Source organism: Leifsonia sp. 115AMFTsu3.1, from assembly GCF_004362795.1.
Lineage (GTDB): Bacteria > Actinomycetota > Actinomycetes > Actinomycetales > Microbacteriaceae > Leifsonia.
Window position 1 is genome coordinate 123,338 of the sequence record NZ_SNYB01000002.1, and the last position, 224,758, is coordinate 348,095.

The following is a 224,758-nucleotide window of genomic DNA, read 5'->3' on the forward strand; positions in this document are numbered from 1 at the left end:
CGCGCGATCCTCGCGCCGGTCGGCCATGTGCTCTGGACGGCGGTGCTCGGTGCCGTGCTGTTCGGCGCGGCGCGGGGACGCGACCGCTTCCGGTTCTCGATCTGGATCGTCGTGACCTACGTCGGCGTCGCCATCCTGCACGGGCTCTGGGATTCGGCGAGCGATCTGGCGGCCGTCATCGCCCTGCTCGCGAACGGTCGCGCGGTCGAGGAGCTCACCACGGCCGGCGGTCTCAGCGCGCAGACCGCGTCGGCCGTGACCGCGCTGGCCGGCATCCTCTACATCGTCGTGCTGATCGTCGTCGCGGCCGGTGGCATCCTGACCCTCTGGCTCGTGCTGCGGCACTACCGCCGCGCCGAGCGGTTGCTGGCGGTCGAGCAGCCCGTCAGCGGCCCGCAGGACGGCCCGCGGCAGCCGACCGTCTGAGCGCCACCGCGCGGTCGGCGTCCTCCAGCGCGAGTTCCGCGTTGATCTGGGCGCCGGCCAGCGCGCCGGCGGCTGCGGCGGCGCCGACCTGCGCCTTGGCGTCGGCGACGTTGCCCGCTGCCCAGACTCCGGGCACACCGGTTCGGCCGAACTCGTCCGACTCGATGCTGGTGCCCATCCCGCCGGGCAGCTCGATGCTGCGCAGACCCAGGGACTGGAGGCCGTGCGTGCGGGCCTCCATGCGCGAGCCGACGGCGAGCACCTCCCGCGCGACCAGCGTGCCGTCGTCCAGCCGGACGCCGGTGATGCGATCGTCGGTCGTCTCGACGGCGGCGATGCGCCCCTCGACGATCGGGACACCCAGCGCGTCGAATCGCGCCCGCGCGGTTTCGTCGGGGTCGTGACCGTTCGCGAGGTACACGACGTCGTCCGAGAGCTGCCGGAACAGCAGCGCCTGATGGACCGATCCCTCGCCGGTCGCGACGATTCCGATCGCCCGGTCGCGGACCTCCCAGCCGTGGCAGTACGGGCAGTGGACGAGGTCGCGGCCCCAGTGCTCGGCGAGGCCCGGGATGTCGGGGAGCGCATCCCGCAGCCCGGTCGCGACCAGCAGGCGGCGTGCCCCGACGGTGCGTCCGTCGCCGAGGGTCACGACGAATCCGTCGCCCGAGCGCACCGCATCCGTCACCTCGCCGTCGAGGATGCGTCCGCCATAGCGTCGGACCTCCTCGCGCCCGATCCGCAGCAGCTCCGCCGGCGGCATCCCCTCACGGCCGAGAAGACCGTGCACGCCGTCCGCCGGAGCGTTGCGCGGCGAGCCGGAGTCGATCACGAGCACCTCGCGCCGCGAGCGCGCCAGCATGAGCGCGCCGTTGAGGCCCGCTGCACCGCCGCCGATCACCACGGCGTCCACCGTCTCGTCCTGCTGTTCCCACTGGTCCGTCATGCAGCCAGTGTCGGTGCGGGGATGCAGGATGGCAAATCATCTTGCCGAAGTGGCAAACTGGGCGGATGGACACCGAAGACGCCATCGCCGCCGCCGGAGCCCGCCTGCGCCGTCTGCGCAACGACCGCGGCCTCACCCTTGCCGAAGTCGAGGAGACGACCGGCATCTCCGCCAGCACACTCAGCCGCCTGGAGTCCGGCCGCCGCCGGGCGACCCTGGAGCTGCTGCTCCCGCTGGCGCGCGTCTACGGCACGACCCTCGACGAGCTCGTCCACGCGCCCTCCGCCGACCCGCGCGTGCGAGCCCAGCCGATCCGTCGCGACGGCATGACGATGCTCCCCCTCTCGCGGCACGCCGCCGGGCTGCAGGCCTTCAAGATCGTCATTCCGCCCGGCGCCCGTTCGGTGCCGCGGCAGCGGACCCACGAGGGGTACGAATGGCTCTACGTGCTCAGCGGCCGCCTGCGTCTGAAGCTCGGCGACGACGAGGTCGTGCTGGAGACCGGCGAAGCGGCCGAGTTCGACACCCGGGTGCCGCACTGGTTCGGGACGGAGACGGGCGGCGCGGTCGAACTGCTCTCACTGTTCGGCGCGCAGGGGGAGCGGGCGCATGTCCGTGCCCGCACGACGGCGGTGGCGGGATAGGGGCCGCGCGATAGCGGCGGCGCTCCCGCTCACTCCGTCGCGGCGACGGGTGCGGTCTCGCTCTCGGTCAGCGCCTCCTGGGCCTCCTTCGGCAGCTTGCGCACCTTGGCGCGGCGCTTGCGGCGGTCAGGGATCATCGACCGCATCTCCTCCAGCCGTCCGAAGCAGAGCAGCCGGTCGCCCGCCTCCAGGACGACGCCGCTGCGCGGGTTCGGGATGACGGACGCGCCCCGGTGCAGGGTGAGCACCGAGATGTCGCGGTCGCCGAGACCGGAGTCGCGGAGGGTCTTGCCGACGAGGTCCGCGTTGGTGTGCACGAGCAGCTCGGCGACGCCGTAGCCGGTCGAGACGGTGAGGCGCTGACGGACATCGATCTCGGGGAACGCCACCTGGTTGTCGATGAAGTCGATGATCGCGCCGGCCACATCCAGTCCGGTCGCCCGCTCGATGCCCTCGAGCCCGGGCGAGGAGTTGACCTCCATGACCAGCGGGCCGTCCTTGCCCTCCAGCATGTCGACGCCGGCGACGCGGAGTCCCATGATCTGCGCCGACCGCACCGCCGCCTCCTCGAACTCGGGAGTCAGCGCGACCTTCTCGACGGTGCCGCCGCGGTGCACGTTGGAGCGGAACTCGTCCCCGCTCGCCACGCGCCGCATGGCGGCCACAACCCGGTCGCCGACCACGAGCGCGCGGATGTCGCGCCCGCGGCTCTCGGCGATGAAGCTCTGGATGAGCACGTTCTGCTTCGTGGAGTGCAGCGTCTCGATGATCGACTCCGCGATCTTCGCCTCCGGGGCCAGGATGACGCCGATGCCCTGCGTGCCCTCGAGCAGCTTGATCACGACGGGCGCACCGCCGACGCGCTCGATCGCCATGCGCACGTCCGCGCGGCTGTTGACGAACGCCGTGCGCGGCATCCCGATGTTGTGGCGCGAGAGGATCTGCGTCGCCCGCAGCTTGTCGCGCGAGTTCGTGATGCCGTTCGCGGTGTTCGGCGTGTACACATCCATCTGCTCGAACTGCCGCACGACGGCGGTGCCGTAGTAGGTGATCGAGTTGCCGATGCGCGGCAGGATCGCGTCGTAGTCGGACAGCAGCCGGCCCCGGTACTGCAGGTCCGGCTCGTCGCCGGAGAGGTCGATCGCGAACCGGAGCGTGTTGAGCACCTTGACCGTATGACCGCGGTTCTCGGCCGCCGAGCGCAGCCGCTGCGTCGAATACGCGTGCGGGGCGCGCGAGAGGATGGCGAGTTTCACGGGAGGGCTCCTGCAAAGATGGGGGAATGGCCGACCTCCATCCAACCACCGACACGGTCGGCTGGCGTGAGTGGGTGAGCCTTCCCGGCATCGGCGTGCCGTGGATCAAGGTGAAGGTCGACACCGGAGCCCGCAGTTCGTCCCTGCACGCCTTCGACATCGAGGAGCTGCCGGGCGATCGGGTGCGGTTCCGGGTGCAGCCGTGGCAGGACTCCGATCGGGATGCGGTCACCGCCGAGTGCGCGGTGCACGACCGCCGCGTGGTGCGCAGCTCGTCCGGTCACACGGAGGAGCGGATCGTCGTGCTGCTCGACCTGGTGCTCGGCGGCCGCCCGGTGACCGCGGAGACGACGCTGACCAACCGCGACCAGATGGGTTTCCGGATGCTGGTCGGGCGCGAGGCGCTCCGCCAGGGCTTCATGGTGGACCCCGCTCGCTCCTTCCTCGGCGGCCGGGCGCCGCGAGAGATCCGCCGCCGCAACCGCGGCCGCGAGCTCGCCTGACGCGCGCACCTCCGCGTCTCCCACCGGCTGTCGCGAGATTTGGCGCAAATCTCGGTTTTGACGGCCCCATAACGACGATTTGGCGCAAATCTCGCGCAAGGCGAGGCGAGGCGCAGCGAGGCGAGGCGCTCAGTCCAGACCGAGTTCGCGTCGCCAGTGGGCCAGGAACTCGGCGCCGGCGTCGTCGTGGATGGCGTCGCCGATCGTGATCACCTGGTACGGCCGGTCGAGCACACCGTCGGAGGGCCGCACATCCACGTGGGCCACCTCGTAGCCTGCGTCGTGCACGAAGTCCGCCATCTTGTAGTCGCTGCGCGAGTCGCCCACCGACCGCCAGCGGCGAGGGAGCGGTCCGCGCGCCGCGAAGTAGTCGAACGCGCGCTGCGCGCCGCGGTCCTTGTCGAGCAGCACCGACTCGATGTCGGTGGAGATGATGGTCGGGTCGATCCGATACGGCACAGCGCCGTCGGCGTCGCGGGCTTCCCGGTCGCCGTAGCGCAGGCCGACCCCAAGGCTGGTCAGCGCGTCGAAGGCGGCGTCCTGGAAGCGCGACTGGGCCTCGGCGTAGCTGTCCGCATCCACGTCGGTGCGCTGCTCGACCGAGATCATCGCGCGCTTCGTCTCGTCGAAGAACATGGTGTCGGCGAAGCGGTCGCGCACGAGCCGGCGGACCGCGTCGACCGCCTCGGGCGTGAAGGCGACCGTCTCATCCACGGTGACCTCGCCCATCCCCTCCCCGGTGATCGGCGCCCACGCGCCGCCCTTCTCGAACACGCCGAACATCCGCGCGCCGTGCTGGTCGAGGGCATCTCCGAGGCCCGCGTCGCACAGCGGCGTCACCACCTGGTTGCGGATGAAATCGCCCGACCGCCCGGTGATGAACGCGATCGGGACGCCCGCGGCGGCCATCGCCACCAGGTCGGTGACGATGCTGCGGATGGCGATGGTGCGGGTGACGGGACTCGCGATGGGCCCGTCGACGTCGAAGAGGAGGCCGAGGTTGTGCACAGTCCATTCTCTCCGCTGCGAGAATGGTCGCATGTCGCAGCCCGCTCCCGCAGCCCAACCGCTGTGGCATCCGGATGCGCCCAGCACGGTCGTGCAGGGCGACAACCTGGAGGTGCTGGCGGCCCTGCCGGACGCGTCCTTCCGCCTGATCTACCTCGATCCTCCCTTCAACACCGGGCGGCCGCAGGCGCGGCAGACGCTCACGTCGGTGCGCTCCGAGGGCGGCGCCGGCAGCGTGATCGGGTTCAAGGGGCGCAGCTACGAGCGCATCAAGGGCGACCTGCTCAGCTACGACGACCGCTTCGAGGACTACTGGGGCTTCCTGGAGCCGCGCCTGATCGAGGCCTGGCGGGTGCTGGCCGACGACGGGACGCTGTACCTCCACCTCGACTACCGCGAATCGCACTACGCGAAGGTGCTGCTGGATGCGTTGTTCGGCCGGGAGTCGTTCCTCAACGAGATCATCTGGGCCTACGACTACGGTGCGAAGCCGAAGAACCGGTGGCCGGCCAAGCACGACACGATCCTCGTCTACGTGAAGAACCCGTCGGCGTACCACTTCGACAATGCCGCGGTCGAGCGTGAGCCGTACATGGCGCCGGGGCTCGTGACGCCGGAGAAGGCGCAGCTCGGCAAGCTGCCGACGGACGTCTGGTGGCACACCATCGTGTCGCCGACCGGCCGCGAGAAGACGGGATACCCGACGCAGAAGCCGGAGGGTGTGCTTCGCCGCATCGTCCAGGCGTCCAGCCGGGAGGGGGACTGGGTGCTCGACTTCTTCGCGGGGAGCGGCACGACCGGCGCGGTCGCCTCGGCGCTCGGGCGGCGCTTCGTACTGGTGGACAGCAATCCGGCCGCCGTCGCGGTCATGCGCGACCGGCTGGCGGTCTGCGAACCCGGGGTTCGCTTCGTCGACTGAGCGGATCCCCGCGATCCTCGGCGTTCGTCCGGAAATCTCAGAGTCGTGTGTGGAAGGGTGGATGCACTATGCGATCGAGCCTCCGCGCCCTCCCCTTCTTCTGGGGTGCGCTCGTCTCCGCCGGCTCATTCGTCGCCGTCTACCTGGTGTTCGTGCAGAGTTACATCGGCCAGGTGATCGATGAGCGGGCGTTCGCGGGGGCGGATGCGTGGAAGGGCGACGTGATCGAGTTCGCGCACACCTTCCTCAACGCGCTGCCGGTCGCCTCGGTGGTGATCGGCGCGATCGCGGCCATCGTGATCGTGCTGGTCCGGCGCAACTGGCTGGTGTTCGCGGTGGCGGTCGGAGCGGCCATCGGCGCGAACGTGAGCACGCAGGTGCTGAAGTACACCATCCTGTCCCGGCCCGAGAAGGGCGTGGATGTCGGGCTCTCCAATTCGCTGCCCTCCGGTCACACGGCGGTCGCCGCCTCTGCGGCGCTTGTCGTCTTCCTGGTGGCGGCGCCGCGCCTCCGGCCGGTCGCCGCGGTCGTCGGCTCGATCTTCGCGATCGCGGCCGGCGCATCCACCCTGGTCGAGCAGTGGCACCGGCCGAGCGACGTGGTCGCCGGAATGCTCGTCGTCGCGTTCTGGGGCTGCCTCGCAGGGATCGTGCTCTCGTGGCTGCACCTCCCGGGTGCCGAACCGCCGGTGCGCAGCAAGCTGTGGCCGCTGGTCTGGATCGGTGCGGTCTGCGCGGCCGGCTCGGTCATCGCGCTGCTGGTCACCTACTTCTCGGCCCAGTCCGGCACGGAGCACCTGTTCATCGCCTACGCGGGCGGTGTTGCCGCGATCGTGGCCACCGGTTTCGTGCTGGCCGCACTGGGCAACCGCCTGTACCGCCGCCTGGCCTGAGGCCCGGGCGGTCGTCGCCGTCATCGGCCGCGTCATATTGCCATCATTCGGTGCGTCTGCACTGTGGGCGGTGAATTCGCGCCGCCTCACGACGATCGGTGCGGATGCCGCGCCCGGGAAGGCCCCATGAACGACGACACCCCTACACCCGCGGAGACGACGGATGCCCAGCCGGATGCGCCCGCCGAGTCCGCTGGGACCCAGCAGCCCGACGCGCCCCAGTCCGAGGAGCCCAGCCAGCATGCGCACCCCGACCTGTCTGCGCACGCGTCCCCGCAGAAGACCAACGTCCTCGCGATCATCGCGCTGATCAGCGGGTTCCTTCTTCCTCTCGCCGCTTTCATCTGCGGTGGGATCGCGCTGGCGCAGATCCGGCGGACGGGCGACAAGGGGCGCGGCCTCGCCTGGTCCGGCATCATCGTCGGAGCCGCGATGACCGTTCTCGCCGCGGTGGTCTCCATCCTGGTCGTCGTCGCTACCGCGGCTGCCGTGCAGACCGCGGTCGATTCCGCATCGCCAGGGGGATCCCTTTCGGCATCCCAGACGCCGGGCTGCGAAGACGTCGCGGAGATCGTCAGCGACATCACCCAGCAGATGGCCGAGATCGGTCAAGGCACGGTCCAGCAGCGCGCCGAGGCGATCGCCGAGATGGAGGAGGTTGCCGGCGAGGGGCACGCGCTCGCCTCCACGATCGACGATCCGGAGGTCGCCGACGCTGCAGAGAATGCGATGGCGGCACTCGATGACGTCATTGCGCTCATCGCGGCGGCGCCTACCGACGCGCCGGCCGCGGACCCGGGAAGAGCGGACGAATCGTTGGCTGCGGCCAAGGATGAGCTCACGGAGCTGTCGACCACTCTCAGGGAGCTCGGGACCGTCTGCCGCTAACGGCTGATCGAGCCGTCGGTGCGCTCGTCGAAGAACCCGGTGAGCGCGCCGGCGAGCTCCGCGGGAGCTTCCTCGGCGACATGGTGACCCGAGTCGATCCCCTGCCCGCGAACGTCGGCGGCCCACGCATCCCAGATCGCGAGCGGGTCGCCGAAGAGCTGCTCGAGGTCGTCGCGGAGTGACCAGAGCACGAGCAGCGGCATCGTCAGCCTGCGCCCGGCGGCGCGGTCATCCTCTTCGTCGGCGCGGTCGACGGTGAGCCCCGCGCGGTAGTCCTCCAGCATCGCGCGCACGACCTCGGGGCGGTGGACGGCCTCCCGTCGCTCGGCGAAGTTCTCGAGTCCCATCGCCTCGGGGTCGCCGTGGTACCAGGCGTCCGGGTCGGCGGTGATGACGCGCTCGGGAGTGTCCGGCTGGGCGAAGAAGAACCAGTGGTACCACTGGGTGGCGAACTCCGGCGTGATGCGGTCGAGGTGCTCGACGATGGGGAGGCAGTCGAGCAGGGCGACGCGGCGGACGGCTTCGGGATGGTCCATCGCCAGCCGGAAGGCCGCGTAGCTGCCGCGGTCGTGGCCGACCAGGTCGAACCGGTCGTGGCCGAGTCGATGCATCAGTTCGCGGACGTCCTCGGCCATCGCGCGCTTCGACGCCTGCGCGTGATCGGGCTGCGGCGGGGGCGCGGTCGAGCGGCCGTAGCCCCGCAGATCCGGCACGACCACGGTGTGTCCGCGCTCCACCAGGACAGGCGCCACCCGATGCCACGTGGAGCCTGTCCGCGGGTGGCCGTGCAGCAGCACGATCGGCGGTCCGTCACCGCCGATCCGGACGTGGATGCGCGCCTCGCCGACATCGACGTCGGCGATCTCGAACCCGTCGAACATCGCCCGGTCGATCAGGCCTTCTCGCGCAGGTTCTCGGCGATCTTCGCGAGCGACCCGTCGAGCGCCTGCTGCATCCCGTCGAACTCCTGCGTCGTGTGGATGCTCAGCTCGACACCGTCGTCGGTCAGGCGGAGGGAGCCGTGGTAGTCATGCGGCCCGGGAGCCGACCAGCGCACCTCGCGTGCGGCATGATCCACGTCGAAGTTCGCCTCGGAGGTGACCGTCTGGTCGGTGCCGTCCTGGTCGGCGTCGACGTGGGCGGTCGTCTCGACCTTGCCGTCGGGCAGTTCGTGCGCCTCGGTCATGCGCGGGAAGTAGGCGGGAAGGTTCTCCGGGTCGGAGACGTAGTCGAAGTACTCGTCGGCGTCGCCATCGAGCGCTCGCTTCGCGGTGTATGTGGGCATGCCGCGACCGTACGCTCGCCCCGCCCCCTCCGCATCCCCTTCACCCCCACCGTCGAGTCCGCAAACTTTGCACGCACTACCCCGTCGAAGCGTGCAATTTGTGCGGACTCGACGGTGGGGGTCAGGGGGCGAGGGAGGTGCGGGACGAGCGGGCGGCGCGCGAGGGACGGGACGCGATCGCGGCGTCGAGGGCGACGGCGGTGAGGGTGAGGGCGCAGACGCCTGCGGCGCAGAGGATGAGGACCCCGGCTCCCAACGGAGCGATCAGCCCGGCGGCGGCCACGCCGATCGCGCTCCCGGCTACCTTCACCCCGGCGACGGTCGCAAAGACGCGCGCGGCAGCCCCGGGCGGCGAGTACTCGGTGCGGGCGGCGAGGGTCGCCGCGAACAGGGCGGAGTTGGATGCTCCCACGAGGGCGAAGGTCGCACCGCCGATCGCTGTCTCCGCCGAAGGCGCGAGCAGCGCCGCCAGGGGCAGCAGCAGCGCGACACCCGTGACCGCGACGCCGATGCGCACCAGCCGCTCGGGCGACCCGGACAACGGTCGCGCGATGAGCAGGAGCGCCGCGGCCAGCCCGCCCGCGCCGTAGAGCGCCATGAGGAGGGCTGCCGACGACGGCGCCGCGCCCCGGCTCGACGCGAGGGCGGCCGCGATCACCGGCGCCGCGGCGAGGGCGATCGCTGAGCCGACCGTGGCGACGGTGGTGCGCCGAAGGGGCGCGGACGTCAGCAGCACCGGAAGGATGCCGCCGCCGTCAGCGCGCGCGGCCGTCCGGCGGGAGCGCGGCAGCCAGAGCACCGGGACCGCGCCGATCACCAGCAGCCCTGCCGTTGCGGCCAGCGCCCCGGCGGGCGAGAGGAGGACAGCGCCGGCGGCGACGGCGGCCGGGCCGACCGTCCCCGCGACGCCGTACGTCAACGCATCGAGAGCCTGTCCGCGCCGCTGGGTGACACTGGCTGCGTCCGCCGCAGACTCCTCTGCCGCAGACCGAGCCGCCAGGATGGAGGCCAACCGGCTGCTCAGCCCTCCCGTGACGAGCGGTCCCGCGGATCCGGCAGCTGCCAGCGCCACTGCCGCGCCGATGATGCTCACCGGCAGCGTCACCGCGGCGACGACGAGGAACGCCGCGTACCAGAGGAAAGCGCCGGCGAGCACCGGGCCCGGCCGCTCGCGCGCATCCAGCAGCCGCCCGGCGAGCGGCCCGATCAGGTGCGGGATGGTGAGCGCGGCGGCCAGCAGCCCTCCCGCGGCGGGACCGCCGGCGGCCGTTCCCGCGAGCACCGCCGCGACGATCGCCCCCGCGTCCGCCGACCGCGCCGTCACCGCCGAGGAGACGTAGGCGACGACGCCGGCTCTCCGCTCGCTCATGCGCCACACGTTGCCCCGGATCGCGTCACCTGTCAAGATAGTGACGTGACCTTCGAGTTCGTCGCGGGCAATCTCGCCCTCGACTTCGTGGCGACCGTCGCCGAACGCCGGACGACGGCGGTCGAACGCGTCCCGACCCCTGAGGCGCTGGCCCGCTGGTTCGCCGATGCGGGAGTGGTGGATGCGCCGCCACCCGTCGACGAGACCGGTCACCGTGAGGCCCTCCGCCTCCGCGAGACGATCTGGCAGCTCCTCACCACGGACCCGGGCGAACCGCTCGACGCGGGCGCCGTCCGGCAGCTGCAGCGTCACGCCGCGGCGGCCCTCCCGGTCGCCGTCCTCGCGACCGACCGCGCCGTCACCACGACGGGCGACCTCAGCGGCTGCCTCGCCGCGGTCGCGCGGGCCGCCGTGGACGCGTTCCGCCCCGAGAACGCCCGACACCTCAAGTGGTGCGAGGGCACGGACTGCACGCGGCCGTTTCTGGACGCGTCGCGCGCATCCAATCGCCGCTGGTGCGGGATGGCCGGCTGCGGCGACCGGGCGAAGGCGGCCGCCTACCGGGCCCGCAAGCGCACTGGCCGCGAAGCGCCTCAGGTGCTCTGACGCACCACCAGCTCGGTCGGCAGCAGCGTCACGCGGTCGACGTGCTCGCCCGCGAGGCGCCGGACCAGTACGCGCGCCATCGTCTCGCCCAGCCCGATGGAGGGCTGGTGCACCGTCGTCAGCGGCGGCGTCGACATCAGGCCGAAGCTGTCGTCGTCGTACCCGACCACCGCGATGTCGCCCGGGATGCTGAGCCCCGCCTCGTGGATCGCCGAGTACGCCCCGGCCGCCATCTGGTCGTTCGCGGCGAACAGCCCGTCGATCGGACGGCCCTCCGCCAGCAGCCGCCGCATCGCTTCCGAGCCCGAGGCGGGTGAGAAGTCGCCATACGCAACGCGCGTGGCGTCGAGCCCGGCCGCATCCATCGCCCGCTTCCAGCCCGTGTAGCGGTCGAGGCCGGCCGGCATGTCCTGCGGTCCGGTGATGAGGGCGATGTTGCGGCGCCCGCGGTCGATCAGGTGCTGGGTGGCGACCTGCGCGCCGGCGACGTTGTCCACATCCACGTAATACGAGAGGTGCTCGGTCTCGCTGACCGGGCGTCCGCCGAAGACGAGAGGGAGGGATGTGCCCAGCTGTGCGTAGGAGTGGTCGCCCGAGTGGTGCGAGACCACGAGCGCTCCGTCGACGTTGCCGCCCATCAGGTAGCGCCGGGTCTTGTCGGGGGTGGTCTCCGACGAGATCACCATGTTGAGTGTGTACTCCGTGTCGGCGAGGCTGAGCGCCACCCCCTGGACGATGGATGCGAAGAACGGGTCGGCGAAGACCTTGGCCGTCGACTCCGGCACGACGAGGGCGACGACCTGCGTGCGCCGTGACGCCAGCGAGCGCGCGGCGCGGTTGGGCACGTAGTTGAGGTCGGCGATCGCCCGCTCCACCGCGGCGACGACCTCCGCCGTCACCTTGGGCGATCCGTTCACGACCCTCGACACGGTCGCGCGCGACACCCCGGCGCGCGCGGCCACCGCCTCCAGGGTCGGCACCGCCCCGCCCGTGATCTGCTCCGTCGTCATCGGGTCTCCTCGTCGCTCGCGTCCATGCTAGACGCGCGACGCGGCGACCTCCTCCGCGACGCCCTCCGCGCGTGCTGCCGCGATGACCTCGGCGAACGCCCGCCCCGAGTCTTTGACCGTGCGCTCCTGCGTCTCGTAGTCGACCCGCACGATCCCGAATCGCTTGGCGTACCCCCACGCCCACTCGAAGTTGTCGAGCAGCGACCAGACGAAGTACCCGCGCACGTCGGCTCCGTCGTCGATGGCACGGCCGACCGCGTCGATGTGAGCGAGGATGTACGCCGTGCGCTCGCTGTCGTGCACGCGGCCGTCGTCGGACACGACGTCCTCGTACGCGGCGCCGTTCTCGGTGATGTACAGCGGCGGCAGGGTCGGATAGTCGCGGGTGAGGCGCACCAACAGGCCGCGCAGCCCGTCGGGGTTGACCTCCCATCCCATCGCGGTGGTGGGCAGGTGCCGCGACGGGAAGGTCACGTCCTCGCTTCCGACGAACGGTGACGAGGTCGGCCGCGGCGTCGGCACGACCGGCGCGGGTTCGTCCGTGCCGAGGGGATGCCCGCTCACGTTGTCGTCGTGGTAGTGGTTCACGCCGAGGAAGTCGAGCGGCTGCGCGATCGCGGCGAGGTCGCCGTCCTGGACGAGCTCCTCGAACCGGTACTCGCGCACGTCCTCCAGCACGTCGGCCGGGTAGGCGCCGAGCAGCAGCGGCTCGAGGTACATCCGGTTCCACAGCCCGTCGATGCGACGGGCGGCCTCGCGGTCCACCGGATCGGCGGGGTCGTTCGGCACAGCGGTCGTGAGGTTTAGCGTGATGCCGAGCTTCAGCTCATCGCCCTTCCCGCGCTCCGTGGCGCGCGACCGGATCGCGGCTGCTGCGAGCCCGTGGGCGAGGTGCTGGTGGTGCAGCGCGGCGAGTCCGGCGCGCGGCTCCTGCCGCCCGGGGGCGTGCTCGCCGCCCGCGTAGCCGATCAGGGAGGAGCACAGCGGCTCGTTGAAAGTGGTCCAGTGGTCGACCCGGTCGCCGAGGGCGTCGTACACGGCGATCGCGTAGTCGCGGAACCGGTACGCGGTGTCGCGGTCCGCCCACCCGCCCTTCTCCTCGAGCGCCTGCGGGAGGTCCCAGTGGTACAGGGTGAGCCACGGCAGGATGCCGGCGCCGAGCAGCTCGTCGACCAGCCGGTCGTAGAACGCGAGCCCGGCCGGGTTCACGGTCCGGTCGCCCGGCTTCACCCGGGCCCACGACGTCGAGAACCGGTACGACTGCAGCCCGAGGGAGGCCATGAGCGCGACGTCCTGCGGCATGCGGTGGTAGTGGTCGACCGCCACCTCGGGGGTGTCGCCGCCGGCGATCGCCTGCGGGACCCGGGCGAAGGCATCCCAGATGGAGTCCTCCTTGCCGTCCTCGTGGGCGGCGCCCTCGATCTGCGCTGCGGCGGTGGCCGACCCCCAGAGGAAGCCGTCGGGCCAGGTGCGGTTCATTCTCAACCTTTCACCGCGCCGGCCATGATGCCGGAGACCAGCTGCCGGCCGGCGAGCACGAAGAGGATCAGCAGGGGGATGGTGGCGAGCACGGCTCCGGCGAGCACGATCGAGTAGTCGACGTACTTCGCCGACTGCAGCTGGCTGAGCGCCACCTGCAGCGTCGGGTTCTGCGGCGCGACGAGCAGGGGCCAGAGGTAGTCCGTCCACGCGGTCATGAAGGTGAAGAGGCCGAGGATCGCCATGGCCGGTCGGGCGGCGGGGACGCCGACGTGCCAGAACGTGCGGATCATGCTCGCGCCGTCGACGCGGGCCGCCTCGATGAGCTCCTCGGGGATCACGTCGACCAGGTACTGCCGCATGAAGAACACGCCGAACGCCGTGACCAGGGTCGGCACGATGACCGCGCCGAGGGTGCCCGTCCAGCCGAACTGCTTCATGACCATGAACAGCGGGATGATGCCGAGCTGTGTCGGCACCGCCAGCGTCCCGACGACGAAGACCATGAGGCCTTCCCGCCCGCGGAAGCGCAGCTTGGCGAACGCGTAGCCGGCGAGCGTCGAGAATCCGACGACCGAGACGGTGATGACCGACGCGACGATGATCGAGTTGCCGAGCGCCAGCCAGAACGGCACGGTGTTCAGCACTTCGCCGACGTTGGTCCAGAACTGCCCGCCGGGCAGCAGGGGCGGCCAGGTCGACGTGAGCACGGTGCTGTCGCTGGAGCCGGCGACGAACGACCACCACAGCGGGTAGGCGCCGCCGATGAACAGGGCGAGCAGGATGCCGTAGGTCAGGAATCCGGGCCGGCGGTCGATGCCGAGCGCCTTGCGCTTGGAGGCCCGTCCGGGTCGGGTCCCGGCGACAGGGCGGGGGGCGCGGGTCTCGCGCGCGGTGGCGGTCACAGGTTCTTCTCCTCGCTCGCTGCGGCCAGGATGCGCGAGGCCTGCAGTCGTTTCGCGGTCCGTTTCCTACTGAGCCGGCTCTCGGTCGAGGCGATGCGGCGCGAGATCAGGAAGTTGAGCACGCCGAACACCACGATCAGGAGGAACAGCAGCCACGCGATCGCCGAGGCCTTCCCGAAGTTCTGACGGTTGAACGCCATGTCCCAGAGGTAGAGCACGGTGGTCTGGTACTGCCGCTGCGGGCCGCCGGGCACCGCGCTCGACGGGTTGAACAGCTTCGGCTCGGTGAAGATCTGCAGTCCGCCGATGGTGGCCGTGATGATGACGAAGATCATCGTCGGGCGGATGCTCGGCAGCGTGATCGAGAAGAAGCGGCGGAACGATCCGGCGCCGTCGAGGGCGGCCGACTCGTGGATGTCGCGGGGGACCGCCTGCATGGCGGCCAGCAGGATGAGCGCGTTGTAGCCCGTCCAGCGCCAGTTCACCATGGAGGCGATGGCGACGTGCGACGGGAAGGTCTGGGTCTTCCACATCACGGGGTCGAGGCCGATGGCCTGCAGCATGTTGTTGATGAGGCCGTACTTCTCGTCGAACGCGCTCGAGAAGATCAGGGTCACGGCGACCGGGGTGACGACGTAGGGGAGCAGCACGCTCATCCGCCAGAAGGTCTTGGCGCGGATGTTCTGGTCGAGGATCGCCGCGATGAAGACGGCGGCGATCAGCTGCGGGATGGCGGAGAGCAGGAAGATGCTGATCGTGTTGAACAGCGAGTTCCAGAAGAACGGGTCGCTGAGCTCCGCTGCGTAGTTCTTGAAGCCGACCCACTCGCCGGGCCCGGTGAGCAGGTTCCAGTTGTTGAGCGAGACGACGAACGTGTAGACGAGGGGGAAGAGCCCGACCAGCCCGAAGAGGATGAAGAAGGGCGCGATGTAGAAGTAGGGCGACGCCTTGACGTCGAAGCGGCTGAGGCGCTGCCTGAAGTTGAGGTCGGCGCGTGGGGCGCGGCCGCGCCGCGGCGATGCGGCGGGGGCGGCGGCGCCTGCGGCGTCGTCCCGGGCGGTGGGTGCGGTGGTGGTCATGGCGGTTCTCCCCGTGGAGCGGGCCCCCGCCGCTGTTGCGACGGCGGGGGCCCTTGTGCGGTTTCGGGTTACTTGTTGACGACCAGCTGGTTGAGCAGCTTCATGGCGTTGCTCCACGCCTGGTCGCCGTTCGCCTTGCCGGAGTCGAGCTCCTGGACGGACGGCCCGAACACCTGCGACTGGATGACGGAGTCGTCCGGTCCCTTGTACTGGGCGACGACGCCCTTGGCGCGCTCGCCGAGGATCTGGCCGATCGGCGCGTTGTTGAAGAACTTCGTCAGGTCGCTCTCACCGGTGACGCCCGCGTCGGTCTGGGCGGCGGTCACCGACGGGAAGGTCCCCGCGGCCTGGAAGGTCTGGACCTGCGACTTGGCGGTGGTCAGCCATGCCGCGAGGGCCGCGGCCTCCTTCGGGTGCTTCGACTGCTTCGGAACGGTCAGGAACGACCCGCCCCAGTTGGCCGCGCCGCCCGGGAACACGTTGGCGAAGTCCCAGCCGCTGGTGGCATCCCCGCCGCCGGCCTTGACCTGGCCCTGCACGACGCCCAGCATCCAGCCGGGGCAGACGAACGTGGCGAAGGAGCCGTCGGTGAAGGCCTTGCCCTTGCCCCAGTCCCACTGGGTCTGGTTGGAGGAGAGACCGGCAGCAGCGCCGGCCGCGAGCTTCGACCACAGTGCCTTGAGGTCGCTGTTGTCCTCGATGTTGAGCTTGCCGTCCTTGGTGTAGTAGCCCTCCTCCTGCTGGTTCACCATGGCGTTCCAGATGAAGCCGGACTGGTCGTACCAGGGCTTGCCAGTGGCGGCGTGGTACTGCTCGCCGACCTTGAAGAAGTCGTCCCAGGTGGCGTTGTCGCCGCCGAACAGCTTGGCGACGGACTCGCGGTCGCTGGGGAGGCCGGCCGCGGCGAAGAGCTTGCCGTTGTAGCAGAGCCCCTCCGGTCCGATGTCGGTGCCGTACCCGATGATCCGGCCGCTCTTGTCGGTGGCCTGCTTCAGCTTCCAGTCGACCCAGCGGTCCTTGATGTCGTTGGCGCCGTAGTCCTTCAGGTCGTTGAACTGGTCGGAGACCTGCATGACCTTGCTGAGCCAGCCCTCTTCGACGGCCTGGACGTCGGGGAGGCCGCTGCCGGCCGCCTGCTTGGTCTGCCAGTCGGTGAGCGCGTTGTCACCGGTGTCGATGTTGGTGGCCTTGATCTTGATGCCGGGGTGCTCTTTCTCGTACTGCGAGTAGAGCTTGTCGAAGCCCATCGTGCCGAACGTGGTGACGGTCAGCGTGGTGGGGTCCGAGCTCGATCCGCTGCCTCCGCTCGATGAGCATCCGGCCGCGATGAGGGCGAAGGATGCTGCGCCGGCGACGGCCGCGGCGATCCTGGTGCGTCGTGAAAGCTTCACGGTTCACTCCTTTGTGCGTGTGTCTTGTGTGCGCCTGGTGCGCGCTGAGAGCGCTCTCATTGCAAAAACGTGAGAGCGCTCTCACGCGTTGGAACAGAATGTAGATCGCTTCCGGTGCTCGTGTCAAGTCCTGCGTGGTCGCGCTCTCATCCGCGTCTTTCCGGGACATGCGAAACGGCCGCCACCCCGAGGGGTGACGGCCGTCCCGTGAGCGTCGCGCTAGTCGACCGCGGGCCGCGGGCGCTGCGCCCGAGTGGATGCGGTGTCCGCACCCGGCTCGATCAGCGCACCGAATTCGGCAGCGGCGCGATTGGCGATGATGCCGGTGTCGTACTCCTCGGCGTCGTCGTCCTCCGCCGCGGACGCGAGCACACCCGCGGGGGTGAGCGCGCGATCCTTCTCGGCCTGCGCGTCGGCCGCGTCGGCTGCGTCGTCCGCCGCCTCCTGCAGGGCCGACTTGGCGCGCAGCGGCGGGGTCTTGAAGAACAGCGACAGCACGAAGGCGATCAGCACCACGATCATCGCGACCCAGTAGACCGTCACCGCCGAGGCGTTGAAGGCCACGAGGAACGGCTGCGCGAGGCGCGGGTCCGCGTCGTTCAGGAACGAGGTGTCGTTGACGTCAGCGCTGTTGGAGCCGCTGTTCGTCGTCTTGAGCTTGTCGGCGACCGTCGGCACGACGGCGTCGACGACCTGCTTGCGCTGATCGGCGTTCGAGAAGTCGATCGGCTCGGCGGGCACCTTCTGCTCGGCGACGGCCTGCGGGACGCCCTGGGCGACCGCCTGCTGGACACCGGCCTGGTGCGCCTGGGCCTGTGCCTGCTTCTCGATCGGGTCGACGATCTTGTTGTAGATCTGGTCCATGATCTGCTTGTTCTCGGGCGCGCTGGCGACCGACGGTGTGAGCGCGGCATCCAGAGCGCTGGTCAGCGTCGGGGTGTCGGTCAGCGCCGTCTTGATGTTCGTCGGGAACACCGTGAACAGCAGGGACAGCAGGACGGCCGTGCCGAGCGTTCCACCGATCTGTCGGAAGAACGTGGATGCGCTGGTCGCGACACCCATGTCCCGCAGGCCGACCGAGTTCTGGCTGGCGATGGTCAGCGTCTGCATCAGCTGGCCGAGGCCCAGGCCGATCAGCAGCATGGCGCCCGCGATGAACCAGTACGAGTCGTCCGCCTTGATGAAGGTCAGGTAGAAGAACCCACCGGCGAGCATCGCGGTACCGATGATCGGGAACTGCCGGTAGCGGCCGGTGCGCGCGATGATCTGGCCGGAGACGATCGACGACACCATCAGGCCGAGGATCATCGGCAGCAGCTGCAGACCGGACTCCGTCGGAGTCGAACCGAGCACCAGCTGCAGGTACAGCGGCAGGGTCAGCATGGCGCCGAACATCCCGAAGCCCACGAAGACGCCGATGATGGTCGCCATAGAGAAGGTGCTCGAGCGGAACAGCTTGATCGGGATGAGCGCGTCGTCCTTCATCGCGATCTCGATGAGGATGAACGCGATAACGCCGATGACGCCGATCACGTAGCAGGCGATGGAGGCCGGGCTGTCCCAGCCCCAGGTGCGGCCCTGCTCGGCCACCAGCAGCAGCGGGACGAGCGCGACGATCACGCCGGCCGCACCCCACCAGTCGATACGGGCGGACCCGCGTTCCCGCTTGGGCAGGTGCAGGAAGCGCAGCACCATCGCGAGCGCGGCCAGGCCGATCGGCACGTTGATGAGGAAGACCCAGCGCCATCCGGTGATCCAGAGGATCTGGTCCGCACCGGCGAAGAGTCCGCCGATCAGCGGGCCGATGAGGCTGGAGATGCCGAAGACGGCGAGGAAGTAGCCCTGGTACTTCGCCCGCTCTCGCGGTGCGAGCATGTCGCCCATGATCGCGAGCGGCATCGACATCAGACCGCCGGCGCCGAGGCCCTGGATGGCACGGAAGGCCGCGAGCTCGACCATCGACGTCGAGAACGACGCCAGGATCGATCCGACGATGAAGATCACGATGGCGATGACGAACAGCGGCCGACGGCCGAAGATGTCGGAGAGCTTGCCGTAGATCGGCGTCGAGATCGTCGAGACGATCAGGTAGCCGGTGGTGACCCACGCCTGCTCGCTGAGTCCGTGCAGGTCATCGCCGATGGTGCGGATCGCCGTGCCGACGATCGTCTGGTCGAGGGCGGACAGGAACATGCCGGCCATGAGGCCGAAGATCACGAGAAGGATCTCGCGATGCGACATGATCGGTTTGGGTGCGGCTGTCGCCGCGCTGGTCTGACTGGACATCTGTCTCCGTGTCGAGAGTCGGGTGTGGGGACGCCCGGCACGCGGAACGTCACACCGGTGTGGGGCAAAGAGAATTTTGCGGAGACTGCAAAGTTACACCCGCTGCCTGGATACTCACAACGCATGCGGGAGGTACCGCGCTCACTCGTTCGCCAGCGGCGAACAGGGGACGGTGGCAGCGTTGCCATCAGCGGGAAACCGCGCTCTCCGTGTGGCGGAAAACGAACGCAGGTGGCCCCCATCCAGGTGACGCATATATAGAAGGCGTACGTTGGAAACGCCGACCCCCGACCGTCTCTTAAATCGCCTCGAAAGTTCTATGAGATCTCTCAGCCGTCCCCGCCGCATCCTCGCCGCAGCCGCTGTCGCCGCCTCCGCGGCGCTCGTCTTCACGGCATGCGCCGGTGAGCCGTCGCCGGTCACGAAGGCCGTCGCGCAGGCCGCCGCGCCCACCCCGTCCCCGTCCGCGACCGTCGTGTCGTCGGTGCAGCCCGCCGCGGGCAGCGTCTCCGGCGGAACCGTCACCCTCACCGGCTCCAACCTCGAGAAGGTCGCCGCGGTCCAGGTCGGCGGTCAGCCGGCCACCGTCACCCACGCGACCGACGACAAGGTCGTCGTCACGGTCCCCGCCGCCGCCAACTTCCAGGCGGGCAGCGTGCCCATCACGGTCACCGACAAGAGCGGCAAGCCCGTGACCGCGACCACCGCCACGTACGACTACCAGGTGCAGACGCCGGTCGACAAGCAGCTCGCGTACGCGCTCACCTACTGGAAGAACTACAACACGGCCGAGTACGGCGACCTCAACCCGGTCGGCGGCGACTGCGCCAACTTCGTCAGCCAGACCCTCATCGCCCGTGGCTGGCAGATGAACGGCGACTGGTACAACCACGACGCCGCGGCCGACTGGAGCCCGGCGTGGGGATACGTCCCCGCCATGGACAACTACTTCCGTGAGAACGCCGCCAAGCTGGGTCTCACCGAGTACTCGTTCGACCAGCGCGACAAGATCAAGGTCGGGGACATCGTGATGTTCGACTGGAACGACAACAACTCGCTCGACCACGTCCAGATCGTGTCCGCCGTGCAGAACGTGAACGGCCAGATCAAGATCAAGATGGTGGGCCACAACGAGGACAGCGACTACCGCGACCTCGACGAGGCCATCACGGTCGACCACCCGGGTGGCATCGGCCACTTCTGGAGCCTCTCCAAGTAACGGTCGCCATTCCGGTCACACCCGCCGGGCCGCGTCACGCGCGTGAGCTATGCTCATCGCGTGACTCTGGGGGGTGCCCGCGAACGGCGGGTGGGGATGCGGCGCGCCGCCGTGATCGGCGGTGCACTCGTGGCGATGCTCGTGCTCTCGGGATGCGTCCCCGGCTCTGTCGCGGCGGCCGGTGCGACGCATCGTCCGACACCGCACCGCTCCGCCCCGTCGCCCCGGCCGCCGCGTCCGACCCCCACCCTCCCGCCGACGCCGACACCGGTGCCCTTCGACAAGACGGCGCAGTCGACCGACGATCCGGCCAGTCCCTGGGTCGTGGTCAACAAGGCGCGGGGGCTGAGCCCGGCGGACTACGCCCCCACCGACCTCATCTACCCGGACCTGCCGAATCTCAACGACCAGCCGATGAGGCAGGAGACGGCCGCCGCCGTCGTCGCCATGTTCCAGGCGGCGAAGTCGGAGGCGGGCCTGAGCCTCTCCATCCAGAGCGCCTATCGCTCCTTCGACTCGCAGACGCGCGTGTACGCCGACGACGTCGCCCGGAACGGGCAGGCATACGCCGACACGGACACCGCACGCCCGGGGCACAGTGAGCACCAGACGGGCCTGGCCGTCGACATCAGCGCCGTCCCCGCGCACTGCTCGCTCGACGCCTGCTTCGGCGAGACCGAGCAGGGCCGCTGGCTGGCGGCGAACGCCTGGCGCTTCGGATTCATCCTCCGCTACCCGGCCGACAAGGTCGCCGTCACGGGCTTCACGTACGAGCCGTGGCACTTCCGCTTCGTCGGAGTGCTCCTCTCCACGCAGCTGCACACCACTGGCGTCACCACTCTCGAGGAGTTCTTCGGGCTCCCGGGCGGCGAGACCTACCCCGGCTGACGGCGGGGCGACGCTGAGTCAGGCGCCCAACGCGTCCCCGACGATCCGCTTCGCCTCGTCCTGGACCTCGCGCAGGTCGTCCTCGCCCACGAACGACTCGGCATAGATCTTGTAGACGTTCTCCGTGCCGGAGGGCCGCGCGGCGAACCACGCCGACTCCGTCTGCACCTTCACGCCGCCGAGCGGCGCGTCGTTGCCCGGCGCGCGGCTCAGCTTCGCCGTGATCGCCTCGCCGGCCAGCTCGGTCGCGGTGATCGCGTCACCGTCGAGCTTCGAGAGCGCGGCCTTCTGCTCGGGCGTGGCCGGAGCATCCACCCGCTGGTACACGGGGTCGCCGAACCGCTCGGTCAGCTCGCGGTAGAGCTGCGACGGCGACTTGCCGGTCACGGCCCGGATCTCGCTGGCGAGCAGGGCCAGCAGGATGCCGTCCTTGTCGGTCGTCCAAGCGGTGCCGTCGAAGCGGAGGAAGGAAGCGCCGGCGCTCTCCTCGCCGCCGAAGCCGACCGTACCGTCGATGAGGCCGGGCACGAACCACTTGAAGCCGACCGGGACCTCCCACAGCCGACGGCCGAGCGACCCCGCGACGCGGTCGATGATCGACGACGACACGAGGGTCTTGCCCACCGCGGCGTCTTTCCGCCACTCGGTGCGCGTACGGAACAGGTAGTCGATCGCGACAGCGAGGTAGTGGTTCGGGTTCATCAGGCCGCCGTCGGGCGTGACGATCCCGTGGCGGTCGGCGTCCGCGTCGTTGCCGGTGAGGATGTCGAAGTCGGCGCGGCGGGCGACGACGGAGGCCATCGCGGAGGGGCTGGACGGGTCCATCCGGATCTTGCCGTCCCAGTCGAGCGTCATGAAGCCCCAGGTCGGGTCGACGTCCGGGTTCACGACGGTCAGATCGAGCTCGTAGCGCTCGGCGATCGCCTGCCAGTAGTTGACGCTCGCGCCGCCCAGCGGGTCGGCGCCGATGCGGATGCCGCTGTCGCGGATCGCCTTCACGTCGATGATGTTCTCGAGGTCGTCGACGTAGTGGCCGCGGAAGTCGTAGGTCTCGACGCCCGAAGGCTCCGCCATCCGCACCTCGGTCATGCCGTTCGCGATGATCTCGTTGGCGCGCTTCGCGATCCAGCCGGTCGCGTCGGTATCGGCCGGGCCGCCGTGCGGCGGGTTGTACTTGAAGCCGCCGTCCGACGGCGGGTTGTGGCTCGGGGTGACGACGATGCCGTCGGCCTGGTCGTCATGGCCGCCCCGGTTGTAGCGGATGATCGCGTGCGACAGGGCGGGGGTCGGCACCCAGTCGTCGAACTCGTCGACCAGCACGCGCACCTCGTTGCCGACGAGCACGGCGAGGGCGGTGGTCGTCGCGAACTCGCTGAGCAGATGCGTGTCCGCACCGAGGAACAGCGGACCGGTGATGCCCTGGCTGTTGCGGTACTCGACGATCGCCTGCGTGGTGGCGGCGATGTGGTCCTCATTGAACGCCGTGTTCAGCGACGAGCCGCGATGGCCCGATGTGCCGAACACCACGCGCTGCTCCGGGATGCTCACATCCGGCTTCAGCTCGTAGTACGCGCGCCGCAGGGCGTCGACGTCGATCAGGTCGGAAGGCTGGGCGGGGGTGCCGGCTCGTTCGTCCATGATGACTACTCTTCCACGGCACGGGAGCCACGCCAACGGCTCGGTAAGCTGAGCGGCATGTCCTCCGCCCCCGACAGCGCCCCCGCGGAGCTGCCCGCCTCCCTCGACGACGTGTACAGCTTCCTCGGACCGTCGGGCACCTTCACGGAGGCGGCCCTCAAGCAGGTGCCCGAGGCGCGCGGCAAGCAGTGGCGGGCCGTCAACAACCTCGGCGAGGCGCTGGCGGATGTCGTGGAGGGTCGCAGTGTCGCCGCGATGATCGCGATCGAGAACTCGATCGAGGGCGGGGTGTCGGTGGCGCAGGACGCACTGGCCACGATCCCGGGCCTGCGCATCATCGGCGAGTACCTCGTGCCGGTGAACTTCGTCCTCGTCGCCCGCCCGGGCACGACCCTCGCCGACGTGCACACCGTGAACGCGCATCCCGTCGCCTACGCGCAGTGTCACCAGTGGCTCGACCGTCACCTCCCCGACCACGGCCACCTGCCGGCGTCGAGCAACGTCGCCGCGGCCGCGTCGCTCTTCGAGGGCAGCGCAGCGGATGCGGCGGTCGCGCCGCCCGGGATCGTCGACCACCACGACGTGGTCGTCCTCGCCGACAACATCGGCGACAACCCGAACGCCGTCACCCGCTTCGTCCTCGTCAGCACGACGCGCAGCGTGCCGGAGCCGACCGGAGCCGACAAGACCAGCCTCATCGCCGAGCTTCCCGACGACCGTCCCGGCAGCCTCCTCGACCTCCTCGAGCAGTTCTCCACCCGGGGGATCAACCTGAGCCTCATCGAGTCGCGCCCGATCGGCGACGCGCTCGGCCGGTACCGGTTCGTCATCGACGCGGACGGCCACATCGCGGACGAGCGCGTCGCCGACGCCCTGCTCGGTCTCCGCCGGTTCAGCCCGTCCGTGATGTTCCTCGGCTCGTACCCGCGGGCCGACGGTCAGCGGGTGGAGTTCGACCAGCGCTATCGCGACGACGTCTTCACCGAGGCGCGCGAGTGGCTGGCCTCCCTGACCGACGAGGAGCGGCCGGCAGGCGCGCAGGGCGGCGCGTCGGCGTAGGCTGCCGAACAGGACAGCCGGGAGGTCATCATGGTCGCAGACGAGCGTGACGACAGTGGTCGGGCGGACGGATTCGACCCGCGCTTCGACCCCGCATTCCAGCGCGGTTATCAGCCGCAGCCGGGCGAGCGCGCCCGCACGCGCGTCCGCGCCGATGCTCCCGACTCGGCCTACCGCCGGCCGTCGTCGCTGCTGCGAACGCGTGAGGACGCTGCGCCCGCGACGCCGTCCGAACCGCTGACTCCGTACGAAGAGGCGGCGCTCTCGCTCGATGGGGGCCGCCCCGCCCTGCCCGATCCGCTGGAGGCCGGGGCACCCGCCGCTCAGACGGTCGTGGTCGCCTCCGCCGGCTCGCTTGCGGGCGTCGAGCTGAACCCGCGGCGCAACCCCTTCATCCTCGCCCTCTGGCTCATCGGCGGCGGGTTCGTCGTGCTCGGCATCGTGCTCTACGCCGTCTCGGTGACGTCGTCGTACAGCGGCCCGACGCCCAGCACCGACGTGGGCGCGCTGGTGTTCGCCCAGCTCGGGTGGATGCTCGCGGGGCCGCTCATCACCGTCGGCCTGCTCACCCTTGTCGGCCTGCTGTTCCTGACCGCGCTCTCCGGTCGGCGGATGCGGGATGCGATTCCGGAGGACGACGCCCCGGCGGGATGACGTCGGGCACAGCTGTCTCTCGGAGCGCGCGGAGGTCGCCATACACTGCGGCCAGGCCGACGGCTCTCGACGATGTCGACGACCCGTCGGACCGACGCGAGAGAGGATCCACCGTGACGTTGCGCCGCACTCCCTTCCCCGGCAGACTCGCCGTCGGCATGCTGGCGCTCGCGGCCGCCCTCCCGCTGCTCGCCGGCTGCACGGCGTCGCCCGCACCAAGTGCCACCCCCTCGCCGTCGGCCGCCGCAGACGTCAACGGGCTGCCCGCCGGGGTTCAGCAGGCGACGGACGTGCCGACCGCCGTACCGAACACTCCCGAACTGCGCCGCGCCGTCACGGTCTCGTCGTGCGAGAAGGCGGACGGCGGCTGGAAGGCGGCCGGGACGGCCAAGAACACCACCGACGCTCCCGTCGAACTGACGGTCACCATCTTCTTCACGAGCGACAAGGGCACGGTGCTCGGGACGGGCGACACGAAGGTCGCGATCGAGCCGCAGACCGAGGCTCGGTGGACGGTCGCGTCGAAGCTCACCCCGACGTCGAAGACCCTGTGCGTGCTCCGCGGGGTGGGCTGACTCGCCCGCTCGGCCTGTTCCTTTTGCGCCCGACTTCCGCTCTATAGGCGCGACTTCGGGCGTTCCTCGTCATGATTCGATCAGTAGACCTCTCTGTCCAGGTGAAGCCACCTTCGACAGGCAAGGAGTCCACAGATGGATCGAGACACCCCTCCGAACACCAGCGCACGATCGCCGAGACGGAGGCGAGCCCGGCGCGCCTGGCCCGTGGCCGCCGTCCTCGGCTTGGCCGCGGCCGCCGTCGCCGTCCCGGCGCAGGGGGCCGCCGCGACGCCCGGTCCCGGCTCCTACGTGGCGCTCGGTGACTCGTACGTCGCCGGCCAGGCACTCGACCACCTGACGGGCGCGTACCCCGAGTGCCTCCAGTCCGTGGCGAACTACCCGCGCACAGCCGCGTGGCGTGCCGGGCTGATCGCTAACGACCAGAGCTGCTCGGGCGCGACGATCCCCGACCTCTTCGCCGCGAAGGGCGCGATCCCGGCGCAGACCGACGCGCTCAGCGCATCCACTCAGGTGGTCACCCTCTCGATCGGGGGCAACGACCTCGGGTTCTCGGCCATCCTGCGCTCGTGCCTGGCCGCCTCCGCGGACGGTCCGCTGTGGAGCGGCGAGAAGTCGTGCCGTGAGAAGTACACGGTCGGCGGCGTGGACACCCTGAGCGCGAAAGCGGCCGGGGCCGTCGCTCCGGCGGTCGGCGAGGCCGTCACCCGCATCCGAGCGAAGGCGCCGAACGCCCGCGTCGTCGTGGTGGGCTACCCCACGCTCATGCCGGATGCCGCCCACACACCCGCAGGAGGCTGCTTCTCGCCGCTGACCTCGAGCAAGCCGGCCTTGCCGTTCGCGACCACTGACTTGGACTACTTCCACGGCGTCCAGTCGACCCTCGACACCCGCACCCAGGCTGCGGTCCACGCCGCGGGCGCCGAATACGTCTCGCTGCTGGCCGACACCGCCGAGCACTCGGTCTGCAGCACGACGCCGTACATCGACGGGATCACCCTCTCCGGTTTCGTGCTCTCCCCGACCTCGATGCACCCGAACCTGGCCGGCCTCGGCTACCAGGGCCGGGCCGTCGGCGCGGTGCTGAAGGCGCCGCGCGACTTCCAGGGTGTGACCGGCGCGCTGGTCTCCCTCGGCGGGACCTCCGCCGACCTGCAGATCCACGTTCCGTTGGCTACGCTGCACACCACGCCGGATGTCGCGGCCGAGGTGAACGGGTCGTACGTCGCGAACGTCAACGGCGAGCACGGCTGGTACGTCTGGTTCGAGAACCGTGAGGACACCCGGGTGTACCACGTGACCGTCACGGTCAAGCCGGGCGACACCGTGCGGTTGCGGACGGCGACCGGCGCGGTGCAGGTGCTGACCCTGACGCCGAAGGCGTAGGCCGAGCGGCGCGGTCGCCCTCCCGGATTCCGGGGCGGCGGCCGCGTCAGCCGACCGGGATGCCCGGAGCCTTCACGCGCAGCGCCAACTCGTCCACCCGGAGGTCGAGGCGCAGGATCTCGCCGAACGCGTCCCCGTCCAACTCGAAGGGCTCCGGCGCATCCACCGCCAGCTGCACCGAGGCTCCGCGCAGGTAGCTGAGCCGGGTGCGGATCGCGCGGTCGGTGAAACGGATGATCCGGCGACCGATGCTCGACTTCCGCAGGACGCGGTTCTCCCAGGTCACCTTGCGCCAGATCGCCAGCCAGCCGAATACCGTCGCTGGCTGGACGATCGCCACGTCGAGGAGACCGTCGTCGAGCTCGCCGTCCGGGATGAGCTCCATGTTCCCCGGCAACGCGCCGCAGTTCGCGACCAGGATCGTGCTCACGTGCGCCGACCGCTCGTGTCCGTTGTCGAGCCGGTAACGCACCGGGACCTTCGACGCCTTCGGCAGAGCACGGAAGGCCGCGTCGACGTACGCCAGCCAACCGAAGCGGCGCTTCAGCTGCGGCCGGGCGTTGGCGATCATCGCCGCGTCGATCCCGACACCGGCCATCACCAGGAACGCGTGCTCGGTCGCCGACCCGTCCGGGCGGTGCGCCACGGCGATGCCGATGTCGATCCGCCGCTCGCGGCCGCTGAACGCGACGGCGCACGCCGCTTCGACGCTCGCGATCGGAATGCCGAGGTTCCGCGCCAGAAGATTGCCGGTGCCCCCGGGGATGATGCCGAGGGTGGCATCCCGTCCGCGCAGTGCCTCAGCCACGGCGCGCACGGTGCCGTCGCCGCCCGCCGCGAGCACGAGGGACGCGCCCCGGGCCAGCGCCTCGCCGACCTGGGACTGCCCGCTCTCCTCCGGCGTCGTCTCGAGCCAGAGCAGCTCGAACCGGCCGGTAGCGGCGGTCTCCACCGCCGCCCGGATGCGCGGAACGTCGACCCGCACGGGGTTGTAGATGACGGCGGCGACACGGCGCTGCTCCCCGTCCCGTCCGTTCACGCACATCACGCTACCTGTTCGGCATCGGTCGATAAGCTGGTCAGGTGATCGATCCCGTACTTCTCCGTGAGAACCCCGACATCATCCGGCGCTCCCAGGAGGCCCGGGGCGACTCCGTGCAGCTCGTCGACGAGGCCATCCAGGCCGACATCGAGCGCCGCGCGGCGATCACGGCCTTCGAAGAACTCCGCGCCGAGCAGAACGCGTTCGGCAAGCAGGTCGCGAAAGCGCCGAAGGAGCAGAAGAAGGAGCTCGTCGCCCAGGCGCAGCAGCTCGCCGGTCGCGTGAAGGAGGCCCAGCAGGCCGCCAACGACGCGGATGCCCGGTTCGAGCAGCTGGTCCGCAGCATCGGCAACCCGATCGTTGACGGCGTCCCGGCGGGCGGGGAGGACGACTTCGTCGTCCTCAAGACGGTCGGCGACATCCCCGAGTTCCCGTTCGAGGCGCGCGACCACCTGGAGCTGGGCGAGCTGCTCGGCGCGATCGACATGGCCCGGGGCGCCAAGGTCGCGGGCGCCCGCTTCTCCTACCTGCGCGGCATCGGAGCGCGGCTCGAGCTCGCGCTGATGAACATGGCGCTCGACAAGGCCCTGCAGAACGACTTCATCCCGCTGATCACGCCGACCCTGGTGAAGCCCGAGATCATGCAGGGCACCGGCTTCCTCGGCGCCCACGCCGACGAGGTCTACCACCTCGAGAACGACGACCTCTACCTGACCGGAACGAGCGAGGTCGCGCTCGCCGGCTACCACTCCGACGAGATCATCGAGGTCGACGAGCCCATCCGCTACGCCGGCTGGTCGACCTGCTACCGGCGCGAGGCCGGCTCGGCGGGCAAGGACACCCGCGGCATCATCCGCGTCCACCAGTTCGACAAGCTGGAGATGTTCGTCTACACCCGCCCGGAGGAGGCGGAGGCCGAGCACGAGCGGCTGCTCGGCTGGCAGGAGGAGATGATGCAGGCGCTGGGACTCAGCTACCGCGTCATCGACACGGCGGCGGGCGACCTCGGCTCGAGCGCCGCGCGCAAGTACGACGTCGAGGCGTGGATCCCCACCCAGGGCCGCTACCGCGAGCTCACCTCGACCTCGAACTGCACCACCTTCCAGGCACGCCGCCTCGACATCCGCTACCGCACCGAGAGCGGCAAGACGGCGCCGGTCGCGACCCTGAACGGGACGCTGGCCACCACGCGCTGGCTGGTCGCCATCCTCGAGACGCACCAGCAGGAGGACGGGTCGGTGCGCGTGCCGGAGGCGCTGCGCCCTTACCTCGGCGGACTGGAGCTGCTGGAGCCGACGCGTTCGTGAGCGACGACTCCCGGCTGCTGATCGCGCTCGACGTCGACGGCACGCTGATCCATGAAGACGAGACGGTCGGCGACGCCGTGCGCGCAGCCGTCACCCGAGTCCGCGATGCCGGCCACGAGGTGATGCTCGCCACCGGGCGCAGCTGGGAGACGGCGCGGCCCATCCACGAGGAGTTCGGCCTCACCAGCGAGTTCGTCGTCTGCGCGAACGGCGCGCTGACGATGAAACGGGACGACACCCTCGAGGGCGGTTACCGGCGCGAGTTCATCGAGGTGTTCGACCCGACCGAAGTGCTGGAGACCATCCGCCCGCACCTCCCGAGCGGCAGCTTCATGGTGGAGGGGCCGACCGGGTTCCGCCGGTACACCGAGGGCATGACCGACTGGGAGCTGGTCAACGCCGAGCAGGTGCCGTTCGAGGAGCTTCTGCAGCATCCCGCGACCCGTGTCGTCGTCGTGTCGCCCGAGCACGACACCGAGGAGTTCCTCTCGATCGTCGACCGGATGGGCCTCCAGCGCGTCAGCTACGCCATCGGCTGGACCGCGTGGCTCGACATCTCGCCGGACGGCGTGAGCAAGGCAACGGCGATGGAGCGGGTGCGGCACGCGCTCGACATCCCGCGGTCGCACGTGGTCGCGGTCGGCGACGGCCGCAACGATATCGAGCTGCTCACCTGGGCGGGTGCCGAGGGTCTCGCGGTCGCGATGGGTCAGGCGCCGGACGAGGTGAAGGCGGTCGCCACGCGGTCGACCGCACCGGTCGTCGACGACGGCGTCGCGGAGGTCCTCGACGCGCTCTGACCGAGCGCCCCTCGGTCTGGGGGAGGCCTTCGCGCGGAACGACGCGCGCCCATCCAGAGCATTGCCAGCCTCCCGTGCCACCCTTTAAGACGGCGTGCGCTCATTTCCAGGCGCCCGCCTGTGAACGTGCGCACACCCGGCCGGAAGGAAGTGAATGAGCGAGATGCACACCCGCGCGCAAGCGCGAGCGCAGGAGAAGGCGGCAGGACCAGCGGTCCGCCACGGTCGACTGAAGCAGCACCATCCGCTCAAAGCACTCCTCAAGATCTTCGTCGCGGTCGTCGCCATCTTCGGCGTGACCGGCGTCTCGCTCGCGGCCTACGCGGCGGTGGATGTGGTGGCCAGCGTCAAGAAGTCGGTCAAGCTCGTCGACGCGAAGGGCAACGAGACGACGCCGGGCGTCGGCGCCATGAACGGTGCGTTCAACGTCCTCCTCGCCGGCAGTGACAGCGGTGGCGGCAACACCGCATACGGCGACCGCGAGGAGAACCTCAACGACGTGACGATGCTGCTGCACGTGTCGGCCGACCACCAGAACGCGACCGTCGTCAGCTTCCCCCGCGACATGTTCGTCTCCATCCCGTCCTGCCCGGACCCGAAGGGCGGCAGCTTCGATTCGATGAGCCGCCAGAAGATCAACAACTCCCTGAGCTACGGCGGCCTGGCGTGTACGGTGCTCACGGTCGAGAAGCTGACCGGCCTCAACATCCCGTACGCCGGTGTGATCCAGTTCGACGGTGTCATCGAGATGTCGAACGCGGTTGGTGGGGTGCCCGTCTGTGTCGCGGGAGACATCGAGGACCCGTACACGGGGCTGGATGTGAAGGCCGGCCAGAACGTGCTCCAGGGCTCGCAGGCGCTCGCCTTCCTCCGCACCCGTCACGGCGTCGGCGACGGCTCGGACCTGGGCCGCATCAGCAACCAGCAGGTGTTCCTGTCGTCGCTCGTCCGCACCATCAAGAGCGCCGACGTGCTGAGCAACCCGGTGAAGCTGTACGGGCTGGCCAAGGCGGCGACGAGCAACATCACGCTCTCCGACAGCCTCAACAACCCGACCACGATCGTCTCCATGGCGATGGCGTTGAAGAACATCGACATCAGCAAGGTCGTGTTCGTGCAGTACCCGAACCACTATGTGGACGGCGGCGTCGCCCCGACGACGGATGCTGCGGACCAGCTGATGAGCGCCCTGCAGAACGATCAGCCGGTCACCCTCACGGGCGACACCGGCGTGGGTTCCCAGGCCGACCCGAACGCTCCGGCCACGCAGACCCCGGCCACGCAGCCGCCGGCGACGCAGGCGCCCGCCACCCAGCCTCCGGCGACCCAGGCTCCGGCCACCGGCACCGACTCGGGCACCGCCGGCGGCGGCTCGGTCGAGCTCCCGTCGGACGTGCACGGCCAGACGGCGGCGCAGTACACCTGCTCGAAGCCGTTCTCCGAGTGATCACCGTCGCCCGGGTTCGCTAGAATCGGGCGACGCCGGGTTCGCCCGGCGCCGGGAGGGCTGTCCGAGCGGCCGATGGAGCCAGTCTTGAAAACTGGTGGGCAGAAATGTCTCGTGGGTTCGAATCCCACGCCCTCCGCAGACAGGGTGCTCGCGGAACAGCCCCGCGTAGCTCTGTCGGCTACGGGTTCAGCTGGTCGTCGATCGCCTTCTTGAAGGCGCCCAGTTCGATCGTGTTGCCCTCGTAGACCTTTCCCTGGTCGCTCCAACTGAGCGCCAACGTGCCGACGGCGTCGTCACCCGTCACCTCGGCACCCTGGAAACGGATGTGATCGATGATGTCGTCGTGGGCGCCGCCGTTGTGCTCGTCGTCGAGGAAGTAGATCCGGTTCGGCGTCAGAACGAGCCGACCGGCATGCCGGCCATCCTCATCCAATCGATCGGCTGTGACTTCCGCGATCGGTTCCTCGCCTCTCGGAAGCCTGTCCGGGTGGCCCTTTCCATGTTCAACCATGACGGCACCATGGACCCGGGACGATGGTGATGGTGAGGAGGTCTGCGAACACGGGGGAGTTGCGGGACCCTTCGCATTCAGCTCCCCGACGACCAGGAGGGGTGCTCGCTCCCGCGCGGATCCTATGGGGAGCCTCAGTCGCCTCCGGATGCGGTGATCGCCGCGGGTGAGGCGGTCCGGGAGGCGAGGAGGCCGCCGATGCCCGGGATCAGCGAGAACAGCCAGACCCGGTGGCGCCCCTTCGACAGCAGGACGGCCGTGATGACCGTGCCGGTGTAGGCGAGACCGTGCACCGGGCCGAGGATGCGCGAGAGTTCCGGCAGGTGAACGGTGACGAGGTTAGCCAGCAGCACCACGAGGGTGGCCAGCTCGATCGTGCCGACGATCTGCAGGATGCGCCGGGGACTCACAGCCCGACTCCCGTCGTGGATCCGGGTCGGTAGATCATCAAGACGACCACGATCAGCCAGAGCAGGTTGAACACTCCGGTCAACATCCCGAGCCGGCGGGCGGTGCTGCTCGGCGCCGCGGAGTCGTCCTCCTGCGGCGAGTCGACGGCGCGGACGACGTGGGTCTGGGCGGGAAGAATGAACGCGATCAGCAGGGCCGCCGCGAGAGCGGTGAGGATCATCGAGATGATCAGCCAGGTGTCTCCGAGCACCCCGATACTCGCCGCCGTCGCCAGGCCGAACACCGGTACGAGCACTCCGATCACCGCATAGACGCGGGTGATCCGGTGCAAGAGGTTCACCACGGAGACACTCTTCGTGTCGCCGGGCGACGCGAGGGCGACGCGGGCATACCGCGGGAACATGCTCGCGGCGATGGCGACCGGGCCGACCGTGAGGATGGCGGCGAGCACGTGGACGGACAGGAGGAACGCGCTCATGCACCGGTCCGTTCGCCGCTGGCGGGCGTGCGCGGAAGACCCCCCGTGTCGAGCGGGTCGAATCCGTCGAACAGCACGAACGGGGCACGGGGCTGGGGCATGGCGGGTTTCCTCTCGTGGAGCTCTCCTTCGATCCTGTTCGGACATCCGGGGCGTTCACCATGGCCATATGGCCAATCTTTGCCTGAATCTCGCCAAGCGCTCATCCTCGGTATAGTTCGGGTATGTACAGCGTTGTCGTGCTCGCTCTGCCGGATACGATCGCATTCGATCTGGCCACCCCGATCGAGACCTTCGGTCGTGTGCGGTTGCCGGACGGGAGGCCGGGATACCGGGTGGTCGTCGCCGGTCTCGGGCAGTCCGTGCAGGCCGGGCCTCTGCGCGTGCAGCTCGACGAGGGGTTGGACGTGCTCGAACGCGCCGACCTCATCGTGGTCCCCGGCCGGAACGATCCCTCGCGACCATCGCCGCCGGAGATCCTGACGGCTCTCCGCTCGGCCGCGCGAAAGGGGACCAGGATCGCGTCGATCTGTGTCGGCGCGTTCACCCTTGCCGAGGCCGGCCTGCTCGACGGCAAGGATGCGACGACGCATTGGCTCGCCGCGGACGAGTTCACGTCCCGGTTTCCCGCCGTCCGGCTCAACCCGGACGTGCTCTACACGGACAACGGAGACATTCTGACCTCCGCCGGCGCCGCATCCGGTCTCGACCTCTGCCTGCACATCATCCAGCGCGACTACGGGATGGCGGTCGCCGCGGACGCCGCCCGCCTGGCGGTGGCCCCGCTGCACCGCCCCGGAGGGCAGGCGCAGTACATCGTCCGCAACCGCCCGACGGCCGGAGCATCGGCCCTCCGCGACATCCTGACCTGGATCGAGGCGAACGCCCACCGCGAGCTCACGCTCGCGGACCTTGCGGCCGAGGCCGGCGTGAGCGCGCGCACGCTCACCCGGCGGTTCACAGACGAGACCGGCCAGAGTCCCATGCAGTGGGTCTCCGGTGTGCGTCTGCGGCACGCCCAGGAACTGCTGGAGACCACGGATTACACCGTCGATCGGATCGCCGCCCAGACGGGCTTCCCGAGCACCAGCAACTTCCGGGCACAGTTCGCGCACGCCCTCGGCGTCACCCCCGGCGCCTACCGGAAGGTCTTCCGCCCCCATCCGGCCGCCACTCCTGCTACCGTCGAGGCGTGGGAACGATTTCCAGCGCACTCGTGACGGGGCGCTTCTTCTTCATCCGCGACCGCCGCGCCTGACGGCGCGCTCGCTCCTGCTCGCATAAGCGCGCCGTCCTTCCGAGACGTCAACCGCACCTCGGACGGGCGCTTCCGCGTACCCACGCCGCCCTCCACAGGTGCTCCACCTCACTTCCTGGAGCACGCTCATGCCTCGTTCTCTGCATGGCGGCCGACACGAACTCGGCCAGAACTTCCTCACACACACCCCCTCGATCGCGACCATCGTCTCCCTCGTAGGAGCGACCAGAGGCCCCATCCTCGAACTCGGTGCCGGCAACGGCGCCCTGACGCGACCGCTCGCGGCAACCGGTCGACCGCTGACGGCGATCGACATCGACGAACATCGTGTGCGCCGGCTCGCGCGGACCCTCCCGAATGTCCGGGTGGTTCACGCGGACGCCCTGCATCACGCGCTGGACACTCCGGTCATCGTGGGTAACATCCCGTTCCACCTCACCACACCGATCCTCCGTCGTCTCCTCGGGCACCCGACGTGGATGCGGGCGGTGCTGGTGACTCAATGGGAGGTCGCGAGGAAGCGAGCCGGGGTCGGAGGGCACACGATGATGACCGCGCAAAGCGCGCCCTGGTTCGCCTTCGAGCTGCATGGAAGGATCCCCAGCTGGGGATTCACGCCTCGCCCGAGCGTCGATGGCGGCATACTCACCATCGCGCGCCGCGGATCACCGCTCGTGCCACACGCCGATCGCCGCCCCTACGAGACGTTCGTTCGCGCAGTGTTCTGCGGCAGAGGAGGCACGCTGGAACGCGTCATTCAGGTCGCCGCCCGGGTCAGCCCGGCGACCGCTCACCGCGCCCTCTCCCGCTCCGCCGTGCCGAAGACCGCCCTGCCGCGCGACCTCACCGCCGAGCAGTGGGCGGCCCTCTGGCTCACGCTCCGGGAGTAGCGGCGCGTGCGATCACTCTCGAATAGAAGGAGGGTCCGTGGTCAGGCCGCGTACGCCGCGCGTCGACACGGCCGCAATCGACGCGAGCAGGACCACGAGTGCGCATCCCAGGAGCGTCTGGACGGTGCCGAAGGACTGCGTGAGCGGCCCTACCAGTGTCTCGCCGAGCGGAACGGCGACGAACGACCCGACCATGTCGTACGAGTAGACCCGCGAGAGCGCATCTCGCGGGACGTTGGTCTGGAGCGACTGGTCCCAGGCGATGGAGAAGAGCTCCATCGCGATCCCGCCGAGCCCGAACGCGATCAGGAGGACGGGGAGGGACGGCAGCAGTCCGAGCGCCGCGAGCGGAAGGGCGGTGACGGCCATGAGTCCGACGCCGATTCCGAGCGCATGGCGCGGGCGCCAGCGCAACGCGACGATTGCTCCCACCGCGAGGCCGACGGCCTGCGCCGCGACGACGAGACCCCATCCGGCGCGGCCGAACGATGCGTCGGCGACGACGGGTCCGACCACCGTCGATCCGCCGACGTAGGCGGCGTTCAGGACGGTGAACTGCGCGACGACGATCCAGATCCAGCGGCGGCCGGAGAATTCCCGCCAACCCTCGCGGAGATCTGAGAGGACCGATCCGCCCGACGCGGGCCGCGGTGCCTGGTGAGGAAGCCGCATCCGCGCGTAACACAGGGCCGCCAGAGCGAAGGATGCCGCGTCGACGGCGAGCCCCACGCCCGGACCGACCAGCGCGACCACTCCCGCTCCGACCGATGCGCCGAGGATGGTCCCGCCGTTCAGCCCCAGCCGAAGCAGCGCGTTCGCCGGGCGGAGAACATCCGCGGGGACGGTCTCGGGCACCATCGCGGCCGCGGCAGGCAGACTCACGGCGCTGACTGCACCGTTGAGGATGCTCAGGGCGATGAGCGACCAGATCGCCGCCGTCCCTGTCAGGACGAGGGCGGCGACGACGCCTTGGGTGAGCGCGGCGCCCACGGAGGTGCCGACCAGCACCAGCCGGCGGGGAAGCCGGTCGGCGATGACGCCGCCAAAGAGGAGCACCGCGACGTTGGCGATGGACCGGGCGCCGACCACCAGTCCCAGGTCGACGGGGGAGCCGGTGAGGTCCAGCACGGCGAACGCCAGTGCGATCGGGGCGACGGCATTGCCGACGATGCCGATGGTGCGGGCGGCCAGTAGCCAGCGGAACGGTGCGTGGCGCAGCGGGCTCGGCTTCTTCGTCGCGGGAGCCGTCGACGCGGCGATCTGGCCGGTCACGGACGCCTCAGCGGGAAGAGCGCGACGGTCATCGACACGGGTACCGTTCCCGGGGTGCGCGGGCGCTGCGCTGCGGCGTGGATGAGCGCCGACGCCTCTCCGACCCGGCGGACGACGCGACGCCAGACCTCGGGGTCCACCCATAGCTCAGCGTCGGTGGAGACCGACGGGCCGGCCGCGCGCTGCCGCGCACGGCGGTGCAGTTCCTCGATGAGGGCGTCGTAGTACACAGCCTGCTCCTCCCGCAGCGCCGCCGAGGTCGGCTGCGCGGGAGGGAGGAGGAACGGCTCGGCCGACGCTTCGTGCCGGTAGCGCTTCGCCTCCCCTCCCCGCAGGCGCACGACCTCGACGACGCGCACCAGCCCCGCACGCTCCAGTACCCGAAGGTGATAGCTCGCCGTCGCCTGCGAGTACCCCAGCTCGCGGCCGGCCTCCGCGGCGCTCATGGCGGCGCCGGTCAGCAACGACAGCAGCCGCAGACGGATGGGATGGGCGGTCGCGCGAAGCTCCTCGAGAGTTGACATTCCGCCATGGTCGCGCGCGGCGAGCCGACCGTCAAATGTGTCTTTGGGGGTTGGAGGCGGAGTGCGACTTGCCGCCTCGGCCAGACTGAGAGCGTCGTCGCGACCGCCGTCGCCGGAGTCATCGGGGTGATGGTCGCGATCCTCGCGCTCGAGAACCCGGTCGTCATCGGCTTCCTGCACCGCCAGGGTCTTCAGGATGTTCCGGCGTTCCCCCTCTCCGCAGCGGCGTTCGGGATGCTGATCGCTGTCGGCGTCGGTGCACTCGCCGGGCTGTTGCCCTCGATCGTCGCCGTCCGGGTGCGGCCGATCGACGCCACCCGGTATTGACGGGTCTCGTCTCCCGCGGCGCGAGACGCCGTACAGTTGCGGGATGAGCGTCCACCTGCTGGGCGGCGGTGCACTGGAACCGTCGGATGCGCCGCTGTACGCGCCCTTCCTCGCTGAAGCCGCTGCGCGAGCCCGCGATGTCGGGCGCACGGTGCCTCGGGTCGCGATCGTGTCGATCCATCCCGGCGGTCCGGAGCGGGCCGAGGTGCTGAGCCGGGTGCTCGCGGCGGCCGGCGAGGTAGAGGCGCATGTGACGAGCTCGTACGGCGGCGAGGAGCTGTCGCCGAGCGCGATCGCGGAGGTCGACGGCATCCTGGTCGGCGGCGGCATCGTCGAAGCGGTGCGGGAGGGACTCGAACCCCTGTTCGGCGGGCTCCGCCGCCAGGTCGCAGCCGGCGTGCCCTACCTCGGCGTCTCGGCTGGCGCGATGGTGGCCGCCGAGCGAGCGCTCGGCGGCGGCTCCCGCATCCGCGGCCGGCTGGTCTGCCCGGAGGACCCGTCCGAGCCCGGGATCGAGCTCGAGGTGGCGCCGGGCATCGGACTCGTCGACGGCTCGGTCGACCCGCACGTGGCACAGCGAGGCACGCTCTCGAGACTGGTCGCCGCCGTGGAGTCCGGGCTTATCGACGGTGCCCTCGGCGTCGACGAGTGCACCGTGCTGATCGTCGGCGATGGGGGTCTTCGGGTCGTGGGCAGCGGCAGCGTGTGGAGGGTGCGGTCGGTCAGCAGCGGCGTGGCTGTGTCCATGATCGACGCCACGACTGCCGACGTCCGCTGACGCCTCGTCCTCGTCCGCCCGCGTCGCTCACGGGCGCAGCAGTGCAGGCAGGAGGACGTGGTCCACGAGCTCGGTGACGGCCTCCCGATCGAGGTACTGCTTCCGGAGGACGACGCTTCCGAAAGCCGCGGTCGGCACGATGCCCGCGATCAGCCCGACGGGAACGTCCTTCTGGACCGTGCCCTCCGCCATCCAGCGCTCGATGACAGCGGTCAATGCCAGAACGGGCGGCTGACCGACCTCCCGGTACGCCGCCTCGTACAGCACCGGATCGCCGCCGATCGCGCTCAGCAGGCTGGCGAGCACCCGGCCGGAGCGCTCGTCGGACCCGGCGAAGTGCAGGGCCGCTGCGAGCAGATCACCGCGCAGCGAACCCGTGTCGGGCGGGGCTGACCGGGGCCGGGATGCCCGGACTGCGGCGACGATGAGATCCGCCTTGGTCTCCCATCGGCGGTAGATGGCGGACTTTCCGCAGTGCGCCCGCTCCGCGACCGCCGCGATCGTCGTGCCGCCGTAGCCGATCTCGATGAGCAGATCCTGCGTCGCCGAGAGGATGCGGGACTCCAGCTCCAGATCGCGCGGCCGGCCCACCGGGTTCGCAGAGGCATCGGACATAGGAGGCCATTGTACCTTTCGGGAACTGGCGGTACCGTAATCCCATTACGGTACCACTCGGAACCGTAACTCCATCACAACGGAGGTGCTCATGACTACGCAAACCCTCACCCCGGTCGCGTCCGCATCCAAAGCCCGCGCGGCGACCATCCTCATCGTGGCGACACTGATCGTGATCGGCCTGAACGCCGTCATCGCCTCCCTCGCTCACGCGTTGGGCGTCTCGTCCGCCTACGGCCCGCTCACGGTTCCCGCCTACGCGTCGATGACGGTGCTCGGAGTCGCAGCAGGCTGGGTGGGATGGGTCCTCATCCGTCGCTGCGCCCGCAACCCGCGGCGGGCACTGACGATCGTCGTCCCGATCGTCGTCGTCGCGTCCTTCCTTCCGGACGTCCTGCTGGCGACGCTGCGCTTCGTTCCGGGAACGACGTCGGGAGCAGTTCTGGCGCTCGCCCTCATGCACCTCGTGGTCGCAGGCGTCGCCATCCCCGCGTACGTCCTGGCGTCCCGCGGCGCTCCGGCTCGCCGGTCGTAATCCCTCGGATCCGAAGGAGTCAGCGGCGCTGGAGCATCCGAGAGGTGCGGACGGGGAGAGTGCCGAACACGTCGGACCACTCGGCCTCATAGCTGACGGGATCGACCTCTCCATGCCTCCGCTTCGCCTCCAGCGTCATCAACCGTTCGGCGCTGACACGGAGAAGCGCGACCTCGCCGTGTTCGTACAGTTCGCCGTGGACGTACTCCGAGGTGACGGTCACGGCGCGGCATCGGGAGCGCAGGTCGCGAGCCAGGCGGGAGAGGATCAGGAAACCACCGGCGTAGAGGGCGAGCGCGGCAGCGAGGCTCAGCGCGGGGTTCTCACTGCCGAGGAAGACGAGGGCGAACAGGCACAGGATGCCACCCCCCACAGGCCAGACATGGGCGAGATGGAGGATGCGCCGCTCGGCGTGCGTGATCCCCGGCGGGTAGACCGTCAACCGCACCTGCTGCCAGATCCCCCGGCTGGCCGGGGAGACATCGAGGGTTCCCCAGGGTGCTCGACCCTCGAGGAGACGCCGGACGAACTCGTTCATGAGTCCAGGATGCGCCGGAGCGACGCGAGCGGATCCGGTCCTTGCGATCTCCATACGGCCGCGATCCAGAACCTAACGGGATGCTGACGGTGCTGACGGCCGGACTGGTCATCGACCGCACATCGCGGAGCTCCAGGCCGGGGAGCCCTCGACGGTCGCGACGAGGTGGCGCCGAGCGGGGTCGACCTCGCGGAGCCGTGCGGCCCCACGGCAGGGAACGACGACGAGATCGCCGACGCGGACATCCGACACCACCTCCTCCAGCGCAGGGGAGGGCGTGCTCGTCCCTGCGTCGTGGATGCGGGCACGCCGATGGCAGGCGGTGGATGTGCGTCCGATCATCCTCAGCTCGCCGACGAGTGCCGAACCCGGGAGCCGGGCATCGATCCACACGTCGAGCGATCCGTCCGCAGCCGTCGCGACCTCGAGCACGCATGAGACGACCACCGAGGCGAGTTCGTCGGACGAGGGCATCCCACCCGTGCCCGGAACCACGGCGGCGGCGGTGTGGACGCACGGCGTTCCGCACCACTCGGCCAGCCGGCTCAGGGAGACGCCGGCCACCGTGACATCGCTGAGGGTCGTGATCGTGAACTCCGGCCAGAGGTCCCGGCCGATCGGGTCGGGGACGGAACCACGGAGGCTGGGGAGGATGTGCGTGAGTGTCATAGTCGACGGTTCTACGCCGCTCCGGACCGGCCCGCAGCACTCCTAACGGAATCTCCACGCCGACCGCCGGAGGGAAAGCGTTAGGACTCCGGCGCGCGCCGTATGGATCGCGTTAGGACCGCCGCTCTGCGCTCCCCACCGCACTTACATAGGTCCGGGGTTCTGGCGTGCCGCCAGTCCTCACCGCCCTGCCGGACGTCGGCGAGGCGGTTGACCCGGATGGAGAGATTCCGTGTTGGACCTCATTTGCGTTGTGGGGATCGTCGCGATCGGCGCGATCGTCGCCCTGGTCGGTCGAGGGGTGGAGAAGCTGTGATCTTCTTCGACCTGCTGGCGGCCGCGGCGGCCCTGGCCTCGATCGCGTACCTCGTGTACGCCCTGTTGAAGCCGGAGAAGTTCTAGAGATGCCGGATTCGATGAGTACCTTCTGGCTGTTCGTGGCGTTCCTCGCCACGCTCGTCCTCCTGCTCGGCCTCGCATACCGCCCGCTGGGCGACTACATGGCCGCGACCTTCACCACCCGCAAAGACCTGAAGATCGAGCGCGGGTTCTACCGGATCATCGGCGTCGACTCCCGCGTGGGTCAGAGCTGGCCGGTCTACCTGCGCAGCGTCCTCGCGTTCTCGATCCTCGGCGTGCTGCTCGTCTATGCGCTGCAGCGCGCGCAGGCCGTGCTCCCGTACTCGCTGGGGCTGCCCGCTGTTCCCGAGGGGCTGTCGTTCAACACCGCGATCTCGTTCGTCACCAACACCAACTGGCAGTCCTACTCGCCGGAGGTGACCGTCGGGTACACCGTTCAGATCGCGGGGCTGGCGGTGCAGAACTTCCTCTCCGCGGCCGTCGGGCTCGCGGTCGCCATCACGCTGGTCCGCGGGTTCGCCGCCCACAGGTCCGGCACCATCGGCAACTTCTGGGTGGATGCGACGCGCGCCGTGCTGCGCATCCTGTTGCCCCTCTCGGTGGTCTTCGCGGTCATCCTGATCGTCGGCGGCGCCATCCAGAACTTCAACGGCTTCACCAGCGTGAGCACGCTGACGGGTGGATCGGCGACGATCCCGGGCGGACCGGTGGCGTCGCAGGAGGCCATCAAGCTGCTCGGGAACAACGGCGGAGGGTTCTTCAACGTCAACTCGGCGCATCCCTTCGAGAACCCGACGGCGTGGACCAACCTGATCGAGATCTTCCTCATGCTGCTGATCCCGTTCTCGCTGCCGCGCACCTTCGGCCGGATGGTCGGCGACAATCGTCAGGGCTACGCCATCCTCGGCGCGATGTCCGCGATCTTCCTCGTGTCGCTCGTGGCGCTCACCCTCTTCGAGCTGCAGGGCGCCGGGACGGCGACCCAGGCCGCGGGCGGTGCGCTCGAAGGGAAGGAGCAGCGGTTCGGCATCCTCGGATCCACCTTCTTCTCCACGACGAGCACGCTGACCTCCACCGGTGCGGTGAACTCGATGCACGACAGCTTCACGCCTCTCGGCGGGATGATGACGATGCTGAACATGATGACCGGCGAGGTCGCGCCCGGCGGTATCGGCGCGGGGCTCTACGGCATCCTGATCATCGCGATCATCTCCGTCTTCCTCGCCGGCCTGATGGTCGGTCGCACCCCGGAGTACCTGGGGAAGAAGATCGGGTCGCGGGAGATCAAGCTGGCCAGCCTGTACATCCTGATCACGCCGACACTGGTGCTGCTCGGCACCGGGCTCAGCTTCGCCATCCCCGCGATCAAGGACAACGTCGAGAAGGTCTCGATCTGGAACCCCGGGCAGCACGGCTTCTCCGAGGTGCTCTACGCGTTCACCTCCGCGGCGAACAACAACGGGTCGGCCTTCGCCGGACTCACCGCGAACACGCCCTGGCTGAACGCTGCGCTCGGCACGGCCATGTTCCTCGGCCGGTTCCTGCCGATCGTGTTCGTCCTGGCGCTCGCCGGCTCGCTGGCGGTTCAGGACAAGGTGCCCGCCACGACCGGCACCCTCCCGACGCATCGACCCCTGTTCGTCGCCTTCGTCGTCGGCGTGATCGTCGTCGTCGCCGCACTCACCTACTTCCCCGTTCTCGCGCTGGGTCCCCTGGCGGAAGGGCTTCACTGATCATGTCCACTCTCACCGACACCGCGGAGGACCGCGGCCAGAACCAGCCCCACGGCGGGAAGGCGCCCACCGGCGCCTTCAACGGGCGCCAGCTCTGGGCCGGGCTCCCCGGCGCGTTCCGCAAGCTCGATCCCCGCGACATGTGGCACAACCCGGTCATGTTCATCGTCGAGGTCGGCGCTGCGCTGACCACCATCCTGGCGATCGCCGAGCCGTTCCTCGGCCGGCAGACCTCCGGCGGCACGGTCACCACGCTCGCCTTCACCTGGGCGATCGCGGTCTGGCTGTGGCTGACCGTCCTCTTCGCCACCCTGGCGGAGTCGGTCGCCGAGGGCCGCGGCAAGGCGCAGGCCGCCAGCCTCCGCAAGACGCGGACCACGACCGTCGCCAACCGGGTCGCCGACTACGACCCCGAGGCGGATGCGGCGGCGCTCGCCGCAGCGGTGGCGCAGGTCCCCTCGGCCGAGCTGCGCCTGGGGGATGTCGTGGTCGTCACGGCCGGGGAACTCATCCCCGGGGACGGCGACATCGTTTGGGGCATCGCCTCGGTCGACGAGTCGGCCATCACGGGCGAATCCGCACCGGTGGTCCGCGAGTCGGGCGGCGACCGCAGCGCGGTCACGGGCGGCACCCGGGTGCTGTCCGACCGGATCGTGGTGCGGATCACCAGCAAGCCGGGAGAGACCTTCGTCGACCGGATGATCAAGCTGGTCGAGGGCGCAGCACGGCAGAAGACTCCCAACGAGATCGCCCTGAACATCCTGCTCGCGGCACTCACGATCGTCTTTGTCGTGGTCGTCCTGGTGCTCGGCCCCACGGCCGGGTTCGCGAACGCCGCACCGAGCGTCACGGTTCTGGTCGCCCTGCTGGTGTGCCTCATCCCGACGACCATCGGCGCGCTGCTGTCGGCGATCGGCATCGCCGGGATGGACCGGCTCGTGCAGCACAACGTCCTCGCGATGTCGGGGCGTGCGGTCGAGGCGGCCGGTGACGTGACGACGCTCCTCCTCGACAAGACGGGGACGATCACCTACGGCAACCGGCAGGCTGCGGAGTTCACGGCGGTCGAGGGCGTCGACCAGCGTGAGCTCGTGAAGGCGGCTGCGCAGGCATCGTTGAGCGACCCCACCCCGGAGGGATCCTCGGTGGTCGCGCTCGCCGAACAGCAGGGATTCGTTCAGGCCGGAACCCTCGACGGCGTTGTAGTGCCGTTCACCGCGCAGACACGGATGAGCGGCGTCGACTTCGCCGACGGGTCGCAGGTGCGCAAGGGGGCGGCGTCGATGGTCGTCGCGTGGGCGCAGGAGTCCACTCCCGTCGCCTCCTCGATCCTCAGCGATCTCGACGAGAAGGTGCTGCACATCTCCGAAGCCGGCGGCACCCCGCTGGCCGTCGCCACGAAGTCCGCGACGGGCGACGCCACCATCCTCGGCGTGATCTATCTGAAGGACATCGTCAAAGCGGGGCTCACCGAGCGGTTCGCGGACATGCGCCGGATGGGCATCCGCACCGTGATGATCACGGGCGACAACCCGGTGACCGCCCGCGCGATCGCCGCCGAAGCCGGGGTCGACGACTTCCTGGCCGAGGCGACCCCGGAGGACAAGCTGGCCCTCATCCGCAAAGAGCAGGAGGGCGGCAACCTCGTCGCCATGACCGGCGACGGCACGAACGACGCCCCGGCGCTCGCGCAGGCGGATGTCGGCGTCGCGATGAACACGGGCACCTCGGCGGCGAAGGAGGCGGGCAACATGGTCGACCTCGACTCCGACCCCACCAAGCTGATCGACATCGTCCGCATCGGCAAGCAGCTGCTCATCACCCGCGGTGCGCTCACCACGTTCTCGATCGCGAACGACGTGGCGAAGTACTTCGCGATCATCCCGGCGATGTTCGTCGGGGTGTTCCCCGGGCTGCAGGCGATCAACATCATGCAGCTGCACTCGTCGTCGTCGGCGATCCTGTCGGCGGTGATCTTCAACGCGATCATCATCGTGATCCTGATCCCGCTCGCACTGCGCGGTGTCCGCTACCGGGCCGCCTCGGCCTCGGCCCTGCTGCGCAGCAACCTCCTGATCTACGGCCTCGGCGGCATCATCGCCCCCTTCATCGGCATCAAGCTGATCGACCTGGTCGTCAGCCTGATCCCCGGATTCTAGAAAATCGGAACGGAACTCATCATGAATGCTTCGACACGGGGAACCGGGCGCCAGTACTGGGTCGCCCTCCGGGCACTGCTCATCTTCACCGTCGTCCTCGGCGTCGCCTACCCGCTGGCGGTCACGGGGATCGGCCAGCTCACCCTCCCCGCGCAGGCGAACGGCTCGACCGTCACCGCGCACGGGAAGGTGGTCGGCTCGAGCCTGATCGGTCAGTCCTTCACCGACAAGAAGGGGAACCCGCTGCCGCAGTGGTTCCAGTCCCGACCGTCTGCAGCGGGCGACGGGTACGACGGCGGCGCGTCCAGCGGCAGCAACCTCGGACCGAACAATCCCGACCTCCTGAAGTCGATCGACGAGCGGGCGAAGGTCATCGAGAAGGTGGACGGCGTCAGCGCCGGCCAGATCCCGCCCGACGCGCTGACCGCATCCGGATCGGGATTGGACCCGCACATCTCGCCGGCGTACGCGCTGCTCCAGGTGGATGCGGTGGCGAAGGCCCGAGGCATCAGCACGGACCGGGTGCGTGCCCTCGTCGAGAAGCACGTCCAACAGCGCGACCTGGGCTACCTGGGGGAGCCGACCGTCAACGTCCTGCAGCTGAACATCGCTCTCGAGGCGATGGCGCCGTCAGAATGAGGGTATGACTGCCGCCGACCAGCTCCTGGACCGCTTCGTTCGCACCGTGGATCGGGAAGGGCTGGGCGCGTACGGCGCCCACGCCCTGGTGGGTGACGACGAGGCGGACCACCGCTGGCGCAGCGACGACCGGGTGAACGTGTACTCCGTGTCGAAGGGGGTCAGCGCGCTGGCCGCGGGCATCGCGGTCGACGAAGGCGTGCTGACCCTCGACACGACCGTCGCGGAGGCGCTCCCCGGGCTGGAGCTCGGCGACGGGGTAGGAGCGGTGTCGCTCCGCCACCTGCTGACCATGTCGAGCGGCATCGATTTCCAGTGGTTCGGCGACCAGCCGGTGCCGGGCGCCGACCTGGCGCAGGAGATGCTCCGCCTCCCGACCCGCGGTCCGGGGGAGCACTTCCTCTACTCGGACGCGAGCACCTACGTGGCCATGCGGATGCTCGGCGCTGCCGTGGGCGACGTGCGCGACTGGCTGCTCCCGCGGCTGTTCGATCCTCTGGGCATCGACAACCCGCAGTGGATGCGGTGCCCGCTGGGCTGGATCGTCGCGGGCAGCGGCCTCCAGCTGCGCACCGAGGAGCTGGCCCGCATCGGCCGTGTGCTGCGCGACCGCGGCGAGTGGCGCGGATCGAGGATCGTGAGCGCCGCCTGGATCGACGGGATGCACGCGGACTGGCGCGACACCGGCAGCGACGGCACCTCCGCCCACTACGGGATCGCGACCTGGGAGGGTCCGTCGGGCCTGTGGCGATTCGACGGACGCTACGGACAGTACGTCGTCGTCGACGACGCGCACGGCGCCGTGCTCACGGTGACGGCTCACGAGGAGTTCCGGACCGGCCGGCTGCTCGAGGTCGCCCACGAGGCGCTCCTCGGTTGACCCTCCACCAACCGGGTAAGGTTTCGAACGTGCCCCACCCCGGGCGCAGAGGGAGATGATTCGCATGACCGACAGCCCCGTACCGTCGTTCGAGCTGCTTGCGGCACAGCTGCTGGAGGACCCCGACCTGGACGTGTCGGTGACCGCCACCGGGCTCCACGTGCACGGCCGCCTGTTCGCGTACCTGGACGGCACGGACCTCGTGGTCGACCTCCCCACCGGCCGCGCCGCCGACCTGGTCGGCCGTGACGTCGCCTCCGCCGTCCCCGCCGGCCGCAGCGAGGCCAAGGGCTCCTGGGTGCGGATCGCCGACACCGAGGACTGGCCGGAGCTCGCCAGCGAGTCGCACCAGTTCGTCGGCGAGCCCGCCGTCGGCCACGACTCCTGATCCGACGATGACCGACCCGGTCCCTCCCGCCGCCGGCTGGTATCCGGACCCCCACGGGTCCGGCGCGCTGCGCTGGTGGGACGGCTCCCGCTGGGGCGACCAGCTCGCACCGGCAGCGCCGTCCCCGTACGTGGCGCCGTCTTCGTACGCGGCGCCGTCCCCGTACGGGCCTCCGCCGCGCCGCCCGCTCGCGCCGGGCACCGCGGTGTACACGGTATGGATCTGGCTGGTCGCGGTCGCACCGGTGGTGACCGGACTGCTGTTGTTCCTGTTGCACCCGCAGGCCATGTTCCGTACCGCGCCCGATGGTTCCGGTGTGGTGCTGACGGACCCGTTCGCCCTGCTCGGCGGCCCGCTGTATTTCGTGGTCATGGGTGTGAGCTGGCTGATCTCGGCAGCGACGATCGTCTTCTCCTGGCTGGACTACCGCGAGCTCGTCCGCCGCGGCATGGAGCGACCCTTCCACTGGGCGTGGTCGTTCCTCGGGATCGTCTACCCGATCGGCCGCAGCGTCATCGTGCGCAAGGTCGCCGACGGCCGCGGGCTGGCGCCCCTCTGGGTGGCGATCGCGGCGTACGTCGTCACGATGGTCCTGGCGATGGTCTGGTCGATCCTGCTCGTCAGCGAGATCCTCGGCACCGTGGCGCAACACGTCCCCGTCGGCGCCTGAGAGAACCGTGTCCGGGCACCCCCGCGGCGTCCGTTATGATGGCTGTCGTGCGTCCGTTCGCGGTCGCGCTGGAGACGTCGCATAGTCAGGCCTAGTGCACCACCCTGCTAAGGTGGAGTCCCCGTAAGGGGACCGAGGGTTCAAATCCCTCCGTCTCCGCCGATGGGCCTATCTAAGGTTCTCCCGTTTTCGTTCTAAGGTTCCGCTGAAAACAGTTACGGCTCCGCTTTTGCGGAGCCGTTTTGTGTTGTGGGGCTGTTTAGAACCCGTCTGACGGAAGCCAAGGGCGGAAATCGCTTCGGGAAGAAGTCGTTTAACTGCGTTTTGGGCAGGGTGCCGCCTGCCCTTGCGGCGCTGCCGCGTTGATTGCGTGCTTGGCCACGCTGAGTAACGCCCCCGATTGGGCGCATTCAGTGGAAGGTGACGGGTCGCGTTAGCCGGTCTAGGTGCGTTGGGCGATGATAAGAGGTTCGTCACGGCCGACATTGTTAGCGCCTAGCGCAGCACTCTCCGTCGACAAACAGACCAGTCCACACCCCAATTTAGAGACCACATAAGCGCGAAGGCTTTCCCGGCCGTGATGCCCAGGCGCGACTCAGACCCGGCGAACTCTACGCGTCACCGGGGACGCGACGCACATAAGCTTGCTTCCATCAACTCGGGTGTCAGGGGGCACACCTAAGTTTGAAAGCGATGACCCGAAAGCTGACGCTCAATCCCTTCAGACCGGCCCTTCGGGCGGCTTCCCGAGCGATGACCGCTAGAGCTCGAAAGACGTTCTACCGACGCGTAACGGAACGCACCGAAGCCATAATCGGGCTCCTAGCGCAGCACGACCTCTTTGACCTGCTCGAGTTGGTGCGTCGCAAGGAACTATCGCCCGGCTTGGACGGATTCAAGGAAAGCGAATCCACAAGCGTCGTCGCCGCGATCGAGGTCGCAGCGCTGCTCGGCCTCGCCTCGGACACAGTCGCTGCCCGTCTCGCGGCGGGTGAAACCCGAGGCCTCGACTCCATCGTCGAATCGGCCGAGGCGTTAGACGCGTACGCACGCGACATCCTGAACCTCGCCGTCGTGAGCGCACCGATACCTGACAGCTCCGGAATCAGCGAACTGACCCACCAGTTGCGTGTCCAGGAAATTCTGGTGCGGAACAAGCAATACAAATCCGTCGCCGAATCAACACATCAGAAGCTGTTCGGCCCACCCCAGGTCCGAGACGCCCTCACACACGCTCTCGGGTTCAATTACAGCGATCTGACGACTTTTCGCAACGCTCTGAGCGACGCGTACCGCACAGCCGTCGCCAGCATGATCACGGCGATGCAGCACGCCGCCGACCATCTCGGGAAACCGGAAGCGGAAACGGCCACCAGAAGCGCCTTGGCGGCGATGCGTCACCCTGCCCAACACAACGAGTTCACCATCAACTCGATTGTCTCCATGACCGGACTGTCCGAGACGGTGATCGAAGCGATCCTGGCCGTCTATGCCATCGGACCAGCCAGCAAGCCAGCAGCAACGCTGATCGACGAGCTCATCAGCGGCGTCGACTACATCGGCGGAACTGGAATCATCACCGACGGATCGGGCCGATACTTCATCCTCACCGAACCGATCCCGAACGACATCCTCCGACGCCGCATCGAAGACGAACTGAAGCAATACGCCAAACGGTGGGAGACGTACCGGAAGCATCGAGATGCGCTGCTGGAGAACTTAGCGACCGCTCACCTCACAGCCCTCCTGGGCGCTGGCCCACAGTATCGATCGATGAACTACTACGCGCCGAAAGCGGGTACAGACCCCGGAGCGCTTGCACGAAACTGCTCTGACCCGAACGCCTCCGGCGCGCTCGTCGAGGCAGACGCCCTGTACGTGGTCGGCGACCTGGCAATCTGCGTCGAGGCAAAGGCTGGAGCGATCACACCCCGCGCGCGAAGCGGCAGCACCGTCAGGGTGGCAACAGACCTGCAGAAAACGATTGGTGAGGCGTCTCAGCAAGCGCACCGTCTCCGCAACCTCATACTCGGCAATGGCGGCGTATGGCTGAGAAAGGGAAAATGGCTTGACCTCTCCCACATCCGTGAGGTGAGAACCATCGTCGTGTGCCTCGACGACTTCGGACCCCTTGCGATCGCCGCTGACGCACTTGTGCGCGCGGAGCTGCTCCGGGACACAGAAATACCCTGGATTGTGTCGCTGCACGACCTGGAAATGACTGGTCGCCTCATCGAAGACCCGGCCACATTTCTTCTATACCTGCGACGCCGCACCGACACGCAGAGTGTTCGCACGTACTCAGGTGTGGATGAACTGGATCTGCTGATGTGGTTCATGGCCGGCGGACTCTACTTCGAAGCTGACCCCCACGCCGTCTATCGTGCGTACCCGAACACCGGGAAACCCCACCGCCGAGACCTGCGCGCATACCGGCGCCGTCCAAAGCGGGCAGTCGTGTCAACGATGACAGATGAGCTGGACGCATGGATGTATTACGAAGAGGGACAATCGGCGACGATGGCTCCCAAACCACACCGGCGACAGGTCGGCATCACAGGGAAAATACTGCATAAGCTCTCCACCGCACACCAACCGGGCCTCCGGGCAGTTGCGACTCTAATGGGAGCCGCGGAGGACGCCCAGCTGCAACTTGCCCACCACGCGTTCGAAGTCGCATCCCGGACAGCCCGCGACGGACGCGTTCACACAGCCATAATGACCTTCAGCAACGTAGAGGAGTCCATCGGTTACTTCCTCGCTGCGGGGCCGAACAAACCCACCGCCGGCCAATCACTTCGGCGATACATGGCCGCCAAGAAACACCAGCTACATCTGACATCGGCGTTAGGCATAGTCGTCGACCAGAACAGTTCCGTCATCGACACCGTCTACCTCAACGAACCGTGGGAGCCCAACGACGCGCTGGACAGGGACGTCCGACGCATGGGATTGAAAAAGGTGCCGAAGTAGCCCCAGCCTTCGGAGCGTCCTCTCCCCGCGACAGGGGCGAGGTCAGTGGTGCAGTTCGCTCGACGCGTGGACCAGGCGCCCTCACCTGTCGGCATCCGCCCGCGCGCTGCTTCGTTCTTCCGAGCGTCGGCTTGAGCGAACTGGCGGTGTACCGCCGTGCGGGCCACCCGCTGTCGACCCGAGCTTTCTGGTTGCGCTGTAGTGTCCCGAGAGGAAGCACAGCGGATACTTGCCACGGTCTTTCGCGATGGAGTCTTCATAGGGGGACGGTTCTCGCACGGGTGGCATGCTGGGGGCGTGATTCCGATGCGGACGGACGGCCTGCCAAGCTCACACCTAGACGGTGCCCTGTACGGCGCTGACGGGTCGGCCCGAAAGCTCGTCGTCATCGTCGATTTCGACACCGTGAACCCGGATCCCGAGCAGGTCGACACTCAGGGTCTTCTCGGCGGACTTCTTCCCGAAGACACCGTCCAGTGGTTCCGGTATTCGGATGCCGGTGCACCCTCGGACACGCAGAGGTTCGGTGGCGACTGGCTCCCAGATCATCCGGTCGGCTGGGTTGCCGTTAGTGACGACGAGTCCGACCTTAAGACCCGGACAGTTTCGGTGGCGGACGAGGCAACTGTTCGACAGACCGCAGTCTTCACAGAGATGGTCATGGTCGGCGCACAAGCTCTATCGAATGGCTCCACTGCCCCGGCTCAAGCGCATAGGGACGCTCTCCTGGTCGCCGCGTCTGAAAGCATCGGCGCTGACATACTCGTCACTGCTCGCGAGCCTATCCTCAGCTCCGAGAACCGGTTCGCGTACGGCGCCACCGTGGCCTCCCCTTCGCAAGCGCTCCCACTGATCGGGCTCTATCTCCGGGCGCGCGGGGAGTTCATCCGGAGCCGAGGTGACCGGGTGAAGTTCAACTCGACCAAGTCGGGATTCTACGAAGCGGCCGTGCTTCATTTCGCTCCGAGGTTCCTCGACGTTGTGCGCCACATTGGGGCGGTCGAAGGTGCGGGAGCGCGCGAGGGCGTGTATGGCAACGGAGTCTCCGCGTTTCGACGAGCGCGACGATCCTTCGAGCGGCGCGACCGGCTGTGGATGCTTTCTAATCAGGCGCACGACAGAGGGGTGGCGGAGGACATACTCGGTGAGTTCGAGGTGTTGCTGACGACCCTGGTCGGAGTTCTCGACCCGCTTGCGAAGGTAACCGACGAGTTGTTCGAGCTCGGCACCCAAAACCCGCAGTGGATTGGCTGGCAGAAGCCGAAATGGCGAGCTGCGGTGAAGGACGCTGACCCTGTGCTTGGAGCAATATTCTCCGGCGGATCAGAAGCCTGGCAGGTGCTGACCGTCCTTACAGAGTTGCGGAACCTGATCCACGCGGAAGGGCTGGACGTCGCGTCGTTCGGCGACGGACGCCGCAATCAGAGGACATGGTTCACAATCGCTCCTGGCACGGTCGCGACGATCATAGAAAGAACCGGAGGGATCAATATCGCGGCGCTATGGGGATTCATGGTGACCACAGCCGGGTACTGGCTTGCTGAACCTGGCCCGCTCAGCGACCTGCTAATCACCGGGGTTATGAAGGCAGTTGACCAAATCAGCCGCCAGTTCGAACCAGTTCTCCGGCACCTGGCGACTGCGTCGCCAGCGCCCCAGCTCTCCTACAACGTCGAACTGATCGATCGGCATGTCGGCTGGCTGCTGGGAATGGATGAGGCTGACGAACCGGTGACTCCAGGAGCCAGCTCTTAGAGGTTTCCCCGGCTAGCGTGTTGCGAGCGTGCCCATCGACGCCAATCCTTGGTGACACGTAGCCGGGGTGACGGGATGTGGATCAAGTCGGCGGTCTCCTCGGTGAGCTCTTCGACCCCCCTAATGTTCTTGACGATGGTCGACCAACGGAGGTAGCCGATATCATCCACCCGGCGCAAATGGGTGAGAACAGAGGCGGACAACTGCGTGGACTGAACCACCCTTTGGCCTCGAATATCACTCAGTACTAGATGGGCAACCATCATTGCCTTAGCCTCCGCGTCCTCCCGTCCCCACAACGCTGCCTGGATGCCTTTCTGCAGCTGCCTCACCCGAAAGGGAGGCCTGGTTCCCTCTCGCTTCATGACGACCTCGGGTCTCCACATCATGCGACGAGGCGCGGCCAGGCTAGGCGCGCCCTGTTCTCCGAGTCGACCCCGTTGCGGGCGAGGACTAATCCCCGGGTAGCGCTGGCGAACCCAGGACATCACAGACTTCGCGTCAGCCCATCCCTCGCGGTTGTCATTTCGACCGTGGATCGCCATCACATAAAGGAGCTCCGCGACGCGAAACGAGCCTCCGTCGCCGCTCCGCAGTTCTTCCTCCACGGCGTTCGAAATCGTAACGTCCGGAATCGCCCCGACGATCGCTGTGTGGCGACGGAACTCCTCGGCTGTCAAACGGGTCCGAGTGGTGGGCAGCTCGCGGTCGATACGCCGGATCACGCGGTCCACCAGCGCCTCGATGGCGTTTACGTCCAAGGGGCCCTTCTTCTTGAAAAGGATTGCGTAGATGTCATTGCTCAGGGTCGTCCTGCTGAATGGCTCGGATGCCAGCTGCCCGTCACTTGAACGCCGGACCGCGAAGGCGCTTAGGCTCGGCGCGTTCGGGGTCTCTGTGGTCCGAAAGGTGTGATGAAGCCGGCACTGACGCAGTCGGTGAACCTCCGACTCTGGGGGCCTTCGCCGCGTGTTGAGGACTTCCGTCGGTTCACCGCACACGATGCATGGCATGCCCAGGGTTTTCGTCGTCCGGCCACCATTGTCACTCATAGCCGCAATGATCGCGGGTTGATTCTACTTTGGCTACCCGTAGCCGCACAGAACAAGAAGCGGCCGCAAGCTCCTGAAGGTATGTCCTCCAAAAGGAGGACACGGCAGATTGGAGGTGTCGGCAGCCGAAAAGACTAGATGGGAGGGATCACCGAGGCGCCGACGACGCCACACCGTCCGCCACCGTCCTAGCTCGAAAGAAGGCACGCACCATGCACACGCTCAAGAAGCTCGTCGCCGGCGCCGCGATCGCGTCAGCATTGGCGGTAACGCCGCTGGCGGCAGCCCCGTCGTTCGCATCGACGACCGTTGCCTCGACCGTCTCGCACAGCCAGGTCAAGACGAAGTTCATCCCCGAGTGGTACCAGTACTGCTACAACATTCGACCGATCGGCATCACCTCCGGGCAGTCGGGATACATCAACGCCTACAAGGAAAACAGCGGAGTCACCTGCAAATGGTGGGTCATGCCGTGGCGAGCAGGGTTCCCCCACACTGTCCAGAAGTACTACACCTGGGACACCGTCTGCCGGTCCTACGGGACCAGCTACTCCGGGATGAGCCGAGGGCTGCCCTGGTGCCGCTAGAAACGCAGTAGCCAGTGGGCGGTAAAGTCGCCGCCCAGGGATGGGCCGGTCGCCACAGGTGGCGCCGGCCTATTCGCGTGCCCTAAGCCACGGGCCCCGACTAACCGGCTGAGCTCCGCTTTCGCACGAATCTGGAGGAGAAGAAGTGGGAGCCACCCGGCCTCTCGCGGCCGACCCCAAACCATCAGCTGGCGTAACCTTACAGATGGGTGACTCTCGACCTGCTCTTGATCTCGCAGATCATCTCCCGCCACAGAGGTGCGGCCAGGTGGCCGGAACGGAACCAACCGCTCGCCGATGGTCGTGGGGCTCCCGTGATCGCCTGGTGGGTGTGGACCCCGGGTGCCTGGCGGGCTCGCCCCGGCCAGCGCGCAGAGTCCCATCTTGATCTGCGTTCTCACCGCCGCGGGGGTCGTGACGCCGCCATACACGGGGCTCTTTGTGGCCGGACCCTCGATCATCCGCGTCTCTCGCGCAGGTCGGGTCATCGACATCTGGGGATACGGATTCGGTCCGTCGACGACCGCGCGGAGCGTGCGAGTCACGGACAATGGCCAAACGCTGCTTGGAGATGAGGTGCCTGGCGGGACCTCTACCCACATCACGTTCGCACTCTCCGAGCCGGTGGACGACGCTGCGGTTCTTTCGGTCGTCGTCGAGTCAGATGTAGCCACACCGCCGACGACACTGACGCCGGGGCAATAGCGGACGGCGTCGCCGCGCGCAGCGCGTTGAAGCGCGCGTTCTAGGCGTCGAGTTTCAGGTCGTCTCCCCGCGAACCAGCTCCACCACGCTGTCGAGGTCCAGTTCGGCGGGTAGGGCGTCCGGTGCCGGCCGGCGCGTGGACAACATGGCGAGGTCCCGAACGAGGGTGTCCATGATGAGCGGCTGGTTCACCGAGACCGTACTCAGTCGGGGGGTGATCAGCTGGCCGACAGCAGTTCGGTCGACTCCGACGAGGGCGAGGTCTGCGGGCACTCGCAGGCCGAGGACCCGCGCGGCGGCGAGAACGGCGATGGCGACGTCGTCGTTGTAGCAGCAGATGCCGAGCGGAACGGAATCCGCCGCGAGGGCCGCCCCGAGCGCTGCGGTGGCCCCGTCCGTGTCGAGGGGGATACGCACGGTGAGGGGGGCGTCGAGGCCGCGCTCGCGGGCTTCGCGCTCGATGCCGTCGAGTCGAGGCGGTCCGAAGGGATCGAGCCGCTTGTCGTCGAGCGCTGCGTACACCAGTCGTCGGGGTCCCGTACGCAGCAGTTCGCGGACCTGGATCCGTCCGACGTGGATATCGATGGGGTCCGGGTCGGCATCGACGGGGATGGGGGTTCGGCGTGGAACGACGCGCGTTCCGAAGGCCTCGATGCGCTTGCGCTGTTCGCTGCTGAAGACTCCGAAGTCGACGATCGCCGCCGGTCGCAGATCCAGAACGGAGGTCAGCGTCGCGTCGTCCTGCATGTTTGCAAAGCGCACGACGACGCTCATCCCCTCTCCCGAGGTCGCGTTGGTCAATCGGTCGACCGCGTCTTGCAGGTGGGGTCCGTAGGTGGCGTTGGGTACGACAACGATGATGATGTCGCTGAGGCCGGTGACCAGGGCCCTGCCTGCCCGTGATGGTCGGTAGTGGAGCGCCTCCGCTGCCTCGAGGACGCGTGCGCGCGTCTCCTCGGGGAACCGGTCATCGCCGTTGAGGATCTGGCTGACCGTTGAACGTGAGACACCGGCGGCCGCTGCGACGTCCTTGCTCGTCGCGCGCCGGGCGTACCGCACATCCACCGTCATCAGACCAGTTTGGCACATCAGAGTTGACACGTGACACTGGCCCGCTCTACCGTAGGTGTCGCGTGTCACTGACACGTGACACTTGCCGGCAATGTGACCGGTCCCAACGTGACGAGGGAGTCAACAATGGCGAAGGATTCAACCCGGACTTCGGCGGAACAGCAGAGAGCGGCGGTCGCCGTGAGTGCCGAGGAGTCGTTGACAGCATCCCTGGCTGCTCATGCGGTGGGCGAGGCGGTTGATGACGCGAGCGGTCAGAAGCTCACAATCCGCGAGCGGCTCGCGTACGGTGTCGGCGACATCGGCGGCAACCTGATCTTCGCGCCCATCTCGGCCTTCCTGCTCTTCTACTTCACCGACACCGTCGGCATCGGCGCCGCTATCGCGGGCACACTGCTGCTGTTCGGTCGCGTGCTGGACGGCACGATGGACCTCGTCCTCGGGGCACTGATCGACCGGACGAACACCCGGTGGGGTAAGGCCAGACCATGGATCCTGTTCGCCACCCCGGTCGTGGTGATCTCGTTCATCCTGCTGTTCAACATTCCCGCAGGGCTCGGAACGGGGGCCAAAGAGATCTACGCGTTCGTCATGTACTTCATCTGCCTCGGCGTCGGCTTCGTCGGGTCGAACCTGGCGTATCACACACTGCTCTCTGTGATCACGAGCAACTCGAAGATGCGGGTCTCGCTCACTGTCATCCGCACGTTCTTCGCCCTCGTGACCACGCTGGTCGTCAACTTCGTTACGATCCCGGTCATCACGGCGAACGGAGGCGGGCAGGCAGGATGGACGATCATCTCGATCATCTACGGCGTGATCTCGGCACTCACATTCTTGATCGTGTTCTTCGGCACGAAGGAGCGGATCAGGGGGACGATCAAGCAGGACGACGGAAGCAAGCTGCCGCTGGGCAAGTCGCTCGGAATCCTGTTCCGCAATCCGTACTTCTTCCTCGCCTTCGGCTTCTTCTTGCTGAACTACGTCCTCACCGGTACCGCCGGTGTGGGCGTGTACTACGCGAAGGACGTCCTCGGCGACCCGAACATATACAGCTTCCTCGGATTGGTTCAGCTGCTCCCGCTGATCATCGGTCTCTGGTTCATGCCCGCCATCATCGCTCGCTTCGGCAAGCGCAAGCTCATCCTGATCGGTGCCGTGGTCACCGTCCTCGGCTGCGTCATCACGCTCATCGATCCGAGCAGTCTCACACTCGTCATCGTCGGTGGGCTGGTGCGGGCGGTCGGCGGTATCCCCGCTGCCGCTGGTCTCTTCGCGCTCGTCGCCGACGTCGTGGACTACGGTGAGTGGAAGAGCGGTGTTCGCCTGGACGGCATGACGTACTCGGCCGCGACGGCGGGCCAGAACTTCGGGGCCGGTCTCGGCGTGGCTCTCGTCGGCTGGCTGCTCGCCGCCGGGGCCTACAACGGCCAGGTCTCCACCCAGCCTGCGTCAGCCGTCAACATGGAGGTCTTCCTGTACCTCTGGCTTCCGCTGATCATCTCCGTGCTCATGGGTGTAATCATCTGGTTCCTGAACATCGACAAGAACCTCTCGCAGATCCAGCGTGACCTGGCTGCACGGCGAGCAGCGAACGCCGCGACGGGCCAGTGATGACGTCATCGTCGGCGGGTGCGCTGAACTGGGCGGTCGTGGGCACCGGCTTCATCTCCCAGCTCATCGCGAACGATCTCGCGTTGACCCCTGGCGCCGTCTGCTACGCGGTGGTCTCCAGGGACCAGACGAAGGCGAACGCGTTCGCGGACGAACGCGGGTTCCCTGTCGCATATTCAGACCTGCACCGGGCGCTGGCAGACCCCGACGTGGACGTTGTGTACGTCGGGACCCCGCACGCTACCCACGCGAGGATCGCAGTGGCGGCCCTGGAGGCTGGAAAGCACGTCCTCGTCGAGAAGCCGATCGCTGTCGACGAGGGCGACGCGCGACGCATCGCCGACGCGGCGGCACGCAGTGGTCGATTCGCGATGGAAGGCATGTGGATGCGGTTCCTCCCCGCCTACCGCGCAGCACTCGAGGAAGCGTCCTCCGGCGCGATCGGCGACGTCCGCAGCGTGCGGGCATCCTTCGGCCTGCCTTTCGATGCACCGGAGTCGCCACGGTGGAGCGCAGAACGGGCCAGCAGCACGCTGTTGGACCAGGCGATCTACCCGGTCACCCTCGCGCTCGACGTCCTCGGCGCACCCGGTCGCGTCTGGGCGTCCGGTCGCATCCGGTCAGACGGAGTGGACCTCGCCGAGCACATGACCTTCGACTACGCGGACGGGCGATTCGCCCAGCTGGCCGCGTCGATGGTCGACTACGCGGAACCCACGGCGACCATCAGCGGCACGGAAGGCTGGATCACCATCCCGGCACCCTTCTGGTCCGCATTCGAGTACCAGAAGCGCAGCGGTCCGATACCGGATGCCCTCGCAAGGGTCGACACGACGACGTTCACCCGCGACGGATTCGGCTACGTGCCCATGCTCGCAGCTGTCACAGAGGCGATCATGGCCGGCCTCACGGAGCATCCCACCCATCCATTGGCCGACAGTGTCGCGACGCTCTCGGTGCTCGACACCATCCGACTACGCATCATCGAAACAGCGCACGACCAGAGGAGCACCCATGAAGCGCACATCCTTCAATGACGGCTGGCAGTACCGGGAGAAGGTGAACCCTTTCGCAGAGCTGGCCGGCATCAGCGCACCGTTCGAAGACATCGCCCTCCCGCATGATGCCCAGATCAGCCGGGCCCGGGATCCGGAGGGTGATCGCGCCGTCGCGTTCTTCCCACCCGGCGCGTACCAATACCGCAAGACCTTCACGGTGCCGTCCGAGTTCGACGGGAAGCGGCTCGTTCTCGAGTTCGAGGGCGTTTACCGGGATGCGACAGTGCACATCAATGGGAACTTCGCGGGCCACCGCGCCTACGGCTACTCGGGGTTCGCGATCGACGCCGACACCCACCTGCGCCCCGGCGAGGAGAACACCATCGAGGTCGAAGCGCGAAACGGGGAAGACTCTCGGTGGTACACAGGAGCCGGGATCTACCGCAATGTCTGGCTCCACGTCGGCTCCGAGGTGCACATCCCTGTCGACGGCGTGAAGGTGGCGACACCGGACATCGAGGCGGACGCGGCCATCGTCGAGGTGGCCGTTACCGTGGCGAACACCCGCAACCGCCGCGCAACGGTGTCTGTCAGCGTCAGCATCGCCGATTCATCGGGCGCGACGGTTGCCACCGGGACAGTGCCCGTGAGCGTGGAAGCCAACGGTTCGGCGTTGAGCCGGCAGCGGCTGCGAGTGGAAGCGCCCGCCTTGTGGAGCGCCGAAACTCCCGCTTTGTACAGCGCGCACGCCGAGCTGTCGGATGAGGTCGTCATTGACGAAGCCCATAGCTCATTCGGGATCCGCAAGCTGCAGGTCGATCCGGTCCGGGGGCTGCGCGTCAACGGTCACATGGTCAAACTGCGCGGGGCGTGCATCCACCACGACAACGGCATCCTCGGCGCGGCGACCTTCGGCGCCGCGGAGGAACGTCGGGTTCGCCTGTTGAAGGAGGCGGGCTTCAACGCGATACGGTCCGCTCACAACCCGATCAGCGTGGGGCTGCTCGAGGCGTGCGACCGGCTCGGCATGTACGTGATGGACGAGACCTTCGACATGTGGACTTCCGGGAAGATGCCACACGACTACTCCCTCCATTTCACCGAATGGTGGGAACGCGATGTCGAGGCGATGGTCGCCAAGGACTTCAACCACCCGAGCGTCATTCTGTACTCGATCGGAAACGAAATCCCGGAGACCGGTTCACCGGCCGGGGGGATCACCGGCCGGGCGCTGGCGGAGAAGGTCCGAGCGCTCGATCCCACGCGGTTCGTGACCAATGCCGTGAACGGCCTGTTGGCCGTGATGGACGATCTGAAGGCGATGGGTGCCCAAAGCGACGGCAGCCCAGATGAAGAGGTCGGCATCAACACGATGATGGCCAGCGGGCCGGGGGCCTTCATGAACAAGATCGGGTCGTCCCCATTGGTGACTGAGAAGACCGCCGAGTCGTTCGGGCTGTTGGACATCGCCGGGATGAACTACTTGGATGCGCGATACGTGATGGATAGGGAGCTCTTCCCGAATCGTGTGATCGTCGGGACGGAGACGTTCCCGACCCACATCGACAACAACTGGGGCCTCGTCACCGACAACGCGCACGTCATCGGCGACTTCACCTGGACAGGGTTCGATTACCTCGGCGAGGTCGGCATCGGCGCCCCGCAGTACCTGGCCGAAGGGGAGCAGCCGACCCTCTGCGTCGACTTTCCCTGGATCGCCGCCTGGTGCGGCGACCTCGACCTCATCGGAGACCGTCGCCCGGCGTCCTTCTACCGCGAGATCGTGTTCGGGCTCAGGTCCGAACCGTACATCGCCGTGAACCGTCCGGGACGCGAGGGCACTTTCTATGCGGGCCCCTGGACCTGGAGCGACAGCCTCGCCAGTTGGACCTGGTCGGGTCACGAGAATGCTCTGCTGACTGTTGAGGTCTACAGCGACGCGGACGAGGTCGAGCTTGCGTTGAATGGAGAAGTGATCGGGACTTCCGGAGCTGGTCGTGAACACGCTTACCGAGCCGAGTTCCCCGTGGCGTACACACCGGGGACGCTGGTGGCCACCGCTATCCGAAACGGTGTCCGGGCGGAGTCTCACACCCTCGTCACGGCGGGGCCGGCGGTTCAGCTCCTGGCAGGAGTGGACGCCGAGACCGCTGACGGCATCCGGTTCGTCCGCATCGGAATCGCCGACAGCGATGGTCGAATCGTATCCGGCGCCGACCGGCTGGTCACCGTCGAGCTGGAAGGTGAGGGACGCCTGGTGGCGGTGGGGTCCGGGAATCCGGCGCCCGCCGACTCGTACGTGAGTGCGCAGCACACCAGCTTCGATGGTCGTGCGCTCGCGGTCGTGCAGGTGGCCCCTGACGCAACGGTCGAGGTCACGATCTCGGCAGACGGCCTTACCGCGGCGCGGTTGTCATTGACCGCTGATGAGATGGAGATGCTCGACAGCGAGAAGTCGCTCAGCGCTGTGTGATGATGTCAGACGAAACGGTGAAAGAGGGGTCGGACGGTCTGTCCGGCCCCTCTTCGTCCGCTGGGGCTTGGTAAGAGCGCGCCCATTTCGGCTGCCATTGCTTACGGTCTGACGCCGCATCAGCCGACCGAGTCGCAGCCTCAGCGGTTCGTCATCTGTCCGGGAACGAGGCGTTGATGAGCTCCGGGTTCGTCGGGTCGCCCTCGAACTCGCAAATCCACACTTGGGGCTGGCCGCCCGCATTGTTACCGACCGAGGACGCGAAGATCGCTACGTGACCAGCGCCGTCCTCCTGAGCGTCTCTCAGGGTGTCAGGAGTGAGGGGCCCGAACTCGGTGACACCAGGGCTCGTCTGCTCCCAACTCGAGTACTTGGTTCGAACTGCTTCCTGACACATGTCTCGAAGCTGAACGGCGTCGAAGCCCAGCACGGTGTAGTCGGCGGTCGACGGTGCCGACGTCTCCGTCGGTGTCGGCGTCGGTGTCGGTGTTGGAGCGGGGGTGACGGACGGAGGCTCCGTGTTTCGAACCTCCGGAGTCGCGGTGTAAACCATCGGCGCCGTGGTGGGCGTGAGCAGGTGGGCGCTCAGCGCGTAAGCGACACCGCCACCGGAAACCAGAAGCGCCGCGATGACCAGACCGACGATCAGCGCCACTCGCTTGCGCGTACTCGTGCGCCCGGCTCGGTCCGCGCGTGCGGCCTCCACGATGGCATTCCTCCAGGCCGCACTTCGGCCACTGTCGAAGCGGATGTCGTCGTTCATCGGAAGTCTCCTTCCATCGAGACAAGCGGGGTCGTTTCGTGGAGCAGACCGGCCAGGCGGGCCTTGGCCCGTGAGAGGCGTGACTTCACGGTGCCGGGAGGGACCTGCAATACCGCTGCGGCGTCGGCCGTGCTGAGTTCTTCGATGACGCACAACGAGAGGATGTCCTGATCTCTCCGCGACAAGCGCGGAAGCGCCGACCGCAGAGCGCTCCGCCGTGGGTCGGAATCCAGCCGGTCGTCGACCGCGTCACTGTGATCCGGCGCGTTCTCCTGCTTGGGCAGAACGGTGAGAACGTGTTGGTACCGGCGCCGTGAACGGGAGAAGTTCCGGCCGACGTTGTTCGCGGTCACCAGGAGCCACCCGATGACCGAGCCGTCGACATCGCGCATCACCTCGCGCCGCCGCCACGCCTCCAAGAACACCATGCCGGTCACGTCCTCGGCGTCGTGCACCGACGGCGTCAAACGCAGGGCATGACGGAATACGCGGTCGCGGTGCAGGTCGAACAGGTCGCCGAACGCGTCCGGATCGCCCGCTCGAGCGCGTGCCAGCAGGGCCGGCTCATCGATGTCATCGCTTCTCACATCTCGATAATGTCCGAACCCGTGAAACGGTTCCCGCGACCCACGCGCTCGTCTCAGGTCGTCAAGTGCGACCGCGCATTCGGGAGCGCTGGTCGACCGTGGGGTTCGGTGGGGGTGCCGAATAGTCGGTCAGTGCGCGAGGCACCGGCCGCTCACCGTCACGCGGTCGACTCGCGGATGACCAGCTGTGCCTCTGTCTCGGGTCCGGCCTCGGGCTTCGCGGTTTCGGTCACGGCGCTCAGCGCCAATTCCGCGACGTAGCGGCCGAGTCCCGCCGTGTCGATCCGCACGCTCGTCAGGCTGGGGACGAAGAGCGACGCCAGAGGGCTGTCGTCGTGGCCGATCACTGCGACGTCGCCCGGCACAGTGCGTCCGGAGCGGAGAACGGCGCCGGTGACAAGTGCGGCGATGTCGTCGTTGTAGGCGACGATGCCATCGATTCCTTGCGCCAACCACCCCTCGACGACCTCGGGCGCGTTGGTCGAGTCGATGTCCGCATCCGCGGCAAAGCCGCTGCCGGTCCGTTCCAGCAGTGTCCTACCCGCCAGGGCACGGCGGGTGCGCACGAGGTCCGCGATGCGCGGGTCTGCCGAGCCGGCGAATGCAAGAGTGGTGCGGCCCCGCTCGAGGAGGTGCTCGACCTGGATGCGCGGCCCTTCGATGTATCGCAGGTCGTCCGCGGCGGCTCCTGCTTCGTCTTCGAGAACGGCTGCGATCACGTGCTGCACGCCACTGTCGCGGATCTCCGAGACCGTCTTGCGGGGGAGGGGCGCCATCCCGAGTACCACGTCGGGGCGCAGCGTCTCCCACAGCGGTTGAGCCTGCCCGCCGGGGTGCGGCGTCATCGTTACCAACGAGTACCCGGCGCGATCGAGAACCAGCGAGGCCTCATCCAGATGCGTGCGCACGCTGTAGTCCATCGGCCAGTCGGGGAGGATCAGCAGCACGATGCGGCTCTGACCGCTCCGGAGTGCGCGCGCGGCCGTGTGCGGTCGGTAGCCGAGACGCTTCGCTTCGGCGAGCACGCGCTCGCGGGTCGCGGGGGAGATCGTCTGACCGGGAGTGTTGTTGAGGACGAAGCCGACCGTGGCGCGGGAGATGCCCAGCGCGCGCGCGACATCGGCGGCGGTCACGCGCCTGAGGGTTTCCGAATTCGTCACAGACTCTCCTTCGATGTCCTGACTCTATCTCGCACTTGCACGTGCTAGTTGGACATGTTTATAGTTGCTCCACTAGCTCGTGCTAGTAATCTTCTTCCTTCTCATGACAACGGAGTCTTAATGAACAGTTCGGATGAGGTCCCCGTCGCTGCACCCCCGCTCCCCGCTGCAGCCGTTGACCCGGCGGTGATCGCGGCGGAGGCCGCGGCGCCGCCGACGGAACTCCCGAAGGTCGGCGCCCGCTACATCTGGTTGCTCGTGATCGCCCAGTTCGGCGTGTTCATGGCCTTCATCACACCGCTTGCGATTTCGCTCGCGATCCGAGTGGACGCCTTGGCTCCTGGGCACGACGAGTACCTCGGATACATCACGGGCATCGGTGCTTTCGCCGTCATGCTCACCGGCCCGCTGCTCGGAGTCGCGAGCGACCGCACCCGCACCCGGCTGGGCCGCCGACGCCCGTTCATCATCGTCGGCACGCTCCTCGGCGTGGTCTCCCTCCTGGTGATGGCGCTGGCGCCATCCATCCTGGTCCTCGGTCTCGGGTGGATCCTGGCCCAGCTCGGCTGGGGACAGGCTCTCAGCGGCCTGACGAACTCGCAGGCGGACCGCCTTCCCGAGTCCCAGCGTGGCAAGGTCGCCGGCCTGGGAGGACTGGCCACGCAGATCGCTCCCGTGTTCGGCGTCATCATCGCCGGCGGGCTGTCCGGCAACCCGCTCCTGCTGTTCCTGATCCCCGGACTGGTCGGAGTCGTCTCGGTTCTGCTGTTCGTGCTCTTCGTCCATGAGGCCGACAGCCGGGACCTGCATTTCGGAGATCGGCTCACTGCCAAGACGTTGCTGGCGAAGTACGTTTTCAACCCGCGGAAATTCCCGGACTTCTCCTGGAACTGGCTGGGCAGGTTCCTGTTCTACTTCGGCCTCACCCTCAACACCACATTCACCGCGTTCTTCTTCGCCTCTCGTATGGGCGTCTCCGTCGACAAGGTCGGCGGGGTCATCGCGGCCGCCGGGGGCATCGGTGTGCTGGCGACGACGATCGGCGCTATCGGCGGCGGATTCCTCTCCGACAAGATCAAGCGGCGCAAGCCGTTCGTCGTCCTCTCCGGGGCATTGATGGCGGTCGGGATGCTCACGATGGCGTTCTCCACCGAGCTGCCTGTGCTGATCGTCGGCTCCCTCATCGTCTCGCTCGGTCTCGGCGGGTTCGCGGCCGTTGACCAGGCGCTCCTGCTCGACGTCCTCCCGGAGCGTGAGACGGACGCCGGCCGATACATGGGCATCGTCGGGTTCGCCACATCCCTCCCTCAGTCCGTCGCCCCCCTGATCGCACCGCTCTTTCTCGCGATCGGAGCCGCCGCCGGCGGCAAGAACTACACGCTGCTGTTCATCGTCGCTGCCGCCTGCGTATTGCTCGGCGGAACCGCTGTCCTCCGCATCCGGTCCGTTCGCTGACCCCGCCTCATCCTTCGGACGCTTTCTCACAGACAGGTATTGGATCCGTGCCCCTCTCAACCGCTCAGTTCATCACTCCGGCCTTCCCCACCGGGAAGGAGGGCGACCCCGCTCCCTACTTCCGTCGACGCTTCACTGCGCCGGACGGCTTGATCGCTGCGACTCTGCGCATCACCGCGGTCGGGCTGGTCGAGCCGTGGGTGAACGGCAGCCGCGTTGGAGACGAAGTCCTGGCGCCGGGCTGGACGTCCTACCGGAACAGGCTCGCCGTGAGCACCCATGACGTGACGGACCTCATCGTCCCCGGTGAGAACGTCCTGGGCGCGATCGTCGGCGACGGCTGGGCGCTGGGACGGCTCGGTTGGGAGAACAAGCGCAACCACTACAGCGAAAGCCCCGCCCTCTGGGCCGAACTCACGCTCGAATACGCTGACGGCGCGCAGCTCGTCGTCACCGACGAGGACTTCCGTTCCTCCACCGGCGCGATCCTCTCGTCGTCGATCTACGACGGAGAAACAGTGGATGCCCGCCTCGAACCGAACGGGTGGTCCGAGCCGGGATTCGACGACTCCGGATGGTCGACCGTGGAACTGTTCGAATGGCCGTCGGAAGCGCTGTTCGACCGCACCGCCGACCCGATCCGTCGTGTGGAGCAGCTCGCCCCGGTCGAGATCACGACGAGCCCGTCCGGCCGGACGATCGTGGACTTCGGGCAGAACATCTCCGGTTGGGTCCGCTTCACGGTGAGAGCTTCGGAAGGCGACACGATCACGCTGCGCCATGCGGAGACCCTGACCGACGGTGAACTCGACACCGAGACGTTGCGGACGGCCAAGGCGACGGATTCCTTCACCGCCGCAGGCGGCGGACCCGAGACCTTCGAGCCCCGGTTCACCTTCCACGGCTTCCGTTATGCCGAGGTCGAGGGGTGGCCGGGGGAGCTTCGAGGCGAGGATCTGCGGGCGATCGTCGTGCACAGCGACATGCGCCGGACGGGCTGGTTCGAAACCTCCAACGAGCTGGTCAACCGCATGCATGAGAACGCCGTCTGGTCGATGCGTGACAACTTCGTCGGCGTCCCCACCGACTGCCCGCAGCGCGACGAGCGGCTGGGATGGACCGGGGACCTGAACGCATTTGCGCCGACCGCCGCGTATCTCTACGACGTGCGCGCAGTCGTCGGCTCCTGGCTGGACGACCTGGCCGCTGAACAGGCGGAAAAGGGGTACGTGCCATGGGTCGTGCCGGACATCCTCTCCACACCGTCGCCGCCGACCGCACTGTGGAGCGACGTCGCGGTGAGCCTCCCGTGGACTCTGTATCAGGAGTACGGCGACGACGGCATTCTTCGCCGCGCCTATCCGTCGATGACGGCATTCATCCGCAGCGTCGAAGCACTGCTCGACGAGAACGGCTTGTGGTCCAGCGGCTTCCAGTACGGCGACTGGCTCGATCCCGACGCGCCGATGGACAACCCGGCCGGCGGGAAGACCGACCGCCACCTGGTCGCCTCCGCGTACCTCGCAAAGACCACCCGTGAGATGGCCCAGACGGCTGCGATCCTCGGGGAGGACGACGACGCGCGTCATTTCGCCGCTCTAGCCGACCGCGTTCGCGCCGCCTTCCGACGCGAGTACGTGACGGCCGCTGGCCGCGTGACGAACGAGACCGCGACAGCGTACGCGCTGGCGATCTGCTTCGGCCTGCTCGATGAGGACCAGCGTCAGCACGCCGGCGACGAGCTCGCCCGGTTGGTCGCCAAGACAGGCTTCACCATCTCGACCGGGTTCGCCGGAACGCCCATGGTCACCGACGCGCTCTCCAGCACCGGACACCTCGCGGACGCGTACGCGCTGCTCACTGAGACCCGCTGCCCCTCCTTCCTCTACCCGGTCACCATGGGTGCGACCACGATCTGGGAGCGGTGGGACTCCATCCGCCCGGACGGCACGATCAACCCGTCGGGGATGACCTCCCTGAATCACTACGCACTCGGCGCGGTGTGCTCGTGGCTGCATCGGGTCGTCGGCGGCATCCAGGCCATGGAGCCCGGCTACCGACGCATCCTGATCGCACCGCAGCCCGGCGGCGGCCTCACCCATGCCTCCGCTCGGCACGACACCGTGCACGGCCAGGTGGCTGTGACATGGCGTATCGAAGAGGGGGTCATGACGGTCGACGTGACCGTTCCCAGCGGAACGGAAGCGCTCGTGCGGCTGCCGCTGCATCCGGAAGCGGCGGAGGTCACCGTCGAAGCGGGCACGCACACGTGGCGATACAGCGCGCCTGGGGCCGAGCGCCCCGACTACTCGATGGACACCGCACTCAACGTCCTCGCCGCGGACCCGATCGTGTGGCGGAGCCTGACCGAAGTCTTCGCCAAACATCTGCCCGGGATCCCGATCGACGGCAACGCGCCGGAGGCCGCCGGCATGACGCTGGAGCTTCTTCTGCAATACATCCCCGGTGCCGCCCCCGAGCTCCGGGAGGACCTCGAGAACGCCGTCACCGAGGCGAGTGTGCCGGCGTGACCGCAATCGAAGACGATGTCGTCAACGGTCGCCACGGCCCGATACCGATCCGCCGCTACCGACCCCAGACCCCGCTAGCGGGAGCCGACTCGTTGGTGTGGCTGCACGGGGGAGCGTTCTCGTACGGTGGCCTCGATCAGCCGGAATCGCACGCGCCGGCTCTCGCGCTCGCGGCGACCGGGCGACCGGTCGTCGCCGTCGACTACCGACGAGTCCCCCGCTGGAGTCCCATCCGAAAGACGAAGCCTGGGGTCTTGGGCGGGATACGATTCCCGATCCCGCTGGAGGACGTTCTGGATACTGTCGACCAGATCCGTTCCGAGGCGATGGATGGGCGGGTCATTCTCGGCGGAGCAAGCGCGGGCGCGTGCCTGGCTGCCGCGGCCACGCTCCGGCTCGTCCGCGAGAAGAGGCCGGGTCCGGCTGCTTTGGTCTTGGCCTATGGCGCCTTCCACGCCCACCTGCCGCCCATCCAGGATGAGCTCCGAGCCAGGATCCGAGGACGACACGCGATCGCTCAGTTCCGACCTCAAACGGTCGAGCGCATGAACCGCAACTACGCGGGGAGTCCCGAAGCAACGGCCGACGGTACCGCATTCCCTGGTGGGCACGACCTGAGCGGATTCCCACCGACCCTTCTCGTGGACGCCGACCGCGACTCGCTCCGCGCTTCCGGTGGAGCCTTCGCCGCCGAGCTCGACCGCTTCCAGGTCCCGGTCGATTACGAGATCGTCGCAGAGGCGCCACACGGCTTTCTCAACCGACCGGGATCCGGCTACTTCGCCACCGGAATGGCAACGATCAGCGGCTGGCTCACCCGTACCGCGCATCCCGCTCAGCAACCCGCCACACAGACAACCAGAGGAGCAATCCAATGAGCGACCACTACAGCATCGAGGAACGCGCGTCAGCGCTCGGCGGCCAGGACTTCACCCGCTCCGCCGCCGCGGCAGGCCTACCCGCGATCGTCCTGAGCGACGGACCGCACGGTGTGCGCAGGCAGGGACGGACCGGCGACCACCTCGGCGTGTACGACAGTGAACCGGCGACGTGTTTCCCGACGGGATCGGCGATCGCCTCCAGCTGGAACCCGCAGCTCGTCCGCGAGGTCGGCGTCGCGCTCGGGCGAGAAGCGCGCGCTCTCGACGTGCAGGTGCTCCTGGGCCCCGCGGTCAACCTCAAGCGTTCACCTCTCGGCGGCCGCAACTTCGAGTATCTCTCCGAGGATCCGTTGCTCGCCGGCGTACTGGGCGCCGAGTGGGTGAAAGGTGTCCAGAGCCAGGGCGTCGCAGCCTCTCTCAAGCACTTCGCCGTCAACAACCAAGAGACCGACCGCATGCGCGTCAGCGCCGAAGTGGATGAGCGCACTCTCCGCGAACTCTACTTGGCGGTCTTCGAGCGGATCGTGACGCAGGCGACGCCGTGGACGGTGATGAGCTCGTACAACGCCATCAACGGTGTCTATTCCTCCGAGAACCGCTGGTTGCTGACCGACCTGCTGCGCGACGAGTGGGGCTTCGACGGTCTCGTGGTCTCCGACTGGGGCGCGATCAAGGACCGCGTCGTCGCACTCGCCGCCGGGCTCGATCTGGAGATGCCCTCCAGCAACGGCGCGGGAACCGGGGACATCGTCGCCGCCGTGAGCGAAGGCAGGCTGAGCGAGGACGTCATCGATGTCAGCATCCAGAGGCTCCGGCAGCTGATCGAGCGGACGGCGGAGCGAGGTGCGTCTTTCGATATCGACGCTCATCACCAGCTTGCGCGACGGGCTGCAGCCGAGTCCGTCGTCCTCCTCCGAAACGAGAACGGCACGCTTCCGCTCAAACCGGAGACCAAGCTGGCCGTCCTGGGGGCGCTGGCCGTCGATCCGCAGTTCCAGGGCGGAGGGTCGTCCCATGTGAATCCGACACGTGTCGACATCCCGCTTGAGGAACTGCGAACCGTGTTCGGCGATGTTGCATTCTCCACTGGTTACACCTCCACCGGCACCGACGAGGCGCTGCTGCAGGATGCACGGAGCGTCGCCGGGGATGCGGACGTCGCGATCGTCTTCGCCGGGCTCTGGGAGAGCGAGCAGTCGGAGGGCTTCGACCGTGTGGATCTGCACCTGCCGGAAGGACAGGTGGAACTCATCCAGGCCGTCGCCGCGGTCGCACCGCGGACCGTCGTGGTTCTTGCGAACGGCGGAGTGGTCACCCTCGAACCGTGGCACGACTCCGTCGATGCCATCGTCGAGGGCTGGGCACTCGGACAGGCGATCGGCGGGGCGATCACCGACGTGCTCACCGGCGCCACCAACCCGTCGGGACGCCTCGCGGAGACCATCCCCGTGTCGCTCGCTGACACACCGTCGTACTTCACCTTCCCCGGCGAGCAGGAAGCCGTGCGGTACGGCGAGGGCGTCTTCGTCGGCTACCGGGCGCACGTGACCTCCGGGCAGGGCGCACGCTACCCGTTCGGCCACGGCCTGTCGTACACCACATTCGACGTCAGCGATCTGAGCGTCGAAGCGTCCGGGGCCGATCGCGCCGTGGCCCACGTCACCGTGACGAACACGGGCGCAGTCGCCGGTGCGGAGGTCGTGCAGGTGTACGTCGCACCGCCCGCATCGCGTGTCCGGCGACCCGCCCGGGAGCTCGGCACGTTCGCGAAGGTGACGCTGAAGCCGGGAGAGTCGAGGAGAATCGCGCTCGAACTGGATCGGACGGCGTTCCGGTTCTGGGACGTCCGAGGCCACCGCTGGTGGGTGGAGCCCGGCAGCTACGGGGTCGAGATCGGCCGCTCCGCATCAGACATCGTCGCGCGCGTCGACGTCGAGCTGGAGGGCGATACGGAAGCGCCGCAGGAGCTGACTCGCACCTCGACGGTGAAGGAGTTCTTCGCCCACCCGGTCGTCGGGCCGGCGCTCATGGAAGGGATGCTCGCGAACGCCACCCCTGAGCAGCGGGAGGCGGCCGAGTCGGGAGCGGACATGCTGCGGATGGTCGACTCCATGCCGATGGACCAGTTCGCACGGTTCCCCGGAGTCGGTCTGCCCGAGGAGACCCTGGACTTGCTGATCGCTCTGAGCCGACAGCCGGCCGAGGTCTAGTCGGCGTGCGCACAACTCACGAATCGGAGGGACGGTTCCCAGAGCTGACGAGGACGCGCGTCCTCCTCACCGGGGCGACCGGCAACTGGGGCCGCGCCGCGCTCCGCGAGTTCCGGGAGCGCGGCGACCGAATGGTGGTCGTCGCGTTTGCGCTCGACACACTGCAGGACAGGGCGGTTCTCGACGAGTTCGCCGACATGGAGAACCTCGAGGTCTTCTGGGGCGATCTGCTCAACCCCGCTGATGTGCAGCGCGCCATCCGCGATGTCGACCTGATCCTGCACGTCGGCGCCGTCGTCTCGCCGCTCGCCGACCAGCACCCGGAGCTCGCGCAGCGCGTGAACATCGGCAGCATGCAGAACATCATCCGCGCGGTCGCGGCTCTGCCCGACCCTGAATCGGTCGGAGTCGTAGGCATCGGTTCGGTCGCCGAGACCGGCGACCGGACCCCGCCGATCCACTGGGGCCGGGTCGGCGACCCCATCCGCGTTTCGCAGTTCGACGAGTATGGGCAGACCAAGGTGGTCGCGGAGAAGCTGCTGGTCGAGTCGCGGCTGCCGAAGTGGGCATGGCTGCGCCAGACCGGCATCTTCCACCCCGGGATGCTCGCCCTGCGTGACCCGATCATGACCCACTCCACCCTGGGTGGCGTCATGGAGTGGGCGACGGCCGAGGACTCGGCGCGCCTACTCGCCGGTATCGCCGAGCGCGACCTGCCCGGAGAATTCTGGGGCGGCATCTACAACATCGGCGGCGGCGAGGAGTGGAGGCTGACGAACTGGCAACTCCAGACATCGATCAGCGGCGCACTCGGCGTGAGCGACGTGCGCGGGTGGTACAACCGCAACTGGTTCGCCACCCGCAACTTCCACGGCCACTGGTACACCGACAGCGACCGGCTCAACGACCTCGTGCCGTTCCGGCGGGACACCTTCGAGCAGACGCTCGCGCGCGCCGTCGCGACGCTGCCTGACTCAGTCAGGTCGGCCGGCCGTGTTCCCGGGTGGATCGTGAAGAACCTCGTCATGCGCCCGCTCACGCGGAAACCCCGCGGGACGATGCACGCCATCGCTCACCACGACGAGGCGGCGATCCGCGCCCACTTCGGATCACTGGAGGAGTGGAAGGCCATCGGCGATTGGACGACGTTCACCGCCCCGGAGCCATCGCGTACTCCGTCGTATCTGGACCACGGCTTCGACGAGGACATTGCGCCCGGTGAGTGGGCTCGTGCCGACTACGTCCACGCCGCCGAGTTCCGCGGCGGGGAACTCGTCTCACCGGTCGTTCAGGACGGGCGTCCGCGCGAGCCGCTGATATGGAGCTGCGCGTTCGGCCACATCTTCGCGGCCAGTCCGTTCCTGATCCTGAGCGGCGGCCACTGGTGCCCCGAATGCACTCGCGACAGTGCCGGCTACGAGCGTCAGGCCGAGCGCAACCCGTTTCTCGCCCAGCTCTACTCCGCCTCAACGAGATCCGCTGGGTTCGCGCAGCCGTCGCAGTGAACCTCGGGGAGCCGTCGTCCTCCGCATCCGCCCCAACCGCTGACCTTCTAGGAAGTCCTTCATGACGATCGAAACATCGAGTCCGGAAGATGCTCGAACACCATCCGCAACCGAGTCGTGGGCTGGCGGCTACCTCGCCGTCGACGGTGAGCCGTTCCCGGTCATCGGAGCAGAGGTGCATAACTCGAGTTCGAGCAGCATCCCCGCCATTGAGGCCTCGTTCACGGCGGTACAGGGACTCGGCGCCAACACCGTGCTGGCACCGGTGGCGTGGGAGCTGCTCGAGCCGGCTGAGGGCACGTTCGACTTCACGCTTCTCGACCGGATGATCGGCGCGGCGCGCGAGCGGGGCCTTCGGCTCATCCCGCTGTGGTTCGGATCGTGGAAGAACGCTGTCTCGACCTATGTGCCCGCGTGGGTCAAGACCGACCTGGAACGGTTCCCGCGAAGCGAGCTGTCGGATGGGTCGAAGGTCGAGCAGGTCACGCCGTTCGGCGTGGCAGCGCGCGACGCCGACGCGCGCGCGTTCGCGGCATTGCTGCGCCACATCCGCGAGGTGGACGCCGATAGGACCGTGATCGCCGTCCAGGTGGAGAACGAGATCGGACTGCTGGGCGACAGCCGGGATCGCGGGTTGCTCGCCGAGCGCGCATTCGCAACGACGGTCCCTGCTGCGGTCGTCGAGGCGATCGCCGGTGACGAGAACGCTCCGATCCATGCCGAATGGCGTGATACGGGCGCTCGCCGAGAGGGTACCTGGGCTGAGCTCTTCCCCGCCGGCGACCGCGTGGACGAGGCCTTCATGGCCGCAGCCTTCGCTGCATACACCGAGGTCGTCGCCGCAGCGGGGGCGGCAGAATACGACGTCCCCCTGTTCGTGAACGCCTGGCTGGATTCCGACAGCGTGCTCGATGGCCCGGTGGCGCTCGCGGGTGGGAAGCGACCGGGACAGTACCCGAGCGGCGGGCCGGTGATGCCGGTCGCCGCGATCTGGGAGGCGTTGGCGCCGTCATTGCACTTCCTCGCCGTGGACGCTTACGTGAAGGATGCCGAGCCCGTCGTCGCCGCGTACCGCTCCCGCCGCGACCGCCTGTTCGTGCCGGAACTGCGGGCTGACGCTGAGGGCGTGGGCCAGATGTTCTCCGCCGTCGGTGGGCACCGCGCGGTGGGGGTATCGCTCTTCGGCGTTGACGCCTACACGGCGGAGGACGCCGACGCCGCAGTGGTCAAGGACGGCTACGCCCTGCTCTCCGCGGCGGCGACCCTGATCCGACGGAACCCTGACGCTCGAATTCACGGATTCGTGCTGAACGACGAGAACCCCGCGGCGACTCTCGCATTCGATCGTTTCACCATCCAGGTGCACTCGCGCGACGAATGGGGGATGGTGACCCCGATCTATCCCGGGTATGGCATCGCCATCGAAGACGGCGACGGCGCGTACATCATCGGCCGTGGTTTCTGGATCACCCTCGAGCCGCGGAACGGTCGGAAGGTCTCCTTCCTCTCAGCGACCCATTACGATCACGCGGATGGCCAGTTGACCGTTGCTCGGCAGCTCAATGGCGACGAGACGGCCGGCGGCACGCTGATTCCATTCCCACCCCCCGGCTCCTCCCTGCTCCCCGGCCGCGTGATCCCCACGCGCATCCCCGAAGCCGCAGTAACCAGGATCAGTGCTTACCAATACTGAACGGGCGACGGGCGGCCGACAGAAGAACCCCACAACTGCGGCCGGTCGAGGCAGGGCTCCGTGCATTCCAAACGCTGGAACATCGATCGAGTGCTAGCGTCGCCCGCATGACTGTCACCTCCTTCCTCGACCTGCGTTTTGCGGCCGACCACCTTGAGGACGGGCCGTCCGCGCTGCTCGACATCCTCGCGGACACGCGCGCTTTCGACGGCTGCCTCGGTGTGCACGTCGTCACGGACGTCACTGACCCCGCACACGTGGTGGCGGTCGAGCACTGGGAGTCGCTCGAGCATGATGAGGCCTACCGTGCCTGGCGCGCTGGCCCCGGCGCTTCGGGATTGGGTGACTACTTGGCCGCACCGCCAGTGCTGACACGGTTCACCGACGTCGTTTCGCTCTGACGCTCGGCTGGAATCGCCCAAGCGGCCCCCATGTCAGGCCGGAGTTGCCAGCATGCGTCTGGCGTACTCGAGTCGCGCATCGAGGGTCGCCTCGGGCAGTCGGTGACTGAGCTGGAGCGTGGCGAGGCCGTGGACGGTCGCCCACGCGACCTCGGCACGCGCGCCGTCCGCGCCCGGGAACGCTTGCTGAATGGCGGCGAACGCACGTTGAAGCGATGGGATGCTGTTGCCCGGACCGAACGTCAGCCCCGACGGCATCGTGAACATTGCTTCGTACAGGTGCGGGTGGTCCAGGGCGAAATCGAGATAGGCCCGCAACCGCGCCATCGGTTCCGGCTCGACCGCCTCGAGTGCAGCGGCGATCGCATCGAACCCGGCGATCGCGACGGCATCGATGACGGCTTGGCGGCCGTCGGGGAACGCCGAGTACAGAACCGGCTGGGAGAGACCGATCTGCGCCGCAAGCCGGCGGATCGTGATGGCGCCCCACCCTTCTGACTCCGCGATGGCGCTCGCAGCTTGGACGATCTGCTCGCGCCGGAGGTCGAGGTCGGGCGCTGGTCGAGGAGACATGCGTGAAGTCTATCAGCGTTAGCTATCTGCGCTAGAAAATAAATGCGCCGTAGGCTAGCGTCGTTAGGGAACGGTGCTAGATATCACGTCGAAAGGTTCCCTCATGACAATCGCCGCCCTCATCGTGGCCATCCTCGGCTGCGCTTTCATCCTCTTCATCGGGGTTCGCTTCCTGCTGGCGCCCCAGGTCGCCCTCGCCGGTTTCGGTGTTCCGGAAGGGAGACCGCGCGCCCTGACCAGCATCAAGGGGGTACGCGACATTACCTCGGGCGTCGTGCCCCTTGTGATCCTCGCGGTGGCCGGCCCGGCAGTCTTCGGCTGGGCACTCGTCGCTGCAGCGATCACCCCGATCGGCGACGCCATCATCGTCGTCTCCAACGGCGGGACCGTCCGGCAGGCACTGAGCGTGCACGGTGCCACGGCTCTGGTACTGGTCGTCGTCGGCCTCATCCTCGGCCTCGGCTAGCCGGCCCCAACGTCAGCTGAACGTCCAGCCGGTGCGCCCCTTGCGGTCTGCCGAGTGCGAGCGGAGGGTGGGGATGTGATCCGGATCGGCTCGATCGTGTGGGGTGCCCGGGATGTGCCGCGCACCGTGGAGTTCTGGTGCGCGGCGCTCGACTACAGGCCGATCCGGGAACCCGACGACGATTGGACGCTGCTGGGGCCGGCGGACGATCGCGCAGACCGCGCGACGGGTCCCCAGCTCGCGATCAAGCAGGTCGGCAGCGACGCGAATCCGAGTCCGCGGCATCACCTCGACCTCTACGCGTCCGATCAGGCTGCGGAGGTTCAGCGGCTGATCGGGCTCGGTGCGCGGGAGGTCGACTGGGATTACGAGGACGGTGCCGACTATGTCGTGCTGGCCGACCCTGACGGCAATCGCTTCTGTGTCGTCGATGCCGGCGAGAAGGCCCTGTGAGGACGATCAGGGGCGCGCGGTGAGGTTGCCGACGGCCCATTCGCCGAGCTGATCGAGGATCGGGAGCAGACGGCTGCCGCTGTCGGTGAGGCCGTACGAGACGGTCACGGGCGGGCCCGGCGTGACCGTGCGGACGACGAGACCGGCTTCGGCCAGGTCTGCGAGGCGGTCGGAGAGCACGGCGTCACTGATTCCGGGCACGGCGTGACTCACTCCGCGGAAGGTGGACGCGCCGCTGCCGAGAGCCGACACGATCATCCCGTTCCACCGCTTGCCGAGGACGGAGAACGCGAGCGTGACGGCAGCATCACAACGGATGACATCGTGCTCGGGCGCGTCCATGTCCCAATTGTACGCATGCTACAGTTCGCATAGTCGCTATGTTTTTAAGAGCGACTATGACAACTGATGGGAGAAGCATGGAGCTGTACCGACTGGACGCCAGCATCACACCGGCCACCTCAGCGAGCCGTTCGCTCGCCGACCTGGTCGAATCCGAATGGCTGTCCACGCATCCCGATTCCCGGGTCGTCCGCCGCGACCTCGCCGCCGATCCGATCCCTGCGACGGCGTGGCCCGACGTCGTGACCTCGGGCGCCATCGCGGAGTCGGATCGCACCGACCGTCAGCGCGCAGCACACAGCCTCGCGACCCAGCTGGCCGACGAGCTGGTCAGCGCTGACGCACTGGTGTTCGCCGTTCCCCTCTACAACTACGGCGTCTCGCAGCATTTCAAGACCTGGTTCGACCTGGTGTACACGGATCCCCGGACCAACCCCACGGGCACGGCACTGCGTGGCAAGCCGGCCACTCTCGTCACCGTCCTGGGCGGCAACTACGCGCCCGGAACTCCCAAAGAGGGATGGGACCACTCCACCGCGTGGCTTCGTCGCGTCCTCGAGGACGTCTGGAGGCTCGACCTCCGCGTCGTTCAGCGGCCCTTCACACTCGTCGGCGTCAACCCTGCGCTCGACGCGTTCGCCGACGCGGCGGCGGAGCTGAAGCAGGCCGCCGAAGAGGAAGCCGTGCACTCGGGCCGCCACATCGCACAGAGCGCCGGGGCCTCGCTCGCCGGATAGAGCTCACGCGACCCGGGCTCGAGAACGGCGGCTGATCATCGGCCGCCGTTCTCGCTCACGAGAGCCTCGCGCTGAGCGTCGATCGCCCGCCGGACGGCACTCACAGCTTCGTCGATGACCCGCTCACGCGCAGCCGCATCCTCCCGCTCCGACTCGTACACGAACGCGGTCGCTCCTCGGCGGCTGCCGCAGTAGTCGATGATGCCGTGCTCGATCTGCGTTCGCAGGGCCTGCTCGTAGCCGTGGCGCTCGTACACTCCGGCGTCGTCGCCGGCGACCGGGATCAGGTGGATGGTGAGGCGGCCGAGATTGCGCCGGATGCCATGCTCGGGGTCGATGGTGAACGCCCATCCGTTGACGAAGACGCGGTCGATCCACCCCTTCAGCTGGGCCGGCATCGACCACCAGTAGACGGGGAACACCAGGACCAGATGGTCCGCCCCATCCACTCTCCGCTGCTCCGCGATCACGTCGGGCGTGACGTGTCCTCCCGTCAGATACGTGCGACGGTCGGCAACGGTGAAGCGAGGGTCGAGGCCCTCGGCGGCCAGATCGACGATCTCGACCGGTGACGGGTCCAGCATGCTCGCGAGTCGGCGGGCGATCTGGTTGGTCAGAGAATCAGGCTCGGGATGTGCGGTGACGATGAGGGTCTTCACACTCCATCATCACCGGTTCGCCGCACGGAATCGCCTCAGTCGCAGGCTGTTGGTGACGACGAAGACGCTGGAGAGCGCCATCGCGGCCCCGGCGAGAAGCGGGTTCAGGAGGCCGAGCATCGCGACCGGGATCGCGGCCACGTTGTATGCGAACGCCCAGAAGAGGTTGCCCTTGATCGTGCCGAGCGTACGGCGGGCGAGCCGGATGGCGTCGCCGACGGCGAGCAGATCACCGCTCATCACCGTGATGTCGCCGGCGGCGATCGCCGCGTCGGTGCCTGTTCCCATGGCGATCCCCAGGTCGGCGGCTGCCAGTGCGGCGGCGTCGTTGACCCCGTCGCCGGCCATCGCGACGACGTGACCGTCCTGTTGCAGCCGCCGGATGGCATCCAGCTTTCCCTGCGGTGTCACACCGGAGCGCACATCCACGATTCCCACGCGTTCCGCGACCGCGTTCGCGGAGCCCGCGTTGTCGCCGGTCAGCAGCACCGTGGTCAGCCCGAGCCGGCGGAACTCGGCGATCGCCGCCGCGCTCGACTCCCTGATCGTGTCGCTGACGACCACGACGCCGCGCACCGCGCCGTCCCACGCGACCGCCACGGCGGTCTCGGCCTCGCCCTCCGAATCGCGGATCCGGTCGAGCAGTTCTCCGGGCAGGTCGAGTGCCCACGCGTCCGCCAGCCAGGATGCCCGGCCGACGGTGACGTGGCGCCCTTCGACGACAGCCTCCACGCCGAGGCCGTGCTCGGAACGGAACGACTCCGCCCCGAGCGGCGGGATCCGCCGGTTGCGGGCGCCCTCGACGATGGCCCGGGCGACGGGATGCTCCGAGCCGTCTTCGGCGGCGGCGGCGACTGCGAGGACGGTGCCCTCGTCTTCGCCCGCGGCCACGTACACGTCGGTGAGGCTCATCCGGCCGGTCGTGATGGTGCCGGTCTTGTCCAGCACGATGGTGTCGATGCGGCGGGTCTGCTCCAGCACCTGGGGACCCCGGATCAGCAGGCCGAGCTGGGCGCCGCGACCGGTCCCGACCAGCAGGGCGGTCGGGGTCGCCAGGCCAAGTGCGCACGGGCAGGCGATGATCAGGGTCGCGACCGCAGCGGTGAAGGCGGCCTCGACGCCGGCGCCGAGCACCAGCCAGAGGGCGAGCGTGAGCAAGGCAAGACCGATGACGACGGGGACGAAGATCGCGGAGACCCGATCGGCCAGCCGCTGTGCCTCCGCCTTCCCGGTCTGGGCCTCCTCCACCAGGCGACCGAGACGAGCCAGTTCGGTATCCGCGCCGACTGCTGTCACCTCAACCACCAGACGTCCGCCGACATTCACCGTTGCGCCGGTGACGTGATCGGTGGGAGAGACCTCGACCGGGACGGACTCTCCGGTGAGCATGCTCAGATCGATCGCGGCGGACCCCTCGACCACTCGGCCATCCGTCGCCACCTTCTCGCCCGGCCGGACCACGAAACGATCGCCGACCGAGAGGGACGAAACGGGCACCCGGGTCTCGACTCCGTCGGCGAGCAGGGACGCGTCCTTGGCGCCGAGCTCCAGCAGGGCCCGCAGCGCTGCGCCAGACTTGCGCTTGGCGCGGGCCTCGACATAGCGGCCCGCGAGGATGAACACGGTGACGGCCGAGGCGACCTCCAGGTAGATCTCGCTCGCGCCGGAACCCGATTCGGCGATCAACTGGAAGGTCATGTGCATGCCGGGTTGGCCGGCCATGCCGAAGAACAACGCGTAGAGCGACCACCCGAAGGCGGCGATGACGCCGACACTGATCAGCGTGTCCATCGTCGCGGCGCCGTGGCGCGCGTTCACCCACGCGGCGCGGTGGAACGGCCACGCACCCCAGACCGCCACGGGTGCAGAGAGGGTCAGCGTCAGCCACTGCCAGTTCGTGAACTGCAGCGCGGGCACCATCGACAGCACGACGACGGGCACGGTCAACGCGGTCGAGATGAAGAGGCGCCGCCGCAGCTCTTCCGTCTCCCGGTCGGCGACCGATACGGCTGGTGTCTCCTCGAGCGGCGGTGCCGGGACCGCGGCGGTGTACCCGGCGGCTTCGACGGCCTCGATCAGCGTGGACGTGTCCACGCCGTCGGCGGTGATCCGGGCTCTCTCGGTGGCGTAGTTGACGGTGGCCTCGACGCCCTCGATCCGGTTGAGCTTGCGCTCGATCCGGGTGGCGCAGGAGGCGCACGTCATCCCGCCGATCTCGAGTTCGACGGCTTCCGCGCTCATGCCGAGACCAGCGAGTATCCCGCCTCGTCGATCGCAGCGCGGACAGCGTCCGTGTCGAGAGGCGCGGCCGAGGAGACGGTGACCGTGGAGGTTCCGCCCGCGTTCAGATCGACACGGACGGCCTCGACGCCGTCGAGCGCTTCGAGCTCTTCGGTGACGCTGGCGACGCAGTGCGAGCAGGTCATCCCGGCGACCAGGTAGTCGACGGAGGAGGCCGAGGCGGCCGCCGTGGATGCGACAACCGCGTCCGCGTGTCCGTGCGCGTCCGCGCTACAGGTGCAGGCGCTGTTCTTGTCGGTGAGACCGAGGTCGCCGTGCGTGGACGTGCTGCTGCGCATGATGGTGTCTCCTTCGATTCGTGGTCGGGAACGGCTCGGCGCGGCCGGGTAGAAATACCCCCTATGGGTATAGGTTATACCCGGGTCGGGTACCGCACAAATTGCTTCTCTGCCAGGATCGAGAAGTGACTCATCGGAGCTCTCGTGTCCTGGCGGCCATCGGAATCGTCGCGCTCGCCCTCACCGCGACCACCGCGTGCACGACGGGTGCCGGCTCGCCCAAGCCGAGTGCGTCCGTCTCACAGCCCACCACGAGCGCGAGCCCGAGCCGCAATCCTGATAGCGGGCAGGAGCCGGTACAGGGAGCGGCCGAGAGTTTCTCGGCGTGGCTCGCGGCGTCGCGCGTCCCGGACGTCGGAACGGCCTGTGCGGGACTGGCGCCCCAGCTCGTGCAGCGGATGATCGCAGAGCTCAACGCGAATGCGGGAGTCAGCGTGTCCACCTGCGAGGAGATGATCGCGGCCACTGCTCAGCTGTACAAGGCGGCGGGACAGGACGCGAGCGTCGACATCGCCGTCCAGCACGAGACCGCCACCGACGCCACGCTGTTCGTCACCTACGGCGCCTCCGGAGACTGCGGAACCGTCGTGATGCACAGGCCCGGTACGGAGTGGATCATCACCGAGCAATCCCAGGAGTGCGCCCGCTGAGGGATCAGACCAGCGGCGGATCGGCGAGCAGCCCGAGATCGCGCAGGCTCTCGGCCGTCTCGACGATCGTCTCGACGGCGGGACGGGGCCGGAGGCCCAGCTCCCGCTTCGCGCGCTCGTTGTGGATGACGAGGGGTGCGGGCTCGTCGCCGGGCAGCTCCTCGGTGGGCGCCTGGGCGGCGAGGTCGCCGAGACGCTCGCGCAGCACGTTCGCGACGTCGAGGAAGGTCATCGTCGGCCCGTCCGCCAGCACCAGGTAGCGGTTGCCCGCCGCTCCCGGGGTGGACATGGCGGCGAGATGGGCCGCCGAGACGTCCCGCACATCCGCCATCCCGAAGCGCTGCCGCGGGACCGCCGTGATCGTGCCGTCCAGCATCCCCGTGAAGTAGGCGAGCGACGACCGCGCGGAGGAGGTCAGGGTCGGGCCGGCGATCCACGTCGGATTGACGGCGACCAGCTCGAGGTCGCCGCCTTCCCGCTCGACGAAGTCCCAGGCGGCGCGTTCGGCGACCGCCTTCGACAGCGGATAGGCGGGCAGGCCGGGGGTGGAGGGGTCGGTCCAGTCGCTCTCGTCGTAGTCGCGGACCGGCTTCGGCGAGTATCCGACAGCGGCGAACGACGAGGTGAGCACGACGCGGCGCGCACCGGCGTCCCGTGCGGCGCGCAGCACGCGCAACGCGCCATCACGGGCGGGGACGACGACCTCGTCGGGCACGGAGGACTGGATCATCGGCGACGCGGTGTGGTGCACCTCCTCGATACCGGCGAGGGCGTCGGCCCAGCCGTCGTCCTCGGTGAGGGAGGCGGCGACGAACGAGAGGCCGCCGTCGTCCACTCCCGCACGGCGGACGGCGGCGCGGACCTCGTCCGCGCGGTCGAGCGAGCGGACGGTGGTGCGGACGGCGGCGCCGGATGCGAGCAGGTCGGCCAGCAGCCGTGTGGCGAGGTAGCCGGTGCCGCCGGTGACGAGGGTGGTCGGAGCGGGGGATGTCATCGGAAGGTCTCCTCGAGTCGGGGAAGGATGGATTCGAGCTCGGCGTGAGCCTGAGCCTCGGCGGCGGAGTCCGCCTGATCCCGCGCATCCCACAGGGCGGCCTTCACCCTCAGGTAGTCGAGGTGCACACGAAGCGTCGCGATCTGCTCCTCGACGCGGTCGGCGTGGCGAAGCAGGATGTCGCGCTGCTCGGCCGCCGCCTCGCGTCCGCGCCGGCGGTTCGCCTGGTACGTGCGCATGTCCTCGATCCCGACGCCCATGGCGCGCAGGCAGGCGAGCACCTGGGCATCGTCGAGGTCGCCCTCCGCGTACCGCCGGTGCCCGCTGCGCTCGTCGCGCGCGATCGGGCCGAGCAGGCCGACCTCTTCGTAGTACCGAAGGGTCGGCTCGCTCAGCCCGCTCTGCCGGGAGACGTCCTGGATGGTCAACGTGGTCATGTCCCCATCAGAACAGACCTCAAGCGCTTGAAGTCAAGCGCTCCGTCGCGACCGGCTCAGGCGGCCAGGTGCTGACGTGCGCCGAAGAGCGTCACCGGGGTCTGCTCGCCGTGGCCGACGCAGACGAAGAAGACGAACTCCGTCGCCGCAGGGACCGTGACGACGGCGGCGACGTTCTGCCACGGGTCGTCCGGCAGGCTCTGCAGGCGACCCATCTCGAGCGGGCGGCGCTCGATGTCGCGGGCGAGCCCCTGGACCGTGAAGAAGGCGTCGAGCCCGGCATCATTGGCCGGGTCGCCGAGCCATCCGACAAGCGGCGTGTCGGTGGCGTCGCTGACGGGCAGCGCGGTGAAGATCGCCGAGATCGTCTCCTCGAGCGGCGAGTCGACCGTCACGCTGTCCGCGCGGTTGGGGACCGGGCGCGAGGTGATGGCGATCCACTGCCCGCTGGTGAGCGTGGTCAGGCGCGTGAGAAGGCGGCTGGGAACGGTGGAGCTGATATTGCGCAACATGGAAGTTCGGGTACTTTCCGTTACGGCGCCTCGAACGGGCCGGCGTGATGTCGGGTCACACACGGTTTCGGGACGCGTTATGAAGGCGCTCGCGTGGGCCACCGGGTTGTCGGGTTGGGAGCCTCGTGCGTTCGCGGCCGGTGATTCGGGTTCACCGGTAGCCCAAAACTACTCCGATGTCCTCCATAGCGCGGACACCAAAACGGGGGTCATTTGTCCCCCTGTGAAAGCGCTCAGCTTCCGGCCATGCGGGGCTGGAAACGTGGTAGCCGGACGTCGAAACGACAGCCGCCGGCCGTGTTCCGCACGGAGACATCCCCGTCGTGTGCGGTGACGATGCCGTGCACGATCGCCAGGCCGAGCCCGGCCCCGCCGGACACGACTCCGCTGCGGGGCGATCGCGCTGCGCTGCCGCGCCAGCCGGCGTCGAAGACCTTCGGCAGGTGCTCCTCGGGGATGCCGCCGCCCTCATCCACGACGCTGAGGACGACGGACGAATGCGCTCCCTCCCGGACCGACACGTGGATGGCCGAACCGGCGGGCGAGTGCTCGATGGCGTTCACGAGCAGGTTGTGGATGACACGCGAGAGCTCCCGCGCATCTCCCCACACGGTGAGGTCGCCGTCCTGCGATTCGTTCAACGACACCGACCGGGTCGCCGCGAGGGGAGCGAGGTCGGCGACGGCGTCGCTGACGAGGTCGTACATCGACAGCGGTCCGAGCTCCAGCCGCAGGGCTCCGGACTGGATCTTGGACAGCTCGAACAGGTCGTCGACCATGTGACTGAGCGTGTCGGTCTGGCTGCGGAGCTGGCGGTAGTACCGCTCCGGATCGGCGGCGATGCCGTCCTCGAGCGCCTCCGCCATGGCCTGCATCGCGGCGAGGGGAGTGCGCAGGTCGTGCGAGATCCAGGCGACGAGTTCTCGCCGGGATTCGTCGAGCATCCGCACCTCTTCGCGTGACTCCGCGAGGCGACGGGAGACGTCGGCGAGTTCGCGCGAGAGGGCGCTGAACTCGCTGCTGTCCTGCCGTTCCGCGGGCACCACCTGGCCGTCGCCGACCGCCCGCGCGGCGACGCGGAGCGTGCGGCTGGTGCGCACCAGCCCCATCCCGAGCACAGCGGCTACACCCAGGCTCGCAACTGCGGCCACGCCGATGACCCAGGCGAGAACGACGAAGTCGTGCGACGAGATGTACATCGCCCGGGCGATGGCGACCGTGCCGCCGACGATCGACGCGACCGCAGCGAGCACGACGACGCCGAGCCGGATCAGGATGGAGGCGCGGCGCAGCAGGTGCAGCACCATCACGGCGATGGCGGAGATCACGACGGCAACGATGAGGCTGGTGCCGACGATCACGGCGAGGTCTCCGAGGGCGATCATGCGGACATCCTCAGACGCTCATCCGGTAGCCCACCGCCCAGACGGTGGTCAGGTGACGTGGCTTGGTGGGGTCGTCCTCGATCTTCTCGCGCAGCCGGCGCACGTGGACGGTGACCGTCGAGAGGTCGCCGAAGTCCCAGCGCCACACCTCTTTGAGCAGCTGCTCCCGGCTGAACACCTGATTCGGATGCTTGAGGAAGAACGCGAGGAGGTCGAACTCCCGGGCGGTCAGGGTGAGCTCGCGTTCCGCCTTGGCGACCGTACGGTTGGACGGATCGATGGAGAAGTCGCCGAGGCGGAACGGCGCCTCCGGGGTGAGCGCCCCGACGCTCCGGCGGAGGATGGACTGCGCGCGCAGCACCAGCTCGCGCGGCGAGAAGGGCTTGGCGAGGTAGTCGTCGGCCCCGGCCTCCAAACCCTGGATGCGGTCGTCGGTGGAGCCCAGGGCGGTGAGGAGGATGATCGGCACCGGCCGTCGGCTGCGAAGTCGACGAGCGACCTCGAGCCCGTCGATTCCGGGCAGCATGCGGTCGAGCACCACCAGATCCGGCGGCGTGCGCTCGGCGAGGTCGAGCGCGCGGAAGCCATCGACGGCCTCGTCGACGATGAGGCCCGCGGAGCGGAGATAGCCGCTGGCGACCTCCCGCACGGTGGGGTCGTCCTCCACCACGAGCACGCGGCGGTCGCGCAGGTCGCGCGCCGCGGCTTCCGACAGCGGGGTGGTCATGCGCTCAGCATAGGTCGGCAGGCTGCAGGTCGGGACGGGTCGCGGGGACGCGGGCGCGACCGTCCGTGTTTCGTAAGATTCTGACCGGCCGGGCGGAGGCGGCGCTGCATAGCGTCGAATCGTGATCGAACCCATCGACGTCGTGTTCCCGTGCCTGAACGAGGAGGAGGCTCTGCCGGCCCTGCTGGCGGCCCTGCCTCCGCGGTACCGCGCCATCGTGGTCGACAACGGGTCGACGGATGCCACCGCCGAGGTCGCGCGCCGGGGCGGAGCGCGCGTCGTGGACGAGCCGCGGCGCGGCTACGGCGCCGCGGTGAAGGCCGGCCTGGAAGCGGCCACCTCCGAGCTGGTGGTGGTGTGCGACGGCGACGGAACCATCGACCCCCGTCGGTTCGACGCTGTGGTCCGGCCGGTCGACTCCGGTGCGGCCGATCTGACGATCGGACGACGGCGGCCGACGAGCCGCTCGGCCTGGCCGTTCGCCGCGCGCGTCGCGAACCGGGTGCTCGCACGGATGATCCGCTCGCGCACCGGCGCTCCCCTCTACGATCTCGGCCCTGTGCGGGCGGCTTACCGGGTGCCCCTGCTGGAACTGGGCGTCACGGATCGGCGCAGCGGCTACCCGGTGGAACTGGTGCTGCGCGCGCACCGGCAGGGATGGCGTCTTCAGCAGGTCACCGTGGACTACCGCCCCCGGGTCGGGAGATCCAAGGTGACCGGCTCGGTCCGCGGCTACCTGACGGCGGTGCGGGATGTGCGTCGGCAGCTGGCGGAGTCGGCGCGATGACCGCCGTCGCCGTGATCGCGAAAGAGTGCGTGCCGGGCAGGGTGAAGACCCGCCTGCAGCCCGAGTTCTCGGCTGAGGAGGCGGCGTCCATCGCCGCCGCTGCCCTGGCCGACACCCTCGAGGTCGCCGCGGCGCTGCCGGCCGCTCGCCGCATCCTGTACCTCGACGGCGACGCCCTGCCGCCGGGGGCCGCCGGCTGGGAGGTGATCCCGCAGTCCGGCGGCGGGCTCGACGAGCGCATCGCCGCGCTGTTCGACACGGTCAACGAACCGCTGCTGCTGCTCGGGATGGACACGCCGCACGTCGACCCGGCGGTCCTCGCCGGGGTGTTCGCCGACGCTACGGAGGTCGATGCCTGGTTCGGCCCGGCGACCGACGGCGGCTTCTGGGCTCTGGCGATGCGGAGGCCGGACGGCGCTCTGATCCGCGGCGTGCCGATGTCGACGGACCGGACGGGAGCCCACCAGTTCGAGCGGCTGCGCGCCGCCGGGTTGCGCGTCCGGCTCCTGCCACCGCTCACCGACATCGATACCGCCGCGGACGTGCCGATCGCCGCACGACGGTCGCCGGCGGTCGCGCGTGTGCTGGCTGCTCTGCGCCCGAGCGGGGTGGACGCGTGAGCGCGGCCCTGGAACCGGCGACCGAGCTCCCGTCGGCCTGGGAGACTCCGGCCGACTTCGGCGGGGGCGGCGCCGAACCCTACGATCTCGCTCTCCGTGCGGGCGGCGGACTCCTGACCGTCGTCAGCGACGGTGTCGACGATGACGCGGCACCCCTGGACGTCTCCGCCTACCTCGCGCCCGCGACCGCAGCGGAACGCCGAGTGCTCGCCCTGACGTCCGGGCCCGTACTCGACGTCGGATGCGGCCCCGCCCGGATGGTCCGGGCGGCCATCGAGACAGGCAGACTCGCGCTGGGGATCGACATCTCGGCGGTGGCGGTCGGGCACGCACGGGCCAGGGGGCTGCCGGTGCTGCGCCGATCCGTCTTCAAGACGCTCCCGGCGGAGGGGACCTGGGGAGCGGTCCTGCTCCTGGACGGGAACATCGGCATCGGAGGTGACCCCGCCGCTCTGCTCGCCCGCGCTTCCGAGCTGCTGCGCCCTGACGGGCGGATGCTCGTGGAGACCCACGCCGACGGGGACCGCAGTGCGCGCTTCGCGGCGCAGCTCGTGCATCCCGTCGGCGCCCGAAGCGGGTGGTTCCCGTGGGCCGAGATGGGGGAGCGAGCCGCCACCCGCCTGCTCGACAGGCTCGGCATGCAGACCGCGACCGTCAGGAGCGGCGGCCGGACCTTCGTGCTCGCCACACGATGACGCCCGACGCGATGGCCACGGCGAGAGCGATCGCGATCCACAGCACGGCGAGCCGGAGGTCGTAGTCGCCGGGCAGCACGGTCGCGTTACGCGGCCCTCGAGCCTGGGCGATCAGTTCGGGCACGACCATCGCGGTGAGCAGGGCGCCGACCGCGAAGCCGGCCTCGACGACCGCCACCACGGCCGTCGGCAGACGGCGGGACGCGCGCCGAAGCAGGAGATCGACCACCGTGACGACCGGAACCAGCACGGCGTCGTGAAGCACCACGGCGGCGGCGAGCCAGAGCACCAGTCCGGCGATCTGGACGGGCTGCAGATCCAGCACGAGGAACACCCCGCCGACGCCGATCAGGGCCGCTCCCAGCGCGCCGATGGCCGCACGCGTCCGCATCATCCCGGCATCACCTCGATCGAACTCAGCCACTTGGTCTGCAGGACGCCAGGACGGCCCGGCGCGATCACCCGCGCCGGGTAGCCGTGGTCGAGATCGAGGGTCCGCCCGTTCAGCGACAGGGCCACGAGCGTGCTCGGGTCCTCGGCGAACTCGGGCCCCATCGTCGTCATGCGGTAGGCGCCGCGCGGTTGCAGGCTGGTGACCAGGACGGTGGATGCGGCGGGCGCGCCGACAAGCGCGAGCAGGTCGCGCATCCGCACCCCCTCCCACTGCGCCGTCGTGCTCCAGCCCTCGACGCAGGCGATCGGCAGGGTGGCGCGCGCGTGCGGCAGGCCGCGGAGCCGGGCGCGGTCGAGCACCTCGGTGCGGTCGCCGTGACGGACGGTCAGGGTCCAGTCCGCGGCTTGGGCCGCATCCACCACTCCCGCTGCCTTCGCCGTGGTGTTCACGGGCACCTGCTGCGGGCCGTAACCCTGGACGCGCGGTGCGAAGGAGTTCAACGGCGCCAGCCATCCGAACGACTGACCGGCGGTGAGGCCGACCGCCGCGATGCCGGTGGCGGCGATCGTGCCGAGAAGCGCGCGGCGCGTGACCCTCTGCGGCTCAGTCATCGGTGACGCTCCGGTCGGTCGCTGTGCTGCGGCGGCGCCAGAAGCGGACGATCGTCGGCAGCTTCACAGCGATATGGATCGCCAGCGAACCGACGATCACCCAGGCCAGGGCGTAATGCGTCTGCCGGAAGAAGAACGGCCAGGGGTACCACTGGTACGTGTTGACCAGCCCGATCGCCGGTTCGAGCAGGGCGCTCGAGACCAGCAGGGCGATGGATGCGCGCTCCAGCAGCTCCCGCGCCGACCGCACCGGCGGCCACAGGAACAACCGCGGGTAGACGGTCCACAGCTTGCCGAGCAGGAGCGGGAAGATCGCGATGCCGACGGAGACGTGCAGCCCCTGGGTGAAGGCGTAGACGCCCGGCCAGGTCGGGAACCGCATCCCCGGCAGCGGCTCCTGCAGCAGGTGGCTGTAGAGGCCGGTGAGGAAGCAGACCAGGAACGCGGTGGCGAGGAGGCGGCCGATCACGACCGTCGTCCGCGCGCTGCGGGCGGGTGCGGCGAGCACGCCGCGGGCGTCGGCCATCCGCTCGGCGAGGGCGCTCGAGACACGTTCGGTGACGGACATGGTCCGATTCTGATCGGAGGCCCGAGGCCACACGCCCGGCAAATCTTACGATCCCCGAACGGGACGCCCGATCGCGCTGTGCGGCACCGCCGGGCCGGTCACACTCGACAGCGTGAAGATCGCCATCGTCTCCGTGCTGCTTGCTGCCCTGGCGGCCGTCACCGCGCTGTCGACGGCGACCCTCGGCGGGTTCGCGCCCGGGGCGAAGGTCGCGTTGGGTGTGGCGGCCGGGGCGGCCTGGCTGCTTGCGGCGGCGGCATTCCTCGTGCTCCTCCGCGTCCGGGGGCGCGCGGCGCTCGTGCTCGTGCTCGCCGGGTCGGCGGCGCTCGGCTGCGCGGCGCTGGCCGGACCGCCCAACCTCAGCACCGACTCCGCGCGCTACGCCTGGGACGGCATCGTGCAGGATGCGGGGCTCTCCCCCTACGCGCATGTGCCGGCCGCCGATGCCCTCGACCGGTACCGCGTCGCGTGGCTGTTCCCTGAGCCTGTGCGGGGAACGGACGGCGCGCTGCACTGCGAGGGGCTCCGCATCCAGCAGACGACGTCGGTGCCGGACGGCGACGTGCTCTGCACCGCGCTCAACCGGCCGCAGGTGCCGACGATCTACCCGCCCGCCGCGGAGGCGTACTTCGCGGTTGTGCGCTCGGTGGTACCGGTCGGCGCCGAGTACGCCCCGCTCCAGGTGGGCGGGCTGCTGCTCAGCCTCGGAACGACGGTTCTGCTGATGTGGGGGATGCGCGCTCGCGGCCTCGATGCCCGCTGGGCCGCCCTGTGGGGCTGGTCGCCGTTCGTCGCTTCGGAGGCCGTGACCAACTCGCACGTGGATGCGCTCGGCGTGCTCTTCATCGTCGCCGCGACCTTGGCCGCGACATCGGCCGTCTCGCCGGCCGCCTGGTCGCTTCGGCGCCTCGGCCCGGACGGGAGCCGACGTCGTGCGGCGCTCGCCGGGGTGTTGATCGGGCTGGCTGCCGCGGCCAAGTTCGTCCCGGCGATCGCTGCACCGGCTCTCGCGCGCCGCCGACCGATCACCACGACGCTGGCTGCCGCGGCCACCTTCACCGTCAGCTACATCCCCTATGTCGCCGTCACGGGGTGGGCGGTCATCGGGTACCTCCCCGGCTACTTGGACGAGGAGGGTTACGACAGCGGCTCGCGGTTCGCTCTGCTGTCTCCGTTCCTTCCCGGCCTGTGGGCGACGGGCGCGGCGGCGCTGCTCATCCTGGCCGCGCTGTTCCTCGCCTGGCGTATGTCGGATCCCCGTGCGCCGTGGCATGCGCAGGCGGTGTCCGTCGGCGCTGTGCTGCTGATCACGAGCCCGAGCTACCCCTGGTACGCGCTCGTGCTCATCCCGTTCATCGCCCTGAGCAAGCGGTGGGAGTGGCTTGTCGTACCGATCGCGCTGACTCTGCGGACCCTGGTGCCGGGTCATCCGGCCGGGACGCTCGTGGTGGCGGCGGCCGCAGCGGTGGTCGCGACGGCCACCGTGGTGCGCTGGCGCCGTGCCCGCGCCGAGCGTCGCATCCCCAGCCCCGCGCGTACCACCCGGACCGAGATCTCGAACCCCGCCGAACGCGCGCCCGCATCGACCGCCCCTGCCCGAGAGGAGACATCATGACCGAAGCCGACATCGCCGTGATCGGAGGTTCCGGCCTCTACCGGCTGTTCGACGCCGACGCCGACGTGGAGACCGTCGTCGTGGAGACCCCCTACGGGCCGCCGTCCGGACCGATCCGCATCGGCGAGGCCGCCGGACGCCGTGTCGCGTTCTTGGCGCGGCACGGCGAGGACCACGCGCTCGCGCCGCACCGCATCCCCTACCGTGCGAACATCTGGGCGCTGGCCGCGCTCGGCGTCCGCGCGGTTGTCACCTCGTCCGCGGTGGGCGGGCTGTCCGACCGCGCGCGGCCCGGTCGGTTCGTCGTCCCGGACCAGCTGATCGACCGGACGGCGGGGCGCCCCGACTCGTTCTTCGATCAGGATGACGTGCAGCACCTCGCGGCGGCCGACCCGTTCGACCCGATGCTCCGGGCGGCGGCGGTGAATGCGCTCGCGAGTCTCGGCGAGGACGCGATCCCGGAGGGGACCTCGGTCGTCATCCAGGGTCCGCGCTTCTCGACACGGGCGGAGTCCGCGTGGTTCCGGGCGGCGGGCGCCGACATCGTCAACATGACGCAGTATCCCGAAGCCGTGCTCGCGGCGGAGCTCGGCCTGGGCCTCGTCACCATCGCGTTCGTCACCGACACCGATGCGGGCACCGCCGCCGGGGAGACCGCCGACGCGGCCGATGCCGCCCTGGTGCTCGAGCGGATGGCGCAGGCGGAGCCGCGCATCCGTGCCGCGATCGCGGCGACCATCGCCGCGGTGCCCGACGACTACCGGCCGCGCGCCCTCATCCCCGCGGAGGCGATCCGCCGCGTGCTGTCGGCGCCGGTGGCGGTCGGAGGCGTCCGGTGACGCACCTGCTCGTGACGGGAGGGCTGGGATTCATCGGGTCGCACGTGGTGGAGTCCGCGCTCGCTCGCGGCTGGCGGGTGACCGTCGTCGACTCCCTGCGACCGGACGTGCACGCGAGCGCCGACATCCCCGACTGGTTCCTCGCCCTGCGCGGCGAAACGGACCTGCTCGTGTGCGACGCCGGCGCGGTTCCGCCGACACTGCTGCGCTCGGTGGATGCCGTGTGCCACCAGGCGGCGAAGGTGGGGCTCGGCGTGGACTTCGCCGACGCCCCGGATTACGTCGACTCCAACGTCGGCGTCACGGCGCGGCTGCTCGCGTCGATGGCCGAGGCGGGGACGACCCGGCTCGTGCTGGCGTCCTCGATGGTCGTCTACGGCGAGGGGCTGTGTCAGGACGGTGACCGCGTGGTCCAGCCGCCCGCGCGAGCGGTCGACGACCTCCGTGCCGGCCGGTTCGATCCGCTGGACCGGGCCGGGCGGCCGCTGCGGCCCGTGCTGATCGGCGAAGACCACCCGACGGAGCCCCGCAACGTGTACGCGCTGAGCAAGCTGGCCCAGGAGCACCTCGTCCGCTCCTGGGCTCGGTCGACCGGCGGGCGTGCTGTCGCGCTGCGCTATCACAACGTGTTCGGCGCGCGGATGCCGATCGGCACGCCGTACGCGGGGGTTGCCTCCCTGTTCCGCTCGCGGCTGGAGGAGGGCCGTGCGCCGCTGGTGTTCGAGGACGGTCGCCAGCGCCGCGACTTCGTGGACGTGCGCGATGTGGCCGAGGCGAACATCCGTGCTGTCGAAGCTCTGGCCGGGCGACCGGACGGCGATGTGCGCGCCTACAACGTCGGCAGCGGCGTGGTCCGCACGATCGGGGAGTTCGCCCGCGCGCTCGCGGAGGCGATGGCGGGCCCGGCTCCCGTCGTGACCGGTGAGTTCCGGCTCGGGGATGTGCGCCACATCACGGCTTCGTCCGACCGCATCGCCGCAGAGCTCGGCTGGCGTGCGCGGCAGCCGTGGCGGGATGCGGTGCGAGCGTTCGCGTCGGCGCCGATGCGGCCACGCGCCGGGGCTTCCGTCTGAGTGCGGGTCCGCGTCTTGACGTGTCGTGACGCCGAGTGCTTGATTGGTCGGACCTGGCGAGGAGGCCACCATGGGGCGCACGATCTGCGACATGTCCGTCTCGCTCGACGGCTACGTCACCGGCCCGAACGACAGTCGCGAGAATCCCTTCGGCGACGGAGCGGACGGCCTGCACGCCTGGTTGCGGCCGACGGCCTCGGACGAGGATCGCGCCGTGCTGCAGAGCGTCATCGGCAGCGTCGGAGCGATCATCATGGGGCGGACGTCGTTCGAGAAGAACGAGGGCGACGGGGGATGGGGCGACGCCGGCCCGATGGGCGAGGTGCCGGTCTTCGTGCTCACGCACCACCCGCCGGACCGGCCGTATCCCGCGGTGTTCACATTCGTCTCCGACGGCGTTCCCGACGCCATCCGGCAGGCCCGGCAGGTCGCGGCCGACAAAGACGTGCACCTCTTCGGCGCCACCGTGATGCAGCAGGCACTCCCCCTCGGCCTCGTCGACGAGCTGCACCTCCATGTGATGCCGATGCTCCTCGGCGGCGGGACCCCGCTCTTCGGGCCGCTCGACGCGGCGATCCCGCTGGTGCGGGTCGGGGCGCAGCTCACTCCGGCGGCGACGCACCTGCAGTACCGCGTGGTCCGTTAGCGCCGCGTCAGAACTCCACCGGATCGCGGATGATCGGGCACGTCATGCAGTGGCCGCCGCCGCGTCCCCGGCCGAGCTCCGCTCCGACGATCGGGATGACCTCGACACCCGCGTCGCGCAGGAGCGCGTTGGTGGCCGTGTTCCGGTCGTACGCGTAGACCACGCCCGGGCGCAGGGCGACGGCGTTGTTGCCGCTGTCCCACTGCTGGCGTTCTGATTCGTAGTTGTCGCCTGCGGTTTCGATGACGTGCAGCCGGGGAAGGCCGAGCGCCTCCGCGACGACGTCCACGAAGGCGCGGTCGCCGTGGTCGATCACCCGGAGTCCGGGGGCGGCGTCTTCCGGGACGAGGGTGAACGTGTGAACGGCATCCATGATCTTCGGGTAAAGGGTGACGATGTCGCGGTCCGCGAAGGTGAACACGGTGTCCAGGTGCATGGCCGCGCGGAGCTTCGGCATCCCGGCGACGATGACCTGGGTCGCGGCGCCCTGCGCGAAGAGTGCTGCGGCCGCCTGCGTGATCGCGTGCCGCGACGTCCGCTCGCTCATCCCGATCAGGACGACGCCGTTGCCGACCGGCATGACGTCGCCGCCTTCGAGGGTCGCCTGGCCCCAGTCCGCCTCCGGGTCGCCCCACCAGACGGTGGCGTCACGGAAGTCCGGGTGGAAGCCGTAGACCGCCTTCATGAGCAGCGTCTCGTCGTGACGGGCCGGCCAGTACAGGGGGTTGAGCGTCACTCCGCCGTAGATCCAGCAGGTGGTGTCGCGGGTGTACAGCGTGTTCGGCAGGGGAGGCATCAGGTACTCGCGGACGCCGGTGGACTCCCGGGCGAGGGCGACGTAGTCCGTCCGGTAGTCGTCGGGAAGGTCGGAGGTGGCCAGTCCGCCGATCAGGTAGCGGGCGAGTTCGGAGGGAGCGAGCGAGTCGAGGTACGCGCGCGTCCCCTCGATGAGGCCGAGACCGACCTCGCCTGCGACGATCTTGCGATCGAGCAGCCAGGACTTCGCGTCCGGGTCGCTGACCGTCTCGGCGAGGAGGTCGTGGAGTTCCACCACGTCGACGTCGTTCGAGCGCAGGTCGGCGACGAATGCGGCGTGATCCCGGATGGCGTTGTCCACCCACATCACGTCGTCGAAGAGGAGGTCGTCGGCGTTGCTCGGCGTCAGCCGGTGGTGGGCGAGCCCGGGCGAGCAGACGAGCACCTTCCGCAGCCGGCCGACCTCGGAATGGACGCCGTACGTGGGCGCTGGGGATGAATCCGTCATCGTTCCTCCTTGGATGAGACCTCAGATGCTGATCCAGCCGGCGGCGAGGGCGACGATGCCGGTGACCGCGCCGATGACCGCGACGGCCAGGATGATCAGCTCCCGACCGGTGAAGACGCGTCGCCCTTGCTCGCGGCGCGCCATGACGAACAGCACCGTCGCCGGCGCGTAGATGATGAACGAGAGCAGCACGAAGGTCACGCCCGCAGCGAAGATGAGGAACGCCGTGTAGAGGGTCGCGAGGACGGCGATGGTCGTCTCGCGCCCCCAGCCGCGCGGGGCGTCGCCGTAGGTCTCCCTCGTGATGACCAGCTTCATCGCGTAGCAGGCGACCAGGAAGAAGGGGATGAGCGTCAACGCGCTGGTGAGATCGAGCGCCAGGTTGAAGGCGTCGTGCGAGAAGTAGGTGATCACCAGGATCACCTGCACGAAGATCGCCGTCATCAACAGGGCGGGGACCGGCACGTCGGCCGCGTTCGAGCGCGACAGGAAGCGCGGCATGTCGTTGTCCTTCGCGGCGACGAACAGCACCTCCGCCGCCATGAGCGACCAGGCCAGGTAGGCGCCCAGCACCGAGACGACGAGTCCGATGCTCACGAACCAGGCGCCCCACGGCCCCACGGCGGCGGCCAGCACGCCGGCCATCGACGGCTGCCGCAGCTGCGCGATCTCGCCCATCGGCAGCACGCCGTACGACACGAGGGTCACGGACGCGAAGGTGGCGAAGACGCTGAGGAACCCGAGGATCGTCGCCTTGCCGACGTCGGCGCGCCGCTTCGCGTGACGGGAGTAGACGCTCGCCCCCTCCACGCCGAGGAAGACGAAGACGGTCACCAGCATGGTGCCGGTCACCTGGTCGAACAGCGACCCGGCGTAGTCGGCCCCTCCCCAGTTCTCGGCGAACACCTGCGGTTTGAGCACGAACAGGCACAGCAGGATGAAGACGACGATCGGAACGAGCTTCGCCACGGTCACGATGCGGTTGATGACCGCCGCTTCCTTGATGCCGCGGCGGATGAGGAAGAAGAACCCCCACAACCCGAGCGACGAGATCCCGATCGCGAGGAGGGTGTCGCCGTCACCGAGCGCGGGGGCGACCGCGCCGATGGTGGACATGATGAAGACCCAATAGAAGACGAGTCCCATCCCGGCGCTCGCCCAGTAGCCGATCGCCGAGAAGAAGCCGAGGAACTGGCCGAACCCGGCTTTCGCGTACGCGTACACGCCGGCGTCGAGCTCGGGTTTCCGGTTGGCGAGCATCTGGAACACGAACGCGAGCATCAGCATCCCGACGCCCGCGATCGACCACGCGATCAACGAGCCGGCGACCCCGGTCTCCTGGGCGAACCGGCGGGGGAGCGAGAACACGCCCGCTCCGACCATCGACCCGACGACCATCCCGGTCATCGTCAACATGGACAGCTTCGCGGCGGGTGCGGCCTCCCGCGGTGCTGTCTCGTCTGTTCTCGTCACCGACCCTCCCCAGGGGTGCGCTGCGTCGTCCAGCGGGGAGGTGAGCACGTTCCCCGCCACACGGTTCGACGCGCACATTCAACTCGCCGGGCCCGCGGCTGGCAAGAACCGAAATCGGGGAGGGGAGCCTCCGGGCGCTACGGGAAGCGCGTCAGGATGAAAACGACCGCATAGTAGAGGAAGCCGATCGTCCCGATGATCATGCCGGCGATCGCGAGTCCGCGGCCACGGGCGATCCCCTGCCGGGCGGCGCGGAAACCGCGTGCGGAGATGACGGCGCCAAGGGCTCCGATGAAGCCGAAGACGAACAGGCTGACGCAGGAGATGACGAAGCCCCAGATAGCCGGCTTGCTGAAGGGCAGCCGTCCGGGCGCAGGGACCGCCGGTAGCGCGCCAGGGAAGTGCGGGGGCAGCGTCGGCTCAGCGTCGCGCGACGTGCCATCGGGCGGGAACGACGGGGTGTCGTCGGTCATGGGCGACAAATCCTTCTCGTGATGGCGCCCCGGGGGACGCGTACTCGGCGGTGTGAGCCTGACAGGCGTGGACAGCGTAGCCACGCGACGCTTCGCCCGTGTCTTTCCGCTCGGATCGGCGTCTGCGAATGCTCTCAGCCAGTCGCCGGATGGGCGGGTCGGCCATTGCGTTCGCCCGGCGCATCCGACAGCGTGTCACTGTGGTGCGGGGGATGCGGCGAAAGATCCTGGTGGCCGGGGCCGCGCTCGCCGCGATCGGCGGTCTGGCGACGGGATGCACTGCAGCGCCCGCGCACGATCGGCCCACGCACGCTGCGCATCCCGCCTCGAACGCGCATCCGACTCCGACTCCGACCCGGACCGCTGACACGTCGCTCGCGGACGAGTACCAGTACCTCCCTCCCGCGGGAACGGTGATGGGCACGGGCAGGTTCGACGATGTCGAGGGACATGCCACGGGTGACGTGACGGTCAGCGTCGCACCTGACCTACGGTTCCAGGTCGTGCTCAGCGCGTTCAGCACGACCGCGCAGGGAGCGACCGTCGCGCTCAGTGTCGACCGGTTCGGGGCGACGGCCGGAGCGCCGACCGTGCCCGCGCACGACGACCCCGTCGGGGTTCTCGAGGCGACCAGCGGCGACCAGGTCCTGCCGTTCGATTCGAGCGGGCGGACAGATCGTGGCAACCTGTCGTACTTCAACAGCGTCGAGCTGGTAATAAACGGCACGGTCGAAGCGGCAGCGCCGATCACGTGGACCATCCCCGACTTCTACCCCGGCCTCACCGTGAAGGATTCCGGACCCCGGCCGTACGCCCGCGGAACCGTGAGCCTGTACGACGGGCAACCCGCCGCCTACGCCGTCTGGGGCAACGACAATTCGCAGGCGGTCGCGGATCGCTTCGGGATCACCCAGGACCAGTTGTTCTACTTGAACCCGCAGTTGCGCCGCGGCGACACGACGCTGCTGCGCGACACGAGTCTGAACCTCAGCGTCGCGTATCGCTAGCGCGTGCGCCGCGGCCGCCCCCGCGGCTTAGGCCTCCCGCGTCTTCGGCGACCGCGTCGCGGTGTGCGACGGGTCGCGCTCGACCGCTCCGCCGAGCACCTCGTCGATGCGGGCGAGCAGTTCGGCGGGGATCGTCACGCCGGAGGCCTTGACGTTCTCGACGACCTGCTCGGGCCGGGAGGCGCCGATGATCGCGGTGGCCACGTTGTCGTTCTGCAGCACCCAGGCGACAGCGAGCTGCGCGGGCGTGAGGTCGAGCTCCTGCGCGATCGGCGTGAGCTCCTGCACGCGGGTCAGCACGTCATCGGTCAGCCAGCGCTTGACCGCACCAGCGCCGCCCTTCTCGTCGGTGGCGCGGCTCCCCTCGGGCAGCGGCGCACCCGGACGGTACTTGCCGCTCAGCACGCCCTGCGCGACTGGCGACCAGACGACCTGCGAGATGCCGAGCTCCTTCGAGGTCGGCACGACCTCCGCCTCGATGACCCGCCACAGCGCCGAGTACTCCGGCTGGTTCGAGATCAGCTGGATGTTCAGCTCTTTGGCCAGCGCATGGCCGGCGCGCAGCTGGTCGGCCGTCCACTCGCTGACGCCGATGTAGAGGGCCTTGCCGGCGCGGACGACGTCGGCGAACGCCTGCATCGTCTCCTCGAGCGGCGTCTCGACGTCGTAGCGGTGCGCCTGGTAGAGGTCCACGTAATCCGTCTGGAGGCGCTGCAGAGACCCGTCGATCGACTCGAGGATGTGCTTGCGCGAGAGCCCGACGTCGTTGTGGCCCTTCGGGCCGGTCGGGCCGAACACCTTGGTGAAGATCTCCAGCGACTGGCGGCGCTCGCCCTTGAGGGCCTCGCCGAGGACGGTCTCGGCCATCGTGTTGGCGTAGACGTCGGCCGTGTCGAAGGTCGAGATGCCGGAGTCGAGGGCGGCGCGCACGCAGGCGGCGGCCGTGTCGTTCTCCACCTGCGAGCCGTGGGTCAACCAGTTTCCGTAGGTGATCTCGGAGATCTTGAAGCCGGAGTTTCCCAGGTATCTGAACTGCACTGTCGTTCCTTTCGCACCGCTGAAGCGTGGTCATCGCGATGCTAGGCCGCATCCGTTCTGCGAATCCAACAGGAGAATCTTCTCGGATTGAGTCCGCCGGTCGATGAATGCCCGAGTGACGCCCGTCAGTGCCGCACGATCGCCCGGGCGCCCGCGTCGTGCGGGAGGCGGAACGCCCCGACCAGCGGAAGCACGAGCAGCGCCGCCGCCAGCGCGAACGCCCAGTGGTAGCCGGGCAGCGGCGACCCCGTCACACCCTCCGACACCGCTGTCGATGCGCGCACGAACACCGCAACGACCGCGAGGCCGAGCGCCACCGCGACCTGCTGCAACGCGGACGCCAGCGTGTTCGCGTTCGTGGTCTCCTCCGGTTCGATGTCGGCGAACTGGAGCGTGTTGTACGCACTGAACCCGATCGACCGGAACACCCCGCTCACGATCAGCAGCAGGATCAGCACGGGAACCGGAGCGTCGGGACCGATCGCCACGAAGGCGAGGAGCACCAGCATCCCGAGCCCGTTCGACCAGATGAGGATGCGGCGGAAGCCGAACCGCCGGATCAACGGCGTCGTGAAGGGCTTGATGCCGAGGTTGCCGACGAAGACGGCGATGACCATGAGCCCGGCGACGGTCGCGCTCCAGCCGTAGGCGAGCTGGAACAGGAGGGTGAACAAGAACGGCGCACCTGTGATGATCATCCGGTACACGCCGCCGCTGAGGTTGCCGGCGCGGAAGGTGGTCCGCCGCAGCACACTCCAGTCGAAGAGGGAGTCCGTGCGCTGCCGAGACGCGACGATGTTCGCCCACACGACACCGGCGGAGCCGACGATCGCCACGGCGCCCACGATCTCCAGGGCGGGATCGTCGGCGCTGAGCGCTTCCGCCCCGGCGGTCAGCAGGATGAGGGCGAACGCGATCGCCAGGTACCCGCGCACATCGAACGGCGTTCCCCGCTGCGGCTCGGAGTGCGGGATGAGGCGCAGCCCGGCGACGACGGCCGCGATCCCGAGGGGCACGTTGATGAGGAAGATCCACCGCCAGCCGACGGTGTCGGTGAGGATACCGCCCAGCGCGGGTGCGATCACGGGCGCGATCAGCGCGGGCCAGGTGAGGTACGCGATCGCATCCAGGAGGTCGCGCGGTTCCGTCCCGCTCAGGACGGCCAGCCGCCCGACCGGGACCATGAGCGCGCCGCCGATCCCCTGCAGGACGCGGGCGAGCGTCAGCAGGGTCAGGGTCGGCGCGAAGGCGCAGAGCACCGACGCGACCGTGAAGACGACGATCGCGGTGAGCAGCACCGGCCGGATCCCGATACGCAGGGAGAGCCATCCGGTGGCCGGGATGCCCGCGGCGACCGCGAGCAGGTAGGCGACCATCGCGATGCTCAGCTCGGCGGGGGCGACCCCGAATTCGCGCGCCATCGTGGGCGCGGCGGTCTGGATGATCGTGCCGTCCAGGTTCTCCATGAAGAACGTGGCGGCGACGAGGAGTGCGAGTCCGCGATGGAAGGAGGCAGACGGTCTGGTCATCGCCCGCGTGCCTCCAGCCGCACCCGCATGGTCAGCGCGTGATGCGTCACGGTCAGCGTCGCCGCGATCACCGAGCCGTTGGGGTCGCCGTCGAGCTGGATCTCCTGCGGCTCCTCGAACCGCACCTGCAGCTTGCGCGCCTGCGTGTACCGGATCGCCCGCGGCTCGGGCGTCAGGCGGCCGACGAACCGGCCGAAACCGGTCCGGTGCAGCAGGCGGTTGAAGGTGAGGCGGTAGCCGATGTTCGTCCAGCCTGCGCCGCGCCCGGGCCGCAGGATGACGGCGTCCAGCATCCCGTCGTCGATGGTCGCCGCGGGGATCAGCAGCAGCCCGGCGGTGAGGCTGCCCGAGTTCCCGACGATGACGGTGTGAGCGCGGGTCGATACCTCCGGCTCGTCGTCCAGGCGGAAGGTGAGGTCGAACTGCCGGTTGCCGAGGATGCTGCGGGCGATCGGGTCCGAGTACGCCAGCCAGCCGATCCGCTTCTTCAGCTCCTGATTGGTCTTCGCGGCCATCTGGGCGTCCAGCCCGATTCCGGCCATGACGAGGAACGCGCGCTCCACCGACTCGCCGTCCGGTCGTTCGAGGGTCGCGAGACCCAGATCGACCGGTCGGTCGCGGCCGGTGAAGGCGACGGTGACGGCCGCGCGCAGGTTGTTCAGCGGCAGGCCCAGCTCGCGGGCGAACAGGTTGCCGGTGCCCGACGGGATGAGGCCGATCGGGATGCCCGTGCCCGCCAGAGCCTCCGCGGCCGCTCGCAGCGTTCCGTCGCCGCCCGCGACGATGATCAGCTCGGGCTCGGATGCGGCCGCATCCAGGACGGCGCCCCGCCCGTCGTCGGCCGCGCTGGTCTCGAACCACGCCGAATCCGCCCATCCGCCGGCAGCCTCCTCCGTGGCGACGGCGGTGCGCAGGGCGGCGACCTGGACCTTGCTCGGGTTGAACACGACCGCCGCCCGCCGAGCCGGCATCGACGGGATCAGGTCAGAGCTCACTCGACCACCGTACGCGGAAGCGGGCGCCGGGAAGCGATCGTCGGCCGCACGCGTCGACGGGAGCCCGGCGTCGGGTCACCGGGCCCCCGTCTCGCGGGAGTCGCGCGACTCCCTGGTCTGCGACAGCTCGGGTGCGTCGCATCCCACTGTTGATACGCCTGCCGGTGCGGGACCCGGATGGCGGCGTACCCGAACGACGGTCACCCGGGCCCGATTGACGCGCCGAAGGAATTCGGGGACAGCATCGCCGGGGTCTGGGGCGAACCCTCATATGGTCGCACCGATGTCGCCGGAACACTAGGGGAAAGTTCGCCCGTGAGCGGGACGTGCGACCAGGGCGGCGAATGCCACCACCGCGGCTCCCGCCAGCAGAAGCGCGACGGGCGCTACGCTGCCGCGCCCTGAGGTCGCGATGAGAACGCCTCCCATCGCGGAGCCGGCGGCGATGCCGATGTTCAGGACGACGACGAAGAGGCCGGTCGCTGTCGGGCGGAACGTCGCAGACGCCGTCCTCGCCACCCGCGCCTGAAGGACAGGAGGCAGGCCGCCGATCCCGAACCCGACGAGCGCGGTGCCCGCCGCCGCCAGCGGCTGAGGGAGTCCGGATGCCGGCGCGACGGTGATCAGCAGGATCCCAGCAGGGACGGCGGCGACCAGGATGAGCAGTGCGGTCGCCGGATACCGGTCGCTCAGCGCTCCGCCGAGGAGGAGTGCGACGGCGCCGGCGAGGCCGGCCACCAGCAGCACGGTACCGACACCGTCCGGACCGATCCGGGCAGCGCCCAGCACCGGCACGATGTACGCGTACAGGGTCATGTACCCCGTCAACAGGAGCGCGCCTGCCGAGAGGAGCGCGGCCACCGGGATCGCCGAGCGATCGAGGGAGCGGGTCCGCGTCCCTCCCGTAGCTGCTCCCGGCAGCCGGGGAAGGCCCAGGGCGAGCACGAGGGCGGAGACGATCACGAGGCCGGCCGCGCCCAGGAAAGCCCATTGCCATGCACCCGCCGCGGCCAGGGCGGCGCCCGCCGGGACCCCGAGGACGGAGGCGAGGGTTCCGCCACCGAGGACGACGGCCATGGCCCGGCCCAGCCGTTCCGGCGGGGTCAGCATCGGAACGTATGCGAAGACGACCGACCACGACACGGCGGCCGCGAGCGCCGAGACGAGGCGTGCCACGACCACGACGGCGAAGACGGGGACGACGGCGACGACGACGGTCGCGACCGCGAGCACGGCGAGCGAAACGACCAGAAGCGGCTTGCGGGACAGGTGCCGGGTGACCTGCATGGCGGGCACCGTGCCGATGACGATCGTCACGGCCCACACCGCGACCAGCGCGCCCACGGCTGATGCGTCGACGCCGAGGGTCGAGGACATCCCGACAATGAGCGCGGGAGGGAGGAGTTCGGTGCTGACGGAGGCGAACAGGGCGAGGCCGAGGCCGAGTAGAAGCGGCGTCCGCGTGCGGGCGGTCGGAGACGAGGCGATGCTTGCCGGGGATGCTGTCATGCTCGTACCGTAAACATTGACATCGATGAGAAGGTCAAGTGGATGGGGAGGAACGGCATGAGAATCGGTGAGCTCTCCCGGCGCACAGGTGTCGTCACCCGTCTCCTGCGCTACTACGAGGAGCAGGGGCTCCTCGAGTCGACGCGGTCGCCCAACGGATATCGGGACTACGCCGAAGCGGAGGTCGACACCGTCCTGCGGATCCGCGGCCTGCTCGCCTCGGGGATGACGACCCGGCTCATCCGCATGCTCCTCGACATGGAGGGCGTGCGGGGAACCGTGTCCGCCGCTCAGTGCACCCGGACGGTCGCCGGAGAGGTCGCCGAGGAACTCGCCCGCGTCGAGGAGCGGTTGCGCTGCCTCTCGCAGAGCCGCGAAACGATGCGGGAGTGGCTCACCACGGCCGGCTATCCGGAACTCCTCGCCCAACCGGCCTGACGGATCGGCGGTCGCGTCGGGCTGCTCAGACCTCGTCGGCGGGGGCCCGCAGCCCGGCCAGCAGAATGCGCACCATGCGGTCGGCCCGCGGCGAGACCCCGCCCTTCGGGCCGGCGCCGTGGCAGAGGTTGGCGACGGCGCCGAGCAGCTCGGCCGCATCCACCTCCTGCTCGATGTCGCCGGCCGCCCGCGCCGCGGCGAGGAGGCGATCGAGCGTCGGGGCGAGGTGCGTCGAGAAGTAGTCGGCCAGCGGCTCGTAGGCGGGGTCGCCGGAGTGGAGCGCTGCGGCGAGGCCGCGCTTCGTGCCGACGAACTGCGTGTAGCGCATGATCCAGCGATCCAGCGCCTCGCCCGGCGGGTAGGTCGCCTCGATCTCGGTCGCCGCGTCGGCGCAGGCGTCGATCTCGGCGCGGAAGACCGCGGAGATAAGGTCGGACCGCAGGGGGAAGTGCCGGTAGAGCGTCCCGACGCCGACGCCCGCACGGTCGGCGATGGCGCGCACGGGTGCCTCCACTCCGGACTCGGCGAAGACCGCCTTGGCGGCCTCGGTCAGCGCGGTGATGTTCTGGCGGGCGTCGGAGCGCTTCAGCCGGTTCGCCGCGGGCGCGACGGCGTCCGAGGTCGCCGAGGTGCGGGTGCTGGCGGCCATGGCGACTCCTCCGGTGGGCAGGCTGGAACGACGGGTGTTGTAAGTGGAACGCTGTTCCGGTACAGTTCGACGTATCCGGAGTGACGTTCCGCTTCTTCGGATTCTAGAGCACGGCAGACGGCCGTGCCACGGCCTCATCACATCTGGAGCAGAAGCAATGCAGTATCGAACTCTCGGCCGCACCGGCATCAAGGTCAGCCCGTACGCGCTCGGCGCGATGATGCTCGGGTCGCTCGGAAACCCCGACCGTGCGGACGGTGTCCGCTTCATCCACCGTGCGCTCGACGCCGGCATCAACTTCATCGACACCGCTGACCGCTACGGCGACTCCGAGGAGGTCGTCGGCGAGGCCATCGCCGGCCGCCGCGACGACGTCGTGCTCGCCACCAAGTTCTGGGGACCGGTCGACGACGACATCAATCACCGCGGCGCATCCCGGCGCTGGATCATGCAGGCCGTCGAGCGCTCGCTCCGGAACCTGAAGACGGACCACATCGACCTCTACCAGCTGCACCGACCGGACCCGGACACCGACATCGACGAGACCCTCTCCGCACTCACCGACCTGGTGCGGCAGGGAAAGGTGCGGGCGATCGGCTCGTCCTCCATGCGCGGCTCGGAGATCGTCGAGGCGCAGTGGATGTCGGAGCGCCGCGGCTACGAGCGGTTCCGCACCGAGCAGCCGAACTACTCCATCCTCGACCGTGAGATCGAGCGCGAGATCCTCCCGGTCGCGCAGCGCTACGGCATGGGAACCCTCGTCTACAGCCCGCTGGCGGGTGGAACGCTCACCGGCCGCTACCGGGCGGGCGGCGAGAATGACAACTTCCGGTCGACCCGGACGGGGATGCGCCACTTCCGCGACGAGCGCCGGCTGGCGGCGGTGGAGGAGCTCATCCAGCTCTCCGATGAGGTCGGCGTGAAGCTCACCCACCTGGCCATGGCCTTCGTCATCGCGCACCCGGGCGTCACCTCGGCGATCGCGGGGCCGCGCACGATGGAGCAGCTGGAGGACACGCTCGCCGGGGTGGATGTCGCGCTGTCGGACGACGTGCTCGACCGGATCGACGCGATCGTGCCGCCCGGCGAGAGCATCGGCGCGATGGACATGGTCTACCGCGGCCCTGAGGTCGGCGACGCGTCTCTCCGCCGTCGTCCGGCCGCCGCGCGATCGGCGGCATAGCGCTCCGTGCCCACGAGGGGGCCGCGCACCAACCCCCCGGTACAGTGCGCGGCCCGGTCCTCGTCCGGTGGACGGAAGTTCAGGCCCCCGGAGCAGGGATGCACGTTCAGCGGGCGCCCCTTCTCGCCGTCCTGATCCGTGTCCCTATAGAGAGATGTCCGGACGGGGCGAAAAGGTTCCATTTCCCTTTCGAGCGCGGAACTCGGCGGCTCAGACCGGTGCGAGCGCCTCGAACGGCTCCGCCGGAAGGCGCACGTCGATGGCGTCGCCGGGCCGCACGATGCCGCCGGTCACGACGACGGCCATGACCCCGGCCTTCCGGACCGTGGCGCCGTCGGCGTCGGTTCCCACGACCTCCTTGAGCAGGCCGGGCTCGAACCGGTCGATCTGGACGCACGGGTTGCGCAGCCCGGTCAGCTCGACGACGGCCTCCTCGCCGAGGTGCAGGCGGGTACCGCGCGGAAGGCCCAGCAGCTCGAGCCCATCGGTCGTCACGTTCTCGCCGAGCTGCCCCGGCGCGACGTCGGCCGTCACCTCGTCGAAGAGCTCGCGGTGGATGAGGTGGACCTGGCGCAGGTTCGGCTGCGTCGGGTCACGCCGCACGCGGGAGAGGTGCTGCACCGTCGCGCCGAAATGCGCATCCCCTTCGACACCGAGGCCGGCGACCAGGGTGATGGACTCCTGCGGCGGCTTCGAGAAGCGGTGGTCGCCGTCGCTGTTCACCGAGATCACGCGTGCGGTCGTCATCCCCCCATCGTGCCCCATGTCCGGATCGGAGACCGCCCCCGTCCCGCCTGCCCGGAAGCCCGCGCGCTACCCTGCTGGCATGCGACGACGCCGGGGCAGAGTCACATCCTCCGTCGGAGCGGGGATCGCGGCGGTCCTCGCCTTGTCGGGCTGTGTGTTGAACGCGTGCCCGGCGATCGGATATGTGGACTCCTCGCCGATTGAGGTGGTGTTCGAGCACGCGCTGCCCGCAGACGCGACCGTTTCCGCGTGCTTCGGGGCCGAGTGCGAGCCGGCGGTCGTGCCGGCGGGTGCCGACGCGAGCTACGAGGTGCCGCAGCGAGCGCCGTACCTCGACAGCGACCTTGTGCAGCCCGACACCGTCCGCGTGGTCGTGGCGACGCAGGATGCAGTGCTCCACGACGCCGTGCATGAGATCCCGATCCACTCGGAGCGCGCCGGCCTGTGGGGTCAGTGCCCGGGCCCGTGGTCGTACGAGCCCGTGGTGGTCCGGCTGGAGTAAGACGCGCGTCGACTTAGAGCGCCGCGGCCCACTCGTCGACGGTGGTGACGGCGGCCTGACGCGGGAAGACCTTCTCGGTGAGCACGCGATGCACCTCGGGGTCGGCGTCGCCGCACGCGTCGGCGAGCACGGTGAGCCGGTAGTCGAGGTCGGCCGCCTGGCGCAGCGTCGACAGCACGACGCCGCTGGTCGCGATGCCCGCGAGCACGAGCTCGTCGGCTCCGAGGCCGCGCAGCAGCACCTCCAGGTCGCTTCCCGCGAAGGCGGAGACGCGCTTCTTCACCACGACCGGCTCCTGGCCGCGTGGTGCGAGCGCGTCCACGACCTGGGTCGCGGGGTTGTCGACCAGCATGGCGTCGCCGGCGCTCGCCGCGCGGCCGCCGAACGCCAGGTTGGAGGCGGCGACCTCCGGGTAGCCGGGACGGAAGGCGACGCGGACGAAGACCGGCGGGATGCCGTGGTCGCGTGCGGCGGCGAGGGCTCGGGCGGCCGCCTCGACCGTCGGCTCGAAGCCGGGGCGGCCGGCGATGCCGTTCTGGAAGTCCATCAGCAGCAGGGCGGTGGTCATCGCGGATCCTCTCGACGAATCTAGACAGGTACAACTGTGCAGTCTAGACTGTCGATATGAGCACAGGTCAACCGGATGTGACACCGCAGCAGATCGCCGTCGACCTCCGGGCGGTGCTCGCCCGGCTTCTTCGCAAGCTGCGCGAGGCCACATCCGACGCCATCACGCCCTCGCAGGCGTCGGCCCTGTCACGCCTGAGCAAGGGCGGCGTGTCGACGGTGAGCGCGCTGGCGATGGCCGAACGGGTGCGCCCGCAGTCGATGGCGGCGATCGTGGAGGCGCTGGAGGCGTTGGGGTTCGTCACCCGCAGCCAGGACCCGAACGACGGCCGCCGGCAGATCGTCGACCTGACCGAGGCGGGATGGGCGCAGGTCGCCGGCCAGAAGGAGGCGGGCCTCGCCTGGCTCGACCAGGCGCTGTCCGAGCAGGCGTCGAAGGCCGAGCTGATCACCCTCGCGGCGGCGACCGCGATCCTCGAACGGATCCTCGACTGATGGCTCTCAAGCCTCCGCCGCCCCACCGCTTCGATCGGCGCCTGCTCGCGCCGATGATGCTGGGGGCGGTCCTCAATCCCATCAACACCGCTATCATCGCGGTGGCGCTCGCCCCCATCGGGATCGCGCTGGGGGCGCCGGCGTCCGAGACCGTGTGGCTGGTGTCCGCCCTCTATCTCGCCACGGCCATCGGCCAGCCGCTGGTCGGACGGCTAGTCGACATCTACGGCGTGAAGCGGCTGTTCCTCACGGGCGGCGCGCTGGTGGCGGTGGCGGGCGCGATCGGCCTCCTCATCCCGGCGTCCCACGACAGCATCTGGTGGCTGGTCGTCGCGCGGGTCGTGCTGGGGCTGGGCACGTGTGCGGGCTATCCGGCGGCGATGCACATGATCCGTGCGGAGGGGCAGCGCACCGGCGTCGCTTCGCCCGCCGTCATCCTCACGGTCCTCTCGGTGACGACGCAGACGGTCGCGGTGATCGGGCCGACCCTCGGCGGTCTGCTCATCGGAGCGTGGGGATGGCGCGCCACCTTCGCCGTGAACCTCCCGCTCGGCGTCGCCAGTGTCATCCTGGGCTGGATCCTCCTCCCGCGCACGACGGGCCTGGAGCCGCCGCGCGACCAACGGCCCCGCATCGACGGCCTCGGTATCCTCTTCTTCGCGGTGTCGATGCTCGCCCTGCTGGTCTTCCTGCAGAACATCTCGGTGGCGACGCTGTGGATGGTCGCCGTGGCGCTGGTCGCCGGCGCCGGCCTGGTCTGGTGGGAGCTCCGGGTGGATGCGCCCTTCATCGATCTGCGCGTGCTCGGCGGCAACGGGCCGCTGCTGCTGACGTACACGCGCTCGCTGCTCACCGCCACGATCTCCTACACGTTCGTCTACGGGTTCACGCAGTGGCTGGAGGAGGGTCGGACGCTCAGCCCGACCGCGGCCGGCCTCGTGCTGCTGCCCGTGTTCGCCGCGGGAATCGGCGTCGCGCTGGCCTTCGGCCGTCGTCCTGAGGTGCTCTGGAAGCTCCTGATCGGCTCGATCGCGCAGCTCGCCGCCGGCATCCTCGTGCTGTTCATGGGCGGGACGACACCGATCTGGTTCCTCGTCGTCACGATGCTCGTGCTCGGCATCCCGCAAGGACTCAACAATCTCGCGATCCAGAACACGCTGTACCACCAGGCCGAGCCGGAGCGGATCGCGTCCTCGGCCGGGCTGTTGCGCACCTTCTTCTACCTGGGCGCCATCGTCGCCTCCGTCGTCTACGGCAACGTCTACGGAGCCCACGCCACCACCGGCGGCCTGCACGTGCTCGGCTGGGTCGTCATCGGCATCTCGGTGGTCTTCCTGCTGATCACCGTGCTCGACCGCAGCCTGCGGGCGATCGGTCACGAGGGCGCGGGCGGCGGGGATGCGGCCGGCGGGGATGCAGGCGGCGGGGATGCAGGCGGCGCGGATGCAGGCGGCAGCGCCTCCACCGGCGAACGGTCCGCTCGTACGATGAGGGCGTGAGCAGGTCACGACACTGGGGAGTCGTCGGTGTGCCGTCGAGTGCCGGCGGTCACACGCCCGGCATGGACCTGGCGCCGGCTGCGATCCGTGAATGGGGCTTGATCGGGCTGCTCGAGGAACAGGGACACGACCTCCGCGACTACGGGGATGTGCCCGGCTTCCGGCGGCGACCCGACCCGGCGAATCCCGACCGGCAGAACATCGGCGAGGTGCACCGGGTCGCCGTGGAGACGGCGGCCGCGGTGGCTACGGTGATCGGCGCCGGGCGGAAGCCTCTGGTGATCGGCGGCGACTGCACCGTGACACTCGGCGTTGTGGCGGGCTTCCGACGGGCGGGTGCGCCGACAGCGCTGCTGTACGTGGACGGCGGTCCCGACCTGTACACGCCCGGTCGCATCGCCTACGGCAACGTCGACGCGATGGGAGTGGCGCATCTGCTGGCTCTTCCGGGCAGCGACCCGACCCTGACGACCCTGCAGGGGGAGCCTCCGCTACTGCGCCCGGACGAGATGGTCCTCTACGGCGATGCGCTCCCGGAGGACGGCGACGACCTCGAGCGCACCCTGGTGGAGCAGCTCGGACTCGTCCGTGTTCCGGCGACGCGCATCCACGTGGATGCCGTGGAGGCTGCGCGCGCGGCGCTCGCAGCGGTGGAGGCGGCGGGGGAGCGCTTCGTCGTCCACTTCGATGTCGACGTGCTCGGCCACCTGCACCTGCCGCTGGCGAACATGCCCAACCCCGACGCGGCTCCCTGGGGGCTGAGCGTCGAGGAGGTCGTGGCCAGCCTGCGCGTGTTCTCGGACAGCGACAGGTTCGCCGGCATCGTGCTGACCGAGGTCAACCCGAACAACGCGCCGGACGACGGGGCGTTGCGGGAGTATGTGGAGCTGGTCGCGAGCGGGTTGAGCGGCTGAGCGCGGGGAGGGGCACCGGCTATTCGCGGCCGGGCCACTGCCGCCCGGCCCACGGGTCGTAGTCGGCGATCAGCGGCTCCTGCTCCGGACGATCGGGCTCGGGAACATGCTGCAGGTTCACCCGGACGCGGTACCAGAGCGAGCTGGAGCCGCGCATCCCGTCGACCAGTTCGTCCGCCGGGTGCAGCCGCGCCGCGACGTCCGGGTGGGCGGCCTTCCACTGTTCGAGCGCATCCACCGCCTCCGGCTTCGTCTTCGTGCGGGCGACCTCGATGAGAGGCATCTGCGAGACGCGGCGGCCGGCGCCGTCCCCGCTGCGGGGCGGCTTCTCGGCCGGCCCCAGCTTCTTCGCGAGGGCGAGCAGGGCGTCCAGCGAACCGACCGCGTCGTCGATGCCCTCGTGCGGGTCGCCGCGCTCCGCGAATCGGTCGAGCACCGTCCGGACGGTGAACTCCTCCGGTCGCCGATCGCGCACCTCGTCCCAGTCGAGCGGGGTCGAGACGCGGGCGTCGGGCAGCGGCCGGATGGAGTAGGCCGATGCCACCGTGCGGTCTTTCGCGTTCTGGTTGAAGTCGACGAAGACGCTCTCGCCGCGCTCCTCCTTCCACCACCGGGCCGTCGCGAGCCCCGGCGCGCGGTTCTCGACCTCGCGGGCCAGCGTCTCGGCCGCGAGCCGCACGTCGGCGAACCCCCACTCGGGCGCGATGCGGACCAGGATGTGCAGGCCGCGCGACCCGCTCGTCTTCGGCCAGCCGACCAGCCCGTGATCGTCGAGCACCTCCCGCGCGACGAAGGCGACGTCCACGATCTGCGACCAGTCGACACCCGGCATCGGATCGAGGTCGACGCGGAGCTCGTCGGGATGGTCGAGGTCTTCGGCCCGGACGGCATGCGGGTTGAGGTCGAGGCAGCCGAGGTTCGACACCCACGCGAGCCCGGCCGCATCCCGGACCACCGCCTCCTCCGCCGACGTGCCGCTGGCGTAGTGCAGCGTCGCCGTGTCGATGTAATCGGGGTGCCCCTCCGGCACCCGCTTCTGGAAGAACGGCTCCTGCGTCAGCCCCTTCACGAAGCGCTTCAGCACCATCGGGCGGCCGCCGGCACCGCGCAGCGCGCCCTCCGCGACCGCGACGTAATACTGCGCGAGGTCGAGCTTCGTCAGGCCGGGCTCGGGGAAGACGACCTTGTCGGGGCTCGAGATGCGCACCTCCTGCCCCTCCACCTCGAGGAACGTCTCGGACTTCTTCGACGGGCTCATGCCCGCCACGGTAGCCGTGCCCGCGCGGCTGGGCCAGGGTCGATCGCGGCGTCCGCCTGCCGCCCGCCCGTGCCCGAAACGGAGGACATCCCGGCCTTCCCGTCTCGAAGTTCCTCCCTTCGTGGCCGATCCACGGCGCGTCGGGCCGGATCGCCTCCCTTTCCGCATGGTGCCGCCCGCGCCGGGACGCGTCGTAAAGGGAGGAAAAAAGCAGGATGCGCCCGCGCGCCGCCGAGAAACGGAGGCGTCCCACCCCGGCATCGGGCCCGATCGCCTCCGTTTCCGCGGCCCCGCCCGACATCGAGCGGATCGCCTCCATTCCTGCCGCCCGTCGGCCCGCCGGGCGCTGGGCCGCGGCGACGGCTGCTGCTAGCGTGCCGTTCGGGGGGTACGCGATGCGGCGGTGGGTTCTCGCGACGGCGATGGCGGCGGTGGTCGCGGTGGGATTGAGCGGGTGCGTGTTCCCGCCGACACCGTTCGACGGGAAGCGCACGGCGGAGGACCGCATCCCGACCGACCTCATCCCGGATGTCCAGGGCGGCGACATGTCCACCTCCCGCTATCAGGGCAGGGCCGACGGCTGGGACATCTACCTGCTGCGCGGCACGCATCCGTTCGGCATCTGCCTCGCGTACACGGACGGCACGCCGGAGCGCTCCGGCGCCGCATGCTCGGGCGGAACCTGGACGCGAGCGGGGCTGCCCGACGGCGACGAATTCGAGGTGAACCTGAACGGCTTCATCGACACTCCGAAACCCGGCCAGAACGTCCTCTCGCCCTGGGTGCGTCAGGTCAGGCAGGGAAGCGGCGGGTGAGCGGACCACGGGGCCGGAGGCGTTGGCAGGCGGTGGTGATCGGCGTCGTCTGCTGTGCCGTGCTCGTGGGAGTCGCGACGTTCTTCGTGCAGGTCCATGACGCGACCGCCGACTGGTGGCCGCGCGCCATCCCGACCCGGGTCCAGTACGACCATCGCAACTTCACGTGCGGCGACCTTCCGCGCAGGGACGACGTCGGGCCGGAGGCGCTGACCGGCCTCCAACCACGCGGACGCACGATCGGAGGCGGCGTCATCTACGCACCCCCGGGTTTCGACCTGCCGGACGGCATCGTCGTCTCGGCCGACGGCGAGCTCCGCGCGTGCCCGCTCAGCGGCGGGACCTGACCTCCGAACCGTCCACGGATTGACAGAGGCGCGCGGCACCCTCCGTCGGACACAATGGGTGCCATGGGATCCATGGACCTCAACCCGCCCATCGAGGAGCACGACGGCGTGCGGGTCCACCGCGCGCTGTGGCGGCACTGGGGAACACCCGCGGCGATCTACGGGACGATCGTCTACGCCAGCGTGATCGCGGCGACCTCGGTCGACAACGAGGACAGCGGCTCGGCCGTCCAGATCCTCGTGTTCAGCCTGGTCAGCATCGTCGTGTTCTGGATGGCGCACGTGTACTCCGACGCGCTCGGGTTCCACGGCGACGCCGACCGCCTGGGCGACCGGATGCGCGACTCGCTGCGGCACGCGCTGTTCGAGTCGAGCGGGATGCTGGAGGCCGCGGTCATCCCGAGTGTCCCCCTGCTCCTCGCATCGCTGCACATCCTCTCCGCCACCGCCGGCGTCTTCCTGGCCCTCTGGTTGTGCGTGCTGCTTCTCGCCCTGCTCGGCTTCCTGGTCTTCCGCGTGCGCGGTCGCGGAGTGTGGGTCTGCCTGGTGGGGGCGGTGGTGACCGGGCTGTTCGGCGTGGTCGTCATCGTGCTCAAGTCGCTGCTCTCGCACTGAGCCCATAGCGCCGGAGGACGCGGCGCGGAAGCGTCCGTGACGGCATGTGTCGGCGGCGAAACAGTAGGACACGCAGCATCGACGCCGCTTGCGGACTCCCGCATCCTGATGCGCATCCCCCGATGCCAGAGGAGTCCCCATGCGTTCCCGTCCCACCCGTTCCCTCGGCGCCGCAGCCGTCGTCCTGACCGGCGCGCTGGCGCTGTCCGCCTGCGCCTCCGGCTCCAACGCCGCAGCAGGCGGAGGCAGCAAGGTCGACGGCGGCACCATCGTGTACGCCCACCAGCAGGAACCGGCCTGCGTGTTCGGCGGCTGGATCGAGCAGGCCTATCTCTCGTACCAGGTGCTCGATAACCTGACGTCGCTGGATGAGGACCACAAGGTGGTCCCGTGGCTCGCGACCTCCTGGAAGCAGTCCGACGACGGACTGACCTGGACCTTCGACCTGAAGAAGGACGTGAAGTTCACCGACGGGACGCCGCTCACCGCCGCGGCCGTCGCCTACAACTTCGACTACTGGCTGAAGGGCGGCAACAGCACGGCGCTGGTCTGGCTCGACGGCTACTACAAGGATGCGAAGGCCATCGACGACACCACCCTCCAGATCGACCTCTCCCGGCCGTACCCGCGCCTGGCCGACAACCTGTCTCAGGGCTACTTCGGCATCCAGTCGCAGCACGCGCTCGAGACCCGCAGCAAGGAGCAGAACTGCGAGGCGCCGATCGGCTCCGGCGCGTTCATCGTCGACAAATGGAACCGCGGTCAGGACATCATCCTGAAGAAGAACAAGGACTACACGTCGCCCCCGGCCAACGCGAAGCACACCGGCGCGGCCTACGTCGACGAGATCGACTGGAAGTTCGTGGCCGACCCGACCACCCGCGTCGCCGCGCTCCAGGGCGGCCAGGTGGATGCCATCTACGACGTCCCCGCCGTCCAGTGGAGCACGCTGAAGTCCGGCGGCTACCAGCTGGAGAAGTACGTGACGCCGGGCCGTCCGCAGCAGATCTCGTTCAACACGCAGCAGGGTCCGTTCACCGACGAGAAGGTCCGTCAGGCGTTCGCCTACAGCCTCGACCGCAAGCAGATCGTCGACACCATCGGCCGGGGAGTCATCCCGTTCGAGGGCAACGGGGGTGTCAGCCAGGCGACGCCCGGCTACAGCGAGAAGGCGGCCGACTGGTACAGCCAGGACCTGAAGAAGGCGGATGCGCTGCTCGACGCGGCCGGGTGGACGCGTCAGGGCAGCACCGGCGTCCGCGAGAAGGACGGCACGAAGCTGACCGTCTCGCTGCCGTACGGCGCAGGCTCGATCATCAACGCGGACGGCGCGGCCATCCTGCAGGGCGTGAAGGAGCAGGCTGCGAAGGTCGGCTTCGACGTGAAGCTCGTGCCGGTCCCGCAGAGCGAGTTCTTCTCGGGCAAGTACGCCGGGCCGGACACCCACGACCTGGCCGCCGGCTACTGGACGGCCGTCACCGCGGGCATCCTCTACATCAACTGGCGTCCGTCGACCCCTGACCACCCCAACTACTCCAACGCCGCGTTCTACAACGACCCGACGCTCGAGCAGTACATCCTCGACGGCAACTCGGCCCCGACCGTGGAGGCGCAGAACGCCGCCTACGAGAAGGCTCAGGACTACATCGCCGAGCACGCGCTGTCGATCGGCGTCTACGACCGGCTGAGCACGCTCGCGGTCGCGCCGAAGCTGCGCGGGGTGTGGCAGGAGAACGCACAGGGAGGACCGACGTTCTATGACGCCTACTTCGTCAAGTGAGCTGACCGCCGCCACCGCACCGGGGCCGATCGCGCAGAACGCGATCCGGCCCCGCCGGGGTCGCGCGGTCGCGATCACGCTGCTGCGCAAGATCGGCGCCGCCCTCGTGGTGCTGTGGGGTGCGGCCACCGTCGCGTTCTTCGCCCAGCTGGCGCTGCCCGGCGACCGCGCGACGACCATCCTCAACATCCGGGCCGGCCAGGCGCAGGCGCGCACCCCGGAGGAGCTGGCGCAGATCAACCAGCAGTACGGGCTGACCAAGCCGGTGATCGTGCAGTACCTCGACTACCTCCGCGGGCTGGTGTCCGGCGACTTCGGCACCTCGTACCAGCAGTACCGGCCGGTCACCGCGGTGATCGGCGAGCAGCTCGGCAGCACGCTGACCCTCTCGCTGACGGCCATCGCGTTCGCGTGGCTGATCATGGTCGTCTGGGTCACACTGACGGCTGGTCGCGGGCCGCGGCTGGCGGCCTTCGGGTCGACGGTGGATGTGGTGACCGCCGGGCTCCCCGCCTACTGGCTCGGCATCATCCTGCTCCTGGTCTTCGGCCTCGGGCTGCACTGGTTCCCGATCATCAGCGGATCCTCGCCCGCCGGGATCGTGCTCCCGGCGCTGACGCTGGCCATCCCGCTCGCCGGGTTCATGGCGCAGAGCGTGCGCACCGAGTTCGAGCGGTCGCTCGATCAGCCGTTCGTGCTGTCGGCGCGGATGCGCGGGATGGGCGAGTGGGGCATCCGGCTGCGGCACGTGCTCCGGCACGCGGTCATCCCGGCCGTGACGCTCTCCGGCTGGGCGCTGGGGGCGACCCTCTCCGGTGCCGTGATCGTGGAGTCGATCTTCTCGCGCCCGGGCATCGGCTCGGTGCTGGTCAGCGCGGTCAACGCGCAGGACCTCCCGGTGGTCACCGGCATCGTCACCCTGGTGGCCGTCGTGTATGTGGCCGCGAACCTCATCGTGGACGTCGTCTACACCGTCATCGACCCCCGCCTGGAGCTGACATGACCGCGCTCGGAACGCCTCCGTCCCCCGCCGCCGCGGCGGTCCGCCCGACGCTCGCCACCCGTCTCGGTCGCGTGCCGTGGGGCCTGGTGCTCGCGGTCGCCTTCGCCGTGCTCCTGCTGGTGGCCGTGATCGCGCCGCAGGCGCTGACCACGCATCTCCCGACCGCGATCGACTACCAGGCGGCGCTGCAGCAGCCGAGCCTCGCGCATCCCTTCGGCACGGACGAGTCCGGCCGCGACCTCTACACCCGCGTGATCTGGGGCGCCCGTGACTCGCTGACCATCGGGCTCGGAGCTGCGGCCGTCAGTGTGGGTCTCGCACTCGTGCTCGGCACGCTCGCCGCCCTCGGGGTGAAGCCGGTGGCGGTCGTGATCGACCGGTTCGTGGAGATCCTCTTCGCATTCCCGGCCCTGCTCCTCGCCCTGCTGTTGATCGCGATCGCCGGCCCGAGCGCCGCGACGCAGGTCTTCGCGGTGGGCATCGGAACCGCCCCCGGGTACGCGCGGATGATCCGCGGGCAGATCCTCGGAGCGCGCAACTCCGGGTATGTCGAGGCGGCGACCGCGCTCGGGCACTCGCGGTGGCGCATCCTGCGCGCGCACATCCTTCCGAACGCCCTGCGGCCCCTGGTGGCGGTGTTCGCCCTGTCGATCGGGCAGTCGATCGTGTGGGCGTCGAGCCTCTCGTTCCTCGGTCTCGGCGTCGCGCCGCCCGCATCGGAATGGGGTGCCCTGCTGGATGCGGGGCGCCAGTACCTGACGACGGCGTGGTGGCTCGTCGTCATCCCCGGACTCGTGATCGTCGCCGTGGCGCTCGCCGCGACGACAATCGGACGGCACATCCAGGCACGCCTGGAGAAGGGAGAGCGGTCGTGAGCATCAGTACGGAGACCACGGAGACCGACGCCATCGTCGAGGAACTGGACTGGCCGGCGACCCGGCTGCGGGTGCGCAACCTCCGCACGGCGTTCCGGGTCGACGGCGCGCTGCGTCCGGTCGTCCACGGCGTGAGCTTCGACCTGCGGCCCGGAGAGTGCGTCGCGATCGTCGGCGAGTCCGGCTCGGGCAAGTCGGTCACGGCCCGCTCGCTGGTCGGCCTCGCGGGCCGCTCGGCGGTGGTCGAGGCGGACGAGCTGACCATCCACCACGAGGACGTCCGCGGGTTCGGCCCGCGCGAGTGGAAGCGCATCCGAGGCCGGGACATCGGCTTCGTGCTGCAGGATGCGCTGGTGTCGCTGGACCCGCTGCGCCCGGTCGGACGGGAGATCGACGAGGCGCTCCGCCTGCACGGCTGGGGCGGGCGCCGGGCGCGCCGGGAGCGCGTGCTCGACCTGCTGACGCGCGTGGGCGTGCCATTCCCGGCCGTCCGAGCGAAACAGCGGCCCGACCAGCTCTCCGGCGGCCTGCGGCAGCGCGCTCTGATCGCCTCCGCCATCGCCCTCGATCCGGACATCGTGATCGCGGACGAGCCCACCACCGCGCTCGACGTGACCGTGCAGGCGCAGGTGCTCGACCAGCTCGAGCTCATGAAGGAGCGCGGCGCCTCCGTGATCCTGATCAGCCACGACCTCTCGGTGGTCGCGCGGTTGGCCGACCACATCCTCGTGATGCGGGGCGGCGACGTGCTGGAGCAGGGGCCGGCCGGCCAGGTGCTCGGGGCGCCGGCGCACGAGTACACGCGCGCGCTGATCGCCGCGGTTCCGGGCGAGGCGACCCGCGGGCATGCCCTCACTCCGGGCGCTGCCGCGGTGCCGACCAAGCCGCCGGCCGGCGCCGTGGTGCTGGAGGCGACCGATCTGGTGAAGCGGTTCCACACCTCCGACGGCACGGTCACCACGGCTGTCGACCGCGTCTCCTTCTCGCTGCGCGCCGGGGAGACGCTCGGCATCGTGGGCGAGTCCGGATCGGGCAAGAGCACCACCGCACGTCTCGCGCTCGGACTGGAGGCCCTCGACGGTGGCACCGTTCGGCTGCTCGGACAGCCCTGGGCGCCGCTCGCCGAGAGCCGGCGGCGGGGTCTCCGGAGTCGCATCGCCGTCGTGTATCAGGACCCGCTGAGCTCGTTCGATCCGCGCTGGAACGTCGAGCGCATCCTGCTCGACGCGTTGCGCTCCGAGCGGTTCCCGTCGGCAGAGGAGCGGCGCGCGCGTGTGCTCGAACTGCTGCAGCAGGTCGGCCTTCCCGCGAACGTCCTCCCGCGGTTCCCGCTCAAGCTCTCGGGCGGCCAGCGGCAGCGCGTCGCCATCGCCCGGGCGCTCGCGCCGCGCCCGGACGTCATCGTGCTGGATGAGGCCGTCTCGGCGCTCGACGTCACCATCCAGGCCCAGATCCTCGACCTCCTCGCCGAGCTGCAGCGCGAGTCCGGCGTCGCATATCTCTTCATCTCGCACGACCTCGGCGTCATCAGTCACCTCAGCGACCGCGTCCTCGTCATGAAGGACGGGGTGGTGGTGGAGGAGGGCTCGCCGGATGATGTCTTCGAACGGCCCGCGCACCCGTACACTCGTGCCCTGATCGCCGCCATCCCGGAGTTCGATCCGGCCGCGCGAGCCGCCACCACCCCTGAAAGCGAGACCGCCGCATGAGCGAACCCAAGCAGCTCTTCGTGAACCTCTTCGAGATGGCCTGTGTGAGCCACATCACGCACGGCCTGTGGACGCTGCCGGGCAACAACCGGGAGCGCTTCGCCGACCTCGACTACTGGCTGGAGCTGGCGCAGCTGCTCGAGCACGGCGGGTTCGACGGGATCTTCCTCGCCGACGTGATCGGTGCGTACGACGTCTTCCGTGGCGGACCCGAGACGGCGCTGCGGGAGGGGCTGCAGAGCCCGAACCTCGATCCGCTGCTGCTCGTCCCGGCGATGGCCGCGGTGACCGAGCGGCTCGGATTCGGCGTCACGTTCTCGACCACCTACGAGCCGCCGTTCGCCTTCGCCAGGCGCATGTCGACGCTCGATCACCTGACCAAGGGCCGCATCGGCTGGAACATCGTCACCTCGTACCTGCCCAATGCGGCCCGCAACTTCGGCCTCGACGGCGAGGTTCCGCACGACGAACGGTACCGTTACGCCGACGAGTACCTCGACGTGCTCTACAAGCTCTGGGAGGGCTCGTGGGATGACGACGCGGTCGTCGCCGATCGCGCGGCCGGGGTGTTCACCGACCCGTCGAAGGTGCGATACATCGACCACGTCGGGGAGCGGTTCCGCGTCGCCGGGCCGCACATCGTCCATCCCTCGGTCCAGCGGACGCCGACGCTGTTCCAGGCGACCGGGTCGCCCGCGGGCATCGAGTTCGCCGGCCGCCACGCCGAGGTGGTGTTCACCGGCGGGCGCACGAGCGAGGAGTTCCGCCGCAATGCCGACGGGATGCGCGAGGCGGCCGTGCGGCACGGTCGCGAGCGCGACGACATCCGCTTCATCGCGATGGCCGGCGTCATCGTCGGCCGGACGCAGGAGGAGGCGGAGGACAAGTGGCGCCTGTACCGCGAGCGCGCGAGCCTCGACGGCATCCTCGCGCACAGCAGCCTGCCGGTCGACCTGACCGCGTTCCCGCGCGACATCACCGTGCGCGAGGCGCTGGCCCGGGCGGATTTCCCGGCGGAGAAGGTGCCGTACCTGCCGCTCGACACGACGGTCGGTCAGGCGCTCGATTTCATCAAGGTGGGCCGCGACGAGCGGTTCCTCGTCGTCGGCGACCCGAAGACCGTTGCGGATGAGATCGAGCGCTGGCTGGACGAGGACGGTCTGGACGGGATCAACCTCCGGCAGTACCACTCCTTCGACACGGCGCGCGACTTCGCCGAGCTGGTGGTCCCGGAGCTGCGTCGCCGCGGACGCCTGCCGGAGGAGGGCGCCACCTCGGGGACGCTGCGCGAGCGGCTGTTCGGGGCCGGAAACTCCCGGCTCCCGTCGCGTCACATCGGCACCCGCTACCGCGGAGGAGCGAACCTCGATGTGCCGGTCGAGCCGCTGCAGTTGCACTTCGAGCACGCGGCGTCCTTCTGACGGCGGGTTCCCCGGGTTCCTGGCAGAGAACCGTAGATTGTAGAGTTTCTAGCCAAGCTAGGTATATCCTGACGCCACGGCCGGCCAGGCCGACAGCAGAAGGAGCATCCCATGGCGAAGAAGCCCGGGGAGACGGTGGTCTTCGAGTACGACGGCAACGGGGATGTGGACGTCCTCGAGAAGCGGAGCCGGCCGCTGCCGAATCCGAGCGCGGACGAGGTGCTCGTCGAGGTCATCGCGACGGGCATCAACCACATCGAAGGGTTCATCCGCACCGGTCGTGAGGAGGCGTGGGCGGACGAGCCGTTCCCGCGCGGCTCGGGCAGCGACTTCGCCGGGATCGTCGTGACCGGCGACCTCGGCGGACGGTTCAGGAAGGGCACGGCGGTCATCGGGCACGTGCGGACCGGCGCGCACGCGGAGCACATCGTCGTCCCGGTGGGTGCGCTGGTGCCGAAGCCGCCGCACGTGCCGTGGGAGGTGGCCGGCGGTCTGTACCTCGCGGGCGTGACCGCCCTCGACACCCTCGACGACCTCCGGATCGGACCGGACGACACCGTCGTCGTGTCGGCGGCGGCCGGCGGCGTCGGCAGCATCGAGGCGCAGCTGGCCAAACATCGCGGAGCCCGGGTCATCGGAACGTGCGGTGACCGCAACTTCGACTACCTGCGTCAGCTCGGCATCCGGCCGGTGCGGTACGGCGAGGCCATCGAGGAGCGCATCCGCGCCGAGGCGCCCGGCGGGGTCACCGCCCTGATCGACAACTTCGGGCAGGACGGACGCGCCCTCGCGGAGTCGCTCGGCGTTCCGCCGTCGCGATACCGGTCGAGCGAGGACCGCCGCGACACCGAACTGCGGCTGCTGCAGGACGACCCGGAGACCGTCGCGCACGGCACCGCGCAGTTGGGCCGGCTCGCGCAGTTGGCGGAGGAGCGTGCGTTCACCCTGCTGATCTCGGGGTTCTATCCCCTCTCCGACATCAAGTACGCCTACGACGATCTCCAGAACCTGCACTCGCGCGGCAAGATCGTGCTGGGGACGCATCCCGTCACCACGTACTGGACCCTGAAGACCCGCGACGTGCAGGAGGCGCGGGCGTAGCGCCCGCCCGGCCGCGGTTGCGGAAACGGAGGCGATCCGGGCGCATCCGCTCCCCGCCGCCTCCTTTTCCCGCTGTTCTCCGGCGCGCCGCGCGCCAACTCCTCCCTTTCCGCCGGCGACGGAAACGGAGGAGATCCCGGCCGACGCGCCGCCGGGGTGCGGGAAACGGAGGAGATGAGTTCGGGATGCGACTCGTCGCTCCTCCGTCGCCGACTCTTCGCGCCGCCCCCACCCGTGCCGTAGCGTGGAGCGGGTCGGCGAGAGGAGGGGTGTCCGTGGGCGATCGGAGGTCCGTGGACGCTGTTCCGTCCGCATCCGGCGCCCCCGCATCCACCCCCGTGCTCGCTGCGGAGGCGCGCGGTGTCCGGGTGCGGCACGACGGAGCCGCCGCCTGGACTCCTGACGGCATCGACGTCACCGTCGCGCCGGGGGAGGTGCTGCTCGTCCTCGGGCCGAGTGGATGCGGCAAGTCGACCTTCGCGCTGACCCTCAACGGACTCGTGCCGCACGCCGTCCCTGCCGATGTCGAGGGGAGCGTCCGGGTCGGTGGTGTGCTCACGCGGGATGCGACGGTCGCCGAGCTGAGCGAGCACACCGGCATGGTGTTCCAGGACCCGGATGCGCAGCTCGTCGCGCGCACGGTGCTGGACGAGGTGTGCTTCGGGCCGGAGAACCGTCTGCTCCCGGTCGCCGAGGTCGAAGCCCGGGCCGAGTCGGCGCTGCGGGCCGTCGGCCTGTGGGAGCGCCGCGACGACGACCCCGACACGCTCTCCGGCGGAGGGCGGCAACGGCTGGCGATCGCGTGCGCGCTGGCGCTCGACGCCCCGCTGCTCGTGCTCGACGAGCCGACCTCCAACCTCGACCCCGCGGGCGCGGAGGAGGTCTACCGTCTGCTCGGACGCCTGACGGTCGCGGGGTCGACGCGGTCGGTGGTGCTGATCGAGCACGATCTGGACCTGGCGCTCCCGATCGCCGACACCGTCCTCGTGCTCGACGGGGCGGGCCGTCCGTTCGCGTACGGCCCGGCCCGGGAGCTGATCCGCGACCGCGCCGAGGAGCTGAACGAGCTCGGCGTCTGGCTGCCCACCGCGACGACCGCGGCTCTGCGCCTGCGCGCGGCCGGCATCCCCCTCGACCCGCTGCCCCTCACCGCCTCCGACCTCACCCGAGCCCTCTCCCCAGCCCCCGTCCCCCCACCGTCGAGTACGCAAACTTTGCACGCTCCGGAGCCGGATCGTGTGCAATTTGTGCGTACTCGACGGCGGGCGGAGGCCCCCGAGGGCGAGGAGCACGAGGGCGATGAGCGGGCGGCTGCAGCGGTTCGCGTCGAGGGGCTGACGGTGCGGCGCGGGCGGCGGACCGTGCTGGAGGATGTGTCGCTGCGCGTCGGGCGCGGGGAGTTCCTCGCGGTCGTCGGGCCGAACGGCGCGGGCAAAACCACGCTCGTGCAGGCGATCGCCGGGGTCGCGCGCGCCCCGCGCTCGACCATCGACGTTCTCGGGCTCAACCCGGCGCGGGCGTCCGTCCAGGCACTGCGCGAGACCGTCGGGTTCGTCTTCCAGAACCCCGAGCACCAGTTCGTCACGCACACGGTCGAGGACGAGTTGACGTTCGGGCTGCGGCAGCGTCGCCTGCCCACGGCAGAGATCGCCGACCGAGTGGATGCGATGCTCGCGGTCCTGGGGCTCGCCGACCGCCGTTCGGCGCATCCCTTCCTCCTCTCCGGCGGGCAGAAGCGTCGCCTGTCGGTGGGCACGGCGCTCATCGAGGGAGCGCCGGTGCTCGTGCTCGACGAGCCGACCTTCGGCCAGGACCGTGCCCGCGCGACCGAGCTGCTCGACCTCCTCGCCGAGCTCAACAGCGGCGGAACCACCGTGATCGCTGTGACGCACGACCTCGGGCTGATCGGCGAGTACGCCTCGCACGTGGCGATCGTCGCGGGCGGCCGGCTGCCCCTCGTGGGCGAGACGGCCCGCATCCTCGGCGACCCTGCGCTGCTCGAATCGCACGGACTCCGTCAGCCCGTCCTGGCGCGCGCCCTCGCGGACCCCGCCGTTCCCGAACCCCTGCGCGGCCTCTCCCGGCTCGCCGACCTTCCCGCCGCCCGATGACCGCGACAGCCAGCGCACCGCGCCTCGCGGAACGCCCACCCGGCTTCCTCGCGCGCCTGAATCCGCTCGCGAAGGTCGCCGCGGTCGTCCCCGCGTGGATCGGGCTTCTCGTCACCCGGGACCCGGTCGTGCCGCTCGTCCTCCTCGTCGCGGCGGTCGTCGTCCTGCTGGTCGGCGCCCGGCTCTCGCCTCGAGCACTCGTGCTGCTCCTACTCGGGATGCCGGCCGGAGTGCTCCTGACGGCGATCGGCTTCGGCCTGTGGGCCGAACCGGGCAGGTCCGCGGACGCGACCGTCCTCGTCGCGGTCGGCTCGTACGAATTCACGGTCGGCGCGCTGGTCGTCGGTCTGACGACCGCGCTGCGAATCGCCGCGATCCTCGCGTTGGCGCTCGTCGGCGGCCTCACGACGAGCGGCCCCGACCTCGCCCGCGCCCTGACCGCGCAGCTGCATATCCCGTACCGGTTCGCGTACACCGCGGTCGCGGCTTACCGGTTCGTGCCGCTCTTCGCCTCCGAGCTCGCTGCGATCCATCGCGCGATGAGGGTTCGCGGTGTCGCACCCGGCCGCGGACCGGTCGCCGCCGTGCGCCGGGCCTCCGCGATGGTGGTGCCGCTGCTCGCCTCCAGCATCCGTCACGCCGACCGGGTCGCGCTCACCATGGAATCCCGCGCGTTCGGTGCCCATCCGCGCCGCACCGAACGCATCCCACCCCAGTGGCGCGCGCGGGACACGGTGTTCGTCGTCGCCCTGTGGGCGCTCACCGCGGCGGTGCTCGTCCTGCGCTGACCCGCTGACCCGATGGTTCTGCCCCCAGTACAGGGGAATACGGCCCTCCAGCAGGGTGAAGCCGGGGTGAAAAACGCTCAGCTGCGTCCCCGATTCCGAAAGACTCCGGCAGTACCCGACGCGTCGCGTGTTCCCGCACCTTCGCGATCTCCCGACTGTTCTGCCCGAAGGACCACGTCTTGCTTACCCGACTCCGTTCGTTGTTCCTGCCTGCCCGCGGTGCCCACGCCCGCCGCCGTACGCTCCGCGCTCCGGCCAGTGTGGCCGCGGGCATCGTGCTCGCCCTGATCGGCGCGGTGGCCGTCGGTGCTCCCGCGGCCAACGCCGACGACCTCGGCTCGGGTGTGCTCAACCTCTCCAAGACGGCGAACGTCACCGAGGTCACCCCCGGTCAGAGCTTCCTCTACACGCTCAACTACGGCTGCTCGTCCACGACGACGGGATGCGTCAACGCGGTCCTGACCGACCCCGTCCCGGCGCCGCTGCAGATCGTGGGCAAGCCGACCGTCGTCGGAGCGGGCAGCGCCACCACGACGGTCAGCGGAAACACCGTCACGGTCGCCTTCGCCGACAGCGTCCCGAACACCGTCCCGGCGAGCACGGGTCTCGCCGCGGGCACGACCGGGTCGGTGCAGATCCAGGTCACCATGCCGCAGAACGTGGACAAGTCCCTCGACGGCACGCAGCTGACCAACAACGCGACCTTCACGGCGACGAACGCGTCGACCGTCAGCGGCTCCGTGCCGGTGACCGTGCACGTCCCGGATGTGATCACCGCGTCCGTGTCGAAGACCTGGACGCCCGGCTCGACCCAGTACAACCCGGGCGAGACCTCTCAGGTCGCTCTGACCGTCGCGAACACCTCGAACATCCCCGCCACCAGCCTGACGGTCGCCGAGCCGGCCGATCCGTCCGCCGCCGGCAACACCTTCGAGTTCTACGACCTCGCGGGCTTCGGCGCCGTGACCTTCCCCGCGGGAGCCGACCAGGTCCAGGTCATCGCGCTCACCGCGGGCGGACCGGTCGACGGACCGGTCGGCGCGACCCCGCAGCTGTCGTCCGGCGTGCAGCCGGGTGACGTCACGGGCCTCCGCTTCGTGTTCTCGTCGAGCACCGGCGACACCATCGAGGCCGGCGGCACCGCCGGATCGGTCGCCCTCAGCCTGGTCCAGCGCGCGACCGGCCGCACCGGAGGCGCGAGCCTGGTGGCCGGTGGAACGCGCACCAACCAGGTCGGCGCGACCGTCAGCACGCCGAGTGGAGACGGACAGGCGCCCCCCGCGTCCGCCCAGCAGATCGTCGCCCCGCTCACCGTCTCGGTCTCGGCCGACAAGTCGTTCGTCGACCCCCAGATCCCCGCGGGCGACTCGTCCGTGGCCACCGTCACCGCCAAGAACACCTCGACCGGACCGCTCACCAGCCTGACGGTGACCGAGCCGGGCTCCGGCACCTTCTTCACGAACAAGGTGACCTTCGGCGGCTTCACCTCCGCGGCCGCGTGGCCGCAGGGGGCGACCGGCGCCACCATCCACTGGTTCGTCAACTCGGGAACCGCCCCTGCCGATTCCACCGTCGACCAGGCCTCCGGTCTGCCCGGCGCACCGACGCTCAGCGGCGGGCAGTACCTGACCGGCTTCCAGATCGTCTACACCGGTTCGATCGCCCCTGGCGCCACCGCCAGCATCCCCTTCACCGTCAACACGACGACGGATGCGGGACCCGCCGGCTCCGGTTTCGTCACCTACCCGAACACCGCGACGGTCGAGGGTGCCAACCCCGCCGGCACCGCGACCGACACGGCGAACGCCAACCTCGACGTGTACTTCCCCGAGGTCAAGCTCACTCTCGACAAGACCATCACGCCCAGCACGGTCATCCCGGGCGGGACGAGCCTCGTCCAGCTGTCTGCGCAGACGCCCACCGGTACCAGCTCCGTCCGGCCCGACACGATCGTGATCACCGAGCCGCAGGACACCGCGAGCGCTCCCTACTGGAACGCCTTCGACGCGACCGCGATCGCCCCGACCAGCGTGCCCTCCGGCTCGAAGCTGACGATCGAGTACACCACCGACGGCACGACGTGGAACACGCTGACCGTCGTCGATGCGACGGCCGCAGCAAAGACGTACTCGGCGACTCTCGACAGCGTGCTGCCGAACGGGACGACGCACTCCGACGTCCGCGGCCTGCGCTTCACCTTCACCGACGCCGACGGCTTCGGTCAGGCGACCAACGTCAAGCCGGCGATCACCTTCACCGCGCGCGGCGAGCTGCGCGACGGCAGTGGCCCCACCAACCCGGGCGCCTACCCGACCGTCACGCCGTACCAGAACTGCGCGGTCAGCCAGGCGTCCGGCACGGTCGCCGGCTCCGGCATCACCAGCCAGCCCGCCGTCGACTGCGACACCGTCGGCGTGCAGGCGACGCAGGGCGGCCCCGGCCCGCTGCTCGCGGCGAAGAGCTGGGACGGCACAAAGGTCGTCCAGGCGCAGTCCGGCGCCACCACCGGCGTGACGCTCGGCTGGGGCAGCCAGGTCAGCGGGATGCAGTCGATGACCATCCAGGACCCGGCCGTGCCGAGCCCCATCGGCGGCAGCGTCTTCCAGGCGTTCGACCTGGTCCGCATCGACGCGATCACGCCGACGTCCACCGCTGGTGCGACCCTCGACCCGCAGATCCGCTGGGACAAGGTCTCCAAGGTCGAGCTGTTCGACGGGACGCAGTGGAACGACATCACGTCCGCCGCGTGTCCGACGGCCAACGCCTGTGACGGCGTCTTCCCGGGCTACACGCTCACCGCATCGCAGCGCGCGAGCACCCAGGGCGTGCGCCTGACCGTGATCGAGAGCCCGAACCGCGCCGCGCGCATCCAGTCGACGGGTGACCCGACCGCCCCCGCTGTCGGGAGCGGCGTCGCCAGCGTCAGCGCGAGCGCCCAGCCGAACGGCCGGACCGTGCACCTCGACCTCGCCATCCGCAACACCGTCCGGGGCGGCACGGCCACCGACTGGGTGACCGGCACCCGCACCTACAACCTCGGCGGTTCGCCGGGGGCCGTCGACAACACGGTGCGCGTCGGCGCGCAGCCGTTCGACGGCGACCCGGTCAGCCGTGACGCGAACGACCACGTCACGATCATCGACCCGACGTTCACCACGAAGGTGACGAAGACCGCCTCCCCGCAGACGCTCGTCATCCCGCAGCCCGACGTTCCGGCCTCCGCGTACCCGAGCACCACGTATGCGACGACGGCCACGAACACCTCCACGAGCAAGACCTGGCAGTTGCGCCTCTCCGACCCGACGGAGTGCGTGAACGCCACAACGTCCGACCCGTGCGTGTTCGCGCCCTACGACGCCGCGGCCAACCCGTTCGAGCAGCTGAACCTGACGAAGATCGTGGTCGACCTGAGCCAGGCGTCGGGCGTCCAGACGAGCGCCAGCAGCGTCTCCCTGCTCCACCTGGCGGCGGACGGCAGCACCACGACCCAGACGGTGACGCTCGCGCAGGCCATGGCCCTGACGCCGGCCGACCTCAGCGATGTCGTCGCGGTCAGCGCGCTCCTGCGCGGCACCAACGCCCAGGGCACCGACGGCACCGGCGGCACGATCGCGCCGCAGCAGAAGGTCGGCCTGACCCTGACGGCGCAGCTGCGCAAGACGACCCGCACCGGCGGAACGGCTCCCGTGCCCAGCACGATCCTCAACAACGCGCACGCCACCCTCCACGACGACGTCTACCCGGCCGTGCAGGCCGCCGACGAGCAGGGCGTCATGGTGACGCTCCAGAACGGCAACCTGCAGGTCACGACCGGCAAGACGTTCAACCCGACGAGCACCCTGCAGGCCAACCCGGTCGACCCCATCCAGGTCAACCTGCGCGCCCGGTCGACCGGGACCCTGTCGCCCAAGGTCCTCGTCATCGAGGATGCGGACGACAGCTTCTGGAACGCCTTCACCCTGAAGTCGTTCACGCTGCCCAACACGCCGACCGGCGCCGACCGGGTCCAGGTGGATGCGCGCACGGGTCAGGGCGCGAACGCCCAGTGGCAGTCGGGGACGCCGACCGCGATCGGTTCGGCGGCCCTCCCCGCCGGTGTCGCCGCCGCGGACGTGACCGGCCTGCGATACACCTACACGCGTGCAGACGGTGCCGCCTTCTCCGCTTCGGAGGACAAGGACGACGTCCGGCTGAACGTGTCGCTCCGCGCCACCCTGCGTGACGGCAGCGGCCCGGTGACCTCGACCGTCGTCGCGCAGCCCATGCCCGGCGAGACGGCCGCAGGCACCATCTCCGACACGGTCACCGCCGACGCGTCCTACAACGACGTGCACGCCACCCAAGCGAACGCCAGCGCGACCTTCACCGTCGACCCGGGCACCGCGAAGCTCCAGGTCGAGAAGACCAGCCCGGGTCAGGCGGCCTCCGGACGCGAGGTGAACTGGACCCTGCGGTTCAAGAACAGCGGAACCGGCAGCCTGGCCAACCCCGTCGTCACGGACACCCTGCCGGCGGACGGTTCCTTGCTCTACGTGCCGACCAACGTTCCGACGTTCAGCACCTCCACCGGCGGAACGCTGCCCGTCGACGGCGCGGTGATCACCCGCACCTACGACGCCGCGACCGGCACCATCCGGTTCACCTGGCCGGCCGGTTCGCAGCTCGCGCCCGGAGAGACCTACAGCATCACCATCGGCCTGCAGATCAAGCCGGGACTCGCCCCGGCGAAGACGGCGGTGAACACCTTCGGGGTGTCCACCGACCGCCAGCTCACCGGCGCGAACTGCACCGCACTCAACCCGGGCAACGGGCGCGCCGTGACCTTCGCGGGCAACACCTGCTCGACCAGCAACGTCGTGACGACGCTGTCGCAGGGGTCGTTCACCGCATCCAAGGGCGTCAAGTCGTCCACCGGACAGGCGCAGAACGTCGTCAACCCGGCCCTGCCCTGCACTGCCGACGCGGACGGCTACTACCGGTACCCGTGTGCGGCGGTCAGCGCGATCGGCGCGACCGACGACTGGAAGCTCGAGATGGTCAACGGCGGAAACGTCGCGGCCAAGACGCTGACCGCGGTCGACGTCTTCCCGTACCCGGGCGACACCGGCGTGGTCGACTCGTCGCCTCGCGGCTCCGTCTACTCGCCGAAGTTCCTCGGCGACCTGACCTTCCAGCCGACCGGTGACGCCGCGGGTGCGGTGATGACCTGGTACGTGACGACCGCCGCGAAGCCGTGTGCCGCCGACATCACCCCGGGCTCCTCCTGCCCCACCGGCGCGTGGGTCCCGTCGAGCGAGATCGGCTCGACCGTCCAGGCAGCGGATGTGACCGGCGTCAAGATGGTCTTCGACTTCAGCGGCACCGCATCCGGCACCCTCGCGGCCGGCGCCGCCGTGAAGGTCACCTACACGAGCACGAACGTGCCGACCACCACGGCCGGCGACCACCGCGCTCCGGTGAGCGCCCCGGTCACCGCCGTCCGCGCCTGGAACTCGTTCGGCTTCTACCCGACGTACGTGTCGGGCTCGCAGCCGGCCGGCCCGCAGGAGCCGATCAAGGCGGGCGTCATCCTCACCGGCGGTCCGCTGCAGATCACCAAGACCGTCACGGGACCGGCGGCGCAGTACGCGCCGACCAGCTTCCAGGCGGATGTCAGCTGCACCATCGGCGGCGTCGCCGTCGGTCTCGCGGCGAACGCGGCGGTGACGCTCAGCGCGGCGAACCAGTACACCGCGAGGATCGACGGCATCCCGACCGGCGCCCAGTGCGCGGTCGTGGAGCACGGCGCCGATGGCTCCTACGGTGAGGCGAGCCGGACGGTCACGCCCGGCTCGGTCACCATCGCGGCGGCGGACGCCTCGGCTCCCGTGCCGGATGACCAGAAGGTCTCCATCGTCAACGACTACGGGACGACCGACCTGACCGTAACGAAGCACGTGGACACCGCGGCGACGGCCGGCGCCTTCGGGCCGTTCGGCGTGAGCGTGGTCTGCACGGCCCCGCTCGGCCAGAGCATCCCGCTCGCCGCCGGTGACGCAGCCTTCACGCTCCAGGACGGCGGGTCGCACACGATCAGCGGTCTCCCGGCGCGCTCCAGCTGCGTCGTGACGGAGACGGATGCGGATGGTGCGGCGGCCTCGCCGAACCACGTCGCGATCTCGGTCGACGGAGCACCGGCGACCGACGGCACGCAGGCGACGGTGGTGCTCGGCACCGGCCCGCAGGCCACGACCGCGGACATCACCAACCACTACGCGGCAGGCGCCCTCGCGATCGCCAAGATCGTCGACGGCGATGCGGCGGCGGGGTACGGCGACGGCCCGTTCACCGTCCACGTCACCTGCGTCTACGCCGGAGACCAGACCCTGTTCGACGGCGACCTCACCATCGTGGGCGGCCAGACCCTGACCGTCCCGGGCGTCTACCCGGCCGGCACCGAGTGCTCGGTGGTGGAGACGACCGACGGCGGAGCGACCGGAAGCACCGTGGACACGCCGACCGTCACCATCCCGGGTGCGACCGACGGCTCCGTGCCGACGGTCACGGTGAGCGTGACCAACACGTTCTCGGCGGGCAGCGTGACGATCGTCAAGCAGCGCGTCGGTGACGGCGTGGCCCGCTACGGCGCCGGTCCGTTCACGGCGCAGCTCGTCTGCACCTGGCAGAAGGACGGCCAGACGCTCACCATCCCGCTGCCGAACGCCGGCCTCGTCACCCTCGACGACGCGAACGGCTACACGGCCACGGTGACCGGGCTCATCCAGCGCGCGCACTGCGACGTGACCGAGACCGCGACGGGCGGGGCGACCGCCGTGTCCATCGCACCGAGCGGCGGCGTCACCGTCCCGGCGGGGGCACCGGCCGAGGTGACGATCACGAACACGTTCGACACCGGATCCCTCGTCATCGACAAGAAGCGGATCGGCGACGGCGTCGCCTCGTTCGGAGCCGGCCCCTTCACCATGCAGATCACCTGCACCTACGAGGTGGATGGGGTGGTCACCCCGATCGACCTCGGCGCCGACGGCACCGTGGTCCTGTCGAAGGCGAACGGCTACTCCGCCACCATCGACGGCCTGATCGCCGGCGCATCCTGCGCCATCGAGGAGACGGACGCCGGGCTGGCGACCGCCACCACGATGGACCCGGCCGACGGCACGGTGACGATCTCGGCGGGCGCCGCGGCGACGGTCACCGTGACCAACCGCTTCGACGTCGGGCACCTTCGGATCGCGAAGACGGCCGACCGGGCGACGGCAGCCGTCGGCGACACGATCGTCTACACGATCACCGTCACCAACGACGGACAGATCGACGCGAAGGATGTGGCCGTGACCGACCACCTTCCGAGCGGCATCCAGGTGCTCGGCGCCCAACCCGCCGCGGCGAAGGCGACCGACGGCGAGCTGCACTGGGTGATCCCGGGCATCGCAGCGGGCGAGAAGGCCACCATCACGCTGGCCGCGAAGCTCATCGCGCCGCAGGACACGACCAACCGCGCCAGCGTCGAGACGCCGAACGGCCCGTGGGATCCGTCCACCGGCGACGAGCGGTGCGGTGACGGGGCGACGGCGTGCGCGACCGTGACCGATCCGCCCGTCCACGGACTGGCGAGCACCGGAAGCGACCTGCTGGGATCGCTGGCCTGGGCGATGACCGCGCTGGCCGCGCTCATCGCCGGCGCCGGCCTGCTCCTGCTGCGCCGCCGGCCGAGGCTCCGGAAGCGATGAACCAGACCCGATCTGGTCAGCGACCGGCCGAGGGAGAGGCTGGGTAAGCCCTCTCCGTCGCGCGGCGGGGAGGACGGGAACCTCCCCGCCGCACTTGTTTTCCGAACCGGCGTCATGATCCGGCCCGTCGGCACTCTCTTAAGCGGGGTCGCTCGACAGGGCCCGTGAGCGCGGCGAATTCGGCCCGCCGCCTCGCGGTGCCGCTCGTGCGGTCGCGGTGGGCCGGGTTTTCCCGGCCCGGTCCACCGCAGCGCGTCCCCCGGAGGCGATCCCGAAGCGGCCGGGCCGCATCCCCCTCCGTTCCGCGCAGCCTGTCCTAACCACGAACGGACGACGCTGCTACCGCGCGTGTGTGGGAACGGAGGCGATCACGGAGCGGTCGGGCGGGAGGCCCTCCGTTTCGCGCGTCGTGCCCGCGCGTCGCCGCGTATCCCCTCCCTTCTGTTCCAGTCACGAAGGGAGGACGCCCCCGCCGCCGCGCCGCATCCATGCCGGGAACGGAGGCAATCGTGGAGCGGTCGGGCGGGATGTCCTGCGTTTCGCGCGTTCTGCCCGCGCGTCCCCTCCGTTTCCATTGCTGTCGGGAAGGGAGGATGCGGCGGTCGACGCGACGCGTCCATGCCGGGAACGGAGGCGGATCGTGGTGCGGTCGGGCGGGACGTCCTCCGTTTCGTGTGGCCCGCCGGGGTGGCGGTACGTATCCCCTCCGTTTCTGTCGAAGTCACGAAGGGAGGATGCGGCGGGCGACGCACCGCGTCCATACCGGGAACGGAGGCGGATCGTGGGGCGGTCGGGTGGGACGTCCTTCGTTTCGTGTGGCCCGCCGGCGTGGCGGTACGTATCCCCTCCGTTTCTGTTGCCGTCAGGAACGGAGGATGCGGCTGCCGCCGCGCCGCCTCCCTGTCGGGAACGGAGGAGATCGTGGGGCGGTCGGGCGGGACGTCCTCTGTTTCGTGTGGGCAGGCGGTGTGGCGGTGTGGAGCTCCTCCGTTTCCGGTGCGGTCGGAAGGGGAGGATGCGATGGGCGGCGCGCCGCGCGCACGCGCGAAACGGAGGGGGTTTCGGGGGTTCGGTGGCGGGACGCCTCCGTTACCGACGAGCGGAACGCGCGTCAGGGGAGGGTGACGGGCACGTCGCTGAGGACGCCGTGACGCGCGCCGGAGAGGTACACGGCGCCGATGCGGTGGTCGCCCGCGGTCCAGCTGTAGATCTGGGACGCGTCGCCCGCCGCGTCGAGGGTGAGGGTGTACGGCGTCGACTCGCCGTCGGCCCAGACCTGCACCGTCGAACCGGGGATGCCGTGCACGGTGATCGCGACGGTACCGGGTGACCCCAGGGCGGTGACGGTCGGCACGATCGCCGTCCCGGCAAGCGGCGCGGACTCGGCCGAGACGTTGCCGAGCACGTCCGTCTGCCGCGCCGTGAGGCTGTAGTCGGGGGAGATCGCGACCAGCTCGGGCGACGTCCACGCGCCCTCGGCGTCCGCCGTGACGGTCGCGACAGCCGTGCCGTGGTCGGACACCACGATCGTCGCGCCGGGCTCCGCCGTTCCGGTGAGGATGGGCGCGAGCCGGTCGGCGAGGTCGCCGGTGCCCGTGTCCGCACTGACGATGACGGGGGGAAGCGCCGTGCGGTCGACGCCGATCCGCACGGACACCGGCGCCGACGTCAGGCCGCTCCGGGTCTGCGTGACGGAGACGTCCCAGGTGCCGTCCGCGAGTCCGCTCAGGTCGGCGTCGAGGGTCCACGAGCCGTCGGGCGCGACCGTCGTGCCGCCCAGGACGACGGAGGGAGACCCGGCCGGGGAGGCGGCGAGCCGGGCCCCGGAGGCCAGGGGCGACCCGGTGACCGCGATGGTGGCGCCCGGTTCGCCGTTTCCGGTCAGGGGGAGGGAGGTCGCGGCGGTCTCGAAGCCCGAGGGGAACGTCGAGGCGACGACGGGCGCCGCCGGCGGAACGGCCGGAGGGCTCACCGGGGGAGTGGCGGGAGGCTCGACGGCCGGCACCGACGCCGACGGCACCGCCGGCACGACCGGGAGTACGACGGGCGGCGCATCGTCCGGCGCCGGACCGGGATCGGGCACTACCGGCGCGGCCGGCGGCGGTGAACTCACGGGCGGCTCCGGCGCAGTGCCGCCGGTCGGCGCGCCGGGCGCGTCAGGCGCCGCGGCCGACGGTGCATCCGATGGCTGCGCGACGGTCGCATCCTGTCGAGTGGATGCGAAGAGCTGTGGCCCGAGGACGACCGCGCCGACCACACCGGCCGCCGCGGCCACTCCGACGATGGTGGCTCCGACGCCGAAGGCGGCTCCATGCCCCCCACTCCGAGCCGTGCGCCCCGCGCGTGTCGCACCCGCCGCACCAACGGAATGGCCGCCAGCGCCGCCGCCACCGCCTCCACCAGCACCGCCGCCACCGCCGCCGCCAGCGCTGCCGCCACCAGCTCCACCGCCCCCAGCGATCACCGCGCCCCCGGCCGCACCGCCCGCCGCCACTGCAGCCCCGCGCTGCAGGCTGGCCGCGTATGCCGCCGCCCCGCCCACGCCGAGCAGCAGCGGAAGCAGCACGAGCGTCAGCCGTGAGCCGACGTTCTGCGCCTCCGCCGCCACGATCGAGCACTTGGCGCATTCGGTCAGGTGCCGTTCCAGCCGGGCGGTCTCGCGTTTCCCGAGTCCGCCGCGGCTGTAGGCGCCGAGGCGCTCGGTCGTCCAGCGGCAGTCGGATCCCTCCGGGCTGGCCGAGATGTGCGCCTGGATCCACGCCTGGCGCAGTCCTTCGCGCGCCCGGTACGCCAGCGCCGCCGTGCCGTTCGGGGTCAGCCCGAGCAGGGGCGCGACGGTGGCCGGGCTCATCCCTTCGACCTCGCTGTACCAGAGCACCTCCTGCCAGCGCTGCGGAAGCGAGCGGAACGCGCGGGCGGTGAGCGACCTGTCCAGCGCATCCATGCTGGCCGCCTCCGTCGTCTCCGGGTCTTCGATCGTCGTCGCGTCCTCGATGGGAACGTCCCGGCGGGCGCCGCCCCAGGCCGCTGCGACGTTGCGGATCGTTGTGAAGAGGTACGGCCGGAAGCCGGCGCTCGGTCCGCGTCCGTCCCGCACCGCCTTCAGGATGCGGGCGTAGGCCTCGGCGACGACGTCGTCCGGGTCCTCGGTACTGAACGACCGGGCGACCGTCCGGCCGGCCGCGGCGTGACGCAGCCACAGCTCGGCGAACGCGTCGTCGTCGCCGGCGCGTGCGGACTCGACGAGGTCCGTGTCCGAACGGTCGGACACGGTCTCCTTCTGGTCGTCGTCGCGCACGCTGTGCTCGTCCGCCCGGTCAGCAGATCCCGGCGAGAGCCCGCCGTCGCCGGAGGTCGGTGGGTTCGTGGCGCGCGCCGCCGACGCACACCAGGAAGAGGAAGGGGGCGCCGTCCCACGGCACGCGGATCGTGCTCGAGATGCCGTCGGCGCAGTCGACCAGCACGTCGTCGGGCAGGGCGAAGAGCTCTTGGCGCCGTCCGGACCCGTCGCTCGCCAGGCCCTGAACGGCGCCGGCCAGGTCGGTGAACCGCGGGTGGTCGTCCTCCACCGCCCAGCCGGCGAGCGGACGGAGGGTGTCACTGCTGATCGGGAGGATATCGAAGACCGAGGCGGCAACCTCCTCGAGGGAGGCGTCGACGGTCAGTGACCGCGTCCTCTCCAGCATGGGCGCATTGGCCGAGGCGAGGGCGAGCCAGTCGCCGGGGCGGAGGTCGTCGAGCAGGGCGAGCAGTGCGCCGGTCATCGGCGGCGCGAACGGGTCGGGCATGACAGGGGCTTTCTGTGTGCACGCCGAGAGCGCCCGTCGGGTCGCGGGCACTCTCGGCGTCGAGCGGGGTTCGGGTCTCCCGGATTCGGCACCGTTCGATCGGCGTCGATCTGAGCGGCAGCGTTTCGGGTCGCCGCCGCTGGCGCACGTTCGGGTCATGCACCACCTAAGAGATCGCGAATGTCCGGAATCATGACGCCGATTCGCGAAGTTTTTTCCGGTCACCGGCCGCCCACGGTTTCCCGGACGTCGGCGGAGGTGGCCGGGGCGGACAGGATGCGCACAAGCTCGTCGCTGAACAGCCGGCCGTCCTCGACGACGGCGTCGTTCGCGAGGCACCGCCGCGCGAGCTCGTCCTGCCCGACGCCGGTGAGGACGGCGATGTCGGCGAGGCGGATCCATCCTGCTTGGGCGCGCGTCCGGGTCGACTCGCTGCGCACGCCGAGCTCGGCGGCGACCAGCCGGGCCGGGTAGCCGGCTCGCAGCAGGCCGCTGATCACCTGGCGGGTCAGAAGGTAAGCCGCCCGCCGCTGCGGTCCGAGCGCCTCCTGCTCGTCGGCGTGGGCGTTGTGCAGGAGCGCTGCCAGGTCGTCCGGAAGGGCGCGGTGCCACCGCGATGCGCTCTGCGTGTCGAGGCCGGGGCGACGGAGAGTCGGGGTGCTCTCGTCGATGGTCATGTCGTTCCTCGGGTGAGGGAGGGGGCGGGATGGGGTGCCAGGGGTAAGCGGGCGTGCAAGAGAACGCTACGTGCCCCGGTGCCACTGGCGGACCGATTTCACCCTGCGCTCACCCTCCAGTCACCCCGGCCTCAGTCGCGCTCGACGAGCAGGTTGCGCGTGAGCGCGACGGCGATCGCATCCTCCCGGTTGTTGACGCCGAGCTTCCGGTAGACGCTTCGCAGCTGCGACTTGACCGTGTTGGCCGACACCACGAGAGCTGCGGCGATCTCCGCGACGGATCCGGTCTTCATCAGCTCCGCCAGCACGGCGAGTTCGCGGTCGGTGAGCAGCAGCTCCGGCTCGGCGACGGGGAGCAGCGAGCGCAGGGGCACATCCCGGGTCACCTGACCGTAGCCGACACCGTCGAGGGCGGCGACGACCCGGTCGAGGTCGTCGGCCGGCAGCAGGGCGAGCGCCAGGCGCTGCTCGGTGCGTTCCAGGACCGCCCCCAGGTGCTCCACCACACCGCGGGTGCGGGAGGTGGGGGCGAGTCGGAGCAGCACCGCGGCCTCTAGAGCGGCCGCCTCCGCGGTCTGCCGCGCCGTGAGGGGGCCACGGACCGCCGCACGGAGCTCGCTCAGCGCCGATCCGTTCCGGCCGAGCGAGACGTGCACGCGTGCCCGGGCGATGTGCTGGTCGGGGCCGGCGACCGTGTCCCGTTCGACGATGACGGAGGCGGCGTCGGGATTGCCGAGCGCGAGCTGCTGCAGGGCACGCATCCGGCCGAGGTCGTTGCGTGCTGCGGGCGAGCGCGCCTCGCCGGCCCTCATCGACGCGTACGCCTCGAGGCCGGCAAGGGCATCGCCGGGCCTGCCGTCCACCAGCAGGGCCAGCGCTTCGACGCGTGCCACTGCGATCCAGTGCTCGATGGTGCGGGGGTCGTGCTCCATCTCGGCGAGGTGCTGGCGGGCCGCGCCCGCATCCAACCGCTCGAGCGCCAGGATCGCCTCGGCAAGGCGGTAGAAGGTGCCGATGTACGTCTTCCGCTGCCGGTCCGTCCACGGACCGGTCCTCGCGTACTCGACGTGCGCGCGTGCTTCGGGGAGGTCTCCCTGGAGCGCGTGGATGCCCGCGAGCATGGCGAGGTTGCTGAACCCGGGGGAGGGCGCCGTCGTCGGGGAGGCGGCCAGTCCTTTCGCGAAGGTCTCCATCGCCTGCTCGATCTCGCCCGCGTAGTACAGGGAGACGCCCACCTGCGAGTAGATGCGCGGGAGTTCGGTGAGCTGCTGCCGGTCGTCGTCGCTGAGGCCGTCGAGGGTCGCGACCGCGGCCGTCGCGGGTCCGACCGCCATGCCCGGCCTTCCGATCAGTCGGTACGCGCTCGCCTCTGCGGAGCGGATCAGAGCGCGGTCGACGGGACTCAGCGCGGCATTGCGGGGCGATCGGGCGGAGCGCACGGCGGTCACGAAGTAGCGCAGCGCCCGAACGCGGTGGAATCCCAGGCCGTTGTAGGCGATGCCCAGCAGCATGGCGAGCAGGGGATGCACGCGCAGTTCGGACACGGGGATGCGTTCCAGCAGGAGGCGGGTGGCCTCGCCGTGCGCGCTCAACAGCTGGAACCATCCCGTTCGGACGGCCGCCGTCGCCGCATCCCAGTCACCCGCGTCGATCGCGTCTTTGAGCGCGTCGAGCGCCACCCGGTCGGCGGATGCGCGCTCGGGTTCCGAGGCGCCGACCGTCTCGTCGTCCACTGATCCTCCTGAATCCATCATTCACCCCTCGCCGGGCGCGCTGCGCCGCTGGGCCACATCGATGTACGCAACGCGTCCACCATCTTTCTTTATTCGCCGATCGAACTGTTTCGAGCCACGGGCCTGTCGGAAACCGGGCAAGATGAAATGCCTGTATTCGGAAGGAGGGGTGGGATGTCGACGAGCCCGACCCCGCGGGGGACCCGGCGGCTGAGCACGCGTGCGCTTCTCATCATCGCGGCGTTCGGCGCGCTCGGCGCGCTCCTGCTCATCCTCGTTGCGCCGGTGACCGCGCTGCTCGCGGCGCTCTTCCCGCCCGCGTACGCGCTCGCGGCGGGCATGCACAGCATCCTGCCGTTCCTCGCACGGCGGCTGGTCGGCTTCCCCTGGACGACCACCATCGCGTTCGCGCTGGTCGGGCTGCTGGCGATCGGCTTCACCCCGCTCGGCGCCCTCATCCTCATCCCGCTCGTCGTCGCGGGTGTGGGATTCGACATCACCCTGCTCGCACTCGGTCGGCGCGGGAGGCTCCGGCCCTGGCATTATGCGGTCGGAGCGCTCGTCACGGCCGTCCTGCTGTTCCTGGTCTCGCTGCCGGTCATGTCTCCGGACGATCTCGCGGCGCCCATCCTGCTGCTCACTCTGCTCGGCCGCGTGGTGAGCCAGCTCGCCGCGGCCGGGATCGCCTGGCTGCTGGGCGACCGCGTGCTCCGTGCCGGCATCATGCGGGCGCCGACGGGAGACCGCGGCGACGGCGCGGAGCCCGCCCTGCGCCACTGAGTCGCGCTTCACGACCGTCACTCCCGTTCCACCAGCAGGTGACGGTCGAGCGCGATCGCGATCGCCTCATCGCGCGTGGAGACGCCGAGCTTGCGGTAAACGCTCCGCAGCTGCGACTTCACGGTGTTCACCGACACGTTGAGCTGGGCCGCGATCGCACTGTGCGATGGATGCTGCAGCAGTGTCGCGAGCACGGCCGTCTCCCGAGGGGTCAGGGGGATGTCCGGTCCCTTTCCGCGCACCAGCGCGATGATCCGGTCGAGCGCCAGCGTCTCGCCGTATCCGAGGGCAGAGAGGGCGTGGGTCACGCGGGCGAGGTCTGCCGCGGGGAGGAGCGCGAGGGGCAGGAGCAGCCCGCTCCGTTCGATGATGGCGCCGAGGTGGTCGACGACCGACGTCACGCGGTCCTCGTCCGAGAAGCGCAACAGCGCCGCGGCCTCCAGCGCGACCGCCTCGGCACGCCGGCGCGTCGACAGCACCGCGTTCGCGAGCGGCCGCAGGTGCTGCAGCGCGGCGCCATGCCGGCCGAGGAAGAGCTGCACGCGCGCTGATCCGATGCGCTTCTCGATCTCGCCGGCGTCGCGTTCGAGCACGGCCTCCGCGGACTCGGGATGCCCGAGGCCCAGCTCGAGGACCGCCCGAGCGGTCGCGAGCGCTGCCCGCACGGCGGCCGACCGGCCTTCCGGACCTCGGGCTCCGATCGTCTGGTCGAGGTGGGCGAGTCCGCGGCCGGGGTGACCGCAGACCAGCTCGAGCGTCGCGGCGGTGACGGCGTACGGCATCCAGTGCGGCGTGGTCCGGAGATCGACCGCCGCGTCGGCGAGGTTCTCCCGCGCGGCATCCTGGTCGAGGTCGTCGAGCGCGAGGATCGCCTTCGCGACGCTCAGCAGCATGGCGTCGTCGTGTCGCAGCTGCGGGGCACGTGCGCGAGCCGTGCGGATGTGCTCCCTGGCTTCTCCGCTGTCGCCGTTCCTCGCGTGGAGCAGGGCGAGCATCACCACGTTGCCGAGCGACGAGCCGGAGGCGACGGGATGCGCGTGCGCCAGGCCGCGCTCGAACGCGGCAAGCGCCTCCCCGCTGTTGCCGGTGTACAGCAGGCTCGTGCCCACGTGCGCGTGCAGGCCGCTCACAGTGTCCGCGTTCCTCCGATCGTCCGCGCTCAGGTGCTCGAGCTCGGTCGCGGCCCCGCGGGCCGCGGCCACCGCGCTCTGTGCCCGGCCGAGTGCGAGGTGCACCTGCGCCTGGTCGGAGAGCAGGATGGCCCGGTCGATCCGGCGCAGGTCGCGATCGGGGTCGCCGAGCAGGGCGGCGGAGTCGCCGACCCGCCGCAGGCCGCCGGTGCGGTGCGGGTGCGCGCTCGGGTCGGTGTGGCCGGCCAGCAGCGTGAGCAGCGGTCTCTCGCTCACCGTCCCCGGTGGCAGCCGCCGGAGCGCCGCGGCGCGGTCCGGTACCGGTCCGGCCAGGAGGTCGAACCATCGACGACGGGCCACCTCCGCCGCCGCATCGTGCCCGCCCGACGCGAGGGCGTCATCCAGTTCGGACCAGGCCTGGTCGAAGAGCGTTCGCTCTCCGCGGCCGGTCGCGTGTTCTTCCGTTGTGCTTTCCGCTCGTTCCACGAGCTGTCCTCCGAAGTTCAGGACGCGCGTCCGCGCGTTCGAGAGCCCGGGAGGATGCAGGCGCCCGCGCAGAGGGGTCGCCCTTCTCCGGGTCTCAGGAGCGCGGGTCGACGCGTCAGCTCACGCCCAGGACGGGCGTCTCTTGAACCGGCGCGACACCGAAGCATGTTCGGGCCGCTGCTGCGAGTGGAGGCGTCGTGCCTCCATCCGGAGGAAGGGGATCAGCCGGGGCTGACGTCGTGGTCGCCCGGTGGAGCGGAGGAGGGTTCGGTCGTCCGCGCGGCGCACGACGTGTCGTACGGCGCGAACGGCGGGATCCAGGAGTCGACGGGCTCGGCTGCGGAGCCGGAACCGCCGGAGCCCGACGAGGTCAGGACGCCCTCGGCCGACGAGGACGGACTGAACGCGGGCCCGTGGATGGGGCCGTCGGCCGGAGTGGCCACGGCCGAAGCGGTGACCGGAGAGGGGGCGGGAGTGGCGGTCGGAGCAGGGGATGGCGCGGCCTGGTCGGCGGCGGGGTCCGCGTCGGATCCTGTGGCCGCGGGCGCAGTGGCGACGGCCGGCGCGGGAGCAGGCGCGGCCGCGGGGTCGGCGTTGCCGGTCGCGGTGCCCGCGTCGGCGGTCCCGCCTCCGGGGGTTGTCGTCGCCGGGGGAGGCGTCGGCTCGCCGGCAGGCGGTGGAGGCGGGGTGGGCGACGTCGTGCCGCCTCCCGAGCCGGTGACCCCGTTGACCACGCCGTCGACGATTCCGACGACCGAACCCGTCGGCGTCGGGCCGAGGAGCGTGTCGACGACGCCGCCCACGACGGGCAGCGAGGTGACAAGCGGATCCACAGCGCCGGTGACCGGTGCGAGCACCGAGCCGACGAGGCCGCCGGATGTGCCGGAGCCCGATGCCGGGGACGAGGAGGTGCCCGGGAGCAGCGCGCCGACCGTTCCATTGACGACGGATCCCAGCAGAGAGTGCTGCGGCGGCGGAGCCTCGTCAGCGGAGGCGGGAGCCGACTGGAACAGGAAGCCGAGAGCGGTCAGCAGACCGGCTCCGGCGAGCCCGAGCAGAGCGAGTCGCAGAGCTCTGCGGGGGGAATCGGCTGCGGCGCGCGGCAGAGGTTCGACCGACTCGGTCACGATTCCCCCTTTCGCACGTCGCTGATCGGGACTATAGCGAATATGTTGTCGTCGCGGTGGAATTCCCCGTTACGCGCGCTGCTCCAGCTGGCGCTCCCAGTCGTGCGGGACGCGCTCCGCGGGACCGGGGACGGTCTGGTTCTCCGGGTGGCTGAGCGGCGGAGCCAACTCGGGTCCGCCGACGAACCCCTGGCGGCGGTAGTCCCAGAACCAGTCCTCGCCGGGCTCGTAGCTGCGGATGATGGGATGCCCGGTCGCCTCGGCGTGCTTCGTCGCGTGGGTGTTCAGCGAGTTGTCGCAGCACCCGATATGGCCGCACGCGGCGCACCGGCGGAGGTGGAGCCACCAGCTGCCGGTCTCCGTGCATTCGACGCAGCCGGGGCCGGACGGGGGAACGGCGGGGTCGATCGCTTCCGTGTGGGCGTGGTCGGTCATCGCTGCTCCTCGGTGTGCTCGGGATGGTCGGTGTGTTCGGTGTCTCGGGTCTGTTCGGCGGGCTCGTCGAGCTCCACGATCCCGCCGGGCGGCACCATCCGCAGCCGGGCGGTGAGGCCGTGTTCCGCGAACGCGGCACGCACCTCCTCCTGCCCCTGGGTGAAGTGCGCCCACCCCTCCGCGTGCACCGGCACGACGACGGCGTCGCCTAGAAGGATCGCCGCGCGGGCGGCCTTGTCCGCGGTCAGGGTGAGGAACGCATCCAAACGCGCCGTGCGGGCGGCGCCGACGTGGAGGACTGCGATGTCGATCGGCCCGAGATTCTCGGCGACCTCCTCGACGACCCGCAGCGAGGCGTTGTCGCCGCTCACGTACACCGTCGGCAGCCCGTCGCCGGCCAGGACGAACCCGAGCACCGGTCCCGACGACGCCTCGGTGCCGTCCGGCCCGTGCTGTGCGGGGACGGCGTGCACCCGCAGCTCGGAACCGTCCGGGCGCGGGATGGTCAGGTGCGTCCATGGGCCGAGGCCGCGGATGGTCCCCTCGACCCGCTCGGCGGCGGCCGTCGTGCTTACGGTCAGCGGAGCGTCGCGGACGAAGACGCGCCCCCGGTCGTCGAGGTTGTCCGGGTGCTGGTCGTGCGAGAGGAGCACCGCATCCACCGCGCCGATCTCCTCCGGCGTGCGGCTCGGTCCGGTCGTCTTCACCAGCACGCGCTCGCCGACGGGGTGGTCCCCGGGAGGGTCGAACGTCGGATCGGTGAGGATGCGCAGGCCGCCCAGGTCGATCAGGGCCGTCGGGCCGCCGATCAGTTCGATGCGGACGGTCATCGGTTCTCCTCTCCGCGCTGCGGTCGCCGGGTCACCCGCAGTCGCACGAAACGGTAGCCGATCCCGACGGCGATCACCACGATCCCGGCGACGATGGCGGCGACCGGGAGGGTGGCGACGAGCACGACGCAGCCGATGGCGCCCGCGACCGCGAGCAGCCGCGGATACCTCCGGTGCGCGCGATCCTGCGTCCACGCGGACGCGTTGGCGATCAGGTAGTAGAGCAGCACGCCGAAGGACGAGAAGCCGATCGCGCCGCGCAGATCGGTGACGGCGACCAGCACGCAGACGACCAGGCCGACGGCGAGCTCGGCCCGGTACGGAACCCGATAACGCGGATGCACGGCTGCGAACCACGACGGGAGGTCGCTGTGGCGCGCCATCGCGAGGCTGGTCCGCCCGATGCCCGCGATCATCGCGAGCAGAGCCCCGAGAGCCGCCGCAGCAGCGCCGATCCGGATGACGACGCCCGGCCAGGCGGCTCCGCTGGTGTCGGCGACCGCCCCGAGGGGAGCCACGACCTCCGCCAGCCCGGCCGCGCCGAGCGCGTGCAGCGTCGCTAGCGCGACCAGCACGTAGACGACGAGCGTGATGCCGAGCGCCGTCACGATGGCCCGCGGGATGGTGCGCTCCGGCTCCACCACCTCCTCGCCCATGGTGGCGATGCGGGCGTACCCGGCGAACGCGAAGAACAGGAACCCCGCCGACTGGAGGATGCCGTAGCCGGTGACCGCGGGTCCCGGTTGCGCAGCGCTCGCCGCGGTGTGCGTGAAGCCGATGACGACCGCGACCGTCAGCGCGATCACCGAGACGGCGACCAGGATGCGCGTCAGCAGCGCCGTCCGCGTCACGCCCACGCTGTTGACCAGCGTGAGCACGGCGACCGCCAGAATCGCGACGGGCTTCACCCACGGTCCCGGCACGGCGTAGGTCGCGAACGTCAACGCCATCGCGGCAGAGCTGGCCGTCTTCCCGACGACGAACGACCACCCCGCGAAGAAGCCCGCCCACTCGCCGAGGCGTTCGCGACCGTAGACGTACGTCCCGCCGGAGGTCGGGTACTGGGCTGCGAGCTGGGCCGACGACGTCGCGTTGCAGAACGCGATGAACCCGGCGATCAGGAGCCCGACGAGCAGCCCGGCCCCCGCCGCAGCCGCAGCGGGGGCGAAGGCCGCGAACACCCCGGCCCCGATCATCGACCCCAGGCCGATGCCGATGGCGTCGCCCAGGGTGAGGCGGCGAGCGAGGGCGCCTCCTCGATCCGGGCTGGATGCGGCGGTCACGGTCGCAGTGTACGGGAGGCGGGTGACGTGCATTCCAGGACAAATACGCCCTGCGGCGCAGGCGTCACGACCGGCGGGCGTTGCGCGTCCTCGTCTATGACGGGACTTCTCTGCCCGTCACGGTCGTAGACAGGGTCCCTTCCGGCGCGCCGGGTGAGGGACGGGCGTCGACGCGTCTGGGTGGAACGAAGGTGGTATCTGCAATGCGCAGATCGCGATGGTCTCGGTTGGTGGGTCTTCTTGCGGCGGCGGTGGCGGCCGCGGCTCTCCTGGTACCTGTCGGTGTTGCGGCGGATCCCGCGGCCGCGTGGATGCGCAAGTCGACGACCTGCAAGTACTCCGGCTCGGCGGCGCTCTACATCAAGTACCCCGCAGCGGCACCGGCCACCTACCGCCCGTCGCTCACGCGGGCAGCGGTCGCGTGGTCGGCATGGTCCGGCACCACCGGTGTGAGCATCTCGGTGATCGATGAGGCGGCCCCGGTTCCGGCCGGCGGCGTCAGCGTGAAGTTCAATGTCCAGGAGGAGTTGGGGCCGGCAACTTACGCAAACGCGTCACCGAAGTGCGCCAGGGGCACGGGAAGGTTCGCAGGCGGCGTCCTGAACATCGCCACCGTGTGGATGGAAACGGCGACCGATACGCTGCGCCAGACCATCTTCACGCACGAGATGGGCCACATCATCGGCCTCGGGCACAACGAGGACCAGAACGTGTGCGCGACGGTCATGGCGGCGGCGAACAGCGAGGATTCCATCTGCGGCGACAATGGCGGACCCTATGTGGACGACGTCGCCGGGGTTGTGGCGATCTGGCGTCCGAACGCGACGCCGGGCTTTCCCGCGGAGTCGCGCATCAACGTCGCGTCGGACTCCAGGCAGCAGCTGGCGTCGTCCTGGGCGTCGACGTCCGGGTGGGCGCGGCCGGTGGGCTTCCGTATGCCGTCGCCGGACGGCTACTGGGACTGGACGTTCGTCAAGGACAAGGCGAACGACGGCTGGGGCTGGATCGTCAATTCCGCGTCCGGCTACTGCCTCAAGCGCGAGTCGCGAACGAGTTCCGCGCACATGGGGTGGTGCAAGGACGACTCCGCCCGCTGGTTGGTCCGTCCCGGTACGAACGGCGTCAGGCTGCTCAACAAGGCGACCAACTACTGCCTCGGAGTCACGAAGTTCGAACCCGGGTTCCCCGACCACGCCACCACGTTGGACTGCACCGATTCCGACTCGCTCCTGCAGATCGCGAAGAAGACGCAGACCCGCACGAAGCGATCGCTGCCGGAGGCGACCTCGGTCGGCGGTCCGATCGTCGGGGCAGGGTCGGATCGCTGCCTGACCGCCCAGGGCGGCCTGTACTCGCCGGGGCGGGAGGTTGCCATCTTCTCGTGCGCAGGAACGGCGGCCCAGAAGTGGCTGTTCAAGCCCGTCACGGGCGGCTTCCGGATCAGCGTGTTCCAAGACCCCGTGGTCCCGGACGCTGACGACATCCTGGTCGACGAGTCCGTCGCATCCGGAACGATGTGCCTGACCGGAGCGGGCGAGTCGGTCAGCACGCTGCCCTGCGTGCGATCAGCGGCGACGACGTGGACGGCCGCTCCGGATGGGACGCTACGCAATCAGGGGACCGGGACGTGTCTGAACGTCCGAGGCGGCGCCACGAAGGACGACTCGCGCCTCATGCTGTATCCGTGCTCCACCGAGTCCAACATGGTGTGGAGCTCGCCGGAGCTTCTCACCGCCGGCGGACTGGTGTCACTCGCCCCCGTCTCGTCCGCGGGCGGCGTGCTGTCGACGGCTCTCGCTCCGGGCGGAAACCCCGACCAGCGCGTACGGTCGGTGCTGTCGAAGAACCCGGCGACCGACAAAGCGCGGTTCGAGTGGGAAGAGGTCGCTGGCAGCAACGGGGGCGGTCTCATCCGAAACGCGGAGACGGGAACGTGTCTGCGCTGGAAGGCGCAGGGCGCGGAGGCCGTCCTCGATGAGGCCTGTGACGGGAACGACGCTTGGTACCGCTGGGCGCCGACGCAGCAGGTGAAGGGCGCCTGGAAGATCCAGAACCAATACACCGGCGAGTGCCTCGACCTGTGGTGGGCTCAGGACTCCGAGAACACCACCATCGGTATGCACGGATGCAACGGTGGAACAAACCAGTTGTGGCGGGCGGTGCCCAACCCGTCGCCGGAGCCGGCGTCCACGAACACGCCAGGGGTCGCGAACCTGGCCGCACTCGGCACGCCGACGCAGTCGTCGACCCTCGACCCGTACTCGTCCAGCGCCGCCAAGGCGATCGACGGCAACACCGACGGGAACCCGTCCGCAGGTTCTGTCTCGACCACATCAGGGAGCGACGCGTACTCGTGGTGGCAGCTCGATCTCGGAGATCCGACGCCCGTCGGCACCGTCACCGTCCATCACGCCGCGGGCTCTCATCCCTCGTACAACGAGTTCTACGTGCTTGCCTCGAACAGCCCCATCCCCGATTCGAATCCGGCGTACCTCGGAGGCAGCCAGATCAAGGCCGTGCATGTCTACGAGCCCTGGGCGGCGACGACGACGGTGAAGCTCGACGGCGACTACCGGTACCTCCGGGTCGCCCTCGACCGAGGCAGCCAGCTGTCGCTCGCGGAGGTCATGGTCGCCCCGCGGTGAGGTCGCGGTCGCGGTCGGACGAGGAGGCGCCTCCTCGATCCGGGCTGGATGCGGCGGTCACGGAGTCACGAACCGACCCTCCTCCGCATCGCGGCTCGACTGCTCGCGCAGCACGAAATGCTGCTTCTTGCCGGTCGCAGTGTACGGGAGCTCGGTGACGAAGGCGTATCGCCGCGGGCGCTTGTAGTCGGCCAGCGAGACGCTCGCCCGGCAGTGCGCATCCAACTCCCGGGCCGCCGCCTGCGCGTCCGCCAATCGTCCCGGGCGCGGCTGGACGTAGGCGACGACGATCTCGCCCCACTCGTCGTCCGGCAGGCCGACCACGATGCTGTCGGCGACATCGGGATGCGCGGCGAGCGCCTCCTCCACCTGGACGGGATGCACGTTCTCGCCGCCGGAGATGATCATGTCGTCCTTGCGGCCCACGATCGTCACGATCTCGTTCTCGTCCCAGCTCGCCAGGTCGCCCGGGTACATCCACCCGTCGCGGAACTTGCGGCCCTCCTCCTCCGGATTGTGCATGTAGGCGTATCCGCTCTTCACGCTCCGCATGATGACCTCGCCGATCTCGTGGCCGTCCTTCGCGGCGAGGTCGTCGGGAGCAGCGACGCGGTCGTCGCCGTACACCTTCACCACCGCGACGTCGTCGTCCAGGCAGGCCCGGCCGGCGGCCCCGGCCGCGTCCGGCAGGTCCTCGGGCCGTAGGTAGGTGTTCCAGAAGGCCTCGGTCGTGCCGTACCCGTTGGCGATGCGGGGCGTGAGCACCCGCTGGTAGCGCAGCGCCGCCGCGCGATCGAGCGGGGCTCCCATCGTGACGATGCCGTGCAGCGACGACAGGTCGCGCGGGTGCGCCTCCTGCGCGTCGGCCAGTCGCTCCAGATTGGTGGGGGCGCCGATCACGTAGGTCAGCGCATACTCCTGGATGCCGTCGAGCACCGTGTCCGGGTCGAAGCGCGGCAGTGTGACGACCTCGGCTCCGACGTAGAACGCGGTGTTCGGTCCGGCGCAGTAGTTGCCGCCGCGGTGGAACCACGGCGACATGTTCATCGTCCGGTCCGTCGGTGCGAGAGGGAAGTGCATGATCACGTCGTGCGCGGTGAGCACCTCGTTGAGGCTGGTGAGGGGAACCGCCTTGGGCATCCCCGTCGTGCCGCTGGTGTAGAGGCGCGAGGTCTCGTCCCACACGCTCGCGCCCTCGGGGGCGCGGAACGACGGGGCGTCGGCGGCCAGGAGCTCCTCGAAGCGGATGGCGCCGTCGAGCAGCGGACCGTCACCGACCGCCGCGAGAACGGCCGGACGATGGGCGGCCAGCTCCAGGGCGGTCCGGACGCTGTCGCTCGCGGCGGCGTCGTAGACGAAGACCGCGGGCCGGGAGTCGTCGAGGATGTGCGCCGTCTCGCCCGGCGCCAGCCGGAAGTTCATCGGGGAGCTGACCGCGCGGAGGCCCTGCGCGGCGACGTACAGGAACGCGAACTCCGGAGTGTTCATCAGCTGGTAGGCGACGATGTCGCCGACGCCCACCCCGCGCTCGGCGAGTCCGGCGACGAGGCTTCCCGTCACCTGTCCGAGCTCGGCGTAGGTCCAGCTCCGTCCGGACGGGGGATCGGTGATCGCGACGCGCGAGGCGTACCGGTGCGTGTTGCGTTCCACCGCCGAGGCGTAGGTGAAGTGCTGCTCGAAGACGGCACGCAGGGTGCTCGGGTCGTACTCGGTGTTCGGCTGGATGCCGGCGTGCGATGTCGGGTCGGTGAGGGTCATGGTTCTCCTCGGGGACAGGGGGTTCAGGCGTCCGGTGGGCGTCGACTCCGTCTCGGATCGGTGGGGGAGGCGTCCCGGTCGAGCTCCGACCAGAACGGGGGTGCGACGACGGTGAGTCCACCGTCGACGACGAGGGTGTGGCCGGTGATGTACCCGGCGGCGGGGGAGGCGAGGAATCGGACGGCCTCGGCGATGTCGTCCGCGGTGCCGACGCGGCCGAGGGGGATGCGGGAGGTCATCACGTCGAGGTCGGGGACGCCGGCGTTCCCGTAGAAGAAGTGCAGCGAGTCGGTGTCGATGAGGCCGCCGTTCACGGCGTTCACTGTGATGCCGTCGCGGCCGAACTCGGCGGCGAGGTGGCGGACCCACGACTCGACGGCCGCCTTGTCGGAGCCGATGGCGCCGTACAGCGGGAACGCCCGGTGGCTGCCGTAGCTCGTGACGGCGATGATGCGGCCGCCCGTCCGTCCGCCCACTGGTCCGTCCGCGCTGCCGCGCATCCGCTCGGCCGCTCGCTGGGCGAGCAGCACGAAGGAGCGGACGTTGGTCGCCCATGACCGTTCCAGGTGCCGCGAGGTCAGCTCGGCCGCCGGGCGGAAGGCGGACGCCGCCGCGCTGGCGACGAGCACGTCGAGACGCGTCCCGTCCGGGAACTCGTCTGCGAACAGGCGGTCGATGTCCTCTTCGCTCTCCAGCTCGAGGCGGTGGGCCCGGGCCGAGCCGCCGGCGGCGGTGATCGCGTCCACGACCTCGGCGGCCGCGTCCGCCTCCCGACGGAACGTCAGCACCACGTCCATCCCCTCGGCGGCCAGCGTCTCCGCGATCCTGCGGCCGATGCCGCGCGAGCCGCCGGTGACCAGCGCGCGTCGCGGCTCGTTCCGCGGGCGTACGGCCTGGTCGTCGGGATCCGGGGAGTTGTTCGTGGGGGCCTCCGTGGTTTCGGAGGACAGTCTAGAACCGTCGGAGGCTCCCTCCGGTACGGCGCGTGCGACGCACCGGATGGACCTCCGCCGAGGATCGGCGTACCGTCGCGCGGTCAGGACAGAAACGGAAGGACACGCAATGAGCGACGAGAAGAACCGCCCCGACGCCGACGACCTGCCCGACGGCTCCGGCTCCGACGGGAGCGCCCCCGAGCCCGGCGAGGACACCACCTCCGGCGGCGGCCCCGAGGACCCTTCCCACTAGCCCCCTCCGCCCCTCCGCCCCTTCGCCCCCCGTCGAGTACGCAAAAACTGCACGCTCCGGAGCCCTCCGGCGTGCAGTTTTTGCGTACTCGACGGTGGGGAGCGAGCGGCGGGATGGGTCAGCGGCGGTGGAAGGGGCGCACGCTGAGGGACTCGACGGTGCCGGTCGGCGGCAGGTCGACCGCGGTGCGGACTGTCGCTGCGACCATCTCGGGCGTGATCGTGTACGTCGTGTCGTAATCGAGGCCCTCGCGGGCGACGAGAGCGCGCTGCATGTCGGTGTCGACCCGCCCCGGGTGGATGCTGCTGACGCGCACCCCGTGCGGACGCTCCTCCTCGCGCAGCGCGTCCGTGAGCGCCCGCAGCGCGAACTTGGAGCCCGCGTAGACCCCGCCGCCCGGCCCGCTGGCCAGCCCCGAGCCGCTGTTGATGGCGACCACCAGGCCCTCCGCCGCCCGCAGGGCCGGGAGCGCGCGCCGCGTGAGCGCGGCGGCCGCGAACACGTTCACCTCGAACACGTGACGCCACACCTCCGCGTCGGTCTCTTCGACCGTGCCGCCGTCCTCCACGCCGGCCGAGTGCACGAGCACGTCGAGGCGCTCGGGAAGCGGCGGAAGGGATGCGCCGGACAGGTCGGCGACCAGATCGGCCACGTACGGCTCGGCCGACGGCAGCTCGGCGACCACCGCATCCACCGCGGCGGCATCCCGCCCACCGACCAGGATGTGGTGCGTGCGCCCGAGCTCGACGGCGATCGCCCGTCCGATGCCGCGCGACGCGCCGGTCACCAGCGCGATCGGCCGGTTCGGCCCTGCGAACGCGGCGGACGAGGTGTCGGAGGGAGTAGATGCGGTCATGCCTTCGACATTACGGCCGATCGCTCCCGCGGTCCGCCCCGGTTGGCCCTCCGAACCCGCCTCGCCCTAGGGTGTGGGTGTGTCGGAGGTGCAGGCGTGAGCGAGATCGGTCGGCCTCCGGGCGTGCGCGAGGTCGCCGCCGCCGCCGGTGTCTCGCGCCAGACCGTCTCCCGCGTGCTCAATGATCACCCGAGCATCCGGCCGGAGACCCGTGCGCGCGTGCTCGCCGCGATGGCCGACCTCGACTTCCGCCCGAACCGGGCCGCCCGCATGCTGACCACTGCCCGCTCCCGGACCATCGGGGTGCTGGCCGCCTCGGCCTCCTCCCTTTTCGGTCCGGCCTCGAGCATCGATGCCGTCGAGAACGCCGGCCGTGCCGCCGGGTACACCGTCACGGTCGCCCATGCCGCCTCGCTCGACCCGGCCGACCTGCAGGCGGCCATCGGGCACCTGCGCGAGCAGGCCGTCGAGGGCATCGTGGTGATCGCGCCGCAGCAACGGGTTCAGGATGCGATGGGCCAGTTCTCGCTTTCCCTGCCGTCCGTGACGCTGCACGGTGCGGGCGGCGCCGGGGACGAGGGCGTCTTCGTGGACCAGGAGCTCGGCGCACGCCTCGCCACCCGGCATCTCCTGTCGGCCGGCCACCGCCGCATCGCGCACCTGAGCGGACCGGGCGACTGGACGGAGGCGCGCGCCCGACGGGACGGCTTCCTCGCCGAGATGGCCGCCGCCGGCGCGGATGCCGTGGTGTCGCGCGAGGGGGACTGGACGGCGGCCTCGGGCGCGGTGATCGGTGCGGAGCTCGTGGCGGACCGCTCCATCCAGGCCGTCTTCGCCTCGAACGACCAGATGGCGCTCGGCGTGCTGCATGCTGCGCGGGTCGCGGGGCGTTCGATCCCGGACGATCTGGCCGTCGTCGGCTTCGACGACATCCCCGAGGCGGCGTTCTTCGCCCCGCCGCTGACGACGGTCCGGCAGGAGTTCGCGGAACTCGGCCGTCGCTGCGTCGCCCGCCTGGTCGCGCTGCTGGAGGGCGGCGACCTCGCGTTCGAGGAGCCGGTCGCTCCCGTCCTCGTCGTCCGCGACTCTGCCTGACCCGCGTCCCGCGCCTCCGCCTCTCGCACTCCGTCTCTCGTCCCTCCGCCCCGCAACATTTGCGCCAAATCTCGGGAAAGCGGCTCCCCTTTCCCCACATTTGCGCCAAATCTGCGCTCCGCCGGAAGCTCACCGGCCCCGCCACATTTGCGCCAAATCTCGGGAAAGCGGCCTCCTTTCCCCACATTTGCGCCAAATCTGCGCCTCGCGTGGTGCTCACCGCGCCACAGATTCGTGCCGAATGTGCGGAAAGCTCGTCCCATTGCGCACATTCGTGCCGAACGTGCGCTCCGTCGCAAGCTCACCGGCCCCGCAACATTTGCGCCAAATCTCGGGAATGCGGCCCCCTTTCCCCACATTTGCGCCAAATCTGCGTCTCGCGTGGTGCTGTTCGCGCCACAGATTCGTGCCGAATGTGCGGAATGCTCCTGCCTAAGCGCACATTCGGCACGAATCTGCGGGTGCGCGGGTTGGGGAGCCGGCGCAGCGCAGTCACCGCCGCGGAGCACGGAGTGGCGCGCGCGACGGTGCGTGACGTATGCTCGCTGTGTCAATGTGACCGGTCACAAAGGAGTGGATGCCCCATGGTCCCAGCCGACGTCGCCTCCGCGGGCCCCGGAGCCGCGGCCGCCGCCCGCGCCCGCGAGGCCATCGAGTCGGGCCGCACCGCGCTCGGCATCGAGTTCGGCTCGACGCGCATCAAGGCCTGCCTGGTGGATGCGGACGACCCGTCGGTCGTCCTCGCCGTCGGCGCCCACGAGTGGGAGAACTCCTACGTCGACCGCCTCTGGACCTACCCGATCGAGGAGGTCTGGTCCGGCGTGCAGGAGGCGTACGCCGCCCTGGCCGCCGACGCGCAGACCCGCCACGGCGTCGCGCCGACCACCGTCGGCTCCCTCGGCGTCTCGGCGATGATGCACGGCTACCTCGCGTTCGACGAGGCGGGCGAGCTGCTCGTGCCGTTCCGCACCTGGCGCAACACGAACACGGGAGCGGCGGCGCGCGAGCTGACGGACCTGCTCGGCGTCAACATCCCGCTCCGCTGGTCGATCGCCCACCTGCACCAGGCCGTCCTCGACGCCGAGCCGCACCTCCCCCGCGTCCGGTCCGTCACCACGCTGGCCGGGTACGTGCACCGCCGGCTCACCGGACGCCATGTGCTCGGGGTCGGGGATGCGTCGGGCATGTTCCCGATCGACCCCGCGACCGGCGACTACGACGCCGAGCTCGTCGGCCGCTATGATCGCCTCGCCGCCGGCCGCATCCCTCCGCTCCGTGACCTGCTGCCCGAGGTCCTGTCCGCCGGAGAACCTGCGGGCGACCTGACCGCCGAGGGCGCTGCGCTCCTCGATCCGTCCGGCACGCTGCGTCCCGGCGCGACCCTGTGCCCGCCCGAGGGCGACGCCGGCACCGGCATGGTCGCGACCGCATCCGTCGCACCGCGCACCGGCAACGTGAGCGCCGGCACCAGCATCTTCGCGATGGTCGTGCTGGAGCGTCCGCTGGCCGAGGTGCACGACGAGCTGGATGTGGTGACCACCCCCGCAGGCGACCCGGTCGCCATGGTCCACTGCAACAACGGTGCCAGTGAGCTCGCCGAGTGGGCGGGACTCTTCGGCCGGTTCGCCGCCGCGTCCGGCCGCCCCACCGATCCCGACGCCGTGTTCGACACCCTCCTCCGGGAGGCGCTGACCGGCGACGACGACGCCGGGGGCCTGCTCGCCTACAACCACCTGGCTGGCGAGCCGGTCGCCGGCCTCACCGAGGGCCGTCCGCTCCTCGTCCGCACGCCGGGCAGCCGCTTCACCCTCGGCAACCTGGTGCGTGCCGAGGTCTACGGAGTGTTCGCGACCCTGGCGCTCGGGATGCGCGTCCTCGCTCACGAGGGTGTCGCGCTCGACAAGATGCTCGCCCACGGTGGCGTGTTCCGCACCGCCGGGGTCGCCCAGCGCTTCCTGGCCGGCGCCCTCGACGCTCCCGTCTCCGTCGCGCACACCGCGTCGGAGGGCGGCGCCTGGGGGATCGCCGTCCTCGCCGCCTACCTGGAGGCGCGCGCCGAGAGCGGACAGGACCTCGACACGTACCTGCGCGAGCGCGTGTTCCGCGATGTCGCGTTCGAGACCGCCGAGCCGCGGCCGGAGGACGTCGCCGGCTTCGCCGCCTACCTCGACCGCTACGACGCCGGCCTCGCCGTGGAGCGCGCGGCCGTCACCGCCCTGCCCGACACCACCGCCTCCGCCGATCGCCCAACGGAAGGATCCGACCAGTGACCGACGCCCAGACCCCCGCCCCCGAGTCCCCGGCCGTCCGCGCCGTCCGCGAGCGCGTCGCCGCCCTGCACGCCGAGCTGGTCCGCTACCAGCTGGTCGTCTGGACCGGCGGTAACGTCTCCGGCCGCGTGCCGGGCGAGGACCTGTTCGTCATCAAGCCGAGCGGCGTCGACTACGACGACCTCGCGCCCGAGAACATGATCCTGTGCACCCTCGACGGCGAGGTCGTCCCCGGGTCGCTCGGCTCCGAGCGGTCGCCGTCGTCCGACACCGCCGCCCACGCCTTCGTGTACCGCAGCATGCCCGAGGTCGGCGGTGTCGTGCACACGCACTCCACCTACGCGACCGCGTGGGCGGCCCGCGCCGAGCCCATCCCGTGCGCCATCACGGCGATGGCCGACGAGTTCGGCGGTGAGATCCCGGTCGGACCGTTCGCGATCATCGGCGACGACTCCATCGGCCGCGGCATCGTGTCGACGCTGACCGGCCACCGCAGCCGCGCCGTCCTCATGCAGAACCACGGCGTCTTCACCATCGGCTCCGACGCCCGCGACGCCGTGAAGGCCGCCGTCATGGCCGAGGATGTCGCCCGCACGATGCACATCGCCCGCCAGGGCGGCGACGTCGTCCCCATCCCCCAGGAGGCGATCGACCGCCTCTTCGACCGCTATCAGAACGTCTACGGACAGACCCCGGAAGGACCCACCGCCTGATGCCGAAGCTCACCACCTCCCTCGACGTCTACGAGGTCTGGTTCCTCACCGGGAGCCAGCACCTGTACGGACCGGAGACCCTCGCGCAGGTCGCCGAGCAGTCGCGCGCCATCGCCGACGAGCTGGGCGCGTCGCCCGACGTGCCCGTGAAGATCGTGTGGAAGCCGGTCCTCACCGACGCAGACGCCATCCGCCGCATCATGCTCGAGGCGAACGCCGACGACCGCGTCATCGGCGTGATCGCGTGGATGCACACCTTCAGCCCCGCGAAAATGTGGATCGCCGGCCTCGACGCGCTCCAGAAGCCGCTGCTCCACCTCCACACCCAGGCGAACGTGGAGCTGCCCTGGGCCGAGATCGACTTCGACTTCATGAACCTCAATCAGGCCGCCCACGGCGACCGCGAGTTCGGCTACATCCTGACGCGCCTCGGCGTGCCGCGCACCACCGTCGCCGGGCACGTCTCGAACCCGGTCGTCTCGGCACGCGTCGGCACGTGGATGCGCGCAGCGGCCGGCCGGGCCGCCACCCGCACGCTGAAGCTCGCCCGCTTCGGCGACAACATGCGCTTCGTCGCCGTCACCGAGGGCGACAAGACCGAGGCAGAGCACGTCTTCGGCGTCCAGGTGAACACGTGGGGCGTGAACGAGCTGGCCGATGCGGTCGCCGCGGCGCCGGCCGACGCCATCGACGCGCTCGTGGCCGAGTACGAGGAGCAGTACGACGTCGCTCCGGAGCTACGCCGCGGCGGCGACCGCCACCAGTCGCTGCGCGACGGCGCGGCCATCGAGCTGGGCCTGCGCTCCTTCCTGGAGGAGGGCGGTTTCGGAGCGTTCACGACCAGCTTCGAGGATCTGGGCGCCCTGAAGCAGCTGCCCGGGCTCGCCGTCCAGCGGCTGATGGCCGAGGGGTACGGCTTCGGTGCTGAGGGCGACTGGAAGACCGCCGTCCTGGTGCGCGCGGCCAACGTGATGGGCGCGGGCCTGCCCGGCGGCGCATCCCTCATGGAGGACTACACGTACGACCTGACTCCTGGCGACGAGCGCATCCTGGGCGCGCACATGCTCGAGGTGAGCCCGTCGCTCAGCTCGGCGACACCGACGCTGGAGGTGCACCCGCTCGGCATCGGCGGCAAGGACGACCCGGTCCGCCTCGTCTTCACGGCGGACCCGGGTCCCGCGGTCGTCGTGGCGCTGTCGGACGTGCGCGACCGGTTCCGCCTGGTCGCCAACGTGGTCGAGGTGGTCGAGCCGTCGGCTCCGCTGCCGAAGCTGCCGGTCGGCCGCGCGGTGTGGAAGCCGCAGCCCGACTTCACGACGTCGGCGACCGCCTGGCTGGAGGCCGGCGCGGCGCACCACACGGTGATGAGCACCGCGGTCGGCGTCGAGGTCTTCGAGGACTTCGCCCGCATGCTGCGCACCGAGCTCATCGTCATCGACGACACGACGACGCTCCGCTCGGTGCGCCGCGACCTCGACGCGAACGCCGCCTACTACCGCCTCGCGCGCGGCATCTGACGCATCACCTGCGGCCGGAGCCGGATGTCAGCTCCGGCCGCCGGGTGCCGGCAGCGACGCGACCACCATCTCCAGCAGCCGGTCCGCCTGCGCGAGGCCGTCCGGTCCGGCCGGGACCCGCCAGAGCGCGCTGAGGAGGAGCAGGATGTCGCCGGGGTCGGCTCCCGGCCCGATGTCGCCGTCGGCGACCGCCGCATCCAGCAGTCGTCCGATCGCGTTGGTCACCGGCGCGTAGGTGGCGTCGATCACCTCCTGTGCCGAGGGGCTGGCCAGCGCTTCCCCGAGCCCGTGCTTGATGCGCACCAACTCGGCCAACTGCCGCGACCAGCTGCGAAAGGCGTCGAGCGGCGGTTCTTTCGCCAGCAGGTCGTCCACCGCGCCTTCGAGCCCGTCGATCTCCGCCGCGTAGACGGCGAGCAGCAGCGCTTCACGCGTGGGGAAGTGCCGGTAGAGGGTTCCGGCGCCGACGCCGGCGAGCTTGCCGATCTGGTTGAGCGACACGTCGGGGTTCTCGCGGAAGGCCGTCGCGGCGACGTCGAGGATGCGCGCGCGGTTGCGCTGCGCGTCGGCGCGGGTTGCGTCGGCTCGTCGGGGTTCCGGCATGCGTCTCCTTGCTAAACGGAGAATTCTCCGTTACCGTCGTAATTCAAGCGGAGAGTTCTCCGCTCACGCCCATTCAAGGAGTTCTCATGCAGTATCGCAAGCTCGGGACCACCGGCCTCGACGTCTCCCCGATCGCCATCGGCGCCATGAGCTATGGCGAACCCGACCGCGGTCACCCCGTCTGGTCGAAAGGAGAGGAGGAGGCGAGGCCTCTCATCAAGCACGCCCTGGAGGCGGGCATCAACTTCTTCGACACCGCCAACATGTACTCGAACGGCTCCAGCGAGGAGATCCTGGGCCGTGCACTCCGCGACTTCGCCGACCGCGACGACGTCGTGATCGCGACCAAGGTCCGCCACCCGATGCGGCCGGGTCCGAACGGCCGCGGCCTGTCGCGCAAGGCGATCCTGGCGGAGGTCGATCACTCCCTGCAACGCCTGGGCACCGATTACATCGACCTCTACCAGATCCACCGCAACGACCAATCGACCCCGTGGGAGGAGACGCTCGAAGCGCTGAACGACATCGTGAAGGCCGGCAAGGTCCGTTATCTCGGGGCGTCGTCGATGTTCGCGTGGGAGTTCGCGAAGGCCCTCAACCTGCAGAAGCAGCACGGCTGGGCGCGCTTCGTCACGATGCAGGATCACTACAACCTGCTCGCCCGCGAGGAGGAGCGCGAGATGATCCCGCTCTGCCTCGACGAGGGCGTCGGCACCATCATCTGGAGCCCGCTCGCCCGCGGCCGCCTCGCGCGCGCCTGGGATGACGCGCGGGCGACGGCGCGCTCGGAGACCGACGGCGACTACGCCGACCTGCTGTACTCGCCGGCCGAGGAGGCATCCAATCGGGCCATCGTGGATGCCGTCGGAGAGGTCGCGGCGGCGCACGGTGTGAGCCGTGCGGCGGTCGCCCTGGCGTGGCTGCACCGCCAGCCGGTCGTCACCGCGCCGCTCGTCGGGGCGGGATCCATCCAGCAGATCGACGACGCGATCGCCTCCCTGAACGTCGAGCTCACGGAGGACGAGGTGACGGCGCTGATCGCTCCGTACACCCCGCGGCACGACTTCCAGGGCGTCTCGGACGAGGCGACGATGAACGCGATCCGCGCGCGGGTTCCGGGAATGGCCCTCAGCTGAGGGCCCCGCGAACTGGGGGTAACCGGGGTACAAACTATGTCCTCATTAACGGGGACTTCTGAGGATAACAAGCGTAGCCTCGAACGCAGATGAGAAATCCTCATCTCGCCCGAAAGCTCGAGCGAAGTCAGATGAGACGCTCCTGGGGGAGTGCCGGAGACGGTCATCATGATCGCGCAGCCCACACGTTCACCGCACCGCTGGCACCGCCGCACGCCGCGGACCTCACATCGGCGCTCGCCGCTGGCCATCGTGCTGACCACGCTGCTCGCCGTCGCCACCGTGGTGGCGGGCTGCGTCGTCGGCGGCGGCCTGTTCTACGCGGGCAGCGTCGCGTCGACCTTCAACTCGACGGTGACCCACATCCCGCGTGCGTTCCCTCCAGCGGAGACACGGCCGACCCCCGTCTCGACCGGCGCCATGAACATCCTGCTCATCGGCTCCGACTCCCGGGGAGACCCGACGACCGTCGGGCAGGCCACCGAGTCCAACCAGCGCTCCGACACCATGATGCTCGTGCACATCGACGCGGACCGGAAAGACGTGTACATCATGTCGATCATGCGCGACCTCTGGGTTCCGATCCCCGGCAAGGGCACGGCCAAGATCAATGCTGCGCTCGCCTGGGGAGGCACTCCGCTGGTGATCCAGACGGTCGAGCAACTGCTCCAGACGCACATCGACCACGTCGCGATCATCGACTTCCAGGGCCTCGAAGGGATGACGGACGCGCTCGGCGGAGTGGATGTGGACAGTCCGGTCGGCTTCACCACGGTCAAGAAGCCGCACTACACCTTCGTTCAGGGCATGAACCACCTCGACGGCGCCCAGGCTCTCGCCTTCGCCCGGGAGCGGTACGCGTTCCCGACCGCGGACTACCAGCGGGTGGCCAACCAGCAGGCCCTCCTGCGGGCCATCGTCGCCAAGCTCCTCAGCCGCGGGACGCTCACCGACCCCGCCGCCGTGACGTCGTTCGCCGGCGCGACCGGCCGATACCTCAGTCTCGACGAGCAGTTCGACCTCCCGACGATGATCGGGCTGGCGGCGAGCATGCGCCTCGACGGCCCCTCCAGCATCCACGCCTTCACCATGCCCACCGGCGGAACCGGGACCTCATCCGACGGCCAGTCGATCGTCAACGTGGATGAGGGATCGCTCCCGGCTCTGCGCTCCGCCCTCGCCGACGACGCTCTCGGGACGTTCACCTCGGTCCACTGAGACCGGGCGAGGTCAGGCCCGGCGCAGCATCCGCAGGCCGGCGGGCACCGACAGGGCGGCGACCGCGGCGACGAACACCACCAGCACCGGCACCAGCGGCCAGAAGATGAGCGCCACGCCGACGAGCAGCACGGGCACCGCCAGACCGATGTAGGCGATCAGGAAGATCGCGGCGAGCACCTCACCGCGGCGCTCCGGGGCGGCGAGGGAGGCCGCCGCGGCGATCGCCGAGCGGAACTGCAGGCCGACACCGGCGCCCGCCAACACGCCGCTCACCAGGAAGACCGCGAACGAGGCCGTCAGCACGCCGGCCGCGAGGCCCGCGAGCCCGACGAGCATGAGGGTGAGGGCCAGGATCAGCTGCGCACGGGAGGAGACCCGGGCGAAGACGATCTGCGAGATCGCCGACGCCGCGAACACTGCGAACGGAACGAACCCGGCCAGCAGGTGCGAGGTCTGGTGGAGGGTGACGACGAGCACGCTGGGCGCGAGAGACGTGAACAGACCGAAGACGGCGAAGCCGGCGAAGGCGGCGACGGCCGCGGCGGAGAACGCTCCGCGCGCTTCGGCGGGCAGCGAGATCCGCTGCGGACGGTAGGCCGGGCGCTCTTCGGCGCGCTCCACCGTCTCGGGGACGAGGGCGACGGCGACGGCCGCGACTGCGAGCACGACGAGGAACACGGCGTACGGGAGCAGCAGCGGCTCGGGCAGGAACTGCGCGAACGCCCCGCCGATCAGCGGGCCGAGCGCGAGTCCGCCCGTGTTGACGACCGTGGAGACGGTCCCGGCGGTCGCGGGGCCCTCGTCCGGACGTGCCACGGCGCGCAGCTCGCTGAGGTGCGCGGTCGCGCTCGCCGTGAGGGCGCCGACGCCGATGCCGGAGAGAGTGCGCGCGACGATCAGGCCGGCGACATCGTTCCAGACCAGGAAGAGGGCGGCGGAGACGATCTCGATGAGCACGGCGATGAGCACCATCCGGCGTCGGCCCGCGATGTCGCTCAGGTGGCCGATGAGGAAGAGGCTGGCGATGACGCCGACCGCGTACGCGGCGAAGATGACGGTGACCACCCAGGTGGGGAAGCCGTCGCGCGCCTGGTAGAACGCGTACAGCGGAGTTGGGATGGTCGAGAAGGCCATCACCGCGAGGAACGCCGCCGCGATGACCCAGAAGCCGGCGCCGTGGCGCAGGCGGAAGGAGCGCCGGGTGCGGCCCGGTGCGGTCTCCATCCGGGGAGTGGAGCCGGTGGGGGCGGAGAAGTCGAGCGTGCTGGTCATGCTTCGATAGTGCTCCTCGCCGCCTATCGAGTCCAACGGAAATAGGCGATGCTGACGATCGTTCTGCTCGATACTACGTAGGATCGACCCGTGGACACCCGTCAGCTCGAATACCTGGTCGCGGTTGCCGACGAGCGCAGCTTCACGCGGGCCGCCGAGCGCGTCTTCGCCGCACAGTCCACCGTGTCCGCGGGCATTCAGAGCCTCGAGCGGGAACTCGGTGCCGCCCTGTTCGAGCGGGACGCCCACGGGGTGCGCCCGACCGAGGTGGGCGAGGCGGTTCTCGCGGAAGCCCGGGCGGCTCTCGAAGCCGTCGAGAGGATGCGCGACCTGGCCGGCGATCAGGGGCCGCTTCGCGGGACGGTGCGGGTCGGCATCTTCACCAACCTGCAGAGCGTCGACCTGCCCGGCATCATGGGCGAGTTCCACCGACGCCACCCCGACGTCGACCTCCGGCTCGGCCCATCGCCCGGGGGCTCGACCGGTCTGGTCGAAGACGTCCGGCAGGGTCGGCTGGACATCGCGTTCCACGGCCTGCCCGAGACGGTTCCCGACCTCCTGACGCGCCATCTGGTCGACTCCCCGTTCCTGGCGGTGCTGCCGGAGGGACATCCCCTCGCGCGCCGCCGCTCGGTTGCGCTCGCCGACCTGGCGGAGGAGGCCTGGGTGGATTCGCGCGCCGGCTTCGGCAACCGGGTCACTCTCGACCGCGCATTCGCGGCGCTCGGGCTGACCCGGCGCGTGCCCACCGAACTGGCCGACCTCGGCGAGATCCCACGCTTCGTCGCCGCCGGTCTGGGCGTGGCCGCCCTGCCGGAGCTCACGATCATCCCCGCCGAGGGAGCCGTCACGCGTCCGCTGCGGGAGCCGGTGGACTGGCGACTGAACGCGATCGCCCGTCCACGCCCCGGCCGCGCCGCCGAAGCGCTGCTGACGCTGCTCGCGGAGCGCATCCACGGCGCCTGATCGGGCGTACCGGCGAGAGCTGCGCCAAGGCTTCCCTGCACAGCCGGGATGCGCGAGACTCGGCCCGGGAGGTCACGTGAGCGGCGAACCGGACACCACGGAGGAGCTGCGGCATGAGCTGCGGCACCGGATCAGACCCATGCGCGGCCGCGACCCGCGCGAGCGGGGTCGGACGACGACGCCTCTCGAGCTGCTCTACGACCTGACCTACGTCGTGGCGTTCGCCACCGCGTCCGACCTGCTCGCCCAGCAGCTCAGCCACGGGGACGTCTGGCCCGCGCTCGGGGCCTACATCTTCGCCGTGTGGGCGGTGAGCTGGGCGTGGCTGAACTTCACCTGGTTCGCGTCCGCATACGGCAACGACGACCTCCTGTTCCGCATCGCGACGATCGTGCAGATGATCGGCGTGATCGTGCTCGCCTACGGACTCCCGGTGAGCTTCGAGCGGGCATCGCACGGGGAGAGCCCCAACAACCTGCTGATGGTGATCGGGTACATCATCATGCGCGTGCCGCAGATCCTGCTCTGGCTGCGGGCGGCGCGCGAGGACCCGTCCCACCGCAAGAACGCCATGTCGTACGTCCTCATCATCTCGGTCGCCCAGGTCGCCTGGCTGCTGACCGCGATCGTCCCTCTCCCGGTGGGGGTGACGGTGACCGCGCTCATCGTCGTGGCGCTCTTCGAGATGATCGCTCCGGTCGTCGCCACGCGCAGCTACGGCTTCTCACCGTGGAACGCCGGGCACCTCGCGGAGCGCTTCGCCCTGCTCACGCTGATCACCCTCGGCGAGGTGATCGCCGCGACGACAGCGGCGGTCGGAACGCTGACGCAAGCGGTGGGATGGACTCCGGAGGCCGTGCTCATCGCCTCCTCGGGGCTCGTGATGGCGGCCGCCGTCTGGTGGACGTACTTCCTCGTGCCGTCACGGTGGGTGCTGGAACGGCGGCCGGAGCGGGCGTTCCCCTGGCGGTACGCCCACCTGGCACTGTTCGGATCCATCACCGCGATCGGCGCCGGGCTGCACCTGACCACGATCGCCATGGAGCACGGCGGGGTGTCCCTGCTCGGGATCGCACTGGCGCTGGCGGTTCCCCTTGCGATCACCATCGTCCTGGTCTTCCTCACCTGGAGCGTGCTCCTTCATTCGTTCGACTCCACGCATCTGCCGCTGCTGCTGCTCACCCTTGCGCCGCTCGTCGGCGCGGTCGTCGTCGGCGCGACGACATATCCCGGGCAGGCGATCGACCTCGACCAGCGGGGCTCGCTGACGAGCCTCAGCGTGGTGATCGGACTTGTGGCCGCCGGCGCCGTGATCGAGGTGGTCGGCCACGAACTGGTGGGCTTCGGGCACACCGTCCGTGCGTGGAAGGCCGACGCCGCGGCGCGACCGGCCGGCTCAGTCGGTGCCGGGCCGAGCGTTGCCGACGGGGACGGTGTCTCCGGCCCCTGACGCCTTACGGCGGTCGCCCCGCGTCTTCAGGAGGCTGGCGGTCGCGGCGACCGCGATCGTCGCGCCGATGAAGAGGAGCGAGAACCAGGTCGGGATCTCGGGGATCCACTCCACATGCCGTCCGCCGTTGATGAAGGGAAGCTCGTTGACGTGCAGTGCGTGGAAGACGAGCTTGATGCCGATGAAGCCGAGGATGACGGCGAGGCCCTGCGACAGGTAGACGAGCCGCTCGAGCAGGCCGCCGATGAGGAAGTACAGCTGGCGGAGTCCCATCAGGGCGAAGGCGTTGGCGGTGAAGACGATGTACGCCTCGCTGGTGAGACCGTAGATCGCGGGGATGGAGTCGACGGCGAAGACCACGTCGATGAGGCTGATCGCGATGATGGTCAGCAGCATCGGGGTGACGAACCGGCGCCCGTCCTTCTTCACGGTGAGCCGGTCGCGGTTGTACTCGTCGGTGACGGGCAGGTGCCGCCGGATGAACCGCATGACCGGGTTGTTCGTCGGATCGGAGTCGTGGGAGCCGAACGCCTGACGCCACGCCAGGAAGAGCAGGAGGGCGCCGAAGAGGTAGAACACCCACGAGTAGTTCTCGATGAGTCCGGCTCCGACGGCGATGAACACGCCGCGGAGGATCAGCGCGATGATGATGCCGATCATCAGCACCTTCTGCTGGTACGCCTTGGGCACGGCGAACGCCGACATCAGCAGCAGGAAGACGAACAGGTTGTCGACCGAGAGCACCTTCTCGGTGAGGTAGCCGGCGAAGTACTCGCCGCCGTAGGTCCAACCGGACACCATGCCGATCCCGACGCCGAACAGCAGCGCCAGGCCGATGTAGAACGCGGACCACCGGGCGGACTCGCCGATGGTCGGCTCGTGCGGCTTGCGCACGTGGGCGAAGAACTCGTAGACGAAGAACGCGATCGTGACGGCGATCGTGATGATCCAGATGAGCGGGGTGACCTGCACCGGGAACTCCCAAGGGGTAGGCGGAACGTCTCGCCAAGGTCTCCTCCGCCCCGACCGGATCGACGATCTCGGTTCGGGACCAATGGCCCGGGATGCGATGGCGCATCCGTAATGACGGGCTCACTGCCGACGGGAGTACTCCCCTTGTTGTCGTCCAGCCTATCGGCGGTCGGCCTGAGGAAGTGCTGACAAATCGGCGTCCGTCGTCTCGATCGACGCGGCGGTGACCTCGATCACGGCGTCCGGGATGCCTGCTGCCTGCGACCACGCCCGAGCGGCGGCGTAGACGTCTCTGCAGACGGCCGCGGCTGGGCGCCACGTGCCCACCCCGATGCGGATCGCGATGCGTCCGGGGGCGACGGCGATCTGGTCGGCGGGTACGCCACTGATGGCCGATGCGACCACTGCCGAGACCTGGCCGGCGAGGCTCGCAGCGGGGTAGAGCCGGGTCACCCCGGGCACGCGCCCGACCAGGTCGGCGAGGTCGGCGGCCGGAGCCTCGTGTGTCGCGCTCATGCGAGCCCCCCGTCCGGCGCACGCCCGGCGCGCACATCCGTCACCGTCACGTCGACCGAGGCGACATTCACCTCGGCGTGCTGCGCGAGTTCGGCGGCGACCGCTTCGCGCACTTCGGCGGCGACAGCGTCGAGCGGATCGCCGTAGCGCACGGAGATCTCGACGTGAACCGCGATGGGCGAACCGATCGTCTCGAGCTCGCCGTCGAGCCGGCACCGGCCGACGATCACCCCGTCGATCCCGTCGCCCACTCCGCGCACCAGAGCGCGCACGGCGCCCTCGGTCAGCGCCAGGTCCGCGCTCGGATCGGGGTGGGCGAGCGGAACACGCCGGCCGGACTGCACGTCCAGACGGATGCCGTCGAGGATGCGGCCCACCCATCCGTCGTCGGCGGAGGACTGCTCGGCCTCGGCATCCAACAGGTCCCGGGTGGTGCGGCTGAGGCGTGCGAGCGACTCCAGCGCGGCGCGGCACTCGGGGGAGCCGTCGATGCTCGGATCGGCGGGAGTACGCCCACGCGCCAGGTAGTCGCTCAACTCGTCGAGCGTGTGACCGTCGATGAGCTCGTCGCCGGGGAGGTACGGGTCGGTCATCGCCAGTCCTCCATCGCCTCGAGCAGTCGTCTCCGTCCGCGCGCGAGCTGCCCGCGGACCGTCGATACGGGGATGTCGAGCTCCTGCGCGATTTCGTCGTAACTGTACTGTCCCACCTCGCGGAGCACCCAGCATCTCCTCTGCAGCTCGGGAAGCCCGTCGAGCGCGCGGCCGAGAGCCTCGTTCGCGGTCCGCACCTCCGTGAGGTGCTCCGGCCCGGTGTCGGCGGGCGCGGCGGCATCCACCTCGGTCACGTCGTCGTATTCGTGCCGGGCGCGGATCCGATCGAGGCATCGACGGCTCAGGATGCGCATGAGCCACGACTTCACAGCCGCGCCCTCCTGGAGTTCCCCGAGCCGGCGCCAGGCGGTGACGAATGTCTCCTGCACGACGTCGTCGGACTCGTACGTCGAGCCGAGCATGCGGGCGGCGTAGGCGCGCATCAGCGGGCCGTGCCGGCGGACGAGGACCTCGAACGCCACCGTGTCGCCATCGGCCGCGCGGCCGGCGAGGGTGTCGTCGCTCGCCTCGGAGAGTGCGTGCACATCGGACCGCGCCACCCTCTCTCCTTCCGCCCCCGACTGTTGCCGGATCGGGAGCCCCACGCGCCGCCGGCCTCTTGATCCTACGGCCGATTCTGTTAGAACGGGTAGTAACTAGCCAGGCGAGACGATTGAGCGAATTCTCAGGTTCTCGCCGTGACGAACGGCCCCGCCGCTCCGTCACAGAAGTGCGACCTGATCGAACGGGCCGCACGAAACGGATCGGAAGGACACGACATGGCAACCACCACATCCACCACCGCGGTTCCGGGGGAGCCCACCGTCGGCAAGACGGTCATCAGCGACGCGGTCGTCGCGAAGGTCGCCGGCATCGCGGCCCGCGAGGTCCCCGGCGTGCACGCCCTGGGCGGCGGGGCCGCTCGGGCACTCGGCGCGCTGCGCGACGCGATGAACGCGACCGACCTCGGTCAGGGCATCAGCGTCGAGGTCGGCGAGAAGCAGGTCGCGGCGGACGTGACGATCGTCGCCGAGTACCCGGTGGCGCTCCAGAAGGTCGCCGCCGACGTCCGTGCCGCCATCGTCCAGGCGATCGAGCGCATCGTCGGCCTGGAGGTCACCGAGGTCAATGTGACCATCAACGACGTGTACGTGCCCAGCGACGACGACGACAACGAGCAGGAAGCCCGGGTCCAGTGACCGCCCCCCGCTTCGGCGCCCTGATCGGGGGCGGCCTTGCGGTCGTCTGGGCGGCGTTCGGCTTCTGGGTCTTCGTCGGCGTGGCCGCTGCCGCGCTGGTCGGCTACCTCGTCGCGCGCATCCTGGGCGGAGAGGTCGACCTGGGCCGCCTCGCCGACGCGCTGCGCGGCCGGCGCTCGTCGTCATGACCGCCGGACGCGATCGCTTCGAGCGCATCGCGCTCGAGCATCTGGCGCGAGCCGTGGCCGCCGACGAACTCGGTGTCGGCGTGACCGACGTCTCCGCCACGGTACGGGACGAGTCCGGCGCGCTCGCCGTACGGCTGGCCACTCCGATCGCGGTGTCGTCTCTCCGGTCTCTGCGATCGGCGGGCGCGGGAGGCGTCCAGCCCCTCGCGGAGCGTTTGACCGAAGCAGGGGCGCAGGTCCGCGCGCGCCTCGGATCCCTCACCGGCCTCGAGGTCGCGCGCGTCGACCTCCGGGCGACGGGTGCCGTGATCAGCGAGAGGAGAGTGCGATGAGCCGGGTCGAGTCCCGAATCGTGCGGCGCGAGACCCACTCGCCCCGCACGGTCGCCGCGGCCTGCGTCGCGATCGTCCTCGTCGTCGCGGTGGCGTGGCTGGCGGTGGAAGGCATCCTCCATCTGCTCGGGATGCGCCCGCTCCTGTTCTCTCCGCGCGCTCAGCTGACTGCGCTCGCCGCGGCGCCTTCGGCCGGCACCCCCCTGCTCGTCGCGGTCGCCGCCATCGCCGGAGTCGTCGGCGTGGTGCTGGTCGCGCTCGCCGTTCTCCCCGGCCGCCGGCCGCGACGTGTGCTCCGCGGCGAGCGGGCGGTCGTCGTGGCGGACGACGAGATGCTCGCCTCCGCCCTCGCCCGTCGCGCCTCCCGGGCGGCGGCGGTGTCCCCGGATGCGGTGACCGTCAGCCTGGGCCGGCGAACCGGTGTGGTGCGCATCGCGCCCGTCAGCGGGATGCGCGTGAACCGCGACGAGGTGCGGATCGCGGTCGCGGAGGAGTTCGACCGCGCACACAGCACGGGGTCCATGCGCTTCAGCATCCTCGTCTCTCCCACAGGAAAGGTCGGATCGTGAACGACACCAACCGCGTCATCAACCGGCTGCTGCTCGCCGTGACCGGCATCGCCCTGCTGGCCGTCGCGGGTCTCGCGGTCGCCCTGATCGCCGTGCCGGACGCCGGGCGGCTCTGGCGAGGCATCGGGCGCTCCGCCACGACGGCCGCCGACGGCGTGTTCGGGGTGCGCCTGTGGCCCGGGACCACGCTCAGCCTCGCGGCGCTGATCGCACTGGCCGTCGCCGCGCTGTTCGTGATCCTGCTCATCGTGCAGGTCGTCCGCGCCGGGCACGGAGCGACCTCCACCGTTCTCACGCTCTCGACACCGGACGGCTCCGTCGAGCTCGATGCGGCCGTCCCGGCCGCGCTCCTCACCGAGCAGCTGAAGCCGGTCCCCGGCGTCGCCGGCGTCGCCGTCAGCGCGTACCGCGTACGCCGGACACCGGCGTTGAAGGTGACGGTCCGCTGTCGACGCGGCGCCTCTCCGCGCGAGGTGGCGGATGCGGTCGACGAAGCGGTCGCACTTCTCGACTCCGCCCTCGGCACTACTCTTCCCGTTTTCGCGCAGCTGGTGGGCGGCTTCCGTTCCCGGCTGCAGGCGGCGACGCGGGTCGACACGTCCACGAGCGCCGCCCGGCCCTCGTGACGCACCCGAAACACCCCACGAGAAACAACAGAGAAAGGAGACAGCCATGAGTGCTGCCGACAAGATCAAGAACACCGCTCAGGAGCTCAAGGGCAAGGCCGAGGAGGCCATCGGAAAGCTCACCGACGACGACAAGAAGGTCGCGGAGGGCAAGGCCGACCAAGCCGCCGCCAAGACGAAGAACGTCGGCGAGGACATCAAGGACGTCTTCAAGTAAGACCCCCCGGAAGCGCCGCGGCCGAGTGCCGCGGCGCTTCGTCGTCTCTGCTGCCCAGCCCTCACAGGCTGGTGCCGGTGTGCTCCCTCAGTGCGGCGACGACCGCATCCTGGAACGCCCGATCGGAGGCGGCGGGATGCGGTCGCTGCTGCCGCTGGTGGTGCCAGTACGCCGAGGTGCGCGTCTCCGGGTCTTCGCCCTCGGCGAGCCAGACCTGCGTGCGGTGACCGAGCTCGAGGTCGTCGGGCGCGTTGCGGCCGCCCATCCGCGTGGGCACCCAGCCCGGGTCGACCGCGTTGCTGGACACGCCGGGGCGGAGGCGGGGGAGCGCCGCCGCGAGCGCCGTCACGATCAGTTTGCTGTCCGAGTACGAGGCGGTGCGCGTCCGCCCCGACCAGTCGAGTCCGTCGAGCCTGGCGTGGCCGCCGCGGTGCATCCCGCTGCTGAGGTAGACGTGGCGTTCGGCCGGGACCAGCGCGGTCAGGAGGTAGGGGGCGACCACGTTGACCGGGAGGATGCCCGGGCCGTCGATCACGCCGGCGTTGTGGATGATCGCATCCACGCCGCCGGCGTCCGCCACCTGTTCGGCGAGCGCCCGGACCTGCTCCTCATCGGAGAGCTCCGCCGCCAGGATCACCCCGTCGTCGCCCAGCGCATCCCGGAGCTCGCCGGCCCGGTCCAAACTGCGGACGTGGCCGACCACGGTGTGGCCGTGCTCCGCCAGCTCGCGTACGGCACCGAGGCCGAGCCCGCTCCCTGCGCCGGTCACCAGAATCCTCGCCATGTCGTCCTCCTCAGTCGAGACGCCATCCACGTTCGGGGTTGGCGAAGATCGCGTCAAGGGCCTTGGCCGGCGAGGGCTCTCGCTCGACGGTGACCCTCCGTGCCCGGCACCGTCACCTTTGAGCTCGCGCCCGGCGCACAGACCACGTCGAGTGGGCCTGCGGTCGACTTGTGCTTCGTGGTCACCGCGGGTGTCTCACTGACGCAGTCGCAGACGGGGAGTGCGACGTGGCAGCTGCAAGCCGCTTCGCACTGACGCCCTATTGCAACTGGAACTCGGTGATCACCACCACGGCTCTGATCTTCACCTGGGCGCCTCTGGCGGGTTACGCATCCACGTCGGTCCGCATCACGGCGCAGAAGGGCGGCGCAACGCAAGTCATCACCGGGGCGACGACGACATCGTCGGGCGGCGTGTACACCACGACGGTCCCGGTCAGCCTTATGAACGCGCTCGGCAGCCTTCTCGGCGCCACCGTCGTCATCCACCTGGCGGTTGTCGATCAACCGACCGGCCGGCTGTCGAAACCGGTGGACTACACCTGGACGATGACGCTGGCCGGGATCGCGGTCTCCTGCTCGGGGCAGCCGACCTGACTCGAACCGATGTCCCGACTCAGGCTGGCGGGTCTCCGGCGGAGGGGTCGGCTACTTCGATGACGACGGGCGAGTCCTGCGTCTCGTCCGGCATCCGCCAGACGCGCGCCACGGCCCCGACGTCGGGCACGGCTGCCAGGGGTAGCGAGCGTGCCGACATCGTTCGCGGACGCCATCGGGCGCGAAGGGTCGACCGGTCGGCCATGACGACCTGGATGTCGAACGTCGACACCGCTCCGTCCTCGGAGAGGTTGACGGCACGGTTCACGACTCGTCCGGTCTCTGCTCGTGCGTGGGACCGCACGTGCAGCCACCGCGTGTTCAGGGCCCGCTCCTGGTTCGCCTCGATGACCGACCCCCGGAATACCCCCCACAGTGATGCAGCGAGACCGGCGATGACCACGGTGAACAGCACGTCGAACCACAGCCCGGGGGTATCGGCCGTCCAGATCCCGGCGATCATGGCGCCGGCCGCAATCGACGCGCCTGTATTGACGACAGCCAGCACTGTTCGACCGGCGGCGCCCATGCGGTGAGGGAAACCGAGCTGCTGGGGTGGAGCGGTCGGCGCACCGAGAGAAGGGAGCAGGTGAACGACGTGCGCTTCGGCGTCATCACGAGGCGTTCTCCGAACCACGGCATCAGGATACGCGCCGAGTGGGCCGGCGGCCTCCTTTCCGACCGATGGAGGCCGTGGAAGACCCGCTCCGCGGGGAGCCGCCATCCGAGTGGGCCGCCGGTGAATGTTCCCGACACGTCATTACGATGAAGTGGACGCCACTCCTTACTACCCGAACCTGGAGTCCACGCAATGAGCACGTTCTCCGATGGGTCCGCGCACTCGTTCTCCGGCGGCGCCGACCCCGCGCCCGACAGTGATGACGACATCCGGCTCACGATCGACCGGGACGTTCTCCGGCTGTTCCAGAATGCCGTCGACGCGGGCGATTACGACGCGGCGACGGCCGTCGTCCGGGATCACTGGTTCGATGTCGTCATCGGGATCCGGCTGGGCTTCGCGCAGGTCGCCGAGCGCATCCCGCCGACAGCGCTTCACACGCGGCCGCTGCTCATGATGCTGCTCGGAATCGCCTACAACCTGCAGCCGAACAGGCGGATGAAGGGGCTGCGCTACTTCGTCGGAGCGGCCCGGGCCGCGCGCCAGGGCGTCGACCGGGTGGGACCTGTCGACCGCGCGCTCATCCTCGCCAGCGAGAGCGCCGCCTACCGGCTGATCGGGCGCCCGCGTCTCGGGATCACACCGGCGCGGAAGGCCGTCGCCGCGCTGGACGGCCTCACCCTGGATCAGCGCGCCGCCGTGCAGGCGTTGTCGCGTATCTACGCGCACGTGGGCACGACCCAGTTCTACGCGGGGCAGGTCGAGTCGGCCCTGGAGACGTTCGAGAAGGGGATGGCCGAATCGCCTCCCACCGGCTACTCCTCCGGCTTCGCCAACATCGCGATGGCGGCCGGCATCCACGCGCTGAGGGGCGACATCCACGAGGCGATGGCCTACATTGAACTGGCCCAGGACGAGCAGTGGACCGCCCAGCAGCGCTCCTGGTATCCGGGCACGTTCTACCGCGTCGCGGAGGCGATCGTGGCGCTGGAGCGGTTCGACCCCGCCGAAGCGCGCGAGCAGCTGGCGGCGATGACCCACGATCGCCGGACGATCGAGCACTGGCGCGCCATCGCGGCGACCGAGGCGCTCGCCGATCTCGTCGCGGGGCGGCCCTCGGCCGGGCTCGCGGGGATCGACGCGTTCGCCGCGCTCCGCGGGGCGGAGGGTCGCGGGGCGGCCGCTCGGCGCGAGCTCGCACCCTATCGGGCGCTGCTGCACATCGCGCTCGGCGACCTCGCCGCGGCGTCTGCGGTGCTCCGGCAGCTGGAGTCGGGCAGCGTCCACCGCCACGTGGGCCTCGCCCGCGTCGAACTGGCCTTCGGCCGCACGGGCGCCGCGCTCCAGCAGGTGCGCCGAGTCGCCGGAGCGCCGATGGACGCACGCACCCATGCGGAGGTGCTGGCCCTGGAGGCCGCCGCGCTGCTGCGCTTCGCGAGCGGACCTCGTCGGACGGCGGCCGTGGACGAGCTGGGCGAACTCCTCCGCGCAACGGGACAGCGGCTCGCCGTCGCGCTGGTTCCCGTGGACGACTTCCCGGCCGTGCGCGACGCCCTCGACGGCGCCGGCTTCGGCGACGTGCTCGCCGGCGTCCCCGCCCGCTCCCTCCTGTTGCCGCTGCCGGAGGGAGAGGCGCTGAGCAAGCGCGAGCTGGCCGTCCTCGAGGTCTACCTGCGCATCCCGCGCGTGCCCCAGGTCGCGGAGGAGCTCGGCGTCTCGGTGAACACGGTCAAGAGCCAGATCCGCAGCATCTACCGGAAGCTGGATGTGTCCAACCGCGACGAGGCGATCGCCGTCGCGCTCGACCGGCACCTGGTGCGGCTGCCGGACTGACGTTCGCCCCAGCCCGACCGCGGCCCGGACGAAGCACGATGCTCGATTCGTTCAAGAGTTGACCCGGGCGGCATCCCTACGGTCGAACCATGACCGGAATCGAGCGATTGCGCGAGCTCCTCGACGGGGACGTCCTCACCGCGGACTCTCCCGGCTACGACCGCGCGCGCCGTCCGGAGAACCGCACGTTCCGGGACACGCGCCCTGCGCTGGTCGTGCTGTGCCGGTCGGAGGAGGACATCGTTCGCGCGATCGCCTTCGCGCACTCGACCGGACTCCGCCTGGTGCCGAGGGGAGGCGGTCACTGCTTCGCGGGTCGGTCTTCGACCGGGGGGATCGTCCTCGACCTGTCGGCCCTGAGCGAGGTCGCCGTCCATCCGGACGGGGCGGCCCTGATCGGGGCCGGTGCGCGTCTCGGAGCCGTCTACCGCGCCCTGCACGTGCACGGGCGCACGCTGCCCGCGGGATGCGGGCCGAGCGTCGGAATCGCCGGGCTGACGCTCGGAGGCGGGATCGGGCTGCTCGGCCGCGCCTACGGGCTGACCTGCGATCGGCTCCTCGGTGCACGCGTCGTCCTCGCGGACGGCTCCGTGGTCGACAGCGATGCGCAGAACGAACCGGAGCTGTTCTGGGCGCTGCGCGGTGCTGGTGGCGGGCAGTTCGGCGTCGTCACCTCCCTTCGCTTCTCCACCCTCCCGGAACCCGCGGCGTGCCGGATCGAGGCGCACTGGCGCGACATCGACCCGCGCGCGGTGCTCACCGCGTGGCAGTCGTGGGCTCCCGACGCACCGGATGAGCTCACCCTGAATGCGACGGTCGAACGGCAGCCGGATGGCTCCGGCCTGCGCGTCCACGTCCACGGAGCGTCCACGCTGTCCGAGAGCCGTACGCGTGAACTCCTGCACGAGTTCGCGAGCCGCGCGGGCCGGCCCACGCTGCTGGCGGTGAGCGAGCCGATGCCCTACTCGGCCCTGAAGGACGCGCTGTCGGATGACGCGAGGTCGTCGAGCACGGAAAGCGTCCGCATCCGCTCGGAGTTCTTCGACCGTCCGATCGACGACGGCGCCGTCTCCGCGCTCGTGTCGTGCCTCGAGACGGGTGAGGGCTCACGCAGCCGGCGCCTGACGTTCACCGCACTGGCCGGGGCATACACCCGCGTGGCCGAGACCGCGACCGCGTTCGCCCACCGCGGGCAACGATTCCTGCTCGAGCACGCCGGATCCCCGGACGACCCCTGGATCGATGCGTCCTGGAAGCTCGCACACGAGCATGCCTCCGGTCGCGTCTACCCGAACTTCCCGGACCCGGCGCTCGAGGATCCGCTTCGCGCCTACCACGGTGCGAACGGTCCCCGGCTGTCCGCCGTGAAGCAGCGCTACGACCCGCGCCGGTTCTTCGACTTCCCGCAGGCGGTTCCGCCTGCGGGTGCAGAAAGCCCCACCGAAAACACGAAAGAGGTTCACCCATGAGCAAAGTGATCTGCGGGCTGGCCGTCTCCGTCGACGGCTACATCACCGGCCGCGAACCAGGACCGGGCCGCGGGCTCGGCGACGGCGGCGTCCTGTTCGACTGGTACGGCAGCGGCGACGTGCCCAGTCAGGTGTTCGACGGTTTCCGTCTGACGGAACCGAGCGCACGCATCTTCGACGAGCTGGCGTCCCGCGTCGGCGCAACGCTCGCGGGCCACACCACCTACACCGACTCCAACCGCTTCGCCGAGGGGGCACCGCATCCCACCGCGCCGCTCGTCGTCCTCAGTCACTCGGACTTTCCGCCGGCCAACCCACGGCAGACCATCGTCAGCACCGGCATCCACGATGCCGTCGACGTCGCCAAACGCGCGGCGGCCGGAAAGGATGTCGGGCTGATGGGCGGAGTGCTCGTGACGGAGGCGCTCGCCGCCGGCCTGGTCGACGAGCTGATCCTGCATCAGGTGCCGATCCTGCTCGGCGCCGGACGGCGCTTCTTCCACGAGCTGCCGCAGCACATCCGGCTGGGGATCCTCGAGGTCGTCGCGGCCCCCGATGTCACGCACCTGCACTACGAGGTGAAGCGATGATCCTCGTCACCGGCGGCCTCGGGATGATCGGAGCGCACACCGCCGCCGCCCTCGTCGACCGCGGGCTCGAGGTCGTCGTCACCGCCCACCGCACGACCGAGGTGCCGTCGTTCCTCGACGGACGTGTCACCGTCGAGAATGTGGACATCGCCGACCGGGACGCGTTCCTGGCGCTGGGCGACCGACACGACATCAGGGACATCGTGCATCTCGCCGGCAGCATTCCGGAAGCGGACCCCATCGAGTTCTTCCGGCGCGACACCGCCGGGCTCCTCAACGCCCTCGAAGCCGCCCGCAGGTGGCAGGTGGGCCGGTTCGCCGTTGCGAGCAGCATCGGCGTCTACACCGGTCGCCCCGAAATCCCGTGGACGGAGGATCTCGACCTCCCGTCGGCCGATCTTCCGCACGCCATCGTCGCGTTCAAGAAGGCGGTGGAGCCGCTCACGCTGTTCGCGCTGGCGGGGACCGGCGTGCATCCCGTGCTGTTGCGGATCGGGAGCACGTGGGGACCGCTCATGGACCCGGAATCGCCTTTCAATCCCATCCCGCCCGCTGTCGGAGCCTTACGTCGGGGTGAGCAGCCGCCTGCGCTGCATGCCGACGACGGCGGCGACTTCGGCTATGCCCCGGACACCGGTCGCGCGATCGCGCTCCTGATGGCCGCCGACGTGCTGGATCACACCGTCTACAACGTCTCGAGCGGGCACCGCTATACCCACCGCGAACTCGCCGAAGCCCTCGACGCCGCGTTCCCCGAGACGCCGGTGCGGTTGCTGGAGGGTCGCTCCACGGGGCCGGGAGAACATCCGTACCTCGATATCTCCCGTCTCCGGGCAGAGACGGGTTTCACGCCGGAGTTCGACGTCGCGGCCGCGGTCGCCGACTACGTGGCCTGGCGCAACGCCCACAGCCGCTGAACCACCACGACCAGAGAGGGAGGAAGCCGATGGAAACGGTGATGGGAATCGCCCGATTCGTGTTCCACGCGGGTGCCGTCGATGAGTTCACACGACTGTCCAGACAGTGCGTGCAGATCGTCGAGCAGGAGGACACGGGGACGACGCGGTACGAGGTGTACCTCAACGCCGATCGGACGGAGGCGATCGTGATCGAGGAATACGTCGACGCCGCCGCGTTCTTCGATCACCTCGCACACATCGGGCCCGACCTGATGGCGGCCATCTCGGCAACCGGAACGCTCACCGGCGAGGTGCTGGGCAGCCCGAGCGCGGAACTGCGCGAACAGCTGGAGAACGCACCGGTCTCTCTTTTCGCTCCGCACTTGCGCGCAATTACCTGATTAAGTAATTATGGGCAGGTGACTCCTGCAACTCGTCCCTATCGGTCCACCGAAGAGCGTCGGCGCGAGATCGTCGACGCGACGATCGTGGTGCTGGCCGAGCGGGGCTTCGCCGCCACCTCGTTCGCCCGCATCTGCGAGGACGCCGGCCTCAGCAGCACCCGGATGATCTCGTACCATTTCGCCGACAAAGCGGCCCTGATGCAGGCGGTGGTCGCGCACGTGGTCGACGGCGCGGCCGCCGTGATGGTGCCGGCGATGGAGGCCGCCAGCACCTGGCGAGGCAAGCTCGCGGCGTACATCGCCACCAACCTCCGGTACCTGGCCGACAACCGCCTCGCCGCGCGCGCGGTGATCGAGGTCATCGCCAACGCGCCGCGCGCCGACAACGGCCTCCGCGAGGACACCTCGGCGCTGCTGCTGTCGGTCCTGCTCTCACACGGCCAGGAGGCCGGCGAGTTCCGCCAGTTCGACACCCTCGTGGTCGCGCGCTCGATCCGGGCGACGATCGACGCGTTCGCCACGACGATGCCCGGCTCCCCCTCCGCCACCGATGCGGCGATCGCCGAGATCGTCGACCTCTTCGACCGCGCGACCCGGCAAGGAGAACCCGCATGACGTCCACCGCCGCTCACCCGCTCGAGGTGCGTTCCGCTCTCGCAGCCGTCACCCGGCTCTGGGTGCTGTGCGCCGCCGTGTCCCTGACCGCCCTCGGTGTGGCGGCGATCCTGACCGCGGTCGATCCCGCCGACGTGAACTGGGTGGTCTGGCTCCGTGGTGCCGTCGTCGCCGGAGCGAGCATCGTCTTCATCTTCGTCACCCGGGCCGCCGCGCGGGGCAACCGCACGGCCTACACCCGGATGCGCTGGATCTCACTGCTCGCGCCGATCGGCATCGTCGTGATCATCGTGGCGCCGGACACGGGCTATCCGATCTGGATGAAGGTCGAGCAGGCTGCGGTCGGCGCCATCATCGCGATCATCGCGGTGTTCCTGAACAGGCGGGTCGTGCGCCGGGCGTTCGCCAGGGTTCGCTGACGACAGGGGTCGGAGAGGGGGGAGCATGGAATCGTATGTCGAGCGGCCGCCGACGCCGGCGCTCGCGCGGGTGGTGCGCACGATCTGGATCCACCGCACCGGAGACGCCCCGTACGTCCAACGCCACCTCCCGACCGGCGGTGTCGAGATCCACGTGCCGCTCGGCGGCCAGCCCCGGCTGATGGGGCCACTGACCGGGCCGCGGCTGGAGCTCATCCCGCCGCACACCACCATCGTCGGGGCCCGGTTCCTGCCCGCCGGCGCGCCGCCGCTGCCGGTCATGCTCGACGAACTGGTCGATGAAAACGTCGGTCTGTCGGAGGTGTGGGGCGGATCCGCGGAGCGTCTCGGCGAGACCATGGCGCTGGCCGGCCGGGACGAGCGCGCCGTGGCCGTCCTGGAGGCGTTCCTTCTGAGGGAGTTCCGCGCGGCGGAGCGGATCGACCGGGCCATCCGGGAGGCCGTCTCCGCGCTGATGCCGTGGCGACCCCACGAAGTCGGTGCCGTCGCGGCGCATGTGGCGCTGTCGGAGAGTCAGCTGCGACGTCGCTCCCTCCACACGGTCGGGCTCAGCCCCAAGGTGCTCCAGCGGACCCTCCGCTTCCAAGGATTCCTGGCGCTGGCACAGGCCGGCGTAGCGGCGAGCGGACGACGCGGAAGCGACGGGATCGCCGGGATCGCCGTCGACGCGGGATACGCCGACCAGGCCCACCTGAACCGGGAATGCCTGCGACTGACCGGTCTCACGCCCAGCCGATTGCTGCACGGCGATGTCGAGCGCTGTGCCTGCGGCCACGACCACTCCGCGTCATACCTTCCGTTCCTCGCCAGCCGCTCACCGGGGCTCCCCCCAGCGCCGGAGCTTCTCCGGATCCGCCACGACCCAAAGGTGGTCGACGGCCCCGACGACGCCGTCCGCGACAACGACGGCGAAGACGCGTCCCTCACGGGAGGCGACGAGTCCTGAGCGCCCGTTCATCGGCCGGATGTCCAGACCGAGCGATGCGGGGTCGCCGAGCAGGCCGTGCAGGAGCGTCAGCCCCGAGGCGTTGCCGACAGCCACCGGAAGGGATGCGTCGCCGCCGCAGTCCACCACCACGTGGACGTCCGGGCCGAGCAGCCGAGCCAGGGCCGGTGCGTCGCCGGCGAGGTAGGCGTCGCGCAGCGAGGTCGTCAGAGCGGCGGCCGCCGCGGCCGTCTCCGCCTCATGCCGCGCCCGCCCGCGCCGCGCTCGACTGGGCCTCCTCGGTGTGCGTGATCGCCTCATCCGTTCGTCCTCCGGCGACGACCTCGTCGCGGGTCAGCGGCCCCACCGGCTCCAAGCGGTCTTCGAAGAACACCCGGGCGAGAGCCGCCCGGAGCCGTTCGGTGGGCCGGAGCCGCCCGTCCTCGTCCGGCCTGGCGTCGACCGGGTGCACGGCGACCGGGCCGGCCAGGCGGTACCGCTCGGCCGCATCCACCGAGCCGTGGACCTCCACGTACTCGCCGCCGGGCAGCCGGACGATGCGCCCGGTCTCGTACCCGTGCAGCAGGATGTCGCGGTCGCGCTTCTGCAGCGCGAGGCACACGCGCCGGGTGACGACGAACGCCACGACAGGACCCAGCACCACGAGCGCCTGGTAGCCGGCCACCACGGACTCCACCGTGAGGTGGAAATGGGTGGCCACGAGATCGGCGCTCCCCGCGCCCCAGAGGGCGGCATAGAAGACGATGCCCGAGACGCCGAGGCCGGTGCGCGTCGGCTCGTTGCGCGGGCGGTCGAGGAGGTGGTGGTCGCGGTGGTCGCCGGTCACCCACTCCTCGACGAACGGGTACACAGCGATCGCGAGCAGGTAGAGCCCGACCACCGCGAGGGGGATGAGGATGGCGAGCGTCCAGGTGCGGCCGAGCCACTCGAACTCCCAGCCGGGCGGGACGAGGCGGAGCGCTCCGTCGAGGAAGCCCGTGTACCAGTCCGGCTGGCTGCCCGCCGATGCGTCGCCGGGCGAGGAGGGTCCGTAGAGCCAGATCGGGCTGATCGTGACCGTCGCGGCGATGAGGACGATCGCGCCGGTCGCGATGGCGAGGAGGCCGCCCGCACGCGCCGCCAGGTTCGGCAGAACCGGGACCCCGACGATCCGCTCCTCCGTGCGGCCCGGGCCGGCGAACTGCGCCGGCTTGTCGAGGTACGCCCGTCGCGCCCGCGCCGCGAGCAGCAGCACGAGCAGCGCCGGCACCACGGCGACGTGGATGGGGTAGAGGTTCTCGATGATCCGCCCCGGGAACTCGCCCCCGAACAGCAGCGCGGACAGCCAGGTGCCGACGACGGGGATGCCGAGGACGATGCCTTCCACGATCCGCAGTCCGGTGCCGGATAGCATGTCGTCCGGGAGCGCGTAGCCGCTCCAGCCGCCGAGCAGGGCGGTGATCAGCAGGCCGAACAGCAGCACCCACGACAGTCGGCGCGGACGGCGGAACGCGCCGGTGAAGAACGACACCGCCAGCTGCAGCATGATCGCGGCCGGGAGCAGGAGGCCCGCCCAGTGGTGCGCCTGGCGCACGAGCAGGCCGCCGGGCACCTCGAACGTGATCGCCAGCGTCGACTGCAGGGCCTCCGACATCTCGGCGCCCGCGAGCGGCGTGTAGGGGCCGTCATAGGTCACGCGCGTGCTCGACGGCGTGTAGACGAACATGAGGATGAAGCCGGTCACGAACAGCACCAGGACGCACGCGAACGCGATGACCCCGAACATGTTCGTCCAGTGCAGCGGCGCGCGCCGGGTCCGGAGCTCGTCGCGGAGTGCGGCGACACGGCGTCCTGCAGCGCTGTTCGAGACGACTCCGGCGAGCCGTGCCGTCGCGGAGGGCCGGTGCCTGCGGTCGACGGGCATCAGGCGGCCCTCCCGGCGAGCTCGCGCGCGTCGGACGCTTCCGGCGGGCCGCCCCCGACGAACGCCCGGCGGGGATGCTGCACCGAGAGCAGCGACACGATGTCGCGGCCGAAGAACACCGCGCTCGCCCAGATCAGCAGCACCCGCACCTTGCGCTCCCAGGTCGGGATCGCGAGCACGTGATACCCGCGGTGCATCACCCAGGCGAGGAATCCCGTGATGACGATCCCGCGCCACTGGAAGATGCCCGTGCCGAGGCCGAGGGTCGCGACGACGCCGAGGCTGTGGTGCACGTAGTCCTTCGGCTGCTCACCGCGCAGGGTCGCGACGATGTTCTTCGCCAGCCGCTTGGCCTGCCGGACGGCGTGCTGGGCGTTGGGAACCGTGACGGCGCCGTCGATCGGGGACGCCAGGTCCGGCACCGCCGCGTCGTCCCCGGCCGCCCAGGCGTCCGGCACGACGGCGTCCGGCGTGCCCACTCGCAGGTCGGCGCGGACCATCACCGATCCGCGCGCCGTGACCGGCAGGTCGGTGTGGTTCGCGACGACCGGGTTCGCGCCGTTGCCGGCGGTCCACACGATGGTGTGCGCGTCGAACTCCGCACCGGTCGAGAGCACGAGGTGGCCGCCGTCCGCCGAGACGAGCTGCGCATCCAGGTGGATGTGGGCCCCACGGCGTTCCAGAGCCCGCACCACCCAGCGTCCCGGCTCGTCGGTCACCTCGGGGAGGATGCGGTTGCGCGCCTCGATCAGGTGGAACGAGAGGTCCGAGAAGGTCAGCTCGGGATACGACTTCAGAAGTGCCGTGGCCAGCGAGAGCGTCTCGCCGAACCCTTCGACGCCCGAGAACCCGCCGCCGACGAACGCGACGGTGAGCAGGCGGCTGCGCTCCGGTCCGGGCGGCAGCACCGAGGCGCGGTCGAAAGCGTCGAGCAGCCGATCGCGGATGGCGACGGCCTCCTCGACGTGCTTCATGCCGATCGCCTGCTCGGTGATGCCCGGGATGGGGAATGTGCGGGTGACGGCGCCGGCGGTGACCACGATGATGTCGTAGCCCAGCAGGAACGGCTCGCTGTCCTTCGGCAGCACCGTCACTGTCTTCGACGCGTGGTCGATCCGGGTCACCGACGCGGGGATGAGCCGCGCGCGCTTCAGGTGGCTGCGGAGCGAGATGGCGGCATGCCGCGCCTCGATCGACCCCGCTGCAACTTCCGGGAGGAACGGCTGGTACGTCATGTACGGCCGGGGGTCGATCACGACGATCTCGGCTTCGTCCCTCCGCAGCTTCTTCTCCAGCTTCCATGCGGTGTAGAAACCGGCGTAACCGCCGCCCACCACGAGGATCCGGCGCATGAGTGCCTCCTGTCCGGCCGATGAATGTGCCTTCACCCGTTATGACCGGACAGCGTCCCGATTTGTGACATCGGGGGCGGGATCTCACGCCGGGACGGGGATGCGTTCCAGCTTCTGCGGGTTGAGCACCCACTGGAGGCGGCGGATGCCGTCGACGGTGACGTCGAGCGCGATGAAGGCGACCACGGCGCCGTCGCGGACCAGCACGGCCGCGGGGCCGCCGTTGGCTTCGATGAGGCGCACGGTGCCGTCCCAGAACCGGTCGGCGAAGGCGTGGACGTACTTCGCCACCGTCTCGCGGGTGAAGACCGGGATGCGCGACGCCCGGGCCAGTCCGCCGCCATCGGAGTAACTGACGATGTCGGCGGTGAAGATGCGCTCGAGTTCGGCGATGTCGCCGGACTGCGCGGCCTCGAGGAAGGCCTCCAGCATCCGCTTCTGCTGGGCGTGGTCGACTTCGCGCACGTGCCGCTCCTCGGCCAGGTGCTTCCGCGCGCGGCTGACGAGCTGCCGCGCGGACGCCTCGGAACCCTGGATGATCTCCGCGATCTGCGGGTACGGGTAGTCGAAGGCCTCCCGCAGCACGTAGGCGGCGCGTTCGGTCGGCGTCAGCTTCTCGAGCAGCACGAGGACGGCGAACTCGAGCGCTTCACCCCGCTCGGCGCCGAGGGAGGGGTCGGCGCTGGTGTCCACGGGCTCGGGCAGCCACGGCCCGATGTACGTCTCGCGCTTCACCCGCGCAGACTGGGCCTGGTTGATCGCCAGCCGCGTCGCCGCGGTCGCCAGGAACGCCGCCGGCTCGCGCACCGCCGAGCGGTCGGTGCGCTGCCAGCGCTCCCAGGTGTCCTGGACGATGTCCTCCGCGTCCGCGACGGTCCCGAGCATCCGGTAGGCGATGCCGAACAGGCGCGGCCGCACCGCCGCGAACGTCGCCGCGGCGGTGTCGAGGTCGTCCTGCTCCACTGGCCCCGTCATGGTCGAATGCTAGTGGCGGTCCTCCAGCCAGCGGGAGAACGTCGTCCCGCCGAACCGGTGGTCGGTGATCGCGGGGTCGTTGCCCGGCGTGAGCGATCGGTCGTCGACCCGGCCGCCGTAGTATCCGGCGTCGGGATCCGTCGTCACGGTCCGCGGGTCCCCCGTCGCGGAGAACAGCCGGCGCGCCAGTTCGTCCAGCCGCAGGGGCTCCGGACCGGCGAGCTCCACGATCCCGTTGAGGGGCGCTGCCACGGCGACTTCGGCCAGGGCGGCCGACACGTCCGTCGCGGCGATCGGCTGCATCAGCACATCCGACAGCACGGCCGTGCCATCCTGCGTCGCCCCGTCGGCGAGCGCGCCGATGAACTCGAAGAACTGCGTCGCGCGCACGATCGTGAACGGCACGCGGCTCTCACGCACGATGCGCTCCTGCGTCACCTTCGCCCGCATGTAGCCGATGTCGGGCATGCGGTCGACGCCCACGATGGAGAGGACGACGTGGTGGCGGACGCCCGCGGCCTTCTCGGCCGCGACGAGGTTGGTGGCGGACCGCTCGAAGAACTTGTGCACCGGGCCGTCCTCGAACGACGGCGCGTTGGGCGTGTCGACGACGACGTCCGCACCCTCGAGGACCGCGGCGAGCCCTTCGCCCGTGACCGTGTCCACGCCGGTCGACGGCGAGGCGGCGACGACGTCGTGGCCCGCCTCCTGCAGACGAGAGACGACTCCGCGGCCGATCAGGCCGGTTCCGCCGATGGCGACGATCTTCATGTGCTGCTCCGTTTCTGCGCGGACGCTCCGCGCGTCACCAGCTCTGACCGGACAGGTGCTCGGGATGTGACAGCGGCGCGCGACGTCTCCGCTCAGCGGAGCAGAGCGTGGTGACCGGACACCTCCGTCTCGGCCGGCTCGCCGCTGACGCCGCGAGGATTCCGGATACCGGCCGCCGAGATCAGGCCGCCCGCCGCGAGCGCGACGGCCGCTGCCCCGGCGAGCTCGTGGAAGCCGGCGACCGCCGACATCGCCGCCCCCGCCGAACCCGCAAGGGCCACCGCGACGAGGCCCGCGACACGAGACACCGCGTTGTTCATGGCCGATGCGATCCCGGAGCGTGCCGGATCGACGGCACCCAGAATGGTCGCCGTCAACGGAGCGACCGTGATCGCCATGCCCAGCCCGAAGACGACGACGGCGGGCAGCACCTCGGTCAGGTAGTCGGCGTCGCGCGAGATCCGCAGCATCAGAGCGAACCCGCCGGCCGCGACCAACGGTCCGACCGTCATCATCAGTCTCGGCCCCACCCGGCCGCTGAGTCGGCCGAAGTACGCGGACAGAGCGATCAGCACGATGCTGGACGGGACCATCGCGAATCCGGCGAGAGTCGCCGAATATCCGGCCCCCTGCTGGAGGAACAGCGCGAGCGCGAAGGTGCCGACAGCCACACCCCCGTAGATGAAGGCCGTCGCCACATTCCCCACGCTGAAGTCGCGTGCCCGGAAGATGGTGAGGGGCAGCATCGGCTGCGCCGCCCTCCTTTCGCGCACGAGGAAGGCGACGAGGGCCGCAGCGCCGACCGCGAGCGAACCGAGGATCAGCGGCGAGCCCCATCCATATCGTGGATGCTCGATCAGGGCGAACACCGGCAGACCGAGCCCGAGCACGCCGAGGGCCGCACCCGCCCAGTCCACCCGGGCGCCGGGCCGGTGGGGAGCGTCCGCGGGAAGGGCGCGGACCAGCAGCAGCGCCACGGCGATCGGCAGGAGGTTGATCGCGAAGACCCATCGCCACGACAGGGCATCGACCAGCACACCGCCGAGCACAGGTCCCGCGATGCTGGCGAGGGAGGTGATCGCCGTCCAGGCGCCGATCGCCCGGCTCTGCGCCGCGCCGCTGAATGCGCCGAGGATCAGGGCGAGAGAACTCGGCACGAGCAGGGCGCCGGCGACGCCTTGGAGTCCCCGAGCGATCACCAGGATCGCCGAGGTGGGCGCGAGAGCGCACAGCGCCGAGGCGATGGCGAAGCCGAGGAGACCCCAGAGCAGCACCCGACGGCGCCCGAACAGATCGGAGAGCGACCCGGCGAGCAGGATGACCGATCCGAGCGTCAGGAGGTACGCATCCACCACCCACTGCTGGACGGCGAGGCCGCCTCCCAGCTCCCGCCCGATCGCGGGGAGGGCGACCGTCACGACGCTGCCGTCGAGGAAGGCGATGAAGGTCGCCACGACGGCCACCGCCAATACCGTTCGCTGTGGCGCCGTCATCCATCCGGTCATCGTCTGTCGTCCGTTCGTCGTGGTGCCGGGAAGGTCCCGGCTCCGGCTCTGACCGATCGGACCGCCGATCTGTGACGGAGACGCCGAGCTGCGACCTGTCACATTCGCGCCGCCTGTTCGGTCGTACTGGGTGACGGCTGCACACGGCCGCCGTCGGATGAGGATTCGAGGAGACACGACATGAAGATCGTCGTCATCGGCGGGACCGGCCTGATCGGTTCGAAAGTGGTGGCCCTGCTGGCAGGCCACGGGCATGAGGCGATCGCCGCCTCTCCGAACTCCGGTGTGAACACGCTCACCGGTGACGGAGTGGATGGGGCGCTCGCCGGGGCGGACGTCGTCGTCGACGTCTCGAACTCGCCCTCCTTCGAGGACCGCGCGGTGATGGACTTCTTCACCACCTCCACCAACACGCTCATCGCCGCAGAGCGCAAAGCCGGCGTGCGGCACCATGTGGCGCTGTCGGTGGTCGGAACCGAGCGCATGACGGACAGCGGGTACATGCGCGCGAAGGTCGCGCAGGAGCTGCTCATCCGCGAGTCCGGCATCCCGTTCTCCATCGTGCACGCCACGCAGTTCTTCGAGTTCGTGAAGGCGATCGCCGACGCGGCCACCGACGGCGACACCGTGCGCCTCGCGCCCGTGGTCATCAAGCCGATCGCAGCGGAGGACGTCGCCACCGCCGTCGCCCGCACCGCCGCCGGTTCGCCCGTCGGGGGAGTGCTGGAGGTGAGCGGGCCGGAGGAGTTCCGGCTGACCGAGCTGATCGCGCGCGGACTGGCCGCGCGGGGCGACGCACGTCAGGTCGTCGACGATCCCGAGGCGCGCTACTTCGGCGCACATCTCAGCGATCGGGAGCTCGTCCCCGGTCCGGATGCGGAGGTCTTCCCCACGACGTTCGCCCAGTGGCTGGACGCCCAGTCCGTGACCACCCCGTGAACACGCGGTCCGGCCGAGCCGTGAGGTAAGAGCGGGAACACCGGGTTTCAGGCGGCCCACTCCCCGGGCATGCGCCAAGCAGACCACGGCTGGTCCCTCCCGCCGCCGGACCCTTCACACCCGATACGAGAGAAAGGCGTTCCCATGTCGATGACAGCGTGGCTGCCCTCGGTGCTCACCCGGAGGCGACAGCTCGTGGGCGAGCTGCGCGCCGCCACCGCTGCGCGCGATGCCCGACGCCTGCGACGGCTCCTCGACCCCGACGTCGCCGTCGTGGTGGATGCGGGTGAGGGCGACCGCGCGAAGGTCCGCGTGGTGCGCGGAGTGGAGGATGCCGCGCTCCTGCTCGCCTACGGCCTCGGCGCCCGGAGCGGACGGGAGGTCGTCGAACGCCCGGTGAACGGCCGCCCGGGCTTGCTGCTCCGCCGTGACGGGCAGCCGGCTGCGACGATCGCCGTCGACGTGACCGCGGGGATGATCAGTGTCGTCTGGGTGCGGCTCGGTGCCACCGTGCTTCGGCGCGGCAACGCCGTGCTGCCCGTGTGAGGGCGCGACCGCGACCCGTCCTAGATCCCCCGGTCGTGCGAGATGCCCGCGCAGAGGTCGCCGCCCTCATCGAGCACGATCAGGCCGCCGTTCGAGTTGGCCGAGTCCATCAGGCGGCGCAGCCATTCCCGGTTGATCGCGGGCGGCCGCGGGCTGTCGTAGTGGAACCGGAGAGGGAGAGAGGAGTCGAGCCAGATGGTGCTCCGGCCGCTTCCGTTGGCCTTCGACTCGCGCCACGACAGGGCGAAGGACTCCTTGCGCTGGAGCTTGGCGATGATGGCGACCTCCAGATGGGCGAGGACGACATCGTCGAACGACACCCGCGCTGAACCGTCATAAGCGAGGTACCCCATCGGACCCACCTCCTGGCCATACCGTATCCATTCCGGCCGCCTCCTCTGCCTCCCCATTTCCGGCCTGCGGCTCGCCGTGTCGTCTACTATTCGGGGATGAAGAAGCCAGCTCCCATCGAGGACGTGTCGATCGGCGGCGACGCGATCCGGCTCGGCCAGTTCGTGAAGTTCGCCGGACTCCTCGACTCCGGCGGGAGCGTCAAGGAGGCCATCGCCGACGGCGATGTCGACGTCAACGGCGAGGTCGAGCTCCGGCGCGGGCGACAGCTGCAGGTCGGGGATGTGGTGACCTTCGCCGGACACGCGGTGCGCGTCGCCCGCTGAGGTCGCTTCCCCGACAATCCCTCGGAAGTCGTAGACCGTCGCGACCCGCGACTGACTCGCGCCGCGGGCGCGGTCCGTAGCGTCGAGAAGGTGACCGCATCCCTCTCCCTCCGTCCGACGCATCCGGCGCGCACCGCTCCCCGCTCGCTTCCGGCCGTGCTGTTCGCCGTCTACCTCGTGCTGCTGGTGTGGGCTGTGCTGTGGAAGTTCCACGTGCCCGACTTCGGCGGGGAGGGCGTGCGCGCCGTCAAGCTGGTGCCGTTCGTCGCGAGCGAGGGGTTCGGCGTCAACCGGCCGTCCGAGATGCTGGCGAACGTCGCTCTGTTCGTGCCGTTCGGCGTCTACCTCGGAGTGCTCGCGCCCCGCTGGCGAGTGTGGCCGGTCGCCGTCGTGGCGGCGCTGACCAGCTGCGCTCTGGAGGCGGCACAGTACGTGCTCGCGTCGGGGAGTTCGGACGTCACCGACGTCATCCTCAACACCTCCGGCGCCGTCGGCGGCTTCCTCGTCCTGTCGCTCGCCCGGTGGGTGTCGCGCGGCCGAGCCGTGTCCGCCCTCTACTGGCTCTGCTTCATCGTCACGGTGGCCGCCGCGGTGTTCGGGGCCTCGCTGCTCGGGTCGCCGCTCCATTCGCTCCCGCCGCTGCACCGCTGACGACCCGCGCCGCGGCATGCGAATGGAGGTGTCACTCGTTCGGGGGTCATCCGACCTTTCTGGGGGTGAAGCCAGGGTGAAATTCGACCGCAGCCCGCTGGGCCGCCGCTAGCGTGTGGCGCGGCGGACACCGGTCTCGGTGGTGCTCCGCCGCTCCATGACGCAGGACGAAGGGGATGCTGCTGTGTCTGCACACCAGGATGGGCGCGGCCGTCGCCGCGAGGGACGAATCGCGCTGGGTTCGCCTTGGCGCTGGCTGGCCGCACTGGTCGCCGGAACGCTGGCACTCGCCGCGGCGCTTGTCGGCGCGCCGGCCATGGCGGCCCCGGTCTACCAGATCGAAGCATCCTGGGCCGCAGGGACCCCGACGACCGTGAAGAGCGGTGACGTGGTCACCGGCGTCTGGCGCATCAACGTCAACGACGACGCCCCGGCGCCCTCGAACGACCTGGTGGACAACGTGACGGTCACGATCACGGCGCAGAACGGCCGCTACACGGCGCTCCCCTCGCTCTGTCTCACGACTGGCGTCACGCCCGCCTCCAGCATCTCCGCCGACGGGCGCACCCTCGTCTGCAACGTCGGGACGCGCGACCAGGGCACCGCCGTGGTGATCCAGGCGCCCATCGTCGCCGACGGCGCGACCGGCGACCAGATCACCGCGGACGGCAGCATCGGCGGTCAGACCGCGTCGCTGAGCCCGATCGACATCACGAATCCGTTCGGGATGGACATCCGCTGGGGTGTCGGTAGCCCTGCCTTCACCTTCGGCGACGGTGGTTACCTCGTGGACTACGAGTGGACGCTGAGCAAGGCGCTCGGAAGCGAAGCCGGCCCGCAGACCCTGACGTACAACCTCAACATCGCTTCCCCGCAGGGCTCTCCCGTCTCTGTCGACGCTCAGGGGTGCACACCGTTCACCGGTCCGGGAGCCGCGGACGGCCACCCCTGGTCGGGCGGGTCGCACCCGGCGAGTCAGATGACCGTACCGGCGGGGACGTGCACCATCACCCAGACCGGCCCCAACACCTTCCAGATGACCCTCACGGGGATCGATTACGCTCCGGCGAACCCGCCGACCCTGGACTCGGCCGGGAACCGCCTTCCTGTCGACCAGGTCGCCCTCGCATCCGGCTCCATCTGGATTCGCGTCAACACGGCATCCTCCGGCTCGGCCGTATTGAACTCCGATGCACCGACCTACACCTCGGTCAGCGGGCAGACAGCTCAGGACGACCCGTCCAACAACTCCGAATCCAAGGCATGGACGACGCTCGGCCTCTATTCCTCCGGTTGGGGTCGCGGATACACCAACAGCGGCGGAACGCAGTGGGACGACACCTACCGGGTGTCTGCGGGCACCACGCTCGGCCAGTACATGGACACGGCGTTCCAGCGGCACACGGATCGCGCTGACGACCACCACGTCGGCATGTGCACCGCCCTCGACACCAAGTACGTGACCTTCGGCGGATGGGCGTGGGCGCAGCCGTTGGCCAACACGATCGGCGCCACGGCCGAGTACTACGTCGGGAACGACCCGACCGTCGACCCGGCCAGCGCGGGCTACGACCCGAACGCCTTCGACTGCGGCTCGACCACGGGGTGGACGACGACGCCTCCGGCCGACCTCAGCACGGTGAGGGCCCTTCGCATCATCGGAACGCAGGGGCAGTTCGAGCAGCTCTCGACGATGACGAACATCACCGCCGTCGTGACGCAGACCATCAAGCCGGATGTGCCGGCGGGTACGGATGTGTGGTCCTTCTTCTCCGGCATCGTCGACTTCAGTGCGACGACCGAGGGCTGGTTCAACGGCACCGGGTGCATCACCCCGACCGCGGGCTCGCGCTACCCCTGCACGACCGGGTTCCGTGACGTGGTCCGCATCGTGACCGCCACGCCTGCCATCTCGAAGTCGGCCGACCGCTCGGTCGTCAGCCCCGGTGACCCGGCCGTCTACACGCTGACCTACTCGGCGAACGGCGCCGGCGCCATCCCGGCGACCGTCGACGGCTACCAGCTGGTCGACACGCTGCCGGCGGGCGTCACCTACGTGCCCGGCACCGCATCCCCGGAGCCGGCGGTGTCGACCAACGGCTCCGGCCAGCAGGTGCTGACGTGGACCCTGAACGGCGTCACCACGAACGCCGACCACGCCCTCACCTACCAGGCGGTCGCGGACAGCAGCGTGACGCCGGGTTCCGCCCTGGTCAACTCGGTCAGCGCCAGCTACGCCGGCATCACGAAGTCCGCCACCGCCCAGGTCACCGTCGCCACCGACGGCTACACGACCGTGGTGAAGACCGCCGACGCTCCGTTCATCCCGAACGTGAACGGCGACGGCACGGGCACGGGATCGTGGACGGTCACCGTGAAGTCGTACGACCCGGTCACCCAGCCGTTCACGGACACGATCGACATCCTCCCGTACAACGGCGATGGACGCGGCACCGCGTACTCCGGTTCGTACGCTCTCACCTCGGTGAACGCCCCGCTCGGAGCGACCGTGTACTACTCGACCGCCGACCCGACGACCCTGTCCGACGACCCGTCGGCTGCGCAGAACGGCGCGGCCCCGGGCGACCCGACCGGCAACACCGCAGGCTGGACGACGACCATGCCGGCGAACCCGACCGCGGTCCGCGTGATCGGCGGCAGTCTTGCGCCGGGCGCCACCCAGCAGTTCGGCGTCCACATCACGACGAACGGCGTGAAGGGCGGCGACACGCTCGTGAACCGGGCGCAGGCGATCGCGGGTCACACTGCACTCGTGATGCGCACCTCCGCGGCCATCAGCGTGGCGAACTACTACTCCGCGATCATCCTCAAGGAGGTGCAGGCGGCCGACGGCACCTGGCACGACGCCAACAGCTCGGTCGACTACCCCGCGTTCCACTACGGCGACACGGTCCACTACCGCGTCACCGTGACGAACACGGGTCAGGGCACGCTGACGAACGTCGACCTGACGGATGACAAGAGCCCGACGGCCGGTGCCTTCCACATCGCCTCGCTCGCGCCGGGCGCCTCCGAGTCGCACGAGTACGACCTGGTGCTCGACGAGACCCTCCCGGGCGGCGGGTTCGTCAACACGGCCTGCGCCACCGCCGACACCCCGGCGGACTCGGGTATCGCTCCGACCATCCCCTGTGACCCGGCCGGCATCGACATCGCGGGCTACTCGGTCGTGAAGACCGCCGACCCTGCTCCCGGTTCGGTCGTGCACTCGGGTGACGTCATCCACTACACGGTGACCGTCACGCAGCGCGGGCCGGTCCCGTCGGCGGCGTCCTTCACCGATGACCTCAGCAAGGTCGTCGACGACGCCGCCTACAACGGCGACGTCGCGGCGGATGCGGGCACGGCGACGGTGACCGGCAGCTCGATCGCCTGGTCCGGAACGCTGGGCGTCGGTGCGGTGGCGAAGATCACCTACTCGGTGACCGTGAAGGATGCGCGCTCGATGGGCGACGGCACGCTCGACAACGTCGTGACCTCCGACGGCTGCGCTCCCGCCTCCGACTGCGAGACGGTGCACCGGTTCGGCAGCTACACGTTCGCCAAGACGTCGGACCCGGCGTCCGGCCACGCGGTGAAGACCGGTGACCGCATCACCTACACCCTCACCATCGCCCAGTTCGGCGCGGCGCCGGTGACCGGCGGCAACGTCGTCGACGACCTCAGCAAGGTGCTCGACGACGCGACGTGGGCCGGTGACCAGAAGGCGACATCGGGAACCGTGACCCGCACGGGCTCGACCCTCACCTGGACCGGTGACCTCGCCGTCGGGCAGGTCGTCACCGTGACCTACTCGGTGGTGGTCACCGGGGATGGCGACAAGCAGATCGCCAACGTCGTCACCAGTCCCGACGGCGACGCGTTCTGCGTGCCCGCGCCGGACAAGAACCCGGACTGCGCCACCAGCCACCGCGTCGACGACCCGGCCGTGACGGCGGGCCTCGCCTCGACCGGTTCGACGGTCGGCTGGGGTGTCGGCGGCCTGGCGGGCATCCTGCTCGCCGCCGGGGGAGCGCTGCTCTTCCTGCGCCGACGCCGCATCAGTAACACCTAGCACCCATCACCACGAAGGCCGCCGGGCGTCGCTCGGCGGCCTTCGTGCTGCGCGGAAGTCGATGTCGGGTCGCGTTCAGGCGGCCCAGGCGCGGAACAGGATCGTCTGCACCGGGATGGTCGTCGGCGCGGGCCCGTATTCCGCCGCGAGCCGTTCCTCCACCGCGCGGATCAGCGCATCCACGTCTCCGGATCGCGACCGCACCTGATCGGAGACCGGGTTGCCGCGGATGAGGCCGTCCGCGAAGTCCGACCACGAGGCCACGGGCGCGTCGTGCGGCAGCACGTCGATGCGGAGCGTACTGAACCCGCTGTCCTGCGCCAGCCTCCGCAGCCGCTCGACGTCGCTCATCCCGAACGGCACCCGGTAGAACGGCGGAGGGTCGTCGGGGAACGTCTCCGTCAGCAGCCCGTCGACAAGCCCGGCGAACCGGTTGCGGTCGTGGCTGTCCCACACGCTGAACACGTACACGCCGCCGTCGGCGAGCACGCGCCGCGCCTCCCGGAATCCCGCGCCGACATCCGGCAGGAACATGATGCCGAACTGGCACGCCACCACGTCGAAGCTCGCGTCCTCGAACGGCAACGCCTGAGCATCCGCGACCTGGATGCGCGTCTCGGCGGGCACCTTGCCGGCAGCCCGCTCCAGCATCGCCTCGTTCAGATCGGTGATGACAAGCTCCGCCCCGGGATTGTGCGCGACGATCCCTGCCGACGAGATCCCGGTCCCGGCCGCCACCTCGAGGATGCGTCCGGGCGCCGCCGACGCCACCGCCTCACCCAGCACATCGGCGTAGTGGCGGAAGAGAACGGGTCCGAGCTCCGAGTCGTAGAACTCGGGAATGGACCCCTGGAATCGCGCGGCGTCGTCGTCCACGGTGGAAGGGTACCGCCGCCGGGGCGGTTCGTGGAGGGCGGGTTGCGGCCTTACTCGCAGGCCACTCCGTCGCCGTCACGGTCCAGTTTGCGGGAGTAGCCCGGCTGACCGGCGTACAGCGGAGCCTTGCCGGCCGCGCGGACGGCCGTGCAGTTCGGGTAGTCCACGCTCGGTGCCGGTGCCGGTGCCGGCGCCGGTGCCGGTGCCGGCGGGGCCGGAGCTGGTGCTGGTGCCGGTGGAGCCGGCGCGGGCGCTGGCGCGACGGGTGCGGGTGCCGGCGCAACAGGAGCCGGTGCCGGAGCCGGTGGGGTTGCTGTGGTGGTCGGCGTGGGCGTTGCCGTCTGCCTCCCGGAGGTCCCCTTGGTGACGGTGAGCTTCACCGTTCCCCCACGCTTGATGCTCGCGCCGGCTTTCGGCGAGGATTTCGTGACGGTCCAGTTGCTCTTCACGATCACGAACTTCGACCACCTCCACTTCAGTCCGACCGCCTTGAGCGCCTTGCTCGCGGCTGCGCCGTCGAGACCGACGACTTTCGGTACGACGACCTTCTTGGCCGCTGTGACGGGCACGGTGATGACGGTTTCGGTCGGAGCGGCCATCGCGGGCAGCGGCCCGGTCAGCAGCGAGCCGATGACGGCTTCCGCGAGCACGACGGTGGAGAGCAGCGTTCGATTGCGCATGAGAGTTCCTCGGAGATTCGGGTGATCGCCTCAGTCTTGCGGCAGTGGCCGTGGGGCGGCAGACCCGCATACGAGGGGTGGTCGAGCGGTCGCGGCCGGTATGCTCCGGACCATGCGAAGTCGGGGGGCACGCGCCGTTGCCGTGATGCTGATTGCTGCCGGCGCGCTGGCGACTGCGGGGTGCTCCGGCTCGGGGTTTCCCCGCTACGCGTCGTGCCTTCCCGCCCGCATGAACGTGGATCCTGCGATCGTCGCGCCGGGTGACGTCGTGACCGTCTCCGCCGATCCGCCCGAGTGCGATCTGAACTATGAGCCCGGCCATCAGTACATCATTCGGCTGCGGGCCGTCGGGGTGAGTTCGCCGCCGATCAGGGCGGATGTGGATCGGGACGGGCGCTTCTCGACGGCACTCCCCATCCCCGCCGACTTCCCGTTGGGGCCGGCGACCGTCGCCGTCACGGGGAGCCCGTACGACGAGTGCGGCAAGAGCGGCTCTGGCTCGTGCGCGGGGTACACAGTGGCCGTCGAGGCGAGGTGACGGCGGCGCCCACACGCTCCGCCGCCGCCGCCCCCGCCGCCGCCGGGGCGGTTCGTGGAGGGCGGGTTGCGGCTCAGCGGAGGTCGCGCCCGGCCGTCTCTTCGATGAGCCGCACGCCCAGGAGTTCGCCGAGGACCGGCCCGAAGCGGGCGAGCGCTCGACGATGAACATCCGTCGACGCATCGAGCACGGGCGACGAGACGGAGGCCGCTCCGGCGAGCGCCGCCACAGCGTCGAGCTCTTCGACGACACGATCGATGCCGAAGGTGGTCAGGTAGTCGCCCCGGAACACCGCAGGCAGGTGCTCCGCCAGCGCCGTGCTGCTGCCCGCACTGTCGGCGAGCAGGGCGTGCAGGTGCTGAGGCGCGAGACCATGGCCGGCGCCGATCAGCAGCGCTTCTCCGGCTGCCACGGCGTTGGCGAACCATAGGGCGTTCGCGAGAAGTTTCACGACGACACCGTCACTGGGGCGCGGACCGCACAGGCGAATCCCGCCGTCCGCCGACAGTCGGTTCAGGATGGGCGTGGCACGGCCCACCGCGTCGGGTGCCCCGCCGACGTAGAACGTCAGAGTGCCCCCGGCGGCATCGCTGGGGCCTCCGCCCATCGGGGCGGCGACGACCTCGATTCCCCGATCGGCCGCCGTCTCTGCGAGAGCCGACGTCCTGTCCGGATCCCCCGAGGTGAGATCGACCCAGACCGCTCCGCTGTCGAGTGCCGGGAGCGCCTCGCGCATGACCGCGTCCGTCTCGCCCGGTCCCGGGAGCACGGTGACGAGTACGTCGCTCGACCGGGCGATCGCCGTGATCGACTCCATCCAGGTGGCGCCCGCATGCTCTACGGCTTCGCGCCGGGCGGGATCGATGTCGAACGCCGCCACGGGACCCAGCGCCGTGAGCCGGGCGACAATGCCCGAGCCCATCCGGCCGATCCCGACGAGGCCGATGCGCTGCTCGTCCATCGAGTCACCTTCCTGTCGCACGCATCGGCCGGTGCGCCGATCCCGTCACGCGTCGCCGTTGCAGCAGTGTCGCACACCTCTGGTTATCGTCCGGTCGAGGTGAAGTGAGCCGCGGGGGAGTCAGACGCCCCCGCCGCCTCCGCCACCCCCACCGCCGCCGGAGAAGCCGCCGCCGCCGGTGCCGCCGGACGACGAGCTGCTCGCAATGGTCGTGCTGGAGGAGATCCCGCTGACCATCTGGGAGAGCACGGCCGCGTTGAATGCGGTCTGACCGGCATACCAGGTGGGGCTCTCTCCGGTCTCCTCGTAGAACCGTCCGAGCTCGGCGAGCCACTTCTTCTCCTCGCCGAACAGCACGGCCCAGGGGAGGAGGCGCTCGGTGAGGCTCAGCATCTCCCGCGGGTCGTTCACGGCGACGGGCACGCGCTCCGCCCCCTGCGGTGACTGCAGGTAGCGGATGCGGTCGGCCTCGGCGAGGTGCACGTACATCTTGAGACCCTCCACGTATTCGCGGAGGGTGCTGCCGGTGGTGCTCAGCGGCGAGTGCGACAGCAGGATGGCGGTGACGATGAGGAGCAGGATGGCACCGATCATGATGCCGACGGGCAGTGCGCCTCCGAAGACGCCCGCGAGGCACAGCACCGAGCCCACGGCGGCGAGGGCGGTGGCGGCCACGGCGGTGAGGAGCACTGCGAGGACCGCCCCGCGAGGTCCCGTCCTCCGGTAGCCGTAGCGGGTGGCGTCCTTATGCACGCGCTTCAGCAGCGCGGCGATCGCGCGCGCGACACGCGAGTTGGACGAGCCGAGTTCGAGGGTCGTCCCGGGCGCGGGCGACGTGCCGAAGAGGGCCTGAAGGAACTGGAGCTCGTCGGCGTTCGGGTTCGGTTCGCGCAACGCCTGGCGTCCGGTCGCCTGAGTGGAGACGAACTCCAGCGTGTACGAGGAGCGGCCGAAGAATCCCGTGCTCTGCAGCACGCGCACCCGACCGGAGACCGCGAGGTCGAGCGTCTGCGCGGCGACGACCTTCTTGCCGCCGCCGGCGATGTCCGCCGCGAGGAGGAGCCCCTCCTTCGGCGGAACGTACTCGGGGATGATCGTGCCGCGTCCGGGCGCGTCGCGCAGGAGTCGCACGCGCACGACGATCGCGCCAATGAGGGCGAGGATGCCGAGCAGCAGGCCGGCCACGCCCGCGAAGCCCCAGCCGGTGTCGAACAGTCCGTCGGCGCGCGCCGTGAACGTGCCCGCTGCGAACCCGATGGCGAACGTGAGGTTCTCGTGCGGACCGAGCGTGTCGGCGGTGAAGCGGAATCCGTCGTCGATGCGCTCGACCGTCGCCGCATCCGTGGATCCCTGGGCGCCGCGGTATGCGGACGGGTCGCCCTTCAGCGCCGCCGCCACGTCGGGTGCGAGGTGCACGGTCGCCGTCACGCGGTCGAACGGTTGCGCCCACGCCGTGCCGTTCGTGTCCCAATACAGTTCGTCGTCGCCGGTGTCGCCGAAGTAGCGCGTGACGTTCGTCTGCCGGTAGGTGATGACGTAGGTCTGATCGCCGTGCACGTAGTCTTTCGCCGCGATCGTCAGCGAGAGGATGCCCTCTTCGGAATCGCTCGTGTACGGACGCGGCGTCCCGTTCTGGTCGGTGACCGACACGACCTCCAGGTCGGTCGGGTGGCCGTCGTAGTCTTCGACCAACTCGCGCCGGATGCCGTGGTTCTGGTCGGTCTCGGGGAACCGGGCCACCAGCGTCTCCACGGTGGTGAGCGTCGAGTGCCCCTGCGCGTCGCGGCCGAGCCGATAGTCGCCGTCGAAGCTCGCGAACGTGAAGTCGTCGACCCCGGTGGGGGCGACGGCGCCGACGGCCGTCCGGGCATCGGCGCCTGCGCTCTCGGGACTCCCCGCGAGGATGAGTGAGCACACTGCCACGGCGAGCGTCGTCGCGATGAGTCGCCCGGCCCATCCCAACGGCCGTCGGCTTCGAGCGCGGACCCTCATCTTCCTCGCCGTCCTCCGCCCCCGGCGGTTCGCGTGGGCCGCTGGCCCTCCCGGCGGCACGCGTCCCATCCTGACACGGCTGCGTCCGTCGCGGGTCACGCCCGCGAGACCGCCATCGTCTCCCCTGGCTCGCGAGCCCGGGGCCGTAACCACTCAAATCGGTTGCAGCGCACGAAGTCACCAGTTAGGGTGGTTACATGCACGCCTTCCCCTGCGGTACGTCCGCTCTCGATTTCGTCGGCACGCTGCGTGCTCGACGCAACGACGTACCGACGGAGAAGCTGGGATCACCGGAGGCGCTCGATGCGTGGTTCCTCGAGGCCGGCCTGATGGATCGGTCCCCCCGCGCGACGACCGCCGACCTCGAGGTGGCGGTCGAGCTCCGCGAGGCCGTCTACCGCGTCGTGCACGCCCGCATGATGGGCGCGCCCTTTGCGGAGGACGACCTTCGCGTGCTCAACTCCCACGCCGCCGGGCGCCCGATCACGCTCCAACTCCACGAGAGCGGCACGATCGATCGCGCGTCGGAGATCGCGGAGGGGCTGTCGCAGATCGCTCGGCAGACCGTCGAGATCGTCGGCGGAGCCGAGGGCGACGTGCTCCGCGAGTGCGGCCGCCCCGAGTGCACGCAGGTCTACCTCGACCACTCCCGCGGCCACCGTCGGGAGTGGTGCTCGATGAAGACCTGCGGCAACCGGATGAAGGCGACCGCGTTCCGCGCCCGGCAGAAGCAGCCCGCCGCGACGGCGTGACGCCTACGCTTCGGTGAGTTCACCGCCCGGGCCGAGCTCGAGAGTCATCGTGAGACCGAGTCGGGCGAGGAACCGGTCGTCGTGGCTGACGACGAGCAGCGCGCCCCGGTAGTCGGCCAGCGCATCCACGAGCTGATCCACGCTGCTGACGTCGAGGTTGTTCGTCGGCTCATCGAGAATGAGGAGCTGCGCGGGCGGGTCGGCGAGGAGCAGGCGCGCGAGCAGGACGCGGAAGCGCTCGCCGCCGCTCAGTGTCCCGAGCGGTCGATCGACCGCGTCGCCCTTGATCAGCAGGCGGCCGAGCCGGTTCCGGATGAGCGAGTCGGGGACATCCGGCGCGACCCGGCGGACATTCTCCAAGGCGCCCACGCTTTCGTCGACGCCGTCGAGCCGCTGCGTCAGGTAGCCGACCCGGTCGGTGTGGAGCACTCCGCCCGCCCGCCCGGGCTCCGCGTCACGGCGGTGGAGCAGCGACTCGAGCAGAGTGGTCTTGCCCACGCCGTTCGCACCGACGACGGCGACGCGCTCCGGCCCCTGAAGAAGGTAGGTGCGGTTGCTCCCGTGCAGCTCCGCAATGCGGCGACCGGCGGGTACGTCGGGGTCCGGCAGCTGCAGGGTGATGCGCTGATCCGGGCGGATGCGCGCCGCGGCCTGTTCGCGCGCCGCTTTGGCCGCATCCACCCGGTCGTCCAGTCCCGAACGCAGCTTGCCGGCGGAGGCCTCCGCACGCGAGGCGAGTCCGTTCATCAGGATCTTCGAGCCCTTCTTGTTCTCGTTGGCCGTCTTCGCGTTCCTGGCACGCTTCGCCAGCCGGCTCTCCGCCTCGGCGCGCTGCCGCTGCTCCGCTTTGACGGCGTGCTGTGCTGCCGCGGCCGCCTGCACCGCGTTCTGCTGCTGCTGGTCGAGTGCCGCCTTCCACTCGCTGTAGGGGCCGCCGAAGGTCGTCAAGCGGCCGCCGTACAGCTCGGCCGTCTGATCCATCCGCTCGAGGAGGTCCAGATCGTGGCTGACGACCACGAGGGTACCCGGCCAGTCGTCGAGCATCCCGGCGAGGAGGGCCTTCGTCGGGCGGTCCAGGTTGTTCGTCGGCTCATCCAGGAGGGTGATCGGAAGCTCCCGCACCCGCAGACCGGAGATCGCGATCAGCATGACCTCGCCGCCCGACAGGGTTCTCACCGGGCGGTCGAGGTCGGCCGCCGAGAAGCCGATCGCCTGCAACTGCACCTCCGCGCGCGACTCGATGTCCCAGTCGTCGCCGATGGTGTCGAAATGCTCCACGGAGGCGTCGCCGCCCTCGACGGCGCGGATCGCATCCAGCACCGGCCCGATGCCGAGGAGGTCGGCAACCGTGGCTGTGTCGTGCCAGGTCAGCGACTGCCGAAGGTAGCCGACGTCCCCCGCGGTGGAGACGCTGCCGGTGGATGGGGTGAGCTCGCCGGCGATGAGGCGCAGCAGGGTGGACTTCCCGGCGCCGTTGTCACCGACGAGGCCGGTGCGACCAGTGGTGAACGACCCGGAGACGCCCGAGAGGGCGGCCTGGCCGTCCGGCCAGGAGAACGAGACGTTGGAAAGAACGATGGCAGACGTGCCAGTAGACATGTGAAGACCTTGACGAGAGAGAGCGGACGAATCGGAACGCAGTCGGCCGCGCGGTGGCGTTTGCAGAAGCCACCGGTGACCGGTGGCTACGCTCTGTCGATCTCGTCAATCAGCACCATGGCATGCTACCAAAGCCCGCCGGCCCGCCGGCCCGACCTCTGGCCTCCTTGCCTCAGCGGCCAGGGGCTCGCGTCACGATCTGCTGGATGGTCCAGCTGTTGCCGTCGGGATCGCTGAATGACGCGTACGTGCCGTAGCTGTCTGTCGCCGGGTGGGGACCGGGGACCCGGTTCGTCTCGTCGGCCCAGTGGAAGATGCCGTCAGCGTCGTGCCAGAGCTCGCTGACCGCGACTCCGCGCTCGATGAGCGTGTTGCGCGCCTCGACGATGTCCGGAGTGATCAGGTGCAGGCCCTGCGCCGTACCGGGCTCGGCCGTGGTGAGGTGGTCGCCGAAGATGACGGATGCCGCCGACCCTGGGGGAGTCACCTGAACGACCCGCAGCCCCTTGTCGGTGGAGAAGTCGGCGTCGAGGCGGAAGCCGATCCCCTCGTAGAAGTCCTTCGCGCGGTCGGTGTCGGCGACGGGGATGACCACGATCTCGAGCTTGAGTTCCATGTGCAGAGCCTTTCGATGAATAACTGTTTAGAACGGTTATGACCCTCTCATGCGGTCGCATAACCTGTCAAACCAGTTATTTTGAGCAGCCGAATGTCACCGCCGGGACTCTTCCTCGGCGGTCAGCTCGGCGCGGGCCGGCTCACTCCAGGACGTCAGGATGCGCAGCCCGTCGCTGGACGGGCTGCCGTTCTCTGCGGTCAGCACCATCAGGCGTTGGCCGCTGCCGTCGGGACTCTGCCACGTGTCGCAGTCGAGGGTGAGCTCGCCGACCGTGGGATGTTGGTAGTGCTTCGTCCCGTAGGTCGCCGAGTTGACGTGCCGTTCGGCCCACCAGGTGCGGAAGTCGGCGTCGCGGAGCGACAGCTCCCCGACCAGCGCGGCGAGTTCCGGGTCGTCGGGATCTGTCGCGGCCTCCATCCGCAGGGCGGCGACCGCATCGCGGGCGTCGTGGTCCCAGTCGAGGTGCATGGCGCGGACACCGGGATGCAGGAAGAGCAGCCGCAGGTAGTTGCGCTGGGGCGCGGGTACGGCGCCGAAGTCCGTGAACAGCGCTGCGGCCGCACGGTTCCACTGCAGCACGTCGAGGCGGCGTCCGAGCACGAGTGCGGGGGTGTCGGTCAGCTGCTCGAGCAGTCGCCGCATCGCCGGTCGCACTGTCTGGCGGCTCCTTCGCCGCCGAGGGGCTGCATCGGCCTTGTGCGCGACCTCGTAGAGGTAGGCGCGCTGGTCGTCATCCATTCGGAGCGCGCGTGCCAGCACGCCGAGCACCGCCGCGGAGGCTTGGACGCGTCCCTGCTCCAGTCGCGTGTAGTAATCGACGCTGATCGACGCGAGCGCAGCCGCCTCCTCCCGCCGGAGTCCCGCGACGCGTCGATGACCTCCCGTCTCCGGAAGGCCGACGTCCTCGGGCCGCAGCCGCGCGCGGCACGCCTTCAAGAACGCCCCGAGCTCGTGGAGCTCCGCCGAATCACTCATGGATTCAGTCTCCCGTCCGGAGCGATCGTGTGGGAGGGAAGGATTCTTCCCCGGCAGATTCCTGCTGCTTACCCCTGACTCGGCGGCGCAACAGCATGGGATCCGTCGCGGCAGCCGCCGCACGGAACCCCATCGAGAACGGACCCACCATGACCACACGAACCGACGTCACCTTCGAGAGCGCAGGCATCCCCCTCGCCGCCCACCTCTATGTTCCGGACGGAGCCGTCGCCGGTTCGCCGGCTCTCGTCGTCGGGCATCCCGGTTCCGGGGTGAAGGAGCAGGCCTCGGGCCTGTACGCATCGCGGCTGGCGGATGCAGGCTTCGTGACGATCGCCTACGACGCGGCCTACCAGGGGGCGAGCGGCGGAACCCCGCGCGGTCTGGAGGATCCCGGCCAGCGCATCGAGGACATGAAGGCGGCGGTGTCCTACCTGACGACCCTCGACCTCGTCGATCCCCAACGCATCGGTCTGCTCGGCATCTGCGCTTCAGGCGGATACTCGCTCGCGGCGACCGCCAGCGACCACCGCATCCGGGCGCTCGCCACCGTCTCGCCCGCCGACGTCGCCCGTCAGTTCCGGTACGGCGCCGACGGCGCCCAGGATCCGGCGGTGTTCCAGGGCATGCTGGATGCGGCGGCCGCCGCACGCACGGCGCAGGCCGCGGGGGAGGATGTCGCCGGCATCCCGCTGTTCCCGGAGACGATCGAGCAGGCGCGCGCCGCTGGAGGCGAGCACGGCGCCGAGGGCTTCGACTACTACTGCACTCCGCGCGCCGCACACGACCGCGCCGCCCGGACGTTCGACTGGTCGAGCGTCGACAAGCTCGCCACCTTCGACGCGTTCACCCAGGTGCCGCTGATCGGCGACCGTCCCCTCCTCATGGTCATGGGCTCGCGGGCGGTCACCGCCTGGATGGGGATCGACGCCTTCCAGCGCGCGGTCGGCCCGAAGGAGCTCGTCTGGGTGGACGGAGCGAGCCACGTCGACCTGTACGACCGCGACCCGTATGTGGCGACCGCCGTGGAGCGCCTGGCCGTCTTCTACGGTCGGACGCTGGCACCGGCGGTCTGAGGAACTGGAGCGAGTGACGGGAATCGAACCCGCGCTATCAGCTTGGGAAGCTGAGGTTCTACCATTGAACTACACTCGCGCGGCCCGCGAATCCCAGTAAATCACTGGGATGTGAGGCTGCCGCCCAGACTACCCGGTCGACGGTTTTTGGCCAAACCCGGCCAAGCCCCGGCCGCGTCTCCTCACCCCTTGCGCGCCTCGATGAGGTGCCGGCTCGAGTACGTGACGAACACGCCGTCGCGCCGGATCACCTCATCGAGTTCGCGCAGTCGGTCCCGGTAGGCGTCGACGGTGAAGCCGGGGACCCACCAGATGACCTTGCGGAGCAGGTAGACGACCGCGGCGATGTCGAAGATCTCTATCCGCGTGCGCGCCGTTTGCAGGTCGACGATCTCGAGACCGGCTCGCCGCGCGGCCGCCGTCTCGTCGTCCGGGTGCCGACCGCGGCGCGCGTCGGGCAATGGGCCGAGGAAGAACTCGATGAGTTCGAAGGCGCTGGCCGGCCCGACGTGCTGCGCGAAGTAGGTGCCGCCCGGCGCCAGCACTCGAGCGATCTCCTCCCACCAGATCGTCGCGGGGTGGCGGCTGGTGACCAGGTCGAACGCGTCGTCGGCGAAGGGAAGCGGCGGCTCATCGGGGTCGTGCACGACGACGACGCCGAGGGGATGCAGGAGGCGCGTCGCCTTGACGACGTTGGGTGGCCACGACTCGGTGGCGACGGCCGTCGGGGGGAAAGAACCAGCCTGCGCCAGCACCTCGCCACCCCCGGTCTGGATGTCGAGCGACGCCCGCGCGTGCGCCATCCGTTCGGCAAGACGACGCGCATAGCCCCACGGTGGGCGCTCCTCGGCGGCACGCCCGTCGAGCCACGAGAAGTCCCATCCCGTGACATCGGCGCTCTCGCCGAGGGCGATCAGCTCCTCGAAGGTGGATCCGGCCATGCCACGATCATGCCAGGCGCCCGATTCGCGGCCCAGCGGCCAGGCCGCCCCCCACAGATGCCCGAGGCAAGGGTGATTACGGGGTGAAAAACGGCCAACCGTCCCCTCTGCTCCGCCAGGCTGTGCAATTGCCGGGGACGTTTCGACACCCGGCAGACACACGTTCATCGAGTGCCCCTCCGACCGGGAGCACTCGATGTGAGCAGCTAGGGGATGGGCTTGAGACTGCAACCGTTCAATCGACGTCGGCGTGCACGGACGGATGGCCGTGCCGGTACCGCAATCGGGGGACTGCGGTCCCGGAGGATCCGATCCGTCGCCGCCCTGGTCGTGTCCGGGCTCACGCTGGCGATCGCCGCGGGCGGGATGCTGATCGCGGCGCCCTCCGCATCGGCCGCTCCCGGTTCGCCGGGCACCCCCGGAGCCCCGACGACGCTCTGGAGTGAGGGTTTCAGCAACTCTCCCGTCGGACAGCCGTCGCGTCTCAACAACTACGTCGGGACCGGCGGGATGCGGTACACCGCCTCCCCGTACTGGCTGTCCCAGGCGGCCTGCAACGGCACGATCACCGCATTCAATGACGCCAACGACCCGGTCTGCGGTGCAACCGGCGCCCCGCAGTCGCAGGCCCAGATCCGGCAGGTCTCCTACGCCCTCGGTCAGCTGGCCGGCGCGGCGAACCCGGCGGCGAACAAGGCCGTGTCGACCTTCACCGGCACATTCCTGACTCCCGATGACACCTCTCACCCGAACGAGATCGAGCTCGCGACCACGAGCCAGATCGCACTTCCCTCGGCCAGCGGACGCTTCCTGACGTTCTCCGTCGACGCGGCCGCGCAGTGCAGCAATAGCCCGCCGCTGCTGCGCTTCTACTACCGCACCGATGCGGGGGCCGAGGTTCCGGTCAGCCAGAGCGCGATCAACCCCTGCACCGCACCCGGCGGCCAGAACTTCACGACGCCCGCCAGCACCGACGCCTCGGGTGCCGCGGTCGGCGGCGGCGTCTACCGTGCCGGGTCCTTCGCGGCCAACGGCTCGTACCTGGCCACCGGCCAGGGCATCGGGATCGTCATGCGGAATGAGCAGACCGTTCCGGGCAGCCGCGGCAACGACGGCGGTTTCGACAACATCCGGATCCTGGATGTGACCCCGCAGCTCGACAAGTCGTTCAGCCCGGCGATCGCGCCGACCGGCGGTGTCTCGACCCTGACGTTCACCGTCACGAACACGAGCGACCTGGCGGCCAAGAACGGCTGGTCGTTCACCGACGCGCTGCCCAGCGGGCTCACCGTCGCCTCCCCCTCCAGCGCCGCCACCACCTGCCCGAGCGGCAGCGTGACCGCGGCTCCGGGCAGCGGGACGGTCGGCGTCACCGGCAACCTGGCGGCGGGCATGGCGTCGTGCACGGTCACGGTCAACGTGACGTCCGCATCCATCGGCTCCTTCACCAACGGCCCCGACAACGTGACGACCACCGGACTCGACAAGCCGGGCAACGCGACCGTCACCTTCGAGGCGCCTGCGCTGTCGCTGATGAAGCACGCGGCGACGCCGGTGGATGTGAACGGCAACGGCATCACGGACACCGGTGACACCATCCAGTACACCTTCACCGTCACCAACACCGGCGACGTGCCGGTCAGCGGCATCGTCGTGAACGACTCGAAGGTTCCGGCCATCGATTGCCCGTCGAGCACCCTCGCTCCGGGTGCGTCGCAGCTGTGCACCGCCGCGGACCCGTACACCGTCACGGCGGCGGACGCGCAGGCGGGATCCGTCGACAACACCGCGACCGTCACGGGGACCTCGCCCGCGGGCGAGACCGTCACGTCCAGCCCGTCGTCGACCTCCACCCCGGCCGAGGTTGCGGCGCCGGCTCTGTCGCTCGTCAAGTCGGCCGACCCGTCCGATGCCGGCTCCTACCAGCCGGGTCAGGTGATCGCCTACAACTTCGTGGTGACGAACACCGGCAACATCACGATGAACGGCATCGCGATCGACGAGACGGCCTTCTCAGGCACGGGATCTCTTCCGGCAGCGACCTGCCCGGTGGCGACGCTCGCACCGGGAGAACAGGAGATCTGCACGACCAGCTACACGCTGACGCAGGCGGACGTCGACGCGGGCTCCCTGCAGAACACCGCCACGGCCACGGGAACCCCGCAGGGGTCCACCGTCGAGGTGCCCTCGGAGCCGTCCACGGTGACCATTCCGCAGGTGCCGGCTCCCGGGCTCAGCATCGTCAAGTCGGCGACCCCCGGCACCGTCACCGCCGCGGGCCAGCAGATCACCTACTCGTTCGTCGTGAAGAACACCGGCAACGTCACCCTGCACGGCGTCGTGGTCGACGACTCGGACTTCTCCGGAACGGGGACGCTCGGGGCGATCGACTGCCCCACGACCACCCTGGTGGCCGGCCAGGTCGAGACCTGCACCGCGGACTACACGGTCACCCAGGCCGACGTCGACACCGGCACGCTGACCAACAGCGCGACGGTGACGGGCACTCCGCCCACCGGCGACCCGGTGCCGCCGGTGCCGTCGAACCCGGTGGACATCACCATCCCCCGTGCGCCCACCCTCTCCATCGTGAAGACGGCGAACGTGCAGGCCGCGGCGGTCGGTCAGACCATCACGTACACGTTCGTGGTGAAGAACACCGGCAACGTGACCATCACGGATCCGCAGGTGTCGGAGGGCTCCTTCTCCGGTACGGGGACGCTCTCAGCGATCGACTGCCCGCAGGGATCGGCCAGTCTCGCCCCCGGTGACACCTTCACCTGCACGGCGGACTACACGCTGACCCAGGCGGATGTGGATGCCGGCAAGCTGACGAACACCGCCACCGCGATCGGCACCCCGCCTCCGGGCACCGACCTGCCGCCGGTGCCGCCGTCGACCTCGACCGTGACGACCGATCCGCACCCGGCTCTCGCCCTCGTGAAGACGGCCGACACGAACAAGGCCACTGCGGTCGGTCAGATCGTGACCTACACCTTCACGGTGACCAACATCGGGAACATCACCATCACGCAGCCCAGCGTGAAGGAGGGTGCCTTCACCGGTCACGGGACCCTGTCGAAGGTCACGTGCCCGAGCGGCTCGACGCTCCGGCCCGGTGACTCGCTCACCTGCACGGCGACGTACACGGTGGTGGCCGCCGACCTCACCGGCGGCACACTGAGCAACACCGCCACCGCGACGGGCACGCTGCCCAACGGCGACCCGCTGAGCTCGGACCCGTCGACCGCGACGGTGCAGGAAGTGGCCGTCGTGGCGGCCGGACTGGCGTCGACCGGCAGCAGCATCGCCGGGTGGACCGGGGGAATCGCCCTGATGCTCATCGTGGGCGGGGCCGCGTTCCTTCTGATCCGCCGCCTGAACAGGTCGGAAGCCGCCTAGCGGCAGGGTGAGGCCGGCTCCCCCGGCCGGCCTCACCTGCCCGAGCCCCCACCCGGCGGCCCGCGGGTGAAGCCGGGGTGAAAACTCTACGACGCCGTTGCGCTCCGTTCGGGGCATCCGGGAGACTCGCCGAGGACCGGCACGTCGATTCGCATCCGCAGAGACGTCGCGGCTCCGTGGCGGAGGGGAAGAGCGTGCGCTCTCGCAAGATGGATGGTCGGGCTGTGTCTGCGCGCTGGGGTGCCGCTGTGGCCGTGGTCGTCGGCGCCGTGACGTTGAGCGTCGGCGTGCCGATCGCAGCGGCGGCGGACTCGGTGGTGAGCACGATCCCGGTCGCCTCCACGACGGCCTCGGCGACGCCGACCGTGGTGGTGTCGCCCGACGGCTCGCGGCTGTACGTGTCCGACACGAACGCCGGGACGGTGTCCGTCGTCGACACCGCCACCCTGACGGTGCTCGGGACGATTCCGGTCGCGGGTCCCATCGGGCTCGCGATCTCGGCGGATGGATCACGCCTGTACGTCGTGTCGACGAACCCCGCGAACGTCCTCGTCGTCGTCGACACCGCGACGCGGGCGGCCGTCGCGTCCGTCCCGGTCGGGTCGTCGCCTGCGGGAATCGCGATCTCGCCGGACGGCTCCCGCGTGTATGTGAGCAACTCCAGCGGAAACGGGTCGACCGCTGTGTCGGTCGTCGACACCGCCACCAACACGCTCGTCACCAGCATCGTGGATGCGCCGGGGCCGCGGTCGATGATCGTGTCGCCCGACGGGAGCCGGCTCTACGTCTCGCACACCGCTCCTTCGTCTCACGACATCTCCATCGTCAGCACGGCGACGAACACGGTGACCGGAACCGTCGCGATCGGCGCGTTCGCGGATGCCGCGACCGGCTTCGCGATCTCGGCCGACGGCAGCACCCTCTACGTGGCGAGCGCCAACGTGGGCCTCGTGCGAGTGGTCGACACCGCCACGGGGACCGTCACGGCCGCCATCCCCGCCGGTCCCGGCGCGTACGATGTCGCCCTCACTCCCGACGGCACACGGCTCTACGTGACCGACTCGACCGCGAACGCGGTCTCGGTGATCGACACGGCGACGAACGCGGTCGTCTCCACGATCGCGGTCGGCGTGACGCCGCGCAGTTTCACCATCTCGCCGGACGGCGCCTTCGCCTACGTCGCGAACACCACGTCGGACACCGTCTCCGTGATCGGGATCGACACGTTCCCCGCGATCACCACGGCGACCGTCCCGGGCGGCGCGATCGGTTCGTCTTACTCGACCGCCATCGCGACCACCGGATCCCCGGCGCCGACGCTCTCCGTGAGCGCGGGAGCGCTGCCTCCCGGACTCTCGCTGGCCGGCGGCATCCTCAGCGGCACGCCGACAGCCGTCGGCTCGTACACGTTCACGCTCGCCGCGAGCAGCACCGTCAGCGGCATCCCGGCGACGGCCACGCAGTCGTACACGCTCGTCGTCGCCGCCCTTCCAGCCGACGCTCCTCTGAACCTGATCGCGACAGCCGCCGGCGTGACCGCCGAGCTCAGCTGGACCGCACCCACCTCCGACGGCGGGGATGCGGTCACCGGTTACCGCATCGAGCGCAGCACGGACGGCGCCGCGTTCACCACGCTCGTCGGCGACACCCAGTCCACCGCTGTCACTTTCACGGATACCGGCGTCACCGCCGGCCACACCTACCGCTATCGTGTGTTCGCGCTCAGCAGCGCCGGGGCGAGCGCGCCGTCCAACGTCGCTGCGGTCACGTTCCCTGCCGTCGCCACGCCGGTCGGCAGTACCCCGATCGGCAGCGCCCCGCCCACCCCGACCGACGGCTCCGCCGCAACGGATGCGCAGAGCACGCTGGCGGATGCGGGCAGTGACGTCACCGCCGGTAACGTCACCGGCCCGCTGTCCCTCGCGCTCGGTCTGATCGCGGCGGGCGTGTTCGCCGGCGTCGCGCGTCGCCGCAGCCGGAAGGCCTGATCCCGCGGCCGACCGTCAGTCCGCCGCGTCCTGCACCTCGTTCTCCAGCTTCTCCTCGTCGACGGCGATCTCCCTCTTGGTGATCCCGGTCGCGTTGGTCAGCAGCCGTTCGATCTCGCCCGCCTCGCTCGGGTCGACGACGACCACGATCCCGGAACTCCCCGCGTGCAGGGTCTCGCTGATCGCCTTGAGGTCTTGCGCGGACGACTTCTTGGAGATGTGGCCGGCGAGCGCGCCGATGCCCGCACCCGAGCCGCCGCCCACGAGGAGCGCGCCGCCGAGCGCGACGGCTGGGAACAGCGCGACGACCAGGCCGCCGGCGAGCCCGATGGCCAGGCCCTTCCGACCACCGTGGTGCTTGCCGCCGTCGTCCCGCTTCGGGATGGAGACCTTGCCCTCCTTGTCGCGCACCACCACTGCCGCATCGAACGAGGCGTGATGTCCGCGCTCCTTGTAGTGGGCGTGGAGGCGGTCGAAGTCCGCCACCGCCTCGTCCTCGCTCGCGTACTGGGCGGCGATCGCCACATACGGTTGATCGGTCATTTTTCCTTCACCTTTCTTGACGTACTCGGTCGTCTTGACGAGCTCAGTCGTCCGGTGTCTCGACCTGCTCGAGCAGCTCGCCGTCCGGCACCGTGCCCGGGATGGTCTTCTCATAGAGGAATGCGGCCGCCTCCGGCCACGCGCTCGCCTCCGCCAGCCGGTAGACCGCGACCGCCTGGGCGCCCGCGAAGGTCGTCGCAGCCCGGATCAGCGCGGGCGGAGCGGCGCTCACCACGGGGAGCTGAGCGCTGAAATCGTCCTCATCCTCATCCGGGTGCAGGAAGAGGGCTCGGTACGTCTCAGCGCTCACGCGACACCTCCGGGCGGCTAACGGCGCAGTTCTCGGCCGTGCACCGTGACCGCGTAGATCACGAGCACGTCCAGGGCGATCGCGATGATCGACCACCACGGCTGCGCCGGCAGCGACATCACATGAGACACGGCGCTGATCGCGGCGATGATCACGACGACGACGCGCGCCCACGTGGCCCCCTGGAGCAGGAAGAGGCCGGCGAGCAGCATCAGAACGCCGACGATGAGCGACCACCACCCCCACGCCGCCACATTGAACGAAGCCACGCCGCCCCCGGACCCGACGAAGTAGGCCGTGTTGGGGCCGATGATCGCCATGATCCCGTAGAACAAGTCGATCGCCGCCCCGATGAAGAGCATGACCGCCGCGAAATAAGCCCAGCCGATCCAGCCGGTGGTTCTGACGTCCGACATCTCGCACCTCCCAGTGATCCTGTTGGGCGAATGGTGCGCCTCCGACAGCACTTCTGGCTATGCACCACTTGTCCCGGCCGCGGAGGGTCGGCGGCAGGTGCTGTCTAGCCGCGGCGCGTCAGGAGGTTCACACTTCGGCCATGAGTGAAGCCGACATCACGGCACCCACCACGCTCGGTCCCGGTTATGTTCCGGGTGGGATGCCGTTGAAGATCCATCTCGGCGAACCGGAGTACGCCGCCCTGGTCCGCATCGCCCAGCACCGGCACACGACCGCCGCGAAGATGGTGGAGGAGCTCGTCCTCCACGCCCTCGCGCGTGCCGACGTCCCTCCGCCGGTGCAGGGGCCCATCAAGCGCCCGCACACCACCTACGACGACGCGACCCAGGGGTTCCGCCGAGACTGAGCACACACGAAGGGACAGCCGAGAACGACGGGTGCGCGACCACGCCCACCCGATAGGCTGGCCACGTGCTTCTCTCCGATCGCGACATCAAGGCCGAGCTGGGTGCCGGGCGGATCTCTCTGGAGCCGTTCGAGGCGGAGATGGTCCAGCCGTCGAGCATCGACGTGCGGCTCGACCGGTTCTTCCGGCTGTTCGACAACCACAAGTACCCCTTCATCGACCCGGCGGAAGACCAGCCCGAGCTGACGCGGTTCGTCGAGGTGGATGCGGACCAGCCGTTCATCCTGCACCCCGGCGAGTTCGTGCTCGGGTCGACGTTCGAGCTGGTGAGCCTGCCCGACGACGTCGCGGCGCGCCTGGAGGGCAAGAGCTCGCTCGGCCGGCTGGGACTGCTGACCCACTCCACCGCCGGATTCATCGACCCGGGGTTCTCGGGTCACGTGACGCTGGAACTCAGCAATGTCGCTACGCTTCCGATCAAGCTGTGGCCGGGCATGAAGATCGGCCAGATGTGCTTCTTCCGGCTGTCGTCCGCCGCCGAGCGGCCGTACGGATCGGCGGAGTACTCGTCCCGCTACCAGGGGCAGCGCGGGCCGACGGCATCCCGGTCGTACCTCAACTTCCACCGCACCGACGTCTCCACCACCGAGGCGGGTCGTCCCGCCTGACCCGCACGCCGACCGAGAGGGGCACCATGAGCGAGACCACCGACGCGGCCTTCGCACGGGCCCTGATCAGTTCGGGTCCGATGCCGGAGAACCCGCAGCGGATGCACCTGTTCGGCCGGCTGGTCGGCAGCTGGACCGCCGATGTCCGGCTGCTCGACGAGCAGACCGGCGTGTGGGGCGAGTCCACCAACGAGTGGATCTTCGCCTACACGCTCGGCGGCCGGGCGGTGCAGGACGTCCTCGTCATCCGCGACGAGACCGACCCGGACGGCACCCGCGGCCGCGGCTCGACGGTCCGCGTGTACGACACGGCCCTCGGCGCCTGGCGGGTCAGCTGGTTCGGAGCGGCGGCCGGCGACTTCTGCACCCTGGTCGCGACGCCCTACCGCCGTGACGGCATCCGGCAGGACGGCACACAGACCGATGGCCGCCCCATCCGCTGGAACTTCTCCAACATCACCGACGACTCGTTCGAGTGGGACGGCTGGGTCTCCGACGACGAGGGCCGCACCTGGTGGCTCGAGCAGCACATCGACGCCACCCGCACGGGATGAGGCCGGCGTGGTGTTCGACGACTTCGACGCGCCGCAGCTCGACCGCTCGGTCTGGCTTCCGCACTACCTGCCCGCGTGGAGCTCGCTCGCCGAGACGCGTGCGAGCTACCTGATCCACGACTCCCGCCTGGAGTTGAGCATCCCGCCGGATCAGGGCCTGTGGTGCCCGGACGAGCACCAGCCCCCGCTTCGGGTCTCCGGGATGCAGACCGGCAACTTCTCCGGACCGGTCGGTTCGACCATCGGGCAGCAGCCATTCCGCGACGGACTGCGCGTCCGGGAGGCGCAGGAGGAGTTCCGCGGCTGCCTGGTCGACCGCGGCACGGTCGGCATGCGCGCCTCCCTCTACCTCAGCCCGCGGTCGATGGCCTCGCTCTGGCTGGTCGGCTTCGAGGACGAGCCGGAGCGCAGCGGGGAGCTGTGCGTGATGGAAGTGTTCGGCCGCGACGTCGAGGAGGACGAAGCGCTGGTCGGGATGGGTTTCCACGCGTTCCGCGACCCGCGCCTCGCCGAGGACTTCGAGCGCATCCGGCTGCCGATCGACGTGACCGAGCCGCACGCCTACGAAGCGCACTGGGACGGCGACGAGGCGACGTTCCGGGTGGACGGCCGGGTGGTGCGAATACTGGATGCGCCCCCGCAGTACCCGCTGCAGCTCATGCTCGCCGTGTTCGACTTCCCGGAGTGGCCGGATGACCGCGCGGGCGGAGTGTTCGTGCCGACGCTCTCGGTCGACCGGGTCTGGGCGAACTGATTCGTGCCATCAGGGATGCCCGCGCGGGCATACGCCGCGCTAGTTATCCACAGTCAATTTCACAGGTGGAAAATATGAGCAGGACTCACAGCTGGCCCGAAGCTTCGAGGCTCTGGTCGGCGTACAGCGCGGGCAGCTGCAGGGTCAGCCAGGGGCTGAACGCCCACGGCGTCTCGCCGACGGCCGAGAGCAGAGAGCGCGGGTCGGCCCACGCCCACTCGGCGACCTCGCTCGCGGCGGGCGACAGCTCGCCGACGACGGTCGCGGTATAGACCGGGCACACTTCGTACTCGACGATTCCCGCCGCATCCACCGCGCGGTAGCGGAAATCCGGGAGCGCGATCGTCAGGTTGTCGATGCGGGCGCCGAGCTCGTGCTCCGCGCGCCGGACGACCGCATCCTCGATCGCCTCACCGGGGCCGGGGTGCCCGCAGAACGAGTTGGTCCAGACCCCGGGCCACGTCTTCTTCGTCAGAGCGCGGCGGGTGACCAGGATGCGACCCTCCCCATCGAAGAGGTGGCACGAGAAGGCGAGGTGCAGCGGAGTGGATTCCGTGTGCACCGTCGCCTTGTCCGCCGTGCCGATGGGCGTGCCGTCCTCGGCGAGCAGCACGACCTCTTCGCGGGGTGGCGTCATGCGTCCATACTAGGCGCGCCATCCTGCGACCCGGCCGGGCGTCCCGGCTGCCAGCCGAGGTTGCGCGCCATGGTCTCCAGCGTGCTCATCGTGGTGGCGTAGTCCTGCTCCGAGATGCCGTTCGCGAGCTCGGTGCGCACAGCCTGGACGCGGGTGAAGGCCTCGTCGTGAGCGGCGCGTCCCTCGTCGGTCAGCGTCGCGCGGTCGCCGTCGAACCAGACCCAGCCGCGCTCGACGAACTCGGCGAGGACGCGGTGGATGCGGTGGGCGCCCCGACGTCCGTCGCGGCGATCGCGGTCGAACGGGTGGTGGCGGTGGCCCCACGGTCCGCCGAAGTCGCGAGCGGGGCCCGGGAACGGGTATCCGCCGGGGAAGGGGCCGCCGACGTGCGGCGGGTAGGCGGCGAAGGGGTGGCCGGCGCGCACGGTGCCGAAGGCGAACCCGCGGTCGAAGCCGCGCTCGTACCCGCGTTCGAAGGCGTTCGGGTGGTCGTGGCCGTGGTGGTCGCCGTGGTGCCCGCGCTGGTCGCCGCGGGGGTCGTCGCCGTGGTGCTCATGTGCGCCGCCATGCTCGGGGGAGGGACCGGCCGGTCGCTCGTCCCGCGGCTCCTGGCCGCGCCATCCCGGGCGGAACCCATGGCCGTGGCCGTAGCCGCGCCCGAATTCACGGCCGCCGGACTTCTCCGGCCGGTCGCCTCGGTCGCCTCGGTTGCCATGGTCGCCTCGGCCGCCGTGCGGCATCCGGGCGGCGAGCTCGTCGGGAGTCGCGGGTCCGTCGACGAGCGTGTGGAGGATGCGCCAGCTTCCGCGGCGCAGTCCCTGGTCGGCCAGCGCGTCGCGCATGCGGTCGTGCAGCCGGCCTTCGATCACGCCGAACCAGTATCCGGGCGGCGTCTGTGCGGGTGGTGTCTGTGCGGAGTCGTCGATGTTCGTCATCGTGGACTCTCCTTTCGATGTATGTACTGTTACAAGTCAATGTATAGTTACATGCATGAGCGATGGACGTCAAGAGGATCCGCCGATTCCGCCAGAGGCGGACATCGTCGCCATGGTCGAGAACGCACTGCTCGCGGTGCGCCGCGACCAGTCGCGGAGGCGCCCGCCGTGGGCCGATGGAATGCCCCACGGCCATGGGCACCACGGGGGTCGTGGCGGCCACTGGGGCAGCGGTCCCTTCGGTGCAGGACCGTTCGGGGCCGGTCCCTTCGCCCCCGGGTCGGGCGGGTCCGGGGCCGCGCCGGGCGGTCCCGGTGCACCGGCCGGCGCGCCCTTCGGCGACTCCGCGCGCCCCGGTCCCGGACGCCGGGGCCGCGACGGCTCCCTCGGCCGCATCGCCCGGGTGCGGATGCTCGAGGCGCTGGAGGGGGCAGAGGCCGACGGTCGCAGCCTGTCGGTGGGCGGCGTGGCCGAGGCCATCGGCGTCGACCAGCCACGCGCGAGCCGCCTGGTGCAGGAGGGAGTGGAGCGGGGACTCGTGCGTCGGGTGCCGGACCCGTCCGACGCGCGGCGTGCGCTCATCCAGCTCACCACCTCCGGAAAGGCTCAGCTGACCGAGCTGCGGTCGCACCGCCGCTCCGCGGTCGAGGCGGCGCTGTCGGCCTTCACGCCGGAGGAGGCACGCACCTTCGCCGAGCTCTTCGACCGCTTCGTGCGGGCGTGGCCGCGCCCCGGCGAGAGGGACGCTGAGAGCTGACCGCATCCTCTTGCCGCCGCCCCGGCCGCTCCCTATCCTGGGGCCCTCCCGGCTCGCGGGCGACGGCGCACCCGGTCGCATGAACCGCCTCACCTCGCTTCGCTGACGATGGTCGTCGAGCGGCCGGCGAGTTCAGAGACGAGACCCGCGATGACCGATAACGCCGCTTCCTCTCCCACCGTCGTGCTCGTGCACGGCGCCTTCGCCGACGCCGGCAGCTGGGCGGGGGTGGTCGAACTGCTGCTCGCCGAGGGCGTGAAGGTGCAGGCGCCCGCGAACCCGCTGCGCGGCCTGGCCGCCGACGCCGCCTACGTCCGCAGCGTGATCGAGCAGATCGAGGGTCCGGTGCTGGCCGTCGGCCACTCCTACGGCGGTGCCGTGATCACGAACGCCACGACCGGTCTCGCCAACGTGCGCGGCCTCGTCTACGTCGCCGCGTTCGCGCCGGACGAGGGGGAGGCGCTCGGGGATGTGGAGGCCGGCTCGACGGACAGCGTGCTGAACGCGGCGCTCAAGCCGGCGACGTATCCGACCGACGGCGAGCCCGCTCCAGAGCTCTACGTCGACCCGGCACGGTTCCATGAGGCGTTCGCCAGTGACCTGCCGCCGGACCAGTCGGCCGTGCTCGGGGCGTCGCAGCGGCCCGTCGCCGCGGCCGCTTTCGCCGAGAAGACGGGGTCGCCCGCGTGGAAGAACCTCCCGTCGTGGGCGGTCGTCGCCGCGGGCGACAAGGCGGCCGGTGCCGATGTGATCCGCTCGATGGCCGAGCGGGCGGGCGCCGATGCGATCGAGCTGGAGGGCTCGCACGTGATCATGATCTCGCAGCCGCGCGCCGTGACCGACCACATCCTCCGCGCGCTCAAAGCGGTCTCCTGATGTCGGATGCGCTGGCGGGCAAGCTGCGGCGCACGGAGGTGCAGCATCAGCCGTCGTCGATCCCTGGGCGCGAGATCGTCCAGGTGCTGACCGAGATCCCGGTGGGGGTGGAGTCGGGCTGGCACATCCACCCCGGTGAGGAGGTCGGATACATCCTCGCCGGGTCGGTGGAGATGCGCATCCACGACCGGCCGACGCTGCACCTGAACGCGGGCGACGGGTTCCTCATCCCGCCCGGCACGCCGCACAACGCGCTGGATGTGGGGCCGGGCACCGGCGAGATGCTCTCGACGTACATCGTGGAGGTGGGGGAGCCGCTCGCCGTCTTCGTCGACGAGGGCGACCCCGTCGTGGAATGAGCCGAGCCCCGCCCGTCAGGCGGCGGACCGGCGCGGCGCCCGCACCGGCAGGAGCAGCGCGAGGCCCGCCGCCAGCACGAGCACGATCGCGAGGATGCCCCAGTACTGCGCTCCGCCGACCGCCACGAACACCGCGAACAGCGTCGGCGCCAGGAACGACACCGCGCGACCGGTCGTCGCGTAGAGCCCGAACACCTCGCCCTCGCGCCCGGCCGGCGTCACCCGCGCGAGGAACGTGCGGCTGGCCGACTGCGCCGGCCCGACGAAGAGGCAGAGCACGAGGCCGCCGACCCAGAATGCGGCGGCGCCGAGGTCGTGCGTGAAGAACACCGCCAGGCCGGCGACGATCAGTCCGATGAGCGAGGTCACGATGACCGACTTGGGGCCGAAGCGGTCGTCCAGCCGGCCGGACAGCAGCGTGCTGACGCCGGCGACGACGTTGGCCGCGATGGCGAAGATGATGACCTGTCCGCTGGTGAACCCGAAGGTGCCCTGGGCGAGGATGCCGCCGAACGTGAACACGCCGACCAGGCCGTCCCGGAACAGGGCGGACGCGATCAGGAAGAGGACGGTGTTCCGGCTCTCCTTCCAGAGCTTGCCGATGTCGCGCACGAGCACCGCGTACGACCGGAAGAAGCCCACGCGTGGGGTGCGCGCGTTCGGCGGGATCTCGGGCACGACGAACAGGACGGGGAGCGAGAAGATCAGCGTCCACGCCGCCGCGATCAGCGCGATGATGCGGATGTTGAGGCCGTCCTCGGTCGGAACATGCAGCAGACCGCCCGAGCCCGTCACCATCCCGAAGTACACGATGAGGAGCAGGACGATGCCGCCCAGATACCCGGCGCCCCAGCCGAACCCGCTCACGCGCCCGACCGTCTTCGGCGTCGACACCTGCACCAGCATCGCGTTGTAGTTGACGGTCGCGATCTCGTAGAACACCGTCCCGATCGCCACAAGCGCGACGCCGAGCAGGAAGTACGACGGCTCGCCGACCACGAAGAACATGCATGCGGTGACCAGCACCACGACGCCGGTGTTGACCCCCAGCCACAGCTTGCGACGTCCCGATCCGTCCGTGCGCTGGCCGAGCACGGGAGCAAGCAGGGCCACGACCGCGCCGGCGATGCCGACGCCCCACGCCAGACCACTCGACAGCACGGCGACAGCGGCGTCGTACGCGGCATGCGCCGGTCCTGACGTACTGGCCTCGGCATCCCGAGCCGCCACGATCGACGGCGAGACGAAGAGGCTGCTGGTCAGGTAGACGGTGAACACGAAGGTCGTGATGACCGCGTTGAAGGCGGCTCCGCCCCAGTCCCAGGCCGCCCAGGCGACCACCCACCCGCGGGGGATGCGGCGGTCGGTCGCGCTGTCGGCGAAGAGCGGGCTCGCGGTCGTCACCAGGGCGTCGCCGTCGACGCCGCGGGGTTCGGCACCTGTCATAGCCACAGCGTAGGGCGTGGCGGGGAACGGCCGGTGAACGGCGCGGCTCCGCGACCGCACGGTGGCCTTTTGGGTGGCCGCACGGATTCAGCTCACCGCTGGGCCACCGGTATCGTGACGAGCACCCGACCCGTGGAGGTTCCATCGTGAGCACCGCCTCGTCCGCCCCGAACCCGTACGCGTGGGTGCGGCACCTGCTGCCCCGCGTGGTGATCGGCGCGCTGATCGCCGCCGCCCTCGTCGGCGTCTACGCCGTCATCCTCGGCCGGTTCGACGACACCTGCTGGCGGCTGATCGGCACCATCGCCCTGTTCGTCTTCTTCGCCCTGATCTCCTGGTACGACGCCGACGTCTCGGCGCGGCGGGCCCCGTGGTTCGGCGCGGTCAGCGTCGTCACGTCGGTGTACCTGTTCGGGATCGGGCTGTGGAAGGTGTGGGTCCCGGACGTGCAGCCGGTCGACGGCCTGTACGGGTCCGACGGCTACGACCCGTGGTGGCAGCCGTTCTCCTGGTTCCTGCTCGTGCTGGTGACGCGGATCGGCCTGCTCCACATCCACCTGGTGCTGAACACGCAGCGCCGGTTCACCGGGCCGATCATGAGCAAGGTGACGGTCGCGACCCTCGTGCTCGTCGGGTTGCTGACCGCCGGGCTGTCGCTGCCGCTGATCTGGACGCACGTCGACTTCGGCGAGACGTACTGGCGTGGAGTGGCCGTGGTGGCCATTCTGGATGCGCTCGGCACGGTGCTCATCCCGCTCACGTACTCGCTGTTCGGGCCGAAGGCGGTGCGCCCCGCACCGGCGCCCTATGCCGGTCCGGGCGCGATGCCGTACGCGCCGCCGCCCGTGCAGGCTCCCGCCCAGGGTCCGACGTTCGCGCCGCCCGCGGCGCCGGCTGCTGCTCCCGGCTGGACGCCGACCGCTCCGCCCACGCCCGTTGCGGCACCGGCACCCGCCGCCGCGCCCGCCTCCGCCGCGGCGCCCGTCTCCGCCGCCGCGGCGCCCACCTCCGCCTACCCGCGCCTCGACGCCTCCGCGGGACTCCGGCTCGAATGGCCGCGCTACATCAACGGCCAGCCGCTCCCCGCGCGTCCCGACGGCACGCCGGACTTCACCGGGGTGGTCGGCTACTGACCGCTCAGCGCGACGCGGGGAGGCTGTAGACCGTTCCCCGGTCGTCGCCGCGCACCTGCCGGTGCAGGTCCTCCATCGTGAGGTCGAGCTGGCTGGCCGTGCCTGCCGCTGCGGTCAGATCGCGCAGCAGACCGGCCGGCACCTCGCCGTCGTACTTGTAGTAGATCTTGTGCTCGAGGCTGGCCCAGAAGTCCATCGCGACCGTCCGCAGCTGGATCTCGACCGGCACCAGCACCGGCCCGTCGCTGAGGAAGACGGGAACCTCGACGATCACGTGCAGGCTCTTGTACCCGTTCGACTTCGGATGCGCGATGTAGTCCTTCACGCGCAGCACCCGGACGTCGTCCTGCGCGGTCAGCAGGTCGAACACCCGGTACACGTCGGAGACGAAGCTGCACACGATCCGGATGCCGGCGATGTCGGTGATCGCCTCGCGGATCGCATCGAAGCTCGGCTCGCAGTTCTTGCGGATGACCTTCTGCTCGATGCTCTCGGGCGACTTGAGGCGGCTCGAGAGGTGCTCGATCGGGTTGTAGTCGTGGAGCTCGGCGAACTCCTCGCGGAGGATGCTCACCTTGGTCGAGATCTCGTCGATGCCGAACTTGTACGGCATGATGAACCGCGCGAAATCGTCCCGGAACGCCTGCACCTCGCTGAGCGTCGCGGGGTCGATGTTCTGCAGCGCCTCGATGGCGCGCGTGGAGAGGAGCGGGGCTGCGGCGGGATCCGTTTCCATGATCCCGACGCTATCGACGGTGCTTGTGCGGCCGGTGTGAATCGCACCGGGCCGCGCGGTGCCGGGCCTATGGTGACGCTATGGCCCACACGCTCACCGGAGACGCCGACTTGTTCCTGCCGGAGTTCGACGACCCGCCTGCGGAGCCGGGCGGACTTCTCGAGGAGTGGGTCCGCCGGGCGAAGGAGCGCGGAGTGCGCGAGGCGCTCGCGGCGACGCTCGCGACCACCGACGAGGACGGCGCGCCGGATGCGCGCACCGTCGCTCTGAGGCGCCTCACGGCCGACGGCGTCGAGTTCGGCACGTCGTCGGACAGCCGGAAGGGACGGCAGCTCGCGGCCGATCCGCGCGCCGCCGTCGTGCTCTACTGGCGAGAGCTCCTGCAGCAGGTGCGGGTGACCGGCCGGGTGGAGCGGCTCGGCGACGACGAGTCCGACGACCTGTTCGCGCGCAGGACGCGTGAGGCGCAGGCCGCGACGATGGTGAGCGAGCAGGACGCGCCCCTCGACGACCTCGACCTGCTGCGCGCCGCCGCCCGCGACATCCTGGCCGCGGAGGGTCCTATCGGTCGGCCGGAGAACTGGTACGCGTACCGCGTGGTGCCCGACCTCATCGAGTTCTGGCACGGCAGCCCGGACCGCCTGCATCGTCGGCTGCGCTACCTGCGGGTCGACGGCGGCGCGTGGACGGTCTCGCGCGTCCAGCCGTAGTGGTCGGGGACGAAGCGGTGGTCGGGGAGGAAACCGTGGATGCGACGGCCCGGCCGGTCCTCATCCTGTATTGCGGGCTGCCGGGCGCGGGCAAGACGACGGCGGCGCGCGAGCGGGCGCGCGAGACCGGCGCCATCGGGTTCAGCCCCATCCGTTTCAGCCCCATCCGTTTCAGCCCTATCCGTTTCAGCACCGACGAGTGGATGGCCGACCTGGGACTCGACTACTTCGACCCGCTGCGCGACCGGGTGCAGGCGCGGCTCGACCGGCTGTGGCGGGAGCTGCTCGAACACGGGCAGAGCGTGATCCTCGAGGACGGGTCGTGGACGCGGGCGGAGCGAGACGAGCTCCGGCGGGTCGCGCGGGGTTTCGGGGCGATCACCGAGCTGCACGTCTTCGACATCCCCGTCGAGGAGCTGTGGCGACGACTCGAAGGGCGCAACGAGCGTCCGGGTCACGGAGAGGTTCCGATCACGCGAGAGGTGCTCGACGAGTCGCTCCAGAGGTTCGAGGCTCCCGATGCCGCGGAACTCGCGCTGTTCGACCGTTGGATCGTGCACACGAGTGGATCGTGATCACCGTGCCAGATAAGGTAAGGCTTACCTAATCTGGCGACGGGAGCTCCGATGGCACGAACCAACATGCAGGCGACGCGCGTGAAGCCGGAGCGCTCCGAGTTGCTCGTCCTGCACGTTCTGCGCCGCGAACGGATCTCGTCCGGGTTCGTCCGCGTGACGCTCGGCGGCGGGGACATCGAGCGGTTCGTGCCGCTGGGATACGACCAGTGGTTCCGGCTGTTCATCCCGGTGGGCGACGACTCGACCCTCGACCGGCTGCCCACGAAGCTCGACACCCTGGCCTACGCCCGCTACCTCGCCATCTCGAAGGCCGTGCGCCCGGTGCTGCGCAACTACACCGTCCGGGCCTTCCGGCCGGACGGTCCCGAAGGCCCGGAGCTCGACGTGGACTTCGTCCTGCATCGGGCGGCCGACGGCTCCAGCGGTCCGGCCGCATCCTGGGCGGAGGGATGCGCGCGCGGCGACGCGGTCGCCATCATCGACGAGGGCCGCACCTTCGCTCCGGCCGCGGAGATCGCGCACCTGCGGATCGTCGCCGACGAGACCGGGCTTCCCGCTGTGGCCGGAATCCTGGCCTCTCTCGCCGAGCGCTCCAGCGTCTCGCCGGGGCTGGAGGGCACCGCGGTCATCGAGGTGCCGAACCCGGACGACGTGCAGGAGCTCATCGCGCCGGCCGGGATGGATGTGCGCTGGGCTGTCCGGGGCGAGCGCGGTGGCGTTCCGGGCGCGCTCGCCGCCGATGCCGCGCGATCGCTCGCCGTCCCCGCGGTGCGCTCGTACGGCTGGGCTGTAGGCGAGTCGGAGCTGGCGGTCGGGATGCGCAGGCACTGGCTCTCCACCGGCTCGGCGAAGGCCGACATCGTGTTCTGCGGATACTGGAAATCGCGGCACTGACGGGGAATACGTATCCCCTCTCCAAAGTTGAGTCTGGTGTACTCAAGTTTTGGGCTTGACGTCTTGACACCATCCCTTGTGGATGACAGTCTTGAGCCGTCGAGGCTCAAGTCTTGACCACAGACTTTCACGGCCACAAGCCAGCAACAAAGGAGAGAAGCACACATGTCACGTGCAGTAGGAATCGACCTCGGAACCACCAACTCCGTCGTCGCGGTGCTCGAGGGCGGCGAGCCCACGGTCATCGCGAACGCGGAAGGTTTCCGCACCACCCCGTCGGTGGTCGCCTTCACCAAGGACGGCGAGGTCCTCGTCGGCGAGACCGCCAAGCGCCAGGCGGTGACCAACGTCGACCGCACCATCTCGTCCGTCAAGCGCCACATGGGCACGAACTGGACCCAGGAGATCGATGGCAAGAAGTACACGCCGCAGGAGATCTCGGCCCGCATCCTGCAGAAGCTGAAGCGCGACGCCGAGCAGTACCTCGGCGACACGGTGACCGACGCGGTCATCACCGTCCCGGCGTACTTCAACGACGCCGAGCGTCAGGCCACCAAGGAGGCCGGTGAGATCGCGGGCCTCAACGTGCTCCGCATCATCAACGAGCCCACCGCTGCCGCGCTCGCGTACGGCCTCGACAAGGGCAAGGAGGACGAGCTCATCCTCGTCTTCGACCTCGGTGGCGGCACCTTCGACGTCTCCCTGCTCGAGGTGGGCAAGGACGACGACTTCTCGACCATCCAGGTGCGTGCGACCGCGGGTGACAACCGCCTCGGCGGCGACGACTGGGACCAGCGGATCGTGGAGTGGCTGATCAAGCGCTTCAAGGACTCCACCGGCGTCGACGTCTCCAAGGACAAGATCGCGCTGCAGCGCCTGAAGGAGGCGGCGGAGCAGGCCAAGAAGGAGCTGTCGTCGAGCATGTCGACCAGCATCCAGCTGCCTTACCTGTCGCTCACCGAGAACGGCCCGGCCAACCTCGACGAGACGCTCACCCGCGCCCAGTTCGAGCAGATGACCAGCGACCTCCTCGACCGCACCAAGAAGCCGTTCCAGGACGTCATCCGTGAGGCCGGCATCAAGGTCTCCGACATCGCGCACGTCGTGCTCGTCGGTGGATCGACCCGTATGCCCGCCGTCTCCGAGCTCGTGAAGCAGGAGACCGGCAAGGAGCCCAACAAGGGCGTGAACCCGGACGAGGTCGTCGCCGTCGGCGCCGCACTCCAGGCCGGTGTCCTGAAGGGCGAGCGCAAGGACGTCCTCCTCATCGACGTCACCCCGCTGTCCCTCGGCATCGAGACCAAGGGCGGGATCATGACCAAGCTCATCGAGCGCAACACGGCCATCCCGACCAAGCGCAGCGAGACCTTCACCACGGCCGACGACAACCAGCCGTCCGTCGCGATCCAGGTCTTCCAGGGCGAGCGCGAGTTCACCCGCGACAACAAGCCGCTCGGCACCTTCGAGCTGACCGGCATCGCCCCGGCCCCCCGCGGCATCCCGCAGATCGAGGTCACCTTCGACATCGACGCCAACGGCATCGTGCACGTGTCCGCCAAGGACAAGGGCACCGGCAAGGAGCAGTCGATGACCATCACCGGCGGGTCCAGCCTGCCGAAGGAGGACATCGACCGCATGGTGCGCGAGGCCGAGGAGCACGCGGCCGAGGACAAGAAGCGCCGCGAGTCCGCCGAGACCCGCAACCAGGCCGAGCAGCTCGTCTACTCGATCGAGAAGCTGATCAAGGACAACGAGGACAAGCTCCCCGAGGACGTCAAGAACGAGGTCCAGGGCGACGTGGACGGCCTCAAGACCGCCCTCGCCGGCGACGACGACGAGGCGGTGAAGACCGCGTACGAGAAGCTCAGCTCCAGCCAGCAGAAGCTCGGCGAGGCGATCTACTCCTCGGCACAGCCGACCGAGACCCCGGCCGGTGAGGCGGGCGACGGCCAGCAGGCCGGCGAGTCCTCCTCCGACGATGAGGACGTCATCGACGCCGAGGTCGTCGAGGACGAGGAGAAGAAGTAATCATGTCGGACCAGAACGGCGGCTCCCCGGAGCCAGAACACGAGGAGCCGATCATCCGCGACAAGCGGAGGATCGACCCCGAGACCGGGAAGGTCCGGCAGCCCGAGGGTGAGCAGAAGGCGGACGACGCCGGCGAGCACGACCTCGCGCACGAGGAGCTCGTCGACGTCGGACCGGCCGAGAACCAGGAGGAGGGTCCCATCCTGAGCGATGACGACCTCGACATCCTGTCCGGCCAGACGACCGCCGAGCAGCTCGCGGCCGAGCGTCTCGCCGACCTCCAGCGGGTGACCGCGGAGTACGCGAACTACCGCAAGCGCACCGAGGCCAACCGTGAGATCGAGCGCGAGCGTGCGGTCGGCGATGCGGTGAAGGGGCTCATCCCCGTGCTCGACGACCTCGAGCGCGCGGAGAAGCACGGCGATCTGGGGGAGGGCAGCGCGTTCTTCACCATCGCCGCCAAGCTCCGGACCGCGGTCGAGCGTCTCGGCCTCACCCCGTACGGCGAGAAGGGCGAGCCCTTCGACCCGCAGATCCACGAGGCGATCTTCCAGCAGCCCACCCCCGGCGTGACGGCGGACACCGTCGCCGAGGTGGTCGAGACCGGCTACCGGCTGGGCTCCACCACCGTCCGGGTGGCGAAGGTCGTCGTCGCGGTGCCGGCCTGACCCGGCGACACGGCGCACGGCATGGCGGAGCGGCGGGGAACGGTTCCCGCCGCTCCGCTCGGCCTGTGCGCGCAGGATTTTTCATGCAGACTTCATCCACGAACACCGACAACGACTTGAGAGGAGGCGCCCGTGGCTAGCCAAGACTGGTTCGACAAGGACTTCTACAAGGTCCTTGGCGTCTCCAAGGACGTCAGCGAGGCGGACCTCAAGAAGACCTACCGCAAGCTCGCCCGCAAGTACCACCCCGACTCCAACCCCGGCGATGCCGCCGCGGAGGCGAAGTTCAAGGAGATCAGCGAGGCCTACTCGGTGCTCAGCGATCCGGAAGAGCGCAAGGAGTACGACCAGATCCGCGCCATGGGGACCGGTGCCCGGTTCACGGCTCCGGGATCCGGCGCCCAGGGCGGCTTCGACGACGTCTTCGGCGGGATGTTCGGCCAGGGCGGAGCGGGCGGCCAGCGCTACACCTTCCAGCAGGGCGGCGGCGACTTCGACGACGTCTTCGGCGGGCTCTTCGGCAACGGCCGGTTCGGCACGACGACCGGCGGGTTCCGCGGCTACGGCGGCCCGACGCGCGGCCGTGACGTGACCGCACACACCACCATCGACTTCGTGACCGCGACCCGCGGCGAGACCATCACCCTGCAGGCGTCCGACGGCAAGCCCATCAAGGTCAAGATCCCCGCCGGCGTCGCGGACGGACAGAAGATCAAGCTGCGCGGCAAGGGCCAGCCGAGCCCGGACGGCGGGGAGGCGGGCGACATCGTGCTCACCGTCTCTGTGCGCAAGCACCCCGTCTTCGAGCGCGACGGCCTGAACCTCCGCGTCAACGTCCCGGTCACCTTCGCGGAGGCCGCGCTCGGCGCGACCATCGAGGTGCCGACGCTCGGCGGCGACCCCGTCAAGCTGCGCGTCGCCCCAGGAACACCGAGCGGCCGCGTGCTGCGCGTGAAGGGCCGCGGCGTCGAGACCAGCAAGGGCACCGGCGACCTGCTCGCCGTGGTCCAGGTCGCCGTCCCGTCGCACCTGTCCGCCGACGCCAAGGAGGCGCTCGAGGCGTTCGCCGCGAAGCTTCCCGACGAGAACCCGCGCGACGACATCCTGGCCAAGGCCCGGAGCTGACGATGGACGAGCACAGCCAGGTCTTCGTGATCTCGATCGCGGCGGAGCTCGCGGGCATGCACCCGCAGACGCTCCGCCAGTACGACCGGCTCGGACTCGTCAGCCCCAGCCGCACGGCCGGAAAGTCGCGCCGCTATTCGATGCGCGACATCGAGAAGCTGCAGGAGATCGCCCGCCTCGGCTCGGAGGGCGTGAGCCTGGAGGGCATCCGCCGCATCCTCGAACTGGAGGATCAGGTGGGCGAACTCCGCGGCCGCGTCCGGGAGCTGGAGAGCGCCCTCGCGGACGAGCTCCTGAACCGTCCCGGCCGCCGCGTGTTCGCGGCGGGCTCGGAGGGCGAGGTCGTCTCGATGCGCGCAGGCACCCGCGTGCGCCGCAGCAACCAGCTCGTCGTCTGGCGCCCCCTCGAGCGCTGACGCCCTCCGCCCTCCCTCCATCTTCCGTCGAAGTGCACGTCGTGGCCGCTAAATCCCCGAAATAGCCGCCACAACGTGCGCTTCGGCGCCGGGTCAGAGCGACGAGACGCCCTGGCCGACGTAGAGGGTGTTCTGGATGTTGTGCGCCTCGGTCGCGGCGATGTCGTCGTCGATCCCGGCCCGCACCTCGCGCATGAGCTTGTGCAGTTCGGCGTGCTTCTCCGGGAGCCGTGCGTGGCCGGTGCTGTCCCACAGGTTCGACACCGGCAGCGTGTCACCGGCCTCGACCGCGAGCGTCCACTCCTCCGTCGTCGCGACGGCGGCGAACTCCGACTGCATCGTCACCAGCACGCTGCGGTGGAGGGCGTCCGCCGAGATCGCGCCTGCCTCGTTGACGAGGTCGAGCGTGCCCGTGGCATCCGACAGGAACTCGACGGTGAACCCGAGCTCGGACGCATCCCGAGCCGTCCCCGCGCAGCAGTGCTGCGTCATGTAACCGGCGATGGTGACCGTGTCGACGTCGTTGGCCCGCAGCCAGCTCTCGAGATCGGTGCCGGGGAACGCCGAGACGCTCCCCTTGGTCACCACGTGCGCGGGCGTGCGGTCGATGATCGTCTCGTGCAGCGCGGCGCCGTCCGAGCCGCGCGCGAAGACCGGCGACCCCTCGTCCTCGATGTGCTGCACCACGACGACCGGCACGCCGTGGTCGTCGGCCGCGTCCCACGCGACCTCGATGTTGGGGATGGACTCCATCAGATCCGGGTAGCAGATCTTCAGGTTCCCGGTCACGTACTCGTTCTGCAGGTCGATCACGATCAGCGCGCGCTTCATGGCTGAACTCTAAAGGTCTCGCCGTCGTGTCGACAGCGGATCTCGACAATATGCTCCTGGTCGAACGTCGGAGGTCCATGACAGGCTGGGCTCTACCACCTCACATTGGAGCCCAGAGTGCGAAATGTCTCTCGTCAGTACCGAACGATCGCGGCGGCGGCGATCATGGCCATCACCGGGGCCGGCTTGGTCATGCCGGCCGAGCCGGCAGCAGCATCAGCCGTCGACCCGTCCAGCCGGGTCAGCGCGCAGGCGCAGGAGGTCGGGCATGTGACCGCACGAGCAGAGCTGGTGGATCCCGGATGGACCACCTCGAACCCGGCGCGCGTGGGCGACGCCGTCGCCATCCGCACGACGATCGCCAACACCGGAAGTGTCGCGCTCAACGGCACGCGCTGGAACAGAGCCGACGACCCCGGCTCTCCGTGGGGCGTCCGAGAAGACCCGCTTCAGCCCGGGGAGCAGTTCGTCGCGACGCTGAAGCACGTCGTCACGCCCCTCGATCTCCGAGTCGGCTACATCGACTACACCGTGGAAGTGAGCGCCTATTGGGAGGCGTCCCAGGGTGGCTACCGGGTGCTGTCGGCCCGCTCGCAGGCCGTGACAGTGCTGCCCGCGGCGGTGGTCGGCGATGTCCAGCTGGTCGCGCAGGTCAACGGACTGTACGTGACGGCGGAAGACGAGGGCGAGCGGCCGCTGATGGCGAACCGGTCGCAGGCCGGGCTGTGGGAGCAGTTCACCGTGCTCAACAACGGCGACGGAACCGTCAGCCTCCGCGCCGGCGCCAACGGCAAGTACGTCGTCGCAGAAGATGAGGGCGCCAGCGCGCTCATCGCGAATCGCACCGCGATCGGTCCCTGGGAGAAGTTCACGGTCGTCCCCAACAGGGACGGCACGATCAGCCTGCTGGCGGTCGCCAACGGAAAGTACGTGAGTGCCGACAACGCGGGTACGGGCGCGCTCATCGCCAACCGGACGACCATCGGCGCGGCGGAGAAGTTCCTGATGCAGTGACAACTCGAGGTGGTCGGCGCCATCGTCGTCATCGACGACTCACCCGATGCTGCGAGGACTAGGCTTTTGCTCGGCCGCCCGCGCCCACAAGGCGCACCGGCGGCCGAGCGATGAAGCACACCGACTCCCACGAGGAAGCGACGATGAGAGCCCTGTTCAAGAGCGAGGCCGGGCCCGGCCTCGAACTGGTGGATGTCCCCGAGCCCGAGATGGGTCCGGAAGATGTCCGGATCCGCGTTCTGCGCACCGGCATCTGCGGCACCGACCTGCACATCCAGCGCTGGGACGATTGGGCGGCGTCGGCCGTGAAGGCCCCGCTCATCCCCGGCCACGAGTTCTTCGGCGAGGTCGTCGAGGTCGGACCGCTGGTCCGCGATGTCGAGGTCGGCGACCTGGTGTCCGGCGAAGGGCACATCGTCTGCGGCACCTGCCGCAACTGCCGAGCCGGCCGCCGCCAGATGTGCATCCGTACCCAGGGTGTCGGGGTGCAGCGCGACGGCGCCTTCGCCGAGCAGCTCGTCCTCCCCGCGACGAACGTCTGGGTGCACCACAGCGCCATCGAGCCGGAGGTCGGCGCCCTGTTCGACCCGCTCGGCAACGCCGTCCACACCGCGCTCGCCTTCCCGGTCGTCGGCGAGGACGTCCTGGTCACGGGATGCGGTCCCATCGGCCTGATGGCCATCGCGGTCGCCCGCCACGTCGGCGCCCGCTTCATCGTCGGCACCGACATCAGCGCACAGCGGCTCGAACTCGCGCGCGGGATGGGCGCCGACTTCACCGTGGACGTGTCGCAGCACGACATCCATGAGGCCCAGAAGGCGCTCGGCATGCGCGAGGGCTTCGACGTCGGCTTCGAGATGAGCGGCGCCCCCACTGCGCTGCCGTCGATGATCGAGAACATGAACCACGGCGGCCGCATCGCCATGCTCGGGCTGCCGTCGAAACAGATCGCCGTCGACTGGGGCATCGTGGTCACCCACATGCTGACCCTCAAGGGCATCTACGGCCGCGAGATGTTCGAGACCTGGAACGCCATGGGCGCGATGCTGCAGACCTCTGTCGAGCTGCACGACGCGATCGCATCGATCGTCTCCGACCGCTTCCCCGCCCGCGACTGGGAGAAGGGGTTCGCCGCCGCCGCGTCCGCAGGCGGGGGCAAGGTCATCCTCGACTGGACGGAGGTCTGAATATGTACGGGAGCTTCCGGGAGCACATCGCGACACAGCTGCAGGAGATCGAGGAGGCCGGCCTCACCAAGCGCGAGCGCAGCATCCACGGCCCCCAGTCGGCGCTGATCACCGCCGACGGCCAGGAGGTGCTCAACTTCTGCGCCAACAACTACCTCGGACTCGCCGATCATCCGGCCCTCCGGGACGCCGCCAAGACAGCGCTCGACGACTGGGGCTACGGGATGGCGAGCGTGCGCTTCATCTGCGGCACCCAGGAGCAGCACCTCGAGCTGGAGCGGCGGGTGTCGCGGTTCCTCGGCACGGAGGCGACCATCCTGTTCTCCTCCTGCTTCGACGCCAACGGCGGCGTGTTCGAGACGCTGTTCGGCCCGGAGGACGCCATCGTCTCCGACGAGCTGAACCACGCATCCATCATCGACGGCATCCGCCTGTCGAAGGCCCAGCGGTACCGCTACAA

218 protein-coding genes and 3 tRNA genes (2 of these 221 cut by a window edge) are annotated in these 224,758 nt (G+C 69.9%); 127 read left to right on the plus strand and 94 right to left on the minus strand.

The window, feature by feature from the left end:
* A protein-coding gene (locus AXZ95_RS11570; RefSeq protein WP_018192651.1) for a PrsW family glutamic-type intramembrane protease crosses the window boundary here: on the plus strand, positions 1-426 show its end. The gene continues 546 nt to the left of window position 1, outside the view; the window shows 426 of its 972 coding nt (coding positions 547-972); the start codon falls outside the window, past its left edge; its stop codon occupies positions 424-426.
* Here the strand turns inward: AXZ95_RS11570 and AXZ95_RS11575 are convergent.
* Positions 386-1,372 (minus strand): NAD(P)/FAD-dependent oxidoreductase, encoded by a 987-nt coding sequence (locus tag AXZ95_RS11575; RefSeq protein WP_018192650.1) that lies wholly within the window; start codon positions 1,370-1,372, stop codon positions 386-388. The two genes, AXZ95_RS11570 and AXZ95_RS11575, sit on opposite strands and share 41 nt — an antisense overlap.
* Before the next feature lie 65 nt (positions 1,373-1,437).
* On the opposite strand from AXZ95_RS11575, the gene AXZ95_RS11580 reads away from it, so the two are divergent.
* Positions 1,438-2,016, plus strand: coding sequence for an XRE family transcriptional regulator (locus AXZ95_RS11580; protein WP_018192649.1), 579 nt, complete (start codon positions 1,438-1,440; stop codon positions 2,014-2,016).
* A 29-nt stretch (positions 2,017-2,045) separates the two neighbouring features.
* Here the strand turns inward: AXZ95_RS11580 and rimK are convergent, their stop codons facing one another.
* The gene (rimK, locus tag AXZ95_RS11585; RefSeq protein ID WP_018192648.1) at positions 2,046-3,272 is read right to left on the minus strand and encodes a 30S ribosomal protein S6--L-glutamate ligase; all 1,227 of its coding nucleotides are present in this window, start codon (positions 3,270-3,272) and stop codon (positions 2,046-2,048) included.
* Positions 3,273-3,298: 26 nt separating this feature from the next.
* Here rimK and AXZ95_RS11590 point away from each other — a divergent pair, with 26 nt between their 5' ends.
* Positions 3,299-3,775: a RimK/LysX family protein gene (locus AXZ95_RS11590; protein WP_018192647.1), complete on the plus strand. Its 477-nt coding sequence runs from the start codon at positions 3,299-3,301 to the stop codon at positions 3,773-3,775.
* Between the two features lie 129 nt (positions 3,776-3,904).
* On the opposite strand, the gene AXZ95_RS11595 is transcribed toward AXZ95_RS11590, so the two are convergent.
* Positions 3,905-4,783, minus strand: a complete 879-nt coding sequence (locus tag AXZ95_RS11595) for a hypothetical protein (RefSeq protein WP_018192646.1) — start codon at positions 4,781-4,783, stop codon at positions 3,905-3,907.
* Positions 4,784-4,814: 31 nt separating this feature from the next.
* Here AXZ95_RS11595 and AXZ95_RS11600 point away from each other — a divergent pair, with 31 nt between their 5' ends.
* From AXZ95_RS11600 to AXZ95_RS11610, 3 genes are all read left to right on the plus strand, one after another.
* Positions 4,815-5,702: a site-specific DNA-methyltransferase gene (locus tag AXZ95_RS11600; protein WP_018192645.1), complete on the plus strand. Its 888-nt coding sequence runs from the start codon at positions 4,815-4,817 to the stop codon at positions 5,700-5,702.
* A gap of 68 nt (positions 5,703-5,770) precedes the next feature.
* The gene (locus AXZ95_RS11605; RefSeq protein WP_018192644.1) at positions 5,771-6,595 is read left to right on the plus strand and encodes a phosphatase PAP2 family protein; all 825 of its coding nucleotides are present in this window, start codon (positions 5,771-5,773) and stop codon (positions 6,593-6,595) included.
* 126 nt (positions 6,596-6,721) lie between these two features.
* Positions 6,722-7,483, plus strand: a complete 762-nt coding sequence (locus tag AXZ95_RS11610; RefSeq protein ID WP_051087312.1) for a DUF4190 domain-containing protein — start codon at positions 6,722-6,724, stop codon at positions 7,481-7,483.
* Here the strand turns inward: AXZ95_RS11610 and AXZ95_RS11615 are convergent.
* The 3 genes from AXZ95_RS11615 to AXZ95_RS11625 form a co-directional block, all read right to left on the minus strand.
* Positions 7,480-8,364, minus strand: a complete 885-nt coding sequence (locus AXZ95_RS11615) for an alpha/beta hydrolase (protein ID WP_018192643.1) — start codon at positions 8,362-8,364, stop codon at positions 7,480-7,482. The two genes, AXZ95_RS11610 and AXZ95_RS11615, sit on opposite strands and share 4 nt — an antisense overlap.
* Before the next feature lie 11 nt (positions 8,365-8,375).
* Positions 8,376-8,768: a hypothetical protein gene (locus AXZ95_RS11620; RefSeq protein ID WP_018192642.1), complete on the minus strand. Its 393-nt coding sequence runs from the start codon at positions 8,766-8,768 to the stop codon at positions 8,376-8,378.
* Positions 8,769-8,889: 121 nt separating this feature from the next.
* A complete protein-coding gene (locus tag AXZ95_RS11625; protein WP_018192641.1) occupies positions 8,890-10,137 on the minus strand; it encodes a hypothetical protein in 1,248 nt (415 codons plus the stop codon).
* Between the two features lie 45 nt (positions 10,138-10,182).
* On the opposite strand from AXZ95_RS11625, the gene AXZ95_RS11630 reads away from it, so the two are divergent.
* The gene (locus AXZ95_RS11630) at positions 10,183-10,743 is read left to right on the plus strand and encodes a CGNR zinc finger domain-containing protein (RefSeq protein ID WP_018192640.1); all 561 of its coding nucleotides are present in this window, start codon (positions 10,183-10,185) and stop codon (positions 10,741-10,743) included.
* On the opposite strand, the gene AXZ95_RS11635 is transcribed toward AXZ95_RS11630, so the two are convergent.
* The 6 genes from AXZ95_RS11635 to AXZ95_RS11660 all read right to left on the minus strand — a co-directional run bounded on the left by AXZ95_RS11635 (position 10,731) and on the right by AXZ95_RS11660 (position 18,893).
* Positions 10,731-11,753 (minus strand): LacI family DNA-binding transcriptional regulator, encoded by a 1,023-nt coding sequence (locus AXZ95_RS11635; RefSeq protein WP_018192639.1) that lies wholly within the window; start codon positions 11,751-11,753, stop codon positions 10,731-10,733. The genes AXZ95_RS11630 and AXZ95_RS11635 overlap by 13 nt on opposite strands.
* A 27-nt stretch (positions 11,754-11,780) precedes the next feature.
* A complete protein-coding gene (locus tag AXZ95_RS11640) occupies positions 11,781-13,232 on the minus strand; it encodes a GH1 family beta-glucosidase (RefSeq protein WP_018192638.1) in 1,452 nt (483 codons plus the stop codon).
* A gap of 2 nt (positions 13,233-13,234) precedes the next feature.
* Positions 13,235-14,137 carry a carbohydrate ABC transporter permease gene (locus AXZ95_RS11645; RefSeq protein WP_018192637.1) on the minus strand — a complete coding sequence of 301 codons (903 nt, stop codon included), beginning with the start codon at positions 14,135-14,137 and terminating at the stop codon, positions 13,235-13,237.
* On the minus strand, positions 14,134-15,216 hold the full coding sequence (locus AXZ95_RS11650; RefSeq protein WP_018192636.1) for a sugar ABC transporter permease: 1,083 nt from the start codon (positions 15,214-15,216) through the stop codon (positions 14,134-14,136). The genes AXZ95_RS11645 and AXZ95_RS11650 overlap by 4 nt, the downstream gene beginning before the upstream one ends.
* A 68-nt stretch (positions 15,217-15,284) precedes the next feature.
* Complete coding sequence (locus AXZ95_RS11655; protein WP_018192635.1) at positions 15,285-16,607, minus strand: ABC transporter substrate-binding protein; 1,323 nt, start codon at positions 16,605-16,607, stop codon at positions 15,285-15,287.
* Positions 16,608-16,826: 219 nt separating this feature from the next.
* A complete protein-coding gene (locus AXZ95_RS11660) occupies positions 16,827-18,893 on the minus strand; it encodes an MDR family MFS transporter (protein WP_018192634.1) in 2,067 nt (688 codons plus the stop codon).
* Positions 18,894-19,212: 319 nt separating this feature from the next.
* Here AXZ95_RS11660 and AXZ95_RS11665 point away from each other — a divergent pair, with 319 nt between their 5' ends.
* A complete protein-coding gene (locus AXZ95_RS11665; protein ID WP_018192633.1) occupies positions 19,213-20,112 on the plus strand; it encodes a DUF1287 domain-containing protein in 900 nt (299 codons plus the stop codon).
* Positions 20,113-20,172: 60 nt separating this feature from the next.
* Positions 20,173-21,000 (plus strand): M15 family metallopeptidase, encoded by an 828-nt coding sequence (locus AXZ95_RS11670; protein WP_231374516.1) that lies wholly within the window; start codon positions 20,173-20,175, stop codon positions 20,998-21,000.
* 18 nt (positions 21,001-21,018) lie between these two features.
* Here AXZ95_RS11670 and pgm read toward each other — a convergent pair whose 3' ends face one another.
* Complete coding sequence (pgm, locus tag AXZ95_RS11675; RefSeq protein ID WP_018192631.1) at positions 21,019-22,638, minus strand: phosphoglucomutase (alpha-D-glucose-1,6-bisphosphate-dependent); 1,620 nt, start codon at positions 22,636-22,638, stop codon at positions 21,019-21,021.
* 57 nt (positions 22,639-22,695) lie between these two features.
* Between pgm and pheA the strand changes: the two genes are divergently transcribed.
* The 4 genes from pheA to AXZ95_RS11695 all read left to right on the plus strand — a co-directional run bounded on the left by pheA (position 22,696) and on the right by AXZ95_RS11695 (position 26,312).
* Entirely contained in the window at positions 22,696-23,697 is a 1,002-nt protein-coding gene (pheA, locus tag AXZ95_RS11680; RefSeq protein WP_018192630.1) for a prephenate dehydratase, read from the plus strand.
* Between the two features lie 30 nt (positions 23,698-23,727).
* Positions 23,728-24,351: a hypothetical protein gene (locus AXZ95_RS11685; protein WP_018192629.1), complete on the plus strand. Its 624-nt coding sequence runs from the start codon at positions 23,728-23,730 to the stop codon at positions 24,349-24,351.
* Positions 24,352-24,464: 113 nt separating this feature from the next.
* Positions 24,465-24,926 carry a hypothetical protein gene (locus tag AXZ95_RS11690; protein WP_018192628.1) on the plus strand — a complete coding sequence of 154 codons (462 nt, stop codon included), beginning with the start codon at positions 24,465-24,467 and terminating at the stop codon, positions 24,924-24,926.
* 135 nt (positions 24,927-25,061) lie between these two features.
* Entirely contained in the window at positions 25,062-26,312 is a 1,251-nt protein-coding gene (locus AXZ95_RS11695) for an SGNH/GDSL hydrolase family protein (protein WP_231371188.1), read from the plus strand.
* 46 nt (positions 26,313-26,358) lie between these two features.
* Here the strand turns inward: AXZ95_RS11695 and AXZ95_RS11700 are convergent, their stop codons facing one another.
* A complete protein-coding gene (locus AXZ95_RS11700) occupies positions 26,359-27,357 on the minus strand; it encodes a diacylglycerol kinase family protein (protein ID WP_018192626.1) in 999 nt (332 codons plus the stop codon).
* A 38-nt stretch (positions 27,358-27,395) separates the two neighbouring features.
* Here AXZ95_RS11700 and serS point away from each other — a divergent pair, with 38 nt between their 5' ends.
* The 4 genes from serS (at position 27,396) to AXZ95_RS11720 (ending at position 31,047) form a co-directional block, all read left to right on the plus strand.
* On the plus strand, positions 27,396-28,661 hold the full coding sequence (serS, locus tag AXZ95_RS11705; protein WP_018192625.1) for a serine--tRNA ligase: 1,266 nt from the start codon (positions 27,396-27,398) through the stop codon (positions 28,659-28,661).
* Positions 28,658-29,461 carry an HAD family hydrolase gene (locus tag AXZ95_RS11710; RefSeq protein ID WP_018192624.1) on the plus strand — a complete coding sequence of 268 codons (804 nt, stop codon included), beginning with the start codon at positions 28,658-28,660 and terminating at the stop codon, positions 29,459-29,461. The genes serS and AXZ95_RS11710 overlap by 4 nt, the downstream gene beginning before the upstream one ends.
* Positions 29,462-29,615: 154 nt before the next feature.
* The gene (locus AXZ95_RS11715; RefSeq protein WP_018192623.1) at positions 29,616-30,908 is read left to right on the plus strand and encodes an LCP family protein; all 1,293 of its coding nucleotides are present in this window, start codon (positions 29,616-29,618) and stop codon (positions 30,906-30,908) included.
* A 54-nt stretch (positions 30,909-30,962) separates the two neighbouring features.
* Positions 30,963-31,047, plus strand: a tRNA-Ser gene (locus AXZ95_RS11720).
* A 42-nt stretch (positions 31,048-31,089) separates the two neighbouring features.
* On the opposite strand, the gene AXZ95_RS11725 is transcribed toward AXZ95_RS11720, so the two are convergent.
* The 3 genes from AXZ95_RS11725 to AXZ95_RS11735 form a co-directional block, all read right to left on the minus strand.
* On the minus strand, positions 31,090-31,344 hold the full coding sequence (locus AXZ95_RS11725; protein ID WP_018192622.1) for a hypothetical protein: 255 nt from the start codon (positions 31,342-31,344) through the stop codon (positions 31,090-31,092).
* Between the two features lie 212 nt (positions 31,345-31,556).
* Complete coding sequence (locus AXZ95_RS11730; protein WP_018192621.1) at positions 31,557-31,832, minus strand: hypothetical protein; 276 nt, start codon at positions 31,830-31,832, stop codon at positions 31,557-31,559.
* A complete protein-coding gene (locus tag AXZ95_RS11735) occupies positions 31,829-32,311 on the minus strand; it encodes a DUF2269 family protein (protein ID WP_018192620.1) in 483 nt (160 codons plus the stop codon). The genes AXZ95_RS11730 and AXZ95_RS11735 overlap by 4 nt, the downstream gene beginning before the upstream one ends.
* A gap of 224 nt (positions 32,312-32,535) precedes the next feature.
* On the opposite strand from AXZ95_RS11735, the gene AXZ95_RS11740 reads away from it, so the two are divergent.
* Positions 32,536-33,531, plus strand: a complete 996-nt coding sequence (locus AXZ95_RS11740; protein ID WP_018192618.1) for a helix-turn-helix domain-containing protein — start codon at positions 32,536-32,538, stop codon at positions 33,529-33,531.
* Positions 33,532-33,697: 166 nt separating this feature from the next.
* Positions 33,698-34,459 (plus strand): 23S ribosomal RNA methyltransferase Erm, encoded by a 762-nt coding sequence (erm, locus tag AXZ95_RS11745; RefSeq protein WP_018192617.1) that lies wholly within the window; start codon positions 33,698-33,700, stop codon positions 34,457-34,459.
* A 12-nt stretch (positions 34,460-34,471) separates the two neighbouring features.
* Here erm and AXZ95_RS11750 read toward each other — a convergent pair whose 3' ends face one another.
* Positions 34,472-35,731 carry an MFS transporter gene (locus AXZ95_RS11750; protein WP_018192616.1) on the minus strand — a complete coding sequence of 420 codons (1,260 nt, stop codon included), beginning with the start codon at positions 35,729-35,731 and terminating at the stop codon, positions 34,472-34,474.
* Positions 35,728-36,255, minus strand: a complete 528-nt coding sequence (locus AXZ95_RS11755; RefSeq protein WP_018192615.1) for a helix-turn-helix domain-containing protein — start codon at positions 36,253-36,255, stop codon at positions 35,728-35,730. Before AXZ95_RS11755 ends, AXZ95_RS11750 begins: the two co-directional genes overlap by 4 nt.
* A 126-nt stretch (positions 36,256-36,381) precedes the next feature.
* On the opposite strand from AXZ95_RS11755, the gene AXZ95_RS11760 reads away from it, so the two are divergent.
* Together AXZ95_RS11760 and AXZ95_RS11765 are read left to right on the plus strand one after the other, a co-directional pair.
* Entirely contained in the window at positions 36,382-36,582 is a 201-nt protein-coding gene (locus AXZ95_RS11760; RefSeq protein WP_133638892.1) for a hypothetical protein, read from the plus strand.
* A 43-nt stretch (positions 36,583-36,625) separates the two neighbouring features.
* Positions 36,626-37,360 carry a Type 1 glutamine amidotransferase-like domain-containing protein gene (locus tag AXZ95_RS11765; RefSeq protein ID WP_018192613.1) on the plus strand — a complete coding sequence of 245 codons (735 nt, stop codon included), beginning with the start codon at positions 36,626-36,628 and terminating at the stop codon, positions 37,358-37,360.
* 27 nt (positions 37,361-37,387) lie between these two features.
* Here AXZ95_RS11765 and AXZ95_RS11770 read toward each other — a convergent pair whose 3' ends face one another.
* Complete coding sequence (locus AXZ95_RS11770; RefSeq protein WP_018192612.1) at positions 37,388-37,975, minus strand: TetR/AcrR family transcriptional regulator; 588 nt, start codon at positions 37,973-37,975, stop codon at positions 37,388-37,390.
* A gap of 91 nt (positions 37,976-38,066) precedes the next feature.
* On the opposite strand from AXZ95_RS11770, the gene AXZ95_RS11775 reads away from it, so the two are divergent.
* Complete coding sequence (locus AXZ95_RS11775; protein WP_018192611.1) at positions 38,067-38,510, plus strand: DUF6069 family protein; 444 nt, start codon at positions 38,067-38,069, stop codon at positions 38,508-38,510.
* A 19-nt stretch (positions 38,511-38,529) separates the two neighbouring features.
* Here AXZ95_RS11775 and AXZ95_RS11780 read toward each other — a convergent pair whose 3' ends face one another.
* The gene (locus tag AXZ95_RS11780) at positions 38,530-39,048 is read right to left on the minus strand and encodes a DUF6611 family protein (protein ID WP_133638895.1); all 519 of its coding nucleotides are present in this window, start codon (positions 39,046-39,048) and stop codon (positions 38,530-38,532) included.
* 108 nt (positions 39,049-39,156) lie between these two features.
* Entirely contained in the window at positions 39,157-39,717 is a 561-nt protein-coding gene (locus tag AXZ95_RS11785; RefSeq protein WP_018192609.1) for a hypothetical protein, read from the minus strand.
* 312 nt (positions 39,718-40,029) lie between these two features.
* Between AXZ95_RS11785 and AXZ95_RS11790 the strand changes: the two genes are divergently transcribed.
* The 10 genes from AXZ95_RS11790 to AXZ95_RS11835 all read left to right on the plus strand — a co-directional run bounded on the left by AXZ95_RS11790 (position 40,030) and on the right by AXZ95_RS11835 (position 51,274).
* Positions 40,030-40,119: a potassium-transporting ATPase subunit F gene (locus tag AXZ95_RS11790; RefSeq protein ID WP_018192608.1), complete on the plus strand. Its 90-nt coding sequence runs from the start codon at positions 40,030-40,032 to the stop codon at positions 40,117-40,119.
* 2 nt (positions 40,120-40,121) lie between these two features.
* Positions 40,122-41,810, plus strand: coding sequence for a potassium-transporting ATPase subunit KdpA (gene kdpA / locus AXZ95_RS11795; protein WP_018192607.1), 1,689 nt, complete (start codon positions 40,122-40,124; stop codon positions 41,808-41,810).
* 2 nt (positions 41,811-41,812) lie between these two features.
* The gene (gene kdpB / locus AXZ95_RS11800; RefSeq protein WP_018192606.1) at positions 41,813-43,969 is read left to right on the plus strand and encodes a potassium-transporting ATPase subunit KdpB; all 2,157 of its coding nucleotides are present in this window, start codon (positions 41,813-41,815) and stop codon (positions 43,967-43,969) included.
* 21 nt (positions 43,970-43,990) lie between these two features.
* Positions 43,991-44,608: a K(+)-transporting ATPase subunit C gene (gene kdpC, locus AXZ95_RS11805; RefSeq protein WP_018192605.1), complete on the plus strand. Its 618-nt coding sequence runs from the start codon at positions 43,991-43,993 to the stop codon at positions 44,606-44,608.
* 4 nt (positions 44,609-44,612) lie between these two features.
* Complete coding sequence (locus AXZ95_RS11810; protein WP_018192604.1) at positions 44,613-45,488, plus strand: serine hydrolase; 876 nt, start codon at positions 44,613-44,615, stop codon at positions 45,486-45,488.
* A gap of 64 nt (positions 45,489-45,552) precedes the next feature.
* The gene (locus AXZ95_RS11815) at positions 45,553-45,876 is read left to right on the plus strand and encodes a hypothetical protein (protein ID WP_018192603.1); all 324 of its coding nucleotides are present in this window, start codon (positions 45,553-45,555) and stop codon (positions 45,874-45,876) included.
* Positions 45,877-45,883: 7 nt separating this feature from the next.
* Positions 45,884-46,546, plus strand: coding sequence for a DUF2510 domain-containing protein (locus tag AXZ95_RS11820; protein WP_051087311.1), 663 nt, complete (start codon positions 45,884-45,886; stop codon positions 46,544-46,546).
* A gap of 70 nt (positions 46,547-46,616) precedes the next feature.
* Positions 46,617-46,705 (plus strand) — tRNA-Ser (locus AXZ95_RS11825).
* A 534-nt stretch (positions 46,706-47,239) separates the two neighbouring features.
* A complete protein-coding gene (locus AXZ95_RS11830; protein WP_133638897.1) occupies positions 47,240-49,519 on the plus strand; it encodes a hypothetical protein in 2,280 nt (759 codons plus the stop codon).
* Positions 49,520-49,816: 297 nt separating this feature from the next.
* Positions 49,817-51,274 carry a hypothetical protein gene (locus tag AXZ95_RS11835; protein WP_018192601.1) on the plus strand — a complete coding sequence of 486 codons (1,458 nt, stop codon included), beginning with the start codon at positions 49,817-49,819 and terminating at the stop codon, positions 51,272-51,274.
* On the opposite strand, the gene AXZ95_RS11840 is transcribed toward AXZ95_RS11835, so the two are convergent.
* Positions 51,271-52,326 carry an ATP cone domain-containing protein gene (locus tag AXZ95_RS11840; protein WP_133638899.1) on the minus strand — a complete coding sequence of 352 codons (1,056 nt, stop codon included), beginning with the start codon at positions 52,324-52,326 and terminating at the stop codon, positions 51,271-51,273. The genes AXZ95_RS11835 and AXZ95_RS11840 overlap by 4 nt on opposite strands.
* 212 nt (positions 52,327-52,538) lie before the next feature.
* Between AXZ95_RS11840 and AXZ95_RS11845 the strand changes: the two genes are divergently transcribed.
* Entirely contained in the window at positions 52,539-52,913 is a 375-nt protein-coding gene (locus AXZ95_RS11845; protein WP_018192599.1) for a hypothetical protein, read from the plus strand.
* A gap of 759 nt (positions 52,914-53,672) precedes the next feature.
* Here the strand turns inward: AXZ95_RS11845 and AXZ95_RS11850 are convergent.
* Entirely contained in the window at positions 53,673-54,689 is a 1,017-nt protein-coding gene (locus AXZ95_RS11850; RefSeq protein WP_018192598.1) for a LacI family DNA-binding transcriptional regulator, read from the minus strand.
* A 126-nt stretch (positions 54,690-54,815) separates the two neighbouring features.
* Here AXZ95_RS11850 and AXZ95_RS11855 point away from each other — a divergent pair, with 126 nt between their 5' ends.
* The 3 genes from AXZ95_RS11855 to AXZ95_RS11865 are packed head-to-tail and all read left to right on the plus strand — an operon-like array spanning position 54,816 to position 59,774.
* Complete coding sequence (locus tag AXZ95_RS11855) at positions 54,816-56,303, plus strand: glycoside-pentoside-hexuronide (GPH):cation symporter (protein WP_081626625.1); 1,488 nt, start codon at positions 54,816-54,818, stop codon at positions 56,301-56,303.
* Positions 56,303-57,340 (plus strand): Gfo/Idh/MocA family oxidoreductase, encoded by a 1,038-nt coding sequence (locus AXZ95_RS11860; protein ID WP_018192596.1) that lies wholly within the window; start codon positions 56,303-56,305, stop codon positions 57,338-57,340. The genes AXZ95_RS11855 and AXZ95_RS11860 overlap by 1 nt, the downstream gene beginning before the upstream one ends.
* Positions 57,318-59,774, plus strand: coding sequence for a glycoside hydrolase family 2 TIM barrel-domain containing protein (locus AXZ95_RS11865; protein ID WP_018192595.1), 2,457 nt, complete (start codon positions 57,318-57,320; stop codon positions 59,772-59,774). Before AXZ95_RS11860 ends, AXZ95_RS11865 begins: the two co-directional genes overlap by 23 nt.
* A gap of 151 nt (positions 59,775-59,925) precedes the next feature.
* Here AXZ95_RS11865 and AXZ95_RS11870 read toward each other — a convergent pair whose 3' ends face one another.
* The 3 genes from AXZ95_RS11870 to AXZ95_RS11880 form a co-directional block, all read right to left on the minus strand.
* Complete coding sequence (locus tag AXZ95_RS11870) at positions 59,926-60,537, minus strand: hypothetical protein (RefSeq protein ID WP_026307329.1); 612 nt, start codon at positions 60,535-60,537, stop codon at positions 59,926-59,928.
* The gene (locus AXZ95_RS11875; RefSeq protein WP_018192594.1) at positions 60,534-61,124 is read right to left on the minus strand and encodes a sigma-70 family RNA polymerase sigma factor; all 591 of its coding nucleotides are present in this window, start codon (positions 61,122-61,124) and stop codon (positions 60,534-60,536) included. The genes AXZ95_RS11870 and AXZ95_RS11875 overlap by 4 nt, the downstream gene beginning before the upstream one ends.
* 158 nt (positions 61,125-61,282) lie before the next feature.
* Complete coding sequence (locus tag AXZ95_RS11880; RefSeq protein WP_231374515.1) at positions 61,283-62,284, minus strand: LacI family DNA-binding transcriptional regulator; 1,002 nt, start codon at positions 62,282-62,284, stop codon at positions 61,283-61,285.
* 120 nt (positions 62,285-62,404) lie between these two features.
* On the opposite strand from AXZ95_RS11880, the gene AXZ95_RS11885 reads away from it, so the two are divergent.
* From AXZ95_RS11885 to AXZ95_RS11915, 7 genes are all read left to right on the plus strand, one after another.
* Positions 62,405-63,739, plus strand: a complete 1,335-nt coding sequence (locus AXZ95_RS11885; RefSeq protein ID WP_018192592.1) for an MFS transporter — start codon at positions 62,405-62,407, stop codon at positions 63,737-63,739.
* A gap of 47 nt (positions 63,740-63,786) precedes the next feature.
* Positions 63,787-66,270 carry a glycoside hydrolase family 78 protein gene (locus tag AXZ95_RS11890; RefSeq protein ID WP_018192591.1) on the plus strand — a complete coding sequence of 828 codons (2,484 nt, stop codon included), beginning with the start codon at positions 63,787-63,789 and terminating at the stop codon, positions 66,268-66,270.
* Positions 66,267-67,148 (plus strand): alpha/beta hydrolase fold domain-containing protein, encoded by an 882-nt coding sequence (locus AXZ95_RS11895; RefSeq protein WP_018192590.1) that lies wholly within the window; start codon positions 66,267-66,269, stop codon positions 67,146-67,148. Before AXZ95_RS11890 ends, AXZ95_RS11895 begins: the two co-directional genes overlap by 4 nt.
* A complete protein-coding gene (locus AXZ95_RS11900; RefSeq protein ID WP_018192589.1) occupies positions 67,145-69,361 on the plus strand; it encodes a glycoside hydrolase family 3 C-terminal domain-containing protein in 2,217 nt (738 codons plus the stop codon). Before AXZ95_RS11895 ends, AXZ95_RS11900 begins: the two co-directional genes overlap by 4 nt.
* A 5-nt stretch (positions 69,362-69,366) precedes the next feature.
* Positions 69,367-70,866, plus strand: coding sequence for an NAD(P)-dependent oxidoreductase (locus tag AXZ95_RS11905; RefSeq protein WP_018192588.1), 1,500 nt, complete (start codon positions 69,367-69,369; stop codon positions 70,864-70,866).
* A 61-nt stretch (positions 70,867-70,927) separates the two neighbouring features.
* Positions 70,928-72,559, plus strand: coding sequence for a DUF5597 domain-containing protein (locus tag AXZ95_RS11910; protein WP_018192587.1), 1,632 nt, complete (start codon positions 70,928-70,930; stop codon positions 72,557-72,559).
* A gap of 107 nt (positions 72,560-72,666) precedes the next feature.
* Positions 72,667-72,960, plus strand: coding sequence for an antibiotic biosynthesis monooxygenase (locus AXZ95_RS11915; RefSeq protein WP_018192586.1), 294 nt, complete (start codon positions 72,667-72,669; stop codon positions 72,958-72,960).
* Positions 72,961-72,993: 33 nt separating this feature from the next.
* Here AXZ95_RS11915 and AXZ95_RS11920 read toward each other — a convergent pair whose 3' ends face one another.
* The gene (locus AXZ95_RS11920) at positions 72,994-73,533 is read right to left on the minus strand and encodes a WHG domain-containing protein (RefSeq protein WP_018192585.1); all 540 of its coding nucleotides are present in this window, start codon (positions 73,531-73,533) and stop codon (positions 72,994-72,996) included.
* Positions 73,534-73,636: 103 nt separating this feature from the next.
* On the opposite strand from AXZ95_RS11920, the gene AXZ95_RS11925 reads away from it, so the two are divergent.
* Entirely contained in the window at positions 73,637-73,999 is a 363-nt protein-coding gene (locus AXZ95_RS11925; protein ID WP_018192584.1) for a DUF4267 domain-containing protein, read from the plus strand.
* 75 nt (positions 74,000-74,074) lie between these two features.
* A complete protein-coding gene (locus AXZ95_RS11930; protein WP_018192583.1) occupies positions 74,075-74,452 on the plus strand; it encodes a VOC family protein in 378 nt (125 codons plus the stop codon).
* Positions 74,453-74,458: 6 nt separating this feature from the next.
* On the opposite strand, the gene AXZ95_RS11935 is transcribed toward AXZ95_RS11930, so the two are convergent.
* Positions 74,459-74,794 (minus strand): helix-turn-helix domain-containing protein, encoded by a 336-nt coding sequence (locus tag AXZ95_RS11935; protein WP_018192582.1) that lies wholly within the window; start codon positions 74,792-74,794, stop codon positions 74,459-74,461.
* 77 nt (positions 74,795-74,871) lie between these two features.
* Here AXZ95_RS11935 and AXZ95_RS11940 point away from each other — a divergent pair, with 77 nt between their 5' ends.
* Complete coding sequence (locus AXZ95_RS11940) at positions 74,872-75,531, plus strand: NAD(P)H-dependent oxidoreductase (RefSeq protein ID WP_018192581.1); 660 nt, start codon at positions 74,872-74,874, stop codon at positions 75,529-75,531.
* 35 nt (positions 75,532-75,566) lie between these two features.
* Here the strand turns inward: AXZ95_RS11940 and AXZ95_RS11945 are convergent, their stop codons facing one another.
* Genes AXZ95_RS11945 through AXZ95_RS11955 form a run of 3 tightly spaced genes read right to left on the minus strand, consistent with a single transcriptional unit; the run spans position 75,567 to position 78,769 of the window.
* A complete protein-coding gene (locus tag AXZ95_RS11945) occupies positions 75,567-76,190 on the minus strand; it encodes an NAD(P)H-dependent oxidoreductase (protein WP_018192580.1) in 624 nt (207 codons plus the stop codon).
* 9 nt (positions 76,191-76,199) lie between these two features.
* On the minus strand, positions 76,200-78,431 hold the full coding sequence (locus tag AXZ95_RS11950; RefSeq protein ID WP_018192579.1) for a heavy metal translocating P-type ATPase: 2,232 nt from the start codon (positions 78,429-78,431) through the stop codon (positions 76,200-76,202).
* Positions 78,428-78,769, minus strand: coding sequence for a cation transporter (locus AXZ95_RS11955; RefSeq protein ID WP_018192578.1), 342 nt, complete (start codon positions 78,767-78,769; stop codon positions 78,428-78,430). The genes AXZ95_RS11950 and AXZ95_RS11955 overlap by 4 nt, the downstream gene beginning before the upstream one ends.
* 125 nt (positions 78,770-78,894) lie before the next feature.
* On the opposite strand from AXZ95_RS11955, the gene AXZ95_RS11960 reads away from it, so the two are divergent.
* A complete protein-coding gene (locus AXZ95_RS11960; RefSeq protein ID WP_018192577.1) occupies positions 78,895-79,419 on the plus strand; it encodes a hypothetical protein in 525 nt (174 codons plus the stop codon).
* Positions 79,420-79,423: 4 nt separating this feature from the next.
* Here the strand turns inward: AXZ95_RS11960 and AXZ95_RS11965 are convergent, their stop codons facing one another.
* The 5 genes from AXZ95_RS11965 to AXZ95_RS11985 all read right to left on the minus strand — a co-directional run bounded on the left by AXZ95_RS11965 (position 79,424) and on the right by AXZ95_RS11985 (position 83,474).
* On the minus strand, positions 79,424-80,413 hold the full coding sequence (locus AXZ95_RS11965) for an NAD-dependent epimerase/dehydratase family protein (protein ID WP_018192576.1): 990 nt from the start codon (positions 80,411-80,413) through the stop codon (positions 79,424-79,426).
* The gene (locus tag AXZ95_RS11970) at positions 80,410-80,850 is read right to left on the minus strand and encodes a MerR family transcriptional regulator (RefSeq protein ID WP_018192575.1); all 441 of its coding nucleotides are present in this window, start codon (positions 80,848-80,850) and stop codon (positions 80,410-80,412) included. The genes AXZ95_RS11965 and AXZ95_RS11970 overlap by 4 nt, the downstream gene beginning before the upstream one ends.
* 56 nt (positions 80,851-80,906) lie before the next feature.
* Entirely contained in the window at positions 80,907-81,362 is a 456-nt protein-coding gene (locus tag AXZ95_RS11975) for a hypothetical protein (protein ID WP_018192574.1), read from the minus strand.
* A 233-nt stretch (positions 81,363-81,595) separates the two neighbouring features.
* Positions 81,596-82,747, minus strand: coding sequence for a HAMP domain-containing sensor histidine kinase (locus AXZ95_RS11980; protein WP_018192573.1), 1,152 nt, complete (start codon positions 82,745-82,747; stop codon positions 81,596-81,598).
* Between the two features lie 10 nt (positions 82,748-82,757).
* Positions 82,758-83,474, minus strand: coding sequence for a response regulator transcription factor (locus tag AXZ95_RS11985; protein WP_018192572.1), 717 nt, complete (start codon positions 83,472-83,474; stop codon positions 82,758-82,760).
* Positions 83,475-83,595: 121 nt separating this feature from the next.
* On the opposite strand from AXZ95_RS11985, the gene AXZ95_RS11990 reads away from it, so the two are divergent.
* Genes AXZ95_RS11990 through AXZ95_RS12000 form a run of 3 tightly spaced genes read left to right on the plus strand, consistent with a single transcriptional unit; the run spans position 83,596 to position 85,576 of the window.
* On the plus strand, positions 83,596-84,261 hold the full coding sequence (locus tag AXZ95_RS11990) for a glycosyltransferase family 2 protein (RefSeq protein ID WP_018192571.1): 666 nt from the start codon (positions 83,596-83,598) through the stop codon (positions 84,259-84,261).
* Positions 84,258-84,881, plus strand: coding sequence for a DUF2064 domain-containing protein (locus AXZ95_RS11995; protein WP_018192570.1), 624 nt, complete (start codon positions 84,258-84,260; stop codon positions 84,879-84,881). The genes AXZ95_RS11990 and AXZ95_RS11995 overlap by 4 nt, the downstream gene beginning before the upstream one ends.
* On the plus strand, positions 84,878-85,576 hold the full coding sequence (locus AXZ95_RS12000) for a class I SAM-dependent methyltransferase (protein WP_018192569.1): 699 nt from the start codon (positions 84,878-84,880) through the stop codon (positions 85,574-85,576). The genes AXZ95_RS11995 and AXZ95_RS12000 overlap by 4 nt, the downstream gene beginning before the upstream one ends.
* On the opposite strand, the gene AXZ95_RS12005 is transcribed toward AXZ95_RS12000, so the two are convergent.
* From AXZ95_RS12005 to AXZ95_RS19805, 3 genes are read right to left on the minus strand one after another with little or no spacing between them, the layout of a single operon-like run.
* Complete coding sequence (locus AXZ95_RS12005; protein ID WP_018192568.1) at positions 85,536-85,970, minus strand: hypothetical protein; 435 nt, start codon at positions 85,968-85,970, stop codon at positions 85,536-85,538. The two genes, AXZ95_RS12000 and AXZ95_RS12005, sit on opposite strands and share 41 nt — an antisense overlap.
* Positions 85,967-86,581, minus strand: coding sequence for a molybdopterin-dependent oxidoreductase (locus AXZ95_RS19800; protein ID WP_231374514.1), 615 nt, complete (start codon positions 86,579-86,581; stop codon positions 85,967-85,969). Before AXZ95_RS19800 ends, AXZ95_RS12005 begins: the two co-directional genes overlap by 4 nt.
* Positions 86,574-87,149 carry a hypothetical protein gene (locus AXZ95_RS19805; RefSeq protein ID WP_231374513.1) on the minus strand — a complete coding sequence of 192 codons (576 nt, stop codon included), beginning with the start codon at positions 87,147-87,149 and terminating at the stop codon, positions 86,574-86,576. Before AXZ95_RS19805 ends, AXZ95_RS19800 begins: the two co-directional genes overlap by 8 nt.
* Before the next feature lie 112 nt (positions 87,150-87,261).
* Here AXZ95_RS19805 and AXZ95_RS12015 point away from each other — a divergent pair, with 112 nt between their 5' ends.
* From AXZ95_RS12015 to AXZ95_RS12030, 4 genes are all read left to right on the plus strand, one after another.
* On the plus strand, positions 87,262-88,764 hold the full coding sequence (locus AXZ95_RS12015) for a glycosyltransferase 87 family protein (protein ID WP_018192567.1): 1,503 nt from the start codon (positions 87,262-87,264) through the stop codon (positions 88,762-88,764).
* The gene (locus tag AXZ95_RS12020) at positions 88,761-89,603 is read left to right on the plus strand and encodes an MTAP family purine nucleoside phosphorylase (RefSeq protein WP_018192566.1); all 843 of its coding nucleotides are present in this window, start codon (positions 88,761-88,763) and stop codon (positions 89,601-89,603) included. The genes AXZ95_RS12015 and AXZ95_RS12020 overlap by 4 nt, the downstream gene beginning before the upstream one ends.
* The gene (locus tag AXZ95_RS12025) at positions 89,600-90,676 is read left to right on the plus strand and encodes an NAD-dependent epimerase/dehydratase family protein (protein WP_018192565.1); all 1,077 of its coding nucleotides are present in this window, start codon (positions 89,600-89,602) and stop codon (positions 90,674-90,676) included. Before AXZ95_RS12020 ends, AXZ95_RS12025 begins: the two co-directional genes overlap by 4 nt.
* 70 nt (positions 90,677-90,746) lie before the next feature.
* Positions 90,747-91,322, plus strand: a complete 576-nt coding sequence (locus AXZ95_RS12030; protein WP_018192564.1) for a dihydrofolate reductase family protein — start codon at positions 90,747-90,749, stop codon at positions 91,320-91,322.
* A 7-nt stretch (positions 91,323-91,329) separates the two neighbouring features.
* Here the strand turns inward: AXZ95_RS12030 and AXZ95_RS12035 are convergent, their stop codons facing one another.
* The 3 genes from AXZ95_RS12035 to AXZ95_RS12045 form a co-directional block, all read right to left on the minus strand.
* Positions 91,330-92,586 (minus strand): arginine deiminase, encoded by a 1,257-nt coding sequence (locus tag AXZ95_RS12035; protein ID WP_018192563.1) that lies wholly within the window; start codon positions 92,584-92,586, stop codon positions 91,330-91,332.
* 21 nt (positions 92,587-92,607) lie between these two features.
* A complete protein-coding gene (locus AXZ95_RS12040) occupies positions 92,608-94,059 on the minus strand; it encodes a basic amino acid/polyamine antiporter (protein ID WP_026307328.1) in 1,452 nt (483 codons plus the stop codon).
* A 137-nt stretch (positions 94,060-94,196) separates the two neighbouring features.
* Positions 94,197-94,532, minus strand: a complete 336-nt coding sequence (locus AXZ95_RS12045) for a DUF4190 domain-containing protein (protein WP_018192561.1) — start codon at positions 94,530-94,532, stop codon at positions 94,197-94,199.
* A gap of 212 nt (positions 94,533-94,744) precedes the next feature.
* Here AXZ95_RS12045 and AXZ95_RS12050 point away from each other — a divergent pair, with 212 nt between their 5' ends.
* Entirely contained in the window at positions 94,745-95,539 is a 795-nt protein-coding gene (locus tag AXZ95_RS12050) for a hypothetical protein (RefSeq protein WP_018192560.1), read from the plus strand.
* 27 nt (positions 95,540-95,566) lie between these two features.
* Here the strand turns inward: AXZ95_RS12050 and AXZ95_RS12055 are convergent, their stop codons facing one another.
* From AXZ95_RS12055 to AXZ95_RS12070, 4 genes are all read right to left on the minus strand, one after another.
* On the minus strand, positions 95,567-96,577 hold the full coding sequence (locus AXZ95_RS12055; RefSeq protein WP_018192559.1) for an aldo/keto reductase family protein: 1,011 nt from the start codon (positions 96,575-96,577) through the stop codon (positions 95,567-95,569).
* 125 nt (positions 96,578-96,702) lie between these two features.
* Positions 96,703-98,106, minus strand: coding sequence for an MFS transporter (locus AXZ95_RS12060; RefSeq protein ID WP_018192558.1), 1,404 nt, complete (start codon positions 98,104-98,106; stop codon positions 96,703-96,705).
* Positions 98,103-99,101: a diacylglycerol kinase family protein gene (locus AXZ95_RS12065; protein ID WP_231374512.1), complete on the minus strand. Its 999-nt coding sequence runs from the start codon at positions 99,099-99,101 to the stop codon at positions 98,103-98,105. The genes AXZ95_RS12060 and AXZ95_RS12065 overlap by 4 nt, the downstream gene beginning before the upstream one ends.
* 297 nt (positions 99,102-99,398) lie before the next feature.
* Positions 99,399-100,610, minus strand: a complete 1,212-nt coding sequence (locus AXZ95_RS12070; protein WP_018192556.1) for an MFS transporter — start codon at positions 100,608-100,610, stop codon at positions 99,399-99,401.
* A 57-nt stretch (positions 100,611-100,667) separates the two neighbouring features.
* Between AXZ95_RS12070 and AXZ95_RS12075 the strand changes: the two genes are divergently transcribed.
* Complete coding sequence (locus AXZ95_RS12075) at positions 100,668-101,048, plus strand: MerR family transcriptional regulator (protein WP_018192555.1); 381 nt, start codon at positions 100,668-100,670, stop codon at positions 101,046-101,048.
* 25 nt (positions 101,049-101,073) lie between these two features.
* Here the strand turns inward: AXZ95_RS12075 and AXZ95_RS12080 are convergent, their stop codons facing one another.
* Positions 101,074-101,697 (minus strand): TetR/AcrR family transcriptional regulator, encoded by a 624-nt coding sequence (locus tag AXZ95_RS12080; RefSeq protein WP_018192554.1) that lies wholly within the window; start codon positions 101,695-101,697, stop codon positions 101,074-101,076.
* Positions 101,698-101,854: 157 nt separating this feature from the next.
* On the opposite strand from AXZ95_RS12080, the gene AXZ95_RS12085 reads away from it, so the two are divergent.
* A complete protein-coding gene (locus tag AXZ95_RS12085) occupies positions 101,855-102,880 on the plus strand; it encodes an aldo/keto reductase (RefSeq protein WP_018192553.1) in 1,026 nt (341 codons plus the stop codon).
* Between the two features lie 210 nt (positions 102,881-103,090).
* Here AXZ95_RS12085 and AXZ95_RS12090 read toward each other — a convergent pair whose 3' ends face one another.
* Complete coding sequence (locus tag AXZ95_RS12090) at positions 103,091-103,627, minus strand: MOSC domain-containing protein (RefSeq protein WP_018192552.1); 537 nt, start codon at positions 103,625-103,627, stop codon at positions 103,091-103,093.
* A gap of 208 nt (positions 103,628-103,835) precedes the next feature.
* Here AXZ95_RS12090 and AXZ95_RS12095 point away from each other — a divergent pair, with 208 nt between their 5' ends.
* Positions 103,836-104,129 (plus strand): hypothetical protein, encoded by a 294-nt coding sequence (locus AXZ95_RS12095; RefSeq protein ID WP_231374511.1) that lies wholly within the window; start codon positions 103,836-103,838, stop codon positions 104,127-104,129.
* A gap of 13 nt (positions 104,130-104,142) precedes the next feature.
* On the opposite strand, the gene AXZ95_RS12100 is transcribed toward AXZ95_RS12095, so the two are convergent.
* Positions 104,143-104,697 (minus strand): isochorismatase family cysteine hydrolase, encoded by a 555-nt coding sequence (locus tag AXZ95_RS12100; protein WP_018192550.1) that lies wholly within the window; start codon positions 104,695-104,697, stop codon positions 104,143-104,145.
* Positions 104,698-104,753: 56 nt separating this feature from the next.
* On the opposite strand from AXZ95_RS12100, the gene AXZ95_RS12105 reads away from it, so the two are divergent.
* From AXZ95_RS12105 to AXZ95_RS12115, 3 genes are read left to right on the plus strand one after another with little or no spacing between them, the layout of a single operon-like run.
* Entirely contained in the window at positions 104,754-105,191 is a 438-nt protein-coding gene (locus AXZ95_RS12105; protein ID WP_231371199.1) for a MarR family transcriptional regulator, read from the plus strand.
* Entirely contained in the window at positions 105,191-106,690 is a 1,500-nt protein-coding gene (locus AXZ95_RS12110) for an MFS transporter (RefSeq protein WP_018192548.1), read from the plus strand. Before AXZ95_RS12105 ends, AXZ95_RS12110 begins: the two co-directional genes overlap by 1 nt.
* A complete protein-coding gene (locus AXZ95_RS12115; protein ID WP_231374510.1) occupies positions 106,687-107,604 on the plus strand; it encodes an arginase family protein in 918 nt (305 codons plus the stop codon). Before AXZ95_RS12110 ends, AXZ95_RS12115 begins: the two co-directional genes overlap by 4 nt.
* Before the next feature lie 19 nt (positions 107,605-107,623).
* On the opposite strand, the gene AXZ95_RS12120 is transcribed toward AXZ95_RS12115, so the two are convergent.
* Positions 107,624-108,862: a DNA polymerase domain-containing protein gene (locus AXZ95_RS12120; RefSeq protein WP_018192546.1), complete on the minus strand. Its 1,239-nt coding sequence runs from the start codon at positions 108,860-108,862 to the stop codon at positions 107,624-107,626.
* Positions 108,863-109,077: 215 nt separating this feature from the next.
* Between AXZ95_RS12120 and AXZ95_RS12125 the strand changes: the two genes are divergently transcribed.
* From AXZ95_RS12125 to AXZ95_RS12180, 12 genes are all read left to right on the plus strand, one after another.
* Positions 109,078-109,677, plus strand: coding sequence for a hypothetical protein (locus AXZ95_RS12125; RefSeq protein WP_018192545.1), 600 nt, complete (start codon positions 109,078-109,080; stop codon positions 109,675-109,677).
* Positions 109,674-110,024, plus strand: a complete 351-nt coding sequence (locus tag AXZ95_RS12130) for a hypothetical protein (protein WP_231374508.1) — start codon at positions 109,674-109,676, stop codon at positions 110,022-110,024. Before AXZ95_RS12125 ends, AXZ95_RS12130 begins: the two co-directional genes overlap by 4 nt.
* Before the next feature lie 63 nt (positions 110,025-110,087).
* Entirely contained in the window at positions 110,088-110,639 is a 552-nt protein-coding gene (locus tag AXZ95_RS12135) for a hypothetical protein (protein WP_018192543.1), read from the plus strand.
* Between the two features lie 139 nt (positions 110,640-110,778).
* Complete coding sequence (locus tag AXZ95_RS12140; protein ID WP_018192542.1) at positions 110,779-112,419, plus strand: ABC transporter substrate-binding protein; 1,641 nt, start codon at positions 110,779-110,781, stop codon at positions 112,417-112,419.
* Positions 112,397-113,422, plus strand: a complete 1,026-nt coding sequence (locus tag AXZ95_RS12145) for an ABC transporter permease (RefSeq protein WP_018192541.1) — start codon at positions 112,397-112,399, stop codon at positions 113,420-113,422. The genes AXZ95_RS12140 and AXZ95_RS12145 overlap by 23 nt, the downstream gene beginning before the upstream one ends.
* Positions 113,419-114,297: an ABC transporter permease gene (locus AXZ95_RS12150; RefSeq protein ID WP_018192540.1), complete on the plus strand. Its 879-nt coding sequence runs from the start codon at positions 113,419-113,421 to the stop codon at positions 114,295-114,297. The genes AXZ95_RS12145 and AXZ95_RS12150 overlap by 4 nt, the downstream gene beginning before the upstream one ends.
* Entirely contained in the window at positions 114,294-116,006 is a 1,713-nt protein-coding gene (locus AXZ95_RS12155) for an ABC transporter ATP-binding protein (protein WP_018192539.1), read from the plus strand. The genes AXZ95_RS12150 and AXZ95_RS12155 overlap by 4 nt, the downstream gene beginning before the upstream one ends.
* The gene (locus tag AXZ95_RS12160) at positions 116,003-117,427 is read left to right on the plus strand and encodes an LLM class flavin-dependent oxidoreductase (RefSeq protein ID WP_018192538.1); all 1,425 of its coding nucleotides are present in this window, start codon (positions 116,003-116,005) and stop codon (positions 117,425-117,427) included. Before AXZ95_RS12155 ends, AXZ95_RS12160 begins: the two co-directional genes overlap by 4 nt.
* A gap of 111 nt (positions 117,428-117,538) precedes the next feature.
* The gene (locus tag AXZ95_RS12165) at positions 117,539-118,528 is read left to right on the plus strand and encodes an NADP-dependent oxidoreductase (protein ID WP_018192537.1); all 990 of its coding nucleotides are present in this window, start codon (positions 117,539-117,541) and stop codon (positions 118,526-118,528) included.
* A gap of 275 nt (positions 118,529-118,803) precedes the next feature.
* On the plus strand, positions 118,804-120,639 hold the full coding sequence (locus AXZ95_RS12170; RefSeq protein ID WP_231374507.1) for an ABC transporter ATP-binding protein: 1,836 nt from the start codon (positions 118,804-118,806) through the stop codon (positions 120,637-120,639).
* On the plus strand, positions 120,636-121,427 hold the full coding sequence (locus AXZ95_RS12175) for an energy-coupling factor transporter transmembrane component T (RefSeq protein ID WP_018192536.1): 792 nt from the start codon (positions 120,636-120,638) through the stop codon (positions 121,425-121,427). The genes AXZ95_RS12170 and AXZ95_RS12175 overlap by 4 nt, the downstream gene beginning before the upstream one ends.
* A gap of 179 nt (positions 121,428-121,606) precedes the next feature.
* Positions 121,607-129,157: a DUF5979 domain-containing protein gene (locus tag AXZ95_RS12180; RefSeq protein WP_231374506.1), complete on the plus strand. Its 7,551-nt coding sequence runs from the start codon at positions 121,607-121,609 to the stop codon at positions 129,155-129,157.
* Between the two features lie 1,111 nt (positions 129,158-130,268).
* Here AXZ95_RS12180 and AXZ95_RS12185 read toward each other — a convergent pair.
* From AXZ95_RS12185 to AXZ95_RS12200, 4 genes are all read right to left on the minus strand, one after another.
* Positions 130,269-132,455, minus strand: a complete 2,187-nt coding sequence (locus AXZ95_RS12185; protein ID WP_051087310.1) for a sigma-70 family RNA polymerase sigma factor — start codon at positions 132,453-132,455, stop codon at positions 130,269-130,271.
* 19 nt (positions 132,456-132,474) lie between these two features.
* Complete coding sequence (locus tag AXZ95_RS12190; protein ID WP_018192534.1) at positions 132,475-132,945, minus strand: hypothetical protein; 471 nt, start codon at positions 132,943-132,945, stop codon at positions 132,475-132,477.
* 221 nt (positions 132,946-133,166) lie between these two features.
* Positions 133,167-133,622, minus strand: a complete 456-nt coding sequence (locus AXZ95_RS12195; RefSeq protein ID WP_018192533.1) for a hypothetical protein — start codon at positions 133,620-133,622, stop codon at positions 133,167-133,169.
* Between the two features lie 131 nt (positions 133,623-133,753).
* Positions 133,754-135,355, minus strand: coding sequence for a helix-turn-helix transcriptional regulator (locus tag AXZ95_RS12200; protein WP_018192532.1), 1,602 nt, complete (start codon positions 135,353-135,355; stop codon positions 133,754-133,756).
* 174 nt (positions 135,356-135,529) lie between these two features.
* On the opposite strand from AXZ95_RS12200, the gene AXZ95_RS12205 reads away from it, so the two are divergent.
* Positions 135,530-136,135 carry a hypothetical protein gene (locus tag AXZ95_RS12205; RefSeq protein ID WP_018192531.1) on the plus strand — a complete coding sequence of 202 codons (606 nt, stop codon included), beginning with the start codon at positions 135,530-135,532 and terminating at the stop codon, positions 136,133-136,135.
* Between the two features lie 17 nt (positions 136,136-136,152).
* On the opposite strand, the gene AXZ95_RS12210 is transcribed toward AXZ95_RS12205, so the two are convergent.
* From AXZ95_RS12210 to AXZ95_RS12230, 5 genes are all read right to left on the minus strand, one after another.
* Entirely contained in the window at positions 136,153-137,751 is a 1,599-nt protein-coding gene (locus AXZ95_RS12210) for a helix-turn-helix transcriptional regulator (RefSeq protein WP_018192530.1), read from the minus strand.
* Between the two features lie 221 nt (positions 137,752-137,972).
* Positions 137,973-138,878, minus strand: a complete 906-nt coding sequence (locus AXZ95_RS12215; protein WP_026307324.1) for a hypothetical protein — start codon at positions 138,876-138,878, stop codon at positions 137,973-137,975.
* 69 nt (positions 138,879-138,947) lie between these two features.
* Complete coding sequence (locus tag AXZ95_RS12220; protein ID WP_018192529.1) at positions 138,948-139,313, minus strand: UBP-type zinc finger domain-containing protein; 366 nt, start codon at positions 139,311-139,313, stop codon at positions 138,948-138,950.
* On the minus strand, positions 139,310-140,143 hold the full coding sequence (locus AXZ95_RS12225) for an MBL fold metallo-hydrolase (RefSeq protein WP_018192528.1): 834 nt from the start codon (positions 140,141-140,143) through the stop codon (positions 139,310-139,312). The genes AXZ95_RS12220 and AXZ95_RS12225 overlap by 4 nt, the downstream gene beginning before the upstream one ends.
* Positions 140,140-141,426 carry an APC family permease gene (locus tag AXZ95_RS12230; protein WP_026307323.1) on the minus strand — a complete coding sequence of 429 codons (1,287 nt, stop codon included), beginning with the start codon at positions 141,424-141,426 and terminating at the stop codon, positions 140,140-140,142. Before AXZ95_RS12230 ends, AXZ95_RS12225 begins: the two co-directional genes overlap by 4 nt.
* 230 nt (positions 141,427-141,656) lie before the next feature.
* Between AXZ95_RS12230 and AXZ95_RS12235 the strand changes: the two genes are divergently transcribed.
* A complete protein-coding gene (locus tag AXZ95_RS12235; protein ID WP_231374505.1) occupies positions 141,657-144,071 on the plus strand; it encodes an RICIN domain-containing protein in 2,415 nt (804 codons plus the stop codon).
* Positions 144,072-144,128: 57 nt separating this feature from the next.
* Here AXZ95_RS12235 and AXZ95_RS12240 read toward each other — a convergent pair whose 3' ends face one another.
* Both AXZ95_RS12240 and AXZ95_RS12245 read right to left on the minus strand, forming a co-directional pair.
* Positions 144,129-145,829: an AMP-binding protein gene (locus tag AXZ95_RS12240; protein WP_018192525.1), complete on the minus strand. Its 1,701-nt coding sequence runs from the start codon at positions 145,827-145,829 to the stop codon at positions 144,129-144,131.
* Positions 145,830-145,852: 23 nt separating this feature from the next.
* Positions 145,853-146,893: an SDR family oxidoreductase gene (locus tag AXZ95_RS12245; RefSeq protein WP_243737922.1), complete on the minus strand. Its 1,041-nt coding sequence runs from the start codon at positions 146,891-146,893 to the stop codon at positions 145,853-145,855.
* On the opposite strand from AXZ95_RS12245, the gene AXZ95_RS19885 reads away from it, so the two are divergent.
* Positions 146,892-147,017: a hypothetical protein gene (locus AXZ95_RS19885; protein ID WP_018192523.1), complete on the plus strand. Its 126-nt coding sequence runs from the start codon at positions 146,892-146,894 to the stop codon at positions 147,015-147,017. The two genes, AXZ95_RS12245 and AXZ95_RS19885, sit on opposite strands and share 2 nt — an antisense overlap.
* A gap of 118 nt (positions 147,018-147,135) precedes the next feature.
* Here AXZ95_RS19885 and AXZ95_RS12250 read toward each other — a convergent pair whose 3' ends face one another.
* Positions 147,136-147,873: an SDR family oxidoreductase gene (locus tag AXZ95_RS12250; RefSeq protein ID WP_018192522.1), complete on the minus strand. Its 738-nt coding sequence runs from the start codon at positions 147,871-147,873 to the stop codon at positions 147,136-147,138.
* A gap of 96 nt (positions 147,874-147,969) precedes the next feature.
* Here AXZ95_RS12250 and AXZ95_RS12255 point away from each other — a divergent pair, with 96 nt between their 5' ends.
* The 4 genes from AXZ95_RS12255 (at position 147,970) to araA (ending at position 153,468) form a co-directional block, all read left to right on the plus strand.
* Entirely contained in the window at positions 147,970-148,968 is a 999-nt protein-coding gene (locus AXZ95_RS12255; RefSeq protein WP_018192521.1) for a LacI family DNA-binding transcriptional regulator, read from the plus strand.
* A 584-nt stretch (positions 148,969-149,552) separates the two neighbouring features.
* Entirely contained in the window at positions 149,553-151,238 is a 1,686-nt protein-coding gene (locus AXZ95_RS12260; protein ID WP_018192520.1) for an FGGY-family carbohydrate kinase, read from the plus strand.
* Positions 151,235-151,951 carry an L-ribulose-5-phosphate 4-epimerase gene (locus tag AXZ95_RS12265; protein WP_018192519.1) on the plus strand — a complete coding sequence of 239 codons (717 nt, stop codon included), beginning with the start codon at positions 151,235-151,237 and terminating at the stop codon, positions 151,949-151,951. Before AXZ95_RS12260 ends, AXZ95_RS12265 begins: the two co-directional genes overlap by 4 nt.
* Entirely contained in the window at positions 151,951-153,468 is a 1,518-nt protein-coding gene (araA, locus tag AXZ95_RS12270) for an L-arabinose isomerase (RefSeq protein ID WP_018192518.1), read from the plus strand. The genes AXZ95_RS12265 and araA overlap by 1 nt, the downstream gene beginning before the upstream one ends.
* A 27-nt stretch (positions 153,469-153,495) precedes the next feature.
* Here araA and AXZ95_RS12275 read toward each other — a convergent pair whose 3' ends face one another.
* Complete coding sequence (locus tag AXZ95_RS12275) at positions 153,496-154,071, minus strand: TetR/AcrR family transcriptional regulator (RefSeq protein WP_018192517.1); 576 nt, start codon at positions 154,069-154,071, stop codon at positions 153,496-153,498.
* Positions 154,072-154,157: 86 nt separating this feature from the next.
* Here AXZ95_RS12275 and AXZ95_RS12280 point away from each other — a divergent pair, with 86 nt between their 5' ends.
* Both AXZ95_RS12280 and AXZ95_RS12285 read left to right on the plus strand, forming a co-directional pair.
* Positions 154,158-155,207 (plus strand): aldo/keto reductase, encoded by a 1,050-nt coding sequence (locus AXZ95_RS12280; protein WP_018192516.1) that lies wholly within the window; start codon positions 154,158-154,160, stop codon positions 155,205-155,207.
* A gap of 168 nt (positions 155,208-155,375) precedes the next feature.
* Entirely contained in the window at positions 155,376-156,425 is a 1,050-nt protein-coding gene (locus AXZ95_RS12285; RefSeq protein ID WP_231374504.1) for an LCP family protein, read from the plus strand.
* A 12-nt stretch (positions 156,426-156,437) separates the two neighbouring features.
* Here AXZ95_RS12285 and AXZ95_RS12290 read toward each other — a convergent pair whose 3' ends face one another.
* Positions 156,438-157,700 (minus strand): MFS transporter, encoded by a 1,263-nt coding sequence (locus AXZ95_RS12290; RefSeq protein WP_018192514.1) that lies wholly within the window; start codon positions 157,698-157,700, stop codon positions 156,438-156,440.
* Between the two features lie 90 nt (positions 157,701-157,790).
* On the opposite strand from AXZ95_RS12290, the gene AXZ95_RS12295 reads away from it, so the two are divergent.
* Both AXZ95_RS12295 and AXZ95_RS12300 read left to right on the plus strand, forming a co-directional pair.
* On the plus strand, positions 157,791-158,666 hold the full coding sequence (locus tag AXZ95_RS12295) for a LysR family transcriptional regulator (RefSeq protein ID WP_018192513.1): 876 nt from the start codon (positions 157,791-157,793) through the stop codon (positions 158,664-158,666).
* Between the two features lie 76 nt (positions 158,667-158,742).
* Positions 158,743-160,116 (plus strand): low temperature requirement protein A, encoded by a 1,374-nt coding sequence (locus AXZ95_RS12300; RefSeq protein WP_018192512.1) that lies wholly within the window; start codon positions 158,743-158,745, stop codon positions 160,114-160,116.
* On the opposite strand, the gene AXZ95_RS12305 is transcribed toward AXZ95_RS12300, so the two are convergent.
* The 4 genes from AXZ95_RS12305 to AXZ95_RS12320 form a co-directional block, all read right to left on the minus strand.
* On the minus strand, positions 160,063-161,088 hold the full coding sequence (locus tag AXZ95_RS12305; RefSeq protein WP_018192511.1) for a TerC family protein: 1,026 nt from the start codon (positions 161,086-161,088) through the stop codon (positions 160,063-160,065). The two genes, AXZ95_RS12300 and AXZ95_RS12305, sit on opposite strands and share 54 nt — an antisense overlap.
* Positions 161,089-161,247: 159 nt before the next feature.
* On the minus strand, positions 161,248-161,604 hold the full coding sequence (locus tag AXZ95_RS12310; RefSeq protein ID WP_018192510.1) for a hypothetical protein: 357 nt from the start codon (positions 161,602-161,604) through the stop codon (positions 161,248-161,250).
* Positions 161,601-162,197, minus strand: coding sequence for an Asp23/Gls24 family envelope stress response protein (locus AXZ95_RS12315; RefSeq protein WP_018192509.1), 597 nt, complete (start codon positions 162,195-162,197; stop codon positions 161,601-161,603). The genes AXZ95_RS12310 and AXZ95_RS12315 overlap by 4 nt, the downstream gene beginning before the upstream one ends.
* On the minus strand, positions 162,194-162,757 hold the full coding sequence (locus AXZ95_RS12320) for an RNA polymerase sigma factor (RefSeq protein WP_018192508.1): 564 nt from the start codon (positions 162,755-162,757) through the stop codon (positions 162,194-162,196). The genes AXZ95_RS12315 and AXZ95_RS12320 overlap by 4 nt, the downstream gene beginning before the upstream one ends.
* Positions 162,758-162,976: 219 nt before the next feature.
* On the opposite strand from AXZ95_RS12320, the gene AXZ95_RS12325 reads away from it, so the two are divergent.
* Genes AXZ95_RS12325 through AXZ95_RS12350 form a run of 6 tightly spaced genes read left to right on the plus strand, consistent with a single transcriptional unit; the run spans position 162,977 to position 165,328 of the window.
* The gene (locus tag AXZ95_RS12325; RefSeq protein WP_018192507.1) at positions 162,977-163,396 is read left to right on the plus strand and encodes an Asp23/Gls24 family envelope stress response protein; all 420 of its coding nucleotides are present in this window, start codon (positions 162,977-162,979) and stop codon (positions 163,394-163,396) included.
* On the plus strand, positions 163,393-163,584 hold the full coding sequence (locus tag AXZ95_RS12330) for a hypothetical protein (RefSeq protein WP_018192506.1): 192 nt from the start codon (positions 163,393-163,395) through the stop codon (positions 163,582-163,584). Before AXZ95_RS12325 ends, AXZ95_RS12330 begins: the two co-directional genes overlap by 4 nt.
* Positions 163,581-163,916, plus strand: a complete 336-nt coding sequence (locus AXZ95_RS12335) for a hypothetical protein (RefSeq protein ID WP_018192505.1) — start codon at positions 163,581-163,583, stop codon at positions 163,914-163,916. Before AXZ95_RS12330 ends, AXZ95_RS12335 begins: the two co-directional genes overlap by 4 nt.
* Positions 163,913-164,485, plus strand: coding sequence for a hypothetical protein (locus AXZ95_RS12340; RefSeq protein WP_018192504.1), 573 nt, complete (start codon positions 163,913-163,915; stop codon positions 164,483-164,485). The genes AXZ95_RS12335 and AXZ95_RS12340 overlap by 4 nt, the downstream gene beginning before the upstream one ends.
* A complete protein-coding gene (locus AXZ95_RS12345; protein ID WP_018192503.1) occupies positions 164,482-165,111 on the plus strand; it encodes a hypothetical protein in 630 nt (209 codons plus the stop codon). The genes AXZ95_RS12340 and AXZ95_RS12345 overlap by 4 nt, the downstream gene beginning before the upstream one ends.
* A 46-nt stretch (positions 165,112-165,157) precedes the next feature.
* On the plus strand, positions 165,158-165,328 hold the full coding sequence (locus AXZ95_RS12350) for a CsbD family protein (RefSeq protein WP_018192502.1): 171 nt from the start codon (positions 165,158-165,160) through the stop codon (positions 165,326-165,328).
* Positions 165,329-165,389: 61 nt separating this feature from the next.
* Here AXZ95_RS12350 and AXZ95_RS12355 read toward each other — a convergent pair whose 3' ends face one another.
* Positions 165,390-166,112 carry an SDR family NAD(P)-dependent oxidoreductase gene (locus AXZ95_RS12355; protein WP_018192501.1) on the minus strand — a complete coding sequence of 241 codons (723 nt, stop codon included), beginning with the start codon at positions 166,110-166,112 and terminating at the stop codon, positions 165,390-165,392.
* Positions 166,113-166,339: 227 nt separating this feature from the next.
* Between AXZ95_RS12355 and AXZ95_RS12360 the strand changes: the two genes are divergently transcribed.
* Positions 166,340-166,708 carry a hypothetical protein gene (locus AXZ95_RS12360; protein ID WP_231374503.1) on the plus strand — a complete coding sequence of 123 codons (369 nt, stop codon included), beginning with the start codon at positions 166,340-166,342 and terminating at the stop codon, positions 166,706-166,708.
* Between the two features lie 19 nt (positions 166,709-166,727).
* On the opposite strand, the gene AXZ95_RS12365 is transcribed toward AXZ95_RS12360, so the two are convergent.
* Positions 166,728-167,237: a hypothetical protein gene (locus AXZ95_RS12365; protein ID WP_231371206.1), complete on the minus strand. Its 510-nt coding sequence runs from the start codon at positions 167,235-167,237 to the stop codon at positions 166,728-166,730.
* A 282-nt stretch (positions 167,238-167,519) separates the two neighbouring features.
* On the opposite strand from AXZ95_RS12365, the gene AXZ95_RS12370 reads away from it, so the two are divergent.
* The 8 genes from AXZ95_RS12370 to AXZ95_RS12405 all read left to right on the plus strand — a co-directional run bounded on the left by AXZ95_RS12370 (position 167,520) and on the right by AXZ95_RS12405 (position 174,523).
* Positions 167,520-169,160, plus strand: coding sequence for a LuxR C-terminal-related transcriptional regulator (locus AXZ95_RS12370; RefSeq protein ID WP_081626623.1), 1,641 nt, complete (start codon positions 167,520-167,522; stop codon positions 169,158-169,160).
* An 89-nt stretch (positions 169,161-169,249) separates the two neighbouring features.
* Complete coding sequence (locus tag AXZ95_RS12375) at positions 169,250-170,629, plus strand: FAD-binding oxidoreductase (RefSeq protein ID WP_018192497.1); 1,380 nt, start codon at positions 169,250-169,252, stop codon at positions 170,627-170,629.
* On the plus strand, positions 170,626-171,219 hold the full coding sequence (locus AXZ95_RS12380; RefSeq protein WP_018192496.1) for a dihydrofolate reductase family protein: 594 nt from the start codon (positions 170,626-170,628) through the stop codon (positions 171,217-171,219). Before AXZ95_RS12375 ends, AXZ95_RS12380 begins: the two co-directional genes overlap by 4 nt.
* Positions 171,216-172,136, plus strand: coding sequence for an NAD(P)-dependent oxidoreductase (locus tag AXZ95_RS12385; protein WP_018192495.1), 921 nt, complete (start codon positions 171,216-171,218; stop codon positions 172,134-172,136). Before AXZ95_RS12380 ends, AXZ95_RS12385 begins: the two co-directional genes overlap by 4 nt.
* A 41-nt stretch (positions 172,137-172,177) precedes the next feature.
* Positions 172,178-172,519 (plus strand): antibiotic biosynthesis monooxygenase, encoded by a 342-nt coding sequence (locus AXZ95_RS12390; protein WP_018192494.1) that lies wholly within the window; start codon positions 172,178-172,180, stop codon positions 172,517-172,519.
* Between the two features lie 18 nt (positions 172,520-172,537).
* The gene (locus AXZ95_RS12395) at positions 172,538-173,137 is read left to right on the plus strand and encodes a TetR/AcrR family transcriptional regulator (RefSeq protein ID WP_026307320.1); all 600 of its coding nucleotides are present in this window, start codon (positions 172,538-172,540) and stop codon (positions 173,135-173,137) included.
* On the plus strand, positions 173,134-173,556 hold the full coding sequence (locus AXZ95_RS12400; protein ID WP_018192492.1) for a hypothetical protein: 423 nt from the start codon (positions 173,134-173,136) through the stop codon (positions 173,554-173,556). The genes AXZ95_RS12395 and AXZ95_RS12400 overlap by 4 nt, the downstream gene beginning before the upstream one ends.
* 25 nt (positions 173,557-173,581) lie before the next feature.
* Positions 173,582-174,523 (plus strand): DUF6597 domain-containing transcriptional factor, encoded by a 942-nt coding sequence (locus AXZ95_RS12405; RefSeq protein ID WP_018192491.1) that lies wholly within the window; start codon positions 173,582-173,584, stop codon positions 174,521-174,523.
* A 238-nt stretch (positions 174,524-174,761) separates the two neighbouring features.
* Here the strand turns inward: AXZ95_RS12405 and AXZ95_RS12410 are convergent, their stop codons facing one another.
* The 5 genes from AXZ95_RS12410 to AXZ95_RS12430 form a co-directional block, all read right to left on the minus strand.
* On the minus strand, positions 174,762-176,426 hold the full coding sequence (locus tag AXZ95_RS12410; RefSeq protein WP_018192490.1) for a cytochrome b N-terminal domain-containing protein: 1,665 nt from the start codon (positions 176,424-176,426) through the stop codon (positions 174,762-174,764).
* Positions 176,426-177,778: an NAD(P)/FAD-dependent oxidoreductase gene (locus AXZ95_RS12415; protein WP_018192489.1), complete on the minus strand. Its 1,353-nt coding sequence runs from the start codon at positions 177,776-177,778 to the stop codon at positions 176,426-176,428. The genes AXZ95_RS12410 and AXZ95_RS12415 overlap by 1 nt, the downstream gene beginning before the upstream one ends.
* Positions 177,779-177,862: 84 nt before the next feature.
* Positions 177,863-178,753, minus strand: a complete 891-nt coding sequence (locus AXZ95_RS12420; RefSeq protein ID WP_231374502.1) for an RNA polymerase sigma-70 factor — start codon at positions 178,751-178,753, stop codon at positions 177,863-177,865.
* Positions 178,754-178,762: 9 nt separating this feature from the next.
* Positions 178,763-179,524 carry an SDR family oxidoreductase gene (locus tag AXZ95_RS12425; protein ID WP_018192487.1) on the minus strand — a complete coding sequence of 254 codons (762 nt, stop codon included), beginning with the start codon at positions 179,522-179,524 and terminating at the stop codon, positions 178,763-178,765.
* Between the two features lie 92 nt (positions 179,525-179,616).
* Positions 179,617-181,017 (minus strand): DHA2 family efflux MFS transporter permease subunit, encoded by a 1,401-nt coding sequence (locus AXZ95_RS12430; protein WP_026307319.1) that lies wholly within the window; start codon positions 181,015-181,017, stop codon positions 179,617-179,619.
* A 192-nt stretch (positions 181,018-181,209) separates the two neighbouring features.
* On the opposite strand from AXZ95_RS12430, the gene AXZ95_RS12435 reads away from it, so the two are divergent.
* Together AXZ95_RS12435 and AXZ95_RS12440 are read left to right on the plus strand one after the other, a co-directional pair.
* Entirely contained in the window at positions 181,210-181,968 is a 759-nt protein-coding gene (locus tag AXZ95_RS12435) for an SDR family oxidoreductase (RefSeq protein WP_018192485.1), read from the plus strand.
* 144 nt (positions 181,969-182,112) lie between these two features.
* Positions 182,113-182,514: a hypothetical protein gene (locus AXZ95_RS12440; protein WP_018192484.1), complete on the plus strand. Its 402-nt coding sequence runs from the start codon at positions 182,113-182,115 to the stop codon at positions 182,512-182,514.
* Between the two features lie 20 nt (positions 182,515-182,534).
* On the opposite strand, the gene AXZ95_RS12445 is transcribed toward AXZ95_RS12440, so the two are convergent.
* The gene (locus AXZ95_RS12445; protein WP_018192483.1) at positions 182,535-182,867 is read right to left on the minus strand and encodes a hypothetical protein; all 333 of its coding nucleotides are present in this window, start codon (positions 182,865-182,867) and stop codon (positions 182,535-182,537) included.
* A gap of 96 nt (positions 182,868-182,963) precedes the next feature.
* Here AXZ95_RS12445 and AXZ95_RS12450 point away from each other — a divergent pair, with 96 nt between their 5' ends.
* From AXZ95_RS12450 to AXZ95_RS12460, 3 genes are all read left to right on the plus strand, one after another.
* On the plus strand, positions 182,964-183,191 hold the full coding sequence (locus tag AXZ95_RS12450; RefSeq protein ID WP_018192482.1) for an RNA-binding S4 domain-containing protein: 228 nt from the start codon (positions 182,964-182,966) through the stop codon (positions 183,189-183,191).
* A 90-nt stretch (positions 183,192-183,281) separates the two neighbouring features.
* Positions 183,282-183,842: a VanZ family protein gene (locus AXZ95_RS12455; protein ID WP_018192481.1), complete on the plus strand. Its 561-nt coding sequence runs from the start codon at positions 183,282-183,284 to the stop codon at positions 183,840-183,842.
* Between the two features lie 184 nt (positions 183,843-184,026).
* Positions 184,027-187,917, plus strand: coding sequence for a DUF11 domain-containing protein (locus AXZ95_RS12460; protein WP_018192480.1), 3,891 nt, complete (start codon positions 184,027-184,029; stop codon positions 187,915-187,917).
* Positions 187,918-187,992: 75 nt separating this feature from the next.
* Here the strand turns inward: AXZ95_RS12460 and AXZ95_RS12465 are convergent, their stop codons facing one another.
* Complete coding sequence (locus AXZ95_RS12465; RefSeq protein WP_018192479.1) at positions 187,993-188,793, minus strand: methyltransferase domain-containing protein; 801 nt, start codon at positions 188,791-188,793, stop codon at positions 187,993-187,995.
* Between the two features lie 50 nt (positions 188,794-188,843).
* Positions 188,844-189,473, minus strand: coding sequence for an excalibur calcium-binding domain-containing protein (locus AXZ95_RS12470; RefSeq protein WP_018192478.1), 630 nt, complete (start codon positions 189,471-189,473; stop codon positions 188,844-188,846).
* Between the two features lie 229 nt (positions 189,474-189,702).
* Between AXZ95_RS12470 and AXZ95_RS12475 the strand changes: the two genes are divergently transcribed.
* Positions 189,703-190,011: a hypothetical protein gene (locus tag AXZ95_RS12475; protein WP_243737917.1), complete on the plus strand. Its 309-nt coding sequence runs from the start codon at positions 189,703-189,705 to the stop codon at positions 190,009-190,011.
* Between the two features lie 73 nt (positions 190,012-190,084).
* On the opposite strand, the gene AXZ95_RS12480 is transcribed toward AXZ95_RS12475, so the two are convergent.
* Both AXZ95_RS12480 and AXZ95_RS12485 read right to left on the minus strand, forming a co-directional pair.
* Positions 190,085-190,993 carry an NAD(P)-binding domain-containing protein gene (locus AXZ95_RS12480; protein WP_269209391.1) on the minus strand — a complete coding sequence of 303 codons (909 nt, stop codon included), beginning with the start codon at positions 190,991-190,993 and terminating at the stop codon, positions 190,085-190,087.
* Positions 190,994-191,092: 99 nt separating this feature from the next.
* Positions 191,093-192,895: a DUF2207 domain-containing protein gene (locus AXZ95_RS12485; protein ID WP_166645324.1), complete on the minus strand. Its 1,803-nt coding sequence runs from the start codon at positions 192,893-192,895 to the stop codon at positions 191,093-191,095.
* A gap of 266 nt (positions 192,896-193,161) precedes the next feature.
* On the opposite strand from AXZ95_RS12485, the gene AXZ95_RS12490 reads away from it, so the two are divergent.
* The gene (locus AXZ95_RS12490) at positions 193,162-193,716 is read left to right on the plus strand and encodes an ABATE domain-containing protein (RefSeq protein ID WP_018192474.1); all 555 of its coding nucleotides are present in this window, start codon (positions 193,162-193,164) and stop codon (positions 193,714-193,716) included.
* Positions 193,717-193,719: 3 nt separating this feature from the next.
* On the opposite strand, the gene AXZ95_RS12495 is transcribed toward AXZ95_RS12490, so the two are convergent.
* The 3 genes from AXZ95_RS12495 to AXZ95_RS12505 all read right to left on the minus strand — a co-directional run bounded on the left by AXZ95_RS12495 (position 193,720) and on the right by AXZ95_RS12505 (position 196,909).
* Positions 193,720-195,315 carry an ATP-binding cassette domain-containing protein gene (locus AXZ95_RS12495; RefSeq protein WP_018192473.1) on the minus strand — a complete coding sequence of 532 codons (1,596 nt, stop codon included), beginning with the start codon at positions 195,313-195,315 and terminating at the stop codon, positions 193,720-193,722.
* 172 nt (positions 195,316-195,487) lie between these two features.
* Positions 195,488-195,931 carry a VOC family protein gene (locus AXZ95_RS12500; RefSeq protein WP_018192472.1) on the minus strand — a complete coding sequence of 148 codons (444 nt, stop codon included), beginning with the start codon at positions 195,929-195,931 and terminating at the stop codon, positions 195,488-195,490.
* Between the two features lie 96 nt (positions 195,932-196,027).
* Positions 196,028-196,909: a helix-turn-helix transcriptional regulator gene (locus AXZ95_RS12505; protein ID WP_018192471.1), complete on the minus strand. Its 882-nt coding sequence runs from the start codon at positions 196,907-196,909 to the stop codon at positions 196,028-196,030.
* A gap of 149 nt (positions 196,910-197,058) precedes the next feature.
* On the opposite strand from AXZ95_RS12505, the gene AXZ95_RS12510 reads away from it, so the two are divergent.
* Positions 197,059-197,985 (plus strand): alpha/beta hydrolase, encoded by a 927-nt coding sequence (locus tag AXZ95_RS12510; protein WP_043742633.1) that lies wholly within the window; start codon positions 197,059-197,061, stop codon positions 197,983-197,985.
* A gap of 5 nt (positions 197,986-197,990) precedes the next feature.
* Here the strand turns inward: AXZ95_RS12510 and AXZ95_RS12515 are convergent.
* Both AXZ95_RS12515 and AXZ95_RS12520 read right to left on the minus strand, forming a co-directional pair.
* Positions 197,991-198,064, minus strand: a tRNA-Gly gene (locus AXZ95_RS12515).
* 103 nt (positions 198,065-198,167) lie between these two features.
* Positions 198,168-198,926 (minus strand): class I SAM-dependent methyltransferase, encoded by a 759-nt coding sequence (locus tag AXZ95_RS12520; protein ID WP_018192469.1) that lies wholly within the window; start codon positions 198,924-198,926, stop codon positions 198,168-198,170.
* Between the two features lie 330 nt (positions 198,927-199,256).
* Between AXZ95_RS12520 and AXZ95_RS12525 the strand changes: the two genes are divergently transcribed.
* The gene (locus AXZ95_RS12525; RefSeq protein WP_020487545.1) at positions 199,257-202,328 is read left to right on the plus strand and encodes a DUF11 domain-containing protein; all 3,072 of its coding nucleotides are present in this window, start codon (positions 199,257-199,259) and stop codon (positions 202,326-202,328) included.
* Positions 202,329-202,552: 224 nt separating this feature from the next.
* Positions 202,553-204,316 (plus strand): beta-propeller fold lactonase family protein, encoded by a 1,764-nt coding sequence (locus AXZ95_RS12530; RefSeq protein ID WP_026307317.1) that lies wholly within the window; start codon positions 202,553-202,555, stop codon positions 204,314-204,316.
* 15 nt (positions 204,317-204,331) lie between these two features.
* Here AXZ95_RS12530 and AXZ95_RS12535 read toward each other — a convergent pair whose 3' ends face one another.
* Genes AXZ95_RS12535 through AXZ95_RS12545 form a run of 3 tightly spaced genes read right to left on the minus strand, consistent with a single transcriptional unit; the run spans position 204,332 to position 205,585 of the window.
* Positions 204,332-204,859: a DUF1269 domain-containing protein gene (locus tag AXZ95_RS12535; protein WP_018192467.1), complete on the minus strand. Its 528-nt coding sequence runs from the start codon at positions 204,857-204,859 to the stop codon at positions 204,332-204,334.
* 43 nt (positions 204,860-204,902) lie between these two features.
* Positions 204,903-205,169: a hypothetical protein gene (locus AXZ95_RS12540; protein WP_018192466.1), complete on the minus strand. Its 267-nt coding sequence runs from the start codon at positions 205,167-205,169 to the stop codon at positions 204,903-204,905.
* A gap of 17 nt (positions 205,170-205,186) precedes the next feature.
* Positions 205,187-205,585: a hypothetical protein gene (locus tag AXZ95_RS12545; protein ID WP_018192465.1), complete on the minus strand. Its 399-nt coding sequence runs from the start codon at positions 205,583-205,585 to the stop codon at positions 205,187-205,189.
* A gap of 140 nt (positions 205,586-205,725) precedes the next feature.
* Between AXZ95_RS12545 and AXZ95_RS12550 the strand changes: the two genes are divergently transcribed.
* From AXZ95_RS12550 to AXZ95_RS12565, 4 genes are all read left to right on the plus strand, one after another.
* Entirely contained in the window at positions 205,726-205,992 is a 267-nt protein-coding gene (locus AXZ95_RS12550) for a hypothetical protein (RefSeq protein ID WP_018192464.1), read from the plus strand.
* 65 nt (positions 205,993-206,057) lie between these two features.
* Positions 206,058-206,660, plus strand: coding sequence for a dCTP deaminase (gene dcd, locus AXZ95_RS12555; protein ID WP_018192463.1), 603 nt, complete (start codon positions 206,058-206,060; stop codon positions 206,658-206,660).
* A gap of 26 nt (positions 206,661-206,686) precedes the next feature.
* Entirely contained in the window at positions 206,687-207,214 is a 528-nt protein-coding gene (locus AXZ95_RS12560) for a hypothetical protein (RefSeq protein ID WP_018192462.1), read from the plus strand.
* Positions 207,215-207,221: 7 nt separating this feature from the next.
* Complete coding sequence (locus AXZ95_RS12565; protein ID WP_018192461.1) at positions 207,222-207,968, plus strand: glycoside hydrolase family 16 protein; 747 nt, start codon at positions 207,222-207,224, stop codon at positions 207,966-207,968.
* Positions 207,969-208,053: 85 nt separating this feature from the next.
* Here AXZ95_RS12565 and idi read toward each other — a convergent pair whose 3' ends face one another.
* A complete protein-coding gene (gene idi / locus AXZ95_RS12570; RefSeq protein WP_018192460.1) occupies positions 208,054-208,605 on the minus strand; it encodes an isopentenyl-diphosphate Delta-isomerase in 552 nt (183 codons plus the stop codon).
* On the minus strand, positions 208,602-209,540 hold the full coding sequence (locus AXZ95_RS12575) for a MarR family winged helix-turn-helix transcriptional regulator (protein WP_051087309.1): 939 nt from the start codon (positions 209,538-209,540) through the stop codon (positions 208,602-208,604). The genes idi and AXZ95_RS12575 overlap by 4 nt, the downstream gene beginning before the upstream one ends.
* Before the next feature lie 55 nt (positions 209,541-209,595).
* On the opposite strand from AXZ95_RS12575, the gene AXZ95_RS12580 reads away from it, so the two are divergent.
* The 3 genes from AXZ95_RS12580 (at position 209,596) to AXZ95_RS12590 (ending at position 211,532) form a co-directional block, all read left to right on the plus strand.
* Positions 209,596-210,297 carry a MarR family winged helix-turn-helix transcriptional regulator gene (locus tag AXZ95_RS12580; protein ID WP_231374500.1) on the plus strand — a complete coding sequence of 234 codons (702 nt, stop codon included), beginning with the start codon at positions 209,596-209,598 and terminating at the stop codon, positions 210,295-210,297.
* Between the two features lie 150 nt (positions 210,298-210,447).
* Positions 210,448-211,173 (plus strand): alpha/beta hydrolase, encoded by a 726-nt coding sequence (locus tag AXZ95_RS12585; protein WP_018192458.1) that lies wholly within the window; start codon positions 210,448-210,450, stop codon positions 211,171-211,173.
* On the plus strand, positions 211,173-211,532 hold the full coding sequence (locus tag AXZ95_RS12590; protein ID WP_018192457.1) for a cupin domain-containing protein: 360 nt from the start codon (positions 211,173-211,175) through the stop codon (positions 211,530-211,532). The genes AXZ95_RS12585 and AXZ95_RS12590 overlap by 1 nt, the downstream gene beginning before the upstream one ends.
* A 15-nt stretch (positions 211,533-211,547) precedes the next feature.
* Here AXZ95_RS12590 and AXZ95_RS12595 read toward each other — a convergent pair whose 3' ends face one another.
* A complete protein-coding gene (locus tag AXZ95_RS12595; protein WP_018192456.1) occupies positions 211,548-212,978 on the minus strand; it encodes an MFS transporter in 1,431 nt (476 codons plus the stop codon).
* 146 nt (positions 212,979-213,124) lie between these two features.
* On the opposite strand from AXZ95_RS12595, the gene AXZ95_RS19710 reads away from it, so the two are divergent.
* A complete protein-coding gene (locus AXZ95_RS19710) occupies positions 213,125-214,111 on the plus strand; it encodes a hypothetical protein (RefSeq protein ID WP_026307316.1) in 987 nt (328 codons plus the stop codon).
* A 4-nt stretch (positions 214,112-214,115) separates the two neighbouring features.
* Here the strand turns inward: AXZ95_RS19710 and AXZ95_RS12605 are convergent, their stop codons facing one another.
* On the minus strand, positions 214,116-214,847 hold the full coding sequence (locus AXZ95_RS12605) for a GTP pyrophosphokinase family protein (protein ID WP_018192455.1): 732 nt from the start codon (positions 214,845-214,847) through the stop codon (positions 214,116-214,118).
* An 80-nt stretch (positions 214,848-214,927) separates the two neighbouring features.
* Between AXZ95_RS12605 and AXZ95_RS12610 the strand changes: the two genes are divergently transcribed.
* From AXZ95_RS12610 to AXZ95_RS12640, 7 genes are all read left to right on the plus strand, one after another.
* Positions 214,928-215,557 carry a pyridoxal 5'-phosphate synthase gene (locus AXZ95_RS12610; protein WP_018192454.1) on the plus strand — a complete coding sequence of 210 codons (630 nt, stop codon included), beginning with the start codon at positions 214,928-214,930 and terminating at the stop codon, positions 215,555-215,557.
* A 35-nt stretch (positions 215,558-215,592) separates the two neighbouring features.
* A complete protein-coding gene (locus AXZ95_RS12615) occupies positions 215,593-216,132 on the plus strand; it encodes an ATP-binding protein (protein WP_043742624.1) in 540 nt (179 codons plus the stop codon).
* Between the two features lie 51 nt (positions 216,133-216,183).
* Positions 216,184-217,029, plus strand: coding sequence for a siderophore-interacting protein (locus AXZ95_RS12620; RefSeq protein ID WP_026307315.1), 846 nt, complete (start codon positions 216,184-216,186; stop codon positions 217,027-217,029).
* 165 nt (positions 217,030-217,194) lie between these two features.
* Positions 217,195-219,057 carry a molecular chaperone DnaK gene (gene dnaK, locus AXZ95_RS12625; RefSeq protein ID WP_018192451.1) on the plus strand — a complete coding sequence of 621 codons (1,863 nt, stop codon included), beginning with the start codon at positions 217,195-217,197 and terminating at the stop codon, positions 219,055-219,057.
* Positions 219,058-219,059: 2 nt separating this feature from the next.
* On the plus strand, positions 219,060-219,725 hold the full coding sequence (locus tag AXZ95_RS12630) for a nucleotide exchange factor GrpE (RefSeq protein ID WP_018192450.1): 666 nt from the start codon (positions 219,060-219,062) through the stop codon (positions 219,723-219,725).
* A gap of 132 nt (positions 219,726-219,857) precedes the next feature.
* A complete protein-coding gene (locus AXZ95_RS12635; RefSeq protein WP_018192449.1) occupies positions 219,858-220,850 on the plus strand; it encodes a DnaJ C-terminal domain-containing protein in 993 nt (330 codons plus the stop codon).
* 2 nt (positions 220,851-220,852) lie between these two features.
* Positions 220,853-221,266: a MerR family transcriptional regulator gene (locus AXZ95_RS12640; protein WP_018192448.1), complete on the plus strand. Its 414-nt coding sequence runs from the start codon at positions 220,853-220,855 to the stop codon at positions 221,264-221,266.
* Positions 221,267-221,359: 93 nt separating this feature from the next.
* On the opposite strand, the gene AXZ95_RS12645 is transcribed toward AXZ95_RS12640, so the two are convergent.
* Positions 221,360-222,097 carry a cysteine hydrolase family protein gene (locus AXZ95_RS12645; RefSeq protein ID WP_018192447.1) on the minus strand — a complete coding sequence of 246 codons (738 nt, stop codon included), beginning with the start codon at positions 222,095-222,097 and terminating at the stop codon, positions 221,360-221,362.
* Between the two features lie 117 nt (positions 222,098-222,214).
* Between AXZ95_RS12645 and AXZ95_RS12650 the strand changes: the two genes are divergently transcribed.
* The 3 genes from AXZ95_RS12650 to AXZ95_RS12660 all read left to right on the plus strand — a co-directional run.
* The gene (locus tag AXZ95_RS12650; protein WP_018192446.1) at positions 222,215-223,111 is read left to right on the plus strand and encodes a hypothetical protein; all 897 of its coding nucleotides are present in this window, start codon (positions 222,215-222,217) and stop codon (positions 223,109-223,111) included.
* Positions 223,112-223,254: 143 nt separating this feature from the next.
* The gene (tdh, locus tag AXZ95_RS12655) at positions 223,255-224,298 is read left to right on the plus strand and encodes an L-threonine 3-dehydrogenase (protein ID WP_026307314.1); all 1,044 of its coding nucleotides are present in this window, start codon (positions 223,255-223,257) and stop codon (positions 224,296-224,298) included.
* 2 nt (positions 224,299-224,300) lie between these two features.
* A protein-coding gene (locus tag AXZ95_RS12660; RefSeq protein ID WP_018192444.1) for a glycine C-acetyltransferase crosses the window boundary here: on the plus strand, positions 224,301-224,758 show its beginning. The gene runs 730 nt beyond the window's last position; only the first 458 of its 1,188 coding nucleotides appear in the window; its start codon is at positions 224,301-224,303; its stop codon lies off the right edge, out of view.

What these genes read in the sequence shown, in the direction of transcription:
- AXZ95_RS11575 (WP_018192650.1), bottom strand. Translation starts at nt 1,372, where the DNA reads ATGACGGACCAGTGGGAACAGCAGGACGAGACGGTGGACGCCGTGGTG.
- AXZ95_RS11580 (WP_018192649.1), top strand. Translation starts at nt 1,438, where the DNA reads ATGGACACCGAAGACGCCATCGCCGCCGCCGGAGCCCGCCTGCGCCGT.
- AXZ95_RS11590 (WP_018192647.1), top strand. Translation starts at nt 3,299, where the DNA reads ATGGCCGACCTCCATCCAACCACCGACACGGTCGGCTGGCGTGAGTGG.
- AXZ95_RS11600 (WP_018192645.1), top strand. Translation starts at nt 4,815, where the DNA reads ATGTCGCAGCCCGCTCCCGCAGCCCAACCGCTGTGGCATCCGGATGCG.
- AXZ95_RS11605 (WP_018192644.1), top strand. Translation starts at nt 5,771, where the DNA reads ATGCGATCGAGCCTCCGCGCCCTCCCCTTCTTCTGGGGTGCGCTCGTC.
- AXZ95_RS11610 (WP_051087312.1), top strand. Translation starts at nt 6,722, where the DNA reads ATGAACGACGACACCCCTACACCCGCGGAGACGACGGATGCCCAGCCG.
- AXZ95_RS11615 (WP_018192643.1), bottom strand. Translation starts at nt 8,364, where the DNA reads ATGTTCGACGGGTTCGAGATCGCCGACGTCGATGTCGGCGAGGCGCGC.
- AXZ95_RS11620 (WP_018192642.1), bottom strand. Translation starts at nt 8,768, where the DNA reads ATGCCCACATACACCGCGAAGCGAGCGCTCGATGGCGACGCCGACGAG.
- AXZ95_RS11625 (WP_018192641.1), bottom strand. Translation starts at nt 10,137, where the DNA reads ATGAGCGAGCGGAGAGCCGGCGTCGTCGCCTACGTCTCCTCGGCGGTG.
- AXZ95_RS11635 (WP_018192639.1), bottom strand. Translation starts at nt 11,753, where the DNA reads ATGACGACGGAGCAGATCACGGGCGGGGCGGTGCCGACCCTGGAGGCG.
- AXZ95_RS11640 (WP_018192638.1), bottom strand. Translation starts at nt 13,232, where the DNA reads ATGAACCGCACCTGGCCCGACGGCTTCCTCTGGGGGTCGGCCACCGCC.
- AXZ95_RS11650 (WP_018192636.1), bottom strand. Translation starts at nt 15,216, where the DNA reads ATGACCACCACCGCACCCACCGCCCGGGACGACGCCGCAGGCGCCGCC.
- AXZ95_RS11660 (WP_018192634.1), bottom strand. Translation starts at nt 18,893, where the DNA reads ATGTCCAGTCAGACCAGCGCGGCGACAGCCGCACCCAAACCGATCATG.
- AXZ95_RS11665 (WP_018192633.1), top strand. Translation starts at nt 19,213, where the DNA reads ATGAGATCTCTCAGCCGTCCCCGCCGCATCCTCGCCGCAGCCGCTGTC.
- pgm (WP_018192631.1), bottom strand. Translation starts at nt 22,638, where the DNA reads ATGGACGAACGAGCCGGCACCCCCGCCCAGCCTTCCGACCTGATCGAC.
- pheA (WP_018192630.1), top strand. Translation starts at nt 22,696, where the DNA reads ATGTCCTCCGCCCCCGACAGCGCCCCCGCGGAGCTGCCCGCCTCCCTC.
- AXZ95_RS11685 (WP_018192629.1), top strand. Translation starts at nt 23,728, where the DNA reads ATGGTCGCAGACGAGCGTGACGACAGTGGTCGGGCGGACGGATTCGAC.
- AXZ95_RS11695 (WP_231371188.1), top strand. Translation starts at nt 25,062, where the DNA reads ATGGATCGAGACACCCCTCCGAACACCAGCGCACGATCGCCGAGACGG.
- AXZ95_RS11700 (WP_018192626.1), bottom strand. Translation starts at nt 27,357, where the DNA reads ATGTGCGTGAACGGACGGGACGGGGAGCAGCGCCGTGTCGCCGCCGTC.
- AXZ95_RS11715 (WP_018192623.1), top strand. Translation starts at nt 29,616, where the DNA reads ATGAGCGAGATGCACACCCGCGCGCAAGCGCGAGCGCAGGAGAAGGCG.
- AXZ95_RS11735 (WP_018192620.1), bottom strand. Translation starts at nt 32,311, where the DNA reads ATGAGCGCGTTCCTCCTGTCCGTCCACGTGCTCGCCGCCATCCTCACG.
- AXZ95_RS11740 (WP_018192618.1), top strand. Translation starts at nt 32,536, where the DNA reads ATGTACAGCGTTGTCGTGCTCGCTCTGCCGGATACGATCGCATTCGAT.
- erm (WP_018192617.1), top strand. Translation starts at nt 33,698, where the DNA reads ATGCCTCGTTCTCTGCATGGCGGCCGACACGAACTCGGCCAGAACTTC.
- AXZ95_RS11755 (WP_018192615.1), bottom strand. Translation starts at nt 36,255, where the DNA reads ATGTCAACTCTCGAGGAGCTTCGCGCGACCGCCCATCCCATCCGTCTG.
- AXZ95_RS11765 (WP_018192613.1), top strand. Translation starts at nt 36,626, where the DNA reads ATGAGCGTCCACCTGCTGGGCGGCGGTGCACTGGAACCGTCGGATGCG.
- AXZ95_RS11770 (WP_018192612.1), bottom strand. Translation starts at nt 37,975, where the DNA reads ATGTCCGATGCCTCTGCGAACCCGGTGGGCCGGCCGCGCGATCTGGAG.
- AXZ95_RS11775 (WP_018192611.1), top strand. Translation starts at nt 38,067, where the DNA reads ATGACTACGCAAACCCTCACCCCGGTCGCGTCCGCATCCAAAGCCCGC.
- AXZ95_RS11780 (WP_133638895.1), bottom strand. Translation starts at nt 39,048, where the DNA reads ATGAACGAGTTCGTCCGGCGTCTCCTCGAGGGTCGAGCACCCTGGGGA.
- AXZ95_RS11785 (WP_018192609.1), bottom strand. Translation starts at nt 39,717, where the DNA reads ATGACACTCACGCACATCCTCCCCAGCCTCCGTGGTTCCGTCCCCGAC.
- kdpA (WP_018192607.1), top strand. Translation starts at nt 40,122, where the DNA reads ATGCCGGATTCGATGAGTACCTTCTGGCTGTTCGTGGCGTTCCTCGCC.
- kdpB (WP_018192606.1), top strand. Translation starts at nt 41,813, where the DNA reads ATGTCCACTCTCACCGACACCGCGGAGGACCGCGGCCAGAACCAGCCC.
- kdpC (WP_018192605.1), top strand. Translation starts at nt 43,991, where the DNA reads ATGAATGCTTCGACACGGGGAACCGGGCGCCAGTACTGGGTCGCCCTC.
- AXZ95_RS11810 (WP_018192604.1), top strand. Translation starts at nt 44,613, where the DNA reads ATGACTGCCGCCGACCAGCTCCTGGACCGCTTCGTTCGCACCGTGGAT.
- AXZ95_RS11815 (WP_018192603.1), top strand. Translation starts at nt 45,553, where the DNA reads ATGACCGACAGCCCCGTACCGTCGTTCGAGCTGCTTGCGGCACAGCTG.
- AXZ95_RS11820 (WP_051087311.1), top strand. Translation starts at nt 45,884, where the DNA reads ATGACCGACCCGGTCCCTCCCGCCGCCGGCTGGTATCCGGACCCCCAC.
- AXZ95_RS11830 (WP_133638897.1), top strand. Translation starts at nt 47,240, where the DNA reads ATGACCCGAAAGCTGACGCTCAATCCCTTCAGACCGGCCCTTCGGGCG.
- AXZ95_RS11840 (WP_133638899.1), bottom strand. Translation starts at nt 52,326, where the DNA reads ATGAGTGACAATGGTGGCCGGACGACGAAAACCCTGGGCATGCCATGC.
- AXZ95_RS11845 (WP_018192599.1), top strand. Translation starts at nt 52,539, where the DNA reads ATGCACACGCTCAAGAAGCTCGTCGCCGGCGCCGCGATCGCGTCAGCA.
- AXZ95_RS11850 (WP_018192598.1), bottom strand. Translation starts at nt 54,689, where the DNA reads ATGACGGTGGATGTGCGGTACGCCCGGCGCGCGACGAGCAAGGACGTC.
- AXZ95_RS11855 (WP_081626625.1), top strand. Translation starts at nt 54,816, where the DNA reads ATGGCGAAGGATTCAACCCGGACTTCGGCGGAACAGCAGAGAGCGGCG.
- AXZ95_RS11860 (WP_018192596.1), top strand. Translation starts at nt 56,303, where the DNA reads ATGACGTCATCGTCGGCGGGTGCGCTGAACTGGGCGGTCGTGGGCACC.
- AXZ95_RS11865 (WP_018192595.1), top strand. Translation starts at nt 57,318, where the DNA reads ATGAAGCGCACATCCTTCAATGACGGCTGGCAGTACCGGGAGAAGGTG.
- AXZ95_RS11870 (WP_026307329.1), bottom strand. Translation starts at nt 60,537, where the DNA reads ATGAACGACGACATCCGCTTCGACAGTGGCCGAAGTGCGGCCTGGAGG.
- AXZ95_RS11885 (WP_018192592.1), top strand. Translation starts at nt 62,405, where the DNA reads ATGAACAGTTCGGATGAGGTCCCCGTCGCTGCACCCCCGCTCCCCGCT.
- AXZ95_RS11900 (WP_018192589.1), top strand. Translation starts at nt 67,145, where the DNA reads ATGAGCGACCACTACAGCATCGAGGAACGCGCGTCAGCGCTCGGCGGC.
- AXZ95_RS11910 (WP_018192587.1), top strand. Translation starts at nt 70,928, where the DNA reads ATGACGATCGAAACATCGAGTCCGGAAGATGCTCGAACACCATCCGCA.
- AXZ95_RS11915 (WP_018192586.1), top strand. Translation starts at nt 72,667, where the DNA reads ATGACTGTCACCTCCTTCCTCGACCTGCGTTTTGCGGCCGACCACCTT.
- AXZ95_RS11920 (WP_018192585.1), bottom strand. Translation starts at nt 73,533, where the DNA reads ATGTCTCCTCGACCAGCGCCCGACCTCGACCTCCGGCGCGAGCAGATC.
- AXZ95_RS11925 (WP_018192584.1), top strand. Translation starts at nt 73,637, where the DNA reads ATGACAATCGCCGCCCTCATCGTGGCCATCCTCGGCTGCGCTTTCATC.
- AXZ95_RS11935 (WP_018192582.1), bottom strand. Translation starts at nt 74,794, where the DNA reads ATGGACGCGCCCGAGCACGATGTCATCCGTTGTGATGCTGCCGTCACG.
- AXZ95_RS11940 (WP_018192581.1), top strand. Translation starts at nt 74,872, where the DNA reads ATGGAGCTGTACCGACTGGACGCCAGCATCACACCGGCCACCTCAGCG.
- AXZ95_RS11950 (WP_018192579.1), bottom strand. Translation starts at nt 78,431, where the DNA reads ATGAGCGCGGAAGCCGTCGAACTCGAGATCGGCGGGATGACGTGCGCC.
- AXZ95_RS11955 (WP_018192578.1), bottom strand. Translation starts at nt 78,769, where the DNA reads ATGCGCAGCAGCACGTCCACGCACGGCGACCTCGGTCTCACCGACAAG.
- AXZ95_RS11965 (WP_018192576.1), bottom strand. Translation starts at nt 80,413, where the DNA reads ATGACATCCCCCGCTCCGACCACCCTCGTCACCGGCGGCACCGGCTAC.
- AXZ95_RS11970 (WP_018192575.1), bottom strand. Translation starts at nt 80,850, where the DNA reads ATGACCACGTTGACCATCCAGGACGTCTCCCGGCAGAGCGGGCTGAGC.
- AXZ95_RS11975 (WP_018192574.1), bottom strand. Translation starts at nt 81,362, where the DNA reads ATGTTGCGCAATATCAGCTCCACCGTTCCCAGCCGCCTTCTCACGCGC.
- AXZ95_RS11980 (WP_018192573.1), bottom strand. Translation starts at nt 82,747, where the DNA reads ATGATCGCCCTCGGAGACCTCGCCGTGATCGTCGGCACCAGCCTCATC.
- AXZ95_RS11985 (WP_018192572.1), bottom strand. Translation starts at nt 83,474, where the DNA reads ATGACCACCCCGCTGTCGGAAGCCGCGGCGCGCGACCTGCGCGACCGC.
- AXZ95_RS11995 (WP_018192570.1), top strand. Translation starts at nt 84,258, where the DNA reads ATGACCGCCGTCGCCGTGATCGCGAAAGAGTGCGTGCCGGGCAGGGTG.
- AXZ95_RS12005 (WP_018192568.1), bottom strand. Translation starts at nt 85,970, where the DNA reads ATGATGCGGACGCGTGCGGCCATCGGCGCGCTGGGAGCGGCCCTGATC.
- AXZ95_RS19800 (WP_231374514.1), bottom strand. Translation starts at nt 86,581, where the DNA reads ATGACTGAGCCGCAGAGGGTCACGCGCCGCGCGCTTCTCGGCACGATC.
- AXZ95_RS19805 (WP_231374513.1), bottom strand. Translation starts at nt 87,149, where the DNA reads ATGTCCGTCACCGAACGTGTCTCGAGCGCCCTCGCCGAGCGGATGGCC.
- AXZ95_RS12020 (WP_018192566.1), top strand. Translation starts at nt 88,761, where the DNA reads ATGACCGAAGCCGACATCGCCGTGATCGGAGGTTCCGGCCTCTACCGG.
- AXZ95_RS12030 (WP_018192564.1), top strand. Translation starts at nt 90,747, where the DNA reads ATGGGGCGCACGATCTGCGACATGTCCGTCTCGCTCGACGGCTACGTC.
- AXZ95_RS12035 (WP_018192563.1), bottom strand. Translation starts at nt 92,586, where the DNA reads ATGACGGATTCATCCCCAGCGCCCACGTACGGCGTCCATTCCGAGGTC.
- AXZ95_RS12045 (WP_018192561.1), bottom strand. Translation starts at nt 94,532, where the DNA reads ATGACCGACGACACCCCGTCGTTCCCGCCCGATGGCACGTCGCGCGAC.
- AXZ95_RS12050 (WP_018192560.1), top strand. Translation starts at nt 94,745, where the DNA reads ATGCGGCGAAAGATCCTGGTGGCCGGGGCCGCGCTCGCCGCGATCGGC.
- AXZ95_RS12060 (WP_018192558.1), bottom strand. Translation starts at nt 98,106, where the DNA reads ATGACCAGACCGTCTGCCTCCTTCCATCGCGGACTCGCACTCCTCGTC.
- AXZ95_RS12070 (WP_018192556.1), bottom strand. Translation starts at nt 100,610, where the DNA reads ATGACAGCATCCCCGGCAAGCATCGCCTCGTCTCCGACCGCCCGCACG.
- AXZ95_RS12075 (WP_018192555.1), top strand. Translation starts at nt 100,668, where the DNA reads ATGAGAATCGGTGAGCTCTCCCGGCGCACAGGTGTCGTCACCCGTCTC.
- AXZ95_RS12080 (WP_018192554.1), bottom strand. Translation starts at nt 101,697, where the DNA reads ATGGCCGCCAGCACCCGCACCTCGGCGACCTCGGACGCCGTCGCGCCC.
- AXZ95_RS12085 (WP_018192553.1), top strand. Translation starts at nt 101,855, where the DNA reads ATGCAGTATCGAACTCTCGGCCGCACCGGCATCAAGGTCAGCCCGTAC.
- AXZ95_RS12090 (WP_018192552.1), bottom strand. Translation starts at nt 103,627, where the DNA reads ATGACGACCGCACGCGTGATCTCGGTGAACAGCGACGGCGACCACCGC.
- AXZ95_RS12100 (WP_018192550.1), bottom strand. Translation starts at nt 104,697, where the DNA reads ATGACCACCGCCCTGCTGCTGATGGACTTCCAGAACGGCATCGCCGGC.
- AXZ95_RS12105 (WP_231371199.1), top strand. Translation starts at nt 104,754, where the DNA reads ATGAGCACAGGTCAACCGGATGTGACACCGCAGCAGATCGCCGTCGAC.
- AXZ95_RS12110 (WP_018192548.1), top strand. Translation starts at nt 105,191, where the DNA reads ATGGCTCTCAAGCCTCCGCCGCCCCACCGCTTCGATCGGCGCCTGCTC.
- AXZ95_RS12120 (WP_018192546.1), bottom strand. Translation starts at nt 108,862, where the DNA reads ATGAGCCCGTCGAAGAAGTCCGAGACGTTCCTCGAGGTGGAGGGGCAG.
- AXZ95_RS12125 (WP_018192545.1), top strand. Translation starts at nt 109,078, where the DNA reads ATGCGCCCGCGCGCCGCCGAGAAACGGAGGCGTCCCACCCCGGCATCG.
- AXZ95_RS12135 (WP_018192543.1), top strand. Translation starts at nt 110,088, where the DNA reads ATGGGATCCATGGACCTCAACCCGCCCATCGAGGAGCACGACGGCGTG.
- AXZ95_RS12140 (WP_018192542.1), top strand. Translation starts at nt 110,779, where the DNA reads ATGCGTTCCCGTCCCACCCGTTCCCTCGGCGCCGCAGCCGTCGTCCTG.
- AXZ95_RS12145 (WP_018192541.1), top strand. Translation starts at nt 112,397, where the DNA reads ATGACGCCTACTTCGTCAAGTGAGCTGACCGCCGCCACCGCACCGGGG.
- AXZ95_RS12150 (WP_018192540.1), top strand. Translation starts at nt 113,419, where the DNA reads ATGACCGCGCTCGGAACGCCTCCGTCCCCCGCCGCCGCGGCGGTCCGC.
- AXZ95_RS12160 (WP_018192538.1), top strand. Translation starts at nt 116,003, where the DNA reads ATGAGCGAACCCAAGCAGCTCTTCGTGAACCTCTTCGAGATGGCCTGT.
- AXZ95_RS12165 (WP_018192537.1), top strand. Translation starts at nt 117,539, where the DNA reads ATGGCGAAGAAGCCCGGGGAGACGGTGGTCTTCGAGTACGACGGCAAC.
- AXZ95_RS12175 (WP_018192536.1), top strand. Translation starts at nt 120,636, where the DNA reads ATGACCGCGACAGCCAGCGCACCGCGCCTCGCGGAACGCCCACCCGGC.
- AXZ95_RS12190 (WP_018192534.1), bottom strand. Translation starts at nt 132,945, where the DNA reads ATGCCCGACCCGTTCGCGCCGCCGATGACCGGCGCACTGCTCGCCCTG.
- AXZ95_RS12195 (WP_018192533.1), bottom strand. Translation starts at nt 133,622, where the DNA reads ATGACCATCGACGAGAGCACCCCGACTCTCCGTCGCCCCGGCCTCGAC.
- AXZ95_RS12205 (WP_018192531.1), top strand. Translation starts at nt 135,530, where the DNA reads ATGTCGACGAGCCCGACCCCGCGGGGGACCCGGCGGCTGAGCACGCGT.
- AXZ95_RS12220 (WP_018192529.1), bottom strand. Translation starts at nt 139,313, where the DNA reads ATGACCGACCACGCCCACACGGAAGCGATCGACCCCGCCGTTCCCCCG.
- AXZ95_RS12225 (WP_018192528.1), bottom strand. Translation starts at nt 140,143, where the DNA reads ATGACCGTCCGCATCGAACTGATCGGCGGCCCGACGGCCCTGATCGAC.
- AXZ95_RS12240 (WP_018192525.1), bottom strand. Translation starts at nt 145,829, where the DNA reads ATGACCCTCACCGACCCGACATCGCACGCCGGCATCCAGCCGAACACC.
- AXZ95_RS19885 (WP_018192523.1), top strand. Translation starts at nt 146,892, where the DNA reads ATGAGCGACGAGAAGAACCGCCCCGACGCCGACGACCTGCCCGACGGC.
- AXZ95_RS12250 (WP_018192522.1), bottom strand. Translation starts at nt 147,873, where the DNA reads ATGACCGCATCTACTCCCTCCGACACCTCGTCCGCCGCGTTCGCAGGG.
- AXZ95_RS12260 (WP_018192520.1), top strand. Translation starts at nt 149,553, where the DNA reads ATGGTCCCAGCCGACGTCGCCTCCGCGGGCCCCGGAGCCGCGGCCGCC.
- araA (WP_018192518.1), top strand. Translation starts at nt 151,951, where the DNA reads ATGCCGAAGCTCACCACCTCCCTCGACGTCTACGAGGTCTGGTTCCTC.
- AXZ95_RS12275 (WP_018192517.1), bottom strand. Translation starts at nt 154,071, where the DNA reads ATGCCGGAACCCCGACGAGCCGACGCAACCCGCGCCGACGCGCAGCGC.
- AXZ95_RS12280 (WP_018192516.1), top strand. Translation starts at nt 154,158, where the DNA reads ATGCAGTATCGCAAGCTCGGGACCACCGGCCTCGACGTCTCCCCGATC.
- AXZ95_RS12285 (WP_231374504.1), top strand. Translation starts at nt 155,376, where the DNA reads ATGATCGCGCAGCCCACACGTTCACCGCACCGCTGGCACCGCCGCACG.
- AXZ95_RS12290 (WP_018192514.1), bottom strand. Translation starts at nt 157,700, where the DNA reads ATGACCAGCACGCTCGACTTCTCCGCCCCCACCGGCTCCACTCCCCGG.
- AXZ95_RS12310 (WP_018192510.1), bottom strand. Translation starts at nt 161,604, where the DNA reads ATGAGCGCGACACACGAGGCTCCGGCCGCCGACCTCGCCGACCTGGTC.
- AXZ95_RS12315 (WP_018192509.1), bottom strand. Translation starts at nt 162,197, where the DNA reads ATGACCGACCCGTACCTCCCCGGCGACGAGCTCATCGACGGTCACACG.
- AXZ95_RS12325 (WP_018192507.1), top strand. Translation starts at nt 162,977, where the DNA reads ATGGCAACCACCACATCCACCACCGCGGTTCCGGGGGAGCCCACCGTC.
- AXZ95_RS12335 (WP_018192505.1), top strand. Translation starts at nt 163,581, where the DNA reads ATGACCGCCGGACGCGATCGCTTCGAGCGCATCGCGCTCGAGCATCTG.
- AXZ95_RS12340 (WP_018192504.1), top strand. Translation starts at nt 163,913, where the DNA reads ATGAGCCGGGTCGAGTCCCGAATCGTGCGGCGCGAGACCCACTCGCCC.
- AXZ95_RS12350 (WP_018192502.1), top strand. Translation starts at nt 165,158, where the DNA reads ATGAGTGCTGCCGACAAGATCAAGAACACCGCTCAGGAGCTCAAGGGC.
- AXZ95_RS12355 (WP_018192501.1), bottom strand. Translation starts at nt 166,112, where the DNA reads ATGGCGAGGATTCTGGTGACCGGCGCAGGGAGCGGGCTCGGCCTCGGT.
- AXZ95_RS12365 (WP_231371206.1), bottom strand. Translation starts at nt 167,237, where the DNA reads ATGGGCGCCGCCGGTCGAACAGTGCTGGCTGTCGTCAATACAGGCGCG.
- AXZ95_RS12370 (WP_081626623.1), top strand. Translation starts at nt 167,520, where the DNA reads ATGAGCACGTTCTCCGATGGGTCCGCGCACTCGTTCTCCGGCGGCGCC.
- AXZ95_RS12375 (WP_018192497.1), top strand. Translation starts at nt 169,250, where the DNA reads ATGACCGGAATCGAGCGATTGCGCGAGCTCCTCGACGGGGACGTCCTC.
- AXZ95_RS12380 (WP_018192496.1), top strand. Translation starts at nt 170,626, where the DNA reads ATGAGCAAAGTGATCTGCGGGCTGGCCGTCTCCGTCGACGGCTACATC.
- AXZ95_RS12385 (WP_018192495.1), top strand. Translation starts at nt 171,216, where the DNA reads ATGATCCTCGTCACCGGCGGCCTCGGGATGATCGGAGCGCACACCGCC.
- AXZ95_RS12390 (WP_018192494.1), top strand. Translation starts at nt 172,178, where the DNA reads ATGGGAATCGCCCGATTCGTGTTCCACGCGGGTGCCGTCGATGAGTTC.
- AXZ95_RS12400 (WP_018192492.1), top strand. Translation starts at nt 173,134, where the DNA reads ATGACGTCCACCGCCGCTCACCCGCTCGAGGTGCGTTCCGCTCTCGCA.
- AXZ95_RS12405 (WP_018192491.1), top strand. Translation starts at nt 173,582, where the DNA reads ATGGAATCGTATGTCGAGCGGCCGCCGACGCCGGCGCTCGCGCGGGTG.
- AXZ95_RS12410 (WP_018192490.1), bottom strand. Translation starts at nt 176,426, where the DNA reads ATGCCCGTCGACCGCAGGCACCGGCCCTCCGCGACGGCACGGCTCGCC.
- AXZ95_RS12415 (WP_018192489.1), bottom strand. Translation starts at nt 177,778, where the DNA reads ATGCGCCGGATCCTCGTGGTGGGCGGCGGTTACGCCGGTTTCTACACC.
- AXZ95_RS12420 (WP_231374502.1), bottom strand. Translation starts at nt 178,753, where the DNA reads ATGACGGGGCCAGTGGAGCAGGACGACCTCGACACCGCCGCGGCGACG.
- AXZ95_RS12425 (WP_018192487.1), bottom strand. Translation starts at nt 179,524, where the DNA reads ATGAAGATCGTCGCCATCGGCGGAACCGGCCTGATCGGCCGCGGAGTC.
- AXZ95_RS12430 (WP_026307319.1), bottom strand. Translation starts at nt 181,017, where the DNA reads ATGACGGCGCCACAGCGAACGGTATTGGCGGTGGCCGTCGTGGCGACC.
- AXZ95_RS12435 (WP_018192485.1), top strand. Translation starts at nt 181,210, where the DNA reads ATGAAGATCGTCGTCATCGGCGGGACCGGCCTGATCGGTTCGAAAGTG.
- AXZ95_RS12440 (WP_018192484.1), top strand. Translation starts at nt 182,113, where the DNA reads ATGTCGATGACAGCGTGGCTGCCCTCGGTGCTCACCCGGAGGCGACAG.
- AXZ95_RS12445 (WP_018192483.1), bottom strand. Translation starts at nt 182,867, where the DNA reads ATGGGGTACCTCGCTTATGACGGTTCAGCGCGGGTGTCGTTCGACGAT.
- AXZ95_RS12450 (WP_018192482.1), top strand. Translation starts at nt 182,964, where the DNA reads ATGAAGAAGCCAGCTCCCATCGAGGACGTGTCGATCGGCGGCGACGCG.
- AXZ95_RS12470 (WP_018192478.1), bottom strand. Translation starts at nt 189,473, where the DNA reads ATGCGCAATCGAACGCTGCTCTCCACCGTCGTGCTCGCGGAAGCCGTC.
- AXZ95_RS12475 (WP_243737917.1), top strand. Translation starts at nt 189,703, where the DNA reads ATGAACGTGGATCCTGCGATCGTCGCGCCGGGTGACGTCGTGACCGTC.
- AXZ95_RS12490 (WP_018192474.1), top strand. Translation starts at nt 193,162, where the DNA reads ATGCACGCCTTCCCCTGCGGTACGTCCGCTCTCGATTTCGTCGGCACG.
- AXZ95_RS12495 (WP_018192473.1), bottom strand. Translation starts at nt 195,315, where the DNA reads ATGTCTACTGGCACGTCTGCCATCGTTCTTTCCAACGTCTCGTTCTCC.
- AXZ95_RS12500 (WP_018192472.1), bottom strand. Translation starts at nt 195,931, where the DNA reads ATGGAACTCAAGCTCGAGATCGTGGTCATCCCCGTCGCCGACACCGAC.
- AXZ95_RS12505 (WP_018192471.1), bottom strand. Translation starts at nt 196,909, where the DNA reads ATGAGTGATTCGGCGGAGCTCCACGAGCTCGGGGCGTTCTTGAAGGCG.
- AXZ95_RS12510 (WP_043742633.1), top strand. Translation starts at nt 197,059, where the DNA reads ATGACCACACGAACCGACGTCACCTTCGAGAGCGCAGGCATCCCCCTC.
- AXZ95_RS12520 (WP_018192469.1), bottom strand. Translation starts at nt 198,926, where the DNA reads ATGGCCGGATCCACCTTCGAGGAGCTGATCGCCCTCGGCGAGAGCGCC.
- AXZ95_RS12535 (WP_018192467.1), bottom strand. Translation starts at nt 204,859, where the DNA reads ATGACCGATCAACCGTATGTGGCGATCGCCGCCCAGTACGCGAGCGAG.
- AXZ95_RS12545 (WP_018192465.1), bottom strand. Translation starts at nt 205,585, where the DNA reads ATGTCGGACGTCAGAACCACCGGCTGGATCGGCTGGGCTTATTTCGCG.
- AXZ95_RS12550 (WP_018192464.1), top strand. Translation starts at nt 205,726, where the DNA reads ATGAGTGAAGCCGACATCACGGCACCCACCACGCTCGGTCCCGGTTAT.
- AXZ95_RS12560 (WP_018192462.1), top strand. Translation starts at nt 206,687, where the DNA reads ATGAGCGAGACCACCGACGCGGCCTTCGCACGGGCCCTGATCAGTTCG.
- idi (WP_018192460.1), bottom strand. Translation starts at nt 208,605, where the DNA reads ATGACGCCACCCCGCGAAGAGGTCGTGCTGCTCGCCGAGGACGGCACG.
- AXZ95_RS12575 (WP_051087309.1), bottom strand. Translation starts at nt 209,540, where the DNA reads ATGACGAACATCGACGACTCCGCACAGACACCACCCGCACAGACGCCG.
- AXZ95_RS12580 (WP_231374500.1), top strand. Translation starts at nt 209,596, where the DNA reads ATGAGCGATGGACGTCAAGAGGATCCGCCGATTCCGCCAGAGGCGGAC.
- AXZ95_RS12585 (WP_018192458.1), top strand. Translation starts at nt 210,448, where the DNA reads ATGACCGATAACGCCGCTTCCTCTCCCACCGTCGTGCTCGTGCACGGC.
- AXZ95_RS12590 (WP_018192457.1), top strand. Translation starts at nt 211,173, where the DNA reads ATGTCGGATGCGCTGGCGGGCAAGCTGCGGCGCACGGAGGTGCAGCAT.
- AXZ95_RS12595 (WP_018192456.1), bottom strand. Translation starts at nt 212,978, where the DNA reads ATGACAGGTGCCGAACCCCGCGGCGTCGACGGCGACGCCCTGGTGACG.
- AXZ95_RS12605 (WP_018192455.1), bottom strand. Translation starts at nt 214,847, where the DNA reads ATGGAAACGGATCCCGCCGCAGCCCCGCTCCTCTCCACGCGCGCCATC.
- AXZ95_RS12610 (WP_018192454.1), top strand. Translation starts at nt 214,928, where the DNA reads ATGGCCCACACGCTCACCGGAGACGCCGACTTGTTCCTGCCGGAGTTC.
- AXZ95_RS12620 (WP_026307315.1), top strand. Translation starts at nt 216,184, where the DNA reads ATGGCACGAACCAACATGCAGGCGACGCGCGTGAAGCCGGAGCGCTCC.
- dnaK (WP_018192451.1), top strand. Translation starts at nt 217,195, where the DNA reads ATGTCACGTGCAGTAGGAATCGACCTCGGAACCACCAACTCCGTCGTC.
- AXZ95_RS12630 (WP_018192450.1), top strand. Translation starts at nt 219,060, where the DNA reads ATGTCGGACCAGAACGGCGGCTCCCCGGAGCCAGAACACGAGGAGCCG.
- AXZ95_RS12640 (WP_018192448.1), top strand. Translation starts at nt 220,853, where the DNA reads ATGGACGAGCACAGCCAGGTCTTCGTGATCTCGATCGCGGCGGAGCTC.
- AXZ95_RS12645 (WP_018192447.1), bottom strand. Translation starts at nt 222,097, where the DNA reads ATGAAGCGCGCGCTGATCGTGATCGACCTGCAGAACGAGTACGTGACC.
- tdh (WP_026307314.1), top strand. Translation starts at nt 223,255, where the DNA reads ATGAGAGCCCTGTTCAAGAGCGAGGCCGGGCCCGGCCTCGAACTGGTG.